The organism is Franconibacter pulveris (assembly GCF_056780215.1).
In genome coordinates this window covers 3,071,491-3,301,255 of sequence record NZ_CM165555.1, presented here as the reverse complement: position 1 = coordinate 3,301,255, position 229,765 = coordinate 3,071,491, and the positions used below count along the sequence as shown (strand labels likewise).

General features: G+C 56.3%; 200 protein-coding genes, 1 tRNA gene, 2 pseudogenes, 2 riboswitches and 1 other annotated feature (1 of these 206 cut by a window edge). Of the genes and pseudogenes, 129 read left to right on the top strand and 74 right to left on the bottom strand.

Going from position 1 to position 229,765, the window contains the following annotated elements:
- Window positions 1-27 precede the first annotated feature (27 nt).
- The 3 genes from ACU4F7_RS15570 (at window position 28) to ACU4F7_RS15560 (ending at window position 3,168) form a co-directional block, all read left to right on the top strand.
- Entirely contained in the window at window positions 28-522 is a 495-nt protein-coding gene (locus tag ACU4F7_RS15570; protein ID WP_024552764.1) for a YfbU family protein, read from the top strand.
- Window positions 523-534: 12 nt separating this feature from the next.
- Window positions 535-1,200 carry a sugar phosphatase gene (locus ACU4F7_RS15565; RefSeq protein WP_029593448.1) on the top strand — a complete coding sequence of 222 codons (666 nt, stop codon included), beginning with the start codon at window positions 535-537 and terminating at the stop codon, window positions 1,198-1,200.
- A gap of 138 nt (window positions 1,201-1,338) precedes the next feature.
- The gene (locus ACU4F7_RS15560; protein WP_481637294.1) at window positions 1,339-3,168 is read left to right on the top strand and encodes an SLC13 family permease; all 1,830 of its coding nucleotides are present in this window, start codon (window positions 1,339-1,341) and stop codon (window positions 3,166-3,168) included.
- Window positions 3,169-3,181: 13 nt separating this feature from the next.
- Here ACU4F7_RS15560 and yfbR read toward each other — a convergent pair whose 3' ends face one another.
- Window positions 3,182-3,781 carry a 5'-deoxynucleotidase gene (yfbR, locus tag ACU4F7_RS15555; protein ID WP_024556219.1) on the bottom strand — a complete coding sequence of 200 codons (600 nt, stop codon included), beginning with the start codon at window positions 3,779-3,781 and terminating at the stop codon, window positions 3,182-3,184.
- Window positions 3,782-3,860: 79 nt separating this feature from the next.
- Entirely contained in the window at window positions 3,861-5,075 is a 1,215-nt protein-coding gene (gene alaA, locus ACU4F7_RS15550; RefSeq protein ID WP_024556220.1) for an alanine transaminase AlaA, read from the bottom strand.
- Window positions 5,076-6,034: 959 nt separating this feature from the next.
- Between alaA and lrhA the strand changes: the two genes are divergently transcribed.
- From lrhA to nuoN, 14 genes are all read left to right on the top strand, one after another.
- Window positions 6,035-6,970, top strand: a complete 936-nt coding sequence (gene lrhA, locus ACU4F7_RS15545; RefSeq protein WP_029593445.1) for a transcriptional regulator LrhA — start codon at window positions 6,035-6,037, stop codon at window positions 6,968-6,970.
- A 640-nt stretch (window positions 6,971-7,610) separates the two neighbouring features.
- Window positions 7,611-8,057 carry an NADH-quinone oxidoreductase subunit NuoA gene (gene nuoA / locus ACU4F7_RS15540; RefSeq protein ID WP_034882306.1) on the top strand — a complete coding sequence of 149 codons (447 nt, stop codon included), beginning with the start codon at window positions 7,611-7,613 and terminating at the stop codon, window positions 8,055-8,057.
- A gap of 15 nt (window positions 8,058-8,072) precedes the next feature.
- Window positions 8,073-8,747, top strand: coding sequence for a NuoB/complex I 20 kDa subunit family protein (locus tag ACU4F7_RS15535; RefSeq protein ID WP_024552772.1), 675 nt, complete (start codon window positions 8,073-8,075; stop codon window positions 8,745-8,747).
- Window positions 8,748-8,835: 88 nt separating this feature from the next.
- Window positions 8,836-10,647, top strand: a complete 1,812-nt coding sequence (gene nuoC / locus ACU4F7_RS15530; RefSeq protein ID WP_481637293.1) for an NADH-quinone oxidoreductase subunit C/D — start codon at window positions 8,836-8,838, stop codon at window positions 10,645-10,647.
- Between the two features lie 2 nt (window positions 10,648-10,649).
- Window positions 10,650-11,150, top strand: a complete 501-nt coding sequence (nuoE, locus tag ACU4F7_RS15525; protein WP_024560395.1) for an NADH-quinone oxidoreductase subunit NuoE — start codon at window positions 10,650-10,652, stop codon at window positions 11,148-11,150.
- Window positions 11,147-12,484 carry an NADH-quinone oxidoreductase subunit NuoF gene (gene nuoF, locus ACU4F7_RS15520; RefSeq protein ID WP_029593444.1) on the top strand — a complete coding sequence of 446 codons (1,338 nt, stop codon included), beginning with the start codon at window positions 11,147-11,149 and terminating at the stop codon, window positions 12,482-12,484. The genes nuoE and nuoF overlap by 4 nt, the downstream gene beginning before the upstream one ends.
- A gap of 128 nt (window positions 12,485-12,612) precedes the next feature.
- Window positions 12,613-15,339: an NADH-quinone oxidoreductase subunit NuoG gene (gene nuoG / locus ACU4F7_RS15515; protein WP_481637292.1), complete on the top strand. Its 2,727-nt coding sequence runs from the start codon at window positions 12,613-12,615 to the stop codon at window positions 15,337-15,339.
- Complete coding sequence (gene nuoH, locus ACU4F7_RS15510) at window positions 15,336-16,313, top strand: NADH-quinone oxidoreductase subunit NuoH (protein ID WP_029593442.1); 978 nt, start codon at window positions 15,336-15,338, stop codon at window positions 16,311-16,313. Before nuoG ends, nuoH begins: the two co-directional genes overlap by 4 nt.
- 14 nt (window positions 16,314-16,327) lie before the next feature.
- Window positions 16,328-16,870 carry an NADH-quinone oxidoreductase subunit NuoI gene (gene nuoI, locus ACU4F7_RS15505; RefSeq protein ID WP_024556229.1) on the top strand — a complete coding sequence of 181 codons (543 nt, stop codon included), beginning with the start codon at window positions 16,328-16,330 and terminating at the stop codon, window positions 16,868-16,870.
- A gap of 10 nt (window positions 16,871-16,880) precedes the next feature.
- Complete coding sequence (gene nuoJ / locus ACU4F7_RS15500) at window positions 16,881-17,444, top strand: NADH-quinone oxidoreductase subunit J (RefSeq protein WP_024556230.1); 564 nt, start codon at window positions 16,881-16,883, stop codon at window positions 17,442-17,444.
- Entirely contained in the window at window positions 17,441-17,743 is a 303-nt protein-coding gene (nuoK, locus tag ACU4F7_RS15495; RefSeq protein WP_024556231.1) for an NADH-quinone oxidoreductase subunit NuoK, read from the top strand. The genes nuoJ and nuoK overlap by 4 nt, the downstream gene beginning before the upstream one ends.
- Entirely contained in the window at window positions 17,740-19,578 is a 1,839-nt protein-coding gene (gene nuoL, locus ACU4F7_RS15490) for an NADH-quinone oxidoreductase subunit L (protein WP_029593441.1), read from the top strand. Before nuoK ends, nuoL begins: the two co-directional genes overlap by 4 nt.
- A gap of 116 nt (window positions 19,579-19,694) precedes the next feature.
- Entirely contained in the window at window positions 19,695-21,224 is a 1,530-nt protein-coding gene (nuoM, locus tag ACU4F7_RS15485; RefSeq protein WP_481637291.1) for an NADH-quinone oxidoreductase subunit M, read from the top strand.
- Window positions 21,225-21,230: 6 nt separating this feature from the next.
- Complete coding sequence (nuoN, locus tag ACU4F7_RS15480) at window positions 21,231-22,718, top strand: NADH-quinone oxidoreductase subunit NuoN (RefSeq protein ID WP_024556234.1); 1,488 nt, start codon at window positions 21,231-21,233, stop codon at window positions 22,716-22,718.
- Between the two features lie 52 nt (window positions 22,719-22,770).
- Here the strand turns inward: nuoN and rnz are convergent, their stop codons facing one another.
- A complete protein-coding gene (gene rnz, locus ACU4F7_RS15475; RefSeq protein WP_481637290.1) occupies window positions 22,771-23,685 on the bottom strand; it encodes a ribonuclease Z in 915 nt (304 codons plus the stop codon).
- 73 nt (window positions 23,686-23,758) lie between these two features.
- Between rnz and ACU4F7_RS15470 the strand changes: the two genes are divergently transcribed.
- The 8 genes from ACU4F7_RS15470 (at window position 23,759) to menE (ending at window position 31,716) form a co-directional block, all read left to right on the top strand.
- The gene (locus ACU4F7_RS15470) at window positions 23,759-24,208 is read left to right on the top strand and encodes a GNAT family N-acetyltransferase (RefSeq protein ID WP_481637289.1); all 450 of its coding nucleotides are present in this window, start codon (window positions 23,759-23,761) and stop codon (window positions 24,206-24,208) included.
- Between the two features lie 70 nt (window positions 24,209-24,278).
- Window positions 24,279-24,587 (top strand): stress response protein ElaB, encoded by a 309-nt coding sequence (gene elaB, locus ACU4F7_RS15465; protein WP_024556236.1) that lies wholly within the window; start codon window positions 24,279-24,281, stop codon window positions 24,585-24,587.
- 112 nt (window positions 24,588-24,699) lie between these two features.
- On the top strand, window positions 24,700-25,989 hold the full coding sequence (menF, locus tag ACU4F7_RS15460; RefSeq protein WP_029593438.1) for an isochorismate synthase MenF: 1,290 nt from the start codon (window positions 24,700-24,702) through the stop codon (window positions 25,987-25,989).
- Between the two features lie 82 nt (window positions 25,990-26,071).
- Window positions 26,072-27,742, top strand: a complete 1,671-nt coding sequence (gene menD / locus ACU4F7_RS15455) for a 2-succinyl-5-enolpyruvyl-6-hydroxy-3-cyclohexene-1-carboxylic-acid synthase (protein ID WP_481637288.1) — start codon at window positions 26,072-26,074, stop codon at window positions 27,740-27,742.
- The gene (gene menH / locus ACU4F7_RS15450) at window positions 27,739-28,521 is read left to right on the top strand and encodes a 2-succinyl-6-hydroxy-2,4-cyclohexadiene-1-carboxylate synthase (RefSeq protein ID WP_481637287.1); all 783 of its coding nucleotides are present in this window, start codon (window positions 27,739-27,741) and stop codon (window positions 28,519-28,521) included. Before menD ends, menH begins: the two co-directional genes overlap by 4 nt.
- A complete protein-coding gene (gene menB, locus ACU4F7_RS15445) occupies window positions 28,518-29,375 on the top strand; it encodes a 1,4-dihydroxy-2-naphthoyl-CoA synthase (protein WP_029593435.1) in 858 nt (285 codons plus the stop codon). The genes menH and menB overlap by 4 nt, the downstream gene beginning before the upstream one ends.
- Window positions 29,375-30,340, top strand: a complete 966-nt coding sequence (gene menC, locus ACU4F7_RS15440) for an o-succinylbenzoate synthase (RefSeq protein ID WP_481637286.1) — start codon at window positions 29,375-29,377, stop codon at window positions 30,338-30,340. The genes menB and menC overlap by 1 nt, the downstream gene beginning before the upstream one ends.
- A complete protein-coding gene (gene menE, locus ACU4F7_RS15435) occupies window positions 30,337-31,716 on the top strand; it encodes an o-succinylbenzoate--CoA ligase (RefSeq protein WP_481637285.1) in 1,380 nt (459 codons plus the stop codon). Before menC ends, menE begins: the two co-directional genes overlap by 4 nt.
- Window positions 31,717-31,734: 18 nt before the next feature.
- Here menE and ACU4F7_RS15430 read toward each other — a convergent pair whose 3' ends face one another.
- Window positions 31,735-33,183 carry a catalase gene (locus ACU4F7_RS15430; protein WP_029593432.1) on the bottom strand — a complete coding sequence of 483 codons (1,449 nt, stop codon included), beginning with the start codon at window positions 33,181-33,183 and terminating at the stop codon, window positions 31,735-31,737.
- Between the two features lie 278 nt (window positions 33,184-33,461).
- Here ACU4F7_RS15430 and ACU4F7_RS15425 point away from each other — a divergent pair, with 278 nt between their 5' ends.
- From ACU4F7_RS15425 to glpQ, 4 genes are all read left to right on the top strand, one after another.
- Window positions 33,462-34,004, top strand: a complete 543-nt coding sequence (locus ACU4F7_RS15425; RefSeq protein ID WP_029593431.1) for a YfaZ family outer membrane protein — start codon at window positions 33,462-33,464, stop codon at window positions 34,002-34,004.
- A 92-nt stretch (window positions 34,005-34,096) separates the two neighbouring features.
- Entirely contained in the window at window positions 34,097-35,293 is a 1,197-nt protein-coding gene (locus tag ACU4F7_RS15420) for a nicotinamide mononucleotide deamidase-related protein YfaY (RefSeq protein ID WP_481637284.1), read from the top strand.
- Between the two features lie 349 nt (window positions 35,294-35,642).
- A complete protein-coding gene (gene glpT / locus ACU4F7_RS15415) occupies window positions 35,643-36,995 on the top strand; it encodes a glycerol-3-phosphate transporter (protein ID WP_481637283.1) in 1,353 nt (450 codons plus the stop codon).
- 9 nt (window positions 36,996-37,004) lie between these two features.
- A complete protein-coding gene (gene glpQ / locus ACU4F7_RS15410) occupies window positions 37,005-38,063 on the top strand; it encodes a glycerophosphodiester phosphodiesterase (protein ID WP_481637282.1) in 1,059 nt (352 codons plus the stop codon).
- Window positions 38,064-38,101: 38 nt separating this feature from the next.
- Here glpQ and yfaE read toward each other — a convergent pair whose 3' ends face one another.
- The 4 genes from yfaE to ubiG form a co-directional block, all read right to left on the bottom strand.
- Window positions 38,102-38,356 carry a class I ribonucleotide reductase maintenance protein YfaE gene (gene yfaE, locus ACU4F7_RS15405; RefSeq protein WP_024556248.1) on the bottom strand — a complete coding sequence of 85 codons (255 nt, stop codon included), beginning with the start codon at window positions 38,354-38,356 and terminating at the stop codon, window positions 38,102-38,104.
- A 1-nt stretch (window position 38,357) separates the two neighbouring features.
- Window positions 38,358-39,488 (bottom strand): class Ia ribonucleoside-diphosphate reductase subunit beta, encoded by a 1,131-nt coding sequence (gene nrdB, locus ACU4F7_RS15400; RefSeq protein ID WP_481637281.1) that lies wholly within the window; start codon window positions 39,486-39,488, stop codon window positions 38,358-38,360.
- Between the two features lie 141 nt (window positions 39,489-39,629).
- Complete coding sequence (nrdA, locus tag ACU4F7_RS15395; protein ID WP_024556250.1) at window positions 39,630-41,915, bottom strand: class 1a ribonucleoside-diphosphate reductase subunit alpha; 2,286 nt, start codon at window positions 41,913-41,915, stop codon at window positions 39,630-39,632.
- 343 nt (window positions 41,916-42,258) lie between these two features.
- A complete protein-coding gene (gene ubiG / locus ACU4F7_RS15390) occupies window positions 42,259-42,993 on the bottom strand; it encodes a bifunctional 2-polyprenyl-6-hydroxyphenol methylase/3-demethylubiquinol 3-O-methyltransferase UbiG (RefSeq protein WP_029593428.1) in 735 nt (244 codons plus the stop codon).
- 158 nt (window positions 42,994-43,151) lie between these two features.
- Between ubiG and gyrA the strand changes: the two genes are divergently transcribed.
- Window positions 43,152-45,797 (top strand): DNA topoisomerase (ATP-hydrolyzing) subunit A, encoded by a 2,646-nt coding sequence (gyrA, locus tag ACU4F7_RS15385; protein WP_029593427.1) that lies wholly within the window; start codon window positions 43,152-43,154, stop codon window positions 45,795-45,797.
- A 126-nt stretch (window positions 45,798-45,923) separates the two neighbouring features.
- Window positions 45,924-48,773 (top strand): two-component system sensor histidine kinase RcsC, encoded by a 2,850-nt coding sequence (gene rcsC / locus ACU4F7_RS15380; protein WP_481637280.1) that lies wholly within the window; start codon window positions 45,924-45,926, stop codon window positions 48,771-48,773.
- 78 nt (window positions 48,774-48,851) lie between these two features.
- On the opposite strand, the gene rcsB is transcribed toward rcsC, so the two are convergent.
- Together rcsB and rcsD are read right to left on the bottom strand one after the other, a co-directional pair.
- Window positions 48,852-49,502 carry a response regulator transcription factor RcsB gene (gene rcsB, locus ACU4F7_RS15375; protein WP_024554072.1) on the bottom strand — a complete coding sequence of 217 codons (651 nt, stop codon included), beginning with the start codon at window positions 49,500-49,502 and terminating at the stop codon, window positions 48,852-48,854.
- 16 nt (window positions 49,503-49,518) lie between these two features.
- Window positions 49,519-52,170 (bottom strand): phosphotransferase RcsD, encoded by a 2,652-nt coding sequence (gene rcsD, locus ACU4F7_RS15370; protein WP_035888738.1) that lies wholly within the window; start codon window positions 52,168-52,170, stop codon window positions 49,519-49,521.
- An 865-nt stretch (window positions 52,171-53,035) separates the two neighbouring features.
- On the opposite strand from rcsD, the gene ACU4F7_RS15365 reads away from it, so the two are divergent.
- The 6 genes from ACU4F7_RS15365 to ACU4F7_RS15340 all read left to right on the top strand — a co-directional run bounded on the left by ACU4F7_RS15365 (window position 53,036) and on the right by ACU4F7_RS15340 (window position 59,548).
- Window positions 53,036-54,157, top strand: coding sequence for a porin OmpC (locus ACU4F7_RS15365; RefSeq protein WP_029593424.1), 1,122 nt, complete (start codon window positions 53,036-53,038; stop codon window positions 54,155-54,157).
- 107 nt (window positions 54,158-54,264) lie between these two features.
- Window positions 54,265-55,308 carry an FAD:protein FMN transferase ApbE gene (apbE, locus tag ACU4F7_RS15360; protein WP_481637279.1) on the top strand — a complete coding sequence of 348 codons (1,044 nt, stop codon included), beginning with the start codon at window positions 54,265-54,267 and terminating at the stop codon, window positions 55,306-55,308.
- 73 nt (window positions 55,309-55,381) lie between these two features.
- Window positions 55,382-56,452: a bifunctional DNA-binding transcriptional regulator/O6-methylguanine-DNA methyltransferase Ada gene (ada, locus tag ACU4F7_RS15355; protein ID WP_481637278.1), complete on the top strand. Its 1,071-nt coding sequence runs from the start codon at window positions 55,382-55,384 to the stop codon at window positions 56,450-56,452.
- Window positions 56,452-57,096 carry a DNA oxidative demethylase AlkB gene (gene alkB / locus ACU4F7_RS15350; RefSeq protein ID WP_029593421.1) on the top strand — a complete coding sequence of 215 codons (645 nt, stop codon included), beginning with the start codon at window positions 56,452-56,454 and terminating at the stop codon, window positions 57,094-57,096. The genes ada and alkB overlap by 1 nt, the downstream gene beginning before the upstream one ends.
- Before the next feature lie 78 nt (window positions 57,097-57,174).
- The gene (locus tag ACU4F7_RS15345) at window positions 57,175-58,821 is read left to right on the top strand and encodes a multidrug ABC transporter permease/ATP-binding protein (RefSeq protein WP_029593420.1); all 1,647 of its coding nucleotides are present in this window, start codon (window positions 57,175-57,177) and stop codon (window positions 58,819-58,821) included.
- A 277-nt stretch (window positions 58,822-59,098) separates the two neighbouring features.
- Window positions 59,099-59,548 (top strand): type II secretion system protein N, encoded by a 450-nt coding sequence (locus ACU4F7_RS15340; protein WP_481637277.1) that lies wholly within the window; start codon window positions 59,099-59,101, stop codon window positions 59,546-59,548.
- A 94-nt stretch (window positions 59,549-59,642) separates the two neighbouring features.
- On the opposite strand, the gene iagB is transcribed toward ACU4F7_RS15340, so the two are convergent.
- A complete protein-coding gene (gene iagB / locus ACU4F7_RS15335) occupies window positions 59,643-60,077 on the bottom strand; it encodes a type III secretion system invasion protein IagB (protein ID WP_029593418.1) in 435 nt (144 codons plus the stop codon).
- 225 nt (window positions 60,078-60,302) lie between these two features.
- On the opposite strand from iagB, the pseudogene ACU4F7_RS15330 reads away from it, so the two are divergent.
- Window positions 60,303-60,980: pseudogene (locus ACU4F7_RS15330) on the top strand (beta-barrel domain-containing protein); the annotation flags it as partial.
- A 17-nt stretch (window positions 60,981-60,997) separates the two neighbouring features.
- Here ACU4F7_RS15330 and ACU4F7_RS15325 read toward each other — a convergent pair.
- From ACU4F7_RS15325 to ACU4F7_RS15310, 4 genes are all read right to left on the bottom strand, one after another.
- Entirely contained in the window at window positions 60,998-62,491 is a 1,494-nt protein-coding gene (locus tag ACU4F7_RS15325; protein WP_481637276.1) for a SulP family inorganic anion transporter, read from the bottom strand.
- 207 nt (window positions 62,492-62,698) lie between these two features.
- A tRNA-Pro gene (locus ACU4F7_RS15320) sits at window positions 62,699-62,775 on the bottom strand.
- A 77-nt stretch (window positions 62,776-62,852) separates the two neighbouring features.
- The gene (yejM, locus tag ACU4F7_RS15315) at window positions 62,853-64,613 is read right to left on the bottom strand and encodes an LPS biosynthesis-modulating metalloenzyme YejM (RefSeq protein ID WP_029593396.1); all 1,761 of its coding nucleotides are present in this window, start codon (window positions 64,611-64,613) and stop codon (window positions 62,853-62,855) included.
- An 18-nt stretch (window positions 64,614-64,631) separates the two neighbouring features.
- Window positions 64,632-64,859 (bottom strand): YejL family protein, encoded by a 228-nt coding sequence (locus ACU4F7_RS15310; RefSeq protein ID WP_024559658.1) that lies wholly within the window; start codon window positions 64,857-64,859, stop codon window positions 64,632-64,634.
- Window positions 64,860-65,016: 157 nt separating this feature from the next.
- On the opposite strand from ACU4F7_RS15310, the gene yejK reads away from it, so the two are divergent.
- Complete coding sequence (gene yejK / locus ACU4F7_RS15305) at window positions 65,017-66,024, top strand: nucleoid-associated protein YejK (protein WP_029593395.1); 1,008 nt, start codon at window positions 65,017-65,019, stop codon at window positions 66,022-66,024.
- Between the two features lie 93 nt (window positions 66,025-66,117).
- Here yejK and rplY read toward each other — a convergent pair whose 3' ends face one another.
- A complete protein-coding gene (gene rplY / locus ACU4F7_RS15300) occupies window positions 66,118-66,402 on the bottom strand; it encodes a 50S ribosomal protein L25 (RefSeq protein WP_024556290.1) in 285 nt (94 codons plus the stop codon).
- Window positions 66,403-66,531: 129 nt separating this feature from the next.
- A complete protein-coding gene (locus ACU4F7_RS15295; RefSeq protein ID WP_481637275.1) occupies window positions 66,532-67,356 on the bottom strand; it encodes a helix-turn-helix transcriptional regulator in 825 nt (274 codons plus the stop codon).
- 103 nt (window positions 67,357-67,459) lie between these two features.
- Between ACU4F7_RS15295 and ACU4F7_RS15290 the strand changes: the two genes are divergently transcribed.
- On the top strand, window positions 67,460-68,359 hold the full coding sequence (locus ACU4F7_RS15290) for an SDR family oxidoreductase (protein WP_481637274.1): 900 nt from the start codon (window positions 67,460-67,462) through the stop codon (window positions 68,357-68,359).
- Window positions 68,360-68,367: 8 nt separating this feature from the next.
- Here ACU4F7_RS15290 and radD read toward each other — a convergent pair whose 3' ends face one another.
- Window positions 68,368-70,122 (bottom strand): DNA repair helicase RadD, encoded by a 1,755-nt coding sequence (gene radD / locus ACU4F7_RS15285; protein ID WP_029593392.1) that lies wholly within the window; start codon window positions 70,120-70,122, stop codon window positions 68,368-68,370.
- Window positions 70,123-70,294: 172 nt separating this feature from the next.
- Here radD and rsuA point away from each other — a divergent pair, with 172 nt between their 5' ends.
- The 3 genes from rsuA (at window position 70,295) to ACU4F7_RS15270 (ending at window position 72,900) form a co-directional block, all read left to right on the top strand.
- Window positions 70,295-71,002, top strand: coding sequence for a 16S rRNA pseudouridine(516) synthase RsuA (gene rsuA, locus ACU4F7_RS15280; RefSeq protein ID WP_029593391.1), 708 nt, complete (start codon window positions 70,295-70,297; stop codon window positions 71,000-71,002).
- A 15-nt stretch (window positions 71,003-71,017) separates the two neighbouring features.
- Window positions 71,018-72,208, top strand: coding sequence for a Bcr/CflA family multidrug efflux MFS transporter (locus ACU4F7_RS15275; protein WP_024556295.1), 1,191 nt, complete (start codon window positions 71,018-71,020; stop codon window positions 72,206-72,208).
- A gap of 347 nt (window positions 72,209-72,555) precedes the next feature.
- Window positions 72,556-72,900 (top strand): YejG family protein, encoded by a 345-nt coding sequence (locus ACU4F7_RS15270; protein WP_024556296.1) that lies wholly within the window; start codon window positions 72,556-72,558, stop codon window positions 72,898-72,900.
- A gap of 5 nt (window positions 72,901-72,905) precedes the next feature.
- On the opposite strand, the gene yejF is transcribed toward ACU4F7_RS15270, so the two are convergent.
- The 9 genes from yejF to ACU4F7_RS15225 all read right to left on the bottom strand — a co-directional run bounded on the left by yejF (window position 72,906) and on the right by ACU4F7_RS15225 (window position 84,573).
- Window positions 72,906-74,492, bottom strand: coding sequence for a microcin C ABC transporter ATP-binding protein YejF (gene yejF, locus ACU4F7_RS15265; RefSeq protein ID WP_481637273.1), 1,587 nt, complete (start codon window positions 74,490-74,492; stop codon window positions 72,906-72,908).
- A gap of 1 nt (window position 74,493) precedes the next feature.
- Window positions 74,494-75,516 carry a microcin C ABC transporter permease gene (locus ACU4F7_RS15260; protein ID WP_481637272.1) on the bottom strand — a complete coding sequence of 341 codons (1,023 nt, stop codon included), beginning with the start codon at window positions 75,514-75,516 and terminating at the stop codon, window positions 74,494-74,496.
- Window positions 75,513-76,610, bottom strand: coding sequence for a microcin C ABC transporter permease YejB (locus ACU4F7_RS15255; RefSeq protein ID WP_029593388.1), 1,098 nt, complete (start codon window positions 76,608-76,610; stop codon window positions 75,513-75,515). Before ACU4F7_RS15255 ends, ACU4F7_RS15260 begins: the two co-directional genes overlap by 4 nt.
- Window positions 76,611-76,618: 8 nt before the next feature.
- Complete coding sequence (locus ACU4F7_RS15250; protein WP_481637271.1) at window positions 76,619-78,424, bottom strand: extracellular solute-binding protein; 1,806 nt, start codon at window positions 78,422-78,424, stop codon at window positions 76,619-76,621.
- A 110-nt stretch (window positions 78,425-78,534) separates the two neighbouring features.
- Window positions 78,535-80,097 carry a cyclic di-GMP phosphodiesterase gene (locus ACU4F7_RS15245; protein ID WP_481637270.1) on the bottom strand — a complete coding sequence of 521 codons (1,563 nt, stop codon included), beginning with the start codon at window positions 80,095-80,097 and terminating at the stop codon, window positions 78,535-78,537.
- A 172-nt stretch (window positions 80,098-80,269) separates the two neighbouring features.
- Window positions 80,270-80,839 (bottom strand): bifunctional murein DD-endopeptidase/murein LD-carboxypeptidase, encoded by a 570-nt coding sequence (mepS, locus tag ACU4F7_RS15240; RefSeq protein ID WP_029593385.1) that lies wholly within the window; start codon window positions 80,837-80,839, stop codon window positions 80,270-80,272.
- A 424-nt stretch (window positions 80,840-81,263) separates the two neighbouring features.
- Window positions 81,264-81,968, bottom strand: coding sequence for a phosphatase PAP2 family protein (locus ACU4F7_RS15235; protein ID WP_481637269.1), 705 nt, complete (start codon window positions 81,966-81,968; stop codon window positions 81,264-81,266).
- Window positions 81,969-82,003: 35 nt separating this feature from the next.
- Window positions 82,004-82,990: a CobW family GTP-binding protein gene (locus tag ACU4F7_RS15230; protein WP_481637268.1), complete on the bottom strand. Its 987-nt coding sequence runs from the start codon at window positions 82,988-82,990 to the stop codon at window positions 82,004-82,006.
- Window positions 82,991-83,106: 116 nt separating this feature from the next.
- A complete protein-coding gene (locus ACU4F7_RS15225; protein WP_481637267.1) occupies window positions 83,107-84,573 on the bottom strand; it encodes a mannitol dehydrogenase family protein in 1,467 nt (488 codons plus the stop codon).
- A 206-nt stretch (window positions 84,574-84,779) separates the two neighbouring features.
- Between ACU4F7_RS15225 and uxuA the strand changes: the two genes are divergently transcribed.
- The gene (uxuA, locus tag ACU4F7_RS15220; protein WP_481637266.1) at window positions 84,780-85,970 is read left to right on the top strand and encodes a mannonate dehydratase; all 1,191 of its coding nucleotides are present in this window, start codon (window positions 84,780-84,782) and stop codon (window positions 85,968-85,970) included.
- Between the two features lie 111 nt (window positions 85,971-86,081).
- Here the strand turns inward: uxuA and yeiP are convergent, their stop codons facing one another.
- The gene (gene yeiP / locus ACU4F7_RS15215) at window positions 86,082-86,654 is read right to left on the bottom strand and encodes an elongation factor P-like protein YeiP (protein ID WP_024556307.1); all 573 of its coding nucleotides are present in this window, start codon (window positions 86,652-86,654) and stop codon (window positions 86,082-86,084) included.
- A 169-nt stretch (window positions 86,655-86,823) separates the two neighbouring features.
- On the opposite strand from yeiP, the gene ACU4F7_RS15210 reads away from it, so the two are divergent.
- Window positions 86,824-87,078 carry a YkgJ family cysteine cluster protein gene (locus ACU4F7_RS15210; RefSeq protein ID WP_481637265.1) on the top strand — a complete coding sequence of 85 codons (255 nt, stop codon included), beginning with the start codon at window positions 86,824-86,826 and terminating at the stop codon, window positions 87,076-87,078.
- Here the strand turns inward: ACU4F7_RS15210 and setB are convergent.
- Complete coding sequence (gene setB / locus ACU4F7_RS15205) at window positions 87,075-88,256, bottom strand: sugar efflux transporter SetB (RefSeq protein ID WP_481637264.1); 1,182 nt, start codon at window positions 88,254-88,256, stop codon at window positions 87,075-87,077. The genes ACU4F7_RS15210 and setB overlap by 4 nt on opposite strands.
- A 368-nt stretch (window positions 88,257-88,624) precedes the next feature.
- Here setB and fruB point away from each other — a divergent pair, with 368 nt between their 5' ends.
- Genes fruB through fruA form a run of 3 tightly spaced genes read left to right on the top strand, consistent with a single transcriptional unit; the run spans window position 88,625 to window position 92,410 of the window.
- On the top strand, window positions 88,625-89,758 hold the full coding sequence (fruB, locus tag ACU4F7_RS15200) for a fused PTS fructose transporter subunit IIA/HPr protein (RefSeq protein WP_029593378.1): 1,134 nt from the start codon (window positions 88,625-88,627) through the stop codon (window positions 89,756-89,758).
- Window positions 89,755-90,693: a 1-phosphofructokinase gene (fruK, locus tag ACU4F7_RS15195; protein ID WP_024556311.1), complete on the top strand. Its 939-nt coding sequence runs from the start codon at window positions 89,755-89,757 to the stop codon at window positions 90,691-90,693. The genes fruB and fruK overlap by 4 nt, the downstream gene beginning before the upstream one ends.
- Window positions 90,694-90,709: 16 nt before the next feature.
- Window positions 90,710-92,410 (top strand): PTS fructose transporter subunit IIBC, encoded by a 1,701-nt coding sequence (gene fruA / locus ACU4F7_RS15190; RefSeq protein ID WP_481637263.1) that lies wholly within the window; start codon window positions 90,710-90,712, stop codon window positions 92,408-92,410.
- Between the two features lie 59 nt (window positions 92,411-92,469).
- On the opposite strand, the gene nfo is transcribed toward fruA, so the two are convergent.
- Together nfo and ACU4F7_RS15180 are read right to left on the bottom strand one after the other, a co-directional pair.
- Window positions 92,470-93,327 (bottom strand): deoxyribonuclease IV, encoded by an 858-nt coding sequence (gene nfo / locus ACU4F7_RS15185; RefSeq protein WP_029593376.1) that lies wholly within the window; start codon window positions 93,325-93,327, stop codon window positions 92,470-92,472.
- Between the two features lie 74 nt (window positions 93,328-93,401).
- Window positions 93,402-94,451, bottom strand: a complete 1,050-nt coding sequence (locus ACU4F7_RS15180) for a YeiH family putative sulfate export transporter (RefSeq protein ID WP_481637262.1) — start codon at window positions 94,449-94,451, stop codon at window positions 93,402-93,404.
- A 117-nt stretch (window positions 94,452-94,568) separates the two neighbouring features.
- On the opposite strand from ACU4F7_RS15180, the gene yieE reads away from it, so the two are divergent.
- Together yieE and ACU4F7_RS15170 are read left to right on the top strand one after the other, a co-directional pair.
- On the top strand, window positions 94,569-95,435 hold the full coding sequence (gene yieE / locus ACU4F7_RS15175) for a DNA-binding transcriptional regulator YeiE (RefSeq protein ID WP_024556315.1): 867 nt from the start codon (window positions 94,569-94,571) through the stop codon (window positions 95,433-95,435).
- A 181-nt stretch (window positions 95,436-95,616) separates the two neighbouring features.
- Window positions 95,617-97,086, top strand: a complete 1,470-nt coding sequence (locus ACU4F7_RS15170) for an amino acid permease (RefSeq protein WP_029593373.1) — start codon at window positions 95,617-95,619, stop codon at window positions 97,084-97,086.
- A 54-nt stretch (window positions 97,087-97,140) separates the two neighbouring features.
- Here the strand turns inward: ACU4F7_RS15170 and fghA are convergent, their stop codons facing one another.
- Complete coding sequence (fghA, locus tag ACU4F7_RS15165) at window positions 97,141-97,971, bottom strand: S-formylglutathione hydrolase (RefSeq protein WP_481637261.1); 831 nt, start codon at window positions 97,969-97,971, stop codon at window positions 97,141-97,143.
- A 129-nt stretch (window positions 97,972-98,100) separates the two neighbouring features.
- On the opposite strand from fghA, the gene ACU4F7_RS15160 reads away from it, so the two are divergent.
- The 7 genes from ACU4F7_RS15160 (at window position 98,101) to mglC (ending at window position 106,294) form a co-directional block, all read left to right on the top strand.
- Window positions 98,101-99,249 (top strand): YbfB/YjiJ family MFS transporter, encoded by a 1,149-nt coding sequence (locus ACU4F7_RS15160; protein WP_481637260.1) that lies wholly within the window; start codon window positions 98,101-98,103, stop codon window positions 99,247-99,249.
- A gap of 104 nt (window positions 99,250-99,353) precedes the next feature.
- Window positions 99,354-100,022: a GTP cyclohydrolase I FolE gene (folE, locus tag ACU4F7_RS15155; RefSeq protein WP_029593370.1), complete on the top strand. Its 669-nt coding sequence runs from the start codon at window positions 99,354-99,356 to the stop codon at window positions 100,020-100,022.
- A gap of 19 nt (window positions 100,023-100,041) precedes the next feature.
- Window positions 100,042-101,199 carry a DUF418 domain-containing protein YeiB gene (gene yeiB, locus ACU4F7_RS15150; RefSeq protein WP_481637259.1) on the top strand — a complete coding sequence of 386 codons (1,158 nt, stop codon included), beginning with the start codon at window positions 100,042-100,044 and terminating at the stop codon, window positions 101,197-101,199.
- A gap of 154 nt (window positions 101,200-101,353) precedes the next feature.
- The gene (gene galS / locus ACU4F7_RS15145) at window positions 101,354-102,379 is read left to right on the top strand and encodes an HTH-type transcriptional regulator GalS (RefSeq protein WP_029593368.1); all 1,026 of its coding nucleotides are present in this window, start codon (window positions 101,354-101,356) and stop codon (window positions 102,377-102,379) included.
- A 288-nt stretch (window positions 102,380-102,667) separates the two neighbouring features.
- A complete protein-coding gene (gene mglB / locus ACU4F7_RS15140; protein WP_029593367.1) occupies window positions 102,668-103,663 on the top strand; it encodes a galactose/glucose ABC transporter substrate-binding protein MglB in 996 nt (331 codons plus the stop codon).
- Between the two features lie 84 nt (window positions 103,664-103,747).
- Window positions 103,748-105,268, top strand: coding sequence for a galactose/methyl galactoside ABC transporter ATP-binding protein MglA (gene mglA / locus ACU4F7_RS15135; RefSeq protein WP_024556323.1), 1,521 nt, complete (start codon window positions 103,748-103,750; stop codon window positions 105,266-105,268).
- A gap of 15 nt (window positions 105,269-105,283) precedes the next feature.
- Complete coding sequence (gene mglC, locus ACU4F7_RS15130; protein ID WP_029593365.1) at window positions 105,284-106,294, top strand: galactose/methyl galactoside ABC transporter permease MglC; 1,011 nt, start codon at window positions 105,284-105,286, stop codon at window positions 106,292-106,294.
- A 258-nt stretch (window positions 106,295-106,552) separates the two neighbouring features.
- Here the strand turns inward: mglC and sanA are convergent, their stop codons facing one another.
- The 4 genes from sanA to ACU4F7_RS15110 all read right to left on the bottom strand — a co-directional run bounded on the left by sanA (window position 106,553) and on the right by ACU4F7_RS15110 (window position 109,497).
- Window positions 106,553-107,266: an outer membrane permeability protein SanA gene (gene sanA, locus ACU4F7_RS15125; RefSeq protein ID WP_024559675.1), complete on the bottom strand. Its 714-nt coding sequence runs from the start codon at window positions 107,264-107,266 to the stop codon at window positions 106,553-106,555.
- Window positions 107,267-107,391: 125 nt separating this feature from the next.
- A complete protein-coding gene (gene cdd, locus ACU4F7_RS15120; protein ID WP_029593361.1) occupies window positions 107,392-108,276 on the bottom strand; it encodes a cytidine deaminase in 885 nt (294 codons plus the stop codon).
- 130 nt (window positions 108,277-108,406) lie between these two features.
- A complete protein-coding gene (locus ACU4F7_RS15115) occupies window positions 108,407-109,102 on the bottom strand; it encodes a CidB/LrgB family autolysis modulator (RefSeq protein ID WP_029593359.1) in 696 nt (231 codons plus the stop codon).
- Window positions 109,102-109,497, bottom strand: a complete 396-nt coding sequence (locus tag ACU4F7_RS15110) for a CidA/LrgA family protein (RefSeq protein ID WP_029593357.1) — start codon at window positions 109,495-109,497, stop codon at window positions 109,102-109,104. Before ACU4F7_RS15110 ends, ACU4F7_RS15115 begins: the two co-directional genes overlap by 1 nt.
- A gap of 345 nt (window positions 109,498-109,842) precedes the next feature.
- Between ACU4F7_RS15110 and dusC the strand changes: the two genes are divergently transcribed.
- Window positions 109,843-110,775: a tRNA dihydrouridine(16) synthase DusC gene (gene dusC / locus ACU4F7_RS15105; protein ID WP_029593356.1), complete on the top strand. Its 933-nt coding sequence runs from the start codon at window positions 109,843-109,845 to the stop codon at window positions 110,773-110,775.
- On the opposite strand, the gene ACU4F7_RS15100 is transcribed toward dusC, so the two are convergent.
- Complete coding sequence (locus tag ACU4F7_RS15100; protein ID WP_481637258.1) at window positions 110,772-111,686, bottom strand: LysR family transcriptional regulator; 915 nt, start codon at window positions 111,684-111,686, stop codon at window positions 110,772-110,774. The genes dusC and ACU4F7_RS15100 overlap by 4 nt on opposite strands.
- A gap of 76 nt (window positions 111,687-111,762) precedes the next feature.
- Here ACU4F7_RS15100 and ACU4F7_RS15095 point away from each other — a divergent pair, with 76 nt between their 5' ends.
- A complete protein-coding gene (locus ACU4F7_RS15095) occupies window positions 111,763-112,716 on the top strand; it encodes an MBL fold metallo-hydrolase (protein WP_481637257.1) in 954 nt (317 codons plus the stop codon).
- 31 nt (window positions 112,717-112,747) lie between these two features.
- Here ACU4F7_RS15095 and ACU4F7_RS15090 read toward each other — a convergent pair whose 3' ends face one another.
- A complete protein-coding gene (locus tag ACU4F7_RS15090) occupies window positions 112,748-112,831 on the bottom strand; it encodes a small membrane protein YohP (protein WP_481638741.1) in 84 nt (27 codons plus the stop codon).
- Between the two features lie 167 nt (window positions 112,832-112,998).
- Window positions 112,999-113,466 (bottom strand): nuclear transport factor 2 family protein, encoded by a 468-nt coding sequence (locus ACU4F7_RS15085; protein WP_481637256.1) that lies wholly within the window; start codon window positions 113,464-113,466, stop codon window positions 112,999-113,001.
- Window positions 113,467-113,571: 105 nt separating this feature from the next.
- On the opposite strand from ACU4F7_RS15085, the gene ACU4F7_RS15080 reads away from it, so the two are divergent.
- A complete protein-coding gene (locus tag ACU4F7_RS15080; RefSeq protein WP_029593350.1) occupies window positions 113,572-114,141 on the top strand; it encodes a TetR/AcrR family transcriptional regulator in 570 nt (189 codons plus the stop codon).
- Window positions 114,142-114,222: 81 nt separating this feature from the next.
- The gene (locus ACU4F7_RS15075) at window positions 114,223-114,996 is read left to right on the top strand and encodes an SDR family oxidoreductase (RefSeq protein WP_481637255.1); all 774 of its coding nucleotides are present in this window, start codon (window positions 114,223-114,225) and stop codon (window positions 114,994-114,996) included.
- On the opposite strand, the gene ACU4F7_RS15070 is transcribed toward ACU4F7_RS15075, so the two are convergent.
- The gene (locus ACU4F7_RS15070) at window positions 114,987-115,562 is read right to left on the bottom strand and encodes a DedA family protein (protein WP_481637254.1); all 576 of its coding nucleotides are present in this window, start codon (window positions 115,560-115,562) and stop codon (window positions 114,987-114,989) included. The genes ACU4F7_RS15075 and ACU4F7_RS15070 overlap by 10 nt on opposite strands.
- A 167-nt stretch (window positions 115,563-115,729) precedes the next feature.
- Here ACU4F7_RS15070 and ACU4F7_RS15065 point away from each other — a divergent pair, with 167 nt between their 5' ends.
- Entirely contained in the window at window positions 115,730-116,317 is a 588-nt protein-coding gene (locus tag ACU4F7_RS15065; protein ID WP_481637253.1) for a Yip1 family protein, read from the top strand.
- A gap of 171 nt (window positions 116,318-116,488) precedes the next feature.
- Window positions 116,489-117,436, top strand: coding sequence for a D-alanyl-D-alanine endopeptidase (pbpG, locus tag ACU4F7_RS15060; protein WP_481637252.1), 948 nt, complete (start codon window positions 116,489-116,491; stop codon window positions 117,434-117,436).
- On the opposite strand, the gene ACU4F7_RS15055 is transcribed toward pbpG, so the two are convergent.
- Both ACU4F7_RS15055 and dld read right to left on the bottom strand, forming a co-directional pair.
- Window positions 117,433-117,990, bottom strand: coding sequence for a GNAT family N-acetyltransferase (locus ACU4F7_RS15055; RefSeq protein ID WP_029593342.1), 558 nt, complete (start codon window positions 117,988-117,990; stop codon window positions 117,433-117,435). The genes pbpG and ACU4F7_RS15055 overlap by 4 nt on opposite strands.
- A 109-nt stretch (window positions 117,991-118,099) precedes the next feature.
- Window positions 118,100-119,851: a D-lactate dehydrogenase gene (gene dld / locus ACU4F7_RS15050; protein WP_481637251.1), complete on the bottom strand. Its 1,752-nt coding sequence runs from the start codon at window positions 119,849-119,851 to the stop codon at window positions 118,100-118,102.
- 197 nt (window positions 119,852-120,048) lie between these two features.
- On the opposite strand from dld, the gene bglX reads away from it, so the two are divergent.
- The 5 genes from bglX (at window position 120,049) to ACU4F7_RS15025 (ending at window position 126,282) form a co-directional block, all read left to right on the top strand.
- Entirely contained in the window at window positions 120,049-122,346 is a 2,298-nt protein-coding gene (gene bglX, locus ACU4F7_RS15045; RefSeq protein ID WP_481637250.1) for a beta-glucosidase BglX, read from the top strand.
- A gap of 183 nt (window positions 122,347-122,529) precedes the next feature.
- Window positions 122,530-123,441 (top strand): glycine betaine ABC transporter substrate-binding protein OsmF, encoded by a 912-nt coding sequence (osmF, locus tag ACU4F7_RS15040; protein ID WP_481637249.1) that lies wholly within the window; start codon window positions 122,530-122,532, stop codon window positions 123,439-123,441.
- A gap of 22 nt (window positions 123,442-123,463) precedes the next feature.
- Window positions 123,464-124,621 (top strand): ABC transporter permease, encoded by a 1,158-nt coding sequence (locus ACU4F7_RS15035; protein ID WP_481637248.1) that lies wholly within the window; start codon window positions 123,464-123,466, stop codon window positions 124,619-124,621.
- Entirely contained in the window at window positions 124,614-125,567 is a 954-nt protein-coding gene (locus ACU4F7_RS15030; protein WP_481637247.1) for an ABC transporter ATP-binding protein, read from the top strand. The genes ACU4F7_RS15035 and ACU4F7_RS15030 overlap by 8 nt, the downstream gene beginning before the upstream one ends.
- The gene (locus ACU4F7_RS15025; protein ID WP_481637246.1) at window positions 125,551-126,282 is read left to right on the top strand and encodes an ABC transporter permease; all 732 of its coding nucleotides are present in this window, start codon (window positions 125,551-125,553) and stop codon (window positions 126,280-126,282) included. The genes ACU4F7_RS15030 and ACU4F7_RS15025 overlap by 17 nt, the downstream gene beginning before the upstream one ends.
- On the opposite strand, the gene ACU4F7_RS15020 is transcribed toward ACU4F7_RS15025, so the two are convergent.
- The 3 genes from ACU4F7_RS15020 to metG form a co-directional block, all read right to left on the bottom strand.
- Complete coding sequence (locus ACU4F7_RS15020) at window positions 126,260-126,355, bottom strand: hypothetical protein (RefSeq protein ID WP_373289696.1); 96 nt, start codon at window positions 126,353-126,355, stop codon at window positions 126,260-126,262. The two genes, ACU4F7_RS15025 and ACU4F7_RS15020, sit on opposite strands and share 23 nt — an antisense overlap.
- A gap of 73 nt (window positions 126,356-126,428) precedes the next feature.
- Window positions 126,429-127,175, bottom strand: a complete 747-nt coding sequence (locus ACU4F7_RS15015) for a MerR family transcriptional regulator (protein ID WP_029593332.1) — start codon at window positions 127,173-127,175, stop codon at window positions 126,429-126,431.
- A 139-nt stretch (window positions 127,176-127,314) separates the two neighbouring features.
- The gene (gene metG / locus ACU4F7_RS15010) at window positions 127,315-129,348 is read right to left on the bottom strand and encodes a methionine--tRNA ligase (RefSeq protein ID WP_029593331.1); all 2,034 of its coding nucleotides are present in this window, start codon (window positions 129,346-129,348) and stop codon (window positions 127,315-127,317) included.
- A gap of 221 nt (window positions 129,349-129,569) precedes the next feature.
- On the opposite strand from metG, the gene apbC reads away from it, so the two are divergent.
- Entirely contained in the window at window positions 129,570-130,679 is a 1,110-nt protein-coding gene (gene apbC / locus ACU4F7_RS15005) for an iron-sulfur cluster carrier protein ApbC (protein WP_024556348.1), read from the top strand.
- A gap of 20 nt (window positions 130,680-130,699) precedes the next feature.
- Here apbC and ACU4F7_RS15000 read toward each other — a convergent pair whose 3' ends face one another.
- The gene (locus ACU4F7_RS15000; RefSeq protein WP_481637245.1) at window positions 130,700-131,125 is read right to left on the bottom strand and encodes a GNAT family N-acetyltransferase; all 426 of its coding nucleotides are present in this window, start codon (window positions 131,123-131,125) and stop codon (window positions 130,700-130,702) included.
- A 113-nt stretch (window positions 131,126-131,238) separates the two neighbouring features.
- Between ACU4F7_RS15000 and ACU4F7_RS14995 the strand changes: the two genes are divergently transcribed.
- From ACU4F7_RS14995 to ACU4F7_RS14985, 3 genes are all read left to right on the top strand, one after another.
- Window positions 131,239-132,924, top strand: coding sequence for a sensor histidine kinase (locus tag ACU4F7_RS14995; protein ID WP_029593328.1), 1,686 nt, complete (start codon window positions 131,239-131,241; stop codon window positions 132,922-132,924).
- Entirely contained in the window at window positions 132,921-133,649 is a 729-nt protein-coding gene (btsR, locus tag ACU4F7_RS14990) for a two-component system response regulator BtsR (protein ID WP_029593327.1), read from the top strand. Before ACU4F7_RS14995 ends, btsR begins: the two co-directional genes overlap by 4 nt.
- A gap of 69 nt (window positions 133,650-133,718) precedes the next feature.
- The gene (locus ACU4F7_RS14985) at window positions 133,719-134,183 is read left to right on the top strand and encodes a YehS family protein (RefSeq protein WP_024556352.1); all 465 of its coding nucleotides are present in this window, start codon (window positions 133,719-133,721) and stop codon (window positions 134,181-134,183) included.
- A gap of 37 nt (window positions 134,184-134,220) precedes the next feature.
- Here ACU4F7_RS14985 and ACU4F7_RS14980 read toward each other — a convergent pair whose 3' ends face one another.
- From ACU4F7_RS14980 to ACU4F7_RS14970, 3 genes are all read right to left on the bottom strand, one after another.
- Window positions 134,221-134,730: a surface-adhesin E family protein gene (locus ACU4F7_RS14980; RefSeq protein WP_481637244.1), complete on the bottom strand. Its 510-nt coding sequence runs from the start codon at window positions 134,728-134,730 to the stop codon at window positions 134,221-134,223.
- Window positions 134,727-135,332 (bottom strand): hypothetical protein, encoded by a 606-nt coding sequence (locus ACU4F7_RS14975; protein WP_029593325.1) that lies wholly within the window; start codon window positions 135,330-135,332, stop codon window positions 134,727-134,729. Before ACU4F7_RS14975 ends, ACU4F7_RS14980 begins: the two co-directional genes overlap by 4 nt.
- 169 nt (window positions 135,333-135,501) lie before the next feature.
- Window positions 135,502-135,828 carry an RcnB family protein gene (locus ACU4F7_RS14970; protein ID WP_024556355.1) on the bottom strand — a complete coding sequence of 109 codons (327 nt, stop codon included), beginning with the start codon at window positions 135,826-135,828 and terminating at the stop codon, window positions 135,502-135,504.
- 276 nt (window positions 135,829-136,104) lie between these two features.
- Window positions 136,105-136,200, top strand: a riboswitch (TPP riboswitch).
- 67 nt (window positions 136,201-136,267) lie between these two features.
- Here ACU4F7_RS14970 and ACU4F7_RS14965 point away from each other — a divergent pair.
- From ACU4F7_RS14965 to fbaB, 8 genes and pseudogenes are all read left to right on the top strand, one after another.
- The gene (locus ACU4F7_RS14965; protein WP_481637243.1) at window positions 136,268-137,572 is read left to right on the top strand and encodes a tyrosine-type recombinase/integrase; all 1,305 of its coding nucleotides are present in this window, start codon (window positions 136,268-136,270) and stop codon (window positions 137,570-137,572) included.
- A 121-nt stretch (window positions 137,573-137,693) separates the two neighbouring features.
- Window positions 137,694-137,957 (top strand): hypothetical protein, encoded by a 264-nt coding sequence (locus tag ACU4F7_RS14960; protein ID WP_071809263.1) that lies wholly within the window; start codon window positions 137,694-137,696, stop codon window positions 137,955-137,957.
- A 97-nt stretch (window positions 137,958-138,054) separates the two neighbouring features.
- A pseudogene (locus ACU4F7_RS14955) lies at window positions 138,055-138,597 on the top strand (type IV secretion protein Rhs).
- A 2-nt stretch (window positions 138,598-138,599) separates the two neighbouring features.
- Window positions 138,600-138,956 (top strand): putative T6SS immunity periplasmic lipoprotein, encoded by a 357-nt coding sequence (locus ACU4F7_RS14950; RefSeq protein ID WP_029593323.1) that lies wholly within the window; start codon window positions 138,600-138,602, stop codon window positions 138,954-138,956.
- 88 nt (window positions 138,957-139,044) lie between these two features.
- A complete protein-coding gene (locus ACU4F7_RS14945) occupies window positions 139,045-139,779 on the top strand; it encodes a hypothetical protein (protein WP_481637242.1) in 735 nt (244 codons plus the stop codon).
- Between the two features lie 292 nt (window positions 139,780-140,071).
- Window positions 140,072-140,168, top strand: a riboswitch (TPP riboswitch).
- Window positions 140,169-140,202: 34 nt separating this feature from the next.
- The gene (gene thiM, locus ACU4F7_RS14940) at window positions 140,203-140,991 is read left to right on the top strand and encodes a hydroxyethylthiazole kinase (RefSeq protein WP_481637241.1); all 789 of its coding nucleotides are present in this window, start codon (window positions 140,203-140,205) and stop codon (window positions 140,989-140,991) included.
- Window positions 140,988-141,788 (top strand): bifunctional hydroxymethylpyrimidine kinase/phosphomethylpyrimidine kinase, encoded by an 801-nt coding sequence (gene thiD, locus ACU4F7_RS14935; protein WP_029593320.1) that lies wholly within the window; start codon window positions 140,988-140,990, stop codon window positions 141,786-141,788. Before thiM ends, thiD begins: the two co-directional genes overlap by 4 nt.
- Window positions 141,789-141,932: 144 nt before the next feature.
- On the top strand, window positions 141,933-142,985 hold the full coding sequence (gene fbaB, locus ACU4F7_RS14930; protein ID WP_024556358.1) for a class I fructose-bisphosphate aldolase: 1,053 nt from the start codon (window positions 141,933-141,935) through the stop codon (window positions 142,983-142,985).
- Between the two features lie 198 nt (window positions 142,986-143,183).
- Here fbaB and yegS read toward each other — a convergent pair whose 3' ends face one another.
- The 8 genes from yegS to ACU4F7_RS14890 form a co-directional block, all read right to left on the bottom strand.
- Window positions 143,184-144,083, bottom strand: a complete 900-nt coding sequence (gene yegS / locus ACU4F7_RS14925) for a lipid kinase YegS (RefSeq protein ID WP_029593319.1) — start codon at window positions 144,081-144,083, stop codon at window positions 143,184-143,186.
- Window positions 144,084-144,330: 247 nt separating this feature from the next.
- A complete protein-coding gene (gene trhP, locus ACU4F7_RS14920) occupies window positions 144,331-145,692 on the bottom strand; it encodes a prephenate-dependent tRNA uridine(34) hydroxylase TrhP (RefSeq protein ID WP_029593318.1) in 1,362 nt (453 codons plus the stop codon).
- A gap of 627 nt (window positions 145,693-146,319) precedes the next feature.
- The gene (gene baeR, locus ACU4F7_RS14915) at window positions 146,320-147,042 is read right to left on the bottom strand and encodes an envelope stress response regulator BaeR (RefSeq protein ID WP_481637240.1); all 723 of its coding nucleotides are present in this window, start codon (window positions 147,040-147,042) and stop codon (window positions 146,320-146,322) included.
- Complete coding sequence (baeS, locus tag ACU4F7_RS14910) at window positions 147,039-148,460, bottom strand: envelope stress sensor histidine kinase BaeS (protein WP_481637239.1); 1,422 nt, start codon at window positions 148,458-148,460, stop codon at window positions 147,039-147,041. The genes baeR and baeS overlap by 4 nt, the downstream gene beginning before the upstream one ends.
- Window positions 148,461-149,876, bottom strand: coding sequence for a multidrug transporter subunit MdtD (mdtD, locus tag ACU4F7_RS14905; protein WP_481637238.1), 1,416 nt, complete (start codon window positions 149,874-149,876; stop codon window positions 148,461-148,463).
- Window positions 149,877-149,880: 4 nt separating this feature from the next.
- Window positions 149,881-152,970, bottom strand: coding sequence for a multidrug efflux RND transporter permease subunit MdtC (mdtC, locus tag ACU4F7_RS14900; protein WP_481637237.1), 3,090 nt, complete (start codon window positions 152,968-152,970; stop codon window positions 149,881-149,883).
- A complete protein-coding gene (locus ACU4F7_RS14895) occupies window positions 152,971-156,093 on the bottom strand; it encodes an MdtB/MuxB family multidrug efflux RND transporter permease subunit (RefSeq protein ID WP_029593313.1) in 3,123 nt (1,040 codons plus the stop codon). It abuts the gene before it with no gap.
- Window positions 156,093-157,364: an MdtA/MuxA family multidrug efflux RND transporter periplasmic adaptor subunit gene (locus tag ACU4F7_RS14890; RefSeq protein WP_029593312.1), complete on the bottom strand. Its 1,272-nt coding sequence runs from the start codon at window positions 157,362-157,364 to the stop codon at window positions 156,093-156,095. Before ACU4F7_RS14890 ends, ACU4F7_RS14895 begins: the two co-directional genes overlap by 1 nt.
- 228 nt (window positions 157,365-157,592) lie before the next feature.
- Here ACU4F7_RS14890 and ACU4F7_RS14885 point away from each other — a divergent pair, with 228 nt between their 5' ends.
- Window positions 157,593-157,946, top strand: a complete 354-nt coding sequence (locus tag ACU4F7_RS14885; RefSeq protein ID WP_024559444.1) for a type II toxin-antitoxin system RelE/ParE family toxin — start codon at window positions 157,593-157,595, stop codon at window positions 157,944-157,946.
- Window positions 157,943-158,239 (top strand): helix-turn-helix domain-containing protein, encoded by a 297-nt coding sequence (locus ACU4F7_RS14880; protein ID WP_024559443.1) that lies wholly within the window; start codon window positions 157,943-157,945, stop codon window positions 158,237-158,239. The genes ACU4F7_RS14885 and ACU4F7_RS14880 overlap by 4 nt, the downstream gene beginning before the upstream one ends.
- A gap of 3 nt (window positions 158,240-158,242) precedes the next feature.
- Here ACU4F7_RS14880 and yegD read toward each other — a convergent pair whose 3' ends face one another.
- Window positions 158,243-159,595, bottom strand: a complete 1,353-nt coding sequence (gene yegD, locus ACU4F7_RS14875; protein WP_481637236.1) for a molecular chaperone — start codon at window positions 159,593-159,595, stop codon at window positions 158,243-158,245.
- Window positions 159,596-159,728: 133 nt separating this feature from the next.
- On the opposite strand from yegD, the gene alkA reads away from it, so the two are divergent.
- Complete coding sequence (gene alkA / locus ACU4F7_RS14870; RefSeq protein ID WP_481637235.1) at window positions 159,729-160,589, top strand: DNA-3-methyladenine glycosylase 2; 861 nt, start codon at window positions 159,729-159,731, stop codon at window positions 160,587-160,589.
- Here alkA and ACU4F7_RS14865 read toward each other — a convergent pair.
- Complete coding sequence (locus ACU4F7_RS14865) at window positions 160,571-163,903, bottom strand: diguanylate cyclase (protein ID WP_481637234.1); 3,333 nt, start codon at window positions 163,901-163,903, stop codon at window positions 160,571-160,573. The two genes, alkA and ACU4F7_RS14865, sit on opposite strands and share 19 nt — an antisense overlap.
- Window positions 163,904-164,225: 322 nt before the next feature.
- On the opposite strand from ACU4F7_RS14865, the gene udk reads away from it, so the two are divergent.
- The 3 genes from udk (at window position 164,226) to asmA (ending at window position 167,407) form a co-directional block, all read left to right on the top strand.
- Window positions 164,226-164,867, top strand: coding sequence for a uridine kinase (gene udk, locus ACU4F7_RS14860; protein ID WP_024553517.1), 642 nt, complete (start codon window positions 164,226-164,228; stop codon window positions 164,865-164,867).
- Window positions 164,868-164,951: 84 nt separating this feature from the next.
- Window positions 164,952-165,533 (top strand): dCTP deaminase, encoded by a 582-nt coding sequence (gene dcd, locus ACU4F7_RS14855; RefSeq protein ID WP_024555765.1) that lies wholly within the window; start codon window positions 164,952-164,954, stop codon window positions 165,531-165,533.
- A 29-nt stretch (window positions 165,534-165,562) separates the two neighbouring features.
- On the top strand, window positions 165,563-167,407 hold the full coding sequence (asmA, locus tag ACU4F7_RS14850; protein ID WP_481637233.1) for an outer membrane assembly protein AsmA: 1,845 nt from the start codon (window positions 165,563-165,565) through the stop codon (window positions 167,405-167,407).
- A 36-nt stretch (window positions 167,408-167,443) separates the two neighbouring features.
- On the opposite strand, the gene ACU4F7_RS14845 is transcribed toward asmA, so the two are convergent.
- Window positions 167,444-169,021 (bottom strand): TerC family protein, encoded by a 1,578-nt coding sequence (locus tag ACU4F7_RS14845; protein WP_029593305.1) that lies wholly within the window; start codon window positions 169,019-169,021, stop codon window positions 167,444-167,446.
- Between the two features lie 310 nt (window positions 169,022-169,331).
- On the opposite strand from ACU4F7_RS14845, the gene ACU4F7_RS14840 reads away from it, so the two are divergent.
- The 36 genes from ACU4F7_RS14840 to wzzB all read left to right on the top strand — a co-directional run bounded on the left by ACU4F7_RS14840 (window position 169,332) and on the right by wzzB (window position 208,545).
- Window positions 169,332-169,496, top strand: coding sequence for a hypothetical protein (locus tag ACU4F7_RS14840; protein WP_161808648.1), 165 nt, complete (start codon window positions 169,332-169,334; stop codon window positions 169,494-169,496).
- 248 nt (window positions 169,497-169,744) lie between these two features.
- Complete coding sequence (locus ACU4F7_RS14835; protein ID WP_034881860.1) at window positions 169,745-170,884, top strand: polysaccharide export protein; 1,140 nt, start codon at window positions 169,745-169,747, stop codon at window positions 170,882-170,884.
- Between the two features lie 6 nt (window positions 170,885-170,890).
- Window positions 170,891-171,334, top strand: a complete 444-nt coding sequence (gene wzb, locus ACU4F7_RS14830; RefSeq protein WP_481637232.1) for a low molecular weight protein-tyrosine-phosphatase Wzb — start codon at window positions 170,891-170,893, stop codon at window positions 171,332-171,334.
- A 2-nt stretch (window positions 171,335-171,336) separates the two neighbouring features.
- Window positions 171,337-173,499, top strand: coding sequence for a tyrosine-protein kinase Wzc (wzc, locus tag ACU4F7_RS14825; protein ID WP_481637231.1), 2,163 nt, complete (start codon window positions 171,337-171,339; stop codon window positions 173,497-173,499).
- Window positions 173,500-173,675: 176 nt separating this feature from the next.
- Window positions 173,676-174,521 (top strand): colanic acid biosynthesis glycosyltransferase WcaA, encoded by an 846-nt coding sequence (gene wcaA / locus ACU4F7_RS14820; protein ID WP_024555770.1) that lies wholly within the window; start codon window positions 173,676-173,678, stop codon window positions 174,519-174,521.
- Window positions 174,522-174,523: 2 nt separating this feature from the next.
- On the top strand, window positions 174,524-175,012 hold the full coding sequence (gene wcaB, locus ACU4F7_RS14815) for a colanic acid biosynthesis acetyltransferase WcaB (RefSeq protein ID WP_024555771.1): 489 nt from the start codon (window positions 174,524-174,526) through the stop codon (window positions 175,010-175,012).
- On the top strand, window positions 175,009-176,226 hold the full coding sequence (gene wcaC, locus ACU4F7_RS14810) for a colanic acid biosynthesis glycosyltransferase WcaC (RefSeq protein ID WP_481637230.1): 1,218 nt from the start codon (window positions 175,009-175,011) through the stop codon (window positions 176,224-176,226). The genes wcaB and wcaC overlap by 4 nt, the downstream gene beginning before the upstream one ends.
- Window positions 176,201-177,421, top strand: a complete 1,221-nt coding sequence (gene wcaD / locus ACU4F7_RS14805; RefSeq protein WP_024555773.1) for a colanic acid polymerase WcaD — start codon at window positions 176,201-176,203, stop codon at window positions 177,419-177,421. Before wcaC ends, wcaD begins: the two co-directional genes overlap by 26 nt.
- Before the next feature lie 14 nt (window positions 177,422-177,435).
- Window positions 177,436-178,188, top strand: a complete 753-nt coding sequence (gene wcaE, locus ACU4F7_RS14800; protein WP_029593300.1) for a colanic acid biosynthesis glycosyltransferase WcaE — start codon at window positions 177,436-177,438, stop codon at window positions 178,186-178,188.
- 23 nt (window positions 178,189-178,211) lie between these two features.
- Window positions 178,212-178,811 (top strand): colanic acid biosynthesis acetyltransferase WcaF, encoded by a 600-nt coding sequence (gene wcaF, locus ACU4F7_RS14795; protein WP_029593299.1) that lies wholly within the window; start codon window positions 178,212-178,214, stop codon window positions 178,809-178,811.
- A 148-nt stretch (window positions 178,812-178,959) separates the two neighbouring features.
- The gene (gene gmd / locus ACU4F7_RS14790; protein WP_024555776.1) at window positions 178,960-180,081 is read left to right on the top strand and encodes a GDP-mannose 4,6-dehydratase; all 1,122 of its coding nucleotides are present in this window, start codon (window positions 178,960-178,962) and stop codon (window positions 180,079-180,081) included.
- A 2-nt stretch (window positions 180,082-180,083) separates the two neighbouring features.
- A complete protein-coding gene (gene fcl, locus ACU4F7_RS14785; RefSeq protein WP_029593298.1) occupies window positions 180,084-181,049 on the top strand; it encodes a GDP-L-fucose synthase in 966 nt (321 codons plus the stop codon).
- A gap of 3 nt (window positions 181,050-181,052) precedes the next feature.
- The gene (locus ACU4F7_RS14780; RefSeq protein ID WP_029593297.1) at window positions 181,053-181,532 is read left to right on the top strand and encodes a GDP-mannose mannosyl hydrolase; all 480 of its coding nucleotides are present in this window, start codon (window positions 181,053-181,055) and stop codon (window positions 181,530-181,532) included.
- Window positions 181,529-182,752, top strand: coding sequence for a colanic acid biosynthesis fucosyltransferase WcaI (gene wcaI / locus ACU4F7_RS14775; protein ID WP_029593296.1), 1,224 nt, complete (start codon window positions 181,529-181,531; stop codon window positions 182,750-182,752). The genes ACU4F7_RS14780 and wcaI overlap by 4 nt, the downstream gene beginning before the upstream one ends.
- A 3-nt stretch (window positions 182,753-182,755) precedes the next feature.
- Window positions 182,756-184,198: a mannose-1-phosphate guanyltransferase gene (cpsB, locus tag ACU4F7_RS14770; protein WP_029593295.1), complete on the top strand. Its 1,443-nt coding sequence runs from the start codon at window positions 182,756-182,758 to the stop codon at window positions 184,196-184,198.
- 128 nt (window positions 184,199-184,326) lie between these two features.
- Window positions 184,327-185,697 (top strand): colanic acid biosynthesis phosphomannomutase CpsG, encoded by a 1,371-nt coding sequence (gene cpsG / locus ACU4F7_RS14765; RefSeq protein WP_481637229.1) that lies wholly within the window; start codon window positions 184,327-184,329, stop codon window positions 185,695-185,697.
- A 185-nt stretch (window positions 185,698-185,882) separates the two neighbouring features.
- Window positions 185,883-187,277 (top strand): undecaprenyl-phosphate glucose phosphotransferase, encoded by a 1,395-nt coding sequence (gene wcaJ / locus ACU4F7_RS14760; RefSeq protein WP_029593293.1) that lies wholly within the window; start codon window positions 185,883-185,885, stop codon window positions 187,275-187,277.
- 9 nt (window positions 187,278-187,286) lie between these two features.
- Window positions 187,287-188,765 (top strand): MOP flippase family protein, encoded by a 1,479-nt coding sequence (locus ACU4F7_RS14755; protein WP_481637228.1) that lies wholly within the window; start codon window positions 187,287-187,289, stop codon window positions 188,763-188,765.
- Window positions 188,766-188,804: 39 nt separating this feature from the next.
- Window positions 188,805-190,085: a colanic acid biosynthesis pyruvyl transferase WcaK gene (gene wcaK / locus ACU4F7_RS14750; protein ID WP_481637227.1), complete on the top strand. Its 1,281-nt coding sequence runs from the start codon at window positions 188,805-188,807 to the stop codon at window positions 190,083-190,085.
- On the top strand, window positions 190,082-191,302 hold the full coding sequence (gene wcaL, locus ACU4F7_RS14745) for a colanic acid biosynthesis glycosyltransferase WcaL (protein ID WP_481637226.1): 1,221 nt from the start codon (window positions 190,082-190,084) through the stop codon (window positions 191,300-191,302). Before wcaK ends, wcaL begins: the two co-directional genes overlap by 4 nt.
- A 13-nt stretch (window positions 191,303-191,315) precedes the next feature.
- Window positions 191,316-192,731: a colanic acid biosynthesis protein WcaM gene (wcaM, locus tag ACU4F7_RS14740; RefSeq protein WP_029593290.1), complete on the top strand. Its 1,416-nt coding sequence runs from the start codon at window positions 191,316-191,318 to the stop codon at window positions 192,729-192,731.
- Window positions 192,732-192,903: 172 nt separating this feature from the next.
- Window positions 192,904-193,794, top strand: coding sequence for a UTP--glucose-1-phosphate uridylyltransferase GalF (galF, locus tag ACU4F7_RS14735; protein WP_007869151.1), 891 nt, complete (start codon window positions 192,904-192,906; stop codon window positions 193,792-193,794).
- 410 nt (window positions 193,795-194,204) lie between these two features.
- Entirely contained in the window at window positions 194,205-195,278 is a 1,074-nt protein-coding gene (rfbB, locus tag ACU4F7_RS14730) for a dTDP-glucose 4,6-dehydratase (RefSeq protein ID WP_481637225.1), read from the top strand.
- Window position 195,279: 1 nt separating this feature from the next.
- Window positions 195,280-196,143, top strand: coding sequence for a glucose-1-phosphate thymidylyltransferase RfbA (rfbA, locus tag ACU4F7_RS14725; RefSeq protein WP_481637224.1), 864 nt, complete (start codon window positions 195,280-195,282; stop codon window positions 196,141-196,143).
- A gap of 1 nt (window position 196,144) precedes the next feature.
- On the top strand, window positions 196,145-196,546 hold the full coding sequence (locus ACU4F7_RS14720) for a sugar 3,4-ketoisomerase (protein WP_481637223.1): 402 nt from the start codon (window positions 196,145-196,147) through the stop codon (window positions 196,544-196,546).
- A complete protein-coding gene (locus ACU4F7_RS14715; RefSeq protein ID WP_481637222.1) occupies window positions 196,539-197,072 on the top strand; it encodes a GNAT family N-acetyltransferase in 534 nt (177 codons plus the stop codon). The genes ACU4F7_RS14720 and ACU4F7_RS14715 overlap by 8 nt, the downstream gene beginning before the upstream one ends.
- Before the next feature lie 4 nt (window positions 197,073-197,076).
- On the top strand, window positions 197,077-198,183 hold the full coding sequence (locus ACU4F7_RS14710) for a DegT/DnrJ/EryC1/StrS family aminotransferase (RefSeq protein WP_481637221.1): 1,107 nt from the start codon (window positions 197,077-197,079) through the stop codon (window positions 198,181-198,183).
- Window positions 198,171-199,457, top strand: a complete 1,287-nt coding sequence (locus tag ACU4F7_RS14705; protein ID WP_481637220.1) for an O-antigen translocase — start codon at window positions 198,171-198,173, stop codon at window positions 199,455-199,457. Before ACU4F7_RS14710 ends, ACU4F7_RS14705 begins: the two co-directional genes overlap by 13 nt.
- A complete protein-coding gene (locus tag ACU4F7_RS14700; RefSeq protein ID WP_481637219.1) occupies window positions 199,441-200,433 on the top strand; it encodes a glycosyltransferase family 2 protein in 993 nt (330 codons plus the stop codon). Before ACU4F7_RS14705 ends, ACU4F7_RS14700 begins: the two co-directional genes overlap by 17 nt.
- Window positions 200,430-201,320 carry a glycosyltransferase family 2 protein gene (locus ACU4F7_RS14695; protein ID WP_481637218.1) on the top strand — a complete coding sequence of 297 codons (891 nt, stop codon included), beginning with the start codon at window positions 200,430-200,432 and terminating at the stop codon, window positions 201,318-201,320. Before ACU4F7_RS14700 ends, ACU4F7_RS14695 begins: the two co-directional genes overlap by 4 nt.
- Before the next feature lie 142 nt (window positions 201,321-201,462).
- Window positions 201,463-202,476 carry an EpsG family protein gene (locus ACU4F7_RS14690; protein WP_481637217.1) on the top strand — a complete coding sequence of 338 codons (1,014 nt, stop codon included), beginning with the start codon at window positions 201,463-201,465 and terminating at the stop codon, window positions 202,474-202,476.
- The gene (locus tag ACU4F7_RS14685; RefSeq protein WP_481637216.1) at window positions 202,473-203,570 is read left to right on the top strand and encodes a glycosyltransferase; all 1,098 of its coding nucleotides are present in this window, start codon (window positions 202,473-202,475) and stop codon (window positions 203,568-203,570) included. Before ACU4F7_RS14690 ends, ACU4F7_RS14685 begins: the two co-directional genes overlap by 4 nt.
- A 3-nt stretch (window positions 203,571-203,573) precedes the next feature.
- Entirely contained in the window at window positions 203,574-204,695 is a 1,122-nt protein-coding gene (locus ACU4F7_RS14680) for a glycosyltransferase family 4 protein (RefSeq protein WP_481637215.1), read from the top strand.
- Between the two features lie 51 nt (window positions 204,696-204,746).
- Window positions 204,747-205,769: a UDP-glucose 4-epimerase GalE gene (gene galE, locus ACU4F7_RS14675; protein ID WP_481637214.1), complete on the top strand. Its 1,023-nt coding sequence runs from the start codon at window positions 204,747-204,749 to the stop codon at window positions 205,767-205,769.
- A gap of 145 nt (window positions 205,770-205,914) precedes the next feature.
- A complete protein-coding gene (gene gndA, locus ACU4F7_RS14670; protein ID WP_024561408.1) occupies window positions 205,915-207,321 on the top strand; it encodes an NADP-dependent phosphogluconate dehydrogenase in 1,407 nt (468 codons plus the stop codon).
- A 234-nt stretch (window positions 207,322-207,555) separates the two neighbouring features.
- Window positions 207,556-208,545 (top strand): LPS O-antigen chain length determinant protein WzzB, encoded by a 990-nt coding sequence (gene wzzB / locus ACU4F7_RS14665; protein ID WP_481637213.1) that lies wholly within the window; start codon window positions 207,556-207,558, stop codon window positions 208,543-208,545.
- Between the two features lie 53 nt (window positions 208,546-208,598).
- Here wzzB and hisIE read toward each other — a convergent pair whose 3' ends face one another.
- From hisIE to hisL, 9 genes are all read right to left on the bottom strand, one after another.
- Entirely contained in the window at window positions 208,599-209,210 is a 612-nt protein-coding gene (gene hisIE / locus ACU4F7_RS14660; RefSeq protein ID WP_481637212.1) for a bifunctional phosphoribosyl-AMP cyclohydrolase/phosphoribosyl-ATP diphosphatase HisIE, read from the bottom strand.
- On the bottom strand, window positions 209,204-209,980 hold the full coding sequence (hisF, locus tag ACU4F7_RS14655) for an imidazole glycerol phosphate synthase subunit HisF (RefSeq protein ID WP_024555803.1): 777 nt from the start codon (window positions 209,978-209,980) through the stop codon (window positions 209,204-209,206). Before hisF ends, hisIE begins: the two co-directional genes overlap by 7 nt.
- On the bottom strand, window positions 209,962-210,699 hold the full coding sequence (hisA, locus tag ACU4F7_RS14650) for a 1-(5-phosphoribosyl)-5-[(5-phosphoribosylamino)methylideneamino]imidazole-4-carboxamide isomerase (protein ID WP_481637211.1): 738 nt from the start codon (window positions 210,697-210,699) through the stop codon (window positions 209,962-209,964). The genes hisF and hisA overlap by 19 nt, the downstream gene beginning before the upstream one ends.
- The gene (gene hisH, locus ACU4F7_RS14645) at window positions 210,700-211,290 is read right to left on the bottom strand and encodes an imidazole glycerol phosphate synthase subunit HisH (RefSeq protein ID WP_029593277.1); all 591 of its coding nucleotides are present in this window, start codon (window positions 211,288-211,290) and stop codon (window positions 210,700-210,702) included.
- The gene (gene hisB / locus ACU4F7_RS14640) at window positions 211,290-212,357 is read right to left on the bottom strand and encodes a bifunctional histidinol-phosphatase/imidazoleglycerol-phosphate dehydratase HisB (RefSeq protein WP_029593276.1); all 1,068 of its coding nucleotides are present in this window, start codon (window positions 212,355-212,357) and stop codon (window positions 211,290-211,292) included. The genes hisH and hisB overlap by 1 nt, the downstream gene beginning before the upstream one ends.
- Entirely contained in the window at window positions 212,354-213,436 is a 1,083-nt protein-coding gene (gene hisC, locus ACU4F7_RS14635; RefSeq protein ID WP_029593275.1) for a histidinol-phosphate transaminase, read from the bottom strand. Before hisC ends, hisB begins: the two co-directional genes overlap by 4 nt.
- Window positions 213,433-214,737, bottom strand: coding sequence for a histidinol dehydrogenase (hisD, locus tag ACU4F7_RS14630; RefSeq protein WP_481637210.1), 1,305 nt, complete (start codon window positions 214,735-214,737; stop codon window positions 213,433-213,435). The genes hisC and hisD overlap by 4 nt, the downstream gene beginning before the upstream one ends.
- 5 nt (window positions 214,738-214,742) lie before the next feature.
- Window positions 214,743-215,642, bottom strand: coding sequence for an ATP phosphoribosyltransferase (hisG, locus tag ACU4F7_RS14625; protein ID WP_024552613.1), 900 nt, complete (start codon window positions 215,640-215,642; stop codon window positions 214,743-214,745).
- A gap of 37 nt (window positions 215,643-215,679) precedes the next feature.
- Window positions 215,680-215,801 (bottom strand) — a sequence feature (His leader region).
- Window positions 215,777-215,824 carry a his operon leader peptide gene (gene hisL / locus ACU4F7_RS14620; protein WP_110877335.1) on the bottom strand — a complete coding sequence of 16 codons (48 nt, stop codon included), beginning with the start codon at window positions 215,822-215,824 and terminating at the stop codon, window positions 215,777-215,779. (Overlaps the previous feature by 25 nt.)
- Before the next feature lie 188 nt (window positions 215,825-216,012).
- On the opposite strand from hisL, the gene ACU4F7_RS14615 reads away from it, so the two are divergent.
- The 4 genes from ACU4F7_RS14615 to ACU4F7_RS14600 all read left to right on the top strand — a co-directional run bounded on the left by ACU4F7_RS14615 (window position 216,013) and on the right by ACU4F7_RS14600 (window position 220,787).
- Entirely contained in the window at window positions 216,013-216,837 is an 825-nt protein-coding gene (locus ACU4F7_RS14615) for an SDR family oxidoreductase (protein ID WP_481637209.1), read from the top strand.
- Window positions 216,838-216,886: 49 nt separating this feature from the next.
- On the top strand, window positions 216,887-217,813 hold the full coding sequence (locus ACU4F7_RS14610) for a LysR substrate-binding domain-containing protein (protein WP_481637208.1): 927 nt from the start codon (window positions 216,887-216,889) through the stop codon (window positions 217,811-217,813).
- Window positions 217,814-217,936: 123 nt separating this feature from the next.
- Window positions 217,937-219,235 (top strand): 4-aminobutyrate--2-oxoglutarate transaminase, encoded by a 1,299-nt coding sequence (gabT, locus tag ACU4F7_RS14605; RefSeq protein WP_029593271.1) that lies wholly within the window; start codon window positions 217,937-217,939, stop codon window positions 219,233-219,235.
- A 187-nt stretch (window positions 219,236-219,422) separates the two neighbouring features.
- Entirely contained in the window at window positions 219,423-220,787 is a 1,365-nt protein-coding gene (locus tag ACU4F7_RS14600) for an APC family permease (protein WP_029593270.1), read from the top strand.
- Window positions 220,788-220,964: 177 nt separating this feature from the next.
- Here ACU4F7_RS14600 and sbcB read toward each other — a convergent pair whose 3' ends face one another.
- Entirely contained in the window at window positions 220,965-222,392 is a 1,428-nt protein-coding gene (sbcB, locus tag ACU4F7_RS14595; RefSeq protein WP_029593269.1) for an exodeoxyribonuclease I, read from the bottom strand.
- 90 nt (window positions 222,393-222,482) lie between these two features.
- Window positions 222,483-223,634, bottom strand: coding sequence for an acyltransferase family protein (locus ACU4F7_RS14590; protein ID WP_029593268.1), 1,152 nt, complete (start codon window positions 223,632-223,634; stop codon window positions 222,483-222,485).
- Between the two features lie 215 nt (window positions 223,635-223,849).
- On the opposite strand from ACU4F7_RS14590, the gene dacD reads away from it, so the two are divergent.
- Entirely contained in the window at window positions 223,850-225,022 is a 1,173-nt protein-coding gene (dacD, locus tag ACU4F7_RS14585; RefSeq protein ID WP_029593267.1) for a serine-type D-Ala-D-Ala carboxypeptidase DacD, read from the top strand.
- Between the two features lie 77 nt (window positions 225,023-225,099).
- Window positions 225,100-225,576, top strand: coding sequence for a DNA gyrase inhibitor SbmC (gene sbmC, locus ACU4F7_RS14580; protein ID WP_029593266.1), 477 nt, complete (start codon window positions 225,100-225,102; stop codon window positions 225,574-225,576).
- Window positions 225,577-225,640: 64 nt separating this feature from the next.
- Here the strand turns inward: sbmC and ACU4F7_RS14575 are convergent, their stop codons facing one another.
- The 3 genes from ACU4F7_RS14575 to ACU4F7_RS14565 are packed head-to-tail and all read right to left on the bottom strand — an operon-like array spanning window position 225,641 to window position 229,371.
- Window positions 225,641-226,858, bottom strand: a complete 1,218-nt coding sequence (locus ACU4F7_RS14575) for a cytochrome c (RefSeq protein ID WP_029593265.1) — start codon at window positions 226,856-226,858, stop codon at window positions 225,641-225,643.
- A complete protein-coding gene (locus tag ACU4F7_RS14570; protein WP_029593264.1) occupies window positions 226,855-228,615 on the bottom strand; it encodes a GMC family oxidoreductase in 1,761 nt (586 codons plus the stop codon). The genes ACU4F7_RS14575 and ACU4F7_RS14570 overlap by 4 nt, the downstream gene beginning before the upstream one ends.
- A 3-nt stretch (window positions 228,616-228,618) precedes the next feature.
- A complete protein-coding gene (locus ACU4F7_RS14565; protein ID WP_029593263.1) occupies window positions 228,619-229,371 on the bottom strand; it encodes a gluconate 2-dehydrogenase subunit 3 family protein in 753 nt (250 codons plus the stop codon).
- A 280-nt stretch (window positions 229,372-229,651) separates the two neighbouring features.
- Between ACU4F7_RS14565 and ACU4F7_RS14560 the strand changes: the two genes are divergently transcribed.
- Window positions 229,652-229,765, top strand: partial view of an FUSC family protein gene (locus tag ACU4F7_RS14560; RefSeq protein ID WP_481637207.1) — the beginning only. It continues 945 nt past the right edge of the window; only the first 114 of its 1,059 coding nucleotides appear in the window; its start codon is at window positions 229,652-229,654; the stop codon falls past the right edge of the window.

The following is a 229,765-nucleotide window of genomic DNA, read 5'->3' as shown; positions in this document are numbered from 1 at the left end:
CGCGCGCTACGCGCTCAGGAGTCAATAATGGAAATGACCAACGCCCAACGTCTGATCCTCTCGAATCAGTACAAAATGATGACCATGCTCGACCCGGACAATGCCGAGCGTTATCGCCGTCTGCAGACGATTATTGAGCGCGGCTACGGCCTGCAAATGCGCGAACTCGATCGCGATTTCGGCCAGCTTCCCGAAGAGACCTGCCGCACCGTCATCGACATTATGGAAATGTATCACGCGCTACGCGTCTCCCGGGAAAACCTGAAAGATAACCAGACGATTGACGAGCGCCGCGTGACGTTTCTCGGCTTTGACGCTGCGACCGAAGCGCGTTATCTCGGCTACGTACGTTTTATGGTCAACACCGAAGGACGCTACACGCATTTCGACGCGGGCACGCACGGCTTTAATGCGCAAACCCCGATGTGGGAAAAATACCAGCGCATGCTGAAGGTCTGGCAGTCCTGCCCGCGTCAGTATCACCTGAGCGCCAATGAAATTATGCAAATTACTAACGCCTGACGGGAGCTGGATGTGAAGTGTAAAGGATTTTTATTCGACCTCGACGGTACGCTGGTGGATTCGCTGGCGACCGTGGAGCGCGCCTGGTGCAGCTGGGCCGATCGTTTCGGCATCAGCCATGAAGAGGTTTTAGGCTTTATTCATGGCAAGCAGGCCATTACCTCGCTGCGCCATTTTATGCCAGGCCGGAGCGAAGAGGAGATTGCCGCCGAGTTTTCCCGACTCGAGCAAATTGAAGCTTCCGATACCGAAGGTATTGTGGCGCTCCCGGGCGCGAAGGCGCTGCTTGCGCAACTGAACGAGGCGGATATTCCCTGGGCTATTGTGACCTCAGGTTCAATGCCGGTCGCCTCGGCGCGCCGTAAGGCAAGCGAGCTGCCGCTGCCGGAAGTGTTCGTCACGGCGGAACGCGTTAAGCGTGGGAAACCGGAGCCGGATGCTTACCTGCTTGGCGCGCAACTGCTGGGCCTGGCGCCTGAAGAATGCGCGGTTGTGGAAGACGCCCCGGCGGGCATTCACTCCGGCCTTGCCGCCGGTTCGCCCGTCATTGCGGTAAACGCGCCTGAAACCACGCCGCGTCTGGATGAAGCTGCGCTGGTCATAACACGCCTGGATGAGCTGTCGATTGAAAAAATGCCTGACGGCGCCGTTATCGTCAGTAAAAAGACGCATTCATGATGTAACCCCGGATCGCCTCTGCGCGAACCGGTTATTGTTAACTTTCCATCACGGCGAGAAATGCTTTCTCGCCGTGCTTCTCTTTCAGGCAAACCACTGAACCCGGCATAACCGGGAGCCATAAAACAAGGACAAGTTGTGAACGGTGAACTGATTTGGGTACTCAGTCTGCTGGCGGTAGCGGTGGTGCTTTTCGCCACCGGCAAGGTGCGTATGGACGCCGTGGCGCTGCTGGTTATCATCGCGTTTGTCTTAAGCGGCACCTTAACACTCAACGAAGCCTTTGCAGGTTTTAGCGATCCTAACGTCATTCTTATCGCCGCGCTGTTTATCATCGGCGATGGCCTGGTGCGCACTGGCGTCGCCACAAAAATGGGCTCGTGGCTGATGAGCGTGGCGGGAAGCAGCGAAACCAGAATGCTTATCCTGCTTATGCTCACCGTCGCGGGGTTGGGCGCGTTTATGAGCTCGACTGGCGTCGTGGCCATTTTCATTCCGGTGGTGCTTAGCGTCTGCTCGCGCATGAAAATTTCGCCTTCGCGCCTGATGATGCCGCTGAGCTTCGCCGGGCTTATCAGCGGCATGATGACGCTGGTCGCCACGCCGCCCAATATGGTGGTTAACAGCGAGCTGCTGCGCGAAGGGTTTAAAGGGTTTGAGTTCTTTGACGTCACGCCGCTTGGGCTGGCGATTCTGCTTTGCGGCATCGTCTACATGCTGCTGTTTCGCTTCATGCTCAAAGTGAGCGGCGCCGCAGATCAGGCAAGCTGGAAACGCCGCACCTTTCGCGATCTGATTAAAGATTACCATCTTACCGGCCGCGCCCGCCGCCTGGCGATTCGTCCGGGTTCGCCTATGGTCGGCCACCGGCTGGACGATCTGAAATTGCGCGAGCGCTATGGCGCGAATGTGATTGGCCTTGAGCGCTGGCGGCGCTTTCGCCGGGTTATCGTAAACGTAACGGGCGTCACGGAGTTTCGCGCCCGCGACGTGCTGCTGATAGATATGTCCGACCCCGAAGTGGACCTGCGTCAGTTTTGCAGCGAACAGCAGCTTGAACCGATGATCCTGCGCGGCGAATATTTCTCTGACCAGGCGCTGGATGTCGGAATGGCGGAAGTGTCGCTGATACCGGAGTCGGAAATCATTGGTAAAAGCGTGCGCGAAATCGGCTTTCGCACACGTTATGGGCTGAATGTAGTCGGGCTGCGGCGAGACGGCGCGGCGCTGAAAGGCGCCATTGTCGATGAGCCGCTGATGCTTGGCGATATCTTGCTGGTAGTAGGAGACTGGAAGCTCATCAGTAAGCTAGGGGGCAGGGGCCACGACTTCCTGGTGCTTAATTTGCCGGTGGAGGAAAGCGATGCCTCGCCCGCCCATAGTCAGGCGCCGCATGCCATTTTTTGCCTGGCGCTTATGGTGGCGATGATGTTGACCGATGAAATTCCTAACCCTATCGCCGCGATCATCGCCTGTCTGTTGATGGGCAAATTTCGCTGTATCGATTTGCAAAGCGCTTATAAAGCGATCCACTGGCCGAGCATTATTCTTATCGTCGGCATGATGCCTTTCGCGCTGGCGCTGCAAAAAACCGGTGGCGTCGATTTGGTGGTGCGGGGGCTAATGGAGCTCGGCGGTGGTTATGGTCCTCAGGCGATGCTGGCGTGTCTGTTTATTCTGTGCGCGGCGACGGGGCTGTTTATCTCCAATACCGCAACGGCTGTGCTGATGGCCCCTGTCGCGTTAGCGGCGGCGAAATCCATGGGCGTATCGCCTTATCCTTTCGCTATGGCGGTGGCGATGGCGGCATCCGCCGCCTTTATGACCCCGGTCTCGTCGCCCGTCAATACGCTGGTGCTGGGGCCGGGTCGTTATTCATTCAGCGACTTTGTGAAGCTCGGCGTACCCTTTACGCTGATGGTCATGGTCATCTGCGTCGTGATGATCCCGCTGTTGTTCCCTTTTTAAAGCGGGCAGGGGATCAAAGCGCCGAGTCCTGGCTTATCTCATCCAGCGAAAGATGGAAGCTTGGGACAAACATCTCGATGAAATAGTCCATTTCGGCGCTGCGCCGCTCATCAAGCGTTTTTTCCAGGCGGCTTTTTGCCAGTAAAAACTCGTTGTTGCCGGCAGAAAGCTCCTCAAGGCACTTCAGATAAGCGCATAACGCATCCGCCTGTTTTACTACCGCTTTTTCCTCATCGCTATAGTGGTGTTCATCAATCAGCGGCGCGAAAAGATCGCGCAGTTCCTCCGGCACCATCTCCACCAGTTTTTGTTGGGCAATCTTTTCGATAGCCTTGTACTCATGGGCGATTTGCGTGTTGAAATATTTTACCGGCGTCGGCAAATCGCCGGTCAACACTTCGCTGGCGTCGTGATACATCGCCAGCAGCGCAATACGCTCAGCATTCAGCTCGCCGCCAAACTTGCGGTTCTTAATCACCGCCAGAGCGTGCGCCACCATCGCCACCTGCAGACTGTGCTCGGAGACATTTTCCGTTCGCACGTTGCGCATCAGCGGCCAGCGATTGATAAGTTTAAGACGGGAAAGATAAGCGAAGAAGTGACTCTGATTCATAATGGGCTCTGTCTGTTACCGCGACAAAAAACCATTGTGGAGGGAGGCGGGGGAAGATGCAAATCTTCCCCCGGTCGTTTTACTGATGGTAACCCGAAAGGAAGCGGCCGAATTTAGTAATGGCTAAATCCAGCTCATCGATACGCGGCAGGGTAACGATGCGCACATGGTCCGGCCACGGCCAGTTGAATGCTGTGCCCTGTACCAGCAACACTTTTTCCTGCAACAGAAAGTCCAGCACCATTTTCTGGTCGTCGTGGATATTGAAGCGCTTAGCGTCAATCTTTGGGAACATATAGAGCGCGCCGCGCGGTTTCACGCAGCTGACGCCTGGAATATCATTGATCAATTCCCAGGCGCGGTTGCGCTGATCGTATAGCCGCCCGCCCGGCACGATAAATTCGCTGATGCTCTGGTAGCCGCCCAGCGCGGTCTGAATCGCGTGTTGCGCCGGCACGTTAGCGCACAGGCGCATTGAGGCAAGCATCTCAAGCCCTTCAATATAGCCTTTCGCATGCTTTTTCGGTCCGTTCAGCACCATCCAGCCCTGACGGAAACCCGCGACGCGGTAAGTTTTCGATAACCCGTTAAAGGTGACCGTCAGCAGATCCGGCGCCAGCGCGGCGATAGAGTGGTGCTCTGCGTCGTCATAAAGAATTTTGTCGTAAATTTCGTCCGCAAAAATAATGAGATTATGCTGGCGCGCAATTTCGACCACTTCCAGCAGTAACTCTTTTGAATAGACTGCGCCGGTGGGGTTATTCGGGTTGATGATAACGATGCCGCGCGTGCGGGGAGTGATTTTAGCGCGAATGTCGTCCAGGTCCGGGAACCAGTCGGAGGATTCATCACACAGGTAATGCACCGCTTTACCGCTGGAGAGAGAGACGGCCGCCGTCCATAACGGGTAATCCGGCGCCGGCACTAACATTTCATCACCGCTGTTAAGCAGCGCCTGCATAGCCTGAACGATCAGTTCAGACACCCCGTTGCCGATGTATATGTCCTCTACGGTTACATCGCGCATTCCCCGCGCCTGATAATGCTGCATGATAGCTTTACGGGCGGAATAGAGGCCTTTTGAATCGCTGTAGCCCTGCGCGGTGGGCAGGTTGCGAATCACATCGACGAGTATTTCATCCGGGGCGTCGAACCCGAATGGGGCAGGGTTGCCGATATTGAGCTTTAGGACTTTATTGCCTTCCTCTTCCAGACGCTTCGCTTCTTTAAGCACCGGGCCGCGGATGTCGTAACAGACATTATCAAGTTTGCTGGATTTTTCGATGGGTGACATGGATCTGACCTTCAATGTTATCCCGCGTCCTGCCGTGGAAACGGGTGGCGACAATGTACTCCTCCCGTTACGGCTTTTGAAGTGCGAAGTCGTTAGGTTTCTTCTATCCTTTAAAAGCGTTTTGTTTAAAAAAGAAGCTTTAGTGATTGGATTTTACGAATTAAAAGTCTAAATTACTTTTGGATTTCAGATTATTAATCTGCCTAATCATGATTTTATGGTAAGTCATAACAATCGCAGCGGACGCAACCCCTATTTTCTCTCTTCGGGTCGTGTTAACCCGCGATCACTCTAAAAAAATGAATATTAACCCTGCTCATCAATCGTGGGAATGACCGGTAAAAAGCCGCTATTCTTGTGAATTCCTTGTTACGTTTTGCGCTTTTAATAATAAGAAATAATAAAGTTTATTTAATATAACTTTTAACGTTGCCTTTATTAAGTATGTATTTATAAACAGCTTATTAGGAATACTTCGATAATTTGCGTGGGCTATTAAAAAAATCCTCAATATGAGATAGTATGACCTGGTTACTGATGTCGATTCCCTGGCGTCTCTGCCGGGTATCACACCTGTTTCGCCAGTTTATCGTGATACTTAATTGTTTCTTATCGATATTCCCGAGCGGCGCTTAGCTTCAGCATAACGTGGCTTTCATATAAGAGGAAAGCGCATAACGGCCTCGCTGTAGCCACTCGGTAAAAAGCCAAGTGCATCGCCAGTAATTTAATTAAATATACCGGATGGATGTGCAAAATATTTGAATGTATGGCATTAACTTTATTTATTAAAAGTAAGCTTAGCCGGATTTTCGTGCTGCAATAACCTCGGAAAATAAGAGTAGTTTGCCCTTGTTGATCGAAGCCGGATGCGCACGCCAAATGGAATTGCCTTCTTTACGACACATAGCTTTTAAACCAAGGCCGCCTGGTAGCGTAACCTGACAGTGAATAACAATATGATAAATGCAAATCGTCCGATCCTTAATCTTGACCTCGATCTGCTCCGGACCTTTGTGGCGGTTGCCGATCTGAATACCTTTGCAGCGGCGGCGGCGGCGGTATGCCGAACGCAATCGGCAGTAAGCCAGCAGATGCAGCGCCTGGAACAGCTGGTGGGAAAAGAGCTGTTCGCACGCCACGGTCGTAACAAATTATTGACTGAACATGGCATTCAGTTGCTGGGCTATGCGCGAAAAATTCTTCGCTTCAACGATGAAGCATGCACATCATTAATGTTTAGCAGCCTGCAAGGGGTGCTGACGATTGGCGCTTCGGATGAGTCTGCCGATACCATTTTGCCCTTCCTTTTAAACCGCATTAGTTCGGTTTATCCGAAGTTAGCGCTCGATGTGCGCGTTAAACGCAACCCGTTCATTTTAGAAATGCTCAATCAACAGGAGGTCGACCTTGTTGTCGCTACCGCCTGTCCACCGAATTTTGAAAGTCTCGTGCTGCGGACATCGCCGACAATGTGGTATTGCGCGGCGGATTATAATCTGCAAAAAGGGGAGCCCATTCCTCTGGTTCTGCTTGATGAAAGCAGCGCTTCGCGTGACGTTATCCTTGAGAGTCTGAACGCGGCGAAGCTTCCCTGGCGCATCGCGTATGTCGCTTCTACGCTTCCTGCTGTGCGGGCGGCGGTTAAAGCGGGCCTTGGCGTTACCGCGCGGCCGGTCGAAATGATGAGCCCGGATTTGCGGGTGCTCGGCGCTTCTGAAGGTTTGCCGATAATGCCCGAAACGCAGTACTTGCTGTGCCGTAATCCGAAAGGGCAGAACGATCTCGCTCAGGTCATTTTCCAGTCCATGGAAAACAGCTATACCCCATGGAATTACGCCGCAACGGCGGACGACGACGATGATTCAATGATGCCTGACGGCGATTTTGAATAATCGAAGCGATAAACTGGTAACAATTTGTAAACTGTCAGAAAGCCCCTTCAGCGCCCTTTAAACTCTTAAAGGGCGTATTTTTACACAATTCATATCGATAATCGGCGAAGACAGGTACGCAGGATGTTTAATTCCCGCGATTTTTGGCGGGTTTTGATTGCGCTTTCCTGTGCCTGACATTTCCTCGCGCTTTTCCTTAAAAACCCGTTGTCTTGTTAAAAATTGACCAGCATTGTTGTTCTTTTTCCCTGGAAATTAACAAAAGCGTGTCTCAGATCAAGAAAATACCCGCGCTAAGGGGGATGAATAGTTGCCATTTCCTGCCAGAATAAGGAGGCAATTTTAATCAACTCACCTTACGGACACGATTCAACACCGCTAAAAATGGCGTTCAGGCAACAAAATGGGTTGTAAAACGGCATCAAATGTTAATAGGGTTGCGTGGATGTAAACTAATGTGAGGATTCTTTTGTTAAAGTTGACAAAAGGTTATAGAAAGGAGTAAAAAACCCCATCAATTTGCTGCCTAAATCACTATTCTGGTAGTAATTGTAAGGTTTATTGTTCCTCCCTTTAAATCGATGTGGTGTTCATCTGCCAGCAAGAGCAGGGGTCTTAGCGCCACTTTTTGAGTTAAGCAATGCGTATGTCAACATCCACTGAAGTCATCGCTCATCACTGGGCATTCGCTATCTTTCTTATTGTTGCAATCGGTCTGTGTTGCCTGATGCTGGCAGGCGCCTGGTTCTTAGGCGGACGCGCACGCGCGAGGCACAAAAACATTCCTTTTGAATCAGGTATCGATTCGGTGGGCACCGCCCGCTTGCGTCTTTCCGCAAAGTTCTATCTGGTGGCTATGTTCTTCGTCATCTTTGACGTTGAAGCCCTTTATCTCTACGCATGGTCGACATCGATTCGCGAAAGCGGTTGGGTCGGCTTTGTCGAAGCCGCAATTTTCATTTTAGTGCTACTGGCTGGTCTGGTTTATCTGGTGCGTATCGGCGCGCTGGACTGGACGCCCGCGCGTTCACGTCGCGAGCGTATTAACCCTGAGCAGAGCGGTCTCACTAATCGTCATACGCAGTAACAGCGAGGCAATAAGATGGATTACACGCTCACCCGCATAGATCCCAACGGTGAGAACGACCGTTACCCTCTGCAAAAACAGGAGATTGTCGCCGATCCCCTGGAGCAGCAGGTTCACCGCACCGTCTATCTGGGCAAACTCGAGAACGCCCTGCACGACATGGTGAACTGGGGTCGCAAAAACTCAATCTGGCCTTATAACTTCGGCCTTTCATGCTGCTACGTAGAGATGGTGACATCGTTTACGGCAGTGCATGACGTCGCTCGCTTCGGCGCAGAAGTGTTGCGCGCCTCTCCGCGTCAGGCGGATCTGATGGTTATCGCGGGTACGCCGTTTACCAAAATGGCGCCGGTGATTCAGCGTCTCTACGATCAGATGCTTGAGCCGAAATGGGTTATCTCCATGGGCGCTTGCGCGAACTCCGGCGGTATGTACGACATTTACTCTGTGGTGCAGGGCGTCGATAAGTTCCTGCCGGTTGACGTTTATATTCCTGGCTGCCCGCCGCGTCCTGAAGCTTACATGCAGGCGCTGATGCTGCTGCAGGAGTCGATTGGCAAAGAACGCCGCCCGCTGTCCTGGGTCGTTGGCGATCAGGGCGTTTACCGCGCCAATATGCAATCAGAGCGCGAACGTAAACGCGGCGAACGTATTGCTGTTACAAACTTGCGTACGCCAGACGAAATTTAATTGCGCCTGCGGGCGGTGGTTCTTCTCTTTGCATATCACTCTATAACAGCGCGAAGCCACTCCCGTCAGTCACCACAGAACCATTGCAATGGTGATTATTATGACCGATTTAACCGCGCATGAAGCCGCCCAGCCAGTCTGGCAAACCCGGGATCATTTAGATGACCCGGTCATCGGCGAACTGCGTAACCGTTTTGGGCCGGATGCCTTTACTGTTCAGGCTACCCGCACCGGGGTCCCGGTAGTGTGGGTGAAGCGCGAACAATTACTGGAAGTTGGCGATTTTCTAAAAAAACTCCCTAAACCCTATGTCATGCTTTATGACTTGCATGGCATGGACGAACGACTGCGCACGCACCGCGAAGGGTTACCCGCCGCGGATTTTTCCGTTTTCTATCACCTGCTTTCTATCGATCGCAACCGCGACATCATGCTGAAAGTAGCGCTCAGCGAAAACGACCTGAACGTGCCGACGTTTACTAAACTCTTCCCGAACGCTAACTGGTATGAGCGTGAAACCTGGGAAATGTTTGGCATTACCTTTAACGGCCACCCGCACCTGACGCGCATCATGATGCCGCCGACATGGGAAGGGCATCCGCTGCGTAAAGATTACCCGGCGCGCGCGACCGAATTCGATCCGTTCGAGCTGACTAAAGCCAAGCAGGATCTGGAAATGGAGGCGCTGACCTTCAAACCAGAAGACTGGGGCATGAAACGCAGCACGGAGAATGAGGATTTTATGTTCCTCAACCTCGGCCCGAACCACCCGTCGGCGCACGGTGCGTTCCGCATTATTCTGCAGCTGGACGGCGAAGAGATTGTCGACTGCGTGCCGGATATCGGTTATCACCACCGCGGCGCGGAAAAGATGGGCGAGCGTCAGTCCTGGCACAGCTATATTCCGTACACTGACCGTATTGAATATCTCGGCGGCTGCGTTAACGAAATGCCTTATGTGCTGGCGGTTGAAAAGCTGGCGGGCATTGTCGTGCCGGATCGCGTAAACGTGATTCGCGTTATGCTTTCTGAGCTGTTCCGCATCAACAGTCATCTGCTTTATATCTCTACGTTCATTCAGGACGTAGGGGCGATGACGCCGGTCTTCTTCGCCTTTACTGACCGTCAGAAAATTTATGACCTGGTTGAAGCGATTACCGGTTTTCGTATGCACCCGGCCTGGTTCCGCATCGGCGGCGTCGCGCACGACCTGCCGCGCGGTTGGGATCGCCTGCTGCGTGAATTCCTTGACTGGATGCCGAAACGTCTCGCTTCTTATGAAAAAGCGGCGCTGCGCAACAGCATTCTGAAAGGCCGCTCCCAGGGCGTTGCCGCTTACGGCGCGAAAGAGGCGCTGGAATGGGGCACCACCGGCGCGGGCTTGCGCGCCACCGGGATCGATTTCGACGTGCGTAAGGCGCGTCCTTACTCTGGCTATGAAAACTTTGACTTTGAAATCCCGCTCGGCGGCGGCGTCAGCGACGCTTACACCCGCGTGATGTTGAAAGTTGAAGAGCTGCGCCAGAGCCTGCGCATTCTTGAGCAGTGCCTCAATAACATGCCGGAAGGCCCGTTCAAGGCGGATCACCCGCTGACCACGCCGCCGCCGAAAGAGCGCACGCTGCAACATATCGAAACCCTGATCACCCACTTCCTGCAGGTCTCCTGGGGCCCGGTGATGCCCGCCAACGAGTCTTTCCAGATGATCGAGGCGACAAAAGGGATTAACAGCTACTACCTGACCAGCGACGGCAGCACCATGAGCTACCGCACCCGCGTGCGTACGCCGAGCTTCCCGCATTTGCAGCAGATCCCTGCTGTTATCCGCGGCAGCCTGGTCTCCGACCTTATCGTCTATCTGGGTAGTATCGATTTTGTAATGTCTGATGTGGATCGCTAACTATGCACGAAAATCAACAACCACAGGCTGAGGCTTTTGAGCTGAGTGCGGCAGAGCGTGAGGCGATTGAGCACGAAAAGCATCACTATGAAGACCCGCGTGCGGCGTCCATTGAAGCGCTAAAAATCGTCCAGAAGCAGCGTGGCTGGGTGCCGGACGGCGCCATTTACGCTATTGCCGACGTGTTGGGTATTCCGGCGAGCGACGTGGAAGGGGTGGCGACATTCTACAGCCAAATCTTCCGCCAGCCCGTAGGCCGCCACGTTATTCGCTATTGCGACAGCGTGGTTTGCCATATCACCGGCTACCAGGGCATTCAGTCCGCTATTGAAAAGCACCTGCAGATCAAGCCGGGCCAGACCACTTTCGACGGCCGCTTCACGCTGCTGCCGACCTGCTGCCTTGGCAACTGCGATAAGGGGCCGACGATGATGATTGATGAGGACACTCACAGTTATTTGACGCCGGAAACTATCCCTGACCTGCTGGAGCAGTACAAATGAAAACCATTATTCGTACTGCCGAAACCCATCCGCTGACCTGGCGTCTGCGCGATGACAAACAGCCTGTCTGGCTAGATGAATACCAGAGCAAAAACGGCTATGCGGGCGCGCGTAAAGCGCTGACCGGCATGGCGCCGGACGATATCGTCAATGCGGTAAAAGACGCCGGGCTGAAAGGCCGCGGCGGCGCGGGCTTCTCCACGGGTCTTAAGTGGAGCCTGATGCCGAAAGACGAATCCATGAACATCCGTTACCTGTTGTGTAACGCCGATGAGATGGAACCGGGCACGTATAAAGACCGCCTGCTGATGGAGCAACTGCCGCACCTGCTGGTGGAAGGTATGCTCATTTCCGCCTTCGCGCTGAAAGCGTACCGCGGCTACATCTTCCTGCGCGGTGAATACATTGAAGCCGCTGAACGTTTGCGCCGTGCTATCGCCGAAGCGACCGAAGCGGGCCTGCTTGGCAAAAACATTCTGGGCTCCGGTTTCGACTTCGAACTTTTCGTGCACACCGGCGCAGGCCGTTATATCTGCGGCGAAGAGACGGCGCTGATTAACTCGCTGGAAGGCCGTCGCGCCAACCCGCGTTCCAAGCCGCCGTTCCCGGCCTCCAGCGGCGTTTGGGGCAAGCCGACCTGCGTAAACAACGTAGAAACGCTCTGCAACGTGCCGGCTATCCTCGCAAACGGCGTGGAGTGGTATCAGGGGCTGTCGAAAAGCGAAGACAACGGCACCAAGCTGATGGGCTTCTCCGGCCGCGTGAAAAACCCGGGCGTCTGGGAACTGCCGTTCGGCACGACCGCGCGTGAAATCCTGGAAGATTACGCGGGCGGCATGCGCGATGGCCTGAAGTTTAAAGCCTGGCAGCCGGGCGGCGCAGGAACCGACTTCCTCACCGACGCTCACCTCGACCTGCCGATGGAATTTGCGAGCATCGGCAAAGCGGGCAGCCGTCTGGGTACGGCGCTGGCGATGGCGGTGGACCACGAAATCAACATGGTTTCGCTGGTGCGCAACCTGGAGGAATTCTTCGCGCGCGAATCCTGCGGCTGGTGTACGCCATGCCGCGACGGCCTGCCGTGGAGCGTGAAAATCCTGCGCGCGCTGGAGCGTGGCGAAGGGCAACCGGGCGATATCGAAACCCTCGAGCAGCTTTGCCGCTTCCTGGGGCCGGGTAAAACCTTCTGCGCCCATGCGCCAGGCGCCGTAGAGCCGCTGCAAAGCGCGATTAAATATTTCCGTGAAGAATTCGAAGCGGGCATTAAACAGGATTTCAGCAATACCCATCGCATCAGTGGTATTCAGCCAAACCTGTTAAAAACACGTTGGTGATTCCCCTCAGGCGGCTGCTTTCCTGATAAAGAAGCGCCGCCAGCGCTCTCCCGCCGGGAGATGCAAGGGATAAAAGAATTTTGATTAACGCCTGGCGCTAAGCCGGGCCAACTGGAAGCATGCTGACTATGGCTACGATTCATGTAGACGGCAAAGAATACGAGGTGGACGGAGCGGACAACCTGCTGCAGGCGTGTCTCTCCCTCGGCCTTGATATTCCTTACTTTTGCTGGCATCCGGCGCTGGGGAGCGTCGGTGCCTGCCGCCAGTGTGCGGTGAAGCAATATCAGAACGCGGAAGATACCCGTGGCCGCCTGGTGATGTCCTGTATGACTCCGGCATCCGATGGAACCTTTATCTCGATTGATGACGCTGAAGCGAAGCAGTTCCGCGAAAGCGTGGTGGAATGGTTGATGACCAACCATCCCCACGACTGCCCGGTCTGTGAGGAGGGGGGCAACTGCCACCTGCAGGATATGACCGTCATGACCGGTCATAGCTTCCGCCGCTACCGTTTTACTAAACGTACTCACCGCAACCAGGATCTCGGTCCGTTTATCTCTCACGAGATGAACCGTTGTATCGCCTGCTACCGCTGCGTGCGTTACTACAAAGACTATGCCGACGGCAAAGATCTGGGCGTTTACGGCGCGCACGATAACGTCTACTTCGGTCGTCCGGAAGATGGCGTGCTGGAGAGCGAGTTCTCCGGCAACCTGGTAGAAATCTGCCCGACCGGCGTTTTCACCGACAAAACGCACTCCGAGCGCTACAACCGTAAGTGGGACATGCAATTTGCGCCAAGCATCTGCCAGCAATGCTCGCTGGGCTGCAACACCAGCCCTGGCGAACGTTATGGCGAACTGCGCCGCATTGAAAACCGTTACAACGGCACCGTAAACCATTACTTCCTGTGCGACCGTGGTCGTTTCGGCTATGGCTACGTAAACCTGAAAGACCGTCCGCGTCAGCCGGTGCAGCGCCGCGGTGACGACCTTATCACCCTGAACGCCGAGCAGGCGATGCAGGGCGCAGCGGATATTCTGCGCCAGTCGAAGAAAGTGATCGGCATCGGTTCTCCGCGCGCCAGCGTGGAAAGCAACTTCGCGCTGCGTGAGCTGGTGGGCGCGGAAAACTTCTATACCGGCATCGCCGCAGGCGAGCAGGAACGTCTGCAACTGATGCTGAAAGTGCTGCGCGAAAGCGGCATCCATACGCCGGCGCTGCGCGAAATTGAATCTTACGACGCCGTGCTAATTCTGGGTGAAGATCTGACCCAGACCGGCGCTCGCGCCGCGCTGGCGGTTCGTCAGGCGGTGAAAGGCAAGGCGCGCGAAATGGCGGCGGCGCAGAAAGTCGCCGACTGGCAGATTGCCGCCATTCTGAACATTGGTCAGCACGCCAAGCACCCGCTGTTCGTCACGAACGTCGACAGTACCCGTCTGGATGATATCGCCGCATGGACTTACCGCGCGCCGGTAGAAGACCAGGCGCGTCTGGGCTTTGCTATCGCCAACGCGCTCGACGCTGCCGCTCCGACAGTGGAAGGGCTCGACCGCGACCTGCAAAACAAAGTGGATATCATCGTTCAGGCGCTGGCCGGGGCGAAAAAACCGCTGATTATTTCCGGTACTAACGCCGGCAGCGCAGAGATTATCCAGGCGGCGGCAAACGTAGCAAAAGCCCTGAAAGGGCGCGGCGCGGATGTCGGCATCACCATGATTGCCCGTGCGGTGAACAGCGTTGGCCTTGGCATGATTGGCGGCGGCTCGCTGGATGAAGCGCTGCGCGAGCTTGAAACCGGCAGCGCCGATGCAGTGATCGTGCTGGAAAACGACCTGCATCGTCACGCTTCCGCGACCCGTGTAAATGCAGCGCTCGCGAAGGCGCCGCTGGTGATGGTTATCGATCATCAGCGCACTGCGATTATGGAACATGCGCATCTGGTGCTCTCTACCGCGAGCTTCGCCGAGAGCGACGGCACCGTGATTAACAACGAAGGCCGCGCCCAGCGCTTCTTCCAGGTTTACGACCCGCACTACTACGACAGCAAAGCGACTATGCTGGAAAGCTGGCGCTGGCTGCACTCCCTGCACAGCACGGTACAAAGCCGTGAAGTGGACTGGACGCAGCTGGACCATGTTATCGACGCCTGTATCGCGAAACTGCCGCAGCTGGCGGGTATTAAAGACGCGGCGCCGGACGCTTCTTTCCGCATTCGCGGTCAGAAACTGGCGCGTGAGCCGCACCGCTACAGCGGTCGCACCGCAATGCGCGCCAACATCAGCGTACACGAGCCGCGTCAGCCGCAGGATAAAGACACCATGTTCTCCTTCTCGATGGAAGGGAACAACCATCCGGACGCGCCGCGTTCTCAGGTGCCGTTCGCCTGGGCGCCAGGCTGGAACTCCCCGCAGGCCTGGAACAAATTCCAGGACGAAGTGGGCGGCCATCTGCGTCACGGCGACCCTGGCGTGCGCCTCATCGAGGCCTCTGCGGGCGAGCTGGATTACTTTACGGTTGTGCCGGAACGCTTCCAGCCGCAGGAAGGGCAGTGGCGCATCGCGCCGTACTACCACCTGTTTGGCAGCGATGAGATGTCTCAGCGTTCACCTGTCTTCCAGGCGCGTATGCCGCAGCCGTACATTAAGCTCAATCCGGCGGATGCCTCGAAGCTTGGCGTTAACGCGGGCTCGAAGGTCTCCTTCAGCTATGAAGGGCAGACCGTAAGCCTGCCGCTGCAGCTCTCCGAAGGGCTGGCGGCGGGGCAGGTGGGGCTGCCGATGGGGATGCCGGGCATCGCGCCAGTGCTGGCGGGCGCTCGTCTTGAAAATCTGCAGGAGGCTGCGCAATGAGTTGGTTAACACCGGAAGTTATTGCCGTCCTGCTCGGGATCCTGAAAGCGGTCGTCATACTGCTGGTCGTGGTTAGCTGCGGCGCGTTTATGAGCTTCGGCGAGCGTCGTCTGCTGGGCCTCTTCCAGAACCGCTATGGACCGAACCGCGTGGGCTGGGGCGGTTCGCTCCAGCTGGTAGCGGATATGATCAAGATGTTCTTCAAAGAGGACTGGGTTCCGCGGTTTACTGACCGCGTTATCTTTACTCTGGCGCCGATGATCGCCTTCACCTCGCTGCTGCTCGCCTTCGCCATCGTGCCGGTGAGCCCGACCTGGGTGGTAGCCGATCTTAACATCGGGATCCTCTTCTTCCTGATGATGGCGGGTCTGGCGGTTTATGCGGTGCTGTTCGCCGGCTGGTCCAGTAACAACAAATACTCGCTGCTGGGCGCCATGCGTGCTTCCGCCCAGACGCTGAGCTATGAAGTGTTCCTGGGACTTTCGCTGATGGGCGTGGTGGCGCAGGCGGGTTCATTCAATATGACCGACATCGTCAATAACCAGGCGCATCTGTGGAACGTTATCCCGCAGTTCTTTGGCTTTGTGACTTTCGCCATCGCGGGCGTTGCGGTGTGTCACCGTCACCCGTTTGACCAGCCGGAAGCGGAGCAAGAACTGGCCGATGGTTATCACATCGAATATTCCGGCATGAAGTTCGGTCTGTTCTTTGTGGGCGAATACATCGGCATCGTTACCGTTTCCGCACTGATTGTGACCCTGTTCTTCGGTGGCTGGAATGGCCCGTGGTTACCGCCTTTCATCTGGTTCGCGCTCAAAACCGCGTTCTTCATGATGATGTTTATTTTGATTCGCGCCGCATTGCCGCGTCCTCGCTATGACCAGGTGATGTCCTTTGGCTGGAAAGTATGCCTGCCGCTGACGCTTATCAACTTGCTGGCAACCGCCGCGGTTATTCTCTGGCAGGCATCGTAAGGGGTGATTAAGCCATGACATTGAAAGAATTAGTGGTTGGTTTCGGCACCCAACTACGCAGTATCTGGATGATCGGCATGCACGCGTTCTCAAAACGCGAAACGCGCATGTATCCAGAAGAGCCGGTTTATCTGCCGCCGCGTTACCGCGGACGTATCGTGCTGACGCGCGATCCGGACGGTCAGGAGCGCTGCGTTGCCTGTAACCTGTGTGCGGTAGCCTGTCCGGTAGGCTGTATCTCTTTGCAAAAAGCGGAGACGAAAGACGGTCGCTGGTATCCGGAGTTTTTCCGCATCAACTTCTCACGCTGCATTTTCTGCGGCATGTGCGAAGAGGCTTGCCCGACCACCGCTATCCAGCTGACGCCGGATTTCGAGCTGGGCGAGTACAAGCGTCAGGATCTGGTTTATGAGAAAGAGGATCTGCTGATCTCCGGTCCGGGCAAGTATCCGGAGTACAACTTCTACCGGATGGCGGGTATGGCGATCGATGGCAAAGACAAGGGCGAGGCGGAGAACGAAGCCAAGCCTATCGACGTCAAGAGCCTGTTACCTTAAGGAGTCAGGAATGGAATTCGCTTTTTATATCTGCGCCCTTGTGGCGGTCCTGACCACCGTACGGGTGATCACCCACACCAATCCGGTGCATGCGCTGCTGTACTTGATAATCTCGCTGCTGGCGATTGCAGGCGTGTTCTTCTCGCTGGGCGCTTATTTCGCCGGCGCGCTGGAAATTATTGTCTATGCGGGCGCCATCATGGTGCTGTTCGTGTTCGTGGTGATGATGCTCAACCTCGGCAACTCGGTTATTGAGCAGGAGCGCGGCTGGCTTAAGCCGCAGCTCTGGATTGGCCCGGGTCTGCTCTCCGCCGTTTTGCTGGTGGTGATGGTCTACGCCATCCTTGGCGTTAACGATCAAGGTATCGACGGCACGCCAGTCAGCGCGAAAGAGGTTGGCGTGGCGCTGTTCGGCCCTTACGTGCTGGCGGTGGAACTGGCTTCTATGCTGCTGCTGGCGGGCCTGGTTGTGGCCTTCCATCTCGGTCGTGAAGAGTCGGCAGGCGATGTCGTCAGCGTGCGCGGCGGTTCCCCTGCGGAACAGGCGAAAAGAAAAACGGAGGAGCACGTATGATCCCGTTACAACATGGACTCATCCTCGCGGCCATTCTGTTCGTCCTCGGACTGACCGGCCTTATTATCCGTCGCAATCTGCTGTTCATGCTGATTGGCCTGGAAATCATGATTAACGCCGCCGCGCTCGCCTTTGTGGTCGCGGGCAGCTACTGGGGCCAGACCGACGGTCAGGTGATGTATATCCTGGCGATTAGCTTAGCGGCTGCGGAAGCGAGCATCGGCCTTGCGCTGCTGCTGCAACTCCATCGCCGTCGCCAGAACCTGAATATCGATTCAGTAAGTGAGATGCGTGGATGAACCTCCTCTGGTTAACAATTCTTTTGCCATTGATTGGCTATGTATTGCTCGCGTTCTCGCGCGGTCGCTGGTCGGAAAACCTTTCCGCCACGGTGGGCGTGGGCTCTGTCGGGCTGGCGGCGCTGGTTACCGCTATCGTTGGCTTTGATTTCTTCAGCAACGGCAAACAGGCTTTCACTCAGCCGCTGTGGACCTGGATGGCGGTGGGCGATTTTAATATCGGCGTTAATCTGGTGCTGGATGGTCTGTCGCTGACCATGCTTTCCGTGGTGACCGGCGTCGGCTTCCTGATCCACATGTTCGCGTCCTGGTATATGCGCGGCGAAGAGGGATACTCTCGCTTTTTCGCCTATACCAACCTGTTTATCGCGAGCATGGTGGTGCTGGTGCTGGCCGACAACCTGCTGCTGATGTATCTCGGCTGGGAAGGCGTGGGCCTCTGCTCTTATCTGCTGATCGGCTTCTACTATACCGATCCGAAGAACGGCGCAGCGGCGATGAAGGCGTTTGTCGTCACCCGCGTGGGCGATGTCTTCCTCGCTTTCGCGCTGTTCATCCTCTACAACGAACTCGGCACGCTGAACTTCCGCGAGATGGTGGAACTGGCGCCGCAGCACTTTGCCAACGGCAATGAAATGCTGCGCTGGGCGACGCTGATGCTGCTTGGCGGCGCGGTAGGTAAATCTGCGCAGCTTCCGCTGCAAACCTGGCTTGCGGACGCGATGGCGGGCCCAACGCCGGTTTCCGCGCTGATCCACGCGGCGACCATGGTAACCGCGGGCGTTTACCTCATTGCCCGCAGCCACGGTCTGTTCCTGATGACGCCGGACGTGCTGCATCTGGTTGGCATCGTGGGTGCCATTACGCTGGTGCTGGCTGGTTTTGCAGCTCTCGTGCAGACCGACATCAAACGCGTGCTCGCTTACTCCACCATGAGCCAGATTGGCTACATGTTCCTGGCGCTTGGCGTACAGGCGTGGGATGCGGCGATTTTCCACCTGATGACCCACGCGTTCTTTAAAGCGCTGCTGTTCCTCTCGTCCGGCTCCGTCATTCTGGCGTGCCACCACGAGCAGAACATCTTTAAAATGGGCGGGCTGCGCAAGTCCATTCCGCTGGTCTACGCCTGCTTCCTGGTCGGCGGCGCGGCGCTGGCGGCGCTGCCGCTCATCACCGCAGGCTTCTACAGTAAAGATGAAATTCTGTGGGGCGCAGCGGCCAACGGTCATAACTACTTAATGCTGGCGGGTCTGGCGGGGGCGTTCCTCACCTCCATCTATACCTTCCGCATGATTTTCATCGTGTTCCACGGCGAAGAGAAAATTCACGCTCATGCAGGGAAGGGGATTACCCACCACCTGCCGCTTATCGTGCTGCTGGTGCTTTCCACCTTTGTGGGCGCGCTGATCACGCCGCCGCTGGCGGGCGTGCTGCCGGAAAGCAACTTCGGTCACGAAGGCAAAATGACAGTGGAAATCGCTTCGGGCGCCATCGCCATCATCGGCATCCTGATTGCCGCCTGGCTGTGGCTTGGCAAACGCACGCTGGTCGCTTCTGTGGCCAACAGCGCGCCGGGCCGCTTCTTCGGCACATGGTGGTTCCACGCCTGGGGCTTCGACTGGCTGTATGACAAAGTCTTCGTCAAACCTTTCCTCGGTATCGCCTGGCTGCTGAAACGCGATCCGCTGAATGCGCTGATGAACATTCCAGCTATCCTCTCCCGCTTCGCAGGCCGCGGTCTGCTGTTTAGCGAGAGCGGCTACCTGCGCTGGTATGTGGCATCCATGAGCATCGGCGCGGTCGTGGTGCTGGCGCTGCTGATGGTATTGCGTTGAGTTTGCAAGAATAAGTGAATTTTCTTTGCTGAGAATTCGTTGAAAATCAGGTCCCAGCGGACAGGCGGCTATGGCAGTAAGCCTGTCCGGGACTTTAACAAGGAATATTGATTGCCATGTTATTACCCTGGCTAATATTGATTCCCTTTATCGGCGGCTTTTTCTGCTGGCAGACGGAGCGCTTCGGCGTCAAGGTGCCACGCTGGATTGCCCTGATTACCATGGGGCTGACGCTGGCGCTCTCGCTGCAACTCTGGTTGCAGGGCGGCTATTCACTGACGCAGGCGGCAGGGTTGCCGCAGTGGCAGTCAGAATTTGTTCTGCCGTGGATCCCGCGCTTTGGCATTACTATCCATCTTGCCATCGATGGGCTCTCCCTGCTGATGGTCGTGCTGACCGGTCTGCTCGGCGTGCTGGCGGTGCTCTGTTCCTGGAACGAGATTGAGAAATATCAGGGCTTCTTCCACCTCAACCTGATGTGGATTTTAGGCGGCGTAATCGGCGTCTTCCTTGCCATTGATATGTTCCTGTTCTTCTTCTTCTGGGAAATGATGCTGGTGCCGATGTACTTCCTGATTGCGCTCTGGGGCCATAAGGCCTCCGACGGGAAGACGCGTATTACCGCCGCCACCAAGTTCTTTATCTACACCCAGGCGAGCGGTCTGGTGATGCTGATCGCTATTCTGGCGCTGGTGTTTGTTCACTTCAGCGCGACCGGAGAATGGACCTTTAACTACCAGCAACTACTGAAAACGCCGATGTCCCACAACGTGGAATGGCTGCTGATGCTCGGCTTCTTCATCGCGTTTGCGGTGAAAATGCCGGTAGTGCCGCTGCACGGCTGGCTGCCGGACGCCCACTCCCAGGCGCCGACCGCCGGTTCTGTCGACCTCGCGGGCATTTTGCTGAAGACTGCCGCCTACGGCCTGCTGCGCTTCTCCCTGCCGCTGTTTCCGAACGCGTCGGCGGAGTTCGCTCCGATCGCCATGTGGCTTGGCGTTATCGGCATCTTCTACGGCGCGTGGATGGCTTTCTCGCAGACCGATATTAAGCGCCTTATCGCTTACACCTCCGTTTCCCACATGGGCTTTGTGCTGATTGCTATTTATACCGGCAGCCAGCTGGCTTATCAGGGCGCGGTTATCCAGATGATTGCCCACGGTCTTTCCGCAGCCGGCCTCTTCATCCTCTGCGGTCAGCTTTATGAGCGTCTGCACACGCGCGACATGCGTCTGATGGGCGGTTTGTGGAGCAAGATCAAATGGCTGCCGGCGATGTCGATGTTCTTCGCCGTGGCGACGCTGGGTATGCCAGGCACCGGTAATTTTGTCGGCGAATTCATGATCCTCTTCGGCAGCTTCCACGTGGTGCCGATGATCACCGTCATCTCCACCTTCGGCCTGGTTTTCGCCTCTGTTTATTCACTGGCGATGCTGCACCGCGCTTACTTCGGTCAGCCGAAGAGCGAAGCGGCCCGTCAGGAGATCCGCGGAATGTCGCTGCGCGAGCTGTTCATCATTCTGCTGCTGGTGGCGCTTCTGGTACTGCTCGGCTTCTATCCGCAGCCGATTCTGGATACGTCGCATTCCGCGATGAGCAATATCCAGCAGTGGTTTACTGATTCTGTTTCTACTACAAGGCCGTAATTCGCCATGACAATATCACTCCAACAATTGATCGCGCTGCTACCGCTGCTCGTCGTCGGCTTGACGGTAGTGGTTGTGATGCTCTCCATTGCGTGGCGACGCAACCACTTTTTGAATGCCACGCTGTCGGTCATCGGCCTGAACGCCGCGCTGCTGTCGCTCTGGTTTGTCGGCCAGGTGGGGCCGATGGATGTTACCCCGCTGATGCGGGTTGACGGCTACGCCATGCTCTACACCGGCCTGGTGTTGCTGGCGAGCCTCGCGACCTGCACCTTCGCCTATCCGTGGTTACAGACTTACCCGGATAACAAAGAAGAGTTTTACCTGCTGGTGCTGATTGCCGCGCTCGGCGGCATTCTGCTGGCCAACGCTAACCATCTGGCCTCGCTGTTCCTCGGCATTGAGCTTATTTCGCTGCCGCTGTTTGGCCTGATTGGTTACGCTTTCCGTCAGAAACGCTCGCTGGAAGCCGCCATCAAGTACACCATTCTCTCTGCCGCAGCCTCTTCCTTCCTGCTGTTTGGTATGGCGCTGGTGTATGCGCAGTCCGGCAGCCTGTCGTTTGTCAGCCTCGGCAAGAGCCTGGCGGACAACATGCTGCACGAGCCGCTGCTGCTGGCGGGTCTTGGCCTGATGATTGTCGGCCTTGGCTTTAAACTCTCTCTGGTGCCGTTCCATCTCTGGACGCCGGACGTTTACCAGGGCGCGCCTGCGCCGGTTTCTACGTTCCTTGCTACCGCCAGCAAAATCGCTATCTTCGGCGTGGTGATGCGTCTGTTCCTCTATGCGCCGGTTGGCGACAGCGAGGCGGTGCGCGTGGTGCTGGGCATTATCGCCTTCATCTCCATCATCTTCGGTAACCTGATGGCGCTGAGCCAGACCAACATCAAGCGTCTGCTCGGCTACTCCTCCATTTCTCACCTGGGTTACCTGCTGGTGGCGCTGATTGCGCTGCAAAGCGGCCAGATGTCGATGGAAACCGTTGGGGTCTACCTGGCCGGTTACCTGTTCAGCAGCCTCGGCGCGTTTGGCGTGGTGAGCCTGATGTCCAGCCCGTATCGTGGTCCGGACGCGGATTCGCTCTACTCCTACCGCGGCCTGTTCTGGCACCGTCCGATCCTCTCCGCGGTCATGACCGTAATGATGCTGTCGCTGGCGGGCATTCCGATGACGCTCGGCTTTATCGGTAAGTTCTACGTGCTGGCCGTGGGCGTGCAGTCGAGCTTGTGGTGGTTGACGGCGGCGGTGGTAGTGGGTTCCGCAATCGGTCTCTACTACTACCTGCGTGTGGCGGTGAGCCTCTACCTGAGCGCGCCTCAGCAGCTCAACCGCGACGCGCCGTCCAACTGGGCGTGGAGCGCCGGCGGCGTAGTGGTGCTGCTTTCCGCTCTGGTGGTGCTGGTGCTTGGCGTATGGCCGCAGCCGCTGATTACGCTGGTGCAAATGGCGCAGCCGCTGGCGGGCGCCGTGCAGGCCGCGCAGGTTATGCCATAAGCTTGTCGATGTAAGAAAAAACCGCCGCTTGTCGGCGGTTTTTTTATGGGCGTTATACCGTGATAGTCAGGAAATCTTCCGCCAGTTCGCTTGCCGGAAAAATCGCGCGCGCCTCTGACAGCAGTCGGAGGCAGGCCGCCGCGTCATAGCGGGAACTGAAATGGGTCATAATGAGCCTGCGCGCCCGCGCCTCGCGCGCCAGTTCCGCCGCCTGATGGGTCGTGGAGTGGCCCCGGCTATTGGCTTTCTCCGCCATGCCCGCCTCAAGCGTGGTTTCATGCACCATGACATCCACTTCTTGTGCCAGCCGCAATGCCCCCGGCGTCGGGCCGGTATCGCCGAAAATCGCCAGCTTTTTGCCTTTTTGCGGTTCGCCCAGGTAATCGCGTCCGTCAATCTCGCGGCCATCTTCCAGCCGTACTGTTTCGCCTCGTTTGAGGCGCTGGAAGAGCGGGCCTGGCGCAACCCCTGCGCGAGTCAGCCGCTGGGCATCCAGCTTGCCGGGTTTGTCGTGTTCTTCAATGCGATAGCCATAACACTCGACGGGATGTGAAAGCGCTACCGCGCTGACCTTCATGTGCCCATCGTCAAACACCAGCCCTTCTTTGATTTCATGAATGGTCAGCGGGAAGCCCGCCCAGGAGCCGCTGAGCTTAAGCGACATGTCAATAAATTCCCTAATGCCCGCTGGACCATAGAGGGTAAGCGGCGCCTCGCTGCCTGCCATTGAGCGGCTGCACAGCAACCCTGGCAGACCGAAAATATGGTCGCCGTGGAGGTGAGTAATGAAGATTTTATCGATCCTGCCGGGGTTAAACGCGGTGCGCAGCATCTGGTGCTGGGTGCCTTCGCCGCAGTCGAACAGCCATAAACCGGGCCTGGCAAGAAGAGGGTTAAGCACCATGGCCGTTACGTTGCGGTTGCGGGTTGGAACGCCCGCTGAAGTGCCCAGAAAAGTCAGTTCCATAGAAAGGGTGCTCCCGTCTGGCGATAAAAGCCTTTAGTATAGCGATGAACCCCCTGTCACCAAGGAGCTTTTCATGATCCGCTGGCAAGACCTGCACCACAGCGAACTCGATGTGCCCATCCTTTATGCGTTGTTGAAACTGCGTTGTGACGTTTTCGTCGTTGAGCAAAATTGTGTCTATGCCGATATCGACGGCGATGACCTGGTGGGAGAAAACCGTCATCTGCTGGGCTGGCGCGACGGCGAGCTGGTTGCTTATGCGAGGATTCTGAAAAGTGAAGAAGACGAGGCGCCTGTAGCCATTGGTCGGGTCATTGTTTCCCGCGCCGCCAGAGGCGAGAAACTGGGCTATCAGTTGATGGAGCAGGCCCTGGCTTCCTGTCGGCGGCACTGGCCGCAGCGGGCGATATACCTGGGCGCGCAGGCCCATCTGCAACCTTTTTACGCAAGCTTCGGCTTCCGTCCGGTGACGGAAATTTATGACGAAGACGGCATTCCTCATATCGGCATGGCGATGGAATAGCAGTTACGCAAAAAGCGTGGCGTTGTCTATAGTTAGCAGACGGGTATTCACTAAAACACGGAGAACAGTTATGTCCGACTCACAACCGTATGAACCGCGTCTTGATGATGATCTCACTCTGCTGAGCGAAACGCTGGAAGAAGTATTACGCTCCTCGGGCGACCCAGCCGATCAGAAGTATATTGAGCTTAAAGCCCGTGCAGAGCAGGCGCTGCACGATGTTAAAGCTCGCGTCAGTAATGCTTCCGACAATTACTACTATCGTGCGAAAAAAGCGGTCTACCGCGCTGATGACTACGTGCACGAAAAACCCTGGCAGGGCGTAGGGATTGGCGCTGCCGCAGGCCTGATATTTGGTCTTCTGCTGGCCCGTCGTTAATTCTTTACGCTCCAGCCGCCCTGAAATCACACCGCTGCGGCGGTGTGTCGTTTTATTCGGCCCTGCAGCCACATATAATGCAGGGTTTTTAAGGGAGGGGGAGAGGTAGGTAGTGTTATCCATAGAAGATGCGTTACGGCGGCTTGCAGACCAGCTGACGACGCCCTTACCGGACCAACCCGGTCTGCGCCGTTTGTGTACGCCTGTTACCCTGAGCGATGCCAGCGACCCGCTGGCCTGGCTTGCAAACCAACCTTTTTTCCCTCAGTTCTACTGGCAGCAGCGCAGTGGCAACGATGAAGCCGCCGCACTAGGCGCGCTTAAACGATTCAATTCTTTGCCGCAAGCGCAGGCTTTTCTTCAACAGGCGGATGAGCCTGAATTGCGCATCTGGGGCCTGAATGCCTTCAATCCTCACGAAGGCGACTTGTTTCTCTCTCGTCTCGAATGGCGACGACATGAAGGCCAGGCCTGGCTCTGCCTGCACCTCTGGAGCGAAACGTCGCTGAAAGACGATGCCCGCCAGGCGACCGCTTTCCTGAACGCGCTTCAGCCAGCCAAACTGCTGCCGCCGCTTAATTCACGGCTGGTAGAAGAACGCCACATTCCCGATAAAGAAGGCTGGTGCGAGCGGGTTCGTCTCGCTACCCGCGCCATACATCAGCAGGAGATGGATAAAGTGGTGCTGGCCCGCGCCAGCGATCTGCGTTTTGGCCGGCCCGTCTGCGCGGCGGCGCTGATGGCCGCCAGCCGCCGGGTTAACCTCAACTGCTACCATTTCTATATGGCTTTCAGCGAGCAGGACGCCTTTCTCGGCTCCAGTCCCGAGCGGCTCTGGCGGCGCATCGACAGGGCGTTGCGAACCGAGGCGCTGGCGGGCACTATCGAAAATCATCCCGACGATCATCGCGCCTGGGCGCTTGGCCAACTGCTGTTGGCCGATGACAAAAACCAGCGCGAAAACTTGCTGGTAGTGGAGGATATTTGCCAGCGTATAGAAAAACTCGGAGACGGCTACGACGTGCTGCCGCCGCAGGTGCTGCGCCTGCGCAAGGTGCAACACCTGCGCCGCTGTATCTGGAGCACGCTCTTTCAGCCGGACGATGCCCTGTGTCTGCATCAGTTGCAGCCCACTGCGGCTGTCGCGGGGCTGCCGCGCGAAGCGGCGCGGCTCTTTATTGGCGAACATGAGCCTTTCATGCGCGGCTGGTATGCCGGTTCAGCAGGGTATCTCTCCCTTCAGCAATCTGAGTTCTGCGTGTCGTTGCGTTCAGCACAGGTGACGGCCGACACGGTACGCCTTTACGCAGGCGCCGGGATTGTATCGGGGTCCGACCCGGAGCAGGAGTGGCAGGAGATAGAGAATAAGGCGGCAGGGCTGCATACGCTGCTGCGCCGCTAAGCGCCACAATCCCGATTCATATCAAAATACATGATGTCATAATCCTTATAATAACCGGGCAAAATTGATACCGGACAACATCATGTCGACAAGCTCCTTCAACCGACGCTGGGCTGCGGTCATTCTTGAGACGCTGACGCGCCACGGCGTGCGTCACATCTGCATCGCTCCCGGCTCACGCTCCACGCCGTTGACGCTGGCGGCGGCGGAAAACCGCGCTTTTATCGCCCATACCCATTTTGACGAGCGCGGCCTTGGCCACCTGGCGCTGGGGCTGGCGAAGGGGAGCGGCGAGCCGGTAGCGGTGATTGTGACGTCCGGCACCGCCGTGGCGAACCTTTATCCGGCCATCATCGAAGCCGGGCTTACCGGTGAAAAACTCATTATGCTGACGGCCGACAGGCCGCCGGAGCTTATCGACTGCGGCGCGAATCAGGCTATCCGCCAGCAGGATATCTTTGCCTCTCACCCTGGCGTTTCTGTCGCGTTGCCCCGTCCCACGGCCGATATTCCCGCCCGCTGGCTCGTTTCTACGCTTGATGACGCGATGAGCGGCGTGAAAGCGGGCGCGGTGCATATTAATTGCCCGTTTGCCGAGCCGCTTTACGGCGAGCTGGATGACTCGGGGCTGGCCTGGCAGCAGGCGCTGGGAGAATGGTGGCAGAGCGACCAGCCCTGGCTGCGGGTGAGCGAGGGGCAGGCGTGCCTCAAACAGCGCGACTGGTTTTTCTGGCGGCAGAAGCGGGGCGTGGTTATTGCGGGCAGGCTCTCGGCCAGCGAAGGCGAACTGGTCGCCGCCTGGGCGAAAACGCTCGGCTGGCCGCTGATTGGCGACGTGCTGTCGCAGACGGGACAGCCGCTGCCTTGCGCGGACTTATGGCTGGGCAATCCCCGGGCGACCGAACTGCTGTCGCAGGCGCAGCTGGTTATCCAGTTTGGCGCAAGCCTTACCGGTAAACGGCTGCTGCAGTGGCAGGCGGCCTGCACGCCGGATGAGTACTGGCTGGTGGACTCGCTACCCGGGCGACTTGACCCGGCGCACCACCGCGGCCGCAGGCTGACGGCCAATATCAGCGACTGGCTTGAGCTTCACGCCGCGCAGAAACGCGCCCCCTGGGCTATGGCGCTTAAGGCGATAGCGCAACAAGCCAGTCAGAGTGTCGCGCAGGCGACGCACGCCTTCGGCGAAGCGCAGCTGGCGCACCGGATAGCGGAGCTGCTGCCGCAGGCGGGCCAGCTTTTTGTCGGCAATAGCCTGGTGGTGCGGCTGGTGGACGCGTTTGCACAGCTTCCGGCGGGCTATCCGGTCTTCAGCAACCGTGGCGCGAGCGGCATCGACGGCCTCATTTCCACCGCCGCCGGGGTTCAGCGCGCCACCGCGCGCCCGACGCTTGCCATACTCGGCGATCTTTCGGCGCTATACGATCTCAACTCCCTTGCCCTGTTGCGTGAGGCTTCTGCGCCTGTCGTCCTTATTGTCGTTAACAATAACGGCGGCCAGATTTTCTCGCTGCTGCCGACGCCCGCCGCCGAGCGTGAAAAATATTACTGCATGCCGCAAAACGTCACCTTCGGGCATGCCGCGGCGATGTTCGGGCTTCATTATGCCCGGCCTGAAAGCTGGCAGGCGTTGTGCGATGCGGTGGAGGCGGGGTGGCGCACGCCCGGCGCGACGGTGGTTGAACTTATCGTGTCGCCCACCGAAGGGGCGCAAATGCTGCAGCGGCTGGTTGCGCAGGTAAGCCAGGCATGAAGCTTCACGCAAAAGTTAAGCGGAGCGCTTTTGCAAATCAGCCCTGGCTGGTCTGGTTGCACGGTTTTTTGGGGAGCCATGAAGAGTGGCTGCCTGTAGCGACCCTACTGCCGCACTGGTCGCATCTTTTTATCGATCTTCCCGGACACGGCGAGTCGTCGCGCATAGCGGCGCAGGATAGCCAGCAGGTGAGCGAATGGCTCGCTGAAACCATAAGTAGTTACAACATCCTAAAATACTGGCTGGCAGGCTATTCGCTTGGCGGGCGAATAGCAATGCAGTACGCCTGCCAGCCACAGATAAGCGGGTTACTGGGCGTGATTGTCGAAGGCGGTCATCCCGGCCTGGCAAGCGCCGCTGAGCGGGAAGCGAGGCGCGAAGCGGATGGCCGCTGGGCGCAGCGTTTACGCGAGCAGCCGCTCTCTCTGGTGCTGGACGCCTGGTATCGCCAGCCGGTTTTCGCCTCGCTCACCGAAGCACAGCGCGCCGCGTTAGTGGCGCTGCGCAGCCGCAATAATCCGCAGGCGCTTGCCGCCATGCTGGAGGCAACGTCGCTTGGCCGCCAGCCCGATCTGCGGGCGTCGCTGGCGCAGCTCAGCCTGCCGTTTCATTACCTGTACGGTGAAAAAGATAACAAATTCGGCGCGCTTGCGACGCAACTTGCCGCGTCGCGCCACCCCATTGCCGCAGCCGGCCACAACGCCCACCGGGAAAATCCGCAAGCGGTGGCGAACTGCATCACTGACATTTTGCTGCAACATGCTAAGGAAGAACCATGATTTACCCTGATGAACAGCGGCTCTATGCGCCGGTTGAATGGCGGGATTGCTCAGAAGGCTACCGCGACATTCGTTACCACAAATCCATCGACGGCATCGCGAAAATCACCATTAATCGCCCTGAAGTACGCAACGCGTTTCGCCCGCTCACCGTTAAAGAGATGCTGCAGGCGCTGGCGGACGCCCGCTATGACGATAATATCGGCGTCATTGTTCTCACCGGCGAAGGGGAAAAAGCGTTCTGCGCGGGCGGCGACCAGAAGGTGCGCGGCGACTACGGCGGCTATCAGGATGATTCCGGCGTGCATCACCTCAACGTGCTCGACTTTCAGCGCCAGATCCGCACCTGCCCGAAGCCAGTGGTGGCGATGGTGGCGGGCTATTCCATCGGCGGCGGTCACGTATTGCATATGATGTGCGACCTGACCATTGCGGCGGAAAACGCCATCTTCGGCCAGACCGGACCTAAAGTCGGCTCCTTTGACGGCGGCTGGGGCGCTTCCTATATGGCGCGCATCGTTGGGCAGAAAAAAGCGCGGGAAATCTGGTTCCTTTGCCGTCAGTACGACGCGCGGCAGGCGCTGGATATGGGGCTTGTGAATACGGTAGTGCCGCTGGCGGAGCTGGAAAAAGAGACGGTGCGCTGGTGTCGTGAAATGCTGCAAAACAGCCCGATGGCGCTGCGCTGCCTGAAAGCGGCGCTCAACGCCGACTGCGACGGCCAGGCGGGCCTGCAGGAACTGGCGGGCAACGCCACCATGCTGTTCTACATGACCGAAGAAGGCCAGGAAGGGCGCAACGCGTTCAACGAGAAGCGCCAGCCGGACTTCAGCAAGTTTAAGCGTAACCCGTAATGCGACGCGCTCAGGTTTACCGCTATTCGCTGCCGATGGACGCAGGCGTAGTGCTGCGCGAACGGCGGCTGAAATGTCGCGAAGGGCTGCTGGTTCGCCTTGGCGAAGGCGAGCGCGAAGGGTGGGGCGAGGTGGCGCCGCTGCCAGGCTTCAGCCTGGAGACGCTGGAAGAGGCGCAGGCGGCAACCGTTGCCTGGGCTGAAGCCTGGCGCAGCGGTCAGGCGGTTTCGCTGCCCGGTCTGCCAGCCGCCGATTTCGGCGTAAGCTGCGCGCTGGCGGAGCTTGACGGCGACCTGCCGCTGGCGGCGGATTTCCGCGCTGCGCCCTTGTGTAGCGGCGACCCGGACGAACTCTTCGCCACGCTTTCCGCGATGCCGGGCGAGAAAATCGCCAAGGTAAAAGTCGGGCTTTATGAAGCGGTGCGCGACGGCATGGTAGTGAACCTGCTGCTGGAGGCGTTGCCCGACCTGCGTCTGCGCCTTGACGCCAACCGCAGTTGGACGCCGCTTAAGGCCCGACAGTTCGCAAAATATGTCAACCCGGCGAACCGCCCCCGCATTGCGTTTATCGAAGAACCCTGCCAGCGCCGCGAGCAGTCGCGCGAGTTCGCCCGCGAAACGGGCATTGCCATCGCCTGGGACGAAAGCCTGCGGGAAGCGGATTTTACTTTTGACGCCGAACCCGGCCTGCGCGCGGTGGTTATCAAACCCACGCTGACCGGAAGCCTCGATAAAGTGCGCGAGCAAATCGCTCAGGCGCATGCGCTGGGGCTTGAGGCGGTGATCAGCTCTTCTATTGAATCGAGTCTCGGGTTAACGCAGCTGGCGCGCCTGGCCGGCTGGCTCACGCCGATGACCGTACCGGGGCTGGATACGCTCTCTTTAATGCAGGCGCAACTGGTGCGCGAATGGCCGGGCAGCGCGCTGCCTTGCTGGCCGGTGGAAAATCTGGAGCCGCTGGTATGATCTTCACCACATGGCCGTGGCGCCACTGGCGAGCAGAGCGCGGGGAAGCGATAGCCCTGCGCACAGCCCAGGAGCGCTTTACCTGGCGTCAATTAGGCGAGCGTGTCGACGCGCTGGCGGCGGGCTTTCATCAGCAAGGCGTCAGAGAAGGCGCGGGCGTAGCATTGTGCGCTAAAAACAGTCCGCAAGCGCTCTTCGCCTGGCTTGCGCTGTTGCAGTGCGGCGTGCGGGTCTTGCCGCTTAACCCGCAACTCCCCGCGCCTATGCTCGCGCAACTGTTGCCTGCGCTCTCTCTGGACTACGCGCTGGTTTGCGGCGACGCTTCGCCGCCGCCGGGCCTGCCGCTGCTTGCCATGCGCGAAGAGGCTGCCGCTGCGCATGCGGTTGGCTGGCAGGCTGAACGCTTTGCGTCCATGACGCTCACTTCCGGCTCGACAGGCTTGCCGAAGGCGGCGGTGCATAGCGCCGGTGCGCACCTTGCCAGCGCCGCCGGGGTGCTGGGTGAAATTCCCTTTGCCAGCGGCGACTGCTGGCTGCTCTCTCTGCCGCTCTACCATGTCTCCGGGCAGGGCATTTTCTGGCGCTGGCTGCTGGCGGGGGCGAGCCTTGCGACGCGCGAATCGCAACCGCTGGCGCAGGCGCTGGCGGGCTGTACCCACGCTTCGCTGGTGCCTACTCAGCTATGGCGGCTGCTGGAAGAAAATCGCGCCATTACCTCTCTTAAAGCGGTGCTGCTGGGCGGCGCGGCGATTCCGGTGGCGTTAACCGAAGCGGCGCATAAGCGCGGCATCGCCTGCTGGTGCGGCTACGGCCTGACCGAATTCGCTTCTACCGTCTGCGCGAAAAAAGCGGACGGGCAGAGCGACGTCGGTTTTGTTCTGGCAGGACGGGAAGTGAAAATCGTCAACAACGAGATTTGGCTGCGCGGCGCGAGCATGGCGGCGGGGTACTGGCGCGAAGGCGGCGTACAGCCGCTGACAAATCGCGAAGGGTGGTTCGCCACCCGCGATCGCGGCGCCTGGTTTGGTGAAAGGCTGCGCGTGCTGGGGCGTCTGGATAATCTCTTTTTCAGCGGCGGCGAAGGCATTCAGCCGGAAGAGGTTGAGCGGGTCATCGCCGCGCATCCACAGGTGCGGCAGGCATTCGTGGTGCCGCTGGAAGATAAAGAGTTTGGCCACCGCCCGGTGGCGGTGGTGGAGTGCGACGAAGGGGCGCCGCCAGAGGCGCTGGCCTCGTGGGTGCGCGATAAACTGGCGCGCTTTCAGCAGCCGGTGCGCTGGCTCACGCTGCCTGAGAGCATAAAAAACGGCGGGATTAAAATCTCCCGCCGTCAGCTTTCAGAATGGGTGGTTAACGAGCTCTCCCCCAGCCATTAATGGAGGAGGTCAGCGCGCTTAGCGCTTCGCTTTCAGCGCCGCCAGCGCGGCCGCCACGCCCGCGCCATATTCCGGGTGAACTTCGCTGAAAATGCCTATCTGGCGCTCCTGAATAAACGCCGGCACGCTCTGGATATCATCCGCGATGCGGTTGTACATGCGCTGACGCTCTTCCTCGCCGATGAGGTTGAACAGCGCGCGCGGCTGGGTGAAGTAATCGGTATCTTCACGGTGGTTCCAGTGATCCGCCGCGCCTTCAATGCTCAGCGGCGGCTCGCTGTAGTCCGGCTGCTCCTGGAATACGCCAAAGCTGTTCGGCTCGTAGGTCGGGCCGTTGCCGCTGTTGCCGTCCACGCGCATCGCGCCGTCGCGATGGTAGTTGTGGAACGGGCAGCGCGGCTTGTTCACCGGGATCTGATGATGGTTTACCCCAAGGCGATAACGGTGCGCATCGCCATAGGAGAAGAGACGTCCCTGCAGCATGCGGTCCGGTGAAAAGCCGATGCCCGGCACAACGTTCGCCGGCGACATGGCGACCTGCTCCACTTCCGCAAAGTAGTTGTCCGGATTGCGGTTCAGCTCCAGCACGCCCACTTCAATCAGCGGATAGTCGGCGTGCGGCCAGACTTTCGTCAGGTCGAACGGGTTATACGGCGTCTGCGAAGCTTCCGCTTCCGGCATAATCTGCACGTAAAACTTCCAGCGCGGGAAATCGCCTTTTTCGATGGACTCGAACAGGTCGCGCTGGGCGCTTTCGCGGTCTTCGGCAATCAGGCGCTTCGCGTCGTCGTCCATCAGGTTATGAATGCCTTGTTCGGAACGCAGGTGGAATTTGACCCAGAAACGTTCGTTATTGGCGTTGATAAAGCTAAAGGTGTGGCTGCCGAAGCCGTGCATTTCCCGGTACGAGCGCGGCAGGCCGCGGTCGGAGAAATCGATAGTCAGCTGGTGCACTGTTTCCGGCTGCAGCGAAAAAAAGTCCCATTTGTAGGTCGGATTGCGCAGGTTGGTGCGCGGGTCGCGCTTCACCACGTGGTTGAGATCCGGGAATTTCAGCGGATCGCGCAGGTAGAAGACCGGGGTGTTGTTGCCCACCAGATCCCAGTTCCCCTCTTCGGTGTAAAACTTAATGGAAAAGCCGCGAATATCGCGCTCGGCGTCGGCCGCGCCGCGTTCGCCCGCCACCGTCGAGAAGCGGATAAACAGATCCGTTTTCTTGCCGATCTGCGAGAAGATTTTCGCGCGGGTGAAATCGCTAATATCCCGGGTTACGGTAAAGGTGCCATAGGCGCCGGAACCTTTCGCGTGCATGCGGCGCTCGGGGATCACTTCGCGATCAAAATGCGCCAGCTTCTCCAGGAACCAGACATCCTGCAGCAGCATCGGCCCACGACGTCCCGCCGTCATGGAGTTATTGTTATGGGCCACCGGCGCGCCTGACGCCGTGGTTAATCCTTTCTTACTCATCGTTTTTCTCCCGGAACAGGTAAGTCTTTTGATTGTAATTGTCTATTGATTGCTGAATTATCCTCGGCGATATTTTTAGATTAATCGTTGATCCCGGGCAATCTGGCTGTTCCTATTGCAGTTATCTTTGCCACCTTTCGTTAAGAAAAAAGATTCATTTTCACCTGGTTACACGTCCAGACTAATGCTAAAGCCCTGATACATTGCTTCCCCGCCGGATAGCGGTACAATGCCGCTGCTTTTTTTGGGATCCTTTTTGCTTATTTGAGATACACGGAATGAAAAAATTACTGATTGCGGGCGTGAGCGGACTGCTCTTCGTGGCTTCCCAGGCGAACGCGCTGAGCGTGGGCGGCGAAGTGGGCGAGCATTACACCAATATTACCGGCGGCTTCGGCACCGAAAGCACCGGCCTTGCGCTGAGCGGTAACTGGGCGCACAACGATGACCACGGCGATATCGCCGGTCTCGGCCTTAACTTCAATCTGCCGCTGGGGCCGTTTATGCTCTCTCCGGGCGTAAGAGGCGTTTACCTGAACCCGAAAGCGGGTAGCGAAGGTTACGCGGCGGCAGTCGGCGGCGGCGTGAAATTGCCGATCGGCCAGAGCTTCTCGCTGTTTGGCGATTACTACTACTCTCCGGATTCGCTCTCCAGCAGCATTGATGATTATCAGGAAGCGAACGTCGGCGCGCGCCTCTCTGTTCTGCGTCCGCTCAGCATCGAAGCGGGCTACCGCTACATTAACGTCAGCGGTAAAGATGGCGACCGCGACAGCAAACTGGCCGACGGCCCGTACGTCGGCGTCAGCGCAGCCTTCTGATCCTCCAGGCGCGGCGTCCGTCGCGCCTTTTATTCCCCTTTCTCCCGCCCGCTTGCGCTATAGTGAAGCGTTCCCTTTGTGTGGAGAAAATAATGCTGAAAGTAGAAATGCTCTCGACGGGCGACGAAGTGCTGCACGGTCAGATAGTCGATACCAACGCCGCATGGCTTGCGGATTACCTCTTTGAGAACGGCTTTCCCATGACCCGCCGCAACACGGTGGGCGACAAACTTGAGGCGCTGACGGCCATTTTGCAGGAGCGCAGCCAGCAGGCGGACATCGTGATTGTGAACGGCGGTCTCGGGCCGACCAGCGACGATCTCAGCGCCGAAGCCGCAGCGAAAGCGGCGGGCGTCGAGCTGGAGCTGCATGAAGAGTGGCTCGCGCATATGGAGCAGTTTTTCTCCTCCCGCGGGCGCGTGATGGCCCCGAGCAACCGCAAACAGGCGATGATCCCGGCAGGCAGCGAGATGGTGGACAATCCCGTCGGCACCGCCTGCGGTTTCGCCTTGACGCTTAACCGCGCGGTCATTTTCTTCACGCCTGGGGTGCCTTCGGAGTTTCGCCAGATGGTTCAGCAGCAGATAGTGCCGCGCCTGCGTCAGCGCTTCCCGCAAGTCGACCCGCCGGTTTGCCTGCGCCTCACGACCTTTGGCCGCTCGGAAAGCGATCTCGCGCAGAGCCTTGACTCGCTTACGCTGCCGCCGGATGTGGTGATGGGCTACCGCTCCTCTATGCCGATTATCGAACTGAAACTGACCGGCCCTGCGAAGGCGCGCGAGGCGATGGAAGCGGTATGGCCGAAGGTTCGCGAGGTGGCGGGAGAAAGCCTGATTTTCGAAGGAACGGAAGGGCTGCCAGCCCAGCTTGCCCGCCGCTTGCAGGAAAAACCGCTGCGTCTGTCGCTCAGCGAACAGTTCACTGCCGGGCTGCTGGCGCTGCAACTGCGTTCTGCGGGCGCGCCGCTGCTCGACAGCGAAGTGCTGACGGACCGCGATGAAACGCTGCAGGAAGCCGCGCAGCGGGCTGCGGCGCTGGTGCAGAAGGCGGGCAGCGAGCTGACGCTGGTGGTGGGCGCCATGCGCGACGAGCAATTAAATATTGTGCTGTGCACGCCGGTCGGACTGCATGCGGTGCGCCTTAAATTCAGCGCTAACCGCCATGAGCTGCGCACTCGTCAGGAAGTCTGCGCCATGATGGCGCTGAACATGCTGCGCCGCTGGCTCAACGACGCGCCTGTTACTTCAGAGCATGGCTGGGTGCAGGTGGTGGAAGCCTTCAGCCAGTAAAGCCTCTGGCCTACCCTCGTAAAACGCAGCGGGCGGAAGCCTGCTGCGTGACGTTGCGTTATTCTCCTCCCCGCCAGCATGCCCTCACGCATTACAGCGCTTTTCATGTTTTGCCGATCAGAATCACAAACCTAAATTTTTATGTTGCTTAGCGAGCGTATTCGACCATCAAGCGAAAATAAAAGAACATGAAAAAGGCAAAAAATCTTCGTTTGTCATAAAACTGTAACAATATGTGCGATGTTTCACAGCAATTATGACAAAGCTCCCGTATTCTCCTGCGCGAAAACAAACATAAGCGGCGCAAATGACTTCGTGTCCGCAGATCAATACCTGCCAGGAGAATGTAATGCTAAGTATTTTCAGACCCGCCGCCCATCAGGCGCGGCTTCCCGCGGATCGTGTCGATCCCGTTTATCGCCGCCTGCGCTGGCAGATCTTCATGGGGATTTTTTTTGGTTACGCAGCCTATTATCTGGTGCGCAAAAACTTCGCGCTTGCCATGCCTTACCTGGTAGAGCAGGGCTTTTCCCGCGGCGACCTCGGGTTTGCGCTTTCCGGTATTTCCATTGCTTATGGTTTTTCGAAGTTCATCATGGGTTCGGTCTCGGACCGGTCAAACCCGCGCGTTTTCCTGCCGGCCGGGCTTATTCTGGCGGCGGCGGTGATGTTGTTTATGGGCTTCGTGCCCTGGGCGACCTCCAGCATCATGGTGATGTTTGTGCTGCTGTTTCTTTGCGGCTGGTTCCAGGGAATGGGGTGGCCGCCGTGCGGGCGCACCATGGTGCACTGGTGGTCGCAGAAGGAGCGCGGCGGTATTGTTTCGGTCTGGAACTGCGCCCATAACGTGGGCGGCGGCATTCCGCCGCTGCTGTTCCTGCTCGGCATGGCCTGGTTTAACGACTGGCATGCGGCGCTCTATATGCCTGCTTTTGGCGCTATCCTGGTCGCGATTATCGCTTTTTCCTTAATGCGCGACACGCCGCAATCCTGCGGTCTGCCGCCGATTGAAGAATACAAAAACGACTACCCGGACGACTACAGCGAAAAAGATGAGCAGGAGCTGACAGCGAAGCAGATCTTCATGCAGTACGTGCTGCCGAACAAGCTGCTGTGGTATATCGCTATCGCTAACGTGTTTGTCTACCTGCTGCGCTACGGCATCCTCGACTGGTCACCGACTTACCTGAAAGAGGTGAAACACTTCGCGCTGGATAAATCTTCCTGGGCCTATTTCCTGTATGAATACGCCGGGATCCCGGGGACGCTGCTCTGCGGCTGGATGTCCGATAAAGTCTTTAAAGGCAACCGCGGGGCGACCGGCGTCTTCTTTATGACGCTGGTTACTATCGCGACTGTCGTTTACTGGATGAACCCGCCGGGCAACCCGAACGTGGATATGGCCTGCATGATAATTATCGGCTTCCTGATTTACGGCCCGGTGATGCTGATTGGCCTGCACGCGCTGGAGCTGGCGCCGAAAAAAGCGGCGGGCACGGCGGCGGGCTTTACCGGCCTCTTCGGCTACCTCGGCGGTTCGGTGGCGGCGAGCGCGATTGTCGGTTACACCGTTGATTTCTTCGGCTGGGATGGCGGCTTTATGGTGATGGTGGGCGGCAGCATTCTCGCCGTACTGCTGCTGGTGGTTGTCATGATAGGCGAGCGTAAACGCCATCAGGAATTGCAAGAAAAACGCGCTTAAGGGGCACAGATGAAGCTTAAAACAACGCTTGCGACGCTGGTGCTTTGCGCCGTGACCGGGAGCGCGGCGGCGAGTGATAAAATCGTGATTGCGCACCGCGGCGCGAGCGGCTACCTGCCGGAGCATACGTTGCCGGCTAAAGCGATGGCCTATGCCCAGGGGGCGGATTTCCTCGAACAGGATCTGGTGATGACAAAGGATGACCAGCTGGTGGTGCTGCATGACCACTATCTGGATCGCGTCACCGACGTGGCGGAACGTTTTCCCGACCGGGCGCGTAAAGACGGGCGCTATTACGCCATCGACTTTACGCTCGCGGAGATCAAATCCCTGAAATTCACCGAGGGGTTTGATCTCGAAAACGGCAAAAAGGTGCAGACCTTCCCGGGCCGTTTTCCGATGGGTAAATCGGATTTCCGCGTGCACACCTTTGAAGAGGAAATTGAGTTCGTTCAGGGGCTGAACCACGCTACCGGCAAGCGCATCGGCATCTATCCGGAGATTAAAGCCCCGTGGTTTCACCATCAGGAAGGGAAAGATATCGCGGCGAAGGTGCTTGGGGTGCTGAAGCAGTATGGCTATGTTGCAAAGCGGGATGCCGTTTACCTGCAATGCTTCGACGCGAACGAGCTTAAGCGCATTAAAACCGAGCTTGAGCCGAAGATGGGGATGGATCTGAAGCTGGTGCAGCTTATCGCGTACACCGACTGGAACGAAACCCAGCAGAAGCAGCCAGACGGCACCTGGGTTAACTACAGCTACGACTGGATGTTCAAACCTGGCGCGATGAAAGAGATTGCGAAATATGCCGACGGCATTGGCCCTGATTACCACATGCTGGTGGCGCCAGGGTCGACGAAAGGGAACGTGAAGCTCACGGCGATGGCGCAGGAAGCGCACGCCAGCCGCTTGCCTGTTCATCCTTACACTGTACGCGCCGATAAGCTTCCGGACTACGTCAGCGATGTGAATCAGCTTTATGAGGTGCTTTACCGCCAGGCCGATGTGGAAGGGGTGTTTACCGACTTCCCGGACAAAGCGGTGCAGTACCTGCACAAAAACCAATAAAAAAGGGGCTACGGCCCCTTTTGCTTTTCTGTACGAGATTACATCTCTATTTCTATGTCCCCCTGCGCTTTGCAGCAGCAGGGGAGAATTTCGCCTGGCTGAATAAACGCCAGCGGCTCGGTAAGCCAGGTGACCTGGCCTGTAACCAGCTTCGTGCGGCATGAGCCGCAGTAGCCTTCGCGGCACTGGTATTCCACCGCCACCTTGTGCGATTCGAGCGCGATAAGCAGCGAAGGATGCTCCTCGTCGCACTCAAGCTGTGAACCGGTGAGGCGAAGCGTAACGCGGCACATATCAGAGCTGGAAGCTGCTGAGATCGTCGTGGTCGATTTCAGAATCGATCTGGCCGACCAGGTAAGAGCTCACTTCCACTTCCTGCGGCGCCACCTGCACGTTATCGGAAACCAGCCAGGTGTTGATCCACGGGATCGGGTTAGAGCGGGTCTTAAACGGCAGATCCAGACCCACCGCCTGCATGCGAATGTTCGTAATGTACTCAACATACTGGCAGAGGATATCTTTGTTCAGGCCGATCATTGAGCCGCCCTGGAACAGGTATTCCGCCCACTCTTTTTCCTGCTGCGTCGCCAGCACGAACAGGTCGTAACACTCCTGTTTGCACTCTTCGGCTATCTGCGCCATCTCGGGGTCATCTTCGCCGCTGCGCATCAGGTTCAGCATATGCTGGGTGCCGGTGAGGTGCAGCGCTTCGTCGCGGGCGATCAGACGAATGATTTTGGCGTTGCCTTCCATCAGTTCGCGCTCGGCGAAAGCGAAGGAGCAGGCGAAGCTGACGTAGAAGCGAATCGCTTCCAGCGCGTTCACGCTCATCAGGCACAGATAGAGCTTCTTCTTCAGCTCGTGCAGGTTCACGGTAACGGTTTTGCCGTTCACGCTGTGAGTGCCTTCGCCCAGCAGATGCCAGTAGCTGGTCAGCTCGATCAGGTCATCATAGTAATGAGAGATGCCTTCGGCGCGCTTTAAGATCTGCTCGTTGGTGACGATATCGTCAAACACCAGCGCCGGGTCGTTCACGATGTTGCGGATGATGTGCGTATAAGAGCGCGAGTGAATAGTCTCGGAAAAGGCCCAGGTTTCAACCCAGGTTTCCAGCTCCGGAATGGAGATAAGCGGCAGCAGCGCCACGTTCGGGCTGCGGCCCTGAATGGAGTCCAGCAGCGTCTGGTACTTCAGGTTGCTCAGGAAGATATGTTTTTCATGCTCCGGCAGCGCCTGGAAATCGATGCGGTCGCGGGAGACATCCACCTCTTCCGGACGCCAGAAGAACGAAAGCTGCTTTTCGATAAGCTTTTCGAAAATTTCATATTTTTGCTGATCGTAGCGCGCTACGTTGACCGGCTGGCCGAAGAACATGGGTTCAAGAAGCTGGTCGTTTTTCGTCTGTGAAAAAGTGGTGTAGGCCATGACGTAAATCCTGTGAAACGGCTTTGTTGATAAGAGGCGATTTGAGTACGCCTCTCACCCCGGCCCTCTCCCCGCAGGGGCGAGGGGGAAAAGAGAAACCCTCTTCACCGGGAAGAGGGCTGCTTCAGGTCAACGACCTTCTTAAATCTTACAAGCGCCGCTTTCGCAGCCGTCGTCCTGAATGGACGGCGCCAGGTCATCCTGGGCATCTTCCGCACCGTCGCGGGTGTTCTGGTAGTACAGCGTTTTCACGCCGAACTTGTACGCGGTGAGCAAGTCTTTCAGGAGCTGCTGCATCGGCACCTTGCCTGACGGGAAGCGCTGCGGGTCGTAGTTGGTGTTCGCCGAAATCGACTGGTCGATGAATTTCTGCATCAGACCCACCAGTTGCAGATAGCCGTCGTTGTTCGGCATTTCCCACAGCAGTTCATACTGCTCTTTCAGGTGTTCGTAATCCGGCACCACCTGGCGCAGAATGCCGTCTTTCGACGCTTTGATGCTGATGTGGCCGCGCGGCGGTTCGATGCCGTTAGTGGCGTTGGAAATCTGCGAAGAGGTTTCCGAAGGCATCAGCGCCGACAGAGTGGAGTTGCGCAGGCCATGCGTTTTGATCGATTCGCGCAGGGTTTCCCAGTCGTAGTGCAGCGGCTCGTTAGCAATCGCATCCAGGTCTTTTTTGTAGGTGTCGATTGGCAGGATGCCTTTGCTGTAAGTGGTTTCGTTGAACCACGGGCAAGCGCCTTGTTCTTTCGCCAGCTCGTTAGACGCCTTCAGCAGGAAATACTGAATAGCCTCGAACGTTTTGTGCGTCAGGTTGTTGGCGCTGCCGTCGGAGTAACGCACGCCGTGCTTCGCCAGGTAGTAAGCGAAGTTGATAACGCCGATACCCAGCGTACGGCGACCCATCGCGCCGCGTTTTGCGGCCGGGATCGGGTAATCCTGGTAGTCGAGCAGGGCGTCAAGGGCGCGTACCGCGAGAATAGCCAGCTCTTCCAGTTCGTTCAGGTTCTCAATCGCGCCAAGGTTAAAGGCGGAGAGGGTGCAGAGCGCGATTTCGCCGTTCTCGTCGTTGACATCTTCCAGCGGTTTGGTCGGCAGCGCGATCTCCAGGCACAGGTTAGACTGGCGCACCGGCGCGACAACCGGGTCAAACGGGCTGTGGGTGTTGCAGTGGTCAACGTTCTGGATGTAGATACGGCCAGTAGAGGCGCGCTCCTGCATCATCAGCGAGAAGAGCTCGGACGCTTTGATGCGCTGCTTGCGGATGCTGTCGTCTTTTTCATATTTCACATACAGACGTTCGAACTCATCCTGGTCGGCGAAGAACGCGTCGTACAGGCCCGGTACGTCGGACGGGCTGAACAGGGTTATCTCTTCACCTTTCAGCAGACGGGTGTACATCAGCTTGTTGATCTGCACGCCGTAGTCCATGTGACGCACGCGGTTCGCTTCGGTGCCGCGGTTGTTCTTCAGCACCAACAGGCTTTCCACTTCCAGATGCCACATCGGGTAGAAGAGGGTCGCCGCGCCGCCGCGAACGCCGCCCTGGGAGCAGGATTTCACCGCGGTCTGGAAATGCTTGTAGAACGGGATGCAGCCGGTATGGAACGCTTCGCCGCCGCGAATGGGGCTGCCGAGCGCGCGAATGCGGCCGGCGTTGATGCCGATGCCCGCGCGCTGGGAAACATATTTCACAATCGCGCTGGAGGTGGCGTTGATGGAGTCCAGGCTGTCGCCGCACTCAATAAGCACGCAGGAGCTGAACTGACGGGTCGGGGTGCGCACGCCGGACATGATCGGCGTCGGCAGCGAAATTTTAAAGGTGGAAACCGCGTCGTAGAAGCGTTTCACGTAATCCAGACGGGTTTCACGCGGGTAGCCGGAGAAGAGGCAGGCCGCAACCAGGATGTAGAGGAACTGCGCGCTCTCGTAAATTTCGCCGGTTACACGGTTCTGAACCAGGTATTTCCCTTCCAGCTGCTTAACAGCCGCATAGGAGAAGTTCATGTCGCGATGATGGTCGATAAAACCGTCCATCTGCTGGAACTCTTCTTCCGTGTAGTCTTCCAGCAGATGTCTGTCGTATTTGCCCAGCTCAACCATGTTGACGACATGAGCATAAAGCTTCGGCGGCTCAAACTGGCCGTAGGCTTTTTTACGCAGGTGGAAGATAGCCAGGCGCGCGGCCAGGTACTGGTAGTCCGGAGCATCGCGGGAGATAAGATCCGCCGCGGCCTTGATGATGGTTTCATGAATGTCGGAGGTTGTGATGCCATCATAGAACTGAATGTGAGAGCGCAGTTCCACCTGAGAGATGGAAACGTTGTTCAGCCCTTCAGCCGCCCAGTCGAGAACACGATGAATTTTGTCCAGATCGATGCGCTCTTTACGGCCATCACGTTTTGTCACCAGCAGACTCTGATTCATGTGAAATATACCTGTCCGTGAAATAGAAATATCCCCCGCTTATTCACAGGGCTAACTTTGTGATTAACTCTGTGGATAAATACTATATATAGGGGGTTTGAGATAAGTGAAACGCTATATGGTGAGTATTCTAGTCTGGATTCTTTTGAGAACAAGGCTTGATTTCGACGTTAATTTGCGGTTACGAAACGTTGAAATTATCTAAGTGCGCGTCTTATAAGGGCTGAAGGTCGTGTCAATATCAGAAGAAAAAAAATGAAAATATGATCGAACGCCGATTTCCTGGTCAGCCAAAAAATTGCGCAACAGAACGCTGCGCAATTTTTAATACGAAAAGCTTATATCAGGCAGGGTTTTTGGCTTCAGTATGCAACATATAATTTACATCAACTCCAGGCGCGAGCTTGAAGCGGTTGGTTATCGGGTTGTAGTGCAGCCCGATAATATGGCGTTCTTTTAATCGCTGGGTTTCGTCCACCCAACCGAGCAATTCCGCGGGCTTGATGAATTTTTTCACATCGTGCGTGCCTTTCGGCACCATGCGCAGCACATATTCCGCGCCGACTACCGCCATCAGCCAGGCTTTGCCGTTGCGGTTTAAGGTAGAGAAGAAAACGTGGCCGCCGGGTTTGACCAGCTTCGCGCACGCCTGGACTACCGAGCGCGGGTCCGGCACATGTTCAAGCATCTCCATGCAGGTCACCACGTCATAAGCGCCCGCGTTCTGGAGAGCATGCTCTTCCACCGTTTGCTGAACGTAATCCACCTGAACGCCGCTTTCCAGCGCATGCAGGCGCGCCACCTGCAGGGGCTCGAAGCCCATGTCGAGTCCGGTCACCGATGCGCCTTCGCGCGCCATGCTTTCAGCCAGAATGCCGCCGCCGCAGCCGACATCCAGCACTTTTTTGCCGAACAGGCCGCCTGAACGCTCGGCGATATAGCCAAGGCGCAAGGGATTGATGCGATGCAGCGGTTTAAACTCGCCTTCCAGATCCCACCAGCGCGACGCTACGGCTTCGAATTTGGCAATTTCTTCGTGGTCAACGTTGCGCGCAACGGGGGGTTTTTCAGCATTCATCAGCGCATTTACTCCTTTCTTCGCAAGAGCGTCGAGTATAACAGGCAAAACAGGGGAATAAAGCGCTCTGCGGGTCTATTCCGCTTACTGATAATCACCCGCTTGTGTTATAATTTCCGACCTTTGAATCCGGGACACAGTAGAGGGATAACGGTCAGATGAGCGACCTTGCCAGAGAAATTACACCGGTCAACATTGAGGAAGAGCTGAAGAGCTCCTATCTGGATTACGCGATGTCGGTTATTGTCGGCCGCGCGCTTCCGGATGTCCGAGATGGCCTCAAACCCGTTCACCGCCGCGTACTTTACGCCATGAACGTGTTGGGCAACGACTGGAACAAAGCCTACAAAAAATCCGCCCGTGTTGTCGGCGACGTAATCGGTAAATACCATCCCCACGGTGACTCCGCGGTTTACGACACAATCGTGCGTATGGCGCAGCCGTTCTCGCTGCGCTACATGCTGGTCGACGGCCAGGGCAACTTCGGCTCCATCGACGGCGACTCCGCAGCGGCGATGCGTTATACCGAAATCCGCCTGGCGAAAATCGCCCATGAACTGATGGCCGACCTTGAGAAAGAGACGGTCGATTTCGTTGATAACTACGACGGCACGGAAAAAATTCCGGAAGTCATGCCGACGAAGATCCCGAACCTGCTGGTTAACGGCTCGTCCGGCATCGCGGTCGGGATGGCGACCAACATTCCGCCGCATAACCTTACCGAAGTGATTAACGGCTGCCTCGCCTATATCGAGGACGAAGACATCAGCGTCGAAGGGCTGATGGAGTACATTCCAGGCCCAGACTTCCCGACCGCCGCGCTGATTAACGGCCGTCGCGGCATCGAAGAGGCGTACCGCACCGGTCGCGGCAAAATCTACATTCGCGCCCGCGCGGAAGTGGAAGCAGACGCGAAAACCGGCCGCGAAACCATCATCGTGCATGAAATTCCGTATCAGGTGAACAAAGCGCGCCTGATTGAGAAAATCGCCGAGCTGGTGAAAGAAAAACGCGTTGAAGGCATCAGCGCGCTGCGCGACGAGTCTGATAAAGACGGCATGCGCATCGTCATTGAGATTAAGCGCGACGCAGTGGGCGAGGTGGTGCTGAACAACCTGTACTCCCAGACCCAGCTGCAGGTCTCCTTCGGCATCAACATGGTGGCGTTGCACCATGGCCAGCCGAAGATCATGACGCTGAAAGAGATTCTGGCCGCGTTTGTCCGCCACCGTCGTGAAGTGGTAACGCGTCGCACGATTTTCGAACTGCGCAAAGCGCGCGAACGCGCCCATATCCTTGAAGGTCTGGCGGTCGCGCTGGCGAATATCGACCCGATCATCGAGCTTATCCGCCGTGCGCCGACGCCGGCGGAAGCGAAAGCGGGCCTGGTTTCCGCAGGCTGGGATCTCGGCAACGTGGCCGCCATGCTCGAGCGCGCTGGCGATGACGCCGCGCGTCCGGAGTGGCTGGAGCCGGAGTTCGGCATTCGCGATGGCAAATACTACCTGACCGAACAGCAGGCCCAGGCGATCCTCGACCTGCGTTTGCAGAAGCTGACCGGCCTTGAGCACGAAAAACTGCTCGACGAGTACAAGCAGCTGCTGGATGAAATTGCCGAACTGCTGCACATCCTCTCCAGCGCCGAACGTCTGATGGAAGTCATCCGTGAAGAGCTGGAAGCGATCCGCGACCAGTTTGGCGACGAGCGCCGCACCGAAATCACCGCGAACAGCGCCGATATCAACATTGAAGATCTGATCAACCAGGAAGATGTGGTGGTCACCCTGTCTCATCAGGGCTATGTGAAGTATCAGCCGCTTTCGGATTACGAAGCGCAGCGCCGTGGCGGGAAAGGCAAATCCGCCGCGCGTATTAAAGAAGAGGACTTTATCGATCGTCTGCTGGTGGCCAACACCCACGACACGATCCTCTGCTTCTCCAGCCGTGGCCGTCTCTACTGGATGAAGGTCTACCAGCTGCCGGAAGCGAGCCGCGGGGCGCGCGGTCGTCCTATCGTCAACCTGCTGCCGCTGGAAGCGAACGAGCGCATCACCGCCATTCTGCCGGTGCGCGAATACGAAGAAGGCGTCAGCGTCTTTATGGCGACCGCCAGCGGCACCGTGAAGAAAACAGCGCTTACTGAGTTCAGCCGTCCGCGTACTGCCGGCATCATCGCCGTCAACCTGAAAGAGGGCGACGAGCTGATTGGCGTCGACCTTACCGCGAAGGATGACGAAGTGATGCTCTTCTCGGCGCAGGGTAAAGTGGTGCGTTTCAAAGAAGACGCCGTGCGTCCGATGGGCCGTAACGCCACTGGCGTGCGCGGCATCCGTCTGGCGGACAGCGACAGCGTCGTTTCGCTTATCGTGCCGCGCGGCGAAGGGGCTATCCTCACCGCCACGCAGAACGGTTACGGCAAACGTACGCCGGTTGAAGAGTATCCGACCAAATCTCGCGCCACCAAGGGCGTTATCTCCATCAAGGTGACCGAGCGCAACGGCGCGGTGGTCGGCGCGGTGCAGGTAGACGAGTGCGACCAGATCATGATGATCACCGATGCCGGTACGCTGGTGCGCACCCGCGTTTCGGAAATCCGTGAAGTGGGCCGTAACACCCAGGGCGTTATCCTCATCCGCACGGCGGAAGAGGAGAACGTGGTGGGCCTGCAGCGCGTGGCCGAGCCGGTGGATGACGAAGAGCTCGACTCCATCGACGGCAGCGTCGCGGAAGGCGACGACGAAATCGCATCTGAAGTTGAAGACGACGATATCGACGACGCGGAAGACGACGACGCAGAGGAGTAACACCTTCATTCTGCGTCATAAGGGCCGGGAAACCGGCCCTTTGCTTTGCCGTTGCGACCTTGGGTTTTTACGGCTACCTTAAACGACATTCTTTTTTATCACCTGTCGACGGCTACCGGTGCCACCTTGAAATACTTCGTCTCTTTTCGCACGACGCTTAAAGTCTCGCGCTATCTGTTCCGGGCTTTAGCCTTACTGCTGTGGCTGCTTATCGCGCTGTTTTCCGTGTTTTATATTGTTGGCGCGCTTCATGATAAAGAGGAGGAGATCCATCAGGAATTCAACCTCAGCTACGACCAGGCGCAGCGTTATATCCAGCGCACCTCGGACGTCATGAAAGAGCTGAAGTACATTGCGGAAAACCAGCTCCAGAACGACGATAAAACCCTGAAAATGACCCAGCGGTCAGACGACCGGCTCGACACGCCGACCTTTGTGCCGCTCTTTCCCGATTCAGACTGCAATACCCTGGGCAACGCCTGGCGCGGCTCGCTGCAGTCGCTCTCCTGGTTTTTACGTTACTGGCACGATAATTTTTCAGCGGCCTACGATCTCAATCGCGTCTTTTTGATTGGCTCAGATAATCTCTGTATGGCCGATTTTGGGCTGCGCGATATGCCGCTTGAGCGCGACAAAACGTTGCAGGCGCTGCACGAGCGCATCATGAAGTACCGCAACGCGCCGCAGGAAGAGCGGGGCAACAGCCTTTACTGGGTAGGGCAGGGGCCGCGTCCTGGCATCGGCTATTTCTACTCCCTGACGCCGGTCTATCCGGGCAACCGTCTGCAGGCGCTGCTTGGCATTGAGCAAACCATCCGCATGGAGAACTTCTACACCCCCGGCAGCCTGCCGATGGGCGTGACTATCCTGGATGAGAGCGGCCATCCGCTGCTTTCCTTAACCGGGCCGGAAACGCGCATCGAGCCGGACCCGCGCTGGGTGCAGGAGCGCACCTGGTTTGGCTATACCGCCCGCTTTAAGCAGCTCATCCTCAAGAAAACGCTGCCGCCGTCTTCGCTCAGCATTATCTACTCCGTGCCGGTGGATATGGTGCTGGAGCGCATCCGCATGCTTATCCTCAACGCCGTGTTGCTGAACGTGCTGGTGGGGGTTGTGCTCTTTACGCTGGCGCGCATGTATGAACGGCGCATTTTCATTCCGGCGGAAAACGACGCCCAGCGGCTGGAGGAGCATGAGCAGTTCAACCGTAAGATTGTCGCCTCCGCGCCGGTGGGGATTTGTATCCTGCGTACCGTGGACGGCACCAACATTCTTTCGAACGAACTGGCGCACAACTACCTCAACATGCTCACCCATGAAGACCGCCAGCGGCTCACGCAAATTATTTGCGGCCAGCAGGTTAACTTCGTCGACGTGTTGACCAGCAATAACACCAACCTGCAAATCAGCTTCGTGCATTCGCGCTACCGCAATGAGAACGTCGCTATCTGCGTGCTGGTGGATGTTTCCGCGCGCGTGAAGATGGAAGAGTCGCTGCAGGATATGGCGCAGGCGGCGGAGCAGGCGAGCCAGTCGAAATCGATGTTCCTCGCGACGGTTAGCCACGAACTGCGCACCCCGCTTTACGGCATTATCGGCAACCTCGACCTGCTGCAAACCAAAGCGCTGCCGAAAGGGGTAGACAGGCTGGTGACGGCGATGAACAACTCGTCGAGCCTGCTGCTTAAAATCATCAGCGATATTCTCGACTTCTCAAAAATTGAGTCTGAGCAACTGAAAATCGAGCCGCGCGAGTTCTCCCCGCGGGAAGTGATGAGCCATATCACCGCCAACTATCTGCCGCTGGTGGTGCGAAAACAGCTTGGGCTGTACTGCTTTATTGAGCCGGATGTGCCGCTGACGCTGCAGGGCGACCCGATGCGTCTGCAACAGGTCATCTCCAACCTGTTAAGCAACGCCATCAAGTTCACCGACATCGGCTGCATTATTCTGCATGTGCAAGTCGAAGGGGATTACCTGAGCTTCCGCGTGCGCGACACCGGCGTCGGCATTCCGGCAAAAGAGGTGGTGCGTCTTTTCGACCCGTTCTTCCAGGTCGGCACGGGCGTGCAGCGCAACTTCCAGGGCACCGGGCTGGGCCTCGCGATTTGCGAAAAACTCATCAGCATGATGGATGGCGATATCTCGGTAGATACTGAACCAGGCATGGGCAGCCAGTTCACGGTGCGTATTCCGCTTTATGACGCACAGACGCCGCCGAAAGCGAGCATCGACGGTCTGGCGGACAAGCGCTGCTGGCTCGCCGTGCGTAACGCCTCGCTGAACCATTATCTCCAGACGCTGCTTGAGCAAAACGGGATTCGGGTGCAGTGCTATGAAGGCGAAGAGCCCGATAAAGAAGACGTGCTGATTACCGACGATGAGCTTGACGGCGCCTGGCGCGGCCGCGCCGCGATCATCTTCTGCCGTCGCCATATCGGCATCCCGCTTGAGCGGGCCGCCGGCGTCTGGATGCACAGCGTCGCTTCGCCGCATGAAGTCATTACGCTGCTTGGACGCATTTACAGCATTAATGTCGGGGTGCCTGCGGGCGCGTCTGCGTTGCAGGCGGCCGCCAGCAATACCGAGCAGAACGACGACATGATGATTCTGGTGGTTGACGATCATCCTATTAACCGTCGCCTGCTGGCCGACCAGCTTGGCTCGCTTGGCTATCAGTGCAAAACCGCGAACGACGGTGTGGATGCGCTTAATGTGCTCAGTAAAAATCACATCGATATTGTGCTGAGCGACGTTAACATGCCGAACATGGACGGTTATCGCCTGACGCAGCGCATCCGCCAGTTGGGGCTGACGCTGCCGGTAGTTGGCGTGACCGCTAACGCGCTGGCGGAAGAGAAACAGCGCTGTATCGAATCGGGCATGGACAGCTGTCTGTCCAAGCCGGTGACGCTGGATGTGCTTAAGCAGACGCTTGCCGTCTATGCCGAGCGGGTGCGCCGGGCGCGGGGATAAGCGGCAATAAAAAAAGCGCGACGGATGAGCGTCGCGCTTCGATAAAAAAAGCCCTCGCAGAGCAGCGAGGGCTTTTTTTTAGTCTTTGTCCGCAGGCGTCAGGCTTACGGAAGAGAGGTAGTTAAGCAGGGCGATATCGTTATCCACGCCAAGCTTCATCATCGCCGATTTCTTCTGGCTGCTGATGGTTTTAATGCTACGGTTCAGCTTCTTGGCGATTTCCGTCACCAGGAAACCTTCGGCGAAGAGGCGCAGCACTTCGCTCTCTTTCGGCGACAGGCGTTTATCGCCATAGCCGCCCGCGCTGATTTTCTCAAGCAGACGGGAAACGCTTTCCGGCGTGAACTTTTTGCCTTTTTGCAGCGCAGCCAGCGCTTTCGGCAGATCGGTCGGCGCGCCTTGCTTAAGCACGATGCCTTCGATATCCAGATCCAGCACGGCGCTCAGGATAGCCGGGTTATTGTTCATGGTCAGAACGATAATGGACAGGTTCGGGAAATGGCGCTTGATGTATTTGATAAGAGTAATGCCATCGCCATATTTATCGCCCGGCATGGAGAGATCGGTGATAAGGACGTGTGCGTCAAGCTTTGGCAGGTTATTGATCAATGCTGTGGAATCTTCGAACTCACCGACAACGTTCACCCACTCGATTTGTTCAAGAGATTTACGAATGCCGAACAGAACAATCGGATGGTCATCGGCAATAATTACGTTCATATTGTTCATGTATTAGGCTACCTTGCTACAGCAAGCTTTTGACGTAAGCGTCAATGTCGCTGATATATTTTTCTATGGTTGGTGCATCATTCTCGCGAATGTGATGCTCCAGCGTTTCACATAGCTGCTTGCCGGGTATCAGATTCAGCATCGCAAACACCCCTTTCAGGCGATGCGCTGTCAGCGCAAGCGAAGCAAAGTCGCCTGCTGCTGATTCAGTATACAGCCTCTGAACATCGTCCGGTACCGTGTCGACAAACAGCGCGTAATAGCCGCTGGCATGGAGCTGCGTATTCTCATCGCCGCCCAAAGGTGACTCGGGAACTTCTTCCTGTGCCAGCTGCTCCTCTATAAGTTGTAGCACTGCTTCCTGCATAGCATTACTGATGTTGAAATTGACGCGGAACTTACCGTTGCCGATTCGCTTCACGCCGTCCTCATCATCGCTTAAAAGCAGGCCATTGGCAGTAAGATTAGACGGATTATCTGTTAAAAAGATATCAAACTCTTGACTTGCCAGTCTTTCGTCTGGCGTGATGCAGGTCGCTCCCCACTGTTCAAGCTGGCGAACCACTACATTTCGCACCTCGCTGGAGGTGACATCCACCATCGCTACCACGTCATCCAGCAGGCCTTCTTCACGCTCGGCCTCATCAACCGGCTCCGCCGCCATCGTAACGTGCAGCGAATAGCGAGTGCCGAGATCCTGACGCGACTTAATGTTCAGGCTGCCGCCAAGACGGCGGGCGAGCTGGTTGCACAGCCAGAAGGTCAGGCCGTTCGCCTTGCCGAAGCGGTCGCCCGAGGTGTCGTTCAGGAACGGGAAGTGAAGGTTATCAATTTCAGCGTTATGAATGCCGTCGCCGGTATCGAGAATGCGCAGCAGCAGCCGCTCCTTCTCATGCTCTTCGGCGCTAATCTCCAGCGTGATTTTGCCCATCTGCGTGGTGGTCACGGAATAGTGCAGCAGCATCAGCAGGATCTTACGCAGCGCTTCGCGGTCGCCGTGGCGCTCTTCATTGGCGGGCAACTGGTTATTGATAAGCAGTTGCAACCCCTTGCGTTTGATAACGGGCAACACTTCCGGCACGACTTCGTCAATGAGATCCTGAATGACGAAGGCGCTGCTGTGGCTCTTCCAGTTATCCGCCTCCAGCTGATTCGCAAGCTGGATTTCGTCCACCAGGCGCACAATGCGGTCGGCCTGATCCGCAAGCGCCAGGCTTTCCTCGGTATGCAGCGCGGTAGCCTGCTCCGCCAGTTGCTTCACCGGCGCGCTTAGCGCGTCGCCCATGTGATGCATAAAGGCGACGCGGCCCTGCTGGTTTTTCTCATACAGACGCTGCGCCTGCTTAAGCTTTTTGTTCACCAGAATTTCGCGGTCCTGATCGCGAATGATAAAAATCTGCGTGCGTGAAGCGACCTGGCTGCGGAACTGGCGAATCTCATAAAGTTCGTTATTCACCGTCGCCTGAATCACCCCCTGGTGCTGGTCCGCCATTGAGGTGATGTTCTGCAGGTTAAGATGCGGCAACAGGTGATCGGCAATCTTATTGCTGATAACCGTACGGTTAGTTTCCTGGTCATGCACCAGCAGGCCAAGCGGCAGCAAAGAGACAATCTCTTCGTTTAACGCGCGCAGCATATGCAATTCTTTATTATTGCCGCCCGGCGTTTCCTGGGTGCGGGGCGCAGGCTGGTTGCGAAACGTGGTATAGCCGAACAGCGCCAGCGCCAGCAGGCCCAGGTTCAGCAGCAGCGGCAGCAAAATGTTTTGCAGCGTGTCCATCATCAGCGTGCCGAACGGCACTTCCCATACCAGCCGCAGACTGGTGGAGCTCAACGGCGAGGCGATTTCGATGCGCGAACTGTTGAAGTTAATGGTGACGCTATCGGGCGTTTCTTTATCGGTACCGGACGGCGTGGCCTGGCTGTTGTCCTGCTCAAGGCGGAAGCTTTCCAGCGGCATGCCCGGGGGGATCAGATCGTTGATGGGCAAATCAAACGCCACCACGGTCGCGAGGTGTCCGGGCTGGTTGAAGGTGGTGCGCAGCGTAAAGTACAGGCCGTTTTGCCAGGCAAGGCGGCGCAGCGGCGAAAAGCTTTCTCGCTCATCCAGCGCATTAGCCTGTTGCAGCATTTCCGCGCGGCGAGAATCGACAATAGTGCCGACGGACGATTCTTTAAAGCCGGAGGAGAGATCTTTAAGCGGCAGGGTGGAGATGAGGATCATGCTGTTATCCTGGCCGTTCAGGTAATACATCGACCAGGGCACGGTTTCAGCGCCCCATAGCGTATCAAGGTATGTTGAGATGCGCTGGGTCATCTCCAGCGTAGAGCTGTCATGAGAGCCGAAAATCAGCGCTTCGGTCTTGCGGCGCGGCTTTTCCAGATAATAGACATCCTGACGTAACCGTGTTTCCTGCAGGTTGGCGCCTTCAGAGGCGGAAGGCGAGGCGGCGATATTGTCATAGATCTGCCAGGTGGCGTAACGCCAGGTATCGACCCGTTTGTGCATGGCGCGGGTGATATCCACTATCTGATAGCTTCGGTCTTTCAGCCAGGCGTTAACCGCGCTCTGCACCATTACGCCCAGCGAGACCAGCAGCACCACGATCAGCAATAAAAAGAAACGGGTAATGCTGCCCGGCATCAGGGAAAACTTGTTGGGGATCATCGCGTCTGACTGACTCATCGTTGTGTGCAATCCACCGGCCATACGCCGTAATCAAAAAGAACTCTGCTTGCTGTCTGTATCGGGAAAACGTCTCACTGTTACAGCACGGGGCGGCAAAGGGCAGGGCGTTTCCGGACGTTCGCCAGTATCGCAAATCATGCAGTATAAAGCGAAACGTATGATTTTCCAGATGGATGATAACTGCGCTAAATAAAAAGCGGCTGCGCAAGGCGTAACGCTTTTGCACTTTGCGCAATAAAAAAACAGAGTGAGGGTGAAAAGTGAGCGGTTGCGATTAAGCCAGACGGAAAGGCACTAAATAACAAACAAGGAATTATAGAGTATGCGCAGCAAATTTACCTTAAACCATAAGTTGATTATTTAATAGTCGTTAAGATTTATCTCAATATGGAGGGGAAATAACGAGGCGGGTAAATTAAGCAAAAAAAAACCGGATGCGGGCATCCGGATATAATAGGGGTAAAACGAACATTCAGATTTGAATGACGGTAATAAATAAAGTTAATGATGATAGCGAGGGTAATTTTAGTCGTGAAAGCGCCAGATGTTTTGGCAATCAGTGCGGTAAAAAATATCATGTACTATCTTAATGATTTATATAGATTATTTTATATTTTTTGATATTTAGTGCGGATTTTTTTAGCAATTAGTGCGAATAAAAAGTTCCCTCTTATTAATATTTTGTTACACCCTCAGGTACAAAAGATACATCTTCAAAGTTTTCGTATCATATTCGCGTTGGATTCTTCCGATTTTTTGCGGAGAATGGTTTCGCCGACTGACCTAAAAAGCGTCAGTACGCAGTGGCAAATAAAAAGGCATATAACAATAGAGGGTTAATAAGATGAAAGTTAAAGCACTATCCCTCCTGATCCCAGCTCTGCTGGTAGCAGGTACCGCACAGGCGGCTGAAATTTATAACAAAGACGGCAACAAATTAGATCTGTTCGGTAAAGTTGACGGTCTGCACTATTTCTCTGACGACGCTGGCAACGACGGCGATCAGACCTACATGCGTATTGGCTTCAAAGGCGAAACCCAGGTTAACGACCAGATCACCGGTTACGGCCAGTGGGAGTACCAGGTTCAGGGTAACGATGCAGAAACCGGTAACCGTTCCTGGACGCGTGTGGCTTTCGCGGGCGTGAAATTCGGCGACGCGGGCTCTTTCGACTACGGTCGTAACTACGGCGTCATCTACGACGTGACTTCCTGGACCGACGTTCTGCCGGAATTCGGCGGCGACACGTACGGCGCGGATAACTTCATGCAGCAGCGCGGCAACGGCTTCGCGACCTACCGCAACACCGATTTCTTCGGTCTGGTTGATGGTCTGAACTTCGCTCTGCAGTATCAGGGTAAAAACGGCAGCGTCAGCGGTGAGAACGACGCGGCTGGCGGCCGCAGCCTGCTGAAACAGAACGGCGACGGCTACGGCGCGTCTCTGACCTACGATCTGGGCGAAGGCTTCGCCATCGGCGCTGCTGCCACCTCCTCCAAGCGTACTGCTGACCAGAATGCGGCGGGCGTTTACGGTAACGGCGACCGTGCTGATGTGTATAGCGGCGGCGTGAAATACGACGCTAACAACATCTACCTGGCGGCGGAATACTCTCAGACTTACAACGCTACCCGTTTTGGTACGTCTAACGGCAGCGGTCGTACTACGGGTTACGGCTTTGCTAACAAAGCGCAGAACTTCGAAGTGGTTGCTCAGTACCAGTTCGACTTCGGTCTGCGTCCGTCCGTGGCTTACCTGCAGTCCAAAGGGAAAGACATCGAAGGCGGTTACGGCGATCAGGATCTGCTGAAATATGTTGATGTGGGCGCGACCTACTACTTCAACAAAAATATGTCCACCTATGTTGATTACAAAATCAACCTGGTTGACGACAACGACTTTACCCGCGCCACCGGCATCGGTACTGACGATATCGTCGCGCTGGGCCTGGTTTACCAGTTCTAAGTCTGTCTGTCTGCGTAAGGGGCCTGCGGGCCCCTTTTTTATTGCTCCGCCGCCAACGTCGCCCACTTTTGTTGTACCCTGTCGCCGCGTAAGTTTGAGGATATAAAATGAAGTTTCACTCTCTGTGCGCGAGCCTGATGGCCTGCGCATTACTCCTTGCCGGCTGCGACAATTCATCATCAACCGAAGCGCAGCCCCTGGTGCTGGAAGGCAAAACCATGGGCACGTTCTGGCGCGTGAGCCTGGCGGGCGTTGAACGCGCACGCGCAGAAGAGTTGCGCAAGAAAATCCAGGCGCAGCTCGACGGCGACGACCAGCGGCTTTCTACCTGGAAAAACGACTCGGCGCTGATGCGCTTTAACCATTCCCGCAGCACGCAGCCCTGGCCGGTGGACGAGTCGATGAGCGATATCGTGACGCTGTCGTTGCGCATCGGCGCAAAAACCGATGGCGCCATGGACATCACCGTCGGCCCGCTGGTGAACTTATGGGGGTTCGGCCCCGACAAGCAGCCGGTGAAAACGCCGGATGACAGACAAATCGCGGCGGCGAAGGCGCGCACCGGCTTACAGCATCTTTCCGTGATAAACCGCGCAGGACAGCAGTATCTGCAAAAAGATCTGCCGGATCTTTATGTGGACCTTTCAACCGTCGGCGAAGGGTACGCGGCCGATGGCCTGGCGCGCCTGATGGAGCGCGAAGGGATAAGCCGCTATCTGGTCTCTGTCGGCGGCGCGCTCGCAAGCCGGGGCGACAACCCGCAGGGGCATCCGTGGCGCGTGGCTATCCAGAAGCCCACCGACCAGCAAAACGCCGTTCAGGCGATTGTCGATATTAACGGCCACGGCATCAGCACTTCCGGCAGCTACCGCAACTACTATGAGCTCGACGGTAAACGGCTTTCGCACGTTATCGACCCCGCCACCGGACGGCCAATCACCCATAAGCTGGTTTCCGCGACTGTTATCGCGCCCACGGCGCTGGAAGCGGACGGCTGGGATACCGGGCTCATGGTCCTGGGGCCGGAGAAAGCCAAAGCGGTGGCGTTGAAAGAGGGCCTTGCGGTCTATCTGGTCACCAAAGAAGAGCAAGGGTTCTCGGTGTGGATGTCGCCGTCGTTTCACGCGTTTCTGCTGAGTGATAAAAATTAAAAAGCAAGAAGGCGGGTTTTTCACGCGTGCCGTAAGGGCAGAGTAGGGCTACCTTATAAAAGAGGAGTCTGTTATGAAACGCGACGATTTTACGTCTGAGCAGGCGCGCTGGCAGGCGGTGGAAAGCCGCGATGCCCGTGCGGACGAGCGCTTTGTCTTCGCGGTGGTGACCACCGGCATCTTCTGCCGTCCCTCCTGCCGCGCCCGTCGTCCGCTGCGCGACAATGTTCGTTTTTACCCCGATGCCGCCGGCGCGCTGGCCGCGGGGTTTCGTCCCTGCAAGCGCTGCCAGCCCGATAAGACGCCGCCGCAGCAGCAGAAGGCGATGCGTATCGCCGCTGCCTGCCGACAAATGGAGACGAGCGCCGCCCCGTTAACCCTCGCGGAGCTGGCGCAAAGCGCGGCGATGAGCCCTTACCACTTTCACCGGCTGTTTAAATCGGTAACCGGGCTCACGCCCAAAGCCTGGCAGCAGGCGCTGCGGGCGCAAAAGCTGCGTAAGGCGTTGCGCGAAGGCGAGAGCGTGACCGGGGCGATTTACGCCTCCGGCTATGCGTCCGGCAGCGCTTTTTATCGTGAAGCCGACGCGGCGCTCGGCATGACGCCGCGACAATATTTACGCGGCGGCGAAACCGCCCCGGTCGACTGGACGATAGTCTCGTGCCAGTTGGGCCTGTGTCTGGTGGCGCAAAGCGAGCGGGGAGTCTGCGCTATTTTGCCGGGCGAAAGCCGCGAGCGGCTTGAATCCGAGCTGTTAACGCTCTTTCCCCATGCGCAACCTTCGCAGGACGCCGATTTTCACCAGCGCGTCGCGCAGGTAGTTGCGTTTCTTGACGCGCCGGCAGGAGAGTGGACGCTGCCGCTCGACATTCGCGGCACCGCCTTTCAGCAGCAGGTCTGGCAGGCGCTGCGCGCCATTCCCGCCGGCAGCACGCTCAGCTACAGCGAACTGGCGCAAAAGATTGGCAAGCCTGGCGCCGTGCGGGCGGTGGCGAGCGCCTGCGCCGCCAATAAACTGGCGGTGGCGATCCCTTGTCACCGGGTCGTGCGCGGCGACGGTGCGCTCGCGGGCTACCGCTGGGGTGTCGAGCGCAAGGCCGCATTGCTGGCGCGCGAAGCAAAAATAAAGAAAAAGGAGAGCTAATGGATCTGTTTGCCGACCAGCCCCCCTGGCACGAGCCGCTTGACGACGGCGCGGTGATATTGCGCCGGTTCGCCTTCGCCACCGCCGCTGAACTGCTGGCGACTATCGCCCAGGTGGCGGCGCAGTCGCCGTTTCGCCAGATGGTTACGCCAGGCGGCTATACCATGTCGGTGGCGATGACCAGCTGCGGCCCGCTCGGCTGGACCAGCAGCCGCAGCGGCTACCGCTACGCGCATCACGACCCGCTTACCGGTAAACCCTGGCCTGAAATGCCCCCAGCCTTTCGCACGCTTTGCGACGACGCGGCCCGGGCGGCAGGCTATCCCGATTTCCAGCCTGACGCCTGCCTGATTAACCGCTACGCGCCCGGGGCGAAGCTCTCGCTGCATCAGGATAAGGATGAGCCTGACCTGCGCGCGCCCATTGTTTCCGTCTCGCTTGGCTTGCCTGCGGTGTTTCAGTGGGGCGGCCTCAAGCGCAGCGATCCGCTGAAAAGGCTGCTGCTCGAGCATGGCGACGTCGTGGTGTGGGGCGGGCCGTCGCGCCTTTATTATCACGGCGTCCAGCCGCTGAAGCCTGGCTGTCATCCCGATACCGGACCCTGGCGTTACAACCTTACCTTCCGACAGGCGGGCGGCGAATAAAAATAAGAATTATTCTTGCCGTCGCGTTCGCGCCGTTTAAACTGCTCGCTGTTTTGTTTTCTGTGGGTAGCCGCTTTTATGGAACTTCTGCGCCTTGTCTGGCGCCAGTACCGTCTGCCGTTTGTGCTGGTGCTGGCGTTAAGCCTCGCCAGCGCCGCGCTGGGTATTGGCCTTATCGCTTTTATTAACCAACGTCTCATCGCGACCGTCGATTTATCGCTTGCGGTATTGCCGGCGTTTCTTGGCCTGCTGTTGCTGCTGATGGCCGTGACGCTCGCCTCGCAGCTGGCGTTAACGATGCTCGGCCACCATTTTGTCTATCGCCTGCGCAGCGAATTCATCAAGCGCATTATGGATACGCCGGTTGAACAAGTGGAAAAGCTCGGCAGCGCCACGCTGCTGGCGGGGCTTACCAGCGACGTTCGTAATATCACGGTCGCCTTTGTGCGTTTGCCGGAGCTGGTGCAGGGGATAATTCTGACGGTCGGCAGCGCCGTTTACTTAGGCTGGCTGTCGTCGAAAATGCTGCTGGTCACCGCCGTGTGGATAGCTATCACGCTGTGGATAGGCTACCTGCTGGTGCAGCGCGTGTATAAGCACATCGCTACGCTGCGTGAAGTGGAAGAGAGCCTCTACAACGACTTCCAGACCCTGCTGGAAGGGCGTAAGGAACTGGCGCTTAACCGCGAGCGCGCCGAATACATTTTCGACCAGGTTTACAAGCCGGATGCACAAAGCTACCGCCAGCACATTATTCGCGCCGACACTTTCCACCTGAGCGCGGTGAACTGGTCCAACATCATGATGCTCGGCGTGATTGGCCTGGTGTTCTGGATGGCGAACGGTCTTGGCTGGGCCGATACCAACGTGGCGGCGACCTACTCGCTGGCGCTGCTCTTTTTACGCACGCCGCTGCTTTCCGCTATGGGGGCGCTGCCGACGCTGCTTACCGCTCAGGTGGCGTTTAACAAACTGAAGCAGTTCCAGCTGGCGGATTACGAGCCTGCTTTTAAACGCCCGCAAAAATTTGCCGACTGGCAAACGCTTGAGCTTCGCGACGTCACCTTTACCTACAGCGACGGCAGCTTCGGCGTCGGACCGCTGAATCTCACGATTAAGCGCGGCGAACTGCTGTTTCTGATTGGCGGCAACGGCAGCGGCAAATCCACGCTCGCCATGCTGCTCACCGGCCTTTATACGCCTGCCAGCGGCGACATTTTGCTCGATGGCGAGGTGATTGCCGCAAGCGAAATGGAAGCTTATCGCCAGCACTTCTCGGCGGTTTTCACCGACGTCTGGCTTTTCGATAAACTGCTGGGGCCGCAGGGCGAAGAGGCCAACCCGGCGCTGGTGGACGCCTGGCTGAACCGGCTGAAAATGGCCGGCAAGCTGGAGCTGGATAACGGCAAAATTCTTAACCTTAAGCTTTCGAAAGGGCAGAAGAAGCGCGTGGCGCTGCTGCTGGCGCTGGCGGAGGACCGCGATATCATCCTGCTGGATGAGTGGGCGGCGGATCAGGACCCCCATTTCCGCCGCGAGTTTTATCAGGTGCTGCTGCCGCTGATGCAGCAGATGGGTAAAACCATCTTCGCCATCAGTCACGACGATCACTATTTTATTCACGCAGACCGTCTGCTGGAGATGCGCCAGGGCCATTTAAGCGAGTTGACGGGCGACGAGCGGGCGCTGGCGAGTCGCGATGCGGTGGCGCGCACCGGCAGTTAATCGTAACGATGCGGCTGGCTATCAACCGGCCGCAATATCATCCCGATTTATTTATTCACTCTTTCTGAAAATCGAATTCTGCGCTGCTTAATTGATCCTTTTTGGTTAACTTCTTCTATTAATTAAGGAAAAGCTCTTTTTTGATTTATTGTGCTGGTGAATGATTCGCTGGCTAATAAATTTCAGGGTTGTTAGAATTCTCTTATTAAATATGACGTCGTCAATTCTCAGGTGAATTGCGGCAATAATTTCAGCTTGAATTTAAATAGTGAAGAATATGGTGACTCCAGCTATTAAGAAATATTTCGCGCCTGCGCTGTGCGGCGTTATCGCGCTCGCCGGAGTGGCGCAAACCGCCAGCGGCTGGATGAGCTGGTCGCAGACGCGCGAGCAGCTTGAAGCCGCCCCGGTCGTTGCCAGTACCCCCGCAGCGCCCGTCACGCTTGCGCTCTTTAACGCGGCGCCGACCACGCCCGACGTTCAGGCAAGCGCGCCGCAGCTGGCGCTGGATATCAGCGGCATTATTTTTAGCGATGATGAAGATCTTTCCGCCACGGTGGTTAAACAAGGAAACGAGCAGGTTATTTATCATGTCGGGGAAACGCTGAAGGGATACGAAAATGCCCGTGTGACCGGCATCAGTAAAGATCATATTAAGGTGAATTATCAGGGCGTCGATCAGGATATTAAATTGCCGGCGCCGGATTATCAAAAACAAAGCGCATAATCGCTTATCGCTAAAACCGATGGCGACAGGAAATTAAGCGCGTGGGTGTTAGCGAACCTGTTAATAACATAACCGGTGGGAAAGCGCTTGCCGGTTATAACCCCTTTAAGCGCTGATAGCGCTGCCACACTTTCCAGGCATAGCGCATACGCAAACCGTGGCGGCTTTCGCTGGTGCCTGCGTTATAGGCGCCGATGGCCTCCCAGGTATAGCCGTAGGTTTTCACCATCTGCGATAAGATGGAGGCGCCCACCAGCACCGACACGCACGGGTCCTGCATCAGCAAGACCTCATCAACGCCAAGCTTTCGCAATCGCGCAAAATGAATGCTGTTGATTTGCATCAGCCCCACGTCATAGCTGCCGTTGGTGTTGACGTTTATCGCTTCAGGGTTCATGCCCGACTCCACCTGAGCGATGGCGGTAAGCAGCTTCGGATCGAGATTAAAATAGTACGCCGCCTCGTCCCAGCAGGTAGCCTGCGCCATCAGGCTCACGGCGTAAAGCGGCAATGCGAAACAGGCTTTCATGCTTTTCTCCCGGCTGACAGGGCGCCGCTCGCGAGCGGCGCCCTGAGCAGACCTCTGGTTAACGTTTGATCCAGGCATCCGACCAGTTAACACCTGTGCCCGGGGCATACGCCCAGGCCGCGCCTTTACACCAGCCGGCATAAGGGAACGGTTTACACTCGTAGATGTTGCCGTCTTTGCCTTTCACGCGCGTACCCGCTTTGTACTGGCTGATGTTCTGCGGATGATGAGCTGCGCATGACCGAGCCGCTGGTGGCGCAGGGCGCGGCGGGCAAGGTAGAGGTTATCCGGCTGCGTAAAGAGCTCAGCGCGTTGCAGGGTAAAATGGACGAAGCGCGTAACGATTACGCGGTGCGCGCCCGCGAAGAGCAGGTGAAAAACAACGCCGATCTCGACGCCCAGCGGCAGATAGTAGCGGGCAAGCGCGATCAACTCACACGGGCGACGCTTCATTCACCGGTACGCGGCATCGTCAAAGATATCCAGCTTAATACGCCAGGCGGCGTGCTGGCGCCGGGAGACAAGCTTATGGAGATCGTTCCGGTGGAAGACCGGCTTTTAGTCGAGACGCGCATCAGCCCGCGCGACATCGCCTGGATTCGTCCGGGGCTTACGGCAAGCGTAAAGATTACGGCCTACGATCCGGCGATTTACGGCGCGCTGCCAGGGGAGGTGGAGATGGTTTCCGCCGATACGCTGCAGGATGAAGTCAAGCGCGACCAGTGGTTCTATCGCGTCTATATCCGCACCCAACGCGCCGCGCTGACCAATAAAGCGGGCAAAAACTTCCCGATACTGCCGGGCATGGTGGCGGACGTCGAGATAAAAACCGGCCAGAAATCGGTGCTGGATTACTTAATCAAGCCGCTCAACAAGGCCCGGGAGGCGCTGCGCGAACGCTAGCGCCGCCGGGCTGCTGATTAGATTTTACCGCTCAGGCGCTGGTGGAAATCGTGGCTGCGCAAATCCAGCCCTTCGATTTTCACTTGCGCGCCGTGGTGGCGATAGCGGGTTTCGATTGCATCAAGCGCCGCGACGGTGGAGGCGTCCCAGATTTGCGCATGGGTGAGGTCAATTGTCACGCATGAAGGATCGTCGGCATAGCGAAAATGCTCGTAGAGATCGTTGCTGCTCGCAAAGAACAGCGGGCCGCGCACGGTATAACGCACCGCTTCGCCCCCTTCGAGCACTTCGCGGTCGGCATGCACCACATGCGCGACGCGGCGGGCGAAAAGCACCATGGCGAAGATAACCCCGCCTGCGACGCCCACCGCCAGGTTGCCGGTCCAGACGGTGGCGACCACGGTCGTCGCCATCACCAGCGTTTCCGAAAGCGGCATGCGTTTCAGGGTGGCTGGCGCAATGCTGTGCCAGTTAAGGGTTTTCACCGCCACAATCATCATGATGCCCGCCAGCACCACCATCGGGATTTTCGCCATCACGGCGCTAAGCCCGGTCACCAGCAGCAACAGCACCAGCGCTGCGGCGATGGTGGAGAAGCGCGAACGCGCTTTGCCAAGCTCCACGTTCACCACCGTCTGGCCAATCATGGCGCAACCCGCAATGCCGCCGTAAAAGCCGGCGAGAATATTGGCGATGCCCAGGCCCCAGCATTCGCGACGCTTGCTGGATGGGGTGTCGGTAATGTCATCCACAAGCTTTGCCGTCAGCAGCGACTCCATCAGCCCGACAAACGCCACGCTGAGCGCGCAGGGCCAGATGATTTGCAGCGTTTGCAGGTTCAGCGGCACCAGCAGTTCGGTGAAGCCCGGCAGACCGGGCGTCATCGGCCCTTCGTCGCCCACCGTCGGCAGCGTATAGCCGCCATACACGGCGATAAGCGTAACGGCGACAATGGCGACCAGCGGGGAAGGGACGCTTTTCAGCACGCGCGGCAGCAGCAGCACGATAACCAGCGTGAGGGCGAACAGCAGCAGAACAGTGGTGTTTTGTCCCCATACGTGCGGCACCTGGGCCATAAAGATGAGGATGCCGAGGGCGTTCACAAAGCCTATCATCACCGAGCGGGGGATATAGCGCATCATGCGCGCAAGGCCGAGTACGCCAAACAGGATCTGGATAATCCCGGCCAGCGCCACGGCGGGCAGAATGTAGCCGACGCCGTGCTGGTGCACCATCGGCCCAATCACCAGCGCAACCGAACCCGCGGCGGCGGTGACCATCGCCGGGCGGCCGCCCAGCAGCGACATGCAAAAGCAGAGCACAATCGAGGCGATAAGGCTCACTTTCGGGTCGACGCCCGCGATAACCGAAAAGGAGATAACTTCCGGGATCAGCGCCAGCGCGGTAATTACCCCCGCCAGGGTTTCGCGCAGCAGCAGGCGCGGCGAGCGCGCCACGTGCGCAAAGGAAAGCTCGCGCACGTGCGGCGCGACAGTATGAGTTTTAGCCATAGGAATTCGCAGGTGTTGTTGTCAAACGCCCATTCTGTGGGGCGGCGTGAAGGGTAAGGATAGTAGCGGCACAGGCGGGCGATTTCCAGCGGTTATCGGTTTGCGGGATAATGAAGCGCAGGAGGCGAGTTCGTTTCGCCGCATAAACGGGCCAAATCGCAGGCATAAAAAAACCAACCGCAACGGGTTGGTTTCTTTGGGATTTTTTGGTCGGCACGAGAGGATTTGAACCTCCGACCCCTGACACCCCATGACAGTGCGCTACCAGGCTGCGCTACGTGCCGACACGTGGAGGCTTATACTACCCGTTTCCGCGCTGATTGCAAGGGTGCGGCTGGCTGACTGATTTATAAATAATCAATCAGTTAGCGATAAAGCGTTTTTCATCCGTCAACACCTGCAGCAGCAGGCCCAGCTGCGGTTTATCTTCGTTCATGCGCTCGCCGCTCAGGTCGTAGAGACGGTAGTTGCCGTTATTATCCAGCACTAAAGTCATCTGCGGCGTGGTCACCGCCAGCGTGTTGCTGTCGGCGCTTACGACCCAGTTATTGCGGCGCACCGGCGCAAACAAGTCTTCACCCTGCGAATATTCATAAGAGGGCGTGCGCACATGCAGCAGACGCTGCATCAGCGTCGTCATCACATCCTGATGCGTGGTGAGCTTGGTTACGCGCTGGGCAGGCGTGCCCGGCCAGTGGATAACCAGCGGCACCTGAATGCGCGAGCGGCTCCAGCCGAAGCTCTCCTGCTGACTGCCCAGCGGCACGCCGCGCCCGGCGGTAATAATCACCACCGTATTATCAAGCTTGCCGGTGCTCTGCAGGGCCGACAGCACGCGTTGAATCTGCGCATCGACGTTTTCAGCCGCGCGGCTGTAGCGGCGTGTGAAGTTAGCCTGCTGAGTATCTTCAATCGCCGTGCCGTTGAACGCGACCCAGGAGAACCAGCGGTTATCTTCGGAGGCGAATTTATCAAGCCAGCTTATCCACTGCGAGGCGGTCTGCTCATCGCTCTGTCGACGCGACGCAGGCAGCGAGAAGTCTGAAAGCAGCGCCTGGCGATAGAGGGGGCTGTTAAAGCCGTCCGACGAGAACAGGCCAAGCTGGTAGCCCTGCTGGTTCAACGCGGTAATCAGCGCCGCCGGAATACGCGCCGACAGCACGCCATCCATATAAGACGGCGATATGCCGTAGAACAGGCCGAAGATGCCGTTATCGACGTAGTTGCCCGAGCTCATGTGCTGGGTGAAATTCACGTTCTGTTGCGCGAACTGAGCAAGCCCTGGCATCTGCTTTTCAAAGCGCGAATAGTTAAGACCATCCACGGTAATAAACAGCACGTTATGGCCTGTGCCCATATCGGTATAGCGCAGGTCGCTTAGCGGATATTGCACCGATACCGCTTCCGGATCCCCCTGTTCCACGAGGCGGCGCTGGTACTCCTGCGCGTCCAGCAGACCATGTTTTTCCAGAAAACGGCGCGCCGTCATAGGATAAGAGAGCGGCAGGTTAGCGCGCTGCATGGTGATAGGGCGGTAGAAATTGGCGTCCGCCCAGATATACATCACGTGAGTAGCGATAAACGCCGCGAAGAATATTCCTGCCACGGGTCTTGCGTAGCGCCGCCGCCGCGTAAGGCTGCGAAGCTTCTGCCAGCTCCAGGTGGCGAAGAGCATCTCGATAAGAAAAATAACCGGCACGCCGATAAACATCAGCTGCCAGTCGCGGGCCATTTCGCCCTGTTCGGGGTTGACCACCAGTTGCCACACCACCGGGTTCAGGTGCAGGTGGAAACGGGTAAAGACCTCGCTGTCGATTAACAGCAGCGTCATCCCGACGGTCGCGAGCAGGGCGGAGAGAAACCGCATCAGCCGCTGCGACATCACCACAAAGGTGAGCGGGAAGAGAATTAACAGATAGGTGGCGAAAACCAGAAAACTGAAGTGGCCGACCAGGCTTACGTAAGAGTAAACGCGACCCGTAAGCGTAGTCGGCCAGTCGGCGATAAACAGGTAGCGGCTACCCATCACCATGGCCAACAGAATGTTGAACAGGGCGAACCAGTGCCCCCAGCTTATCATCTGGGAGACTTTTTCGGCGTAGCGCTGACGGTTAGTCACCATGCTTGTTTACGGTATCCCTTAATGCGCATTATCTTCGCGAACGGAGGACTGCAGCGCCTCGGCGAAGGAGCGAGCCAGCGCCTGACGCTGCGCAGGCGCTACGCTGGTGTTAATCAGATTGGTGACCATATTGCCAAGCACCATCAGAGACAGATCGGTGGGCGCTTTGTGCTTTTCCAGCACATTCACCAGTTCACTCAGCAGTTCTTCAACGCGTTCATCACTATAGCGGGACAGTTGTGGCATAACTCGACATCAGTTTAATCAGTAAAGTGCGATATCTTACCGTAGCAACCGCCATTTTTCCCGCATTTTATCAACAGCGGACGTCCGGAAACATCTGCGGTTGCGCAGCGCGGCGGGCAGTGGTTGAATACCGTCCTGTTTGACAGGAGAGTTTATCATGAGTCTGGATATCGACCAGATTGCCTTACATCAGTTAATTAAGCGCGACGAGCAGAACCTGGAGCTGGTGCTGCGCGACTCGCTGCTTGAGCCAAACGTAACGGTTTCCGAGATGATGGCCGAGCTGCACCGCGTCTATAGCGCGAAAAGCAAAGCCTATGGTCTGTTTACCGAAGAGAGCGAGCTTGCCCAGGCGCTGCGTCAGTGCCGCAAGGGCGAAGATGATTTTCTCGCCTTCAGCCGCGCGGCCACCGGCCGCCTGCGCGACGAGCTGGCGAAATACCCCTTTGCCGACGGCGGCGTGGTGCTGTTTTGCCAGTATCGTTACCTGGCGGTGGAGTATCTGCTGGTTGCCGTGCTGAATAACTTAAGCAGCATGCGGGTCAATGAAAATCTGGATATCAGCTCTACGCACTATCTGGATATCAACCATGCCGATATTGTGGCGCGCATCGATCTGACCGAGTGGGAAACCAATCCGGAGTCGACCCGCTACCTGACGTTCCTGAAAGGGCGGGTAGGGCGCAAGGTCGCCGATTTCTTTATGGATTTCCTCGGCGCCAGCGAAGGGCTTAACGCCAAAGCGCAAAACCGCGGCCTGTTGCAGGCGGTGGACGATTTCACCGCCGAAGCGCAGCTGGATAAAAACGAGCGACAAAACGTGCGGGCGCAGGTGTACACCTACTGCAACGAGCAGTTGCAGGCGGGTGAAGAAATCACGCTTTCCGAGCTGTCAAAAGAGCTGCCCAATTTCGGCGAGAAGAGCTTTGAGGCGTTTACCGCCGAGCAGGGTTATGAGCTGGAGGAGAGCTTCCCGGCGGATCGCAGCACGCTGCGCCAGTTGACGAAATATGCCGGCAGCGGCGGCGGGCTGACGATCAATTTTGATGCGACGCTGCTTGGCGAGCGGATTTTCTGGGATCCGGCTACCGACACGCTGACCATTAAAGGCACGCCGCCGAACCTGCGCGACCAGCTACAGCGCCGCACCAGCGGCAAATCGTAACCAGCCTTATCCGCCGCAAGGCGGGTAAGCTAAACCGCAGCCATAAAAAAACGCCGCATTAAGCGGCGTTTTTTCTGAACATCATTGCGGCAATTAAGCGCGAACGAAGTCCATGTGCTGCAGTTTCGGCTTGTAAGCGTGACGCTGAACAGCCTGAACTTTAACTTTTACTTCTTTGCCATCAACAACGAGGGTCAGAACTTCGCTGTAGAACTCAGGTTTAGCCTGCATGTTCATCAGCTTGTCGTGATCCAGTTCGATAGCGATTGCAGCTTCTTCGCCGCCATAGATGATGGCCGGGAATTTGTTAGCTGTGCGCAGGCGGCGGCTCGCACCCTTACCCTGCTCTTTACGTGCTTGTGCTTCGATAGTAAACATGACTGTCTCTCTATAAATAATCCTGTTACAGGCGACCCAGCAACAGGTAGATGATCGGCTTTGCGGATGCAAAAGCGGGCGGCATTATAGCCGCGAACGACGCCGGTGACAATCAAAACAGCGGTTTCGTTACCTCTGGGCGGCGGCTATCAGCGCTTCAATGCGCCGCTGGCTCTCTTGCGACGCGGGATTAAAAACCATCATTGTCAGGTCGGGACGGTTTTCGACCACAAAGGTAGAAAACTCAAGCGCAATCTCGCCGATATCGGGATGCTGCAATTGCTTAAGGCCTTCGCCGTGACCCGCCACATCATTACGGCGCCACAGAGCGGCGAATTCAGCGCTGCTCTGGCACAGCTCATCCACCAGCTTCGCCATGCCTTGCGAGTCTCCCGCCCGCGCGACATCGGCTCTGAAAGCGCTGACGACCAGACCTGCGACGCGCTCCCACTCTTTTTGTCCATGCCGGACGCGAGAGTCGCTGAACAGCAGGCGCAAAATATTGCGCTGTTCCCGCGTAAGCGTGGCGTAATCCGTCAAAATGACGGCGGCGGCGCGGTTCCAGGCCAGCACGTCCCAGGTCACGTTTTTGATAATGGCGGGGCTTGTCGGCAGCGCGTCCAGCACGCGCTGAAGGCGGGGCGTTATCGTTTCTGAGCTCGGGTAGCGCGATTCAGGCGGATGACCGAAGGCGAGCAGGAAGAGATGCTCGCGCTCGGCCTCGGTGAGCCGCAGGCCGGAGGCGATGCGGTTAAGCACCTCTTTCGACGGCGTGCCGCCGCGCCCTTGCTCAAGCCAGGTATACCAGGTGGGACTGATGTTCGCCATCAGCGCCACCTCTTCACGACGCAGGCCCGGCGTGCGGCGGCGTTGCGCCTGGAAGCCGAACGCTATAGGGTCGCGCCGCGTCCGGCAGGCCTTAAGAAAATGGCCGAGTGGATTCTGGTTATCCATAGGCTTCGTTATCCTGTTAGGTTTTATACCCTGATAATGTCACTACTTTTATCGTATCAGCGGTGGTATAGCCTGTCCTGACGATTCCTTCAGGAGGTCTGCTATGCGTCTGTTCATCACCGGAGCGACAGGATTTATCGGCTCCCATCTTATCCCTGAACTGCAAAAGGCCGGGCATCAGGTAACGGGTCTGGCGCGAACGGATGCCAGCGCCCGGGCGCTCAGGGCGGCGGGCGCTGAGGCGCATTTCGGCACGCTGGAGCAGCCCGAAAGCCTGCTTGCTGGCCTTGAAAGCGCCGACGCCGTTATTCATACCGCTTTCGATCACGATTTCAGCCGTTTCGCTGAAAATTGCGAAAAAGACCGTCGCGTGATTACAACGCTTGGCGCGGCGCTGAAAGGCAGCTCCCGTCCGTTAATCATTACCTCCGGCACCGGCATGGGCGACGGGGCCGATGGGCGCCCGGCGACGGAGGCGGTATTTAATCCCGCGCATCCTCACCCGCGCATTGCGTCGGAACAGGCGGGCAATGCGGTGCTGGAGAGCGGCGTGGATGTGCGCGTCGTTCGCCTGCCGCAGGTGCATGATACGCGCAGGCAAGGCCTTATCTCTTACTATATTGCGCTGGCGAAGGAGAAAGGCGTAGCGGCGTACAGCGGCGACGGCGCGAACTGTTGGTCGGCGGCGCACGTAAGCGATGTGGCGCGCCTTTACCGGCTGGCGCTGGAGCAGGGGCGCCGCGGCGAGCGTTATCACGCTGTGGCGGAGCAGGCGGTGGCGTTTGTCGATATCGCCCGGACGGTGGCGAAAGGGCTCGGCGTTGAGGCGGTTTCCCTGCCGCCAGCCGCGGCGGCGGAACATTTTGGTTGGTTCGCCGCCTTCGCCTCGCTCGATCTTCGCGCCAGCAGCGACTGGACGCAGCGCCAGCTTGGCTGGACGCCGCAGGGGCCGTCGCTTATCGAGGATTTGCAGGCGATGGATTATACCGCCGCGCTGCGTTAATCAGCCTGTCAACGCAGTTCGTTTGCCCGGCGAAAGCGCCCTTCGTAGTCGAAGACTTTTTCACGCACCTGCCAGTACTGGCCCTTAAGACGCGCCACCACAAAATCGGGGTGGCGCAGCAGCGCCTGCTGGGCCACGATATCCGCTACCTTATTCCAGCGCAGCGGGATGCCCGGCGCCCGGGTATGAGGGCGGATAAAAAGCTGTTCGAAGGCGGTGCGCTGAGCGGGCGTTTGCAGGCGAAAACGCTCAGAAACGTCCGCGCCGTCTTCATCGTAATAGGTAATTTTCAGCCATTCGCCTTTCTCATCGCCGCCCGGCTGCAGCTGCATGCCGCCGCAGCGCAGCACCAGCGCGTCTTTAAGCTTCAGCGCCGCTTTCAGCATATCGTCCGGATCCACCAGCACGTGATCGCATTCACGGCAGCGGCGGGCGGCGATGTCATTTTCCGCATTGCACTGCGGGCAGTTTTTGAAGCGGAAGCGGTAATCGCACTGTTCCCGGCGCCCGTCGTCATCTTCAAACCAGCCCTGGCAGCGGCGGCCGAAGTGCTCGATGATAGTGCCGTCGGCGGTCGTCTTGCCCCAGAACGTGTTGGCGAAGCCGCAGTCAGGGCAGAAAACCTGCACGGGCACGTTGTCGCTCTTTTTCTTCGGGCTTCCCACTTCGGGCGTGTAAAGGTCATGCGGATTGCCGGCGTAATCCAGTATCAGGCAGTCGGTTTTGCCCGGCGCCAGGCGCAGGCCGCGGCCGACGATTTGCTGGTAAAGACTCACAGACTCCGTCGGGCGGAGAATGGCTATCAGGTCCACGTGCGGCGCATCAAAACCGGTAGTAAGCACTGACACATTAACCAGATAGCGGAATTTCTGCGCTTTAAACGCCTCTATAAGCTCGTCGCGCGCCGGGCCGGGCGTTTCGCCGGTAATCAATGCCGCGTCGCTGGCAGGCAGCAGGCCGGTTATCTCTTTGGCATGCTCCACCGTGGCGGCGAAAATCATGACCCCTTTGCGCGTTTGCGCAAACTCCTCAATCTGGCTGATGATATGCGGCGTAATGCGCTTCTGCTTTTTCAGTTCGCGGTTGAGATCCGCCTCGCTGAATAGGCCGTTGGACTGCGCCTGCAGGCGGCTGAAATCGTACTGCACCACTGGCATATCAAGCCGCTCCGGCGGCGTGAGGTAGCCATGTTTAATCATATAGCGCAGCGGCAACTCATAAATGCAGTCGCGGAACAGCGCGCTTTCGTCGCCGCGCACCATGCCATGGTAGTGAAACTGGTAAATCCAACCTTTGCCGAGGCGATAAGGCGTTGCAGTCAGTCCCAACAAGCGTAAGTGAGGGTTCACCTTTTTCAGGTGCGTCAGGATTTGCTGATACTGGCTTTCATCATCGTCGCTGATGCGATGGCACTCATCGACAATCAAAAGTGAAAATTCGCCCTGAAAATGGTCCAGGTTTCGGGCAACGGACTGCACGCTGCCAAAGACCACCTTGCCATGACTCTCCTTGCGGGCAAGGCCGGCGGCGTAAATATCCGCCTCGAGTCCGAGCGCGCAGTACTTGGCGTGGTTTTGCGCCACCAGCTCTTTAACGTGCGCCAGCACCAGCACGCGGCCGCGGGCAACGCGCGCCAGCTCGGCGATAACCAGGCTTTTGCCTGCGCCGGTCGGCAGGACAATCACGGCGGGATCGCGACGACGGCGAAAATAGCTAAGGGTGGCGTCCACCGCTTCTTGCTGATAGGGGCGTAGGGTAAACATTGGCTTACTGAATAAAGGAATCACGCTAATATTATGCCATGAATTAATTTCGTCTTGTGAGACGGTTACAGCCCGTTATACTGAGCGGCTTGCTCCGCCGCTCACTCACCAACAGGCGTTAGCTCAACCAGCCCAGGCTGGATTTTCCAGATAAGACAGGCAATTAAACCGCATGCGACTCGATAAGTTTATCGCCCAGCAGCTTGGCGTCAGCCGCGCTATTGCTGGTCGTGAAATTCGCGCCAGCCGGGTAACGGTAGATGGCGACATCATCAAAGACAGCGCTTTTAAACTCTCCCCCGACCATGATGTGGAGTATGACGGCAATGCGCTAACGCAGCAGACCGGCCCGCGTTACTTCATGCTGAACAAGCCCCAGGGCTACGTTTGCTCAACGGATGACCCGGATCACCCGACGGTACTCTATTTTCTTGATGTGCCGGTGGCTCACAAGCTGCATGCCGCAGGCCGTCTGGATATCGACACCACCGGTCTGGTGCTGATGACCGATGACGGCCAGTGGTCACACCGCATCACGTCGCCGCGCCACCACTGCGAGAAAACCTATCTCGTGACGCTGGAATCGCCGGTCGCGGACGATACGGCCGGGCGCTTTGCGCAAGGCATCCAGTTGCATAATGAAAAAGATCTCACCAAACCGGCGCAGCTTGAGGTCATCACGCCCACCGAAGTGCGGCTGACCATCAGCGAAGGGCGCTATCACCAGGTGAAGCGGATGTTTGCGGCGGTTGGCAACCATGTGGTGGCGCTGCACCGCGAGCGCATCGGCGCGATTGTACTCGACCCGGCGCTGGAGCCTGGCGAATACCGTCCGCTTACCGAAGAAGAAATCGCCAGCGTCGGCGCGCCGACACGCTAATTTCAGGAGAACCTTGTGACCGCGAGGCAAAATTCATCGCTGGGTATTGTGCTGATCCTTGGCCTGTTGGCCATGCTGATGCCGCTTTCTATTGATATGTACCTGCCTGCGCTGCCGGTCATCGCGCAGGAGTATGGCGTTGACGCGGGCAGGACCCAGATGACGCTCAGCTCGTATATTCTGGGCTTCGCTATCGGCCAGCTCTTTTACGGACCGATGGCCGACAGTATCGGGCGTAAGCCGGTGATTCTCGGCGGCACGCTGATTTTCGCCGCGGCGGCGGTCGCCTGCGCGCTGTCGCAGTCCGTTGACCAGCTTATCGCCATGCGTCTGCTGCACGGTCTGGCTGCGGCGGCGGCAAGCGTGGTGATTAACGCCCTGATGCGCGATATCTATCCGAAAGAAGAGTTCTCGCGCATGATGTCTTTTGTCATGCTGGTTACCACTATCGCGCCGCTGGTGGCGCCGATGGCGGGCGGGGCGGTGCTGGTCTGGTTTAACTGGCATGCGATTTTCTGGATCCTGGCGCTGCTGGCGCTGCTCGCCTCCGTCGCAATCTTCTTTCTTATACGCGAAACGCTGCCCGTCGAACGTCGCCAGAAGTTTCACTTTCGCACTACGCTTGGTAATTTCGCTACGCTGTTTCGCCATAAGCGCGTGCTCAGTTATATGCTTGCAAGCGGTTTCAGCTTTGCGGGAATGTTCTCGTTTTTAAGCGCCGGGCCGTTTGTTTACATTGAGCTTAACCATGTTTCGCCGCAGCACTTTGGCTACTATTTCGCGCTGAATATCGTCTTTCTGTTCCTGATGACCATCGTTAACAGTCGCTTTGTTCGTCGCGTTGGCGCAGTGAAAATGTTTCGCAACGGGCTGTACGTGCAGTTCTTAATGGCGTTGTGGATGGTTGTCAGCGCCGAGTTGAACCTCGGTTTCTGGGCGCTGGTGCTGGGCGTGGCGGCCTTTGTCGGCTGCGTATCGCTGGTGGCCTCTAACGCGATGGCGGTTATTCTGGATGAGTTTCCTCATATGGCGGGAACCGCCTCTTCGCTTGCGGGCACCTTCCGCTTTGGCATTGGCGCCATTACCGGCGCACTGCTCTCTTTATCAACCTTTACCTCCGCCTGGCCGATGATTTGGTCTATCGCGTTTTGCGCGACCTGCTCCATGCTTTTCTACCTTTACGCCAGCCGGCCGCGCCGGACGTAAACGGCTTCATCAAGGTGACACAGAGGGCGCGAAACGCGCCCTTTTTTTATTTGATATCAACGCGCGCGTCTTTTTTATGCGGTAATTTGTTTCGCGAATGTAAAAGTAAAGCGGTGAAAAAGTCACAACCCTGTAGTAAAAAAGGTTGAGTTAGATCGCAGAAAGGGGTACATATAGCGCCAAAATGCGATCCGCCGCACATAAAATAGTACTTATGAATGAAACAGTAATAACGCAGCGGTAAGACATGTAAGCGGTTTCTTTGTTGATTTGATCACCTTTTTTCAACATTGTGTTAACCTGTATGTAAACCGTTTGTGAAATTTACTGGCTTCGGGGAACAAAATTTGAACATGTTACAACTCTCCATCGTCCATCGCTTGCCGCAAAGCTATCGTTGGCGGGCAGGTTTTACGGGTTCAAAAGTTGAACCGATTCCGCAGCAAAACGGCCCGTGCGAAAATTGCCTTGTAGGTCTGAAGCTGCTGAGTCCGGACGGCGAAAAAGCCTGGCCGGTGATGCACAAGTTAAGCCAGGCGCTGAGCGATATCGAAGTGGATTGTTCCGTAGTGGAGTGCGAAGGCGAACCTACGCTGTTTGTAAACGGTCAGGATGAATTTGCCGCTACCTGCCGCCTGAAGAATTTCGGCGTGGCTATTGCAGAGACGTTTTCTGGCCAGAATCCTTTCTGAACGCGTCAGCGCAGCGTAAGCAGCTGACGCGTATAGTCCGCCTGCGGGGCGGTAAAAATTTGCTGACAGTTTCCTTGTTCCACCACTTCACCCTGGCGCAGCACTACCACCTGATGGCATAGCGAGCGCACCACCTGAAGATCGTGACTGATAAAAATGTAAGCCAGGCGATGCCGGGCCTGCAGCGTTTTGAGCAACGCCAGCACCTGCGCCTGTACGGTGCGGTCAAGGGAAGAGGTCGGCTCGTCGAGTATGATCAGTTCGGGCTTAAGAATAAGCGCTCTTGCAATCGCGATACGCTGGCGCTGTCCGCCGGAAAATTCCGCCGGGTAGCGATGACGCGTTTGCGGGTCCAGCCCCACTTCCTGCATAACGGCTGTGACTTGCGCTTCCCGTTCCGCGGCGGATAAACCGGGCTGATGTACGCGTAACCCTTCTTCGATTATTTGCAGCACATTAAGCCTTGGGTTGAGCGAGGAGTTAGGATCCTGGAACACGACCTGGATGCGATGGCGCACCGGCAGCATCTGTTTGCGGTTCCACGCATGCAGCGGTTGGCCGTCAAAAATAATTTCGCCTTTTGAGGGCAGCAGCCGCAGCAGCGCAAGCCCGGTCGTGCTTTTACCGGAGCCCGATTCGCCCACCAGTCCCAGGCTCTCGCCAGGACGCAGCGTAAAGCTAATCTCTTTTACCGCGTAGTGATTATCCACCACCCGCTTTAGCAGGCCGCGCCGGATGGGGAAGGCGACCTGAAGCTTATCCACGGTTAACAGCGGCGCAGCTGGCGCCACCGGCACCGGTTCGCCTGTGGGCTCGGCGTCCAGCAGGCGGCGCGTATAGTCGTGCTGCGGCGCAAGAAAGAGCGTGGCAGTGCGGTTACGCTCCACGCATTCGCCGCTCTGCATGACCGCCACATTGTCCGCCAGCCGCTTCACAATATTGAGGTTATGCGTAATGAACAGCAGCCCCATATTCAGCTCGCGCTTCAGCTCATCCAGCAGCGTAAGAATTTGCGCCTGCACGGAAACGTCCAGCGCCGTAGTGGGTTCGTCAGCAATCAGCAGCTCGGGGCGGGTCAGCAGCGCCATCGCTATCATTACGCGCTGGCGCTCGCCGCCTGAAAGCTGGTGCGGAAAATCATTGAGCCGCTTAGCAGGCTGACGGATGCCGACGCGCTCAAGACAGGTGATAATTTCCGCGCGCGCCGGCTCGCGGCGCATTCCCCGGTGCAGCCAAAGCACCTCATAAAGCTGTCGCTCGACGTTGTGCAGCGGGTTGAGTGAAACCATCGGCTCCTGAAAAATCATTGCGATGCGGTTGCCCCGCACGCTGCGCAGCTGTTGTTCAGAAGCGGTAAGCAGCGACTGGCCGTGAAAGAGAATATCGCCTTCTGGATAAACGACCGGCGGCGAGGGGAGCAGACGCAGCACGGAAAGCGCTGTCACGCTCTTGCCGGAGCCCGATTCCCCCACCAGCGCCAGCGTCTCACCGGCGTTGATGCTCAAGGAGAGCGTATTCACCACCCGGCGTTCCGTTTCCTGCTGGCGAAACGCGATGGAAAGCTGCTCGATGGAGAGTAAAGATTGCGCCATATCAGACCGCCTTGCCCGGATCGAAGGCGTCGCGCACCGCTTCGCCAATAAAAATTAACAGCGAAAGTAAAATCGCCAGCGAAAGGAAGGCGGTAATGCCAAGCCAGGGCGCCTGCAGATTGTTTTTGCCCTGCAGCAGCAGTTCGCCCAGCGAAGGAGAGCCGAGCGGCAGACCGAAGCCGAGGAAATCGAGCGAGGTGAGGGTGGTAATCGACCCGCAAAGGATAAACGGCAGAAAAGTGAGGGTCGCTACCATCGCGTTGGGCAGCATATGCCGCCACATAATGGCTCTGTCGCTGACGCCCAGCGCCTGGGCTGCGCGGATATAGTCAAAATTGCGGGTGCGTAAAAACTCAGCGCGCACCACGCCCACCAGGCTCATCCAGCCAAACAGCACGGTGATGGCAAGCAACCACCAGAACCCCGGCTGCACCACGCTTGAAAGCAGGATAATTAAAAACAGCGTCGGCATGCCGGACCAGACCTCAATAAAGCGCTGGCCCCACAGGTCCACCTTGCCGCCGTAATAGCCCTGCACCGCGCCCGCCAGCACGCCGATAACGCTTGAGCTTAGCGTCAGCATCAGACCGAACAACAGCGAAATCCGCGTGCCGTAAAGAATGCGCGCCAGCACGTCGCCGCCGTTCGCGTCAGTGCCCAGCCAGTTTTGCGCCGAAGGAGGCGAGGGGAAAGGGGTCGTGGTTGCGTAATTAATGGCGTTGGCGCCAAAACGGACAGGCGCCCACAGGGTCCAGCCGGACGCCAGCTGCTGACGAAGCCAGAGATCCTGATAGTCGGCGCGGGTGGCGAGCGGGCCGCCGAAATCGCTTTCGCTGTAATCCACCGCTACCGGGAAATACCAGCGGTCCTGAAAATGGACGATCAACGGTCTGTCGTTGGCGAGCAGTTCAGAAAACAGGCTCAGGGTGAAGAGTGTTGCAAAGATCCAGAGCGACCAGTAGCCGCGACGGTTACGACGAAACCGCGCCCAGCGCGCCTGGTTTACCGGGCTTAATCGACTCATCCGCGTCCCTCGAAATCGATGCGCGGATCGACCAGCGTGTAGGTAATATCGCTCAGGATATTCAACAGCAGGCCGATCAGCGTGAAGATATAAAGCGTGCCAAACATCACCGGATAATCGCGTGAGACGGTGGCTTCATAGCCCAGCAGCCCCAGGCCGTTGAGCGAGAACATCACTTCAATCAGCAGCGAACCGGTAAAAAACATGCTGATGAAAGTGGCCGGAAAGCCCGCGATGACCAGCAGCATGGCGTTGCGAAAGATATGCTTCCAGAGGATCTGCTTTTCCCCTACGCCCTTGGCCCGGGCGGTCACTACGTACTGCTTGCGGATCTCGTCAAGAAAGGCGTTTTTCGTCAGCATCGTCAGCGCCGCGAAGCCGCCAATGACCGTCGCCAGCACCGGCAAGGTGATATGCCAGAGATAATCGGCGATTTTTTTATACCAGGGGAGGGTATCGAAATTTGCCGACACCAGACCGCGCAACGGGAAAATATCAAACCAGGTACCGCCCGCAAACAGCACAATCAGCAGGATGGCAAACAGAAATGCCGGTACGGCATAGCCGACGATAATAAACGCGCTGCTCCAGATATCGAACCCGCTGCCGTTATGCACCGCCTTGCGAATGCCAAGCGGAATGGAAACCAGGTAGATAATCAAGGTGCTCCATAACCCAAGCGTAACGGAAACCGGCAGGCTATCGCCAATCAGTTGCACCACCGACGCGCTGCGAAACAAGCTGTCGCCAAAGTCGAAACGCAGATAATCGCCGAGCATCTTCAGGTAACGCTCGTGAAGCGGCTTATCGAATCCGTAACGATGGGTAATTTCCGCGATGATTTCCGGGTCCAGCCCGCGCGCGCCGCGATACTGGCTGTCGCCGACGTTGCCGACGCCCGTTTGCGCATGCGTGGCGCCTGCGCCTTCCGCGCTTACCCCGGGCACGCCGCTGCCGTGACCAAACTGAATCGCGGCGATAGCCTGGTCGACCGGTCCGCCGGGGGCTATCTGCACAATAAAGAAGTTAAGGGTAATAATGGCCCACAGCGTCGGGATAATCAGCAGTAAACGCCGAATGAGATACGCGCCCATGTCGTTCCTTAGCGCCGCGCCACAGGCAGCTTCGCCGCTTTGTTTACGTCATACCACCAGGTATCGAAACCCAGCGAATAAACAGGATGGATGCCGGGACGGGAGAATTTATCCCAGCGGGCAAAACGGTCGGCGGAGGTATACCACATCGGCAGCATGTAATAGTTCCAGGTCAGCACCCTGTCCAGCGCGCGGCCCAGCGGCAACAGCTTCTCTTTGTTGCCCTGGTTTTCGAGAATTTGCGCGATAAGTTTATCCACCGCCGGGTTTTTTACGCCGGGCGAGTTATAGGTGGAGTCAATGTAGGCGGAAGCCCACGAGATTTGCAAGTCGCCGCTCGGCCATGGCATGGCGCGATAAAGCGTGGGGATCATGTCGTAATCACGCTTGCGCAGACGATTGGTAAGTTGTGAATTATCCACCTGACGAATAGACATGGTGATGCCAAGCCGCTCAAGGTTGTGCTGGAAGGGCAGCACCCACTGGTTATTGCCCGCCGCCGAAAGCAATAGCTCGAAGCTGAAAGGCTGGCCCGTTTTCTCATTAACCAGCTTTTGATCTTTCAGCGTCCAGCCTGCCGCTTTTAGCAATGTAAGCGCTTTCAGCAAATGGTCGCGGTCAAAGCCGTCGCCGTGAGAAACCGGCGGCTGGTAGATGGTAGTAAAGACCTCCGGAGGCACGTCGTTTTTCAGCGGCGCGAGCAAGGTGAGTTCGGCGGCGTCCGGGTAATTTCGCGCGGCGTATTCGGTATTCTGGAAATAGCTGACGGGGCGGCTGTAAGCGCCATAAAACAGCGCCTTGTTCATCCATTCAAAATCAAAGGCGAGGGTTATCGCTTCCCGCACCCGACGGTCGGCGAACATGGGGCGCTGGATATTAAACGCCAGCCAGCGGGTATCCTGCGCCGACTCGTTCTTTTGCTCTTCCTTGACAATGTAACGGCTATCGAAATTTTTGCCGTTATAGCGTGTCGCCCAGTTTTTGGGGCTGCTCTCAAGTCGAAAATCAAAGGCGCCCGCTTTGAACGCTTCAAACGCCACGTTATCGTCCAGGTAATAGTCGTAGCGCAGCGTATCGAAGTTCCAGCGGCCCTGGTTTACCGGCAGGTTTGCCGCCCAGTAATCTTTTACCCGTGAATAAACCACGTACTGGCCCATGCGAAAATCGGTGATTTGATAGGGACCGCTTGCCAGCGGCGGACGGGAGAGCGGGTCGCTGAGCTTATGATCTTTCCAGTATTTATGCGGCATTACCGGCAGCGAAAGCAGCCCCAGCATATCCTCTTTGCCCGGTTTCGCCAGCTCAATCCGCACTGTCAGCGGCGCGATGGCTTTTACCGTCGCCCCTTTATAATAAAGACGGAACTGCGGCACCCCTTCAGTCATGAATTTGTGAAAGGTAAAGGCGACATCCTCCGCCGTGATGGGCGAGCCGTCATGAAAGCGCGCGCGCGGGTTAATTTCCACCTCCGCCCAGGCGAAGTCAGGCGAGTAGCGCAGCATTTCGCCGACCAGCGGATAGTAGCTTCCCGGCTCGTCATCCGAGGTGGTAAACAGCGGATCGTAAAGCGCCTCGGTGCGTATGGCCGCGTTGCCGCGCAGGGCGTAGCGGTTGAAGTTATCAAAGGTGCCGATGGCTGAAAGCGTGACGTTGCCGCCTTTAGGCGCTGCCGGGTTGACGTAATCGAAGTGGGTAAAATTAACGGCGTACTTAGGCTCTCCCAGAATGGCCAGGGAGTAGCTCTCTTTTATCGGTTCGGCCTGACAAACCGCACCATACAGGATCAGCAGTACTACAAGCGCGCGTGCAAACATGAGATAGCCTGTTAATAAATCCTTATTATCGCCAGTCCGGCGCCTTAACCGCAGACTGGCGGGTCTGAGCATAATAAGGGAGGGCGCGGATGAGGGAAATACTCTGACGGTTAATCGTCTTCTGAGAATGTCACGCCTTCAGCAAGCTGCGCAAGGCGCAGCGGGCGGCTGAAATAGTAACCCTGTAAATAGGTTACACGCTGCTCGCGTAGCCATTTCGCCTGTTCTGCAGTTTCAACCCCTTCGGCTACGGTGTTCATATTAAGCCGTTTCGCAAGGGTAATCACCGCATCCAGCACGGGTGAAGTGACTGTCTCCGTACCGATGGCGTTAACAAAACCACGGTCAATTTTTAAGTAATCAAGCTTAAAGCGCTCAAGATAAATCAGGGCGCTGTGGCCGGTGCCAAAATCATCCACCGCAATCTCAAAACCTTCATCATGCAGCCACTGAAACAAGCCCAGCGCCTCTTCTTCCTGAATCATGTCGCGCTCTGTAATTTCAAAAACGATATGAAAGTAATCGGGCGGCAGCGAGGCGGCAAACTGGCGTATATCCTCTTTAAAAGTGGCGGAGTGCAGGTGGCCGGGCGCGATGTTTACGCCAAGCTTGGCGCCGCGCGGCAGCACTTTTTGCAGCTGCGGCGCATCGGCGGCAATCAGCTTAAACAAGTGGCGAGTGAGCGGCACAATAAGCTGCTGCGCTTCGGCAAAGCTGATGAACGCGTCCGGCGGGATCATGCCCGCTTCAGGATGCTCCCAGCGCATCAGCGCTTCCACGCCCCTCATACGCAGCTCGCACGCGTCGACCACCGGCTGGTACATCACAAAGAACTGGTTACGTTTGATGCCGATTAAAATCTCTTTGCCCGAACGGGAGCGAGTGTAAAGCAGATAGCCGGCCAGCACGCCGCCGAGCAGACCGCTCAGGATCCCGAGCAGCACGGAAAGCTGAATATCCTGCGCAGGCCAGACGTTGCCGTAGAGGTAAATCTGCATGGGATAGCCTGTGATGCTGGCGGTACGCAAAGGCTCAGGAGGAAGGTCTTTGGTGCCTCTGAGTCCGTTTTCGAACGTGGTCAGCGCTTCGTTGCCCACCACCAGCGCGATGCCGGTTATATCGCGCTGGCGAGCGGTAAAGAGCAGATAGGGTGTGAGGTTAACGTTAAGGATAGTGAAAACGCCGCGCCCGCTGTCCGTCGGATTGCGAAACCACATGGCGATAGCCGGTTTGCCAGGCAACTTTGGCGTACCTTCAACGATGTCCATATCAACCTGTTTATCTGGATCGATAGCGGTCATCAGCTCCTTCAGGGGCACGCGTATCGCGCCAATAGCCGAAGAGCAATAGGCGATTTCGTCGCGAATCAACAAAAACGCCCGCACGTTGACGTTAAACGCGGCGCGGGAGGTGAGGTCGGCTGAGACCATCGAGCAGTCAGCCAGCGTCAGCGGCTGTAAACTGTCCGCCGTGGTTTTAAGATCGTGAAAATAGTGGGCGAGGTAATGTTGAATGTCGCTTGTCAGCAGCGTCCAGGCTTGTTCACGCTTATGATGGAGATAAAGGGTGTAAAGGCTGCTCACCAGCAGGGCGATAAGCAGCCCGGCGGCCACGCTGGTGGCTGCTATCTTTTTTGGCGTCGACAGCCTGGAGGAAAAGTGCGTTAACGGCATTGGGTCTGGCTCCCGCAAAGACAAGGCTGGCGCTTAGCGTAATGCTGATGACTCTGGCCGGATAAAGTGACATGCGGACCATCTTACACAGCCGCAAATAATAAAAAAACGCTGCCGGAGCAGCGTTTTTTTATTGTTCGTCAACGTTGGCCATCAAGGGGGAACAGCAACATTAACTGCGGCTTAATACCCTTCGCCCTTCGTTGTAGCGCTTCTTCCAGTACGGTTCGTCCATGCTTGAAATCATGACGCCGCTGCTGGTGGAGGCATGTACGAACTGGTTATTGCCAATGTAAATGCCTACGTGGCGGCCGGTAGAGCCTGCCCGGAACAGCACCAGATCGCCGGTCCGCAATTTTGTGCGGTCAACGCTTTTGCCCATTTCCTGCTGTTCATAAGTAGAACGCGGTAATTCTAAGCCAAACTGTTCACGAAAAGTACGCTGTACGAAACCGGAACAGTCGATGCCGCTTTTGGTGCTGCCGCCCAGACGGTAACGGACGCCTTTCCAGCTGGCATATTGGTCCATAAGGCGCGATTTAACATCGACATTACGAACCATGTTTTCAAATTCATCCTGAGAGGCTTGCAGTAAAAAACCATCATTATTACCAACTGCATGCGTCTCAGAATGCATATTCTTTGCGGTGTTAGTGGAGCTACATGCTGACAGCAGTACCGCAACTGCTACTGCGGGTACGAGCCGCAGAAAATATCTCAAAATCGGCTGAGATTTGACCATATTATTTATTTTCCCTTGATGTCCTTAACGATAAATATCGTTATAAAAATGCCAAACGTGACGAGACTAAATACCCGTGCGTGTTGAGACAATTCCGAATGAACGAAATTGTGCTGAAACGCACATTTTTATTTTCAGCGCCGCGGACGCGGTCTTGAAAGCAAAACGAGACCGAGATTACCCGATCAAACCCTGTCTGGCGAGTGGTTTTATCGCTTTTTTTATAAGAAATTGTGATGTGAAAAAAGGAAAGTGTGTAGTTGTGTAACAATGGCCTGAAAAGGGCAAAAAATAGGCTATTCATTGCGTTATTAAATAATCATTACGCTGGTAATGATATTTAACGGAAATTAACGTCTCAGAAACAATCAGGGATCGAAAACGATCCCTGATGAAACGGTTTTAATATTTTAATTAAATGTTATCAGATTGTTTGTTTTTTGCGGGGAAGCGTGCGGTCAAACCAGTCAATAACCTTGTCGGAAATAGGGGTTAATAAACACCAGGGCAGCCCTGTTAACACCACACAAAGTGAACCTACAAATATATCGGTAAACCAGTGCGCGCCAATCATCATGCGGGGAAGGGCAAACACGGCAAAAATAAGTAAAGCGATAGCAAACGCTTTTTGACCAAAATATCGCCACATAAATCCAGCAAAAATAAGCAGCATCATGCCATGGTCGCCAGGGAAGCTGTCCGTCGACGCATCTTTGGTCGAAATAGATAAAAGCTCGCTGACGCGGTTAATGCCGGTAAACGTTAACGTCGGGCTGGGACGGGTAACCGGCAGTAAACGCTGACCGAGCTGGTTTAGCACCACCGCCGCCAGCAGCATCACCAGACCCATCAGTACGATGCGGCGTTGCTGCGCAGGCGCGGCGCGGCGCCAGTGCCAGAGCATCAGTGCCCCCATCGCCAGCAATGAGCAGCCGTCAAACGCCCGGTTATTAGTAATAGCCACAAACCACAGAAACGGTCGGTTCACCGCCAGCTGCTGGTTAAAAAAGGTAAAGACGCCCGTATCAATGGCGTACCAGAAACCATGGTTAGCTGGCAGGAACCAGGAAAGGAATAGCGCTACGCCCGCGACGTTCAGCAGCAGGATAAGCGGCAAACGAATCTTCATGATCGGAGTCACAGTTTGTTAGAAAAAGGGCAACGTTAGACCTGTGAACTTAAACGAAGCTTCAACAAAGCGGCTTGCAGGCTGTTCCAGTCCGTTTCATTCTGCGTAATCAGTTCAATTCTGCTGTCGGGCGGCGCCACGTTCTGCGTTTCAATATTTAAGTCGAGACCCTGCCGATTGATGCGCACCAGCCCTTCAGGAATGCGCAGCACGCCCTTGACGCGGTCCACTGGCGCAAGCCGCGCCCACTCCAGCAGCCCAATAGTATCGAACACCGTGTCGGCATCAAAAATCCAGCCGCAGGCGTGATAGCCCTGGCCATGATTAAGGTTGCGCCGCCAGCGCTGGTTTTGTCCGAGGCTTAATGCCGCAAGCCCCCGGTTGCCGGGATGGGCATGGCTGTGTTCCACGCTTGCCGGCAATTCACGCTGGTTTTCGCGCGGTCTATCGAGCCACGCGCCGTCGATATTTCCCTGCGTGGCGAAAACCACTTCGCGGCCCTCTCCCTGTTCCAGACGCCATTTATCCAGCGCCTGATGGCTACTTTCGTCCGCGCGATCGCTTTTATTGGCGATAATAATGTCCGCCGCCGCTAACTGATCGCGGAAGTTTTCATTGCTCAGGCACTTTTCATCCAGCAGCTGACGCGGGTCGAGCAGGCAAAGGATGGCGCGTAAATCTATCCACGGCTCGTAGACCGGCGCGGTCAGCATATCCAGAATCTGTTTGGGATGGCCCAGGCCGGTGGGCTCTATCAGCAGGCGATCTGGTTTGCCCTGGCGCAGCAGCGTGTTAAGCCCCACCTGCATCGGCAGGCCGTTGACGCAACACATGCAGCCGCCGGGAATTTCTTTTAGCAGCGCGCCGCTGTCGGCGAGCAGGGCGCCGTCAATGCCCACTTCGCCAAATTCATTGACCAGCACGGCCCATTTTTCCGCCGGGTCTTTTTGCGCCAGCAGATGCAAAATCGTGGTGGTTTTACCGCTACCGAGAAAACCGGTAATGAGATTGGTTTTAGTCACGCGCGCTCCCGGACAAAAGAGAAAACGCCAATAGTGTCTAAAAACCTTAGCAAAGAGAAGAAAGAAGAGGGGATGACGCTGAGCGCCGCCCCCTATAAAGCATGGATAGTTAAAACTTAACGACCGGCAAGACGGGCGACCGCCTCTTTCGCGCCATTGCGGGAAAGGCTCTGCCAGGCCGCTTTCAGGCTATGCACGAAAATCGGGTTCTGCGGCAGGTCGGCGCCGAAAATTTCCTGTAAAGAGAGCAGCGCTTCAACGCGGTTTTCCTGCGCGCTGTTCTCAACCAGCCCGCGGATTTTTTCGCTCAGCGGGTCGCGCACGTCGATGGCGTCGCCTTGTTCATCCACGCCGCTGACGTAGCGCATCCAGCCTGCCACGCCCAGCGCAAGCAGCGACCAGTCGCCGCCGTTTTGCAGATGCCAGCGAATGCTCTCCAGCATGCGCTGCGGCAGCTTCTGGCTGCCATCCATCGCAATCTGCCAGGTGCGGTGTTTAAGCGCCGGATTGCTGAAGCGGGCAATCAGGCTGTCGGCATAGGCCTGTAAATCAACGCCGGTGATGCGAAGCGTCGGCGCCTGCTCTTTGAGCATTAACTGGCGCGCCGCCTGTCGAAAACGCGCATCCTGCATGCAATCGCTGATATGCTGATAACCCGCCAGGTAGCCCAGATAGGCCAGAAAAGAGTGGCTGCCGTTCAGCATGCGTAGCTTCATCTGCTCCCAGGGTTGTACATCCTCAACAAGCTGGACGCCCGCCGTTTCCCAGGCGGGACGGCCGGCGACGAAATTATCTTCGATAACCCACTGAATAAACGGCTCGGCGCTGATGGCGCATGGGTCTTCCACGCCCAGCGCGTCGGCGATTTCCGCAAGCGACTCCGGCGTGGCGGCAGGCACGATACGGTCGACCATCGTCGCCGGAAATGTCACATGTTCGCCTATCCACTGCGCCAGTTCGGGGCTGCGCTTTTGCGCCATGCCGAGCACCGCCTGACGCACGACATGGCCGTTATCCGGAATATTGTCGCAGGAAAGCACGGTAAACGGCGCGAGGCCGCGCTCGCGGCGACGGTGCAGCGCCTCCACCAGCAGGCCGGGTGCGGAATGCGGCTGGTGCGGGTTTTCGAGATCGTGAACGATGCGCTCATTGCGCGTATCCAGTTTGCCGGTCGCCGGGTCGATGCAATAGCCTTTCTCGGTAATCGTCAGGGAGACGATAGCCACCTGCGGTTCACAGAACTTTTCAACGATCGCTTCCATACCGTCAAGCTTCGCGTTCAGGCACTCTTTCACGGCGCCGATGAGGTATGCCTGGTTGCCGTCCGCGCCTTTTTCCAGCACGGTATAAAGATGGTCCTGGGCGCGAAGATCGCTCATCAGCTTGTCGCCGCTAAACAGGCTGATTTCGCAAATTCCCCAGTCGCCGCCCTGCTGATTCAGCACGCGGTCGGTTAACAGCGCCTGGTGCGCGCGGTGAAAAGCGCCGAAGCCAAAATGCACGATGCGGCTTTGTAAAAGATGACGATCGTAGCGGGGGCGCTTAACCGAATCGGGCAGCGTTGCGGAGGCAATTGTATTCATTTAGTACATACCTTATTAACCATCATTTAACAAAACCAGTGTAAAGTTATATGACAGCAAATTGAATTGGTATGCCGTAAATATCCGGGGTTTGTGAGCTGGATCAATCAATGGTGGCGGGCAGTTTGATCGCTCCGCAGAAGCATGTATGGTAGTCGTCATCAGTTCTACTATGATTGGTATAACAACTTAACGAGGGGATGGTCATGGAACAAACCTGGCGGTGGTATGGCCCAAACGATCCGGTATCACTGGATGATGTGCGTCAGGCAGGCGCGACCGGCGTCGTCACCGCGCTGCATCACATTGCAAATGGCGACGTCTGGCCGGTGGAAGAGATCCGCGCGCGCCAGGCGCTGCTGGCGGAAAAAGGGCTGGTCTGGTCGGTCGTGGAAAGCATTCCGGTGCATGAAGAAATCAAAACCCACACCGGTAATTACGATAAGCACATCGCTAACTATCAGCAAAGCATCCGCAACCTTGCGGCCTGCGGCATCGACACCGTTTGCTATAACTTTATGCCTATTCTCGACTGGACGCGTACAGACCTCGAGTACGTCCTGCCGGACGGCTCAAAAGCGCTGCGCTTTGACCAGATAGCTTTTGCTGCGTTTGAACTGCATATTCTCAAGCGCGAAGGGGCGCAGGCGGATTACAGCGAAGAAGAGCGGCGTCAGGCGCAGGAGTATTTCACTAGCGCGAGCGACGCGGAGATTGAGAAGCTGACGCGCAACATCATCGCCGGCCTGCCGGGCGCGGAAGAGGGCTATACGCTTGACCAGTTCCGCGCGCGCCTCGCGGAATATCACAGCATCGATAAAGCCCAGCTTCGTGAAAACATGGCTTATTTCCTGTGCGCCATTGTACCGGTAGCGGAAGAGGTGGGCGTGCGCCTGGCGGTGCACCCGGACGATCCGCCGCGTCCTATTCTTGGACTGCCGCGTATTGTCTCTACCATTGAAGATATGCAGTGGCTGAAAGAGACGGTGAACAGCATTAACAACGGCTTCACCATGTGCACCGGCTCCTACGGCGTGCGCGCCGATAACGACCTGGTGCGGATGATCGAAACGTTCGGCGATCGCATCCACTTTACCCATCTGCGCTCCACCTGCCGTGAAGCGAACCCGAAAACCTTCCACGAAGCGGCGCATCTGCAGGGCGACGTGAACATGGTGGCGGTGGTTGACGCTATCCTGAGCGAAGAGCTGCGCCGTAAAAAGGCGGGTGATAAGCGTCCTATCCCGTTCCGTCCGGACCACGGGCACCAGATGCTTGACGATCTGCGCAAGAAAACCAACCCGGGTTACTCGGCAATCGGCCGTCTCAAAGGCATGGCGGAAGTGCGCGGCGTCGAGCTGGCGCTGAAGATGACGAAATACCCCGAGTTGCTGTAACCCTGATGGGAACGGCGTTGCTCGCCGTTAACGCAGATAAAAAAACCGGCATGCTTGCCGGTTTTTTTTGGGGGGCCTGACAGGCGAAGCGCCGTCAGGTGAGCAGGCCTGTTAGTCTGCGCGGCCCATATAGCGTTTCTCTTCGATATGAATGCGGATTTTCTCGCCCGCCGAGAGGTATTCCGGCACCTGCACCACCAGACCGGTCGTCAGCGTCGCCGGTTTGTTGCGCGCGCTTGCGGAAGCGCCTTTGATGCCCGGCGCCGTTTCCACGATTTCCAGATCTACCGTCTGCGGCAGCTCCAGCGCCAGCAGCTGCCCGTCCCACAGCAGCACCTGCATATCGGGCATGCCGCCTTCCGGCATGAACTGCAGCTCTTCTTCAATCTGATCTTTCGTGAAGGTATAGGGCGTATAGTCTTCTTTATCCATGAACACATATTCGTCGCCGTCTACGTAGGAGAAATCCACAAAGCGGCGGTTCAGGGTAACGGTATCGACAATGTCGTCGCCTTTAAAACGCTCTTCCACCTTCAGGCCGGTGCGCACATCAGAGAAGCGCATTTTATAAAGCGTGGCCGCGCCGCGAGCGCTGGGCGACTGAATATCAATGTCTTTTACGAGCAGCAGTTTGCCGTTGTAATTGAGCACCATACCTTTTTTGATTTCGTTAGCTCTTGGCATCGAAGTGTCCTGTTAATTTGGGATAGCAAAAATATCGCGACAAATTACTCGCGAGGCGTCAGCCAGGCAAGCGGATTTCACCGCTTTCGCTGCATGGCGCGAAAAAGTCGTTAGTGTTTCCAGGCGGCGCCTGATAAAGTCCGCGCCTGTCTGCCTGGCCGAGGTCATTATGGAATGTCGTCCCGACTGCGGTGCCTGCTGTACCGCGCCTTCAATATCGAGCCCCATTCCGGGCATGCCAGACGGCAAACCGGCGAACACGCCTTGCGTGCAGCTTGACGAGCATAAGCGCTGCAAGCTGTTCGGCTCGCCGCTGCGGCCAAAAGTGTGCGGCGGCCTGCAACCCTCTCCTGAAATGTGCGGCATAAATCGCCAGCAGGCGATGGACTACCTCATACACCTCGAGGCGCTTACCGCACCCTAAACATCCTTAATACGCCACAGGCACCAGACAGCGGCGGCCGTCATGACCAACGCCACGTAAAACACGGCGTGATAGTTCCAGATTTCCGCAATCACGCCCGCAAGCGAACCGGCGATAATCCAGCCCACGCGCGTCGTATTAGTATAAAGCGTGGTCGCGGCGCCCGCCTGACCCGGCATCAGATCCTGAAAATAGAGCATGCCGATGCCGGCAAGAATGCCGATGTAAATGGCGTTCAGCAACTGCAGGCCGAGCAGCATGACGGGGCTGCTGAGCATCAGCATGCCGAGATAAAACAGCACGCCGCCCACAATCGCCACACGCATTAAAAAGCGTTTACCGAACCGCTTTGCATAGTAGCCCGCCACCAGCATGGTCGGAATTTCCAGCCCCGCGGCGGTGCCCATCATCACGCCAGCCAGCTTCTCCGACAGATGCAGCTCATTAATGATGTAAAGCGGCATATTGATGATGTAAAGGCTGTTGGTGCCCCACATCAGGGTGCAGATGACAAACAGCAACAGGGCGTCGCGACGGTTGCGGCGGGGCGCCTCAAGCGTTGTGGAGGTGGCTACCGGCTCTTTGCGCATCGAAGGCAGGAAGCCCCACACCATCAGGCCGCAGACGATAAACGCCGCCGCCGCGCTCAGGTACATCGCCTGAAAGCCAAAGCCCATCGCCAGGGCATACGCCAGCGGCGGCCCGACAACCCACGCCAGTGAAACCTGGGCGCGAAGAATTGAACTGAACATGACCGCTTCCCGGCCGGTGCGGTCGGCATGCTCACGCGCCAGGGCAAACATCTGCGGGTTGGCGGTGGAGCCGAAGCTGCTCAGGAAAACGCCGATAAACAGCAGAATGAAATAGTTGCGGTTCCAGGCGAACAAGACGCAGGCCAGCGCCCCCAGCAGACAGCAGACGAAGATAAGGGATTTGCGGTCGCCTTTTTTATCCGAACGGCCCGCCAGAAACTGGCTGACCAGAATGCCGATAATGGCGCTGCCGGTAAAAAAGAAGCCGACCATCGCCGGGCGCGCATGCACCTCCTCGGTGAGAAACAGGCTGAGCGTAGGCGTTTGCAGCGCCCCGGCGATACCGGTTAAAAAAGCTACAATTAAAAAAGAGGCGGAAGCCATGTCAGGCATTCGCAGGCGGGACGCAGCAGGAAGGTTTTGCATAACAAATGAACGCTTTCAAAAGGGAAGGCGAAGTTTACGCGCCTCGTGCGCAAATAAACAGCGGCCTGTATTAAACGCCACACGAATAATCAAAAAGCCGTTTTATTTTTTGCTGACGGAGCGCTGAACGTGGATCTGACAAGCCTGAAAAATGCAGAAGCGAATTCAGCAAACGGGACGTGAAAGGTATGAAATGTGCGACACATCTAAAAATGTACATCCCGTTTACGGCTTTTCTTGCGCCGCGCAGCAGAAGTCCTCACACTTCTTGAAACGTTTCAGCGTTATCTTCGGTTTTTTCAGCCTTCAGGTAACGCCTTTTTTCTCAGAAAGGCTGAAACGATTCACTTTCAGCAAGCGAGGAGACCATGTTCCAGTTATCTGTTCAGGATATCCATCCCGGCGCCAGCGCCAACAATAAAGAAGAAGCCATCCGTCAGGTTGCTGACGCGCTGGTGAAAGCGGGCAATGTAGCTGAAGGCTATGTTAACGGCATGCTTGCTCGCGAACAGCAAACCTCCACCTACTTAGGCAATGGCATTGCCATTCCGCACGGCACCACCGATACCCGCGACCAGGTGCTGAAAACCGGCGTGCAGGTCTTCCAGTTCCCGCAGGGGATCCGCTGGGGCGACGATCAGGTGGCGTATGTGGCTATCGGCATCGCCGCCAGCTCTGACGAACACCTCGGCTTGCTGCGTCAGCTGACGCACGTGCTGAGCGATGACGCCATCGCCGAACAGCTTAAAACCACCAACAGCGCTGAGGAGCTGCGCGCGCTGCTGATGGGCGAAAAACAGAGCGATGCGCTGAAGCTGGATAACGAAATGTTCAGCCTTGATGTAGCGGCAAGCGACCTGGTTACGCTGCAGGCGCTGAACGCCGGTCGTCTGAAGGCGGCGGGAGCGGTGGACGCCGCTTTCGTCAGCCAGGCGATTGTCGACGCGCCGCTGAATCTGGGGCAGGGCGTGTGGCTGGCTGACAGCGCGCAGGGCAACCTTGCGAGCGCCGTCGCGGTGAGCCGCCCGGCAAACGCCTTTGAAGCGAATGGCGAAAAAGTCGGTCTGCTGATGACCGTCGCCATGGCTGACCAGCAGCCGCTGCCGGTGCTCAAGCGCCTGGGCGACCTCCTGCTGAACCAGAAAGCGGACCGCCTGCTTAGCGCCGACGCTTCTACGCTGCTTGCGCTGTTGACCAGCGACGAGGCGTTAACCGAAGACGTGCTGAGCGCCGAGTTTACCGTGCGCAACGAGCACGGCCTGCACGCTCGTCCTGGCACAATGCTGGTGAACACTATCAAGCAATTTAACAGCGACATTACCGTCGCTAACCTCGACGGCACCGGCAAACCGGCTAACGGCCGCAGCCTGATGAAAGTGGTGGCGCTCGGCGTGAAGAAGGGGCATCGCCTGCGCTTTACCGCACAGGGAGCGGATGCTGAAGCGGCGCTGAAAGCGATTGGCGAAGCCATCGCCGCCGGTCTTGGGGAGGGCGCAGCATGAGCAGACGTGTTGCCACCATTACGCTAAACCCGGCTTATGATCTGGTTGGCTTTACGCCGGAAATTGAACGCGGCGAAGTCAACCTCGTACGCACCACCGGCCTGCACGCTGCGGGCAAAGGCATTAACGTCGCTAAGGTGCTCAAGGACTTAGGGATTGATGTTACCGTCGGCGGTTTCCTCGGCAAAGATAACCAGGATGGCTTTCAGCAACTGTTCAGCGAGCTTGGCATCGCCAACCGTTTTCAGGTGGTGCAGGGCCGTACTCGCATTAACGTGAAGCTGACGGAAAAAGATGGCGAAGTGACCGACTTTAACTTCTCCGGTTTTGAAGTCACCGCGGCAGACTGGGAGCGTTTTGTTAACGATTCCCTGAGCTGGCTTGGGCAGTTCGACATGGTCTGCGTCAGCGGCAGCCTGCCGGCGGGCGTCAGCCCGGAAGCGTTCACCGACTGGATGACGCGCCTGCGCAGCCAGTGTCCGTGCATTATTTTCGACAGCAGCCGCGAGGCGCTGGTGGCGGGCCTGAAAGCCGCGCCGTGGCTGGTGAAACCCAACCGCCGCGAGCTGGAAATCTGGGCGGGCCGTAAGCTGCCGGAAATGAAAGATGTCATTGATGCCGCCCACGCGCTGCGCGAGCAAGGCATCGCCCACGTGGTGATTTCGCTGGGCGCGGAAGGGGCGCTGTGGGTCAACGCCTCTGGTGAATGGATAGCCAAACCGCCCGCCTGCGAAGTGGTCAGCACGGTAGGCGCCGGGGATTCTATGGTCGGCGGCCTTATCTACGGCCTGCTGATGCGCGAATCCAGCGAGCACACGCTACGTCTTGCCACGGCGGTGGCGGCGCTGGCGGTCAGCCAGAGCAATGTCGGCATCACCGACAGGACACAGTTGGCGGCGATGATGGCGCGCGTCGACTTACAACCTTTTAACTGACAGCAGGAGAGGCATAATGAAAACGCTGCTGATTATTGACTCCGCGCTCGGCCAGGCCCGCGCCTACATGGCGAAGACCCTGCTCGGTGCGGCGGCGCAGAAAGCGCATCTGGAACTTACCGATAACCCGAACGACGCGGAGCTGGTCATTGCGCTGGGCAAAAACCTGCCGGCGGACAGCGCGCTCAACGGCAAGAAGGTGTTTGTTGGCGAAATCGATCGCGCCGTAGCGCACCCGGAGCTGTTCCTTGGCGAAGCCAAAGAGAAAGCGCAGTCGTACAGCGCGCCGGTTGCGGCGGCTCCGATTGGCGCGCCGACGACGGGCGGTCAAAAACGCATTGTGGCGGTAACGGCCTGCCCGACTGGCGTCGCGCACACTTTTATGGCGGCGGAAGCTATCGAAACCGAAGCGAAAAAACGCGGCTGGTGGGCGAAAGTGGAAACCCGCGGCTCCGTGGGGGCAGGCAATGCCATCACGCCGGAAGAGGTGGCGCAGGCGGATCTGGTTATCGTGGCGGCGGATATCGAAGTGGACCTGGCGAAATTCGCCGGCAAGCCAATGTACCGCACCTCTACCGGCCTCGCGCTGAAGAAAACCGCGCAGGAGTTCGATAAAGCCCTCGCCGAGGCTAAGCCCTATCAGCCTTCCGGCCAGACGGCTTCCGCTTCCGCAGGCCAGAAAGAGCAGGGCGGGGCTGGCGCCTATCGTCATCTGCTGACCGGCGTTTCCTACATGCTGCCGATGGTGGTGGCGGGCGGTCTGTTAATCGCGCTCTCTTTTGTGTTCGGCATCGAAGCGTTTAAACAGGAAGGCACGCTTGCCGCGGCGCTGATGAAAATCGGCGGCGGTTCCGCGTTCGCCCTGATGGTGCCGGTACTGGCCGGTTTCATCGCTTTCTCTATCGCTGACCGTCCGGGCCTGACGCCAGGTCTGATTGGCGGCATGCTCGCCGTCAGCACCGGCTCCGGTTTTATCGGCGGTATTCTTGCGGGCTTCCTCGCAGGCTATGTTGCCAAAGCGATCAGCGGCAAGCTGAAGCTGCCGCCGAGCATGGAGGCGTTGAAACCCATCCTGATTATTCCGCTCTTCTCCAGCCTGATTGTCGGTCTGGCGATGATCTACGTTATCGGCACGCCGGTCGCGAAAATCCTGGCGGGCCTGACCGCCTGGCTGCAGGGGATGGGAACCGCCAACGCGGTGCTGTTGGGCGCCATTCTTGGCGGCATGATGTGTACCGATATGGGCGGCCCGGTGAACAAAGCGGCCTACGCTTTTGGCGTAGGGCTGCTGAGTTCCCAGGTTTACGCGCCGATGGCGGCTATCATGGCGGCCGGTATGGTTCCGCCGCTGGCGATGGGCATTGCGACGATGGTGGCGCGTCGTAAATTCGACAAAGGCCAGCAGGAAGGGGGCAAAGCGGCGCTGGTGCTGGGCCTGTGCTTTATCTCCGAAGGGGCGATTCCGTTCGCCGCCCGCGACCCGATGCGCGTTATTCCCTGCTGCATCGTGGGCGGCGCTATCACCGGCGCTATCTCTATGGCGGTAGGCGCGAAGCTGATGGCGCCGCACGGCGGTCTGTTTGTGCTGCTGATTCCTGGCGCTATCACGCCGGTGCTGGGCTACCTCATCGCCATCGTCGCCGGTACGCTGGTGGCGGGTCTGGCTTACGCTTTCCTTAAGCGTCCGGAAGCGGAACTGGCGGCGAAAACCGCCTGAGCGTTACGGTAAGAAAAAAGCTCCCTGCGGGGAGCTTTTTTTATTGCTGAAAATAGCGGTTATACCGTTGCCGTAGTCGTTTGCTGCGCCTTAAGCCAGGCGATTTCTTCAGCCCAGATATCCGGGTTAATGGTCTCAAGCACCATCGGGATGCCGTCGAAGCGGCTGTCGCGCATTAGCCAGCGGAACGGCGTATGGCCGATGTTCCCTTCGCCGAGGCTATGGTGGCGGTCCACGCGGCTGGCGAAAGCGCTTTTCGCGTCGTTTAAGTGCATGCCGCGTAAATACTGAAAACCGACGATACGGTCAAACTCGGCGAAGGTCTCTTCGCACGCCTCTTCCGTGCGCAGGTCGTAACCCGCGGCGAAGGCGTGGCAGGTATCAATGCAGACGCCGACGCGGCTCTTGTCGTCCACCTGGTCGATAATCGCCGCCAGGTGCTCGAAGCGAAATCCGAGGTTGCTCCCCTGGCCTGCGGTGTTTTCAATGACCGCCGTCACGCCTTCCGTTTGCTCCAGCGCGATGTTCACCGATTCGGCGATGCGGGAGAGGCAGGCCTCTTCGCTGATTTGCTGTAAGTGGCTGCCGGGGTGAAAGTTCAGCAGCGTCAGCCCGAGTTGCTGACAGCGCGTCAGCTCGTCAATAAACGCCTTGCGGGATTTCTCCAGCGCTTCCGCTTCCGGATGGCCGAGGTTAATCAAAAAGCTGTCGTGCGGCAGGATCTGCCCCGGCCCGTAGCCATGCTTTTCACAGGCCGCTTTGAATTCATCGATAATCGCCGGGGTGAGCGGGGCGGCACGCCATTGACGCTGATTCTTGGTGAACAGCGCGAAAGCTGTCGCTTCCAGCTCGGCGGCGCGGATGGCGGCATTGGCAAGCCCGCCGGAGGCGCTGACATGCGCTCCAATAAACTTCATCTTTCTCTCCTGTCATACCCGCAAAGGGGGAACGTTTTATCATAGCGGCAACGTCCAGGAAAGCGCGTGCCGGTTTATGCCATTAGCCGCTCAACGATAACGTTAATCACTCCGCCGCCCACAATCAGCCAGAAAAAGAGCAGGAGCGCCATCAGCAGCGGCCGCACGCCCGCTTTTTTCAGCGCGCTGAGGTGCGTTGTCACGCCAAGCGCCGCCATCGCCATCGCCAGTAGAACGGTATCGAGCGTCACCAGCGCATCCACCAGCGGTTGCGCCAGCAGATGGAAGGAGTTGAACACCGCCACCAGAATAAACAGGATAGCGAACCAGGGAATAGTGATGGCGCTGCGCTTGCCGTCATTTGCAGGCGCCAGCTGTTTTACCCGCGCCGCCAGAAAAATCAGGAACGGGGCGAGCATCATCACGCGCAGCATTTTGGCGATAACCGCCGCGTTTTCCGCATCCGGCCCCACCGCATGGCCCGCCGCCACCACCTGCGCCACTTCATGCATGGTCGAGCCCATATAGACGCCGTAAGTTTCAGGCGAGAAAAAGGCGTTCAGCCAGGGCCACATCAGGGGATAGAGAAAAATCGCCAGCGTGCCGAAAATCACCACCGTCGCCACCGCCACGGTCACTTTACTGGCCTGCGCTTTGATAACCGGTTCGGTGGCGAGGATGGCCGCCGCGCCGCAAATGCTGCTGCCGGCGCCAATCAGCCAGCTCGTTTCGCGATCGAGCTTAAAAACGCGCCGCCCAAGCCAGCAGGCGAGAAAAAACGTGCTGCTGAGCGTGAGAATATCCACCAGCAGGCCGCTTGCGCCCACCTGTGCGATTTGCGCGAACGTCAGGCGAAAGCCATAAAGAATAATGCCCAGTCGCAACAAGTGCTGTTTGGCGAACAGCACGCCGCCGTCGCAGGATTGCCAGAGGCGAGGGTAAACCGTATTGCCGACAAGCATACCGGCAAGGATAGCAAGCGTCAGCGCGCTAAGCCCGGCGCCAGCGACCGCCGGGATCGCGCCGGCCCACAGGGCTGCGCCTGCCACCAGGGCAGTGAGCGCCAGACCAGGCGCATAGTGCATGACGTGATGCTGCGGTTTGCGTAGTGTGAGTATTGTCATAGCCTTCTCCTTACTGTGTGCAAAGCGTAAGGCGCGGCGACTTAAAAATAAAATTGATTATATATTTATAATTAATCATCATAAGTGGTAAGAGAGCTCTTACTATTGAGGCGAGTCATGCATATCACCCTGCGTCAGCTGGAAGTGTTTGCCGAAGTGCTGAAAAGCGGTTCCACCACCCAGGCATCGCAAATGCTGGCGCTGTCGCAATCGGCGGTCAGCGCAGCGTTAACCGATCTGGAAGGCCAGCTTGGCGTGCAGCTTTTTGACCGGGTGGGCAAACGGCTGGTGGTCAACGAGCACGGGCGGCTGCTTTATCCGCGCACCGTGGCGCTGCTGGAGCAGGCGGGAGAGATAGAGCAGCTTTTTCGCGAAGATAACGGCGCTATCCGCGTTTATGCCAGCAGCACTATCGGCAACTATATTTTGCCGGAAGTGATTGCCCGCTACCGCCGCGACTTTCCGTCATTGCCGCTGGAAATGAGCGTGGGCAACAGTCAGGACGTGATTAACGCCGTCGCGGATTTTCGCGTCGATATTGGGCTTATCGAAGGGCCGTGCCATATGGCGGAAATCGTCACCGAACCCTGGCTTGAGGATGAGCTGGTGGTCTTCGCCTCTCCCGCAAGCCCGCTTTTAAACGGGGAAGTGACGCTGGCGCGTCTTGCCGCCGCGCCCTGGATCCTGCGCGAGAAAGGCTCCGGCACGCGGGAAATTGTCGATTACCTTCTGCTTTCACACCTGCCGCAGTTTGTGCTGGCGATGGAGCTTGGCAACTCTGAAGCGATTAAACATGCGGTGCGCCACGGGCTGGGCATCAGCTGTCTTTCACGCAGGGTGATAGCCGAACAGCTGGAAACCGGCTCGCTGGTCGAAGTGAAGGCGCCGTTGCCGCGGCTGACGCGAACGCTCTACCGGATCCATCATCGCCAGAAGCACCTGTCCAACGCCCTGCAGCGTTTTTTACGCTACTGCGAACCCTGAGCGAGCCGGCAAAACGCGCGTTAGTCATAAGATAAAATTTTCGCTCTCCCGCAGATCCGCTGCTTTACTTATGATCCAGCAGCTATCATGAACGTCTCTTATAACCGCGTATTTCCACCAGGCGCTTCGGTTTGAGTCTGCTACAATCGCGCCTCTTTTGATGGATGGGCATTATTTTTATATGGTTTCCGAATCTAAAACCACACAAGCGCCTGCGCTACGCCGCGAATTAAAGGCGCGTCATTTGACGATGATCGCCATCGGCGGCTCTATCGGCACAGGGCTGTTTGTCGCATCCGGCGCGACGATTTCTCAGGCGGGCCCGGGCGGCGCGCTCTTTTCCTATATTCTTATTGGCCTGATGGTCTATTTCCTGATGACCAGCCTTGGCGAGCTGGCGGCCTATATGCCGGTCTCCGGCTCGTTCGCCACCTACGGGCAGAACTACGTAGAAGAGGGCTTCGGCTTCGCGCTGGGCTGGAATTACTGGTACAACTGGGCGGTCACCATCGCGGTCGACCTTGTGGCCTCGCAGCTTGTGATGAGCTACTGGTTCCCGGATACGCCAGGCTGGATCTGGAGCGCCGTCTTCCTCGGCATCATGTTCCTGCTGAACTACATTTCCGTAAAAGGCTTTGGCGAAGCGGAGTACTGGTTCTCGCTGATTAAAGTGGCGACCGTGATTATCTTTATCCTGGTCGGCATCGCGATGATTGTCGGCATTTTCAAAGGCGCTGAACCGGCAGGCTGGAGCAACTGGAGCATTGATGAGGCGCCATTCGCGGGCGGCTTCTCGGCGATGATTGGCGTGGCGATGATTGTCGGCTTCTCTTTCCAGGGCACCGAGCTCATCGGCATCGCGGCGGGCGAATCGGAAGACCCGGCGAAGAATATTCCGCGCGCGGTGCGTCAGGTTTTCTGGCGTATCCTGCTGTTCTATGTGTTCGCCATTCTGATTATCAGCCTGATTATCCCCTACACCGACCCGAGCCTGCTGCGCAACGACGTTAAAGACATCAGCGTCAGCCCGTTCACTCTGGTGTTCCAGCACGCGGGCCTGCTCTCTGCGGCGGCCATTATGAACGCGGTGATCCTGACGGCGGTGCTCTCTGCGGGCAACTCCGGCATGTACGCCTCCACCCGCATGCTCTACACCCTGGCCTGCGACGGCAAAGCGCCGCGTATTTTCTCAACGCTGTCTAAAGGCGGCGTACCGCGCAACGCGCTCTATGCGACGACCGTGGTCGCGGGCTTGTGCTTCCTCACCTCCATGTTCGGCAACCAGACGGTTTACCTGTGGCTGCTGAACACTTCGGGGATGACCGGTTTTATCGCCTGGCTCGGCATTGCTATCAGCCATTACCGCTTCCGTCGCGGTTATGTCATGCAGGGCAACGATATCAACGACCTGCCGTACCGCTCCGGCTTCTTCCCGCTGGGCCCGATTTTCGCCTTCGTGCTGTGTCTTATCATCACGCTCGGCCAGAACTATCAGGCTTTCCTGGAAGATACGATTGACTGGACGGCCGTTGCGGCAACCTACATCGGCATTCCGCTGTTCCTGATAATCTGGTTTGGTTACAAGTGGAGCAGAGGCACGCATTTCGTGCGTTACAGCGAAATGACGTTTCCTGACCATCTGAAGAAATAACAAAAAGGGCGCCTTAAGCGCCCTTTTTTATTGCCGGTTTGCCGCATGGATGTATCAGCGCAAGTGCTGCGCGTGGAAGCGCAAATGCTCTTCAATAAAGGTGGCGATGAAATAATAGCTGTGATCATAACCCGGCTGCATGCGCAGCGTCAGCGGCCAGCCCGCCTTGCGCGCCGCGTCATCAAGCCGCGCCGGCTGGAGTTGTTCGCCGAAGAACGGGTCGCTGTCGCCCTGGTCGACAAGCGTGGGGATAGCGTGCGCCGGATCGGCCTTTTCCAGCAATGCGCAACTGTCCCACTGGCGCCACTGGCTTTCATCTTCGCCAAGATAGGCGGTGAACGCTTTCTTCCCCCACGGCACGGCCGCCGGGTTGACGATTGGCGCGAAGGCGGAAACCGAGCGGAAACGCCCCGGGTTTTTCAGCGCCATGATAAGCGCGCCGTGGCCGCCCATTGAGTGGCCGCTGATGGCGCAACGGTCCGCCACCGTAAAGTTCTCCGCAATCACTTTCGGCAGTTCATCGCGCAGGTAATCATACATGCGATAGTGGGATGCCCAGGGCGCAACGGTGGCGTTAAGGTAGAAACCGGCGCCTTTGCCGAGGTCGTACCCTTCCGCGTCCGCCACCTCATCGCCGCGCGGGCTGGTGTCCGGCATCACTAACGCAATGCCCAGTTCAGCCGCCACGCGTTGCGCGCCCGCTTTGGTCGTGAAGTTTTCATCGGTACAGGTCAGGCCGGAGAGCCAGTAAAGCACGGGCGGCGGCGCGTCGGTTTCAGGCGGCAGAAAAATGCTGAAGGTCATGGCGCAGTTGAGCGCCTGAGAATGATGTCGCCAGCGCTGCTGCTGGCCGGAAAAACAGCGATGCTCGTCGAGCAGTTCCATAGGCGGCTCCTTATAAATAGCTGAACAGAATAGCGCAAACGCGAATTGACGGGTGAACAAGTTTCACTTCACCTTAGAAAAGTCATGCTGCATCATAGCCATAACGTTATTTTAACAAATGGAGGCGCTGTGGCGCTGCGGATTGCACTGACCGGGTTTCTCGCGCTGGTGGTGGTGATGGGGATTGGACGTTTTGCGTTTACGCCTCAGGTGCCGTTGATGGTAGGGGAGGGGCAGTTAACGCTCACCAGCGCCGGACTGGTCGCCGCCGCAAACTATCTTGGCTATCTGGTCGGGGCATGGGATGCGATGCGCGCGCAGCGTCACGTCGAGCTTCGGCTCTGGGCGGGCGTCGGCGGCGCGGTGCTGCTGACGCTGCTTTCCGCATTTGTCGACGGACCCTGGCCGCACGCCGTATTGCGCTTCGTTATTGGCTGCATGAGCGGCTGGGGGCTGGTACTGATGGCCGCCTGGACCAACGAACAGCTCGCCCATTTCGGCAGGCCAGGCCTTAGCGCCGCGGTGTTCGCCGGGCCGGGCGCCGGCATCGCCATCAGCGGCCTGCTGGCGGTCTGGATCCACGGCGCCGGGCTCAGCGCGCAGCAGGGCTGGCTTATCTACGGCGCGCTGGCGCTGCTGTTTATCGCGCTGATTGTCCGCAATCTGCCGCGCCGGGGACATCTGCACCGCCCGGGCAACCAGCCTGAGCCGCTGCGCCTGACCACCGGACTGAAAAAGCTGGTCTGGAGCTACAGTCTTGCCGGGTTTGGTTATATTCTGCCCGCGACGTTTCTTTCACAAATGGCGGCGGCGCGCTTTCCAGGCAGCCTGTTCGCACAGTTTGTCTGGCCTGTTTTTGGCGGCGCTTCGGTTATCGGCATTGCGCTTAGCATCCTGCTTCGCGGGGTGCTGCAAAGCAATCAGCGGCTGGCAATCGTGCTGTGGCTGCAGGCCGCGGGCGTGGTGGCCGCCGCATGGCTGCCGGGTATCAACGGGTTGGTTATCGGCGCGCTGCTGGTGGGCGGCGGCTTTCTCTGCGCCGTGCAGCTTTCATTGCACTACGGGCGAGAGCTGGCGCCGGAGCACACGCGCTATCTGGCCGGGCTGCTCACGACCGGTTATGCCGTGGGGCAGCTTGTCGGCCCGATGACGTCCGCGGTTGCCAGCTTTCTCACCGGCAGACTGGAGCCGGCGCTGTGGATAGCTGGCGTGGCGCTGGTTATCGGCGGCGCGCTGGTCTGGCGGCGCGACGAAGAAAGGAATCAACAATCCCAATAATTATCGGTCCCGCTACTGGATTATGTGCGCCCGCTCACGCACAATGAACGCTCACTTTGCCCCCTGCGGCAAAGGCTGGTTACACCTGCTGGAGAAAAAATAAGATGTCATTACTCTCAAAAGAAGCTGCCCTAGTACACGAGGCGCTGGTTGCGCGTGGGCTGGAGACGCCGCTGCGTCCGCCGTTGCACGAGCTGGATAACGAAACCCGCAAGCGCCTTATCGCCGGTCATATGACCGAGATTATGCAGCTGCTTAATCTTGATCTGAGCGATGACAGCCTGATGGAAACGCCGCATCGCATCGCCAAGATGTATGTCGACGAGATTTTCTCCGGCCTGGACTACGCTAATTTCCCGAAAATCACCGTCATCGAGAACAAGATGAAAGTGGATGAGATGGTCACGGTTCGCGACATCACGCTGACCAGCACCTGCGAACACCACTTTGTCACCATCGACGGCAAAGCCACCGTGGCCTATATTCCGAAAGACTCGGTGATTGGGCTGTCGAAGCTTAACCGCATTGTGCAGTTTTTCGCCCAGCGCCCACAGGTGCAGGAGCGTTTAACGCAGCAGATCCTGGTGGCGCTGCAAACGCTGCTTGGCACGAGCAACGTGGCGGTGTCCATTGACGCGGTGCACTATTGCGTAAAAGCGCGCGGCATTCGCGACGCAACCAGCGCCACCACGACGACGTCGCTCGGCGGGCTGTTTAAGTCCAGCCAGAATACGCGCCAGGAATTTCTGCGCGCGGTACGCCACCCCAGCTAATTGATAAGGCAGGCCCGCCATGGCTAGAAACGTCACGCTGGACGTGGTTCGCGGCGTCGCCATCCTGGGCATCCTGCTTTTGAATATCAACGCCTTCGGTCTGCCGAAGGCGGCTTACCTCAACCCCGCCTGGTATGGCGAAGCGACGCTGCGCGACGCCTGGACCTGGGCGCTGCTGGACCTCTTTGCGCAGGTTAAATTCCTCACGCTTTTCGCCTTGCTGTTTGGCGCTGGCCTGCAAATGCTGCTCGTTCGGGGCAAACGCTGGATTCAGGCGCGCCTGAGCCTGCTGGTGATTTTCGGTTTTCTGCATGCGGTTTTTCTGTGGGATGGCGATATCCTGCTCGCCTATGGGCTGGTAGGGCTTATCAGCTGGCGAATGGTGCGCGACGCGCCGGGCGTTAAATCGCTGTTTAACACCGGGGTGCTGCTGTACCTGATGGGCGTGGGCGTGCTGCTTTTGCTTGGCGCTATCACTGGCGACCAGATCAACCGTTCGTGGGTGCCGGACGCCGCGCACCTGCAATATGAGCAGTTCTGGAAGCTGAACGGCGGGGCGGAGGCTATCGATAATCGGCTCGATCTGCTCTCTTCAAGCCTGCTGGCGCTCGGCGCGCAGTACGGCTGGGAGCTGGCTGGAATGATGCTTATCGGCGCGGCGCTGATGCGCAGCGGCTGGCTGCGCGGCGAGTTCAGTCTGCAGCATTATCGCCGTACGGGCGTCATCCTGGTGCTCGTCGGGCTGTTGGTTAACCTGCCTGCGGTTATCGCGCAGTGGCGAATCGGCTGGGATTACCACTGGACCGCTTTTTATCTGCAAGCACCGCGTGAAATCAGCGCGCCCTTGCAAACCATCGGCTACGCGGCGCTGATTTATGGTTTCTGGCCGTCGCTCGCCAGGTTCAGGTTAACCGGCGCGCTGGCCTGCGTTGGCCGCATGGCGCTCACCAACTACCTGCTGCAATCGTTAATCTGCATCATGCTGTTTCATCGCTTCGGGCTGTTTATGAAGTTTGACCGCCTGCAATTGCTCTCCTTCGTCCCCGCCGTTTGGGCAGTTAACATGTTGATCTCTGTACTCTGGCTGCGTCGTTTTCGCCAGGGGCCGGTGGAGTGGCTCTGGCGGCAGCTCACGGCCAGAGCGTCAGGCGTGCCGTTATCGCAAACAACAAGATAACGATCTGGATCACAATCGTTAACATTTCGTATGTAACCGTTTCCAGCGCTGTGATGCGCTTCACGTAGCGCCTTTCTGCTCGCTGCCAGAATAGCCCCCAGGCTTACACAGGGGGTATTTGTGAACTGCTGCCAACTACTTAAAGGTGATCGTTATGATCACTATTCGTGACGTCGCAAGGCTTGCGGGCGTCTCTGTCGCTACGGTCTCCCGCGTTCTGAACAACAGCGCGCTGGTAAGCCCTGAAACGCGTGAAACCGTTATGCAGGCGGTCAGCCAGCTAGGCTACCGACCGAACGCCAACGCCCAGGCGCTGGCCACCCAGGTCAGCGATACCATTGGCGTGGTGGTGATGGACGTTTCCGATCCCTTCTTCGGCGCGCTGGTAAAAGCGGTGGATACCGTGGCCCAGCAGCATCAAAAGTATGTGCTCATCGGCAATAGCTACCATGAAGCGGAAAAAGAGCGCCATGCCATAGAAGTGCTGATTCGACAGCGCTGCAGCGCCTTAATCGTTCATGCCAAAGCGCTCGGCGACGCAGAGCTGGCAAGCTTTCTCGACCAAATCCCCGGCATGGTGCTGATTAACCGTATCGTGCCCGGCTACGCGCATCGCTGCGTCGGTCTGGACAATGTCACCGGCGCGATGATGGCGACCCGCATGCTGCAAAGCAATGGCCATCAGCGCATCGGCTATCTGGCTTCCGCTCACCGCATTGAAGATGATGACCAGCGTAAAGAGGGCTGGCTGCGGGCGTTGGCGGAGCAGGGGATAACGCCGCCGGAAAGCTGGGTCGGCACGGGCAGCCCCGATATGCAGGGCGGCGAGGCGGCGATGGTGGAATTACTGGGGCGCAACCTGCAGCTCACGGCGGTATTTGCCTATAACGACAGCATGGCGGCAGGCGCGCTAACGGCGCTGAAAGATAATGGCATTGCCGTGCCGCAGCATTTGTCACTCATTGGTTTTGATGATATTCCGATCGCCCGCTACACCGATCCGCAACTCACCACGGTGCGCTATCCCATTGTTTCCATGGCGCGGCTTGCCACCGAGCTGGCGCTGCAGGGCGCCGCAGGAGAGCTCGATTTGCAGGCCAGTCACTGCTTTATGCCGACGCTGGTGCGCCGCCATTCCGTGGCCGGAAAGCAAAGTGTGGGGCCGATCACTAGTTTATAAATGAGAGTGATGTAACCGCTTTCAATCTGTGAGTAAATTCACAGTATATTAACATTACGCTGGTCTATGATGTCAGCGTTTTAAAGGCTGAAACACTATGTAACAGCAACGTTGCGCTAAGAGCATGGGTTAAGGGCCGAAAACAAACAAAAAGACGCAGTACTGGAGCGTTACCGATCAAGGAAGAAAATTTTAAAGTGAGCTTCGGTGGTCAGTAACACTTTTCTAACATTACTACCCCGCCGCCCGTTTTTCACAAGAACTACCCTGCATAAAACCGGAGATACCATGAATAAGAAGGTCCTTACTCTGTCTGCCGTTATGTCCTGCATGCTGTTTGGCGCCGCAGCCCAGGCCGCTGACCGTATCGGCGTGACTATCTATAAGTATGACGATAACTTCATGTCCGTAGTACGCAAGGCTATTGAGAAAGAAGCAAAAGCCACGCCAGACGTTGAGCTGCTGATGAACGACTCGCAGAACGACCAGTCCAAGCAGAACGACCAGATTGACGTGTTGCTGGCGAAAGGCGTGAAGTCCCTTGCCATCAACCTGGTTGACCCGGCAGCCGCGGGTACCGTCATCGAAAAAGCGCGCGGGCAGAACGTGCCGGTTGTGTTTTATAACAAAGAACCTTCACGCAAAGCGCTCGACAGCTATGACAAAGCTTACTACGTAGGGACCGACTCCAAAGAATCCGGCGTTATTCAGGGCGACCTGATCGCCAAGCACTGGGCTGCGAACAAAAACTGGGACCTGAACAAAGACGGCCAGATCCAGTTCGTACTGCTGAAAGGCGAGCCGGGCCACCCGGATGCCGAAGCGCGTACCACCTACGTGATTAAAGAGCTGAACGATAAAGGCATCAAAACCCAGCAGCTGCAGTTAGATACCGCCATGTGGGATACCGCTCAGGCGAAAGACAAAATGGACGCCTGGCTCTCCGGTCCGAACGCCAACAAAATTGAAGTCGTGATCGCCAACAACGACGCGATGGCGATGGGCGCGGTAGAAGCGCTGAAGGCGCATAACAAATCCTCAATCCCGGTATTCGGCGTTGACGCCCTGCCGGAAGCGCTGGCGCTGGTGAAATCCGGCGCGCTGGCCGGTACCGTGCTGAACGACGCCAACAACCAGGCGAAAGCGACGTTTGATCTGGCGAAAAACCTGGCGCAGGGTAAAGGCGCGGCTGACGGCACTAACTGGAAAATTGAAAACAAAGTGGTTCGTATTCCGTACGTCGGCGTTGATAAAGACAACCTGGCGCAGTTTAGCAATAAATAATCGTTAAATGCTTTTCCGGGGCGCGCAAGCGCCCCTTTTAAACCGTGCCATGCTCAGACAATACTCTCGCAGCCAGGTGTAATTATGGTCAGCAATACTACGCAGACGTCAGGCGAATACCTGTTGGAAATGACCAATATCAACAAGTCATTCCCCGGCGTTAAGGCACTCGATAACGTAAATTTAAAAGTTCGTCCTCACTCCATCCACGCGTTAATGGGGGAGAACGGCGCAGGCAAGTCAACGTTATTAAAGTGCCTTTTTGGGATCTACCAGAAAGATTCCGGCAGCATTCTTTTCCAGGGAAAAGAAATTGATTTTCATTCGGCCAAAGAAGCGCTGGAAAATGGTATTTCCATGGTGCACCAGGAGTTAAACCTGGTTTTGCAGCGCTCTGTTATGGACAATATGTGGCTTGGTCGCTACCCCACCAAAGGGGTATTTGTCGATCAGGACAAAATGTATCGCGATACCAAAGCGATTTTCGACGAGCTGGATATTGATATCGATCCGCGCGCGCGCGTGGGGACGCTTTCTGTCTCGCAGATGCAGATGATTGAAATCGCCAAAGCGTTCTCCTACGACGCGAAAATCGTCATTATGGATGAGCCCACCTCTTCACTAACGGAAAAAGAGGTGAATCATCTCTTTAAAATTATTCGTAAGCTGAAAGAGCGCGGCTGCGGCATTGTTTATATCTCCCATAAAATGGAAGAGATATTCCAGCTATGCGATGAAATCACTATCCTGCGCGACGGGCAGTGGATCGCCACCCAGCCGCTTGAAGGGCTGGATATGGATAAGATCATCGCCATGATGGTGGGCCGTTCGCTCAATCAGCGGTTCCCGGATAAAGAAAACAAACCGGGTGAAGTGATCCTTGAAGTGCGCAACCTGACCTCGCTGCGCCAGCCCTCTATCCGTGACGTCTCCTTTGATCTGCATAAAGGGGAGATTCTCGGTATCGCGGGACTGGTGGGCGCCAAGCGCACCGATATTGTGGAAACGTTATTTGGTATCCGTGAAAAATCGGCGGGCACCATTACCTTGCACGGCAAACAGATTAATAACCACACCGCCAACGAAGCCATTAACCACGGTTTCGCGCTGGTGACCGAGGAGCGTCGTTCAACGGGGATTTACGCTTATCTGGATATCGGTTTTAACTCCCTGATCTCCAATATTCGCAATTACAAAAACAAAGTCGGTCTGCTGGATAATTCCCGTATGAAAAGTGATACCCAGTGGGTTATCGATTCCATGCGCGTGAAAACGCCAGGGCACCGGACGCAAATCGGTTCGCTTTCCGGCGGCAACCAGCAAAAGGTGATTATCGGTCGCTGGCTGCTGACGCAACCGGAAATATTAATGCTGGATGAACCGACGCGCGGTATTGACGTAGGCGCGAAGTTTGAAATTTATCAGCTTATTGCTGAGCTGGCGAAAAAAGGCAAAGGGATCATTATTATCTCTTCCGAAATGCCAGAGCTGTTAGGGATAACCGATCGTATTCTGGTAATGAGCAATGGCCTCGTCGCTGGAATTGTTGACACTAAAACGACAACGCAAAACGAAATTTTACGTCTTGCGTCTTTGCACCTTTAATATCAGGGGCTCCTCATGAGTGCGTTAAATAAGAAGAGTTTTCTCACTTATCTGAAAGAAGGCGGTATTTACGTCGTTCTTTTAGTGTTGCTGGCCATTATTATTTTCCAGGATCCCACTTTTTTAAGCCTGCTTAACTTAAGTAACATTCTGACCCAATCCTCGGTGCGTATTATTATCGCGCTGGGCGTCGCGGGGCTTATTGTTACCCAGGGCACCGACCTTTCGGCCGGTCGTCAGGTAGGGCTCGCGGCGGTAGTCGCGGCGACTTTGCTGCAATCAATGGAAAACGCCAACAAGGTGTTCCCGGAAATGGCGACCATGCCGATTGCGCTGGTTATCCTGATTGTCTGCGCTATCGGCGCCATCATCGGCCTGATTAACGGCATCGTTATCGCTTACCTGAACGTAACGCCGTTTATCACCACGCTCGGCACCATGATCATCGTGTACGGCATCAACTCCCTGTACTACGATTTTGTGGGCGCTTCGCCGATCTCCGGTTTCGACAGCGGTTTCTCGACCTTTACGCAAGGCTTCCTGGCCATAGGCAGCTTCAGGCTCTCTTACATCACCTTCTATGCGTTGATCGCGGTAGCGTTCGTCTGGATCCTGTGGAACAAAACTCGCTTTGGTAAAAATATCTTCGCCATCGGCGGCAACCCGGAAGCGGCGAAGGTTTCCGGCGTGAACGTGGCGCTGAACCTGCTGATGATTTATGCGCTCTCCGGCGTCTTCTACGCCTTCGGCGGGATGCTGGAAGCGGGCCGTATCGGTTCCGCCACCAACAACCTCGGCTTTATGTATGAACTCGACGCCATCGCAGCCTGCGTGGTGGGCGGGGTTTCCTTCAGCGGCGGCGTGGGTACGGTGCTCGGCGTGGTAACCGGTGTGATAATCTTCACCGTTATCAACTACGGCCTGACCTATATCGGCGTAAACCCGTACTGGCAGTACATCATCAAGGGCGCCATCATTATCTTCGCGGTAGCGCTGGACTCCCTGAAATACGCTCGCAAAAAGTAATCGCTTAGCAGTGCGAAAAAGCCTCCGCAGACGCGGGGGCTTTTTTTATGGACGGGGCAGCAGGAGACAAAGGGAACAGGGTGAGTGAGCGAAGCGCCATTCGCCTTTTGCGGCGGCGGGCATAGCAGGAGCCGCTAAAGCTAACCCATCATGGGAACAGCGCGGCGTAGCGGATTAAAAGGCGGGTTTTCTCCCTCGCGCTTTGGGGATGAGGAGCGAAGGCAAACCGGCTGCGTGTGGTTAACGCTTAACCCGCTATTACTTCTTCTTCTGCAACTCTAACAGCTGCTCCGGCGTCACCGCCGGGTATCCCTGCGCGTCATCCGGGACTTCATGCAGTGAAGGAATCGGGATGAGCGGCCCTAAGAAGCGCGGTTCGCGCTTGAAGATATAGAGGTCCGCCAGCGCGCCGAGGCGAGCGCCGAACTCGCGAATGCGCACCGGGAGCATATTTTTAGGCGAGGGAACGGCGTAACACTGCGCCTGGATGCCCATATGCAGCGCAATAAACAGCGCGCGCTCGCAGTGAAAGCGCTGGGTGATAATGATGAAATCGTTGGTATCAAACACTTTGCGGGTGCGAACTATCGAATCCAGCGTACGAAAGCCCGCGTAGTCCAGCACGATGTCCGCCGGGTCGACGCCTGCGGCGATAAAATCTTTGCGCATCGTCATCGGCTCGTTATAGCTCTGCTGCGCGTTGTCGCCGGAAAGCAGCAGGTAGTTCACTTTGCCGCTGTTATAAGCGTTCAGCGCGCCCTGAATGCGGTAGCGGTAATACTGGTTGATGACCCCGGTGCGGTAATACTTGGCCGTGCCCAGCACCACGCCAACCTGCCGATAGGGCAGGTCCTGCAGTTCATCATAAACGTAGGGAGAGGTCTTCCAGCTAATCCAGCGGTCAAGCCCCAGCGCAGTTAACAGCAATAAGCTAATCAGAACCAGCAGGCTGTATAACAAACGCTTCAACATTCAGGTACTCGGAGCAGGGGTGAAATTTCATCCAAGGCTACTTTACCCGTTGGACAAGAGCAAGAATCAGCGTATCGGTTGAAGCAATTTTCACCACTGCGGACGTTTCATCCGCAGGGTGGGTATCAGGCGAGTTCGATGCGTTCGACGGCGTCGCAACCAATGGCGCGAAGCGTAGCAACGGTTGCGTCCCACTGAACGATATTCGCCTGCGCTTTTTCCGCAAGCGCCGCCCGCTGAATATCACGCCAGCCATAGCCGTTCAGGCTCAGCAGATTCAGCGCCGCCTGCAGGGGAGGCAGCGAGGGATTGAACGCGGCGTTTTCAGCATAGCTGCCGCTAAAAATCTGCCCGTCATGAGTTTGCAGGGCGACGCCGGAAGGCGACTGGCTGTAAGGCGCGTGGCTGCGGTTAGCCGCTTTTATCGCCGCGTCGCCGAGCGCTTCGCCTTTTAAGGCGAATGCATGATCCTCAGCGTCGAAAATCAGCGTTTTAATATCAAGGTCGCGTGGACCAAAGGCGTCGGGCAGATAGTCGCCAAGCTTAGAGGGCGCGCGTCCCGGCAGGTTAATGCGCAGGGTCAGGCCGCTGTTCAGCTCGTTCATAAACTGGCGGCAGTGGCCGCAAGGGGTGTAGTTCACGGTGATGGCGCAGAGGCCGCTTTCGCCGCGCATCCAGGCGTGGGTGATGGCGCTTTGCTCCGCGTGCACGGTCTGCTGCATCGCCACGCCGGTGAACTCCATGTTCGCGCCGAAATAGAGCGCGCCGCTCAGGCCGCGGGCTACGGCGCCGACGTTGAAGTGGGAGATGTCGGTCTGCGCGCAGGCGGCCGCCAGCGGCAGCAGCGCGAAAGCGAGCGCTTCGTCATCCAGCCCGCTGTGGCGTTTTACCTCTTCAACCTGACTTGCGCTCAGCATGGCCGGGAAATGCGCCTCGGCGAGCCACGGCGCCAGGGACTCCTGGAGCGCGGCGGGAAGCTGTGCAAAAGCAGATTCAAAACGTGAATGCATGGGCTAAGCCTCTTATCAGTTTACTGGAGCCGTAGTTTACGGGCCTCGCTGGGCTTTATATGTGATTTTCGTCTCACTGCCTATGCAACAAATGAAATTTAAAATGAATTTGCGCGACGTATCGCAACTTTTAGCCAAAAACGGCCAGAATAACCGGGAATAAAAAGGGCGCGATAAGCGAGGTGATAATGCCGCAGATCACCAGCGCCAGGGAACTGAACGCCCCTTCCTGGTAATCCAGCTCCGCGCAGCGCGCGGTGCCCAGGGCGTGCGAGGCGGTGCCCATCGCCAGCCCGCGGGAGGCTTTGGTGCGAATGCGCATTAAATTCAGCAAACTGTGGCCGAACACCGCGCCGAGAATCCCCACAAAGATAACGCACACGGCGCTGATAGCCGGAATGCCGCCGATGCTGCCGCCTACCGCCATCGCAATTGGCGTAGTTACGGATTTCGGCAATACCGACGCGGCGATTTCGGGGCTTGCGCCCATCAGCAGAGCGACAGAGGTGCCGGTAATCATCGCCACCACGCTGCCGATAAAACAGATGGTGATAATCGATTTCCAGCGCGCGCGGATCTGGTGCAGCTGTTCATAAAGCGGAAACGCCAGCGCCACCACCGCCGGCTGCAGAAGGTCATTCAGGATCTTGCTGCCCGCGAAATAGCGTTCATAGGAGATGCCGGTCGCCACAAGAAAAGGAATGATGATAACCATCGACACCAGCAGCGGATTAAGCAGCGGCGATTTGAGCTTCGCCGCCAGCCTGCGTGCGCCGAAGAAGACCACCAGCGTCAGCGGCAGCGACCACCAGATATTCTCAAGCATCACTTTTTCTCCTTCTGCCCGATGACCTTGCGCTCGCCGTGGACCAGGTGCGAGCTCCAGCTCACCACCAGAAACACCACAAGCGTGCTGATAAAGCAGGAAATAACGACCGGGCCAAACTGGGCGCGCAGCACATCCACATACTGCATCACGCCAATGCCGACCGGCACAAACAGCAGCGCCATATAGCGGATAAGCACATGGCAACCAGGCTTTACCCACTTCGCGGGAAGTATCTGCAAAGAGAGCAGCAGGAAGAGAATCAGCATGCCGATAATGCTGCCGGGAATGGTTATCGGCAGCAGGGCGGCGATAGCGATGCCCGCATATAAGCAGGCGTAAATTAACAAAAAAGCGCGTATGAATTGCCAGAGAGTCGTCAGCGTAATACTCATGAAAGTCACCCTTTGCGGAATGCATTCATCATACAATTAAAGCGTAAACTGTGCTACCGATCACACCATGAATTGTCAGCATACTTGATATTCCCGCGAGGCACAGTGGTGAACAGCGTTACGGCTTCGCTAAATCGCGACAGGGGTGCAAAGCGCGTCTCTTCGCGCTTGTTATTACAACAAACGAAACCGAAAACGCGTTACGTAGAAGCGCTGGGCGGTACGCTGCGCCTGGATGGGCGATTTCCTGATGGCAAACACGTTGGCTTTACGCTCTGAGCAACCCTCTTTCAGCCAGCCGCCGCAGGCGCTACCATAGCGCCTCTTTTTCTTACGGGTAACGATATGCGTGTTTTACTGGCGCCGATGGAAGGCGTGCTCGATTCGCTGGTGCGCGAACTCCTGACGGAAGTGAACGATTACGATCTCTGCATCACCGAGTTTTTACGGGTGGTGGACCAGCTGCTGCCGGTGAAATCCTTCTATAAACTCTGCCCGGAGCTGCATCAACAAAGCCGTACGCCTTCCGGCACCCGGGTGCGGGTGCAGTTGCTTGGCCAACATCCGCAGTGGCTGGGCGAAAACGCGGCGCGGGCGGTGGAGCTTGGCTCCTGGGGCGTCGATTTAAACTGCGGCTGCCCGTCGAAGCTTGTGAACGGCAGCGGCGGCGGGGCGACGCTTTTAAAAGATCCGGAACTGATTTACCGCGGCGCTAAAGCGATGCGCGAAGCCGTACCAGCGCACCTGCCGGTAACGGTAAAAGTGCGTCTTGGCTGGGACAGCGGCGAGCGGCGTTTTGAAATCGCTGACGCCGTGCAGCAGGCGGGGGCCAGCGAGCTGGTGGTACATGGCCGTACTAAAGAAGATGGCTACCGCGCCGAGCGCATTAACTGGCAGGCCATTGGCGAAATTCGTGAGCGGCTTGCCATTCCCGTTATCGCCAACGGCGAAATCTGGGACTGGCAAAGCGCCCAGGCGTGCATGCAGGCGACCGGCTGCGACGCGGTGATGATAGGACGCGGCGCGCTGAACGTGCCTAACCTGAGCCGGGTCATTAAATATAACGAGCCGCGTATGGCCTGGCCGGACGTCGTAAAGCTGCTGCAAAAATATACCCGGCTGGAAAAGCAGGGCGACACCGGCATGTATCATGTTGCGCGCATCAAGCAGTGGCTCGGCTATCTGCGTCAGGAATACAGCGAAGCGACCGCGCTTTTCCGTGAAATCCGCACCTTAACCACGTCAACGGCCATTGCCGACGCCATTAACCGCCATTAACCAAAACGCTGGCGAATAAATTCCCGCAGCCACATTAATGCCGGGTCGCTGTTATGCCGCTGATGCCAGAGCATCGCCACCTCGATGCAAGGCGCATCCAGCGGCACGGGGCTTGCGGCAAGGCCCCAACTGCGCTGCCAGCTTTCCGATAGCCCGGCGGGAACGGTGGCGAGCGCGGGCATCTGGCGCAGCAGGCCGGGCAGAGCGGCGAAGTGCGGCGTGGTGTAGCACACCGTGCGCCGCTGCCCCTGCTTAGCCAGCAGCGTATCTATCTGACTGCTGGACGCTTCGCGATAGGTGACTAAAAGGTGAGGATGAGCGACGTAACTTTCCAGCGAGAGCGGCGCGTTCAGCGTGATTTGCTCCGGATGCCAGAGGGTAACGAACGGCATTTGCGTCAGCGCCTCGCGCTCCTGCCAGCGGGCGGAAACCTGCGCCACGCTTATTGCCATATCCAGTTCGCCGCCTTCCAGACGCTGGGCGTCGGTGAAGGGATCGCTCGCCACCACGTTCAGGCGCAGCCCTGGCGCGGCGTCGCGCAATGCCGGAATCAGTTGCGGCATCAGCCACATCTCTACCCAGTCGGTCATGCCAAGCGTGATGGTGGCGTTGGCCTGTTGCGGATGAAACTCCGCCTGCTGAAACAGCGCGCTCTGAAGCTGCTCCAGCAGGGGCATCAGTTCGCTGTGCAGCGCCTGGGCCCGGGCGGTAGGCTGCATACGGTGGCCGCTGCGCACAAACAGCGGGTCGTCGAACATCTCCCGCAGCCGCGACAGCGCGCCGCTTACCGCCGGCTGGCCGAGATGCAGCTTATCCGCCGCCAGCGAAACGCTCTGCTCGCGAAAAAGCACGGCGAAAGCGATAAGCAGGTTCAGGTCGATTTTACGAAAATCATTTTCTTTGATAGTCATAATCTCTCCAATCAATTGGATTGATAGTATCGCCGGGCGGATACTTCGACAAGGTAAATCAACCCGGAGAACCCCAATGAAGCTTGCGATAGCGCTTTCCACTTTTCTGCTTTGCGCCTTCACCACCAGCGCGCAACCGATGCCGATTGCGGATAAACAGGCACCAGGCTATTACCGGATGATGCTGGGCGACTGGCAGATAACCGCCGTTTCCGACGGCACGGTGGTTATCGACAGTGAAAAACTGCTCACGCACATCGACCCGGCGACCCTGTCGCGCCGGATGGCGGAGCAGGCGATGACGCCCCGCACCGAAACCTCCATCAACGCTTACGTCATTAATACCGGCAAACGGCTTATCCTGGTCGACAGCGGCGCCGGGCCGCTCTTTGGCAAGGCGGGCGGCCATTTGCTGGAGAACCTGCGAGCGGCGGGCATTCCGCCTGAACAAATTGATACGGTGCTGCTGACCCATATTCATGCCGACCATTCCGGCGGCGTACAGCATGACGGTAAACCCGCTTTCCCTAACGCAACGGTGCGAGTGGATAAGCGCGACGTCGATTTCTGGCTGGATCCAGCGCATGCGCGTGACGTGGAGGCAAGCCAGCGGCACACGTTTGAAGAGTCGGAACGGTCGCTGCGCCCGGTTATCGATGCCGGAAAACTTGAACCCTTCACGGCGCCTGCGAAGATTATGCCGGATATCGACGCGCTGCCCGCAGGGGGGCATACGCCTGGCAGCGTAATGTATAAAGTCAGCCGCGGCGGTGAAACCTTGCTGCTATGGGGCGATATTATCCATGTGCAGGCGGTGCAGATGCCGCAACCGGAGGTGGCTATTCATTTTGATGTCGATCAGGCGAAAGCGGTGGCGCAACGCCAAACGGCGCTCGACATGGCCGCACGGAGCAACGCCTGGGTCGCCTCGGCGCATATCGCCTTTCCGGGCATAGGCAAAGTGAAGAAAGTGCAGGAGGGGTACCGTTGGGTGCCTGTTAACTACAGCAGCTTGCAGACTAAGGAGTAAGGACGCCGCCGCGCAGGCGGCGCCCTGCTGGTCAGAAGATCATCTTAAAGACGCCCGTGACCACCAGTAACCCGATAATAAAAATAATCAGAATGACCCACAGCAGTAGCTTCATCATCTCTAATTCTCCTTGTGGTAATGAGCAAAATATTGATGCTACAAGGAAAGCGTAGTCTTTCATGGCGAGCTTGCCGTGTCGATGCGGTCCGGTTGCGTGAAAAACAGACAGCTCTGACCCACGCTGCCCTGCCAGATTAACGTCTGTTTTTACTCGTTCCGCGATTAAAACCCGCATTCGCTCAGGCCCGGGTGATCGTCCGGGCGACGACCCAGAGGCCAGAAAAAGCGGCGCTCGCTTTCTGCTATCGGCTGGTCGTTGATACAGGCGAAGCGGCGCGCCATCAGTCCTTGCTCGTTAAACTCCCAGTTTTCGTTGCCGTAGCTGCGATACCAGGTGCCGGAGTCGTCATGCCATTCGTAAGCAAACCGCACCGCGATGCGGTTGCCCTCGAACGCCCAGAGCTCCTTGATCAGCCGGTACTCCAGTTCCCGTGCCCATTTGCGTTGTAAAAACGCGACAACCCGATCGCGACCAATGACGGTTTCATTGCGGTTGCGCCAGCGCGTATCGGGCGTATAAACCAGGGAAACGCGCAGCGGATCGCGGCTATTCCAGGCATCTTCCGCCAGGCGGGTTTTCTCTATAGCCGACTCCCGGGTGAAAAGCGGTAAAGGCGGGCGGGTTTCCATAATGGTGCTCCTCTTCAGGGTAGTAGACAGGTCTGTCTACATGCAATCTGGCATAAGTAGACAGAGTTGTCTACATGCGCGATACTCTTTACACAAGGAGCCAAAATGACCCGTGAAAACGTAAGCGCTCGCGAGCGCATCCTCGCAACGGCGCACGATCTCTTCTACCGTGAAGGCATTCGCGCCACCGGCATTGACCGCATCATTAAAGAAGCGGGCGTAACAAAGGTGACCTTTTACCGGCACTTTCCGGCAAAAAATGACTTAATCCTCGCTTTTTTGCAGTACCGCCACGAGCGCTGGATAAGCTGGTTTCGCCAGTCGCTTGCCGCGCAGCGACAGCAAGGCGGCTCGCTTGCCGCCGGGCTTTCTGCAACCCTGGAACAGTGGTTTGCCGACGAGCACTATCGGGGGTGCGCCTTTATTAACACGACGGTCGAGCTGGCCCAGGCGCTGCCGGAGAGCCTCGCGCTAATACGCGCTCATAAAGAAGAGATGACGCAGGCGCTTGCCGCTCACCTGCCGGATACGCCGCAGGGCAGGCAGCTGGCGCAGCGTGTGACGCTGCTGGTGGACGGAGCCATTGTTATGGCGCAGCGCGAGGGTAACGGCAAAGCGGCCGTCGCTCTGCTGCGGGAATGGCTGGCGCTTGAGCCCCTGCTACAGGCGGGCTGAAACGCGTTTGCGCCCTTAACCCGGTCAGTTCTCATAGCTCTCCTATACTTACTCCTTCTATGGAAAACACCGGAGGTCGCAATGAGTTCTGCAAATAAGGTGGCGATTGTTACCGCGTCAGATTCGGGTATTGGCAAGAAGTGCGCAATTTACCTTGCAAAGCAGGGGTATGACGTTGGCATCACCTGGCATAAAGATGACGCCGGGGCGAAGGAGACGGCGAAAGAAGTGGAAAGTTTTGGCCGGCGCGCCGAGCTTATCCAGCTCAACCTGAGCAACCTGCCGGAAGGGGCGAACGCCATTCAGGAGTTGATTGACCGCTTTGGTCGCATCGATGCGCTGGTGAACAACGCTGGCGCCATGAACAAAGCGCCCTTCCTGGAGGTGGATTTCAACGACTGGCAGCAGATATTTACCGTAGATGTGCATGGCGCTTTTCTTTGCTCGCAAATTGCCGCCCGGGCGATGGTGAAGCAGGGGCAGGGCGGTCGTATCGTTAATATTACCTCGGTGCATGAACATACGCCGCTGCCGGAGGCGAGCGCTTACACCGCCGCGAAACATGCGCTGGGCGGTCTGATCAAATCGATGGCGCTGGAGCTTGTTAGTTACAACATACTTGTGAACGCGGTGGCGCCGGGCGCGATTGCGACGCCGATGAACAATATGGAGGAAGGCGACGCTGAACCGGGCTCGCTGCCGAACGTGCCGCTGGCGCGTCCGGGCGAGACCAAAGAAATCGCAAGCCTGGTGGCGTGGCTTTGTTCTGAAGACGCCAGCTATACCACCGGCCAGTCCTTTATCGTCGATGGCGGCTTTATGCTCGCCAACCCGCAGTTCAAACCTCAGTCCTGATTTTCCCGCCGTCTGCTGCGCCGCTTTAAGAAGAGGCGCAGCAGTACCACAGTCGCGACCGCCAATGCCACCCAGATATAATGCTTCAGATGCTGGTCGACGCGCGCAAGCCAGGGGGCTATCACCTCGCCGCCCAGGTAGCCAAGCGTGGTGAAAATCAGCGCCCACAGCAGCGCGCCTGCAATATTCAGCGGAATAAACAGCTTCGGCGGCACGCGGCTGGCGCCAATCAATAGCGGGCCGATAACGCGAAAGCCATACATAAAGCGCGTGCCGATAACAAACCACACCGGATAACGCAAAATCAGTCGCTGGGCGCGATCGATCTTTTTCTGGTGGCGTGAGAAGCGCGTCAGCGCGCGGTTGCCGAAGCGGCGGCCGAAAAGATAAAGCGCCTGATCGCCAATCATGCCGCCAAGCGCCACCGCCAGCACCGCCAGCGGGAACTTAAGCAATCCCTGATGCGCGGCCACTCCGCCTAAAAGCGTAATGGTCTCACCTTCCGCAAGGCTGCCTATCAGCAGCGCCGCGTAGCCGTACTGGGCAATTAACGCGTTGATATCCATGAGTGTAATTAGCTCTCCTCGTAAAGCTTTCTTTAAAGCATACACCCTGATATTCACTGCGCCTTCAACGAAGGGTCTGCCCGCCTGGAAAATGCGCTCTGTTTATTTTTTAATCGCCGCGTGCGTTATACTTAACAGCGCGTTGCTTAAGCAACTAAGGGGGTTATATGAACCATGTCTGGGGACTCTTCTCCCATCCCGATCGTGAAATGCAAAGTATCCGGCGCGAAAACGAAACCGTTTCGCATCACTACACCCATCATGTTTTGTTAATGGCCGCAATCCCGGTGGTCTGCGCCTTTATCGGCACGACGCAGATTGGCTGGGATTTTGACGATGGCAACGTCGTGCGGCTCTCGCTCGGCACCGGTTTCGCGCTGGCGATTCTCTTCTACGCGCTGATGCTGGCGGGCGTGGCTGTCATGGGCCGCGTCATCTGGTGGATGGCGCGCAGCCTGCCGCAGCGTCCGTCGCTGGCGCGCTGCATGGTGTTTGCCGGCTATGTCGCCACGCCGCTCTTTTTAAGCGGCATCGTGGCGCTCTATCCGGTCGTGTGGCTGTGCGCGCTGGTGGGCACCGTCGCGCTGTTTTATACCGGCTATCTGCTTTATGTCGGCATTCCAACCTTCCTTAACATCAACCGGGAAGAGGGGCTTAATTTCTCCGGTTCGACGCTCGCCATCGGCGTGCTGGTGCTGGAAGTTCTGCTGGCGTTGACCGTGGTGCTGTGGGGTTACGGCTATCGGCTATTCTGAGGGAGGCGCGTTGCTGGCTTCATCGCCAGCAACGTAAGCTTTCGACACGATTCTCCAGTAGCGGTGTAGCGGTACGCCGGAGTATCATGCGGCGCCTGCTGCCGTTATTGATTTTCTGAACGGTTGCGGTGTGCGTCATTACGCTTGTGAATAATAATCTGAACAAACACCATGCCGATAAAATTTCGCCTTTCGCTGTTAACACTGACGCTGATGCTGACCGCGCCTTTTGCGCCGCAAGCTGCTGCCGCTAAAACGCCTGCCGCTGTAACGGCGGCCCAGCCGGAGATCGCCTCCGGCAGCGCCATGATCGTCGATCTTGATACCAATAAGGTGCTCTATTCGAGCCATCCCGACCTGGTTCGCCCGATAGCTTCCATTACCAAAGTGATGACCGCAATGGTGGTGCTGGACGCCCGTCTGCCGCTGGATGAGAAGCTGAAGGTCGACATCAGCCATACGCCGGAAATGAAAGGGGTCTATTCCCGCGTGCGCCTCAACAGCGAAATAAGCCGCAAGAATATGCTGCTGCTGGCGCTGATGTCTTCGGAAAACCGCGCGGCGGCGAGCCTTGCGCACCATTACCCGGGGGGCTATGACGCGTTTATCCGCGCCATGAACGCCAAAGCGAAAGCGCTGGGCATGACGCATACCCGCTATGTGGAGCCTACCGGCCTTTCCATTCATAACGTCTCTACGGCGCGCGACCTGACTAAGCTATTGATAGCCAGCAAGCAGTATCCACTGATAGGCCAGCTCAGCACCACCCATGAAGATATGGCGACCTTCTCGAATCCGGCGTATACCCTGCCGTTTCGCAACACTAACCATCTGGTGTATCGCCCGAACTGGAATATTCAGCTGACCAAAACCGGCTTTACTAACGCGGCGGGCCACTGTCTGGTGATGCGTACGGTGATTAAAGGCCGACCGGTGTCACTGGTGGTCATGGACGCCTTTGGCAAATATACCCACTTTGCCGACGCCAGCCGCCTGCGCACCTGGCTTGAAACCGGTAAGGCGACGCCGGTTCCCGCCTCGGCCCTTAGCTATAAACGGCAAAAAGCGGCGCAGATGGCAAGCAACAGCGCCGCGGGTGGTGACGCCCAGGACGATTAATTGCCCGGCAGCGTCCAGTCGCCTTTATTGAGTGGACGCTGCATGATAAGCGTATCGCGCCAGTCGCCATGCTTGAACCCTACGCTCTTAAGGTGTCCCACCACCTCAAACCCTTGCTGCAGGTGCAAACGATGCGATCCGTGATTGTTCTCGCCATCGCCAATGACGGCAAGGATTTGCCGCCAGGGGCCTTGCTCGCAGCGGTGGATTAACGCCGCCAGCAGCTCGCTGCCGATTCCGCGTCCGCGCATACTGTTTTCCACATAAATGGACTCTTCCACCGTATAGCGATAGGCGGGGCGGGAACGGTAAAGGGTGGCGTAACAGTAACCTACCACCACCCCGTGCAGGGTGGCGACCAGCCAGGGTAGCCCCTGACGCTGGATCTGTTGTATTCGTTCGGCCATCTGCACGGCGTCCGGCGCCAGCTCTTCAAACGAGGCGCGCCCATGGCGCACGTGCCAGCCATAAATTGCGGTAATAGCATCTACGTCTTCCGCTGTAACGTCGCGGATTGCTATCTCAGTCGTCGGCAGGATTTCGACAACGGACATATTATGCTCCTTCCCTTGCTGTGTGAGCCGCAGACAAGGCGTCTGCGGCAGGAGCAGTTACTCTAGTATGAAAAATCCGCGGAAAACAGCGCCACCGCTGCCGGGAGCACTATATCGCCCCGGTTTTCTCAGCACCTTCAGAGCCTGAAGCCTCTTCGCCCCAGTATTTCTGTTTGCTGGTCTTGCCGATGCCGGGATTCATGCTGTTTGTCGGATCGTTCGCCTTATAAAATTGTTTTAAGCTCGCCGGAGCTTCATAAAGGTGGCCAACGTTATGTTCGGCAGGGTATTGCGCGCCGCGCTCGCGCAGCAGGGCGAGCATCTGCTCTTTAAGCTCATGCACATCCACCCCTTTTTTCACAATGTAATCCTGGTGGAAAACGTGGCAGAAAAAGTGGCCGTAGTAGAGCTTATGCACCAGCTTGCTGTCGATTTCCGGCGGCAGGGTTTCAAACCAGTCAGTATCGTTACGCCGCAGGGCGATATCCAGCGCCAGAATATCCTCCACTTCATCGGCATGCACCGCGTGGTAGCGCACCGCCGCGCCCGCCGCCGCGAAGCGGTGCAGGAACGCTTTACTGCCTTCTTCCGCCGTACAGGCGAACACGTCGCCTTCGGCGGTTTTGAAATAGTCCGCCAGCCAGTCGCGCGCTTCGGTAATGCCGTCGCCCGCCATTTTCAGCAGCAGATGATGTTCATATTTGTCGCGCCAGCTTTTCATGCGCGGCGGTAAATGGCGCGGGAAGAGATTGCCGAGCGTCTGCATCACGCGGTCGGTGAAGTGCGGCTTCACGAACGGCACCCTTTCCAGCCAGGCGTCGGTGCGGCCTTTGGCGGTAAAAAAGAACGGCATTTTGTCGGTGCCGAGCTTGTCTATCATCAGGAACGTGTCTTTGCCGTAACGCTCGGCGATGTCATAGATATCGCGATGCATGTATTCGCCCGCCACCGGCAGGTTTTTGAAGTTCGCCAGAATATGGCGGCGAATTTCGGTCAGCACTTCCGGCTGGTTGGTGCCGATATAAAACACCCCCTGGCGCTTCTCGGCTTCAAAGGTGTCCAGACGCACGGCGAAAACCGCCAGCTTGCCGGCGCAGCCCGAGGCTTCAAACAGGCGATCCGGATCGGCGTTGTAGCGCGCCGGGGTATCAGCCTCAATGTTGCGCACGCGCTCGATATAGTGATGATCCGACGCCTGGCGGTTGTCATAGCGCACCGCGTCCTCTTTTAGGCGATCGTCATCCAGCGCGCCGAGGATCTGCTCCGGCGTCGCGCCCAGATCGATGCCGAGGTGGTTGACCAGGTGCAGTTTCCCTTGCGCGTCGATCTGCGCATAAAGCGACATTTCGGTATAAGCGGGGCCGCGATGCACCAGCGCGCCGCCGGAGTTATTGCAAATCCCGCCAATCACCGACGCGCCGATGCAGGAGGAGCCGATCACCGAGTGCGGCTCGCGCCCGAGCGGCTTCAGGGCTTTTTCCAGTTGATAAAGGGTGGTGCCGGGGTAAGCCAGAACCTGTTTGCCGTTATCCAGCAAGTGCAGTTTGTCCAGGCGCAACGTGCTGATAATGACAATTTCACGGTCGTAGTCGTTGCCGTTCGGCGTGGAGCCTTCCGTCAGGCCGGTATTGGCCGCCTGCATAAGAATAATTTTGTCATGCTGCACGCAGGCGCTCAGAACGCGCCATAATTCGAGCAGCGTACCCGGAAAAACCACGGCCAGCGCGTCGCCCTGGCCTGAGCGGAAGCCTTTGCGGTAGCGGGAGGTTTTCGCCGGGTCGGTCAACAGCTGGCTGGCGCCCACGAGACGGGTTAATTCGGTGATGAAGGGATGCGGATTGTGCTGTGCGCTAAGGGACATGTTCCACTCCTTGTGGCGGGTAAAAATCATCGTCTCTAAGCATAGCGCTGAATTCGGCCAGGAGTCTTAAAACGTCGAAAAATCAGCGTACAAATCGAGACGAATCTTCTTACCTTGTTATGCTTATGGCACACTGCGTGTCTGATTTTTACCGCCTCGGTTCGCGAGGCGGATGTTTACCTAAGAGAGTTAATCCTATGAAATGGCTTTGTTCTGTAGGTGTGGCCGTAGGCCTTGCGCTGCAACCGGCTCTGGCTTCCGATACGTTCGGCAACCACCCGCTGACGCCCGAAGCGCGGGATGCGTTTGTAACCGATTTGCTCAAAAAAATGACGGTCGATGAGAAAATCGGCCAGCTGCGGTTAATCAGCGTCGGTCCTGATACCCCGAAAGAAGCCGTTCGAGAAATGATTAAAAATGGCCAGGTGGGGGCGATTTTCAACACCGTCACCCGCCCGGATATTCGCGTGATGCAGGACCAGGTGATGGAACTGAGCCGCACCAAAATTCCGCTCTTCTTCGCCTATGACGTCGTACACGGCCAGCGCACCGTTTTCCCGATTAGCCTTGGCCTCGCTTCCACCTTCAACCTGGAGGCGGTGAAAAATGTAGGTCGCGTTTCTGCCTATGAAGCGGCGGACGACGGCCTGAACATGACCTGGGCGCCGATGGTGGACGTTTCGCGCGACCCGCGCTGGGGCCGCGGCTCGGAAGGATTTGGCGAAGACACTTACCTTACCGCCATGATGGGCAAAACCATGGTTGAGGCGATGCAGGGCAAAAGCCCGGCGGACCGCTACTCGGTCATGACCAGCGTGAAGCACTTCGCCGCCTATGGCGCGGTGGAAGGGGGCAAAGAGTACAACACGGTCGACATGAGTCCGCAGCGCCTTTTCAATGACTACATGCCGCCTTACAAAACGGCGCTGGACGCGGGCAGCGGCGGGGTGATGATAGCCCTTAACTCGCTGAACGGTTCGCCCGCCTCCTCCGACCCGTGGCTGCTTAAAGATCTGCTGCGCGGCGAATGGGGCTTTAAGGGCATCACCATTTCCGATCATGGCGCTATCAAAGAGCTTATCAAGCACGGTACCGCCTCCGACCCGGAAGACGCGGTGCGCGTGGCGATTAAATCGGGCGTCGACATGAGCATGGCCGACGAGTACTACAGCAAGTATTTGCCGAACCTTATTAAGAGCGGAAAAGTCACCATGGCGGAGCTGGACGAAGCTGCCCGCCATGTGCTGAACGTAAAATATGATATGGGCCTGTTTAACGACCCGTACAGCCACCTCGGGCCGAAAGCGTCCGACCCGCAGGACACCAATGCGGAGAGCCGCCTGCACCGTGAAGACGCCCGCAAGGTGGCGCGTGAAAGCATGGTGCTGCTGAAAAACCGTCTTGAAACGCTGCCGCTGAAAAAATCGGGCACCATCGCGCTCGTCGGGCCGCTTGCCGACAGCAAGCGCGATATCATGGGCAGCTGGTCCGCCGCGGGCGTGGTCGATCAGTCCGTGACCCTGCTGACCGGCATGCAAAACGCGGTGGGTGACAAGGCGAAAATCATCTACGCCAAGGGCGCCAACCTGACCAACGATAAAGACATCGTCGCCTTCCTGAACAAATATGAAGAGGCGGTGAAGGTGGACGAGCGCACGCCGCAGGCGATGATTGACGAAGCGGTGAAAGCGGCTGAGCAGGCGGATGTGGTAGTGGCCGCTGTGGGCGAGGCGCAGGGCATGGCGCATGAAGCGTCGAGCCGCACCGATCTCACTATTCCGCAAAGCCAGCGCGACCTGATAGCGGCGCTGAAAGCGACCGGCAAGCCGCTGGTGCTGGTGCTGATGAATGGCCGCCCGCTGGCGCTGGTGAAAGAAAATCAACAGGCGGACGCCATTCTGGAAACCTGGTTTGCGGGCACTGAAGGCGGCAACGCTATCGCCGACGTGCTGTTTGGCGACTACAACCCTTCCGGCAAGCTGCCGATGTCCTTCCCGCGCTCTGTCGGGCAGATCCCGGTTTACTACAGCCACCTGAACACCGGTCGCCCCTATAACCCGGAGAACCCCAACAAATACACCTCGCGCTACTTTGACGAAGCCAACGGCCCGCTTTATCCGTTCGGTTACGGCCTGAGCTACACCACCTTTAGCGTCTCTGACGTGAAGCTCTCCGCGCCGACCATGAAGCGCGACGGCAGCATTACCGCAAGCGTCACGGTCACCAACACCGGCAAGCGGGAAGGGGCGACGGCGGTGCAAATGTATCTGCAGGACGTAACCGCCTCTATCAGCCGTCCGGTGAAGCAGCTGCGCGGCTTTGAGAAAGTGACGCTGAAGCCTGGCGAAAGCCAGACCGTCAGCTTCCCGATTGACGTCGAAGCGCTGAAATTCTGGAACGCGCGCATGAAGTACGACGCCGAGCCTGGCAAATTCAACGTCTTCATCGGGCTGGACTCCGCCCGCGTGAAGCAGGGCGCTTTCGAGTTGCTTTGATTTCGCCCTCAACGTCAAGGCCGGTTAATCCGGCCTTTTTTATTGCTGTTTTTCAGCGATATAACCGCTTCGTCTAACCTGAAACCGCAAATTATGAGCTGAAAATATCTTCCCGTGCGATTCTCAACTACGCTTTTTGCAAAGCCCCGACTCCAGGGGAGACAATAACAAAGAGGAATCGACATGAAATCACTTCAGCAATGGAGCACGGCAGGACTGCTGATGCTGGCTGCGGGCGCGCAGGCGGCGGAGCCGGTCAAGGTCGGCTCTAAAATCGACACTGAAGGCGCGTTGCTCGGCAACATCATTTTGCAGGTGCTGGAAAGCCACGGCGTCAAAACCGTCAATAAAGTCCAGCTTGGCACGACGCCTGTCGTGCGTGGCGCTATTACGTCCGGCGAGTTGGATATCTACCCGGAGTACACCGGCAACGGTGCTTTCTTTTTCAAAGATGAAAACGACCCGGCGTGGAAGAACGCGCAGCAGGGCTATGAAAAAGTGAAAAAGCTCGACCAGCAGCAAAATAAGCTGACCTGGCTTGCCGCAGCGCCCGCCAATAACACCTGGACCATCGCCGTGCGCGACGATCTGGCGAAGAAAAACAAGCTCACATCCCTTGAAGATTTAAGCCGCTACCTGAAAGCGGGCGGCGATTTTAAGCTCGCCGCGTCGGCAGAATTTATCGAACGCACCGATGCGCTGCCTGCGTTTGAAAAAGCCTACGGGTTTGATCTCAAGCAGAACCAACTGCTGTCGCTCGCTGGCGGCGACACGGCGGTGACGATTAAAGCCGCCGCGCAGCAAACGTCCGGCGTTAACGCGGCGATGGCCTACGGCACCGATGGCCCGGTCGCGGCGCTGGGGCTGCAAACGTTGACCGACCCGAAAGGCGTTCAGCCTATTTACGCGCCGGCGCCAGTCGTGCGCGATGCGGTGCTGAAAGCCTATCCGGAACTGCCGACGTGGCTGGACCCGGTTTTCGCGTCGCTGGATGAAAAAACGCTGCAGAAGCTTAACGCCAGCATCGCTGTAGAAGGGCTGGATGCGAAAAAAGTGGCGGCGGATTACCTGAAACAGAAAGGCTTCGTGAAATAAGCGAACGTACAAGGAACGGCTTTTGTCTTTACGCTGCTATAACCGGGTGGCGCTGCTGCTGGCTTTACTGCTGGCCGCGGCCGCCCTGTTGCCCATTCTTTCTTACGCGCCGAACCGGCTGGTCTCCGGCGCCGCCTTAAGTTTGCCGCAGGCTTTTCCCGCCTTTTATGGCGGGCTCGCAATACCCGTGGTGCTGCTCTTGGTCCTCGCTTTTACGCCGGGCCGGGCGGCGCTGGCGGCAACGCTTGGGGTCTCGCAATTGCTTTTTATCCTGCTGCTGTTTCTCGGCGGCGCGGCGGCGACAAGGCTTGCAGAGGAGGGCAGCGCGCTGGCGCGCACCTCATTTGGCAGCGGGCTGTGGTTGATGCTCGCGCTGACGCTTTTACTGTGCAGCGACGCCATTGCCCGGCTGACGACGCGGCCGCTGCGGCGCTGGTTGCTGCAGGCGCAGCTCTGGATCCTTCCCACATTCTTGCTGTTGTCTGGTCACTTTCACGATCTGTCGCTGCTAAAAGAGTATGCCAACCGTCAGGATGTTTTTAATGACGCGCTGACGCGCCACCTTACGCTGCTTTTCGGCACGCTTATCCCGGGGCTGCTTTTCGGCGTGCCGCTGGGCCTTGCGGCTTATCGCAACCCACGCCTGCGACCCGCTATCTTCGGCGTGCTGAATGTGATTCAGACGGTGCCTTCGGTCGCGCTGTTTGGCCTGCTTATCGCGCCGCTCGCCGGACTTGCCCGGGCGCTGCCCTGGCTTGGCGAACTGGGCGTTTCCGGCATCGGCATGGCGCCGGCGCTGATTGCGCTGGTGCTCTACGCGCTGCTGCCGCTGGCAAGGAGCGTAGTGGCGGGCTTGAATCAGGTGCCAGAGACGGTGCGCGAAAGCGCGCGCGGCATGGGCATGACTCGCAGCCAGATGTTCTGGCAGGTGGAAGTGATGCTGGCGCTGCCGGTGTTGCTGCGTGGTCTGAAGGTGGTGGCGGTGCAAACCGTCGGCATGGCGGTGGTGGCGGCGCTTATCGGCGCAGGCGGCTTCGGCGCGCTGGTCTTCCAGGGGCTGCTCAGCAGCGCCCTTGATTTAGTGTTGCTCGGCGTGATCCCGACGATCGCGCTGGCGGTTATTGTGGATGCGCTATTTAACCTGCTGATCGCGGGGCTGGAGGCGAAGCACCATGATTGAGTTTGATAACGTCAGTAAATATTTTCAGGGCCAGCCTGCGGTAAAAGATCTGTCGCTCACCTTTCGCGAAGGCGCGTTTTCGGTACTTGTCGGCACCTCCGGGTCCGGCAAGTCCACCACGCTCAAGATGATCAACCGGCTGGTGGAGCACGATGAAGGGCGCATTCGCTTTGCAGGCGAGGAGATCCGCCGCTTTTCGCCCGAGAGCCTGCGCAGGCGGATGGGCTACGCCATTCAGTCTATCGGCCTCTTTCCCCACTGGACGGTGGCGCAGAATATCGCCACCGTGCCGCAGTTGCTGAAATGGCCGAAGGCGCGCATCAACGCGCGGGTGGATGAACTGCTCGACCTGCTGGGCCTGGCGCCGGATGCGTTTCGCCATCGCGCGCCCCATGAGCTCTCCGGCGGGCAGCAGCAGCGCGTCGGCGTGGCGCGGGCGCTGGCGGCGGACCCGGAAGTCTTGCTGATGGACGAGCCTTTCGGCGCGCTCGACCCGGTCACCCGCAGCGCGCTGCAGCAGGAGATGCGCCGCATTCACCGGCTGCTCGGCCGCACTATCATCCTGGTAACGCATGATATCGACGAGGCGCTGTTGCTGGCGGAACATCTGGTGGTGATGGATAAAGGCCAGGTGGTGCAGCAGGGGAAACCGCTGGAAATATTACTGCGCCCCGCCAACGGCTTCGTCAGCGACTTTTTTGGCCGCAGCGAACGCGGCGTGCGGCTGCTCTCTTTGCGCACGGTGGGCGACGCGATGAGGCCTGGCGTCTGCGCCGGAGACGCTATTGAGCAAAGCCTCTCCCTGCGCGAGGCGCTGTCCGTTTTTGTCGAACGTCAGTGCGAACAGCTGCCTGTGCAACCCGCGCCGGGCAAACCCGCGGGCGTGCTGCATTTTCGCGATCTGCTGAAAGACGAGCAGGAGAATGCCGATGCGTCGCTTTCGTGATCCGCTCGTGTGGCTTATCGCCGCTTACATCGCCCTGCTTATCGCGTTGCCGCACAGCGGTGCGCTGTTTGGCTGGCTGTTCCCCGAACAGTCGCGTCCGCTCTATCAGCAGGAGAGTTTCGTCACGCTGACGCTGGCGCATCTGCTGTTGGTGGGCGTCTCAAGTCTGGCGGCGACGCTCCTTGGCGTGGGGCTTGGCGTGGCGGTCACGCGCCCGGCCGGGGCGGAATTCCGCCAGCTGGTGGAAACCATCGCGGCGGCGGGGCAAACTTTCCCCCCGGTGGCGGTGCTCGCTATCGCGGTGCCGGTAATGGGCTTTGGCCGCGAGCCTGCGATCATCGCGCTTATCCTCTACGGGCTGCTGCCGGTGTTACAGGGAACCCTTGCCGGGCTTGCCAGCGTGGCGCAAGGCGTCAAAGAGGTGGCGAAAGGGGTGGGCATGAGCGATGCGCAGCGTCTGTTTAAGGTTGAGTTGCCGCTCGCCGCGCCGGTGATACTGGCGGGGATTCGCACCTCTACAATTGTGAATATCGGCACTGCCGCCATTGCCTCTACCGTGGGGGCGAATACGCTTGGCACGCCAATCATCATGGGCTTAAGCGGTTTTAACACCGCTTATGTGGTGCAGGGAGCGATTCTGGTAGGGCTGGCGGCGATTATCGTCGACCGCGCCTTTGACCGGCTGGAGCGGGTTATGACACGGAATGCAGGATAATTGTGTAGCCTGCCAGCATTACGCCGCCGATACCGCCAATGGCCATGAGGACCATGCCTGTGACCAGGCTCATTCTGACTAATTTCATCCTGTGCTCCTTTGTTAGCCGGATGATTATAAGGTGAAGCGGGGCTGTTAATGAACCCTTAAATGGCGCTCAGCTCATGCAAAGGGATCAGCGCATGGCCTTTTTCGCGCCAACGATCGAGCTGGGCGAGCATCTGCTGGCCCGGCGCTTCGCCGCACCATACCAGCAACGTTCTGCCGTTAAAGGTCTCCGGGCGCAACTGCGAAAGGGGATTGGCCAATACATCAACGCGCCAGCCTTGCTGCGCGGCGACCCACGCCGCAAGCCACAGCCGCGTGCCGTCGTTAACATTCCATCCCACCACCAGCGCGTCTTTGCCGGGCTTCTTGCGTGAGGAGTTAAGGCACAGGGCGATGTAGTTAATAAGCGCGCCGTCAAGCAGGCTCAGCAGCGCCAGCAGCGTGCCTTGCTGGCACTGCAGGCGGCGGCGAAGCGGGTTGAACAGATGGTTGACCAGCGCATCGGCGGGATAATCGCGCCCGATGTCGCTTATCCAGTGGCGCAGTTGAGCAGGGCTGCCTTCGCGCAGCAGGTGCAACAACGCTTCCTGGCGCTCGCGCCAGCCGTCATCGTGGGCGTCCTGGGTTTCGCTGCTGAGCAAGGCTTTGACTTTACTGACCTGAACGCCGTTATCGATCCAGTGTTTAATTTCGCGGATGCGGTCGATGTCCTGGTCGTTGAATAACCGGTGGCCGCCGTCCGTTCGCTGCGGTTTGAGCAGGCCATAACGCCTTTGCCACGCGCGTAAGGTGACAGGATTGACCTCACAAAGTTCCGCCACTTCACCGATGGTATAAAGCGCCATATTGGTTTCTCGTTTCGCCCGGGACACCCCTCTTTAACTGTAGACGGTTGTTTGTGTACCAGGAGAAAAGCTTAATTTTTTGTAAGAAGTGCCAAAAAAGCGCCCCCGGAATGGGGGCGCTGGCAGGAATGTGACGGTTTTATTTCACCTGTTGACCAGGTTGCGCGCCGCTGTCCGGGCTCAGCAGGAAGATATCTTTCCCGCCGGGGCCTGCGGCCATCACCATGCCTTCAGAGATGCCGAAGCGCATTTTACGCGGCGCAAGGTTCGCCACCATCACCGTCAGACGGCCAATCAGCGCCTGCGGATCCGGGTAGGCGGAGCGGATGCCGGAGAAGACGTTGCGCTTCTCGCCGCCAAGATCCAGCGTCAGGCGCAGCAGCTTGTCGGAGCCTTCCACAAACTCGGCGTTTTCAATCAGCGCAACGCGCAGATCCACTTTGGCGAAATCGTCAAAGCTGATGGTTTCCTGGATAGGATCGTCCGCCAGCGGGCCGGTTACCGGGGCCGCCGCCGCTTTCACTTCTTCTTTAGACGCGTCCACCAGGGCTTCCACCTGCTTCATATCAATACGGTTATAGAGCGCTTTAAAGCTGTTTACTTTATGGCTCACCAGCGGCGAGGCCACGGCGTTCCACTCAAGCGTGGTATTGAGGAAGGCTTCTGCGCGCTCGCTCAGGGAAGGCAGCACCGGCTTAAGGTAGGTCATCAGCACGCGGAACAGGTTAATGCCCATGGAGCAGATAGCCTGCAGGTCGGCGTCGCGGCCTTCCTGCTTCGCCACGACCCACGGCGCCTGCTCATCGACATAGCGGTTAGCGAGATCGGCAAGCGCCATGATTTCGCGGATAGCCTTACCAAACTCGCGGCTCTCCCACGCCTCGCCAATCACCGACGCGGCGTCGGTAAAGGTTTTGTAGAGCGCCGGGTCGGCCAGTTCAGCCGCCAGCTCGCCGTCAAACCGTTTGGCGATAAAGCCTGCGTTGCGCGACGCCAGGTTCACCACTTTGTTAACGATGTCGGCATTCACGCGCTGCACGAAATCTTCCAGGTTCAGGTCGATATCGTCGATGCGGGAAGAGAGCTTCGCCGCGTAGTAGTAGCGCAGGCTGTCGGCGTCGAAATGGTTCAGCCAGGTGCTGGCCTTAATGAAGGTGCCGCGCGATTTAGACATCTTCGCGCCGTTCACCGTCACGTAGCCGTGAACAAACAGGTTGGTCGGCTTACGGAAACCGCTGCCTTCCAGCATCGCCGGCCAGAACAGGCTGTGGAAGTAGACGATATCTTTACCGATAAAGTGATACAGCTCGGCGTCAGACTCTTTTTTCCAGTAGGCATCGAAGCTTTCGGTATCGCCGCGCTTGTCGCACAGGTTCTTGAACGAACCCATGTAGCCAATCGGCGCGTCCAGCCAGACGTAGAAATATTTGCCCGGCGCGTTCGGGATTTCAAAGCCGAAATACGGCGCGTCGCGGGAGATATCCCACTGCTGTAGGCCGGATTCAAACCACTCCTGCATTTTGTTCGCCACCTGCTCCTGCAGCGCGCCGCTGCGGGTCCACGCCTGCAGCATTTCGCTAAAGGAGGGCAGGTCGAAGAAGAAGTGCTCAGATTCACGCATCACCGGCGTCGCGCCGGAGACCACCGACTTCGGCTCGATAAGCTCGGTCGGGCTGTAGGTTGCGCCGCACACTTCGCAGTTGTCGCCATACTGATCCGGCGATTTACAACGCGGGCAGGTACCTTTTACGAAACGGTCCGGCAGGAACATCCCTTTTTCCGGATCGTAAAGCTGGGAGATGGTGCGGTTTTTAATAAAACCGTTCTCCTTCAGGCGTGAGTAAATGAGCTCCGACAGCTCGCGGTTTTCGTCGCTGTGGGTGGAGTGATAGTTGTCGTAACTGATGTTGAAGCCAGCAAAATCGGTCTGATGCTCCTGGCTCATTTCGGCAATCATCTGCTCGGGGGTAACGCCAAGCTGCTGGGCTTTGAGCATGATTGGCGTGCCGTGGGCATCGTCCGCGCAGATAAAATTCACCTGATGGCCGCGCATTCGCTGGTAACGCACCCAGACATCAGCCTGGATGTGCTCCAGCATATGACCGAGGTGAATGGAGCCGTTGGCGTACGGCAGCGCGCACGTTACCAGAATTTTTTTTGCGACCTGATCCATAGTGAATATTGCATCTTCAGTTGTAAAAAGGGCTTTCGATGTTACCCGAAAAGGGGCGCGTTGGGTATGCAAAGCGAGGGGAAAATGCGTCGCGGCGTGCCTTGCGGGCGATGTTATCCGCGTAGCGGCACTTTTTTCTCTCCAGGCCCTGGCGCATTCTTTGGTATGCTTAACAAATTCGTAGCACAACCCCAGAACAAGCCTAAAACAAAGGAGACGGGATGAGTTCGCAATCCCAGACCACTTCACCGGAAGCCCTGCGCGCCATGGTTGCCGGGACGCTGGCCAATTTTCAACACCCGACTTTGAAGCACAACCTCACGGCGCTGAAAGCGTTGCACCATGTGGCATGGCTCGACGACACCATCCACATCGAATTGCAGATGCCCTTCGCCTGGAACAGCGCTTTTGAAGATCTCAAAGAGCAATGCAGCGCCGAACTGCTGCGCATGACCGGCGCGAAAGCTATCGACTGGAAGCTTTCTCACAGCATCGCCACCTTAAAGCGGGTGAAAAACCAGCCGGGCGTGAACGGTGTGAAAAATATCATCGCCGTCAGCTCCGGCAAGGGCGGGGTGGGGAAATCCTCCACCGCCGTAAACCTGGCGCTGGCGCTTATCGCGGAAGGGGCGAAAGTCGGCATTCTTGATGCCGATATCTACGGTCCGTCCGTGCCGACGATGCTTGGCGCGGAAGGACAACGCCCAACGTCGCCGGACGGCACGCACATGGCGCCAATCGTGGCGCATGGGCTTGCAACTAACTCCATCGGCTATCTGGTCACCGACGACAACGCCATGGTGTGGCGCGGGCCGATGGCGAGCAAAGCGCTGATGCAGCTGCTCCAGGAAACCATGTGGCCGGATCTCGACTATCTGGTGCTGGATATGCCGCCGGGCACGGGCGATATTCAGCTGACGCTTGCGCAGAATATTCCGGTCACCGGCGCGGTGGTGGTGACAACGCCGCAGGATATCGCGCTGATCGACGCCAAAAAAGGCATCGTGATGTTCGAAAAGGTAGAAGTGCCGGTGCTCGGCGTCGTCGAGAACATGAGCATGCACATTTGCAGCAACTGCGGCCACCACGAGCCGATTTTCGGCACCGGCGGCGCGCAGAAGCTGGCGGAAACCTACCATACGCAGCTGCTCGGCCAGCTGCCGCTGCACATTTCGCTGCGTGAAGATCTCGATAACGGCACGCCGACCGTTATCGCCCGTCCGGACAGCGAGTTCACCACCCTTTACCGCCAGCTGGCGGGACGCGTGGCGGCTCAGCTTTACTGGCAGGGTGAAGTCATCCCCGGCGATATCGCCTTCCGCGCGGTATAATCTTCGCGGCTGCCCTGGCCTCAGGGCAGCCGGTAATGCATCAGCACATACTCTCCCTGTTCGCTCTCTCCCCGCGCCTGCGGCTGCCAGCCGTGTCGTTCGTAAAAAGCCAGCGCCCGTTCGTTTTTCGCGAGGCATTTCAGCGCGCCCGTGCCGCTGAACTGGCGCTGCACGTGTTTAAGCAGCGCGCTGCCCACGCCGCGGTTCTGGGCGTCCGGGTCGACAAACAGGCAGTGAAGGAAATTGTCGCTTTCAAGCACGGAAGCGAACCCCACCCGACGCCCCTCGTCCAGCGCCACCCAAATTTTCTCTCCCAGCGTTTCGGCATCAAAATCCTCAAGCCGCCAGCGCTCCCCCTGAAGCCAGGGCCAGCTTTCACGTCGCGCATGCAGATAAAGCGTGCGTAAAAAAGGTCTGTCGCTCTCCTGCCAGGTTCTTATCTCCACAACCGCTCCTTTTTCTTAAGTGAGGCGTAATGACATCAATTTTTTGTATACCTTCATAGAAAGTTATAGCGCGGCGGGGTATTTTACGCCCTTTCGAACGAAGGGGTGGGATGATGTACGAGTTTAATCTGGTGCTGTTGCTGCTTCAGCAGATGTGCGTCTTTCTGGTCATCGCCTGGCTGATGAGCAAAACCCGCCTGTTCATTCCCCTGATGCAGGTGACGGTCCGCCCGCCGCACAAGCTGCTCTGCTATGTCACCTTTTCCATTTTCTGCATCATGGGCACCTATTTCGGCCTGCATATTCAGGATTCCATCGCCAACACCCGCGCCATCGGCGCCGTGATGGGCGGCCTGCTCGGCGGCCCGCTGGTGGGCGGTCTGGTCGGGCTGACCGGCGGGCTGCATCGTTATTCTTTGGGCGGCATGACGGCGTTAAGCTGTATGGTCTCCACCATTGTGGAAGGGCTGCTTGGCGGGCTGGTACACAGTTTTCTGGTGCGCCGCGGGCGCAGCGACAAAGTCTTTACGCCGCTGACGGCAGGCGCCATCACTTTCGTGGCGGAGCTGGTGCAGATGGGGATCATTTTGCTGATAGCCCGTCCGTGGGCCGATGCGCTGGAGCTGGTGAAAAACATCGCCGCGCCGATGATGGTCACTAACACCGTCGGCGCGGCGCTCTTTATGCGCATCCTGCTCGACAAGCGCGCCATGTTTGAAAAATACACTACCGCTTTTTCCGCCACCGCCCTGAAGGTCGCCGCCTCCACCGAGGGGATTTTGCGCCAGGGGTTTAACGTGGAGAACAGCATGAAGGTGGCGCAGGTGCTGTATGAGGAGCTGGATATCGGCGCGGTGGCTATCACCGATCGCGAAAAACTGCTCGCCTTCACCGGTATCGGCGACGATCACCACCTTCCCGGCAACCCTATCTCTTCGCGCTGGACGCAGCGCGCGCTGGAAACCGGCGAGGTGGTTTACGCTGACGGCAACGAAGTGCCGTACCGCTGCTCGCTGCACCCGAACTGCAAGCTTGGCTCGACGCTGGTTATTCCGCTGCGCGGCGAAAACCGCCGGGTTATCGGCACCATCAAGCTTTATGAAGCGAAAAACCGCCTGTTTAGTTCTATCAACCGTACGCTGGGCGAGGGCATCGCGCAGCTGCTTTCCGCGCAGATCCTGGCCGGGCAGTATGAGCGGCAAAACGCGCTGCTGGCGCAGTCTGAAATTAAGCTGCTGCACGCTCAGGTGAACCCGCATTTCCTGTTTAACGCGCTCAACACGCTCATGGCGGTTATCCGCCGCGACAGCAACCAGGCGTGCCAGCTGGTGCAGTATCTTTCGACCTTCTTTCGTAAAAACCTTAAGCGTCCGGCGGAAATCGTCACGCTGGCCGATGAAATCGAGCATGTGAACGCTTACCTGCAAATTGAACAGGCGCGCTTTCAGTCACATCTTAAAGTGCGGCTCGACCTGCCGCAGGAACACGCCCATGTGCGGCTGCCAGCCTTTACGCTGCAACCGATCGTGGAAAACGCCATCAAGCACGGCACGTCGCAACTGCTCGGACCAGGAGAAATCAGACTTAACGCCCGCTGCGAAGGCGGCCACTTGCTGGTGGAAATAGAAGATAACGCCGGGCTTTATCAGCCAACGCCCGGCCAGAGCGGCCTTGGGATGAGCCTTGTGGATAAACGCCTGCGCGCCCGCTTCGGCGACGAGTGCGGCATCTCAGTGGATTATAAAACCGACTGTTTTACCCGTATTACCCTACGTTTACCTCTGGAGGAGACAGCATGATAAAAGTGCTGATCGTGGATGATGAACCGCTGGCGCGCGAAAACCTGCGCCTGTTGCTGCAGGACGAGAGCGATATCGATATCGTCGGCGAATGCGCCAACGCGGTGGAGGCTATCGGCGCAGTGCATCGCCTGCGCCCGGACGTGCTGTTTCTGGATATCCAGATGCCACGCATTTCAGGGCTGGAGATGGTCGGCATGCTTGACCCGGACCAGCGCCCTTATATCGTCTTTTTAACGGCGTTTGATGAGTACGCGGTGCAAGCGTTCGAAGAACACGCTTTTGATTATCTGCTGAAACCGATTGAAACTAAAAGGCTCTCACGCACGCTGAACCGGCTGCGCAGCGAGCGTCATACGCAGGATATTTCGCTGCTAAGCCCTGGCGAAGAGGGGCTAAAATATATTCCCTGTACCGGACACAGCCGTATTTACCTGCTACAAATGGAAGAGGTGGCTTTCGTCACCAGCCGGATGAGCGGCGTGTTTGTCACTAACAGCGAAGGGCAGGAGGGGTTTACCGAACTCACGCTGCGCACGCTGGAGAGCCGCACGCCGCTGCTGCGCTGCCATCGCCAGTATCTGGTGAATATGTCGCACCTGAAAGAGATTCGCCTTGAGGAGAACGGCCAGGCGGAGCTGCTGCTGCGCCATGGGCAGACGGTGCCGGTAAGCCGTCGTTACCTGAAAAAGCTCAAAGAGACTTTGGGGCTAAAAACGGCGTAGTAGTATTTCGCTGTCATGGGGCTATACTGCCGCCCCCCGGCAAAGCTAAAACGGTGAGACACGCCCGCAATGATTAATAACGATGTAATACGTAGCCTGCGCTACATGCTGAAACTCAACAACAACGACATGGTCGCTATTCTGGCGCTGGCGGACAGCGTCGTGCCGGTGGAGCAGATGGTCGGCTTTGCCAAAAAAGAGGAAGAGCCCGGCTTTTTGCGCTGCCCGGACGTGGTGCTGAACGCCTTTCTCAACGGGCTTATTTACTCCCGCCGCGGCAAAGATGAGAGCAAACCTGCGCTGCGCGCCGAGCGTAAGACCAATAACAATCTCATTCTCAAGAAATTGCGCGTGGCGTTCGCGCTGAAAACCGACGATATCGTCGCTATCATGCTGGAGCAGAAATTCCGTATCTCCCTGCCGGAAGTGACCGCCATGATGCGCGCTGAAGACCACAAAAATTACCGTGAGTGCGGCGACCAGTTTCTGCGTAACTTCCTGCGCGGTCTGGCGGCGCGGCTACGGCCAGCCTGAGACGATAAAGCCGCTGTTTAGCGGCTTTATTGCATTTTTACAGCTCGCCCAACAACGTCGGCTCGCTTTTCGCAGGCTCAGGCTTCAGGCGAGAGGGATCAATCTGGCAAACCATCTCGGCGACGATACCGATAAGCGACTCTTTAGGAAAAGAATGCCACTGTCCGATGGCGTCTTGCCTGGACGCGGCGATGGCTTCACCCTGCGCATACGGTTGTGAAAAATAGATACGCTCAAACAGCGTGCGCTCCTGCGTATCGCAGTTAATCACGTTATTTGCGCGTGAGCTGGTGATAACAAGCCGTGGGTCCTTGTTGAGAACGGTTTGCTCGCTGTAATTATTGATAAGATAAAACCGGCGCAGGCGGGCGTTACCCTGCCAGGTGGAGACGGCGCGCAGATCGGCGTACATGCCGCCCTTATCATCAAGCAGCAGCTTAATCACGCCGTGCGGCGGATCGCCTGCCACGACCGGCTGCGGTTTGCTTGTCCCTGCGCACGCTGTCAGTAACGCGACGGCGCCACAAAGTAAAAGGGGTTTAATCATTTTTTGCCTCCTGTTAAATCTGGGCGTAGCGGCAGTAAAATTTCCTCGGTAACGCTTCCCTGCAACGAACACAGCAGGGTTGTTTTGCCTTTGGTCAGGCTCAACATCGCCAGTTTCTCCACGCTGCCTTTGGCGGGCGCGATGCCGCTTACCGCCGTGTTGTTTACCTGCCATGCGCTGTCGCCCGGGCGTTTGATCATTGCGTTGGTGATGTAATCGTCGCCTGCGGATTGCCAGTGCGCCGCAGGAAGGGCCGCCATCACCGCCTGCGGCGACTCTTCAATAACCCATCCCCAGAAGAAATATTTGCCAAATTCATCCAGATCGGACTGCTGCGTGTAGTAGCCCGAAAGCGTTAACTGCTGTAGGTGGACTGGCTGGGCGAACCAGACTATCCCGGCGTTATCTTTGGGCGGGGCAAACCAGGCGTGGCCCTGGTTGTCTTTTACGAGCGGGGCGGCATGGGTAAATTTCGCCTGTTCGGCATAAAGCGCATTAAAAAACTGGCTGTCGCAGCGCAGTAAAGTTTCGGTAAGCGGTTTCGCGGCGGCGGTGCTGGCAGCGCCAGACAGCAGCGCAAAGAAAACGAGCACGCGTTTCATAGAGCATCCTTACTGTTAATCATTTAAAAGCGTATCGGCACTTTAACGCTTTGCTTTAATGGAAAAGGGAGGTGAAGCAGCGAATAAAGGGAGAGGATAACGATAAGGCCGCGCTTTTATGAGCACGGCCTGAGGGGGAGGCTAAACGCGTAAAGCCAGACTGGCCCGGTTAGTGGTGATAAAAAATATCGCCGTTCATCGCCTTAAGGATTTTGCCTTCGGCGTCGGTTATCAGCACATAGTTGCCGCCCATGTAGGTCCAGTGGCTACCAGCTTCCGGCGCAGGCAGGTTGCGAAGCTGCCATTTTTTGATGTTGTACTCTTCGGTGCGATACATGTCCGGCACAATGTCGCCGATGACGAACTTGCGCGAGTCGGAATGGAATTCTTTGACTTCATAGGCGTCCAGCCCCTTTGGCGCCGCAGGCTGCGCGGCAAAAGTGGTTCCCGCTACGGTCAGCAGCGCGCCCAGAATCATCATTTTAGTTTTGTTCATATACTCTCCACGTTGTACAGGGCTTGTTTCACGGTTCGCAAGACAGCGTATCTTTCCTTGCCACGCCAACGCGTTGCAAGGGCTTCTGTGTATAGAAATATGACATAAAAAAGTGAAAGGGATATTTACCACGGCCGGCGGGCTCTTCGCTGCGCTGTCGCTCCCTTTTGAGAGTTATCCTGGCGGCGGGAGTGCCAGCCGCGACCGCGCCTTTACTTCCCGGGCCTTCGCGAATATCCTGATTCACCACGGCCAAAAGCCGGAACAATAAGCTGTTTTAATGACTCGGGGTGCCCTTCTTTGTGAAGGCTGAGAAATACCCGTACCACCTGATATGGATAATGCCAGCGTAGGGGGCCGAAATTCGGCCTACTTATCATGAGATTGGCTCTCTTTTTGTCCGTGCGCAATGCACTTGAGGTACAAAAAGGGTTTATCCATGAGGTTAAAATCACTTCCGTACACCTTCAAGAGGTACGGTAACTACTACATTCAGATCCGCTTATCTAATGGGCGGTCATATAAAAAATCACTTTCTACTGACAGCTATCGCGAAGCATCTGCTTTGATGATTAGCATCATTCCGCACATCCCTTTTATAAAATCCTTATCTATTCCAATCCCTATCTTCGAAAAGTTTTTGTCAGACTTGATCGCGTCAGAACGCAGGGTTGCAAGAAATCCACTCTTACCCCAACAGAAGATGATTGTTCCTTCTGAACTCGTGGAACCTCAGCCGCCAGCCGAACCGGAAAAAGTGCTAACCCTGTCGGATGCGTGGGCTATGTACAAAGATGAAAAAGGGCGCAACTGGACGAAATCGATCTCAATGGCGAATGAGCGGTACATAGAAGTGTTGTTAGCTGTCTTGGGAGAGAAAACTGATGTAACGGCGATCACTAAGCAGGATATTAAGCAGGTGATGGAAGTTGTTGAAAATCTCCCTAAGCGCGTTGTTCAGCCTTATCGCTCAATGTCCATTCAGCAATTGATAGCATGTGATGATGTCCCACCGGATGATCTGGTTGGTGTTGAGGCTATCCATAAGCATCTCAAGCTCTACAAATCCTTGTTCAAAACATTTCTCACCGATAGCAACGATATTTTTCCTAAGTCGCCAACTGATGGTGTAGTGGCTGCATCATCTAAAGCAAGGTTCGGTGCATACAGTTCGGCGGAGATGAAGAAGTTTATAGAGTGGGCACTTAAGCAGCCGGATGGCTGGCTGAAGTGGATTACATTGTTGTTGGCGTATACTGGAGCAAGGAGAAGTGAAATTGCCAAATTGGAAAAATCACAAATCAAATATGATGAGGATAGTCAGCGGTATTATTTCCTGATTCCAGAAGGGGGGCAGGGGAAAACAGAAAATGCCACCCGACAAGTAGCGATCCACCCTAAGTTGATCGAATGGGGTTTCATGGAATACGTTGATCGCCAGTGGAAAGAGCGGATTTTTTCAGAAGTGGCAGGTACAAACATTACGAAGATAGGTAAGGTCTTAGCTAATGTCCGTGACGAGCTTGGTATTCCTTACCTTGATGACTATGGACAACGGCGATTGGTGCACAGTTTCCGGCATACAATGATTTCAACCTGTTTATCTGGCTGGGTTGATAACTTAGCGCACTTGCAACAAGTGGTCGGTCACGAGAAAAGCGGAGCAGGGATCACTCAGCGCTATCTGCACACATTCCCTCTAAACTTAGTTTGTTACGTTATTGACGGACTGTGTTGGGCGTAATACGGATTAATTTATATTTATTTGTGATGATGATAAAAATGTCTTTAGGAATTGTCTTGAAAAATAGCAGGGTGGTATTCATATAGATTTAATACTTACTTTGTTGAAGGAAGGAGGGGTTATGGCTAACTGTGAAGATGAACATCGTTACTGGTTTTTTTTTGAACACCTGCCTGATGATCAAGGGGGAGTTGGAAGACATAAGTGCTGTGGTTGTGCTTATGAAAGAGGATACCAAGCGGGAAAAAGAAGAGATGAAACCCTTCATATTGATTTAGATTCCCTTCCAGAAAGCCAAGCTGGAAATGTTCGGCACAAGAGTCCACATGCTGCCTATGCTCAAGGCTATCTTGACGGTATCTCATCGTCATATTGGAACAAGTAACACCGTCACTGCATTTGATGAATGGCTAATGTTCGTGTATAGACTATTTCGACTTATGATTTTACGATGTAGATAAATCATACAAGGAGGACGGTTTATGAGCGCACAGGCAGAAGAAGGAACATTACGCCGGATGACGTTAGGCGAGATAGCAATGGCTCGTAGGGTGTTCGGTGATTCGATAGTGTATAGCCGTGTCTGGATTCATTGCGACAGTTATTTACCATTCGGACTATAAAAACAAAACTACGCAATGACTCCAAACGGGGAGTTATGGTACAGAAAGTCGATGTACAGGGAAGACTTTTCCGCAAGCTCGGTTCTCATCGAAGATAAATATGTTTTCATCCATGAACTGGGGCATGTCTGGCAACACCAACACGGGCAATGGGTGAGAATGCGGGGAGCTTTTAGCTGGGCTGCTGAATATACCTACAGGCTGGATAAGGAAAAGCTCACTGATTACTCTCTTGAACAGCAAGCCTCTATTTTAGCTGATTACTGGTTACTGTTGGTTTATGGGATCAGTAAGTGGTCTTACTATCAGAGACCAGGGCGCATGGGGATGTACAGGGGCGTAGATTTGTTGCAGGACGTCCCTTCGCTTTACCAGAAAATCGTAACAGGGAAGGGGCGTTAAACATGAAGAACAAAATGTTGCTGGGTGTTGTATTCATCTTAACGGGATGCCCTGGACCTGGTGATCGAATGGTAGATCGTGAATCTACAACGGCATTAATCAAAGATAATCAAGTTTGTGTGGTGTCACCACTTGAGCCGCAGGAACGGATTACTGCTATTCAAATTAATAGCGATAATAGCGACTCTCTTCACAAGATTTTCGACGACAAGCCTGTTTATGTACCGAAGGGTGAGTGTCTTCCTCTATTCGGATTTAAGTTTACGTCTGGCGAGCGGTATAACTTCGCGTATGACGTCCAATCTGATAAGTCAGAATCACATTTAGTCACCGCTGAACTTTCTTATCCTAAAGAATAGGGGGCAAACTGCCCCCTTATATTCATGTCAACACACGTACGTGATCAAGCAAGCGTATAATGCGCGTATATCTCTCTTAATGTGTAACTTGGCGAAATACGCTGTAGAGGAAGCTGGTGAACATTTACAACCGCCACCAGAAAGACGAAAGCACAAAAGAGCATCAATAACTATACTTGCTGTTTGCGAAACAAAATGCACTTTATCTGCCCTTCAAAAGATTTTCCAGGAACATTTAAAACAAATTATCCACCGCATACCCGGTGAATTTATCTTCGCCACTAACAGGGATAAATCCATGTGTCGGTTTACTACGATAGGTGACGACATTCTTTCAAAGTCTGCCCGTGGTGAACGAGTTTCAATGGCTTCCTACGGGCTAAACTATTACCAGCACATGCACAATGCTGTGTTTCTTGGGTGTAGTAATCTGGATCACGATTTCCAGGGTAAATGGCGGCAGTATGCAGAGCTTAACGGATGGGACATTGAAGGATTTGAAAAGAAGCAACGTGCCGCGATGAATTACGAACGGTGCTATCAGTTTATTAGCCGTACCTCTGTACGGAATGCCGATACGAATCACCCTCTGGTTTTTGTTGTGCCAGATCTGGCTACTGCTGAATATATCAAAGAACATTATTTCCTTGGTGCAAAGGTTGAATGTCTCAACTTTGGTAAAGTGAGAAAGAAGCGAGATACAACGAAAGGGGATATTACCCGTGCAGAAGTTCAGAAGCATAAAGCCATTGGGCTTAAACCAAAAGATATTGCCGAATTGATGGATATGAATATTAAAACCATAAGACGAAATTGGAACTAAGAGATTTGCGTATTATTACCGCACTATACTGGTATCTGCTGTTCCTTTTTATCTGGGATGTAATCCGCACCGTTGAAAAACGTAGAAAATCAGAACGCAAAGCCGAATCTCAGGATACCTGAGATAATGGCTTATATAACAAAGGAGCTTAACGGTTCCTTTTTTCGTTTCTGGGGTGAGGTACAAACTGAGGTACAAGGTGGGGTACAGCGTGAAGAAGCGATAACCGGAAAGGCTAGCTTGCAACAGCAAGTCACTTCCCCTAAGCTGGCAAAAAGTATAGAGATTCAATCTACATGACTCGGGGTGCCCTTCTTTGTGAAGGCTGAGAAATACCCGTACCACCTGATCTGGATAATGCCAGCGTAGGGAAGTCAGATGCCTGCCCGGTATCCCTTCTTTTAAGCCTGGCAGGAGAGCGTGATGCAACCTGACCTGCTGTCCGGCCCGCAAGCGGCCGCGGTTTTAACCCAATTTCGTACCCGTTCCCCGCTCGTTCACTGCATGACCAATGAGGTAGTGCAAACCTTTACCGCAAACGTGCTGCTCGCCCTTGGCGCGTCGCCGGCGATGGTCATTGAGCCTGATGAAGCCGCGCAGTTTGCTCGTCTTGCCGACGCCCTGCTGATTAACATCGGCACGCTTACCCGCGAGCGGGCCGGGGCGATGCTCGCGGCTATCGAGAGCGCAAACCAGGCGGGCCGTCCCTGGACGCTTGACCCGGTCGCCGTCGGCGCGCTCGATTTTCGCACCGGTTTCGCCCGCGAAGCGCTGGCGCTGCGCCCGGCGGCGATACGCGGCAACGCCTCTGAAATCCTCGCGCTGGCGGGGGAGCGCGGCGGCGGACGTGGCGTTGACAGCATGCATCGCGCAGAAGCGGCGCTAAACGCCGCGCGGGAACTGGCCGGGCGCAGCGGCGCGGTGGTCGCCGTGACGGGCGAGGTGGATTATGTGACAGACGGCGAACGCACGCTGGCAGTACGCGGCGGCGATGTGCTGATGACGCGCGTTGTCGGCACCGGCTGCGCGCTTTCCGCCGTGGTCGCCGCCTGCGCGTCGCTGCCCGGCAGCCAGCTTGAAAACGTGGCGGCAGGCTGCTGGATGATGAAGCGCGCTGGCAGCCTGGCGGTGACGCGCTGCGCCGGGCCCGGCTCGTTCACGCCTGCTTTCCTCGACGCGCTTTACCAGTTGAATGAGGAGGGCTGCGCATGAAACGCATCAACGCCTTAACTATCGCCGGCACCGACCCGAGCGGCGGCGCGGGCATCCAGGCCGATTTGAAAACCTTTTCCGCGCTGGGCGCTTACGGCTGCTCGGTCATTACCGCGCTGGTGGCGCAAAACACCCGCGGCGTGCAGTCCGTTTACCGTATCGAGCCTGCGTTTGTCGCCGCACAGCTTGATTCGGTGTTCAGCGACGTGCGTATCGATACCACCAAAATCGGCATGCTGGCGCAAAGCGATATTGTGGAAGCCGTGGCGGAGCGGCTGTCGCGCTATCAGGTGAAAAACGTGGTGCTGGATACAGTAATGCTGGCGAAAAGCGGCGATCCGCTGCTCTCGGCTGAAGCGGTGAAAACGCTGCGCGAGCGTCTGCTGCCGCACGTGTCCATTATTACGCCGAATTTGCCGGAGGCGGCCGCCTTGCTTGGCACTACACATGCGCGCAATGAGCAGGAGATGCATCAGCAGGGCGAGGCGCTGCTCACGCTGGGCTGCGAAGCGGTATTGATGAAAGGCGGGCATCTGGACGATGCGGAAAGTCCCGACTGGCTGTTTACCCGCGAAGGCGCCCGCCGGTTTACCGCGCCACGCATTGTTACCAAAAATACGCACGGCACCGGCTGCACGCTTTCCAGCGCATTAGCGGCGCTGCGTCCGCGCTATCCATGCTGGGAAGAGACCGTGGCGGCCGCGAAAACGTGGCTTTCGCAAGCGCTCGCGCAGGCGGACACGCTGGAAGTCGGCGAAGGCATCGGGCCTGTTCACCATTTTCATGCCTGGTGGTGAAGCGAGCCAGCAGAATGAACTGAAAAACTTCTTTCGTATGGCAATTCTTGCTGTTCAGTATCATGATGATTCTGCCCATGATTGCGTGGGCGGGAACCATCATGCCGACGGGTATGGAGCCCGTCGAAATTACGGGAGAGAGTTATGACAGATATTGCGCAGTTGCTCGGCAAAGATGCCGAAAGCCTGTTACAGCATCGTTGTATGACTATTCCGGCAGATCAGCTTTACCTGCCTGGCGAGGATTATGTTGACCGGGTAATGATCGACAACAACCGTCCGCCCGCGGTGTTGCGTAACATGCAGACGCTGTACAACACCGGCCGCCTGGCGGGGACCGGCTACCTTTCAATCCTGCCGGTCGACCAGGGCGTGGAACACTCGGCAGGCGCGTCGTTTGCCGCTAACCCGCGCTACTTCGACCCGAAGAACATTGTGGAGTTGGCTATCGAGGCGGGTTGTAACTGCGTCGCGTCCACTTATGGCGTGCTGGCCTCCGTATCGCGCCGCTACGCCCACCGCATTCCCTTCCTTGTGAAGCTTAACCACAACGAAACCCTGAGCTACCCGACCCAGTACGACCAGACGCTTTATGCAAGCGTTGAGCAGGCGTTCAACATGGGCGCGGTGGCGGTAGGCGCGACCATCTATTTTGGCTCTGAAGAATCCCGCCGCCAGATTGAAGAGATCTCAAGCGCCTTTGAGCGCGCGCATGAGCTTGGCATGGTGACGGTGCTGTGGGCGTACCTGCGTAACTCATCGTTTAAAAAAGATGGCGTGGACTACCACGTAAGCGCCGATCTCACCGGCCAGGCGAACCATCTTGCCGCCACTATCGGCGCCGATATCGTTAAGCAGAAAATGGCGGAAAATAACGGCGGCTACAACGCGGTTAAATTCGGTTACACCGACGAGCGCGTTTACAGCAAGCTGACTACCGATAATCCTATCGATCTGGTGCGCTACCAGCTGGCGAACTGCTATATGGGCCGGGCGGGGCTGATTAACTCCGGCGGCGCAGCGGGCGGCGATACCGACCTGGAAGAGGCGGTGCGTACGGCGGTTATCAATAAACGCGCGGGCGGCATGGGGCTTATTCTCGGCCGTAAAGCGTTTAAGAAATCGATGGCCGACGGCGTTAAGCTGATTAACGCGGTGCAGGATGTTTACCTGGACGCTAAAGTAACGATTGCCTGACAGGCCTGCTCAGAAGAAAACGCGCCTGCGGGCGCGTTTTTTTATGGCGATGAAACAGGACGCGTTGCGTTGCGCGCCTGCGTAGCGCTCTTCCCGACGGGGAAAGGGGGCGGGGTAATCAGACGCGGCGCCCGCCCCGGTGAGCTAACAGAAATTGCAGGGCGGGCAAGCGCAGTCGCCACCCGCCAGACAACAGGATTACTTTAACAGCTCGCAATCAGGCGGCAGACGGCAGCTTAGCGCGCCGGGCTGCACCTGGATGCGAAAATGCTGGCCGCTTAGCGGCTCGCCGTCGAGGTTAAAGGTAATCTCATGCGGCGCGGTGATTTCAAACCACGCCGATACGCCGTCGATAATATTCGGGCTCTCTTCCGGGCGGGTAAGCGTCGTCAGCAGCGCCGGCAGCAACTCTTCGCCCGTGAAAATACGCAGATGCAGCAGGCCGTCATTGATAAGCGCCTGTGGGCAAAGCTGCTGGCCGCCGCCCGCCTGACGCCCGTTGCCGATGCCAATCACCAGCGCGTCGCCCTGCCACTGAAAGTTTTCGCCGCGAATCTCGCAGCTGTCCGGCTTAAGGGTATCCATGCGCATCAGGCCATGAATTAAATAAGAGACGCCGCCCAGCGCGGCCTTCAGCTTTTCTGGCGTTTCGGTGGTGATGCGGGTGCCAAAGCCGCCGGTCGCCATGTTGATAAAAAAGGCGTCGTCGTTAACCTGCACGATATCAATCGGCGTCGCTTTGCCGATAATCGCCAGCTGCAGCGCTTTATCCAGCTCAGCGGGAATGCTGGTGCTGGTGGCGAAGTCATTGGCTGTGCCGAGCGGAAGGATGCCCAGCGCCGGACGCTTATCCGCAGGGAGCTTCGCCAGCGCCGTGGCGATTTCGTTGATAGTGCCGTCGCCGCCGCCGGCAATAACGGTATCAACGCCGAGCCTGGCCGCCTCGGCGACAAAGCGGATAGCATCGCCTTTTTCCCACGTTACGCGAACGTGCAGCGTAAAGCCCTCTTCACGGAGCATTTCAACGGCGCTGCGCAGCAGGTCGTTATCGGCGCTCTTGCCGTTAAGAATAATGAGTGAAACCGGGTAATTTTCCATTGCGACCTCTGAAAGCCCACTGAAAAGAGTCTACCGCAGAGTTTATCGCAGCCAGTCAGAAGAGGCTGAAAATCGAAGAAAAAAATAAGCCTGCGTAAGGGAGATTACGCAGGCGAAGGAGGTGGTTCCTGGTACTGCTGGCATTTATCGGTTATGTTTTTCAGCGCTGGGATAATAACCGGATCAACCGTAACCGTATGTGATCCGATTCTAAAATCATTCACGCCGAAAAAATAACTAAGATTAATTATTTACCGTGCGGATTACGGGTGGTCTGTCCAGCGAGATTGCGCATCAATAATGCATATTCCAGCGTCATATCCTGCGGAACCGGCAGCCAGACGGTATAACCATCCCCCGGCGCCACCTCCATTTTCTCGCCTTTCGCGTTTTCCAGGTGTTCCAGCGTAAAGCTCACGTTGCCCTGCGGCGTCATCAACTCCAGGCTGTCGCCCAGGGAGAATTTATTTTTCACCGCCACGGCGGCGAGGTCGCCTTTGCGCTCGCCGGTAAATTCACCGACAAACTGCTGACGGTCGGAAACCGAATAGCCGTATTCATAGTTCTGGTAATCGTCATGGGTGTGACGACGCAGGAAACCTTCGGTGTAGCCGCGGTGCGCCAGCCCTTCCAGCGTCTCCAGCAGGCTTGGGTCGAACGGCTTGCCAGCGGCGGCGTCGTCGATAGCGCGACGATAGACCTGCGCGGTGCGGGCGCAATAGTAAAACGACTTGGTGCGACCTTCGATTTTCAGCGAATGCACGCCCATTTTCGTCAGCCGCTCAACGTGCTGGATAGCGCGCAGGTCTTTGGAGTTCATGATATAGGTGCCATGCTCGTCTTCGAACGCGGTCATGTACTCGCCCGGGCGCATCGCCTCCTCCAGCATGAAAACCTTATCGGTAGGCGCGCCGACGCCAAGCGTCGGTTCAACGGTTTGTACCGGAATCGGCTCGTGGATATGCACGATATTGCCTATCTCATCCTCTTTGCCTTCCTGCACTTTATATTCCCAGCGGCAGGCGTTGGTGCAGGTGCCCTGGTTCGGGTCGCGCTTGTTGATATAACCCGAAAGCAGGCAGCGCCCGGAGTAGGCCATGCAGAGCGCGCCGTGAACGAAGATCTCCAGCTCCATATCCGGCACCTGCTCGCGGATTTCGGCAATCTCTTCCAGCGAAAGCTCGCGGGAGAGAATGACGCGGGTCAGGCCCATCTGTTTCCAGAACTTCACCGTCGCCCAGTTAACGGCGTTCGCCTGCACCGAGAGGTGAATATCCATCTGCGGGAAGTGCTCGCGCACCAGCATGATTAACCCCGGGTCGGACATGATCAGCGCGTCCGGCCCCATCTCCACCACTGGCTTAAGATCGCGGATAAAGGTTTTCAGCTTGGCGTTATGCGGGGCGATATTCACCACCACGTAGAATTTCTTGCCCAGCGCGTGCGCTTCATTAATGCCGAGCTGTAAATTCTCGTGGTTGAATTCGTTATTGCGCACGCGCAGGGAGTAGCGCGGCTGGCCCGCATAGACGGCGTCGGCGCCGTAAGCGAAGGCGTAACGCATATTTTTCAGCGTGCCCGCAGGCGAAAGGAGTTCCGGTTTAAACATGGCGTTCTCGTTCTGATGACAGGTCAGACCCGCCTGAAATAAGGCGGACGGGGGCACCTTTACCCCCACGTTAAGGGCGGGAATTGTAGCGCCAGGCGCAGCGCGGTGCAAACGGGGCTTCGGTTAGCCCCGGTTGTTGTAGATTTATAACGCTATGGGGCTATGGGGCTATGGGGCTATGGGGCTATGGGGCTGTCGCTCTATGCCAGGGCAGTGAGTGTTACGTTCGCGATGCGCTGTTTCACTATGTAAGTGCTACTCCTGCGAACGTGCCAGGGGGCTTCGCCGCCAGCCCCCTGGCGACCCCGGCTCCCGGCACACAAAATTGCCCGCTAAGCGGGAAACCTCATCTTTTTTTCGTTGGCTTCGGGTCGGGCATGACGGCACATCCTTGTGCCGACATGCCCTCACGCCGGGTCCAGCCGGCGTGACCCGGCCACCGTAAAAAAGCTGAGGCAATTTTGAGGCCGGATAACGTCCCCGCTTCAAGGGCCAATAATGAACTGGTCGAAATTTTCGCTGAAAGGCTGAAAGGGGGAGGGGCTGAGAGGGGGAAGGGCTGAAAGGGGGAGGGGCGGGTAGTACTGTGCCGCCCGCCTTTGAAGCACCGCTGTCGAAGCGGGCGCTTCACCCCATCCGACAGGCGTCCGCCTCCCATCGATACCCCACGCCGTACACGGCGCGAATAAACGACTGCTCGGCGTCCAGCGCCTCCAGCTTGCGGCGCAGGTTTTTAATGTGGCTGTCGATAGTGCGGTCTGTTACCACGCGGTAATCATCATACAGGTGGTTTAATAACTGCTCGCGGGAGAACACTTTGCCCGGTTCGCTGGAGAGCGTTTTCAGCAGGCGAAACTCCGCAGGCGTGAGATCCAGCGCTTTTTCGCGCCAGCTGGCCTGAAAACGGCTTTCGTCGATAAGCAGCGGGCTTTGGGCGTCCAGCGCCAGTATATCGCGCTGCGGACGGCAGCGGCGCAGAATGGTCTTCACGCGCGCCACCACTTCGCGCGGGCTGTAAGGCTTGCAGATATAGTCATCGGCGCCAATCTCCAGCCCCAGCAGGCGGTCAATCTCTTCAATTTTGGCCGTGACCATGACTATCGGCACCTCAGAGAAGCGGCGAATTTCACGGCACAACGTCAGGCCGTCGGTGCCCGGCAGCATCAAATCGAGCAGGATAAGGTCCGGCGGCGTCTGGCGCACCCAGGGCAACACCTTGTCGCCGTGGCTGATGAGCGTCGGCGCATAGTTCGCGGCGCGTAAATAGTCGATAAGCAGCTGCCCGAGTTTGGGTTCGTCTTCCACAATCAAAATGCGCGGCGCATTGTCGTCAATTGGCATATCGGTCATACATCTCTCGGCAGGTCAGAATCGAGCGGTAACGTTACTGTAATGCTTACGCCGCCCAAAGGCGAATGCGCGGCGGACATGGCGCCGCCATGCGCCTCGACAATGTTGGTGCAAATGGCAAGCCCAAGGCCGGAGCCGCCGCTGGCGCGGTTGCGCGACCCTTCGGCGCGGTAGAAACGCTCAAACAGCAGCCCGAGCTGCGCGTCGCTCACGCCCGGCGCGCTGTCGGCAAAGGTCAGCGCCAGCCGCCTTTGTTGCACTTCGCCCTGAATCAACAGCTGGCCGCCCGCGTCGGTGTAGCGCAGGCTGTTCTCAAGCAAGTTATTAAAAAGCTGCATCAGGCGATCGCGGTCGCCGAAGACCTGAGCGCTGTCCGGCAAAGAGAGCGCAATCGTAAGCCCGCGCCCTGCGAAGCGCTCACGAAACGCGCCAGCGGCCATCTCCAGCAGATTCACCACATCCACCGGCGCTTTCTGATAAGCCAGCGCCCCTTCGTCAGAAAGCGAAAGCTGATGCAGATCGTCCACAAGCTTCGTGAGCGTGCCCACCTCTGCCTGCAGCGAGGCGACCGATTCCGGCGTAAACTGCCTCACGCCATCCTGTATCGCTTCCAGTTCGCCGCGCAGCACGGCGAGCGGCGTGCGCAGCTCATGAGAGATGTCGGCCATAAAGGCGCGGCGCATGGTCTGGTTTTTTTCAAGCGTGCTGGCGAGCTGGTTAAAATCGTTCGCCAGCTTGCCAAGCTCATCCTGGCCTGTGGAGGCCACGCGGGTGGTGAAGTCGCCCGCCGCCAGCCTGTGGGTGCCTTCCACCAGCCGTTTTACCGGCGCCAGCAACCCGCGCGCCAGCGGGAAGGTGGCGAGCGCGGCCAGCAGCGTGGCGAGCGCGACAATCAGCCAGCTGGTGCGCCGCTGTTGCTTGTCGAAATTAATGTCCGTGCTGCGGGTCAGCCGCTCGACCGGCGAGGCGATAACCCAGCCTACCGTGGCGCCATTCACCTGGATTGCGTGCCGCGCGCCGTCCGGCGGCACCGGGGCGCGCGGTCCAACCAGCACGTTTTGACCCTGATCGACCACCCAAAACTGCGTGCGCCAGCCGTGAGGCGGCAGATCCGGCGGCGGGCGATCCGGCGGGGGACGGTCATCATGTTCATTTTCCCGATCGAACGAGCGCAGGATCTGAAACACGAAGCGATCGTTATGGCGCAAAAATTCCCAATTGCCGTGCGCGGTGTATTGCTCGGCAAGGGCGTCGCTTAACATCGACATTCGCTGTTCGTTGCCGTGCTTAATGTAGTCGATAAAGCCGCGCTCAAAGCTCAACCGCACCGCCCAGTGCATGGTGATAAGCAGCAGAATGCAGGTGGCGAAAATCGCTAAAAACAGCTTGCCGGTGATGCCGGGCCGCCAGAATTTCATTTACTTGTGGCTCCTTTTACGCCGCGCGATAACGACGTTTTTCATGGTGTCCTTAGGTACGCGGGCGAAAACCAGCGCGGGCAGGGCGATGATCGCCGCCATGCAGAAATAGGTGTAGAGGAAAACCTCATGCGCGATGCCGCTGTCGGCCGCCAGCTGGTTATGGCCGAAGGCGCCGAGCAGGATCCCGGCGACCGAAACGCCAATACTCATGGAAAGCTGCATCACCATCGAAAGCAGGCTGTTGCCGCCGCTTGCCAGCTCGTCCGGCAGGTCGCGAAGCGTCAGCGTGTTCATAGAAGAAAAGCGCACCGAGTTAACGACGCCCTGGAAGAAAAGCACCACCGGCAGCAGAGAATACCAGCCCATCAGCCCCACCCACATAAACAGCAGGCTGATAAGCGCCAGCGCCAGCGTGGAAACCACCAGCGTGTGGCGATAGCCAAAGCGGTTCACTACCTGCACCACGATGCGCTTCATCCCCATGCTGCCAAGCACCATCGGGATCATCATCAGCCCGGCGTGAAACGGCGAAAAGCCGAGGCCGATTTGCAGGAAAATAGGCGTCATGAAGGGCAGCATGCCGCTGCCGATGCGCCCACACAGGCTGCCGAACAGGCCAAGCGAGAAGGTTCGGGTGTCAAAAAGCCGCAGGTTAAAGAGCGCCGACTCATTGCCGCGCGCGTGCCAGAGGTAAAAGATAAGGGCGGCGGCCCCCGCCGAGATGAGTAAACTGAGCGCCACCGGCGAGATGCCGAGTCCTTTTTGCCCATCGAGGGCGATAGTCAGCGCCGCCATGCCCACCGCGAGCAGCAAGAAGCCGGAAAAATCGAAGCGCCGGGTCTGCATGGTGTAGTTCGGCATCAGCCACAGGGTGGCGATGGCGCCCACCACGCCTACCGGCAGATTGATTAAGAAGATCCAGTGCCAGGAAGCGTACTCCACCAGCACGCCGCCAAGCGCCGGACCGAGCAGCGGCCCCACCTGGCCCGGGAGGGTCACGAACGTCATCGCCGCCATGTACTGCTCGCGCGGGACGATTTTCATTACCGTCAGCCTGCCCACCGGCACCATCATTGCCCCGCCGATCCCCTGCACCACGCGCGCCGCCACCAGGCCGTTGAGCGTATTGGCCATGGCGCAAAACAGCGATCCGAGCGTAAAGATGACAATGGCGCAAAAGAAGATATTGCGCACACCGACCCGGTCCGCCAGCCAGCCGCTGGCGGGCAGCGTCACCGCCACCGTCAGCACATAGGCGACGATCACCATGTGCATATGAAGCGGGCTCTCCCCCAGGCTTTCCGCCATGGAGGGGAGGGCGGTATTGACGATGGTGGTGTCGAGCGACTGCATAAAGAAGCCGAAGGCGACTATCCACAGTTGCCAGCGCACGCTGTTGGGCAGGTCTGTCATAGGCTTACTCACTTATCGATAGCGTTTCATCCTGTTTTGGCGTGCGCGCAAAGCGCAGCCGTAAGCGGTCAAAGAAAAGGTAAACCACCGGCGTGGTGTAAAGCGTTAACAGCTGGCTCATGACCAGCCCGCCGACAATGGTAATGCCGAGCGGCTGTCGCAGTTCTGAACCGTCGCCGCCGGAAAGCACCAGCGGCAGCGCGCCGAACAGCGCCGCCAGCGTGGTCATCATGATGGGGCGAAAACGCAGCAGGCTCGCCTGGAAAATCGCCTCCTGCGGCGTCAGGTTGCCGTTGCGCTGCGCCTCGATGGCGAAATCGACCATCATGATGGCGTTCTTCTTCACTATGCCAATCAACAGCATAATACCGATGAGCGCGATCAGGCTAAACGGCGCGCCAAACCACTCCAGCGCCAGCAGCGCCCCCACGCCCGCCGAGGGGAGGGTGGAGAGAATGGTGAGCGGGTGGACATAGCTCTCATAGAGAATGCCGAGCACGATATAAACCGTGGCGATAGCGGCGAGGATCAGAATCACCTGCGAGTTCATCGTCTCCTGGAACACCTGAGCGGTGCCGGCGAAGCTGCCGCGCACCGTTGAGGGCACGCCAAGCGTGACCATGGCGCGCTCGATGGCCGCGCTCGCTTCAGAGAGCGACACGCCGGTCGGCAGGTTAAAGGCGATGGTGGAAGAGGCCGACAGCCCCTGGTGGTTCACCGAAAGCGGCGCGTTAGCGGGCTGCCACTTCGCGAAATAAGAGAGCGGGATCGGTTTGCCTTCGCTGTTGACCACAAACATCTGGTCCAGCGCGCTGATATCCTGGGTATAACGCGGGTCCACCTCCATCACCACCTTGTACTGGTTAAGCGCTTCGTAGATGGTGGAGATCTGCCGCTGGCCGAAGGCGTTGTTCAGCAGGCTGTTGGCGTCCTGCACGCTGATGCCAAGGCGCGACATGGTCTCGCGGTCATAAATCAGGTTCATCTCCGCGCCGTTGTCCTGCTGGTCGGAGTTAACGTCGGCAAGCTCAGGCAGCTTCGCGAAGGCGGCGCGAATTTTCGGCTCCCATTCCCGCAGCGCGGCGAGGTCGTCGGAAAGCAGCGTGTACTGATAGCTGGCGTTGGCCTGACGCCCGCCAACGCGGATATCCTGCACCGCCATCAGAAACAGGCTGGCGCCAGGCTCTTTGGCAAGCTTTTTACGCAGCCGGTCAATAACCTGCTGGGCGCTTTCGTTGCGCTCGTCGCGCGGCTTGAGCGTAATAAACATCATGCCGCTGTTAACCCGCGAGCCGCCGGTAAAGCCGGTCACGTTATCCACCGCCGGGTCGTCGCGAATAATCTTCATAAAGTTTTGCAGCTTGCCGCGCATAGCCTGGAACGAAATGCTCTGGTCCGCCTGAATGCCGCCCATCAGCTGGCCGGTATCCTGCTCGGGGAAGAAGGTTTTCGGAATGGCGATATAAAGCCAGACGTTCAGTGCGAGGGTGGCGATGAAAATAACGCCCACCAGCCGCGCATGATTAAGCACCCATTTCAGCGAACGGGCATAGCCGCCCTGCAAGGCGATAAGCAGCCGGCCCACGCCGCGCTTGCGGGCGGGGCGGTGCGGTTTTTCGCTTTTCAGCAGCCAGCCGCACATCATCGGCGTCAGCGTCAGCGAAACGACCATGGAGATGCCTATCGCCACCGAAAGCGTGACGGCGAACTCGCGGAACAGCCTGCCCGGCAGGCCGCCCATCAGCAGCAGCGGCAGAAAAACCGCCACCAGCGACAGGCTCATGGAGAGCACTGTAAAGCCGACCTCGCGCACCCCCTGCAACGCCGCCTGCAGCGGCTTCATTCCCGATTCCAGGTGGCGGGCGATATTCTCCAGCACCACGATAGCGTCATCCACCACAAAGCCGGTGGCGATGGTCAATGCCATCAGCGACAGGTTATTGAGGCTAAAGCCGCACAGGTACATCGCCGCGCAGGTGCCTATCAGCGAAACCGGCACCGCCACCGCCGGAATAAAGGTGGCGCGCCCGTCGCGCAGAAACAAAAAGACCACCAGAATGACCAGCGCGACGGAAATTGCCAGCGTCTGCTCCACCTCCGCGAGCGAGGCGCGGATAGTCGGCGAGCGATCCTGCGCTATCTGCAAATCGATAGCGGCGGGGATGGTGTTGAGAAGCTCCGGGACTTTGGCGCGGATGCGGTCCACCGTCTGGATGATATTGGCTTCCGGCAGCTTGCGGATCATCAGCAAGATAGCGGGCTTCGCGTTCGTCATCCCCGCGTTGCGCACATCCTGCACCGAGTCGGTGATGGTCGCCACATCGCTTAAGCGCACCGCCGCGCCGTTATTGTAGTGCACGATGACCGGCTGATACTCGGCGGCGGTTTTCAGCGCGTCGTTGGTCTGTAACTGCCAGCGGCGGCTGGCGTCTTCCACCGCGCCCTGCGGACGGCGAACGTTGCTGTCGCTGATGGCGCTGCGCACGTCGTCAAGCGAGACGCCCTGGTTAAAGAGCGCCTGCGGGTTAAGCGCCACCCGCACGGCAGGCAGCGAACTGCCGCCGACATCCACATCGCCCACCCCGTCAATCTGGGCGATGGTTTGCGCAAGCTGCGTCGACGCGTAATCGTAGAGCTCGCCCTGGGAGTAAGTCTCCGAGGTGAGCGTCAGGATCATGACAGGCGCGTCGGAGGGGTTCGCTTTGCGGTAGGTCGGGCGCGAAGGCATGCCGCTTGGCAGCAGGCTTTGCGCGGCGTTAATCGCCGCCTGCACGTCGCGCGCTGCGCCGTTGATATCGCGATCGAAATTGAACTCCAGAATGATGCGGGTGCTGCCAAGGGAGCTTGACGAGGTCATCTCGTTAACGCCCGCGATGCGCCCGAGTGAGCGCTCAAGCGGCGTCGCCACCGACGAGGCCATGGTTTCCGGCGACGCGCCTGGCAGCGACGCGCTGACCATAATAACCGGGAAATCAACCTGCGGCAGCGGCGCGACCGGCAGCAGGCGAAAGCCCAGTACGCCGCACAGGGTCACGGCGATGGTCAGCAGAATGGTCGCCACCGGACGATAAATAAAGAGGGCGTAAAACTTCACTTACGCCTCCTCTTCACGCTGCGGGAAGCGGCTGCGGGCTGCGTTCGCAAGCCGGTCGAAGAGCAGATAAATCACCGGCGTGGTAAAGAGCGTCAGCACCTGGCTTACCAGCAGGCCGCCCACCATGCCGATGCCGAGCGGGCGCCTGAGTTCCGCGCCCACGCCGGTGCTGAGCATCAGCGGCAGCGCGCCAAGCAGCGCCGCCAGCGTAGTCATTAGAATGGGCCTGAAGCGCAGCAGGCAGGCCTGGTAAATCGCTTCATAAGGCGACATTCCCTGTTCGCGCTCCGCCGCCAGCGCGAAGTCGATCATCATGATGGCGTTTTTCTTCACGATGCCGATGAGCAAAATGATGCCGATGATGGCGATAACATCCAGCTCGCTGCCAGCCAGCAGCAGAGCCAGCAGCGCGCCGACGCCTGCGGTGGGCAGGGTTGAGAGAATGGTTATCGGGTGAATAAAGCTCTCATAGAGCACGCCAAGGACGATATACATCGCCACGACCGAGGCGACAATCAGCCAGATGGTGCTGCCGAGCGCCGCCTGGAACGCCAGTGTGCTGCCCTGGAAAGAGGTGGTGATGTCGGTCGGGAAGGCGAGCGCCTGCTCCGCCTCGGTTACCGCCTGAACCGCGTCGCCCAGCGAGTAATCCTCCGGCACGTTGAACGAGATAGTGGTGGACGGGAACTGGTCGAGATGGTTTATCGACAGCGGCCCGAAGCGCTGCTCAACTTTCGCAATGCTGCTTAGCGGCACCGCGCCGCCTTCGCTGCTGGCGAGGCGAATGTTGTCCAGCGCCGCAAGACCGGGCGTCGCCGCGGCGTCATGCTCCAGCACCACGCGATACTGGTTCGCCTGGGTATAGATGGTGGAGATAAGGCGCTGGCCAAAGGCGTTATAGAGCGCGTTATCCACGTCCGCCATGCTGATGCCAAGACGGCTGGCGCTGGCGCGATCGACATTGACGTAGGCCACCAGCCCCTGATCCTGCCAGTCGCTGCTGACGTCCGCCAGTTCCGGGCGCGTGCGCAGCTCGTCCATCAGCTTCGGCACCCAGACGCTGAGCGCGTCAAGAGAGTTCGCCTGCAGCGTGAACTGGTACTGGGTGCGGCTTACCTGGGTGTCAATCGTCAGGTCCTGAATCGGCTGCAAATAAAGCTGCACGCCGGGCACCTTCGCCACCGCCTGTTGAAGGCGTTCAATAACCGTCTGCACGCGGTCGTCGCGCTCGTCCAGCGCTTTGAGGTTGATTTGCAGGCGGGCGCTGTTGAGCGACGGGTTCGTGCCGTCGACGCCGACAAACGAGGTAAGGCTCTCGACGGCCGGATCCTTAAGGATAACGTCCGCCACCTGCCGCTGGCGCTGCGCCATGCTGGAGAACGACGTAGACTGCGGCGCCTGCAGCGTTCCCTGAATGATGCCGTTGTCCTGTACCGGGAAAAAGCCTTTCGGGATAAGCGCCCACAGCAGAACGGTGAGCGCCAGCGTGCCCAATGCCACGCCGAGCGTCAGCCATGGGTGGTTAAGCACCCGCTTCAGCAGTCGGCCATAACCCGCAATCACACGGTCAAAGAAGCGTTCAGTAGCGCGCGAGAAGCGGTTCTGCTTGCGCAGCGACGCGTGGCTTAACATGCGCGCGCACATCATCGGCGTCAGCGTCAGCGAGACGACGGCGGATATCAGGATAGCCACCGCCAGCGTGACGGCGAATTCGCGGAACAGACGGCCGACGATATCGCCCATAAACAGCAGCGGGATCAGCACTGCTATCAGCGAGAAGGTCAGGGAGATAATGGTAAAGCCGATTTCGCCCGCCCCTTTCAGCGCGGCGGCCAGCGGTTTTTCGCCCTTTTCGATATAGCGCGAGATGTTCTCAATCACCACGATGGCGTCATCCACCACAAAGCCGGTGGCGATGGTCAGCGCCATCAGCGTCAGGTTGTTGATGGAGAAATCAAGAAACACCATCACCGCAAAGGTGCCTACCAGCGAAAGCGGCACCGCCACCGCCGGGATAATGGTCGCCGGCACGTTACGCAGAAACAGGTAGATAATCATGACCACCAGCGCGATAGCCAGCATCAACTCATGCTGGGTGTCGTCCACCGAGGCGCGGATATTAGTGGTGCGGTCGGTCAGCAATTCCACTTTCACTGACTTCGGCAGGCTCTGCGTGAGCGTCGGCAGCATCTGCCGGATGGTGTCGGCAGTGGTGATGATGTTGGCGCCCGGCTGGCGCTGCACATTCATCACTATCGCCTGCTGTTTGTTAGCCCAGGCGCCAAGCCAGCTGTTTTCCGCGCCTTGCTCCACCGTCGCCACGTCGCCCAGGCGGATCGCCGCGCCGTTCTGGTACGCGATGATAAGGTTGCGATACTCGGCGGCGGAGGTCATCTGGTCGTTGGCCGAGAGCGTAATCGCCCGCGTCGGGCCGTCCATGCTGCCTTTCGCCGAGTTGACGTTGGCGTTGCTGATGGCGGTGCGCACCGTTTCGCTGGTCAGCCCCAGCGAAGCCAGCGCCGGGGCGTTAAGCTTCACTCGCACCGCCGGGCGCTGACCGCCTGAAAGCGTCACCAGTCCCACTCCCGCCACCTGGGAGATTTTCTGCGCCACGCGCGTTTCCACCATATCTTCCACCTGCGTCATCGGCAGGGCGGAGGAGGTGACCGCGAGCGTCATGATAGGCGGGTCTGCCGGGTTAACCTTGCTGTAGACCGGCGGGTTGGGCAGGTCGCTTGGCAACAGGTTGGTGGCGGCGTTGATCGCCGCCTGCACTTCCTGTTCGGCGACATCCAGCGGTAGCGTCAGCTGGAACTGCAACGTCACCACCGAAGCGCCGCCAGCGCTTTGCGACGCCATCTGCTTTAAGCCCGACATCTGGCCGAACTGCCGCTCAAGCGGCGCGGTAATGGCGGACGTCACCACATCCGGGCTGGCGCCAGGGTAGAGGGTCACCACCTGAATAGTCGGGTAGTCCACTTCCGGCAGCGCCGAAACGGGTAAAAAGCGGTAGCCGATAATCCCGGCGAGCAGGATAGCCACCATCAGCAGCGTGGTGGCGACAGGACGCATGATAAACAGGCGCGACGGGCCGCCTGTGGACCCCGGAGGTAACACCTGCATCAGGACGCGGCTCCCGTGCGCGAGGACTCACTGCGCGGCCCGGCGTGGGAGCCGGTGGCGGGCGCTTTTTTCTCTTCGCCGCTCGCCTGCGCCTGCGGCTCAACCACCTCTACGTGCGCCCCTTCGGTCAGACGATCGATGCCATCGGTGACCACGCGGTCGCCTGTGGAGAGTCCGGCGGTAATCACCACCTTTTCGCTGTCCTGAATGCCGGTGGTGACGGTGTGCTTGCTGACCTGGTTTTTGTCGTTCAGCACCCAGACGAAGTTGCCTTCATTGCCCATTTGCAGCGCGGCGGTAGGGATAACCACGGCGTTCTCTTCTTTAGCCACCAGCATGCGAGCGTTAACAAACTGGTTAGGAAACAGCGCGTCGTCCTGGTTTTCAAAGCGCGCTTTCAGCTTGATGGTGCCGGTGGTGGCGTCTATCTGGTTATCAAAACTGAGCAGCGCGCCGGTGCTGAGTTTCTGCTTGTTGGTGCGATCCCAGGCTTCCACCGTCAGAGTCTGGCCTGCTTTTTGCGCCTGCACGACGGTGGCGATGTCGCTCTCCGGCAGGGTAAAAACGAGGTCGATAGGATGGGTTTGCGTCAGCACCACAATGCCGGTGGTGTCGCCGCTGGAAATCTGGTTGCCAATATCCACCTGCTTTAAGCCCACCCGACCGTCAATCGGCGCGGTAATGCGGCTCCAGTCGAGCTGCAACTGCGCGCTGGCGACCGCCGCTTCGTCCGCTTTGATGGTGCCTGCGGTTTCGCTCACCAGCGCCTGCTGGGCGTCAAGCTCCTGGCGTGAAACCAGATTGGTTTTTGAAAGCTGCTGGTAGCGCGCCAGGTCGCGGCGGGCGTTGGCGAGGGTTGCCTTATCGCGGGCAAGTTGCCCCTGCGCCTGGGCGAGCGCGACGTTAAACTGGCTCGGGTCGATTTCCGCGAGCAGATCGCCCGCTTTTACCTGCTGGCCTTCCTTGAAGTGGAGCGCCATCAGCTGGCCGTCGACGCGGCTTCGCACCGTGACGGTATTGGCGGCGGTAATGGTGCCAAGGCCGGTGAGATAGCGCGGCACGGTCTGGCTGGTGGCGGCGGCGGCCTGTACGGGCGCAAGCGCCCCGCCGCGCATCCCTTTACGGCCGCCAGCCGCCGGGCGCTGCTGCGCGGAAGCTTGCGATGACTCAGGCGCGCTCTGATGCGCGTTGCGCCAGTACAGCACGGCGGCGATCACCACCACAACAACGCCAGCCCACAGCCACCAACGGGAATGCTTATTGCCTTTCATAAGTTAAACGTCTTCTTTTCCTGAAACGATTAGGCGTAATGATACTAGTTTAGTTACGCGACGCCGGAGAATAATGGAGGAAATATGAAACAAGGTCAGGATAAGTCTGAATGGCGTGGGTTGCGGGAAATACCTCGCAAAGTTATGCCGACAGGCTCGCGGTGGTTTTTATCCGCGCTTAAAGTGTGGTTTATCGATAAAATATAAACTACAATTTATGGAGCAGGCATGACATGGACTGTGCTTTTTAGCCCTGAATTTATGCAGTGGTATCAGCAGCAACGCCCTGAGTTGCAGGATAAAGCTATCGCGGAACTGGCGAAGCTTGAGCAATATGGTCCTCTGTTAGGCCGCCCCTGGACCGACCGGGTAAAAGGTTCGGCTTTTGTGAATATGAAAGAGCTGCGTTTTCTTTTTTCAGGCGCGCCTTATCGACTGTTTTATGCATTCGATCCGCAGCGTCGGGCTGTGGTTTTGTGCGGTGGCGATAAATCGAATCAGAAGCGTTTTTACGAGACCTGTATTCGTCTTGCCGACGAGGCGTTTTCGCGCCATCTGCTTTCCGTGGAGAAAACAAAATGAAAACATTGCAGGATGTCATCGCGCAAATGCCGCCAGAACGGCGCAAGCGGGTAAAAAAGATGGCGGAAGAAAGCGTGCTGGAGGTTGAACTTCAACGGTTGCGTGAAACACTTGCCATCTCTCAGCAGCAGGTAGCTGAAATCATGGGCGTGACTCAGCCTGCGATCGCGGCCCTGGAGCAGCGCGGCGTGGATATCAAACTCATTACGCTCAAACGCTATATTGAGGCGCTGGGCGGCAAACTTTCGCTGAAAGTGGAAATGAACGGGGAAACGTCGACGTTTCCCCTTTAAGCCTTAGCCAAACACCACCTGCGCCCAACGCGCGAGCCCGGCGGTAACCGAGCCGAAATCGTCGCCGCCGGCGATGGGAATGCCGGGCAACTGCTGCGCCAGCGCTGTTTTAATCAGCGGAGAACGGGCGCTGCCGCCGGTGAGATAAATCACATCCGGGCGTTCGCGGTTCTCCTCCAGCGCCAGGGAGACCTGCTCAAGAATGCGCTGCAACGGCTGGGTAAGCGCGGCCTCCAGCGCTTCCTGGGTGATGTCGGTTTGCAACGCCTCGGCGATAAACGGCAGCATCGCGCGGGTTTCACGGGCGCCGGAAAGGGCGATTTTGCTCTCTTCCGCCGAGCGCACCAGCCGGTAGCTCAGACGCTGACGCCAGACTTTCTGCAGTCGCGCCACCTTTTCGCTTTCCCGCGCGTCGCGCGCCAGGTCCGCCAGCAGGCGGCCATTTGCCGCGCTGTAAAAATCGCTCTGCGCCGGAACGTCGTTAATCGCGCAGGCGTTCCACCAGGGCAGCGCCGGCAGGGCGGTGCCTTTTTCCGTCAGGCCGCCAAGCCCCAGCAGCGGCATCAGCTGTTTGAACGCCAGCGCGATATCAAGATCGTTGCCGCCCACGCGACAGCCGCTGTGGCCAAGCAGGCTCGCCTCGCGGTCGCGGCGTCCGCGCCACTGCGGACCCATCAGCAGTAAAGAGCAGTCGGTGGTGCCGCCGCCGATATCCACGACCAGCACGCGTTTTTCTTCTTTAAGCGTCGCTTCGAAATCGAGCCCGGCCGCCACCGGTTCAAACTGGAACACCACATCGCGAAAGCCTGCGCGTTTCGCCGCGCGCTCCAGAATGCCCTGCGCCTGCACGTTCGCTTCATCGCCGCCGAGCCCCTGGAAGTTAACCGGGCGGCCAATTACCGCCTGGTCTATCGCTTCCTGCGTCTGAGTTTGCGCCGTGTTGCGGATGTGCAGCATCATGGAGCAGACCAGGTCTTCAAACAGCGCCACCTGCTGCGGCTTCAGGCCGCTTGCGCCGAGGAAGGATTTCGGCGACTTGACGAACCAGACCTCTTCCGGATCGACCATATAGTGCCCAAGCGCATTCAGGCCAAACAGCACGCTGCCTGGCGTCACCTCAATATCTTCTTCGCGGTTATAAGCGATGGCGCGTCTTAACAGCGCCTGGGTCTCTTTTTCCTGCGCGGCGACGCCGTGGTGGCGATAAAGCCATTCGCTGACGGCTTCGCGCGTCGGCGCGCTTATCATGGAAGGCAGAAGCGGCGAGCCGTTTTCCAGCGTCAGCAGCTGCGGCGCGCCCTCTCGCATCACCGCCACCGAACAGTTGGCGGTGCCGTAGTCAAAACCAATAAACATCGTTATCCCCATGCCGGTGAAGAAGGGGGGCGACTTTAGCCGAATGCGGCCAGTCGGGCAAACAGAATATGCGGGCAAGGCGAAAAGCGCGATTACCCCTTATGCTATGGAAATCATTAACAAAGGAGACGCCATGATAATCCTTAGCTATCAGCCGCCCTATGACTGGACGTGGATGTTCGCTTTTCTGGGCGACCGCGCCGTTGAAGGCGTAGAAACCGTTACCCCCGAGCGCTACCGCCGCACGCTCGCGATGGAAGGGCATCACGGATGGCTGACGCTGACGCCGCGTGCGGAAAATCATCAGCTGGCGGTGGAGATAAGCGAAGGGTTGCAGCCTGTCGCCGATAAAGTGGTTGAACGCGTGCGTCGGCTGCTGGATCTGGATATGAACCCGACGATCGTTCACCAGACGCTGGGCGAACTGGCAAGCAACCGCCCCGGCCTGCGGCTGCCGGGCTGCATGGATGTGTTTGAGCAGGGCGTACGCGCCATTCTCGGTCAACTGGTCAGCGTCAAGCAGGCGGCGCGGCTGACCAGCAAAGTGGTGGCGGCGTATGGCGCGCCGCTGGATGAGCAGGGAGAATGGCGGCTTTTTCCCACCGCCGCACAGCTGGCGCTGGCCGACCCGCTGGTGCTGAAGGCGCTGGGGATGCCGCTTAAGCGCGCCGAGGCGCTTATTCATCTGGCCCGCGAATGCGAAGCGGGGCGCTTTCCCCTGACGCGGCCGGCGGATGTGGAGCAGGGGATGAAAGCGCTGATGCAAATGCCCGGCATTGGCCGCTGGACGGCGAACTATTTCGCGCTGCGCGGCTGGCAGGCGCCGGATGTTTTTCTGGCTGACGACTACGCCATCAAACAGCGCTTCGCCGGTATGACGCCAGCGCAAATCCGCCGTTATGCGCTGCGCTGGCAGCCGTGGCGCTCCTACGCGCTGCTGCATATCTGGTTTAGCTATGGCTGGCGGCCTGACGATCAGTTAATGGCGAAATAGCTGCTGTTGAGCAGCAGGCTGAGCGGCTGCCCTGGCGCCAGAGCGTCGCCGTAAACCATGTCGACGCCGATGCCCGCCAGCGTCTCCATCATGACCGGATGGGCCACGGGCCCGGCGATGCAGGCAACCTTGAGCCGCCGCGCGTGACCCAGCACGATGGTGGTCAGCATTTCGTCCATCAGATTGGTATGGACGTTCATCACCACTTCCGGATCGAGCATCACATAATCCGCAACGGCGCGGCTGATGTGGTTAAAGACCTCCAGGTCGCGGCCGACGTGGCTCAGGATGATATGGCAACCCGCCTGGCGCAGCCTGTCGAGCTGGCGGCTGGTCATGCGCGGATCTTTTTCAAACGCGTCGCTGTTGATGATCAGATGCAGCAGGCGAGGCGGGAAGGGGCCGGCGGCGAGCAAATCCAGCAGCTCATCAACCAGACGCGGGCCGGTTATCCCCGCGGAGAGCGGCAACGCGACGCCAAAGCCTTTGCGCGCCGCGTCGGCGGCGTGATCGCGAAAGAAATCGTGCAGCACGCGGCGATCGAGCGCGTGCAACAGCTCCGCTTCGTTGATGGTTGAACGAAACGCCTGCTCTTCCATTACCGTGCCTTCGCTGGTCCACAGTCGGACTGAGAGCAGCAAAAAGCTGGTGCTTTCCGGTATGCGGGGCGACGCGACAGGGCGCGCGACTAACGCTATCGGGTTCTCTTTTATCATGCGCCACTGTTCATCAAGCGGCAGCGCTTCACGGCTTTGCTGTAGCCGTTGCTGTTGCGGCTCATACAGCGTCACTACGCCGCGACCGTTATTTTTTGAGGCGTAGCAGGCGATATCCGCCTGCGACATCACTTCAGAGGCCTGATTGTTGCTGGCGTCAATCATGGTAATGCCGGCGCTGGCGCCGATACGGTGCAGGCGGCCTTCCCAGATAAAGTGGTAATCATTGACGGCGGCAATCAGGCGCTCGGAAATGGTGCGGGCGTTATCCACGCTGCAATCAGGCAACAGCAGGCCGAATTCATCGCCGCCAAGGCGCGCCAGAACATCGGTGGTGCGCAGCATGCCAAGCATCATTGAGGCAAGCTCGCGCAGCAGCGCGTCGCCCGCCGCGTGGCCGGCGGTGTCGTTAACCGCTTTAAAGCGATCGAGATCGATAAACACCAGCGCGTGACGCTGATGGTTGTCATTGACGCTTTGCAGCAAGCGCTTGAGGTGGTTTTCAAAGCTGACGCGGTTGGAGAGGTGAGTCAGCGCGTCATGCGAGGCGTTGTAGCTGAGCTGGCGCAGCATTTTGCGCGATTCAGTGACGTCATGGATAACCATCACCGAGCCGATATTCTGCCCGTCGAGCGTGCTGAGCGGCGTGATGGTGTAGTGGATGTCGTAAGCGCCGCCGCTGCGGCAGTGTAAAACGATATCCTGTTCAATGGCGCTGGTGCGGGATGAGTCGCCGCTGTGGATGTTATCAAGCAGCGGGCCGTTATCCCCTACCGTAATGCGCAGCACGTTTACGAGCGGCTGACCCAGCGCCTGCTCCTGCGTCCAGCCGCTCATTTTTTCCGCCACCGGATTCATGAAGGTCACGTTCAGTTCCTGATCGGCGCAGATAACCCCCTCGCCAATGGAGTCGAGCGTAATGTGCAAACGCTCTTTTTCCTGAAACAACGCTTCGTTAAGCTGTTTTACTTCGGTCATGTCCATGTTGACGCCAAGCAGGCGTTCCACTTCGCCGTTTTTATTCAGCACGCGGTTGGCCAGGGCGCGGATATGACGAATACGGCCCTGAACCTGAATGCGAAACTCAAGCTTAAAGGGAATGCGGTTGCGCAGCGCTTCCTGAACGGTCTTCTCAGCAAGCGGTCGGTCTTCTTTAATTACCCGTTCACGCCAGAGCTGCCAGGTCGGTTTGGCATGCAGCGGCACGTCATAAAGCTCAAACATTCGCTTGTCCCAGGTAATCACGTCGGGACCCAGCTCCCACTCCCAGATGCCGATGCCGCCCGCTTCGTTGGCCAAGGTAATGCGCTCCATCAGACGCTTATTAACCCATTCGGTATGCTTGAGGTCGGTAATGTCCTCCACCTGGGCGATGAAGTAGAGCGGCGAGCCGTCGGTGTGGCGCACGACCGAAACCGCCAGCAGAGCCCAGACGATATCGCCATTGCTGGTGTAATACCGTTTTTCCAGAGAATAGTTATTGATAACGCCCTGCGTCAGCATGTCGAGCTGTTCGAGGTCGCCGTGCAAATCTTCCGGGTAGGTCAGCTGTTGAAAGGTCAGCGAGCGCAGTTGTTCCGGGGTGTAGCCCAGAAAACGGCACAGCGCTTTGTTGACCTGCAGCCACTGCCCGTCTGTCGAGACCAGCGCCATGCCGATAGCGGAATATTCCATGGCGTTGCGAAAACGCGCTTCGCTTTCAGAGATATGCTTGCGCTCTTCGCGAAAAGCGTACATCACCATCGTCATGATGTTGGCCGGCAGCAGAATCATTAAAAACGGCAGCCACGGCGCATTGGCCATCACGCCGGGATTCGGCAGCTGCACCAGATCCGGGTGGGAGGCGAGCATAAATGAAACCGCCATTACCGTTGCGAGAAAAACAACGAAGGCCTCCAGGCGCGGCAACCGAATAGCGCTCCACATCAGCAGCACGATAACGATGGTAAAAGGCCAGGGGAGATAATGCAGCGCGAACCAGCTCAGAAAAAGCGTAGCGGCGAGCGTGCCCAGCGTTTCCAGCAACAGGCGCGGGTCGCGATGGCGCAATAAATAGTGCGATTTATAAAGTAGCCCCAGCGGCACCAGCGACAGCGCGCCGATAGCTTCAGAAAGCACCCAGACGCAAAAGCTGCGCAGCGGGTCGGCGGGGTGAGTAAAAGCGACTAACAGCAGGCCGCCGAGAAGCGGAGGAATAAGCGCGCTGCCAAGCGCCAGCCGCAGCCAGTTATTAAGATTCTGCAGCGGGTTGTAATAAGGCAGTAACTTTCGCAGCAAAACCGCGCCGACCAGCGCTTCGAACAGGTTAATAAAGGTATACCCCAGCAAGACATGCTGGACGGAAAAAAGCGCGATGGTCGCCGCTATGCTGCCGAGCGAACAGGCGACCGCGATGCCGGGCCACAGCCGCAGCGGGTGGCGATAAAACGCCACAATCATTAAGGAGGTGGGAAACCACAGCGGCGCCAGCATCGTGCCGAGCAGCGTCAGCTCCAGCGAAAATAGCGTAAAAATAAAGGAAAGCAGCCCAAGCGTCAGGCAGCGCAACAGGGGCTGTGGCGTAGCAACTAAAGCGCGCTTATTCTTTTTATTGGTCATTACCGCATAATCCGCAAAAGCATTGCCGTCAGGAGCAAGGCCCGGACGCATCTTAAAAAGAGTTTTCGGTATGCTAGTACAAACAATTTACAATTCCTATGGCGCACGATCAGAAATTGCCTTTCCGCCGTCATAATTATTTCGTAGAGATTTATCTGCGCCTGCGACTTTTGGCTTATTGTTTTTTCAGCAGATTTTATGACGTATCCAGGCGCGATTAAGCTCTTGCTGGTATCACCTCGGGGAAATCCCTATAATTGCGGCGTTTGACGCCCCCCGCGTCTTCCTTCCTTAACAATTAAGTAAACCAGGTCGCTAATTTATGACTGACAAGTCCCATCAATGCGTCATTATCGGTATCGCCGGCGCATCGGCTTCAGGTAAGAGTTTAATCGCCAGTACGCTCTATCGGGAGTTACGTGAACAGGTAGGTGATGAACACATTGGTGTAATTCCGGAAGACAGCTATTACAAAGATCAAAGTCATCTGTCGATGGAAGAAAGGGTTAAAACCAACTACGACCATCCAAGCGCGATGGACCACAGTCTACTGTTTCAACATCTGCAAATGCTGAAGGCGGGCAAGCCCATCGAACTGCCGGTGTACAGCTATGTTGAACACACCCGCATGAAAGAAACCGTTCATATCGAGCCGAAAAAGGTCATTATTCTGGAAGGGATCCTGCTGTTGACCGACGCGCGTCTGCGCGAAGAGATGAACTTCTCTATTTTCGTCGATACGCCGCTTGATATCTGCCTGATGCGCCGCATCAAGCGCGACGTGAATGAGCGCGGCCGCTCAATGGACTCGGTGATGGCGCAGTACCAGAAAACGGTGCGCCCGATGTTCCTGCAGTTCATCGACCCATCCAAACAGTATGCCGATATCATCGTGCCGCGCGGCGGAAAAAACCGCATCGCGATTGATATCCTGAAGGCCAAAATCAGCCAGTTTTTTGAATAACGCAGATTTTGCGTGTAACGTTCAAAGAGTTACCTCCGCTCCCGGCCTGCAGGCCGGGACAACAGCACAACAGGAGAGCGTGCGATGCGTCTTTGTGACCGAGATATTGAAGCCTGGCTTGATGAAGGCCGTTTGTCGATCACCCCGCGTCCACCGGTGGAGCGCATCAACGGCGCGACCGTGGATGTGCGCCTCGGCAATAAATTCCGTACGTTTAGCGGCCATACCGCCGCGTATATCGATCTCAGCGGACCGAAGGATGAAGTCAGCGCCGCGCTCGACCGCGTTATGAGCGACGAGATAGTCCTTAATGACGGCGAGGCGTTTTTCCTGCATCCGGGCGAACTGGCGCTGGCGGTCACGCTGGAATCCGTCACGCTGCCTGCGGATTTAGTAGGCTGGCTTGACGGGCGTTCGTCTCTGGCGCGCCTGGGGTTGATGGTCCATGTGACCGCGCACCGAATCGACCCGGGCTGGCAGGGCTGCATCGTGCTTGAGTTTTATAACTCCGGCAAGCTGCCGCTGGCGCTGCGCCCCGGCATGGTTATCGGCGCGCTCAGCTTCGAGCCGCTTTCAGGCCCCGCCGCGCGGCCTTATAACCGCCGTCAGGATGCTAAATATCGCGATCAGCAGGGTGCGGTCGCCAGTCGAATTGATAAAGACTGAGCCTGTCGGCACAGTCAACTGAGGATGACATGAGACGACTTCTGACCGCGCTGATGATCCTGCTGGTGGTCTTTTTCGCCGGCCTTTCCGCGCTTGTTCTGCTGGTCAATCCTAACGATTTTCGCGCCTATATGGTTCGCCAGGTCGAGGCGCGCAGCGGCTATCAGCTCAAGCTCGACGGCCCGCTGCGCTGGCATGTCTGGCCGCAGTTGAGCATTCTGTCCGGCCGCATGAGTCTTACCGCGCCGGGCGCGAGCGTGCCGATGGTGAGCGCCGACAATATGCGCCTTGACGTCGCGCTTCTGCCGCTGTTCTCGCATCGCTTAGAGGTGCGCCAGGTGATGCTGAAAGGCGCCGTGGTGCAGCTGACGCCGCAAAGCGAAGAGCGCCACCCACAAGGCGCGCCGGTTGGGCCGAAAGGCGGCGTCGCGCCGCAGGAAAGCGAGCGCGGCTGGTCGTTTGATATCTCTCGTCTGAAAGTGGCCGACAGCCTGCTGGTGTTTCAGCATGAAAACGATGAGCAGGTTACGGTGCGCAACCTGAACCTGCAAATGGAGCAGGATGAGAAAGATCAGGCGCAGCTTGAAATGAGCGCCAGGGTGAATCGCGATCAGCGCGATTTAACTTTCTCGCTAACGGCGCATCTGAACGCGGCGGACTATCCTCAGCGGCTGCTCGCCTCGGTTTCGCAGTTCAGCTGGCAGCTTCAGGGCGCCGATTTGCCGCGCCAGGGGATAAACGGCCAGGCGACGCTGCAGGCGCAGTGGCAGGAAGCGTCAAAAACGCTCTCTTTCTCGCAGCTTAACCTTAAAGCGAACGACAGCGCGCTGACAGGGCAGGGGAGCGTCGTGCTGGCGGATAAGCCGCAGTGGACGCTCGATTTGCAGTCTACTCTGCTTAATTTCGAAAACCTGCTGGTCTCTGACGCCGCCACCGATTCAGGCGCGCCCCAGCAGGGTCAGCAGCAGGCTTCGCTGCCGCGCCCTGTTGTTGCAAGCGAGGTGGAGGAAGCGCAGTATCACGAGCTGCGCGGTTTTACCGCAAGAGCCAATCTTCACGCCCGGGTGGTGCGCTGGCGTGGGCTCGAATTCACCAACGTTGGCGCCCAGATTGCCAATGACGCGGGAATGTTGACCATTTCGCAGCTGGAGGGCCATCTCGGCGACGGCAAACTTTCGCTGCCGGGCAGCCTGGACGCGCGAAACGACGAGCCGCACGCCGTGTTCAACGCGCAGTTAGAGAACATTGAAGTCGGCTCCATTCTTAAAGCCTTTGATTACCCCATTGCGCTGACCGGCAAGCTTTCCCTTAATGGCGAGTTTGAAGGCGACAGAATTGATGCCAGAGCCTTCCGCGAGCGCTGGGTCGGCGACGCTTCCGTGATGATGAGCCACTCCCGGCTTGAGGGCATGAACTTCCAGCAGCTTATTCAGCAGGCGGTGGCCCGCAGCAACGGCGACGTAAAAGCGCAACAGGATTACGATAACGCCACCACCCTTGAGCAGTTCAGCGCGGCGGCGACGCTGGATAACGGCGAGCTGACGCTTAACGATATGCAAGGGCGCTCGTCTTTGCTGACGCTTACGGGCGAAGGGGCGCTGGACCTGGTTCGCGAGCAGTGCGATACACGCTTTAAGGTGCTGGTCAGCGGCGGCTGGCAGGGCGATGACAAGCTGATCGCCTGGCTGAAAGAGACGCCGGTGCCGCTGCGGGTTTACGGCCCCTGGCAGAAGCTCAACTACAACCTTGAAGTTGACGATCTGCTGCGTAAGCGCCTGCAGGAAGAGGCTAAGCGTCGGCTGAACGGCTGGGTGGAACGCCATCAGGACAGCAGCAAAAGCAAGGATTTGAAGAAGCTGCTTGATAAACTCTGATAAAAAACCGGGAGCCTGTCTCCCGGTTTTGCTTTTCTACACGTCGTAATCGCTTTCCGGCTGCGCCAGCGGCGCGATATGCACCTTCTGGACCCGGTGGTTTTCGACCTGCACGGTTTTCAGCCGGTAGTCGCCCACCTGCACCTCTTCACCTTCCTGCGGAACGCGCTGCAGGTATTCCATTATCAGCCCGGCAAGCGTGTGGTAATCGCGCCTCTCCTCCAGCGGCAGCGGCACGTACTGGATAAGATCCTCCAGCGGCATATGGCCGTTCGCCGTCCAGCTGCCGTCCGGGTTTTTCTGAATGTCATGCCGGTCGTCCAGAGAATCGACTTCGTTTGGCAGGTTGCCGGCGATGGTTTCCATGACGTCGCTCAGCGTGACCACCCCCTGCACCGAGCCAAATTCGTCCACCACAAAAGCGAAGTGGGTGCGCGCATTGCGAAACTGCTCCAGCGCCTGCAACAGCGGCAAGTACTCCGGAAAGACCAGCGGCTGGCGAATCAACGCGCGCAGGTCGAGCGGTTGTCCATGCAGCGCCTGCTGCAGCAGGTCAATAATATGCACCACCCCCAGCAGGTCTTCCTCGCCGCCGGTGACGACCACGCGGGTATGCTGGTTTTTATCCAGCAAGGCGCGCACCTGCTCTTCGGGCGCGCTGAGCTCGATATGCTCAATATCGTGACGCGGCGTCATAATGCTGCCGACGCGGCGCTGGTTGAGGTGCAGCACGCGCGCGATCATCCGCCGCTCCTGTGGGTCGAACACCGGGGTATTGTCATAATCGGCAATCAGGGATGAGGTGTGCGGGTCCAGATCCGCTTCCTCTTTATTGCCGCTCAGCAGCCGCAGCACCGCTTCCGCCGTGCGCTGGCGTAGGTTCTGGCTAGTGGCGGAAAGAAAGCGGCGGCGGTTGAAGATAGCGAGCTGATTCAGCGCCTCGATAATTATTGAGAAGCCGATAGCGGCATAGAGGTAGCCTTTCGGAATGCGATAGCCGAAACCTTCGGCAATCAGGCTAAAGCCTATCATCAACAAAAAGCTCAGGCAGAGGATAACTATCGTCGGATGGCTGTTTACAAAGCGGGTAAGCGCCTTGCTGGCGAGCATCATAAGCGAGATGGCGATAACGACCGCCGCCATCATCACCGCGAGCTTATCCACCATGCCGACGGCGGTAATCACCGAATCCAGTGAGAAGATAGCGTCGAGAATGACGATTTGCGTGACCACCGCCCAGAATTTCGCGCCACGCCGCTGCGTGGTCTCCTGCGCGTCCTTTCCTTCCAGCCTTTCGTTGAGTTCTACCGTCGCCTTAAACAGCAAGAAGAGCCCGCCGACGAGCATTATCAGGTCGCGGGCGCTAAAAGCGTGGCTGTAAAGCGTAAAAAGCGGCCTGGTGAGCGTCACCAGCCAGGAGATAGAGGCGAGCAGCAGCAGCCGCATCCCCATTGCAAGCAGCAGACCGGTGATACGGGCGCGGTCGCGCTGAGCGGGGGGAAGTTTCTCGGCGAGGATGGCGATAAACACCAGATTATCAATGCCCAGCACCAGCTCGAGGACAATCAGCGTCACGAGCCCGGCCCAGATTGACGGATCGGCAATCCATTCCATAAGGGGTTATTTACCTGTGTTGTATGACAAATGTCTTTGATGATCCTGGTTAAAGGCGCCCTGAAAAGCAATCACTACTGAGATTTATCTTATTATTCCGGAACGGCAGATTGCTTTGTCATTATTTAATCACTCCTGTGCCATCATCCCTTCATTATTATTTCATAGCGCTTTCCAATGGATTCGTTTTTTTTAAGAATTTCCGCATATAGCGTTGCATTAAATATTGGGGCTTTAATTTATCAATGTCATTTCGTCAAGATGAAGAAAATCCTAAAACCAAGGGGGTATTTACCGGGATTTTCTTAAAATGAATCGTTCCCGTCCGCATGCCTTGCCTGAAAGAGCAGGAACTGCAAAACTAACTTTCGATATTCATCAACGCCGCGCCGGCTATTCTTTTTCCGCACGCTTTGCGGGGCCGGGTACTGCTGTTTTGCTGATGGTATTAATAAATAAGATTATTCTGGTTTAACTCATACTCTCTAAATTATCTGCCTTATTTCAGTGGGTTGGTTGCTGTAAGCCAAGGGCGGTAGCATGCCCGCGCCCGCAGATGAGCCGATAATTTTTCTGTCAACGATATGCGGTTTAATAAGCAATTTTAGGACTGATTCTGTTTATTAACTTCGCCCGCAGGCATCACTATTGCGGGCAGTGAAAAACAGGGTTGCTTATTTAAAACATCCTGGATAATAACTTTGCCTAAGTGATAAATATTCAATGATGAGATCCAGACTGAAACTGATGCCTTTATTGGTGTCTGTAACCTTGCTAGGTGGTTGCACCGTCTTTCCCGGTAGTAATATGTCCACAATGGGCAAAGATGTGATCAAACAACAGGATGCAGACTTTGACCTTGACCGGATGGTAAATGTTTATCCTCTTACGCCAAGGCTGGTTGAGCAATTAAGACCCCGGCCCAATGTCGCGCAGCCCAATATGTCATTGGATCAGGAAATCTCTAATTATCAGTATCGGGTAGGGCCGGGCGACGTGCTTAACGTCACCGTCTGGGATCACCCTGAACTGACCACGCCGGCAGGGCAGTACCGCAGCTCCAGCGACACCGGCAACTGGGTGCAGCCCGACGGCTCCATGTTCTACCCCTATATCGGTCGCGTCCATGTCGCGGGTAAAACCCTTTCGGAAATTCGTAGTGATATTACCGGCCGTTTAGCGCAATACATCGCTGACCCGCAGGTGGACGTTAATATCGCCGCGTTCCGTTCACAGAAAGCCTATGTATCAGGCCAGGTGCAGAAATCGGGGCAGCAGGCTATCACCAACGTGCCGCTTACCGTCCTGGATGCGATTAACGCCGCAGGCGGTCTGACCGAAGACGCCGACTGGCGCAACGTCGTGCTTACCCATAACGGACGTGAAAACCGCATTTCCCTGCAGGCGCTGATGCAAAACGGCGATCTCAGCCAGAACCGCCTGCTTTATCCGGGCGATATTCTCTTCGTGCCGCGTAATGACGATCTCAAAGTGTTCGTGATGGGCGAAGTGAAGAAACAGAGCACGCTCAAGATGGACTTCAGCGGCATGACGCTGACCGAAGCGCTCGGCCAGGCGGAGGGCATCGACCTCAATACCTCCAACGCCAGCGGCATCTTCGTTATTCGTCCGCTCAAAGGCGAAGGGCAGCGCAACGGCAAGATTGCCAACATCTACCAGCTGGATATGTCGGATGCCACTTCGCTTGTGATGGCGACCGAGTTCCGTCTGCAGCCGTATGACGTGGTTTACGTCACGACCGCACCGGTGGCCCGCTGGAACCGCCTTATCAACCAACTGCTGCCGACCATCAGTGGTGTTCGTTATATGACGGATACGGCAAGCGACGTTCACAACTGGTAACGGCCTATGTTTAACAAAATTCTTGTGGTGTGCGTGGGGAACATTTGCCGTTCCCCCACGGCGGAGCGCCTGCTTAAGCGCTACCAGCCGGAACTGACCGTCCACTCAGCGGGCCTCGGCGCGCTGGTGGGAAAACCGGCCGATGCCAATGCGGTGAGCGTGGCGCAGGCTAACGATCTGTCGCTTGACGGGCATAGCGCCCGTCAGCTTACCGCTGAGATGTGCCGTGAGTACGATCTGATCCTGACGATGGAGCGGCGGCATATTCATTCGCTGTGCGACATCGCGCCGGAAATGCGCGGCAAGGTCATGCTGTTTGGCCACTGGGATGGCGAGAGCGAAATTCCGGACCCTTACCGTAAAAGCCGCGAAGCGTTTGAAGCGGTCTATTCACTTCTCGATCGGTCGGCCCGCAAGTGGGCGCAGGCACTGAAAACGCAGCAGGGATAACGATGACAGAGAAAGTAAGACATTCTGCCGCCTCGTCTGAGGGCAGTGACGAAATTGATATCGGGCGCCTTATCGGCACGGTGATTGAAGCGAAGTGGTGGGTGCTTGGCATCACCGCGCTGTTCGGCCTGCTGGCGCTTATCTATGTTTTATTCGCCACGCCCATTTATAGCGCCGACGCGCTGGTGCAGATAGAACAGGATGCCGGCAACTCGCTGGTGCAGGATATCAACAGCGCATTGACCAACAAGCCGCCCGCATCCGATGCGGAAATTCAGCTGATCCAGTCGCGTCTGGTGCTCGGCAAAACGGTGGACGACCTTGACCTTGATATCGCGGTTGAGAAAAACACCTTTCCTCTCTTCGGCGCCGGCTGGGATCGCCTGACAGGGCATGCCAACGACACGGTGAAGGTGACCACCTTCAACCTGCCGAAAGGCATGGCGCAGGATACGTTCACCCTGGAAGTGCTGGGGCCGCAGCAGTATCAGCTTACCAGCGATGCGGGCTTTAGCGCGCGCGGCACCGTAGGCCAGATGCTGTCGAAAGATGGCGTGCAGATGATGGTCAGCGCCATTCAGGCTGGCGAAGGCAGCGATTTTACCGTAACCAAATACTCCACCCTCGGCATGATTAACCAGCTGCAGGGCAACCTGACGGTGACGGAAAACGGTAAAGATACCGGCGTGCTGAGCCTGACCTTCACCGGCGAAGACCGCGATAAGATTCGCGACATTCTTAACAGCATTACCCGCAACTACCTTGAGCAGAACGTGCAGCGCAAGTCGGAAGAGGCGGCGAAAAGCCTGGCCTTCCTTGATAAACAGCTGCCGGAAGTGCGCGCGCGCCTGGATGATGCGGAGAACAAGCTTAATGCTTACCGCCAGGAAAAAGACTCGGTCGACCTGCCGCTTGAGGCCAAGTCGGTGCTGGATTCCATGGTTAACATTGACGCCCAGCTCAACGAACTGACCTTTAAAGAGGCGGAAATCTCCAAGCTCTATACCAAGGCGCACCCGGCTTACCGCACGCTGCTGGAAAAACGTCAGGCGCTGGAAGATGAAAAAGCGAAGCTGAACAAGCGCGTGACCGCGATGCCGAAAACGCAGCAGGAGATTGTTCGCCTGACGCGCGATGTGGAATCGGGCCAGCAGGTTTACATGCAGCTGCTGAACAAACAGCAAGAGCTGAAAATTACCCAGGCGAGCACCGTGGGCGATGTGCGCATCGTCGACCCGGCTATCACCCAGCCGGGCATCGTGAAGCCGAAAAAAGCGCTGATCATCCTGGGCAGCCTGATTCTTGGTCTGCTGCTCTCGGTTGTGGTAGTGCTGCTGCGCTCGCTCTTTAACCGCGGTATTGAAAGCCCGCAGGCGCTGGAAGAGGCGGGCATCAATGTTTACGCCAGCATCCCGCTCTCTGAATGGCAAAAAGAGCGCGACAGCGTGAAAACCGTCAAAGGCGTTAAGCGTTACAAGCAAAGCCAGCTGCTGGCGGTGGGCAACCCGACCGACCTGGCGGTCGAAGCGATCCGCAGCCTGCGCACCAGCCTGCACTTCGCCATGATGCAGGCGCGCAACAACGTGCTGATGCTGACCGGGGTAAGCCCTTCTATCGGTAAAACCTTCGTTTGCGCCAACCTGGCGGCGGTCATCAGTCAGACCAACAAGCGCGTGCTGCTTATCGACTGCGATATGCGCAAGGGGTATACCCACGAGCTGCTCGGCACCACTAACGTCAACGGTCTTTCCGACGTGCTGGCGGGGCAGGGGGATATCTCCCGCTGCGCGCAGAAAACCTCTATCCCCGGCTTTGACCTGGTGCCGCGCGGGCAGATCCCGCCGAACCCGTCTGAACTGCTGATGAGCGAGCGTTTCACCGAGCTGGTGAAGTGGGCGAGCAGTCAGTATGACATGGTGCTTATCGATACGCCGCCTATCCTCGCCGTCACCGACGCCGCCGTGGTAGGCCGCCATGCGGGCACCACGCTGATGGTGGCGCGCTACGCGGTCAACACCCTGAAAGAGGTGGAAACCAGCCTGAGCCGCTTCGAGCAGAACGGCATTCAGGTAAAAGGGGTGATTCTGAACTCCATTTTCCGCCGCGCGACCGGGTACCAGGATTACGGCTATTACGAGTACGAGTATAAGTCCGACCACAAATAACCCCTGATAGCCCCTGAACCCGCCCTCTCCCGCAAAGGGAGAGGGAAAAGCGCATGCCCGGGACAGGGGAATACGACAAAGAGAACGCTTCTGGTTTTCCTCCCTGAGCGAAGCCGGAAGTCAAAGGTAGTCGCCGCTAACGTGCATAACTTCCATCTGCATTCGGAGAAACAACAATGACCCGCACAGCGCGCCCATTAATTTCCATTTATATGCCGACATGGAATCGCCAACAGCTGGCCATCCGCGCCATCAATTCGGTGCTGCGCCAGGACTATGAGCATTGGGAGATGATCATAGTCGATGACTGTTCGTCCTCTTATGAACAGCTGCAAAGCTTCGTGGAGGGATTGAACGACCCTCGCGTGCGTTATACCCGCAATGATTACAACTCCGGCGCCTGCGCGGTGCGCAACCAGGCTATTTTGCAGGCGAAAGGGGAGTTTATTACCGGTATCGATGACGATGACGAGTGGATGCCGGATCGCCTTTCCACGTTTCTTGAGCATAAGCACCAGCTGGTTACCCATGCGTTTTTGTACGCTAACGACTACCTGTGCGAAGGGCAGGTCTATTCGCAGCCAGCCAGCCTGCCGCTCTATCCCAAATCGCCCTGGTCGCTGAAGCTTTTCTTCAAGCGCAATATCGTCGGCAACCAGGTTTTTACCTACGCCTGGCGTTTTAAAAGCTGCCTGTTCGATACGGAGCTTGCCGCCGCGCAGGATTACGACATCTTCCTGCGCATGGTGGTGGAATACGGCGAACCGTGGAAAGTGGAAGAGGCGACGCAAATCTTGCACGTCAACCATGGCGAGATGCAGATAACCAAATCGGCGAAAAAGTTTGCTGGCTATTTTCACTTCTACCGTAAACACAAAGATAAATTCGACCGCGCAAGCAAGAAGTATCAGCTCTTCACGCTCTACCAGATCCGCAACAAACGCATGACCTGGCGCACGCTGCTGACGCTGCTCTCCGTTCGCAATACCAAGCGACTGGCTGACGGACTGCGGGGGAAATAATGCTGCTTGAGGATCTACGCGCCAACTCATGGAATCTTCGCCCCTGCTGCATGGTAACCGCCTATCGCGTGGCCCATTTCTGTTCAGTCTGGCGCAAGAAAAACGTACTGAACAACCTCTGGGCGGCGCCGGTATTGCTGCTTTACCGCTTTGTTACGGAATGCCTGTTTGGTTATGAAATTCAGGCGGCCGCCACCATCGGTCGCCGCTTCACCATCCATCACGGCTACGCGGTGGTGATTAACAAAAACGTGGTGGCGGGCGACGATTTCGTCATCCGCCACGGCGTGACCATTGGCAACCGCGGCGCCGAAAACCTCGCCTGTCCGGTTATCGGCAACAACGTCGAACTGGGGGCGAATGTCGTCATGATTGGCGATATCACCATCGGCAATAACGTAACCGTCGGCGCAGGCAGCGTGGTGCTGGACAGCGTGCCGGACAACGCGCTGGTGGTAGGCGAAAAAGCGCGGGTAAAGGTAATTAAATGAACATTCTGCAATTTAATGTTCGCCTCGCCGAGGGCGGGGCGGCGGGCGTGGCGCTGGATCTTCACCAGCGCGCGCTGCAAAAGGGACTGCGTTCTCGCTTTATCTACGGCTATGGCAAGGGCGGCAAAAAAAGCGTCAGCCATGACCGCTTCCCGCATGTTGAAAAACATACGCCGCGTTTAACGTCAGTCGCCAATATCGCGCTGTTTCGGCTTTTTAACCGCGACCTGTTCGGCAATCTCAACGGCCTTTATCGTCGCGTGACCCGTACCGAAGGACCGGTGGTGCTGCATTTTCATGTGCTGCACAGCTACTGGCTGAATCTGGAAGAGGTGGTGGATTTCTGCAAGCGACTGAAAGCGCATAAAGCGGACGTCACGTTTGTCTGGACGCTGCATGACCACTGGAGCGTGACCGGCCGCTGCGCCTTTCTCGACGGCTGCGAGGGCTGGAAGAGCGGCTGTCGCAAATGCCCGACGCTCAGCAACTATCCGCCGGTGAAAATCGACCGCGCCCACAGCCTGGTGGAAGGCAAGCGCCAGCTGTTTCGTGACATGCTGGCCCTGGGCTGCCGCTTTATTTCGCCAAGCCAGCATGTGGCGGACGCGTTTAACGAGCTCTACGGGGCAGGGCGTTGCCACATCATCAACAACGGCATCGACGTCGCCACCGAGGCGATTCTGGCGGAGCTGCCGCCAGCGCAGGCGGCGTCAGACAAGCCGAAGATTGCCGTGGTGGCCCATGACCTGCGCTACGACGGAAAAACTAACCAGCGCCTGGTGCGCGAGCTGGTGGCGCTGGGGGATAAAGTGGAAGTGCATACCTTCGGCAAGTTTTCCCCCTTCGAAGGCGGCAACGTGATTAATCACGGCTTTCTGACCGACAAGCGCCAGTTGATGAGCGAGCTGAATCAGATGGACGCGCTGCTGTTTACCTCACGCGTGGATAACTACCCGCTCATTCTGTGCGAAGCGCTCTCTATTGGCGTGCCCGTTATCGCCACCCACAGCGACGCGGCTCGCGAAGTGCTGCAAAAATCGGGCGGTAAAACCGTGGATGAGGAGACCGCGCTGCGATTAGCGCAGCAGGGCAAGGCGCAAATCGCTCAGGCTGTCTTTAACGCCTCTCTTGAGGACTTTACCGCGCGCAGCCGGGCGGCATACAGCGGCGAACAGATGCTGGAGGAATATGTCTCGTTCTATCAGAGTCTGTAGCTATCTGCTGCTGCCGTTCATCTACCTCGTGGTGAACGTTAAGCTGCTGCAACTCGGTGAAAGCTTCCCCATTACCGTGGTCACTTTCTTGCCGCTTATTTTGCTGCTGTACGTGGAAAAAATAAGCGTTAAGAAATTACTTATTGCACTGGGGATCGGAACCGGGCTGACACTGTTTAACTTCGTTTTTGGTAAATCGCTCGACGCCAGCAAGTATGTTACCTCGACGATGCTTTTTGTTTATATCGTTATCATTATTGGCATGACCTGGAGCATCCGCTTCAAAACCATCTCGCCGCGAAACTACCGTAAAATATTACGCTTATTTTACATCGTGGTTGGGATTATTGTGGCGCTCGCGGCGATGGAAATGGCTCAGATTATTCTTACTGGCGGCAGCAGCCTGATGGAGAATATTTCTAAATTTCTTATCTACAGCAATAGCTATGTACTGAATTTTATCAAGTTTGGCGGGCGGCGAACTACGGCGCTCTATTTTGAACCTGCCTTCTTCGCTCTGGCGTTAATCTCAATTTGGCTCAGTATCAAACAGTTTGGTATCAAAACACCGAAAACGGATGGTATGATTCTGTTGGGGATAATTTTATCCGGGTCGTTTTCAGGGGTAATGACGTTTATTCTCTTCTATCTGCTGGAATGGGCGTTTCAGTATCTCAACAAAAATGCGATTCGCAAGAAGTTGCCCCTGGCAATTATTTCACTGGCGGTGTTCATTGTCGGCGTTGTGTTTGCTTTTCCCTATATTGCGACGCGTCTCGGCGACCTCGGAACGGAAGGATCTTCCTCTTATTACCGAATTATCGGTCCGCTGGCGATGGTCGGGTATTCGCTGACAAACATCGATGGCGTTGTGCGTTTCGGTTCGCTTTATGAATATGTCGCATCATTCGGAATTTTTAACGGTGCGGACGTCGGTAAAACCATAGACAATGGGCTGTATCTGCTAATCATTTATTTTTCATGGTTCGCGGTTTTATTAACGTGCTGGTATATGTACCGGGTTGTGAAAATGATGCTTAACGCGTTTGGTAATAATCAGAATTTTCGCGTTCAGCTTTGGTTGTTCACGCCGGTATCGCTGTTCTTCACCGGTTCGATATTTAGCCCGGAATATGCGTTTTTAATAGTTTGTCCGTTTATTCTGCGTAAAGCGTTAAACATTACAGCTTCCTGATGAGGTCAGCCATGATGCTTTTGAGTGTAATTACTGTCGCCTGGCGCAATTACGAAGGGGTGGTGAAAACCTGGCAGTCGCTGGCCCATCTGGCGAAAGCCAAAGGGATTGAATTTGAATGGATTGTCGTCGATGGCGGCTCCAGTGACGGCACTGAGGAATTTCTGAAAAATCTGCACGGCCAATATAATTTACGCTACGTCAGCGAAAAAGATAAAGGCATTTATGATGCCATGAATAAAGGCATCGCGATGGCTAAAGGCCGCTACGCTATTTTTCTGAATTCCGGCGACGTGTTTCATTCGGAAGTGGCGGAGGTCGCGCATCAGCTCGCCGCTACGCCGACTACTGAACGCGCTATGTATATTGGCGACGCGCTGCTCGATTTTGGCGACGGCAATAAAGTGCGCCGCGGCGCGAAACATGGCTGGTATATTTATCACAGCCTGCCAGCCAGCCATCAGGCTATCTTCTTTCCGGTAGAAGGGCTGCGAAATTATCCTTATGACCTGCAATATAAAGTCTCATCCGATTACGCCTTAACCGCTCGCCTTTATAAAGCAGGCTACGGTTTTAAAAAATTAAAAGGGCTGGTTTCGGAATTCTCGATGGGCGGCGTGTCAACCTCGAATAATCTGGAATTATGCCGTGATGCCAGAAATGTTCAGCGCAAAATATTAGGCGTGCCCGGCTTCTGGGCGGAATTATCTTATTTATTGCGCCTGCGTACGACCGGCAAAGCCAAGGCGATGTATCACAAAGCATAACGCCTGAAGCATAAGGAAAAACTATGCAGGATTTAAGCGGATTCTCGGTGCCGAAAGGCTTCCGGGGCGGGCACCCTATTAAGGTTCAACTGTGGTGGGCGGTACAGGCGACGTTATTTGCCTGGTCCCCGCAAGTGCTTTATCGCTGGCGCGCCTTTTTATTACGGCTTTTTGGCGCGCGAATCGGCAAAGGGGTGGTTATTCGCCCTTCGGTAAAAATAACGTACCCCTGGAAATTAACGCTTGGGGATTATGCCTGGGTCGGCGACGACGCCGTTTTATATACCCTTGGCGATATTACCATCGGAGCCAATTCGGTGGTTTCGCAGAAATGTTATCTCTGCACCGGCAGCCACGACTATATGTCTGACCATTTCGATATTAACGCTACGCCAATTGTGATTGGCGAGAAATGCTGGCTGGCGACGGATGTTTTTGTCGCCCCTGGCGTGACCATCGGCGACGGCACGGTTGTCGGCGCCAGAAGCAGCGTATTTAAGCCGCTGCCGGCGAATGTGATTTGTCGCGGCAACCCGGCGCGCGTCGTTCGCGAGCGGGTGGCGCAAACCTCCCCTCTGGATCCTCTCCATCAGGAACGGAAGAAAGCGGCGGGCATGAATTAACGCGGCGGCGTCACGCCGCCAGATTAAGAAAGATTTTCCCCTCTCCAGGCGAGAGGGCCTGAGTAAGGGGAACAGGCGACTGAACCCTGAATGATTAACGAGCCTGGTGGGCAGGCAAGGTCCGATTTAAACAGAGGAAATAGACATTATGAGTAAAGTTGCTCTCATTACCGGCGTAACCGGACAAGACGGCTCTTATCTGGCTGAGTTCCTGCTTGAGAAAGGCTACGAAGTACACGGCATCAAGCGTCGCGCCTCATCGTTCAACACCGAGCGCGTTGACCATATCTATCAGGATCCGCATGCCGCTAACCCGAAATTCCACCTGCATTACGGCGACCTGACCGATACCTCTAACCTGACCCGCATCCTGCAGGAAGTGCAGCCGGACGAAGTGTACAACCTGGGGGCAATGAGCCACGTAGCGGTCTCTTTTGAATCGCCGGAATACACCGCGGATGTAGACGCCATCGGCACCCTGCGCCTGCTGGAAGCCATCCGTTTCCTGGGCCTTGAGAAGAAAACGCGCTTCTATCAGGCATCCACTTCTGAGCTGTATGGTCTGGTGCAGGAGATCCCGCAGAAAGAGACCACGCCGTTTTACCCGCGCTCCCCGTATGCGGTGGCCAAACTTTACGCGTACTGGATTACCGTCAACTACCGCGAATCCTACGGCATGTACGCCTGCAACGGCATCCTGTTCAACCACGAATCTCCGCGTCGCGGCGAAACGTTCGTTACCCGCAAAATCACCCGCGCTATCGCCAACATCGCCCAGGGCCTCGAATCTTGCCTGCACCTTGGCAACATGGACTCCCTGCGTGACTGGGGCCATGCCAAAGACTACGTGAAAATGCAGTGGATGATGCTGCAGCAGGAGCAGCCGGAAGATTTCGTTATCGCCACCGGCGTGCAGTACTCCGTTCGCCAGTTTGTCGAAATGGCCGCCGCGCAGCTTGGCATCAAACTGCGCTTTGAAGGCAAAGGCGTGGAAGAAAAAGGCATCGTGGTTTCCGTCACCGGCCATGACGCGCCAGGCGTGAAACCGGGCGACGTTATCGTTCAGGTTGACCCGCGCTACTTCCGTCCGGCTGAAGTGGAAACTCTGCTCGGCGACCCGACCAAAGCGCATGAAAAACTGGGCTGGAAACCGGAAATCACTCTCCAGGAGATGGTTTCTGAGATGGTAGCCAAAGATCTTGAAGCGGCCAAAAAACACTCGCTGCTCAAATCTCACGGCTACGAGGTGGCCATCGCGCTGGAGTCCTGAGGATGAAGAAACAACGTGTTTTTGTCGCCGGCCACCGTGGAATGGTGGGCTCGGCCATCGTCCGCCAGCTTGAGCAGCGCGACGACGTTGAACTGGTTCTCCGGGGGCGCGACGAGCTGAACCTGCTGGATGGCGCGGCGGTGGACGCTTTCTTCGCCGACGCGAAGCTCGATCAGGTTTACCTCGCGGCGGCGAAAGTGGGCGGCATTGTCGCTAACAACACTTACCCGGCGGATTTCATCTACGAGAACATGATGATTGAGAGCAACATTATTCACGCGGCGCATAAGCATGACGTGAATAAGCTGCTGTTCCTCGGTTCATCGTGCATCTATCCGAAGATGGCGAACCAGCCGATTAAAGAGAGCGAGCTGCTGCAGGGCACGCTTGAGCCGACCAACGAGCCGTACGCTATCGCCAAGATAGCGGGCATCAAGCTGTGCGAGTCTTACAACCGCCAGTATGGCCGTGATTATCGCTCCGTGATGCCGACCAACCTCTACGGGCCGAACGATAACTTCCACCCGAGCAACTCGCACGTGATCCCGGCGCTGCTCAGACGCTTCCACGAGGCGACGCAGGAGAACGCGGCCGACGTGGTGGTCTGGGGCAGCGGCACGCCGATGCGCGAATTCCTGCATGTGGATGATATGGCGGCCGCCAGCATTCACGTGATGGAGCTGGCGCATGAGGTGTGGCTGGAAAATACCGAGCCGATGCTTTCTCACATCAACGTCGGCACTGGCGTGGACTGCACCATTCGCGAACTGGCGCAAACCATCGCCAAAGTGGTGGGCTACAAGGGCCGCGTGGTGTTTGACGCGTCGAAACCGGACGGCACGCCGCGCAAGCTGCTGGACGTGACGCGTTTGCACAGCCTGGGCTGGTATCACGAGATAACCCTGGAGGCGGGCCTCGCCAGCACTTACCAGTGGTTCCTTGAAAACCAGCACCGGTTCCGGGGGTAAGCGATGTTTTTAAGCCAGGAAGACTTTGCCACCGTGGTGCGTTCCACGCCGCTCATCTCCATCGATTTGATCGTGGAGAACGAGCGCGGGGAGTTTCTGCTGGGCAAACGCACCAACCGACCGGCGCAGGGCTACTGGTTTGTGCCGGGCGGGCGCGTGCAGAAGGACGAACCGCTCGCGCTCGCCTTTGAGCGCCTGACGCAGGCCGAGCTCGGCAAGCGTTTCGCCATGGGAGAAGGGGAGTTTTACGGCGTCTGGCAACATTTTTACGACGACAACTTCTCCGGAAAGGATTTCTCCACGCACTACATCGTGCTGGGCTTTCGCCTGCGGGTGAACGAGGCGGCGTTAACGCTGCCGACCGAACAGCACAATGCGTACCGCTGGATGAAGCCCGAACAGCTTACGGCAAGCGAAGAGGTGCATGACAACAGCCGCGCCTATTTCCTTGCCGAACGCAAGGCGGAGGTGCCGGGGCTATGAAGATCCTGGTCTACGGCATCAACTACTCGCCGGAACTGACCGGCATCGGTAAGTACACCGGCGAGATGGTGGAATGGATGGCCCGTCAGGGCCATGAGGTGCGGGTCATTACCGCACCCCCTTATTACCCGCAGTGGCAGGTGGGGGAGAATTACTCCGCCTGGCGCTACCGCAAAGAGCAGGGCGCGGCCACCGTCTGGCGCTGCCCGCTGTATGTGCCGAAGCAGCCTTCGACGCTGAAGCGTTTGATTCACCTGGGCAGCTTTGCGGTGAGTTCGTTCTTCCCGCTGCTGGCGCAGCGGAGCTGGAAGCCGGACCGCATTATCGGCGTGGTGCCGACGCTCTTCTGCACGCCGGGCATGCGCCTGCTGGCGAAGCTCTCCGGCGCGAAAACGCTGCTGCACATTCAGGATTACGAAGTGGACGCCATGCTGGGCCTTGGCATGGCGGGCAAGGGCAACGGCGGCAAAATCGCCCGTCTGGCGACCCGCTTTGAGCGCAGCGGCCTGCATAACGTGGACAACGTCTCGACCATCTCTCGTTCAATGATGAATAAAGCCAGAGAGAAGGGCGTGCCGGAAGAGCGCGTGATTTTCTTCCCCAACTGGTCGGAAGTCTCCCGCTTTCGCGACGTGACGCAGGAAGAGGCCGCAACGCTTCGCCAGCAGCTTGGCCTGCCGGCGGATAAAAAAATCATTCTTTACTCCGGCAACATCGGGGAGAAACAGGGGCTGGAAACCGCCATTGAAGCGGCGGATCGCCTGAAAGACAAGCCCTGGGAATTCGTGATCGTAGGCCAGGGCGGCGGTAAGGCGCGCCTTGAGAAGATGGCGGCGGAGCGAGGCCTTTCCAACGTGCGTTTCTTTCCGCTTCAGCCTTATGACGCCCTGCCGGCGCTGCTGAAGATGGCCGACTGCCATCTGGTGATTCAAAAGCGCGGCGCGGCGGACGCGGTGCTGCCTTCCAAACTCACCAACATTCTGGCGGTGGGCGGCAATGCGGTGATTACCGCAGAAAACGACACCGAGCTCGGCCAGCTTTGCCAGAACTATCCGGGCATCGCCGTCTGCGTGGAGCCGGAATCAACGCCCGCGCTGGCGCAGGGCATCGAAGCCTGTCTGGGGCTTCCCAAATTCAACACGGTGGCACGTGAATATGCCGAACGCACGCTCGAAAAAGAGAACGTGTTAAGTCAATTTATTGCTGATATTCGGGGTTAAGCCATGAGTCAGTCGACACTCTATCCCGTCATTATGGCAGGCGGCTCCGGCAGCCGTCTGTGGCCGCTCTCCCGCGTGCTTTACCCAAAACAGTTCCTCTGCCTGAAAGGGGATCTGACCATGCTGCAGGCGACCATTGCACGCTTAAACGGCGTGCAGTGCGAAAGCCCGGTGGTTATCTGCAACGAACAGCACCGTTTTATCGTCGCCGAACAGCTGCGCGAGCTGAACAAGCTGACTGAAAACATCATTCTTGAACCCGCCGGGCGCAACACCGCGCCAGCCATCGCCCTGGCGGCGCTGGCGGCGAAGCGCAACAGCCCGGACAGCGACCCGCTGATGCTGGTGCTGGCGGCGGATCACGTCATTCAGAACGAAGAGGCGTTCCGCGAGGCGGTGCGCGCGGCGATGCCGTTTGCCGAGAGCGGCAAGCTGGTGACGTTCGGCATCGTGCCGGATCAGCCGGAAACGGGCTATGGCTATATTCGCCGCGGCGAGGTGGTCAACCCCGAGCAGAATGTCGACGCCGTGGCCTTCAGCGTGGCGCAGTTTGTGGAAAAACCGAATCTGGAAACCGCCCGCGCTTACGTTAATACCGGCGAGTACTACTGGAACAGCGGCATGTTCCTGTTCCGCGCGGGTCGTTATCTCGAAGAGCTTAACAAGTACCGGCCGGACATTCTGGAGGCGTGCGAAAAAGCGATGCGCGCCGTTGACCCGGATCTCGACTTTATCCGTGTGGATGAAGCCGCCTTCCTGGCCTGCCCGGAAGAGTCGGTGGACTACGCGGTGATGGAAAAAACCGCCGACGCGGTGGTGGTGCCGATGGACGCCGGCTGGAGCGATGTCGGCTCCTGGTCGTCGCTGTGGGAGATCTCCAGTCGCACGCCGGAGGGCAACGTTCATCACGGCGACGTCATCAGCCACAACACCGAGAACAGCTACGTGTATGCCGAATCGGGTCTGGTGACCACGGTGGGCGTAAAAGACCTGGTGGTGGTGCAGACCAAAGACGCGGTGCTAATCGCCGATCGCAACCACGTGCAGGATGTGAAAAAAGTGGTCGAGCAGATAAAGCAAGACGGCCGCCGCGAGCACCATATCCACCGCGAGGTTTACCGTCCATGGGGCAAATATGACTCCATCGACGAGGGCGACCGTTACCAGGTGAAACGCATCACCGTGAAGCCGGGCGAGGGCCTCTCCCTGCAAATGCATCATCACCGCGCCGAACACTGGATTGTGGTGGCGGGCACGGCAAAGGTCACCATTAACGACGAGGTGACGCTGCTTGGCGAGAACGAGTCGATTTACATTCCGCTTGGCGCCACCCACTGCCTGGAAAACCCGGGGAAAATCCCCCTCGACCTGATTGAGGTGCGCTCCGGCGCTTACCTGGAAGAGGACGACGTGGTGCGGTTCGCAGACCGCTATGGCCGCGTCTGATCCCGCTTCGTTGTTCACGCCGCAGGCGCGGGAACGCACGCGGTTGCCGCCTGTCTGCAGCGTGAAAACCGCAGGCAGGCGCCTTACTGATTTGGATTTTCCGAAAAAAGATTAACCAAGAGATAAAAATGGAAAAGTTAACCTGTTTTAAAGCCTATGACATTCGCGGCCGTCTTGGCGAGGAGCTGAACGAAGACATCGCCTGGCGCATCGGCCGCGCCTATGGCGAATTCCTCAAGCCGAAAACCATTGTGCTGGGCGGCGATGTGCGCCTGACCAGCGAGGCGCTCAAGCTCGCGCTGGCGAAAGGGCTGCAGGATGCGGGCGTCGATGTGCTGGATATCGGGCTTTCTGGCACCGAGGAGATTTATTTCGCCACGTTCCACCTGGGCGTGGACGGCGGCATTGAGGTTACCGCCAGCCATAACCCGATGGACTATAACGGCATGAAGCTGGTGCGCGAGGGCGCGCGTCCGATTAGCGGCGACACCGGGCTTCGCGATGTGCAGCGTCTCGCCGAGGCCAACGACTTCCCGCCGGTAAACGAGGCGAAGCGCGGCGGCTATAAGCGCATCGACCTGCGCGATGCCTATATCGACCATCTGTTCTCCTATATCGACGTGAACAATCTCAAGCCGCTGAAACTGGTCATTAACTCTGGCAACGGTGCGGCGGGCCCGGTGGTGGACGCCATTGAAGCGCGTCTGAAAGCGATGAACGCGCCGGTGAGCTTTATCAAGGTGCACAACACGCCAGACGGCAACTTCCCGAACGGCATTCCTAACCCGCTGCTGCCGGAATGCCGCGACGATACCCGCAACGCGGTTATCGAACACGGCGCCGACATGGGCATCGCTTTTGACGGCGACTTCGACCGCTGCTTCCTGTTTGACGAAACCGGGCAGTTTATCGAGGGCTACTACATTGTCGGCCTGCTGGCGGAAGCCTTCCTCGAAAAACACCCCGGCGCGAAAATCATTCACGACCCCCGTCTTTCCTGGAACACCGTGGATGTGGTGAAGGCCGCTGGCGGCACGCCGGTGATGTCGAAAACCGGCCACGCCTTTATCAAGGAGCGCATGCGCCATGAAGACGCCATCTACGGCGGCGAGATGAGCGCGCATCACTACTTCCGCGATTTTGCCTACTGCGACAGCGGAATGATCCCATGGCTGCTGGTCACCGAACTGCTGTGCCTGAAAGGCCAGACGCTCGGCGAACTGGTTCGCGATCGCATGGCGGCGTTCCCGGCGAGCGGTGAAATCAACAGCAAACTGGCGGAGCCGGCGGCGGCGATTGCGCGTGTGGAAACGCATTTTGCCCCGCAGGCGGGCAGCATTGATCGCACCGACGGCATCAGCATGGAATTTACCGACTGGCGCTTCAACCTGCGCAGCTCTAACACCGAACCGGTGGTGCGCCTGAACGTAGAGTCCCGCGGCGACACGGAACTCATGCAGGCCAAAACGCAGGAGATCCTGGCGCTGCTGAATCAGTAACCAGGCGGTAGAACCTTCGCCCCGGCAGCAAAAGGGGAGAGCGCCTTCTGTAGCGAGGGATAAAAGAATCACGGTCCCGCAAGGGGCTAAAGGAACAACCTCCTCCCGGTCCCCGGGAGGAGAAGAGGAGGGGCATTAAGGTGAGATCGCTTAACAGCGCCTTTGGGCGCCCTACAGGTACAACGATGGCAAATCTAAAAAAGCGCGAACGAGCTAAAACGAATGCATCGTTAATCTCCATGGTGCAACGGTTCTCTGATATCACCATCATGTTCACCGGGCTATGGCTGGTGTGCCGGCTCAGTGGGTTGCCTTTCTTCTATATGCATCTGCTGATGGCGCTGATAGCCCTTGTGGTGTTTCAGATGATTGGCGGCATGACCGACTTCTACCGCTCCTGGCGCGGCGTGAAGATATCAACCGAACTGTTGCTGCTATTGCAAAACTGGACGCTGGCGCTCGTTTTCAGCGCTGGCCTGCTGGCCTTTAACGATGATTTTAACGTCAGCTTCGGCACTTACCTCGCCTGGTATCTGCTTTCCAGCGTCGGCATGGTGGTGTGCCGCTCCTGTATTCGCATCGGCGCGGGCTGGCTGCGCAACCACGGCTACAACACCCGCCGGGTGGCGATTGCCGGGCCGTTGCCGGTAGGCCAGGAGCTGGCGGAAAGCTTTCGCAACGAGCCGTGGCTGGGCTTTGAAGTGATGGGCGTCTATCACGACCCGCTGCCGGATGGCGTGCCGCCGCAGTGGGCAGGCACCACGGAACAGCTGGTGGAAGATGCGAAAGCGGGAAAAATTCATAACGTTTATATCGCGATGTCGATGAACGACGCCGCGAGCATCAAAAAGCTGGTGCGCGATCTCTCCGATACCACCTGCTCGGTGATGATGATCCCGGATGTGTTCACCTTCAATATCCTGCACTCGCGTCTTGATGAAGTGAACGGCGTGCCGGTAGTGCCGCTGTTTGACACCCCGCTTTCGGGCATTAACCGCGTACTTAAGCGCATTGAGGACATCATTCTCTCGTCCTTAATCCTGCTGCTGATTTCGCCGGTGCTGCTGTGCATCGCGGTGGCGGTGAAAGTGAGCTCGCCAGGCCCGATTATTTTCCGCCAGACCCGCTACGGGATGGACGGCAAGCCGATTAAGGTCTGGAAGTTCCGCTCTATGCGGGTGATGGAGAACGACGCGGTCGTGGTGCAGGCGACGCAGAACGATCCGCGCGTCACCAAAGTGGGCAGCTTCCTGCGCCGCACTTCGCTTGATGAGTTGCCGCAGTTTATTAATGTGCTCACCGGCGGTATGTCGATTGTCGGCCCGCGCCCGCATGCGGTGGCGCATAACGAGCAGTATCGCGCGCTGATTGAAGGCTACATGCTGCGCCATAAAGTGAAGCCAGGCATCACCGGCTGGGCGCAAATCAACGGCTGGCGCGGCGAGACGGATACTCTGGAGAAGATGGAAAAACGCGTCGAATTTGACCTCGAGTACATTCGCGAGTGGAGCCTGTGGCTTGATATCAAAATCGTCTTTCTCACCATCTTCAAAGGCTTTGTGAACAAAGCGGCGTATTAAGGATTTGTCATGAGCCTCAGAGAAAAAACCATCAGCGGCGCCAAATGGTCCGCTATTTCCACCGTCATCATCATCGCCCTCGGGCTGTTGCAGATGACGTGGCTGGCCCGCCTGATGGATAACCACCAGTTCGGGTTGCTGACCATTTCGCTGGTGATAATCGCCCTTGCCGATACGCTTTCCGACTTCGGCATCGCCAACTCGATTATCCAGCGTAAAGAGATTAGCCATCTGGAGTTAACCACGCTTTACTGGCTGAACGTCGGGCTTGGCGCGCTGGTGTGCGTGGTGGTTTTCTCGCTGAGCGGCGTTATCGCCGCGCTGCTGCATAACCCGGATCTCGCGCCGCTTATCAAAACCCTAGCCTTTGCTTTTGTGGTCATTCCCCACGGCCAGCAGTTCCGCGCTCTGATGCAAAAGGAGCTGGAATTTAACAAGATAGGCATGATAGAGACGCTGGCGGTGCTGTCGGGCTTTACCTTCACCGTGATTAGCGCGCATTACTGGCCGGTGGCGATGACGGCGATTGTCGGTTATCTGGTCAATACCGTGGTGCGCACCGCGTTGTTTGGTTTTGCCGGACGTAAAATCTACCGCCCGGGGCTGCACTTCTCGCTCCCTTCGGTGGCCTCTAACCTCAAGTTTGGCGCGTGGCTCACTGCCGACAGCGTAGTGAACTACATCAACACCAACCTCTCGACGCTGGTGCTGGCGCGAATTCTTGGCGCGGGTGCGGCGGGGGGCTTTAACCTTGCCTATAACCTGGCGGTGATCCCGCCTGCCAAACTCAACCCGATTATTACCCGCGTGCTGTTCCCGGCCTTCGCCAAAATTCAGGACGATACCGAGAAACTGCGCGTGAATTATTACAAGCTCATCTCCATGGTGGGGATTATCAACTTCCCGACGCTGCTGGGGCTGCTGGTGGTTTCCGACTCTTTCGTGCGGGTGGTGTTCGGCGAGCGCTGGCTGTTTATTACACCGGTTTTGCAACTGCTGTGCATCGTCGGGCTGCTGCGCGCCATTGGCAACCCCATTGGCTCGCTGCTGATGGCGAAAGCGCGCATGGATATCAGCTTTAAATTCAACCTGTTTAAAACGGTGCTATTTGTGCCCGCCATTATCGTCGGCGGCCATATGGGCGGCGTTTTGGGCGTGACCATCGGCTTTTTGTCGGTGCAGATAATTAATACCGTATTGACCTATTTTGTTCTTATTAAACCGATACTTGGACCGAGTTATCGCGACTACATTTACAGCATCTGGTTACCTTTCCGCTTATCTTTGCCCACCGTGCTGGTGAGCGGCGGGCTGGGATATTGTCTCCCGGGGCAACTCCCTTTCGCGGCGTTGCTAATTCTTCAGGTGGTTGCTGGTGTCGCGGCATTTGCGCTGACTTTGCTTTTTTCTCGCGAGCCCCTGGTGCTGGAGATTAAACGTCAGCTGTGCCGTAGCGACAAGTTGAAAGCCTTATTGCGCGTGAGCTGAAGTTTTAAAACGCGCTGTTGTTAAGATGACGAGGTCATAATGAAGATTTTAATTTTGGGTAACCATACCTGCGGCAACCGTGGCGACAGCGCCATTCTCCGCGGCCTGATTGACGCCATCCATTCGCTGGATAAGAGCGTCAAAATCGATGTGATGAGCCGCTACCCGGTGAGTTCCGCAAGTCTGTTAGGCCGCCCGGTAATGAAAGATGGCCTCTATGAGCATATGAAGCAGGCGAATAACGCGGCAGGGGTGATGGGCCGCGTAAAGAAAGTGCTGCGTCGCAAGTATCAGCATAAAGTGCTGCTGGCGAAAGTGACCGAGCGCGGCAAGCTAAGCAAGGTCTCTGTACCGAAAGCGTTTACGGATTTCGTCAATACGCTTGAGCAGTATGACGCCATTATTCAGGTGGGCGGCTCGTTTTTCGTCGACCTGTACGGTGTCTCCCAGTTTGAACATGCGCTGTGCAGCTTTATGGCGAAAAAGCCTATTTACATGATCGGCCACAGCGTTGGGCCGTTCAACGACCCGCAGTTTAACGAAGTGGCTAACCATGTGTTCAGCCATGCCGATGCGCTGGTGCTGCGCGAAACGGTAAGCCGCGATCTGATGCAAAAGTCCGGTATTAATACGGAGAAGGTAGAGCAGGGCGTGGATACCGCCTGGCTGGTGGACCGCGAGGCTAACGATATAACGCTGGAATACGCCGTTGATCACTGGCTGAACGTGATTCGCCAGCGCAAAACCGTGGCGATTACCCTGCGTGACCTCGCGCCGTTCGACAAACGCCTTGGCACCACGCAGCAGGCTTATGAAAAAGCGTTCGCCATTATGGTCAACCAGCTTATCGCCGACGGTTATCAGGTGCTGGCGCTCTCTACCTGTACCGGCATCGACAGCTATAACAAAGATGACCGCATGGTGGCGCTTAAGCTGCAATCCCTCATTGAGCAGCCGGAACACTATCATGTCGTGATGGACGAACTTAACGACCTGGAAATGGGCAAGCTGCTCGGCGCCTGTCAGCTTACTGTCGGCACGCGTCTGCACTCCGCCATTATCTCCATGAACTTCGGCACGCCAGCCATCGCCATCAACTATGAGCACAAGTCTGCGGGCATCATGAAGCAGCTCGGCATGCCGGAAATGGCGGTGGAAATTCGCAACCTGCTGGATGGTTCTCTCCAGCAGAAGGTGAGCGAAACGCTAGAGAAGCTGCCGGAGATTAACCAACGCCTGGAGACGGCGGTGCAGGCTGAGCGCGAAAACGGCCTGCGCATGGTGGAGGCTGTGCTGCAGCGCGCGCGGGAGGGGAAATGAAGGTCGGTTTCTTCCTGCTCAAATTCCCGGTGGCGTCGGAAACGTTCGTGCTTAACCAGATTGTCGGGTTTATCGACATGGGGTATGAGGTGGAGATTGTCGCCCTGCAAAAAGGGGACATGCAGAATACGCACGCGGCCTACACTCAGTACGGCCTTGCGCAAAAAACCACCTGGCTGCTGGATGAGCCCGAAGGCAAGCTGGCGAAGCTGCGCTCGCGGGCGGGCAACACTTTAAAGGGGGCCTTGCGCCCCCGCACCTGGAAAGCGCTGGATAAAAAACGCTACGGCGATGAAGCGCGTAACCTGATCCTCTCCGCGATTTGTGGACGGGTGAAAGAGCCGCTCGCGGCCGATGTTTTTATCGCCCACTTCGGCCCGGCTGGGGTTACCGCCGCGAAGCTGCGCGAGCTGGGGATTTTGCAGGGCAAAATCGCTACCGTCTTCCATGGCATTGATATTTCGCACCGCGACGCGCTGGCGCATTATACGCCAGAATATCAACAGCTTTTCCGCCGTGGCGACCTGATGCTGCCCATTAGCGAACTGTGGGCCAGCCGGCTGAAGGCGATGGGCTGCCCGGATGAGAAAATCGCGGTGTCGCGTATGGGGGTCGACATGGAGAAATTCTCCCTGCGTCCGCTTAAAGTGCCCGGTTCGCCGCTGGAGATTATCTCCGTCGCCCGGCTTACCGAGAAAAAAGGGCTGCATGTGGCGATTGACGCTTGTCGCCTGTTAAAAGCGCGCGGCGTGAACTTTCGTTACAACATTCTGGGTATTGGTCCCTGGGAGCAGCGCCTGCGCGCGCTTATCCAACAACATGATTTACAGGATCGGGTTTTCATGCCGGGGTTTAAGCCAAGCCATGAGGTGAAAGCGATGCTCGACCAGGCCGATCTCTTCCTGCTGCCTTCCGTCACTGGCGCCGATGGCGATATGGAAGGCATCCCGGTGGCGTTGATGGAGGCGATGGCGGTCGGCATTCCCGTCGTTTCAACCCTGCACAGCGGCATCCCGGAGCTTATCGACGCGGGCAAATCGGGCTGGCTGGTGCCGGAGAATGACGCTGCGGCGCTGGCTGAGCGTCTGCAGGCTTTCGCAAGCCTGCAGGAAGCGGAGCTTCGTCCGATGCTAAGCCTCGCCCGCCGTAAAGTGGAAACCGACTTCAATCAGCAGGTCATTTATCGTGAGCTTGCCGGTCTGCTGCAAGCGCTATAGAGCCTGAGGTATCATGCGTAAAGAGATAAAAACTTCACTCCTTCTTTCCCGCCGCTCCCTTCTGCAAGCCAGCTCCGCGCTGGCGCTTCTGCCGCTCTTCCCCTTCGCCGCCCGCGCGCAAAACCGCGCCGACAGCGTCAGCATTGCCCGGTATAACCGCAACGACATGCCTGCCGCGTTTAAACAGGCTTTCGCCGAGGCGCAGACGGTAGAAGTGCCTGCTGATATGGTGTGCGACAACTTCAACAGCGCTGTCTTTATTCCGGCGGGAAAAACTTTGCTGGTGCGCGGCGGCATCAAGGGCAACGGGAAAGGACGCTTCGTGTTGCAGGACGGCTGTCAGGTTGTGGGAGAGCAGGGCGGTCGCCTGCACAATATTACGCTGGATGTCCGCGGTTCCGATTGTGTTATCAAGGGGATAGATTTAAGCGGTTTCGGCCCGGTCGCGCAGATTTATATCGGCCAGAAGGAGCCGGCTACGATGCGTAACCTCTTGATTGACAACATTACCGTGCACGATGCCAATTACGGCATTCTCCGCCAGGGGTTCCGCGACAAAATGGAGGGCGTGCGCATTACCAACGGCCGCTTTACGCACTTACAGGGCGACGCCATTGAATGGAACGTGGCTATCAACGACAGCGATATCCTTATCTCGGATCATGTGATTGACCATATCGACTGCACCAACGGCAAAATCAACTGGGGGATAGGTATTGGACTTGCCGGCAGCACCTATGATAATGACTACCCCGAAAGCCAGGCGGTGAAAAACTTCGTGGTGGCAAATATCACCGGCAGTAATTGTCGCCAGCTGGTACATGTGGAAAACGGCAAACATTTTGTGATTCGCAATATCAAAGCGAAGAATATAAACCACACCTTCAGTAAAAAAGCGGGTATCGATAACGCCACGGTGGCGATTTATGGCTGCGATAACTTTATTATCGATCAGGTAAATATGACCAACAGCGCAGGCATGCTGATTGGTTATGGCGTCGTTAAGGGTAACTACCTTTCCATCCCGCAAAATTTTAAGCTCAACGATATCCACCTCGATAATACCCACATGCCTTATAAAAGCCGGGGCATTCAAATCTCGTCTGGCAACGCGACATCGTTCGTCGCTATCACCAACCTGACGATGAAGCGCGCTACGCTTGAACTCCATAACAAGCCGCAACATCTTTTCCTCAGAAATGTCAGCGTTATGCAGGATTCCGCCGTTGGCCCGGCGCTAAAAATGCACTTTGATTTGCGCAAGGATGTGCGGGGGCGCTTTATGGCGAAGGAAGATACGCTGCTTTCGCTGGCGGATATTCACGCAATCGATGAAAGAGGCCGGCAGTCGGTAGATATAGATCGGGTGGATCAGCAGCATGTTAGCGCGCAAAGGTTGAATTTTAAGCTGGCGGTAGCCCAGAAGTGACCCTTTATCAACTTTGCGAGGATTCTGAGTCCTCAGCTAATCAAAGCGTCATATTTTATGTAAAGGGAAATTAGATACACCTCGGTTAAGCGTCAACTTTTGACAATTCATGCTGGCTTTGAGATTCCAACAGTCTATAATTCATCAACCCAATTTTGAGGTGACAGAGTAAATGGTTAATTTGAAAGCGGTAATTCCGGTAGCGGGTTTGGGTATGCACATGCTGCCTGCCACGAAAGCCATTCCGAAAGAAATGCTGCCAATCGTCGATAAGCCAATGATTCAGTACATTGTCGATGAGATTGTGGCTGCAGGCATCAAAGAAATCGTTCTGGTGACCCATTCTTCAAAAAACGCAGTGGAAAACCACTTCGACACCTCTTATGAGCTTGAGGCACTGCTGGAGCAGCGCGTTAAGCGTCAGTTGCTGGCGGAAGTTCAGTCTATCTGTCCGCCGGGCGTGACCATCATGAACGTACGCCAGGCGCAGCCGCTTGGCCTTGGCCATTCCATTCTCTGTGCTCGCCCGGTGGTTGGCGATAACCCATTTGTGGTTGTGCTGCCCGATATCATTCTTGACGACGCCACCGCTGACCCGTTGCGCTATAACCTGGCCGCGATGGTGGCGCGTTTCAATGAAACCAGCCGCAGCCAGGTTCTGGCGAAACGTATGTCGGGCGATCTTTCTGAGTACTCAGTCATCACTACGCAGGAAGCGCTGGACAGCGAAGGTAAAGTAAGCCGTATCGTTGACTTCATTGAAAAACCGGATCAGCCGCAGACGCTGAACTCCGATCTGATGGCCGTTGGCCGTTATGTCCTCTCTGCGGATATCTGGGAAGAGCTGGCGAAAACCGAGCCGGGCGCCTGGGGCCGTATCCAGTTGACCGACGCCATTGCGCGCCTCAATGAGAAGCAGCCGGTAGAAGCGATGCTGATGACTGGCGAAAGCTACGACTGCGGCAAGAAAATGGGCTACATGCAGGCGTTTGTAAACTATGGCCTTCGTAACCTGAAAGAAGGGCAGAAGTTTCGCGACAGCATCAAGAAACTGCTGGCGTAATGACAATTGCCAGCATTGAGGCTGGCGAGGAAGTTAAAGTGAGAAACGGCAATTTGAGCGTTCGGGTCTGAGACTCAATACTCGTTGCCGTTTTTTTATTAAAGCTTTTAAAACAAAAGATTAAAAGTGGACAGGGGCTTTGTAGAACCAACATTCTTCTTGTTTCTACTGTCCGAAGCGCGCAAAATTAGCATCTATTCGCGCTAATTATGCATAAAACGGTTTTTTTATGTGAATTCGTGACGGCAAAACCCAAGCCAACCCTCAGTGCACTGGTAGCTGTAGAGCCAGGGGCGGTAGCATTGTCGAAATATTCCTCTAAAACAGTCATGGGTAAAAGTAGAGCAAGGAATATTTCTACAGAGCTAAAAATGAAAGTTAAATTTATTTAATCAGCGAGACTATTTCACGTGAAAATACTTGTTACCGGTGGGGCTGGCTTTATTGGCTCAGCTGTGGTTCGCCATATTATTAATAATACTCCGGATGAAGTGATTAATGTTGACAAGTTGACCTATGCAGGGAACCTCGAGTCGCTTGCTGAGATTGCTGGTCATCGTCGTTATAGCTTTGTACAAGCTGATATTTGCGACCGTTCAACGCTTGAAAAAATCTTTGTAGAGCACCAACCTGATGCGGTCATGCACCTTGCAGCGGAAAGCCATGTTGATCGTTCCATTACAGGTCCAGCTGCTTTTATCGAAACGAATATCGTAGGTACGTATACGCTACTTGAGGTTGCACGTACTTATTGGACGCAGTTAGACGCAACGCGTAAAGCAGCTTTTCGTTTCCACCATATTTCCACAGATGAAGTCTATGGCGATTTGCCGCACCCGGATGAGTGGCATCAAAATAAGCTTTTGCCGCTTTTTACAGAAGAGACGGCTTACGCGCCAAGTAGCCCTTATTCCGCTTCTAAGGCTTCAAGCGACCATCTGGTCCGCGCGTGGTTACGCACTTATGGCTTACCGACAGTTGTGACTAATTGCTCAAATAACTATGGTCCATACCATTTCCCAGAAAAATTGATTCCGTTGGTCATACTTAACGCCCTGGAGGGCAAACCGCTGCCCATTTACGGTAAGGGCGATCAAATTCGCGATTGGTTATATGTTGAAGACCATGCGCGCGCACTCTATACCGTAATAACTAAAGGCAAGGTTGGCGAGACTTATAATATCGGCGGCCATAATGAGAAGAAAAACATCGATGTGGTACAGACTATCTGTGACTTACTGGATGAAATGGTGCCTAAGGCAAAGCCATATTGTGAGCAAATTATCTATGTAGCGGACCGCCCGGGTCACGATCGACGTTATGCAATTGATGCCGATAAAATTAATCGCGAGCTTGGCTGGTCACCACAAGAGACGTTTGCGACTGGTATTAAAAAAACGATTGAATGGTATTTAAAAAATCAAGAGTGGTGCCAAAGGGTGCAGGATGGCAGCTATCAGCGCGAACGTTTAGGATTAGAATAATATGAAAGGTATAATACTAGCGGGCGGTTCAGGAACTCGTTTATATCCCGTGACCATGGGCGTTTCAAAACAGCTCCTTCCTATTTATGATAAGCCTATGATCTACTATCCACTGTCAGTATTAATGCTGGCAGGGATACAAGATATACTTATTATTACGACTCCAGAAGATCAGGATAGCTTCAAACGGCTTTTGTCTGACGGAAGTCAATTCGGTATAAAATTATCCTATGCAATACAACAAAACCCGGACGGTCTTGCGCAAGCTTTTATCATTGGAGAAGCATTCATTGGCAAAGATCCTGTTTGCCTGGTGTTGGGCGATAATATTTTCTTCGGCCAGGGTTTTAGTCCTAAACTCAAAAGCGTGGTTGAGCGTAATGATGGGGCTACAGTATTCGGCTATCAGGTTATGGATCCTGAACGTTTCGGCGTAGTTGAGTTCGATGAAAACAACAAAGCAATTTCTATCGAGGAAAAACCAAAAGCGCCCAAATCAAACTGGGCGGTGACAGGTTTATATTTTTACGATAACAACGTAATTGAAATTGCCAAAAATGTAAAACCTTCTGCACGCGGCGAATTAGAAATTACCACCGTAAATGAAGAGTATTTGAAAAGAAACAAACTTCATGTTGAGCAACTTGGCCGTGGCTTCGCCTGGTTGGATACCGGCACGCATGACAGCTTGATTGAGGCTGGCAGTTTTGTTGAGACAGTACAGAAGCGACAAGGTATGATGGTGGCGTGCCCCGAAGAAATAGCCTGGCGTAATGGATGGTTAACGGTAGACGAACTTCGCGAGCGTGGGCAAATGCTTAAGAAAAACCATTACGGCAAATATCTACTAAAACTTATTAATTAATATGAAAATAGAAATTATTAATTTCCCTAAGCATGGTGATGAGCGGGGAGCGTTAGTTGTTCTGGAAGAACAGAAAAGTGTTCCCTTTGATGTCAAACGAATTTATTACATGTTCGATACAAAAAAGGATGTCAGACGCGGTTTTCATGCTCACAAAAAATTACGTCAGCTCGCCATACCTGTACAAGGTCATTGCAAATTTTTGCTTGATGATGGTAATGAAGCTATTGAAATTTTAGTAGATAATCCCACTCAAGGGCTGATGATAGAGCCTATGGTCTGGCATGAAATGTTTGATTATTCCGAAAACTGTGTACTCATGGTATTGGCGGATGATTATTACGATGAAAGTGATTATATTCGCAACTATGAGGAATTCAAACAGCGAGTAAAAAATGGATAATTTAAAGTCAAAAACTATTCACTTACGTTTTGCTGACGCTTCTGATGCCGAATTCATCTATTCACTCAGAATAAATGATTCGTTAAATCAGCATATTTCAAAGGTTTCAGGCTCTGCAGAAACGCAAAAGGAATGGCTGCAGGAATACAAAAAGCGTGAGCTTCTTAATGAAGAGTTTTACTTTATTATCGAAAAAAATGAAGGAAATTGCGAAGTTGGCACAGTTAGAATCTACGGTTTGACTAATGACAAGCGATTTTGTTGGGGCAGTTGGATATTGAACGAACAAAAGACAAAAAGTGCTGCTATAGAGAGCGCATGCCTCGTTTACAAATTTGCTTTTGAAGAGAAAAATTTTAGGTCATCTTATTTTCAGGTCGATAAAAAAAATGTGGGTGTGATTTCTTTTCATTTAAAAACAGGCGCTAAGATTGTATCTGAAGATGATACGAATTTTAACTTCATTTTTGAATATGAAGACTACCTGGAGCTTAAGGATAAATATTACAAATATTTAGAGGCATAATGACATGGTGACTTTTTTAAATCTAAAAAAAATAAATGAGCAATATCAGAGTGAAATATTACTGGCATGCGAACGCGTAATTAAATCTGGCTGGTATATTCTTGGCGAAGAAGTCAAAAACTTCGAGAAAGAATTCGCTGAATATTGTGGCGTAAAACATTGTATCAGTGTTGCGAACGGCCTTGACGCACTGAATCTGGTGTTGCGGGCTTGGATCGAAACAGGCCGGCTCAAAAAAGGTGATGAGGTTATTGTTCAAGCTAATACCTACATTGCCTCCATACTTGCAATTACGGAAAATGAACTTGTTCCTGTTTTGGTTGAGCCAGATCCCCAAACGTATAACCTCTCAGCTGTAACAGTAAAACAGGCTATCACAGAAAAAACCAAGGCTATTCTACCGGTTCATCTGTACGGGCAGATCTCTCCAATGGATGAGATTATGGAAATAGCAGACGAGCATAATTTGCTTGTGCTGGAGGATTGCGCTCAATCGCACGGTGCTGAACTCGAGAATAAAAAAGCAGGGAGTTGGGGAGACGCGGCAGCTTTCAGTTTCTATCCAGGCAAAAATCTAGGCGCGTTGGGCGATGCGGGAGCTATTACTACTAATGATGATAGTCTGGCTGATGTTCTTAAAGCTCTGCGAAACTATGGTTCCCATGTAAAATATCAAAATAGATATAAAGGTGTGAATAGCCGTCTTGATGAGATGCAGGCAGCTATATTGAATGTTAAATTAAAATATCTTGATAAAGAGAACGAAATCAGAAGAGCAATCGCTCAAAAGTATACAGGCGGAATTAAAAATAATCATATAACTTTGCCTGCCGTCGCTCAAGGAATGGATTCTCATGCCTGGCATCTTTATGTTATTCGCACAACAGAACGAGAGGATTTGCAATCTTATTTAATGGAAAAAGGCATTCAAACTCTTATCCATTATCCGCTTGCTCCACACCATCAGATTGCCTATAAAGAATATAATCATATCAATTTGCCGCTCACAGAGTGTATCCATAAAGAAGTTTTATCATTACCTATGGATCCAACAATGAGTTCTAAAGACGTCGATGCTGTTATTGAAGCGATTAATGGATGGAAAAATTGAATTTTGCAAAAGTTACAATCCTTAGCGGGATTGTAACTTGCCTGCGTTTAGTTTGCGGTCTGCTTATATCAAAAGTTGTTGCAATTTATACAGGCCCAGCTGGAATTGCTAACCTTGGGCAATTACAGAACTTTGTCACGTTCGTTAATGGATTCATTTCTTCTCAAGTCTCTCAAGGGGTAAATCGTTATTCGGCGGAGAATAAAAATGATTACTCAAAGGCACAACCTTATTGGCGCGCTTCGGTAAAGCTTTCTACGATAGCTTGTTGTTTTATCATTAGCATCGGCGTCTTGTCTTCAGGGAAACTTTCAGCATATCTTTTTCATCGGACCGATCTTTACTGGCTAATAATAATTGCGTTATGCGTGCTTCCATTAAATATTATTAATAATATATTTTTGGGCGTGCTTAATGGGCTGAATGAATATAATAAGTTTTTTCTTGCTAATATTTTTGCTATCGTATCATCTCTCCTGTCAATGACCGGATTGGTATATTTTTTCGGCCTTGAGGGCGCGCTGATTGCGGCAGCTCTAAATAACGCAATAGCGGGAACGTGGCTTATATTCATTATAATCAAAAGACCGTGGTTCAAATGGAAATATTGGGTTGGTCAGGTCCCGACACATCATATCGCAGAAATGCGAAAATATTTCCTTATGGGAATCATAGGTGCTTTGACAGGCCCAATATCCCTGATTGCTGTACGTACGATATTGACAAATAATTTTTCATTAGAGGATGCAGGTTACTGGCAGGCTGTGGCAAAAATTTCTGAAGCTTATCTTGCAGTTTTGACAACAGCATTAACAGTATATTATTTCCCTAAAACAGCAGCAGCTAAATCATACAATGAATATATATCAATATTAAAAACCGGAGCTACTGTTGTCGTCCCTCTTGCTTTAATAATGGCTTTTTCAATTTTTATTTTAAAAGACATTATTATTAAAATACTGTTTACTTCAGATTTTACAAAGGCTCGAGATCTTTTTTTATTTCAGAATATAGGTGATTTTTTAAGGATATGTAGTTGGCTTTTTGCCACTATACTCTTGGCTAAAGGTTATTTTAAAATAAACGCTGCTCTGGAAATTATTTTTTCAATAATGTTCCCGGTTTTAGTTAAAATTTTTGTTAATGATTTCGCTTTGGAAGGAGTAAGCATCGCTTACTGTATAACTTATTCATTGTATTTTATAGTGACAGTGTACATTTATTATTGGCATCTAAAAACTAAGGTAGCTCATACTAATGATTGTCTCCACTAATTGCTTGAGTGTTATTGTACCTGCCTATAATGAAGAAAAAAATATACTTAATATACTGCAAAATCTGAATGAGCAAACGCTGAGTGGATTTGAAGTGGTGGTTATAGACGATGGCTCTCTGGATAATACCGCCGCCATAGTGAAAAATTATACCTCTTCAATATACAAATTAACGCTAGTACAGCAGCAAAATATGGGCGCCGCTCAGGCAAGAGAAAAGGCAATCAATGCGGCGACAAGTACCTATATCGCATTCGTTGACTGTGATGATGCGCTCAGCGCCGATGCGCTGGAACAAGCAATAACACCGATGCTTGAAAATAATGATATAGGAATATCATTATTTGAGCTTATGTATACTAAATCGCATGCTGATCTTAATCGAACTTCATTTAAATATTATACGGATGCGACACTGATCAAAGGCGAGGATGCATTAACTCACTGTGTCTCTTCATGGGGTTTACACGGCTTTGGAATTTATAAGAAAAAAATACTGACTGAAGCGTATAACACTTATTATAAATATAATGAAGACAGAGTTAATTATCTTAATAATGACGAGGTAATTTCACGGATTTGTTTTGGTATGGCCAGCCTGATTTTTTTATCTTCTGGCAAATATTATTTTATTCATAATCCCGAGTCAACAACCAGGAAAGTAAATATTAATTATTACAAAATCATTAATAACGCTTATTACTTAAAAAGTTATTTGGCTGCAGAGAAAAAATCAGGATATTTTGACTATATAAGTGAGGCGTACAAATTACTTGTCAGTACTGTCTGGGGTGTATCGGTTCGCTATATTAAATGGAGACATTTCTTTAACAAGGAGGTTAAAGCCGAATGGCGTAATGCTATTAAAAAAGCGGTTAACGATTTACGATTGGACAATATTAATCACAGTATTCGTTTTAATAAAAAATCTACTGTGCAATTATTTATAATTTATTATTTACTTGTGAGAATATGAAAAAACCGCTTGTAACGATTGTTGTTGCGTCTTTTAATGCAGAAAAATATATATTAGAAACGTTAGAATCATGCATTAACCAGACCTACCGGAATATTGAAATCATTATTGTTGATGACTGTTCAAACGATAACAGTGTGCAGATAATAGAACAATGGTGCGATGAGAAGAAAATAAGTCAACCTTCAATTCCTTGTTCTTTGGTGAAAAGTGAAAAGAATAGTGGTATCCCTGCAAATTTGAATAATAGCCTGCCCTTAATAAAAGGTAGGTGGATAAAGTGTATCGGGTCAGACGATATTCTTCTACCCGAGGCCATTTCTGAATTTATTAAACGTCTAAACGTACATGCACACTGGGATAATATTGGAGCGGTATTTACCTATTTCGAAACTTTTGGTACAAACGTAAAGAAATCCAGTCGCTATCCTTTATCCTGGACCCGTGACATATGCAAAATGCGAGCATCGTGGATGAAGCGGCAACTTGCCATGCTCCATTTTAATAATGTCGCACCCTGCGCTTTTATTAATAGAAGCCATTTTGATGGATTTGATACTTCTTACAGATTACTTGAAGATCTTCCTTTATGGCTGAAATTAATAGAGAAGAATACGGTTACATTGTTTTTTGATTATACAACTGTGTTATATCGATTACATGATTCGCAGATTACCTCTTTAGCTAACCCAAAGGTAAATAACGTTCTGATTAATGATTTAAAGCATTTGAATGAATTTCGTTTAATGCGTAAACATTACTTGGCTTATTTGCATCATAAGTTTAATCTTCATTGTTCACTTAAAAGAACAATTTTTTATAGATATTTGAAAACAATAAATCCTCTTAATCTAGCTATCCGTTTGTATGAGAGCTTAAAGCAATAATATGTTTATACTACTTCTTTCATCTCCATTGCTATTATTATCTCTGATCTGGCATAGGTTCGCTTTTAGTTCGCAAGCAATTCTTCGGGTTCTCTTTGTCATTCTGTTTAGTGTGCTTTTTACTGCGTATTACTTGAATGGGATGGACTGGAGTATCTATTATTTAAAATTCGTTGAAAAAGGTGATCCATATACATCTTTTGAATTCGGTTTTGTTCTTTTTTTTCAAGGGATTTTGCTTTTAACAAATAATAACTATGGTTTGGCTATATTCCTCTTTTATGTAATTAGTTTTAGTGTTCTTTGCATTATTATAAAAAGATTTAAAACAAATGAGCCACTTTTTTGGGCATGTTTACTCCTTATATTTGGTTATAACTTGATATTGGAACAACTTCGTCAGTTTATAGCATGTATTATCATTTTTTATGCCTTGCTTAAATATAATAATGACGGAAAAATAAAGCAGTTAATTTTTTTGATTTTTCTCGCGGCTTGCTTTCATGTATCTTCTCTGATTGTTTTACCCGCTGTAGTTTTGGCATCATTCCGTAATATCACGAGTTTTACTCTGATGACGTTAGCGTCAGTTATAGGTTTTATAGGGTTCTTCTTTACTGGAACTGCCATTGTGACTGCAATGGCGAATGCTAACCTTGCCTTCACAAAAATTGCATATTATCTCCAACAAAACCCTATTAGCCTAAATTTTGGCTGGTTAAACATCCTTGACTTAATATTCATCTTATTTTATTTCATCTATCGTGCAAATATTGATCGTATTGCGTCAGTGAGATTATTAACACGGCTAATTTTCGTAGGAGCAACGATTCACTTATTCAGCGGTTCAATTACTTTCCTTGCAAGGGTTTGTTTCTTTTTCTATTTTATTGCCATATATGTATTTTGCGTAGTACCAAAAGGGGAGGGTACAAGATTATTCTCTATCAAAAGCTACAATACACTCATATTGACATTATTCTTTTCAGGCATGTTGACCCTGAACTTTATTTCTTACTTTAGAAATGATCAGGCGCCTGTGCAATTTAGTAACATGAATTTCAGATTGTTATCCTTCCTTGAGAATGATTATGTCCGAAAACTTGCAAATGATAAGTATTATGATGCTACGCAGGATATGAATAACATTTTATGAAAAAAAAAGTATTATTTGTTATCACCGGTCTTGGTCTAGGTGGAGCCGAAAAACAATTATGTTTGCTTGCTGACAAGTTAGTTCAACGCAAGTACGATGTCGCTATAGTTGCTCTTAACGGTGAAATAGAAGTGTTCCCTCAGAGTAGCGAGGTTAAACTTCTCAATTTACGAATGCAAAAGAATCCTTTTGGTTTATTAAACGCCGTACTACGCCTCGCTAAAATCATTAAAGATTTTAAGCCGCAGATCGTTCATGGGCATATGTTCCACGCAAATATTATTGCAAGGCTGGCCAGACTGATCGCTGCGGGAAATTATAAACTAATCTGTACCGCACATAGCAAAAATGAAGGCGGAAAGGTTCGTATGTTGGCTTACAGAGTAACGGACTACCTGTGTGACATAACCACCAATGTCAGCGATGAAGCACTTGCTGATTTTATTAAAAAAAATGCCTTTCAAACCTCTAAATCACGTGCTGTATACAACGGTATTGACACGGATTTATTCAAATATGATGAAAATATAAGAAACGAGTTGCGTAAGGAGCTCAATATCGATGATAACTGTGTTCTTATATTAGCTGTAGGAAGACTCACAGAGGCGAAAGATTATCCAAACTTATTAAGCGCAATGCAAAAATTGCCTGATAATTATAAGCTAGTCATTATAGGAGAAGGAGAATCCAGGCATCACGTTGAACAGAATATTATTGATCTGCAACTTCAGAACTCTGTCATCCTTCTCGGCAGAATAATGGATGTTGCTCGATATTATTCAGCATGTGATATCTATGTTTCTTCATCGCAGTGGGAAGGATTTGGGCTGGTCGTTGCGGAAGCAATGTCTTGTGAACGCCTTGTCGTCGCTACTAACGCTGGTGGGGTTGCTGAAGTTGTCGGCGATAAACAATTTATTGTACCAATTTCAGATGCAGACGCGTTAGCAAGCAAAATAATTGAAGTAACGAATTATGATGCGCATACTAAAACGAAAATTATGCAGCGAAACCGAACTCATATTGTCGCTACCTTTTCTATCGATTCCATTGTTAATAATTGGCTGGATATATATTCAACTAAGCAGGTTTGAAATATGCAAGTGCTATTAATTGGTAACCAGACAAGTACCATTTTGCTTTTCAGAAAGCGTCTTATAGAGAAGTTTATTGAAGAGGGGGCAGTCGTTCATACCTTAACGATGGATAGTGACGTCAATGCGTTCAAAAAAATAATCGAATTAGGCGCGCATCCGGGCTGTTACCGATTTTCACGTTCTGGTATGAATCCTGTCTCGGATGCGATTAATACGATTAGGCTTGCCAAAACAATAAAAGAAATTAAACCTGATGTCGTTTTCTGTTTTTTTCCCAAGCCCGTTATCTTTGGCACACTGGCAGCGCGTCTCGCTGGTGTAAAAAATATTAACGTGTTATTGGAAGGGTTGGGGTATTGTTTTACCAAAGGCGCTACTCAGGAAAATTTCAAAAAGAGAGTTGTCAGAAAAATACAAACATTACTGTATAAGTTGGCGTTGCCTTTGACAAAAAAAGTACTGTTTCTTAACAGCGATGATTATAAAGATTTGCTCATTGAACATCGTATTCAGGTGAAGTCGACTGAAGTTGTAGGCGGAATTGGCGTTAATCTTCAACAGTACAGTTATGTACCTGCGCGAACAGATGTCATTCATTTTACTATGGTCTCCAGGCTATTAGTTGAAAAAGGTGTTAGAGAATACGTTCTTGCTGCTGAGAAAGTAAAACGTCTATATCCTGATGTGCAGTTTAGTATTGCAGGGACGTTTGATGATAACCCAGGCGGCATTGCTCGTGAAGAATTTGAAACCTGGATTAAAAAAGGCGATGTGAATTTTTTAGGTCAGGTATCGGACATTAAAAATCACTTAATTAATAGCAGCATTTTTGTTCTGCCTTCTTATCGTGAAGGCGTCCCGCGTAGTACACAAGAAGCGATGGCAATAGGAAGGCCAATTATTACCACAGACGTGCCTGGTTGTAGAGAAACCGTCATCGCTGGTTACAATGGCTTTTTGATTCCGCCCTGGGATGCAGATGAGCTTGCTAACAAGATGATATATTTTATCAAGCAACCCGAGCTGATTATTCAGATGGGATTGGCAAGCCGTACTATAGCATTAGAAAAATTCGATGAAGAACAAGCCTGCGATAAATTAATAAGCCTTCTTTCTTCATAACGAACACTTCCTATGGGCAAAAATAGCTATACTTATTTTTAAGGAATAGATATGTCAATACTGGTGACGGGCGGTGCCGGTTATATTGGATCACATACAGTATTATGCCTTCTGGAGCGAGGTTACAATGTTGTGGTTTTGGATAACCTCAGTAATTCTTCTTACGAATCTTTACGTAGAGTGGAAGCGATCACGCAACGTGATATTGTTTATTATCAAGGTGATATTACCGACCGAATCTTCCTAAGAAAAATTTTTTCAGAGAATAAAATAGAGGCGGTAATCCACTTTGCTGGTTTGAAGTCTGTAAGCGAGTCGATAAAATACCCTACTAAGTATTACGAGAATAATGTTATGGGAAGTATTATTCTCCTTGATGAAATGATCAAGAATGGTATTTATAAGCTGATTTTTAGTTCATCGGCAACTGTTTATGGTGAACCAGAGCGTATCCCTCTTACAGAAGATTGCAAAACAGGCGGTACTACTAATCCCTATGGTACGTCAAAACTTATGGTTGAGCAGATTTTATCGGATACCGTGAAAGCGCAACCGCAATTAAGCATTACTATTCTTCGGTACTTCAATCCCGCCGGAGCCCATCCTTCTGGTTTAATTGGTGAAGATCCTAATGGTATCCCTAACAATTTATTACCCTATATAAGTCAAGTTGCTATTGGAAAGCTCGAAAAGCTTTCTATATATGGTAATGATTATCCCACTTATGATGGAACGGGGGTAAGGGATTATATCCATGTGATGGATCTTGCTGAAGGTCATGTCGCTGCGATTGAGAAAATGAACGCAGATAGCGGATGTAAAATATATAACCTGGGTACTGGCAAAGGGTATTCGGTTTTAGAGTTGATTTCTGCTTTCGAAGCGCAAAGCAATATAAAAATTCCTTACACGTTTACCGAACGCCGTCCGGGCGATATCGCTGAGTGCTGGTCCGATTCTTCCCTGGCGCATAGAGCGCTGGCCTGGCGCGCCACAAGAAGTCTGGATGAGATGATGCGCGATAGCTGGAATTGGCAACTGCAGAACCCTAATGGCTATAAGCCGTTAGTTTGATCCGCATTTGTTTGTAAGCAATTATTGTTGAAGACGTAATCCTCAGAAGAGGAAAGGCTCCCACATTTGTCCATCCTGAGTTAACATCGTAGCTACATTTACCTGCGTGATGATTCGCAGTGACCACACCTGACAGGAGTATGTAATGTCTAAACAGCAGATCGGCGTTGTTGGTATGGCCGTGATGGGGCGCAACCTGGCGCTTAACATTGAAAGCCGTGGCTATACCGTATCCGTGTTCAACCGCTCCCGCGAAAAAACCGAAGAAGTGATTGCAGAAAATCCGGGTAAAAACCTGGTTCCTTATTATACGGTGCAGGAGTTTGTTGAGTCCCTGGAAACGCCCCGTCGTATCCTGTTGATGGTTAAAGCAGGCGAAGGTACTGACAAAGCCATTGAATCCCTCAAGCCTTATCTGGACAAAGGCGACATCATTATTGATGGTGGCAACACTTTCTTCCAGGACACTATTCGTCGCAACCGCGAACTTTCTGAAGAAGGTTTCAATTTCATTGGTACCGGCGTATCCGGTGGCGAAGAGGGCGCGCTGAAAGGTCCGTCAATCATGCCTGGCGGCCAGAAAGAAGCGTATGAATTAGTCGCACCTATTCTGAAGCAGATTGCTGCTGTTGCAGAAGGTGAGCCGTGTGTCACCTATATCGGGCCGGACGGCGCAGGCCACTACGTTAAGATGGTGCACAACGGTATCGAATACGGCGATATGCAGTTGATTGCTGAAGCATATTCCCTGCTTAAGCATGGTCTGAATCTTTCTAACGAAGAACTGGCGAAAACCTTCTCTGAATGGAACGAAGGTGAGCTGAGCAGCTATCTTATCGATATCACTAAAGACATCTTCACCAAGAAGGATGAAGAGGGCAACTACCTGGTTGATGTGATTCTGGATGAAGCGGCTAACAAAGGCACCGGTAAATGGACCAGCCAGAGCTCACTCGATCTCGGGGAGCCGCTGTCCCTCATCACCGAGTCTGTTTTCGCGCGTTATATCTCTTCCCTGAAAGAGCAACGTGTTGCCGCTTCCAAAGTACTGAGCGGCCCGCAGGCCAAACCTTTCGCAGGCGATAAAGCTGAATTTATTGAGAAAGTACGCCGCGCGCTGTACCTCGGTAAAATTGTCTCTTACGCTCAGGGCTTCTCCCAGCTGCGTGCGGCTTCTGAAGAGCACAACTGGAACCTGAACTACGGTGAAATTGCGAAGATCTTCCGCGCTGGCTGCATCATCCGCGCGCAGTTCTTGCAGAAAATTACCGATGCGTATGCTGAAAACCCATCTATTGCGAACCTGCTGCTGGCGCCATACTTTAAGAAAGCGGCTGATGATTACCAGCAGGCGCTGCGCGATGTAGTGGCTTATGCGGTACAGAACGGTATCCCGACGCCGACCTTCTCTGCAGCTATCGCTTATTACGACAGCTACCGTTCTGCTGTGCTGCCAGCAAACCTTATTCAGGCGCAGCGCGACTACTTCGGGGCGCATACCTACAAGCGCACCGATAAAGAAGGCGTGTTCCATACCGAATGGCTGGATTAACTCTATCTTTCACTTTTTGAATGTTAAAGCCCGGCTATGGCCGGGCTTTTTTCTGGATAAATAGATATAAAAAGAACCTTACAATCAACAAACTTTACAGGTAAATTGTGCCGCTACGTGCAGTTTCATCTTTGTCTTATCAACATAAGAAATGAATTTGGCAAACTAAGCGTTGCAGCTACACGTAAAGTTGTTTATCTATTTGATAACAAATAAATTTATAATAAGGTTTGTATGGTGCACACTTCTTCTACTGCTAATAACAGGCAACCGGACGCCAACGAGCAAATTGACCTGTTAGATCTACTGCTTCAGTTATGGCGCGGAAAGCTGACCATCGCTGCGTGTATTGTCGTTGCGATCCTGCTTGCTGTTGCTTATTTATTCGTCGCGAAAGAAAAGTGGACTTCAGAAGCGATAGTTACTCTGCCTGACTCCGGGCAGATAGCCAATTACAACAACTCAATGGGCATACTTTATGGTCAAAACCCCACAAACGCGCCTACCGTTGTTGATGTACAGGAGCGTTTTTTTGGCCGTTTCAATTCAGCGATTTCGGCTCTGGCCGACGAGTTGCAAAACCGGGCTGATAGAGAAGACTTAAGAATTGAGCAGACGGTGAAAGGGCAGCAGGTTCCTTTAACCATCAGCTTCACGGCACACAGCGCCGAACAGGCGCAGAAAAATCTGGATAAATATATCCAGCAAATTAATAAACAGGTCGTGCAGGAGTTGGATGCTGACTTGCAAGTCAACATCGACAGTAAGCTGGAAGACCTGAAAGCTTCCCTGGCGACGCAGATTAAAGTGGCGCAAGAACAAAAAAATAAACGCCTTGCCGTACTTAATCAGGCATTGCTTGTAGCGCAGCAAGCGAATATTAAAGATACGCTAGTTCAACAGGCCGAAACACTTTCTGAAGACACCTTATTTGTATTAGGTAGCGACGCGCTTTCTTCAATAATCAAGAACGAAGGAACGCGTCCACTGCCGCTTTCAGATTATTACTACCAGACACGTCAGGCTTTGCTTGCTGTCAGTGCGCTTAAGTCAAAACCTGATTCGCTCTATTCGTTCCGTTATGTCATGAAGCCAAGCTTGCCGATTTATCGAGATAGTCCGAAGCGAGCATTAACGCTTATCCTGGCAGTGCTGATTGGTGGCATCATTGGCTCAGGCGTTGTACTACTTCGTCATGCTATCCGCAACCATCGACCGGGGTAATATCCCTGGCGGGTTGTTTGATAAAAGGCCGGTTAACCCGGCCTTTTTTATGCTTACTTATGCCTTCCCCGCAAGTTATCTATCACCGCGCTTAAATCCAGCTCCTGATCCTGCAACAGTACCAGCAGGTGATAAACCAGGTCAGACGCCTCGTTAACCAACTCTTCTTTGTCGCGAACCGTGGCGGCCAGCGCCGTTTCCACGCCTTCCTCTCCCACTTTCTGCGCAATCCGCTTGGTGCCGCTGGCGTAAAGTTTTGCCGTATATGAGCTTTCCGGCGAAGCGGTTTTACGCGCCGCCAGCAGTTCTTCCAGTTGGTAAAGAAAATGCCACTGGTGATGCGCCTCGCCAAAACAGCTCGAGGTGCCAAGGTGGCAAGTTGGCCCAATTGGGTTCACCAGCACCAGCAGCGTATCGTTATCGCAATCCGGCGTCATGCTCACGACATGCAGAAAGTGGCCGGAGGTCTCGCCTTTGGTCCACAGCCGCTGTTTAGTGCGGGAGAAGAATGTCACTTTGCCGCTTTCTTCTGTCCGGCGCAGCGCCTCGTCGTTCATATAACCCAGCATCAGCACTTCGCCGGATACCGCGTGCTGCACCACGACCGGCAGCAGCCCGTCGGTCTTCGCCCAGTCCAGTTGGGCCCGCTGTTGTTCTGTTAACACGCTCGAATCTCCACGCCTTGCTGAACCAGAAATGCTTTTAGTTCGCCAATATTAATAATCTGTTTGTGAAATACCGATGCCGCCAGCGCGCCATCCACGTCCGCGTCACGAAACGCTTCCAGGAAGTGCTCCATGGTGCCGGCGCCGCCGGAAGCGATCAGCGGAACGCGGCAGACCTCGCGCACTTTTTTAAGCTGCGTCAGGTCATAGCCGTTGCGCACGCCATCCTGGTTCATCATGTTGAGGACAATTTCTCCGGCGCCGCGCTTCTGTACTTCCGCTACCCAGTCCAGCGTTTCCCATTGGGTGACACGGGTGCGGCTTTCGTCGCCGGTATACTGGTTCACGTGATACTTGCCCGTCTCGCTGTCAAACCAGGTATCAATGCCTACGACAATGCACTGCACGCCAAAACGATCTGCGAGGCGGGTGATGAGCTCCGGGTCCGCGAGGGCAGGGGAGTTAATGGAGATTTTGTCCGCGCCGAAAGAGAGGATCTGCGCCGCGTCGTCCAGGGATTTAATACCGCCCGCTACGCAGAAAGGGATGTCTATTACTTCCGCCACGCGGGAAACCCAGCTTTTGTCTACCACGCGGCCATCGCTGGAGGCGGTGATATCGTAAAAGACCAGTTCATCGGCGCCTTCCTGCGCATAGCGTTTCGCCAGCGGCACGATATCGCCAATAATCTCGTGATTACGGAACTGCACGCCTTTGACAACCTGGCCGTCTCGCACGTCCAGGCAGGGGATTATCCGTTTTGCCAGCATTGAATCGCCTCCGTCACAGTAAATTTGCCTTCCAGCAGCGCACGCCCGACAATCACGCCCTGAACGCCAGTGCCGCGCAGCGCGCGAATATCATTAAGTTCGCCAATGCCGCCGGAGGACTGGAACGCCACCTGCGGATAGCGGGCGCATACTTCTTCATACAGCGCCACGTTGGAGCCGGAAAGCGTGCCGTCGCGAGAAATATCGGTGCAGAGCACATGCTTCAGGCCGAACGGCAGATAACTTTCCACCAGCGCTTCCAGCGTAACGCCGGAATTTTCCTGCCAGCCACTGACGGCCACCTGCTTGCGGCCCGCTTCATCGATACGCACATCCAGCGCCAGCACCAGCGCATCCGCGCCGAAGCGTTTAAACCATTGCTGCACCGTTTCAGGTGATTTCACGGCGGTGGAACCCACCACCACGCGGCTGGCGCCCGCTTGAAGCAGCGCGGCCACGTCATCTTCCGTACGCACCCCGCCGCCGACCTGCACCGGCACGCTCACGCCCGCCAGCAGCTTTTGTAGCAGCGGGATCTGGCGCTTCGCCGGGTCTTTCGCGCCGGTTAAATCCACCAGATGCAGCACCTGCGCGCCCTGCGCTGCGTAATCCTGCAGACGCGGCAGCGGGTCGCTGCCATAGTCGCGCTGCTGGCCGTAATCACCCTGATGGAGACGCACCACTTTTCCGTCAATCAAATCTAATGCCGGGATAATCACTTACATCTCCAGGAAATTTTTCAGCAGCTGCGCGCCCGCGGCGCCGGAGCGTTCCGGGTGAAACTGCACGCCCCAGAAGTTATCTTTCTGCACCGCGGCGGTAAACGGCTCGCCGTAATTACACTGCGCGATAGTGCAAGGGTTCACTGGCATGGCGTAGCTGTGCACGAAATAAAAATACGCGCCGTCTTCAATGCCGCGGAACAGTCGGTCGCCCGCTTTCGCATAGACGCGGTTCCAGCCCATGTGCGGCAGCGGCAGGCCGAAGTCGGTCATGTGCGGCACGGGTTCATCGATAATGCCCAGCGTCTCGACGCCGTTGTTCTCTTCGCTGCGCGACCCCAGCAGCTGCATGCCGAGGCAAATTCCCAGCACCGGCTGGGTGCACGCTTTAATCAGGTCGATAAGTTCGCGCTCGCGCAGCTGATCCATTGCCGCCTGAGCGGTGCCCACGCCCGGCAAAAAGAGCTTATCGGCGCGCAGCACCACCTCCGACTCGCGGCTGACCAGCGGTTCATAACCCAGGCGCTGCACCGCCCACTTCACGGAAGAGAGGTTGGCGCAGCCGGTATCCAGAATCACCACGTTCATTACAGCACTCCTTTTGAGGAGGGGAGGGTGTCGCCTTCCACGCGAATCGCCTGGCGCAGCGTGCGGCCAAAGGCTTTAAACAGGCTTTCCACACGGTGGTGGTCGTTTTTACCCTTGGTTTTCAGGTGCAGCGTTACGCCCATGGTGTAAGAGAGCGAACGGAAAAAGTGCTCCACCATTTCCGTACTGAGATCGCCTACGCGCTGGTAGGTGAACTCGGCGCGGTACTCAAGGTGCGGACGTCCGGAAATATCCAGCGCGCAGCGCGCCAGACACTCATCCATCGGCAGCACGAAGCCGAAGCGGTTAATGCCGCGCTTGTCGCCAAGCGCCAGCTTCAGCGCTTCGCCCAGCGCAAGGCCGGTGTCTTCCACGGTGTGGTGATCGTCGATATAAAGGTCTCCCTTCACCGCAATCTCCATCCGGAAGCCGCCGTGGGTGGCAATCTGGTCGAGCATATGGTCAAAGAAGCCGACGCCGGTGTTAATTTTGCTGCCGCCTTCCTGGTCGAGCCAGACTTTCACGTCGATCTGCGTCTCTTTAGTGTTGCGGGAGACCTGCGCGAAACGGTCGCGCTTTGTCAGCTTCTCGCCAATCATCGTCCAGTTCAGGTCGGCGCGGTTATAGCGCAGCCCCTGAATGCCCATGTTTTCGGCAAGTTCAATGTCAGTGGCGCGGTCGCCAATCACATAGCTGTTGGCTGTATCCAGCACGCCCTCTTCCAGATAGCCCCGCACCAGCGTGGTTTTCGGTTTGCGGCAGTCGCAGGCGTCATCGGGGAAGTGCGGGCAGATCAGCACGTCATCAAAAATCACCCCCTGAGAGGTGAAGACCTGCATCATCAGGTTGTGCGGACCGTCAAAATCGGCCTGCGGGAAGCTGCGGGTGCCAAGGCCATCCTGGTTGGTTATCATCACAAGCTTAAAGCCCGCTTTTTGCAGCTTCAGCAGAGTGGGGATCACGTCTGGCTCAAAGGCCAGCTTGTCAAAGCGATCCACCTGAAAATCTTCCGGCGGCTCGGCAATCAGCGTACCGTCACGGTCAATAAAGAGAGTCTTCTGGCTCATACACGCTCCGTGGCCGCAAGGCCGGGTTGTTCACGCAGGGCGTCAATCACGCGCTGACACTCCTCGCGGGTGCCGACGCTAATACGCAGGCAGCCGCTCAGCGAGGGCTGTTTATTCTGGTCGCGTAAGATAATGCCCTGATCCCATAAGGATTTAAACACCGCGCTGGAAGCGGTAATGCGCGCCAGCACGTAGTTAGTTTCACTGTCAAAAACGCGCTCAACGCACGGCACCTCTTGCAGCGCCGACACCAGATACTGGCGGTTGCGTTTAATTTCCGCCACCCGCTCACGCATTTGCGCGATGCCCTGCGGGCTCAGCGCCTGCGCGGCGATATCCGCCACCGGCGTGGAAAGCGGGTACGGGGCGATCACTTTCAGCAGCAGGTTGATTATCTCTTCGCTGGCAAGCGTAAAGCCGCAGCGTAGCCCCGCCAGCGCGAACGCTTTAGAGAGCGTGCGCAGCACCACCAGGTTCGGGTATTCCGCCAGCCAGCCGGCGACGGTCGCCTGCGGGCAAAATTCGATATAGGCTTCGTCGGCGACCACCAGCGCTTTGCCGCGCGTCATCTCCAGCAGCGTGCGCAGATCCTGCGGGTTGATAAGCTGCCCGGTCGGGTTATTGGGGCTGCAGACGAACACTACTTTCACGCCGTCGAGTTTTTCGGCGATGGCGGGCAAGTCAAGCTGCCAGTCTTCCAGCGCCTGAACGGTGCGGTACTCAACGCCGAACGCTTCCGCGCTGACGCTGTACATGCCGTAAGTCGGCGCGCAGTAAAGCACGGCGTCCTCTCCCGGCTCGCAGAAGGCGCGGATCAAAAGCTCGATGCCTTCATCGGCGCCGCGGCTCACCAGCACCTGCTCCGGCTTCACGCAAGCGTAGTCGGCGTAGCGCTCAATCACCTGCTTCGGCTGGCATTCCGGGTAGCGGTTGAGGTTTTGCTGCGTCAGCTGAAACTCCACTGGCAGCGGGTATTCGTTGGCGTTCAGCCAGACATCGCCGCTGCCGCCAAGACGACGGGCGGACTGATAGGGCGTCAGCGCGCGGACATTGGCGCGAGCCAGTTCTTCAATGCTCATTGCATCTCCTTCAGGGCGGCGACACGCAGCGTGACGGCGTTTTTATGAGCGGCAAGCTGTTCAGCGGCCGCCAGTGTCTCAATGGTTTTCGCAAGGCTCGCGAAGCCCTGCATGGAAAGCTCCTGTACGGTCATCCGCTTCTGAAAATCCGCAAGTCCAAGGCTTGAGCAGGTAGCGGTGTAACCGTAAGTCGGCAGCACGTGGTTAGTGCCGGAGGCGTAATCGCCGGCGGACTCGGGCGACCAGTCGCCCAGAAACACGGAACCAGCGCTGGTGATGCTCTCTACCAGCTCGCGGGCGTTACGGGTCTGGATAATCAGGTGTTCCGGGCCGTACTGGTTGGAGATTTCCACGCACTGCGCCAGATCGCGCGCAACGATAATGCGGCTGGCGGAAAGCGCCTGGCGCGCCGTCTCGGCTCGCGGCAAAGCAGCGAGCTGGCGCTCCACGGCCTCTGCGACCGCCTGCGCCATCACGCTGTCCGGCGTCAGCAGAATCACCTGCGAGTCCGGGCCGTGCTCCGCCTGGGAGAGCAGGTCGGAGGCGACGAAATCGGGCGTAGCGCCGCTGTCGGCAATCACCAGCACCTCGGAAGGTCCGGCGGGCATATCGATAGCCGCGCCATCAAGACGCTGGCTTGCCTGGCGTTTCGCTTCGGTAACATAAGCGTTGCCCGGGCCGAAAATTTTATCCACCTTAGGCACCGTCTCGCTGCCAAAAGCGAGCGCGGCGATAGCCTGCGCGCCGCCCGCGTTGAAAACCTCCTGCACGCCGCAAAGCTTCGCCGCATAGAGAATTTCATCCGCAATCGGCGGAGGGGAGCAGAGCACCACTTTGGCGCAGCCCGCGAGACGCGCAGGGGTCGCCAGCATCAGCACGGTAGAAAAAAGCGGAGCGGAACCGCCGGGAATATAGAGGCCGACAGAAGCGACCGGGCGCGTTACCTGCTGGCAACGTACGCCCGGCATGGTTTCTATATCAACGGTGGCAAGGCGCTGCGCTTCGTGAAAGGTTTCGATGTTCGCCACCGCTACCGCCATCGCCTCTTTTATTTCCTCGCCAAGGCGCGCTTCGGCGGCGTTAATCTCTTCAGCCGTGACTTTCAGCGCCGTCACGTCGGTTTTATCAAACTTCGCGCTGTATTCGCGCAGCGCCGCATCGCCCCGGGCTTTTACGTTATCGAGAATGTCGGCGACGGTGCGGGTGATGCTGTCGGATGCGGAAATAGCCGGGCGCATCAGCAGCGCGCGCTGCTGCGCGCTGTCGCAAGTATTCCAGTCGATTATCGTGTTAAAGGTCATGGCGCTTACTCCATCATCTTCTCAATCGGCAGCACGAGGATAGAGCTGGCGCCGAGGGCTTTGAGTTTTTCCATGGTTTCCCAGAACAGGGTTTCGCTGCTCACCATGTGCATCGCCACGCGCTGCTGGTCGCCCGCCAGCGGCAGGATGGTGGGGCGCTCGGCGCCCGGCAGCAGGGCGATAACCTCTTCCAGACGTTCGGTCGGCGCATGCATCATGATGTATTTTGACTCACGGGCCTGAATCACGCCCTGAATGCGCACCAGCAGTTTATCGATAAGCTTTTGCTTCATTTCCGGCATCTCGCCGTCGCGCTGGATAAGACACGCTTTGGAGCGGTAAATCACCTCCACTTCACGCAGGCCGTTAGCCTCAAGCGTGGCGCCCGTGGAGACGAGGTCGCAGATGGCGTCGGCAAGGCCGGCGCGCGGGGCGACTTCCACAGAACCGTTAAGCAGACAGGATTTAAACTGCACCCCTTTCTGGTCGAGGTAGCGCTTGAGCAGGTGCGGATAAGAGGTGGCGATGCGCTTGCCGTTCAGGCAGGCCGGGCCGTCCCAGGGTTCGTCCACGGCGGTCGCCAGGGAAAGGCGGCAACCGCCGAAATCGAGGCGACGCAGCGTGAAATAACGCGGGTCTTCGCCCTGAGCGCGGCGTGTGAGCAACTCCTCTTCCAGCACGTTTTCGCCAATGATGCCGAGATCCACCACGCCATCCATCACCAGGCCCGGGATGTCGTCATCGCGTACGCGCAGGATATCGATCGGCATATTCTCCGCCAGCGCAATCAAACGCTGAGTGTGGAGATTGATTTTTATGCCGCAACGGGCGAGCAGTTCGCGTGAGTCATCGCTTAAGCGGCCAGATTTTTGCATAGCTATGCGTAAGCGGGTGTTATCGGTCATGTTGATGTCCTCGTGATCCTGTCTGTAAACGGTCCATAAAAAAAGCCCCCGGAAGTGGATCTTCCGGGGGCTTTTTCTGCGTTCATGCACCACTGGAAGAACCGATCGTCTTCCAGCACACATCGCCTGAAAGACTAATCAGGATGATGGTGATGGTGGTGGTTTTTAAACTGAACGCGCATTGTAAATTTCTCGTGTGAATGACTATTCATTAACTGGCTTTAACCGTAAACCATACGAGGCGAAGAATGCAAGCGCTTTTTTTCATCATTAAAAATCATCATATTGCGCCCGTGAATTGTCAGCCAGACGCCGCTGGCGTAGCCTAAACTTAGTAAGTTCGCAAGATGACGGTCTCCAGGAGAGAAGGATGAAAAAAGTCGCAATTGTCGGGTTGGGTTGGCTGGGCATGCCGCTCGCGCTGTCGCTTTCGGCAAGAGGGTGGCAAGTCACCGGCAGCAAAACCACCCAGGATGGCGTAGAGGCGGCGCGTATGTGCGGCATTGAGAGTTACCCGCTGGTGTTGCAGCCGGAGCTGGTTTGCGACAGCGATGACCTGGACGCGCTGCTGAACGTCGACGCGCTGGTGCTCACGCTGCCCGCCCGCCGCACCGGCGGCAACGGCGATTTTTACATGCAGGCGGTGCAGGAAATCGTCGACAGCGCGCTGGCGCACAACGTTAAGCGCATTATTTTCACTAGCTCCACCTCCGTTTATGGCAACGGCGAAGGCGTAATGAAAGAGACCTCGCCGCGCAATCCGGTCACGGAAAGCGGAAGGGTGCTCAAAGAGCTGGAAGACTGGCTGCATAACCTGCCGGGAACATCGGTCGACATTCTGCGTCTGGCGGGGCTGGTGGGGCCGGGCCGCCATCCGGGGCGCTTTTTCGCCGGTAAGCACGCGCCGGACGGCCAGCACGGCGTAAACCTGGTGCATCTGGAAGATGTTATTGGCGCCATACAGTTACTTTTACAGGCGCCGAAAGGGGGACATATCTATAATATCTGTGCCCCCCAACATCCGGCGCGCGCCATATTTTATCCGCATATGGCGCGTTTGCTCGACCTTGAGCCGCCTCGCTTTAGCGAAGCGCCTGGCAACGGTGAAGGAAAACTGGTGGATGGCAACCGTATCTGTAATGAACTCGGTTTTGAATATCTTTATCCCGATCCGTTAGTGATGCCAATGGAGTAGCTGCCGTTCCTGACGCCGGTAAACGTGCTGTACAGCGCAAGAGGCGACGATGAGAGCATTGCTTGATGTATTAATTATTCTTGATGCATTAGACAAAGAGGGTAGCTTCGCCGCTGCCGCTTCCCGGCTTTATAAAACACCTTCCGCTCTGAGCTACACCGTTCACAAACTTGAAAGCGACCTGAATATTCAGGTACTGGACCGCAGCGGGCATCGCGCCCGCTTTACCCCAACCGGCGCGATGTTGCTGGATAAAGGGCGTGAAGTGCTGCAAACCGTACGCGATCTGGAAAAGCAGGCGATTAAGCTTCACCTGGGCTGGGAAAATGAACTGGTCATCGGTATTGACGATACGTTCCCCTTTACGCTGTTGTTTCCCCATATCGAGGCTTTTTTACAGCTTCATGAAATGACCCGGCTGAAGTTTATCAACGGCGTGCTGGGCGGCTCCTGGGAGTCGTTGACGCAGGGGCGCGTTGATCTGGTTATCGGCGCGATGCGCGCGCCTCCGCCGCTAAGCGGGTTTTCCTTCACGCTGCTTGGCCATCTGGCCAGCGTTTTCGCGGTCGCTCCCCATCATCCGCTGGCTCAGGCATCGGAGCCGCTATCAAGACGTCTTATCAAACGCTACCGCGCTGTGGCGGTGGCCGACCCGGCAAGCACGCACCTCTCTTTTGCCTCCGGCGTGCTGGATGACCAGGACGCCGTCACCGTTTTTGATTTCAAAGCCAAGCTGGAACTACAACTGCGCGGTATCGGCTGCGGCTGGCTGCCGCGCTACCTTGCGCAACAGCATCTTGACAGCGGCGCGCTGGTGGAAAAAGAGGTGGCTTCACACGTGCCTTACGAGCCGGTATGGATTGGCTGGAACGAGCAGACCGCCGGACTTGCCTGCGCCTGGTGGCGCGAGCAGATCCTGAGCAACAGCGAAATTACCGCGCTTTATTCCGCTCCCGCCCCTCATGACGGAGGCTGAGTTAATTTCATACTTTCGACTTTATAACCTCGTCTATGTTTAAAGCAGGCAGATCCCTGCCGAAACCGTTTTTCTTTCACCACTGTGTTGTTAACGCAGGGGTTTTATGCGCAAGGAGGTTGTATGAGTCAGACTAACCAGCAATGGCAGCAGCGGCGCGTCGACGCCGTGCCGCAAGGGGTAGGTAATGCACTGCCGGTTTATATTGAGCGGGCAAAAAATGCAGAACTCTGGGATGTGGAAGGGCGGCGTTATATCGATTTCGCTTCGGGCATCGCGGTGCTTAATACCGGCCATAATCATCCGGCCGTTATTGAAGCCGTTAAAGCGCAGCTTGACCACTTTACTCACCCCTGTTTTCAGGTCACCCCTTATGGCAACTATATTGAGCTGGCGGAGCGCCTGAATAAACTCGCGCCCATAAGCGAGCCGTGCCAGACGCTGTTTCTCACCACGGGCGCGGAGGCGGTGGAGAACGCGATTAAAGTGGCGCGCATCGCCACCGGTCGCTCCGCCGTTATCGCCTTTCGCGGCGCGTTTCATGGCCGCACCCTACTGGGAATGGCGCTGACGGGTAAAGTGCAGCCCTACAAAAAAGGCTACGGCCCGTTCCCGGCAGGCATCTACCATGCGCCTTATCCAGCCTCTTACCTTGGCGTAAGCGACACCCAGGCCCTGGCTTCGCTGGCGGGCATCTTCGCGGCCGATGTCTCCCCGGACGAGGTGGCGGCGATTATCATCGAACCGGTACAGGGAGAGGGCGGGTTTTACGCCGCGTCGCCGGAGTTTATGAAGCAGCTCCGCGCGCTGTGCGATAAGCATGGCATAGTGCTTATCGTCGATGAGATCCAAAGCGGCTTTTGCCGCACCGGCAAAACCTTCGCCATTGAGCATTCCGGCGTCGAACCTGACCTGGTCACGATGGCCAAAAGCCTGGCGGGCGGTTTTCCTCTGGCGGCGCTGGTGGGTAAGAAAGCGCTGTTTGATAAAGCGCTGCCCGGCGGGCTTGGCGGCACCTATGCCGGTTCCCCCGTCAGCATCGCCGCCGCGCTGGCGGTCACAGAGCTTATCGAAAAAGAGCGGCTTAACGAACGCGCGCAGGCGCAGGGCGAACAGCTTATCAGCCGCCTCAAAGAACTGGCCGAACGCTATGACTGTATTGGCGACGTACGCGGCTCTGGCGCGATGGTGGCGATGGAGCTGGTGGAAGGGCGAGACAGCCACCGCCCGGACAAAACGCTAACCCAACTGCTGGTCCAGGAAGCGGGACGACAGGGCCTGGTTTTGCTCTCCTGCGGAGTGCGTGCTAACGTTATCAGGTTCCTTATTCCGCTCACGGCGGAAAAAGAAATTATCGATGAGGGGCTCAACATCTTGTCATCGAGCCTCGAAATGGTGCAAAATACGCGCCCTGCAAAATGAGATAAATAACCGACGTAAAACGCGTCGGTTATTTTTTTGCAGCTTAGCAACGTCATTAAATTCAAGAGGCCGGGCTTCGTACCGGATAGATACTTACTAAAAATCGACAGTCGTGTCGCTGAGGAAGAATATAAGATGGGGCAATTCCTTGCTTTTGCGCTGGCTTTCGCCGTAGGGGGAAATCACCATGTCGCATAACGTCAATAACGTTAACACCCCTCGCGTGGAATTACGTAAAACGCTTACGTTAATTCCGGTTGTAATGATGGGCCTGGCCTATATGCAGCCGATGACGCTGTTCGATACGTTTGGTATTGTTTCTGGCCTGACGGATGGTCACGTGCCGACCGCCTACGCCTTCGCGCTGGTAGCGATTCTGTTTACCGCGCTGAGCTACGGCAAACTGGTGCGTCGTTTCCCGTCTGCGGGTTCTGCCTACACTTACGCCCAGAAAGCGATTAACCCGACCGTGGGCTTCATGGTGGGCTGGTCTTCGCTGCTTGACTACCTGTTCGCGCCGATGATCAACATTCTGCTGGCGAAAATCTATTTTGAAGCGCTGGTGCCAGGCATTCCATCATGGATCTTCGTGATAGTGCTGGTCGCCTTCATGACCGTCTTCAACATGCGCACCCTGAAGGGCGTGGCGAACTTCAACACCATTATCGTGGTGCTGCAGGTGGCGCTTATCGCCGTTATTCTGGGCATGGTGATTTACGGCGTTTCCCATGGCGAAGGCGCGGGTACGCTGGTGAGCTCCCGTCCGTTCTGGTCTGAAAACGCGCACGTGATACCAATGATTACCGGGGCGACGATTCTGTGCTTCTCCTTCACCGGTTTTGACGGCATTAGCAACCTGTCTGAAGAGACGAAAGACGCAGGCCGCGTCATTCCGCGCGCTATCTTCCTGACGGCGCTGATTGGCGGGCTTATCTTTATTTTAGCGACGTACTTTATCCAGCTCTATTTCCCGGATATCTCGCGTTTTAAAGATCCAGACGCGTCGCAGCCGGAAATCATGCTCTACGTAGCCGGCAAAGCGTTCCAGGTCGGGGCGCTGATTTTCTCCACCATTACCGTGCTGGCTTCCGGTATGGCGGCGCATGCGGGCGTTGCGCGCCTGATGTACGTTATGGGCCGTGATGGCGTATTTCCGAACCGCTTCTTCGGCTACGTTCATCCGAAATGGCGTACCCCGGCGCTGAACGTGGTGCTGGTAGGCGCTATCGCGCTGATGGCGATTAACTTCGACCTGGTGATGGCGACGGCGCTGATTAACTTCGGTGCGCTGGTGGCGTTTACCTTCGTCAACCTGTCGGTGATTTCTCAGTTCTGGATCCGCGAGAAGCGTAACAAAACGCTGAAAGATCACTTCACTTACCTGATTCTGCCGATCTGCGGCGCGTTGACGGTAGGCGCGCTGTGGCTGAATCTGGAAGAAAGCTCCATGGTGCTGGGTCTTATCTGGGCGGGCATCGGCGTGGTTTACCTGGCGTGCGTAACCCGCAGCTTCCGCAACCCGGTTCCGCAGTACAACGAAGATATCGCGTAATTCAGGCGAAAAGAAAAAGGCTCCCCGACGGGAGCCTTTTTTGTATGTGGGCGAGCGTGAGAGAAAAACGCGGCGGGAGAGGGCCCTTCTGCGCCCTGGCGGGCGGCGCTGTGCTCACCCGCGTTTCAAAATATCAAGCCGCGTAAAGCAGGTAAGCGAAGCGCCACCTGCGCTACATTAGCCCACGATTTCCTGCGCGTACTGATACAGCGCCTTAATCAGCGTGATTTTCTCTTTATCCCCTTCGTACTGGTTGTAGAGCATCTCCAGCTCCTGGGCGTACGCCTGCAGGAATTCCGCTGAAAAGCGGTCGCGGCGGTACTGCAGCCAGCGCTGCTGCTCGGCTTCATCCAGCGTGCCCGGGAAATTGCGGGCGCGGAAGTTAAACAGCAGTTTCTCAATGCGCTTGTCGGCAAACGTGATATCCAGCGCCGGCAGATTCTGCGGCGGCGTTTGCAGGATGATGCGCATGCCCGCGCGGTCGGCGTCGCTGAAAAAGCCGTCATAAAGCTTCGCATCGACGTTATCGCTCGGCGGAAAAGGCGGCGCTTCGGCAAACAGCGCGACCACTTTTTCCCGCACCTGCGGGGCTTCTCGCAGCAGCTTCAGGTTCGCCAGACACTGCTGGCGGTCGATGCCTAAACGCTCCGCGTCTTCCGGGCGCAGCGTGTTCGCCTGGGCCAGCACCGGGCATTTATTCAGATGAATCAGCTTAATGGGCGCCGCCGGGTCGTCGCCAAGGTTGGCTTTTGGCGTATAGAGCCGCTCGCGCAGCGCGTCGTGGTCGAGCTCCAGCAACGGACTGATATCGCCCGCCAGATCCGCCACAATCACCGCGTTACGGTTTTCCGGGTGCCAGGCGAGCGGCGCAATCCAGCTGGTGTTGCCGCGCCAGGCGCCGAACATGCCAGAGACATGCACCAGCGGTTTCATCTGCGGAATATCGATAAGCGTCATCAGCTTCTGCTTGCTGCGATAGCTGTAAAGGTACTCAAACAGCCGCGGCTGGCGGGTTTTCACCAGTTGCGCCATGGCGATGGTGGCGTGAACGTCCGCCATCGCGTCATGCGCGTTGCTGTGCTCGATGCCATTGGCGGCGGTAAGGTGCTCCAGGCGGAAACTCGGCAGGCCGTCGTTGTTCTCCGGCCAGACAATCCCTTCCGGGCGCAGCGCGTAGCAGGCGCGCATGACGTCGAGCAAATCCCAGCGGGAGTTATCGTTCTGCCAGCTCCAGGCGTAAGGGTCGTAGAAGTTGCGATAGAAAATATTGCGCGTCACTTCGTCATCAAAGCGGACATTGTTATAGCCCACCACGCAGGTTTTTGGCACGGTGAAGAGGGCGTGGATGCGCCGGGCGAATTCCGCTTCGTTCTCGCCTTTCGCCAGCGCTTCCTGCGGCGTAATGCCGGTAATCAGCACCGCTTCAGGCTGCGGCAGGTAGTCGTCGGCCGGTTTACAGTAGAACACCTCGGGTTCGCCAAGCGCGTTGAAATTTTCGTCGGTTCGCAGCGCGGCGAACTGGGCGGGCCGGTCCAGCGACGGGCTGGTGCCGAAGGTTTCATAATCATGAAACAGAAAAGTGGGTTGCGCCGAAGGCTCAGACACGGGGATTTTTCCAGTCAGTAATACACTGTCTTTAATGGTAAACCATCCCCCCGACAAGCAGAAGAAAAAGGGCGCCGAAGCGCCCTTTTATCAGGGTAAAACCTGCTCCGGCCGGACATTCTTGCCGGTAATAACGCGCCTGCCGAGCGCAATGCCCGGTTTTTCCACCCGGTGGAAAAGCCCCCAGGCGCACAGGTAAACCACAGGCGTGCAGAGCGCCGCCACCATCAGCATGCGTACGGGCGAGGGGAGATGCTCAAAATTGCTGTAGTTCACCAGCAGCGCGATAGTCGGGATGACAATCATCAGATGCAAAAGGTAAACGGAATAGGAGACATCGCCCAGAAACTGGCTTATCCGTAGCGTCAGCAGACGCTTTGGCAAGCGCATGGCGCGCTCAAGGCGCGAGCCTTCCGTCGCCTGCCACAGCAGCGCCGTCATGCCGATAATCATCACCCACTGCGCCGCCAGCCGCACCGGCGTAACCGCAATGCCCATCCAGGCGGCGCAAAGCGGGGCGAGCAGCGCCACCAGCCAGAGCCGCAGGTTGCTTTCGCGCACCGCCTGCGCCATCACCATGCCCGCCAGAAACAGCGGCAGCTTAATTAAAATCATCGACGGCATCGGGAAGGCGTCGAAGTAATCCGCCAGCAAAAAGCGCGCCGCGAGGCAAACCACCATGACCACCAACGCGCTGAGCATAAAACCCCAGCGCATCACCATCAGCATAATAAACGGAAACAGCAGGTAGAACTGCATCTCCAGACCAATGCTCCAGTCCGGCAGCACGGTACGGAAGGAATAGTCCGGCAACGCGCCAAAAATAAAGCTCAGGTGGGTGAGGATATTAAGGAATGAATGATCGGCGTAACGGCTGGCGTCGGTCTGGGTGGAAATCCAGGCGCTGGCGATAATATCACGACACTCGCCAAACAGGCCGCCGAAAATAAGCGCGACGATAAGTAACAAATAATAGAGCGGAGCGATCCTGAAAAAGCGTCGTAGCCAGAACTCCCGGATGGTCGCCAGGCTATTCCACGGCGCTTTTTCACGCCGGTCCTGATAATTTTTCGCCATCAGATAGCCCGACAGCAAAATAAACAGATCAACCCCCATGCCCGGGTCGTAAAGCAGCGGAATACGGCACTGCACCAGCAGACAAATATGCCCAAAAAGCACCCACAGCGAGGCGATGCCCCGTAGCCCCTCCAGCTCCGGCGACCAGTTTTTGCCCTGCGCCATAACGTTTTTCCTCTGGTTAAAATAAGGATGCATGAAACCAGGAAAAAAGCATTCAGGGCAATCGGAACAGCATGAGAATGTCTGATTATCAGAATTACCGCAAATCTATGGAAATAGCGGCGTACAGATTTTGAGAAATATTTCCTTGCAATTTGCCCGCGCAACGAAATAAGAACTCCCGTAAAACAGGCGGCGAAAAATATGTCATTGAGGATATGCTGTTGAAACTTCGCCCTTTATTTGCCGCTTCTTTGTTCGTTTTTCTTGCTTGCCCCGCCTTTGCGGATACCCCGATAAGCGGTTCGCCGGTGCCGCCGCAAATTCAGGCGGGCGCCTGGGTGTTGATGGATTACACCACGGGCCAAATCCTTACGGCAAATAACGAGCACCAGCAGCGCAACCCGGCCAGCCTGACCAAGCTGATGACCGGCTATGTCGTGGATCGCGCTATTGACAGCCATCGTATTACTGCCGACGACATCGTGACCGTAGGTCGCGACGCCTGGGCAAAAGACAACCCGGTGTTTGAAGGCTCTTCGCTGATGTTTTTAAAAGCAGGCGATCGCGTAACGGTGCGCGATCTGAGCCGTGGGCTGATTGTCGATTCCGGCAACGACGCCTGCGTGGCGCTGGCGGATTATGTGGCGGGCGGCGAGCAACAGTTTGTCGCCATGATGAACAATTACGCGCAAAAGCTGCATCTGGCGGATACGCATTTCGAAACGGTGCACGGCCTGGACGCCCCCGGCCAGCACAGCTCGGCGTATGACCTGGCGGTGCTTTCCCGCGCCATCATTCACGGCGAGCCGTCGTTCTACCATATGTACAGCGAGAAAAGCCTGACCTGGAACGGCATCACCCAGCAGAACCGCAACGGCCTGCTGTGGGATAAGAGCCTGAACGTGGACGGGCTTAAAACCGGCCATACTTCCGGCGCCGGTTTTAACATCATCGCCTCCAGCGTTGACGGCAACCGCCGCCTGATTGCGGTAATCATGGGCGGCGAAAGCCCGAAAGGGCGCGAAGAGCAGGCGCGCAAGCTGTTGCACTGGGGCCAGCAGAATTTCGACACCGTGCAGATCCTGCATAAAGGCAAAAAGGTGGGAACCGAGCGGGTCTGGTACGGCGATAAAGAGCAGGTGAACGTCGGCACCGACCAGGATTTCTGGCTTACGCTGCCGAAGGCGGAAGTGGCGAATATCAAAGCGCGCTACGTGCTGGAAAAACCGGAGCTGGACGCGCCGCTGGCGGCCAACACGCGCATTGGTGAAATTCAGCTTTATGACCGCGATAAAGTGGTGGCGCACTGGCCGCTGGTTACCCTGGGTAGCGTTGAAAAGGGCGGTATGTTCTCGCGCCTTAGCGACTACCTGCATCAAAAACTGTAAGGCGCGCTTGCGGGCTATCGCACGGCTTGTTGGTGAGAACTATCTATACTCGGTTATTTAAACCGTGAGGAGAGAGCATGAACTACACCATTGAGCAGGTACCCGAGCGCGCTATTGCAGGCTTTCATCTGGTCGGCCCCTGGGAGCAAACGGTGCCGCAGGGGTTCGAGCAGCTAACGATGTGGGTGGATAATAAAGCTATCCAGCCCAATGAATGGATCGCCGTTTATTACGATAACCCGGAAAAAGTGCCTCCGGAGAAGCTGCGGGCGGATGTCGTGGTTTCCGTGCCGGAGGGCTTTAGCCTGCCGGAGAACAGCGAAGGCGTGATCCTGACGAAGCTGCCGGGCGGCGAGTATGCGGTGGCGAAAACCAAAGTGGTGAACCAGGATTTCGCCTCCGCCTGGGATGAATTTTTCGTTAAGCTGCACCACGACGGTAAAAACCGGGTGGCGGATAAACCCTGCTTTGAAATCTACCTCAATGATGGGCAGGCCGACGGCCACTGGGATATCGCCATGTATATTCCTGTCGGGCCGAACGCCACGGAATAAGGCGTTTAGCCAGTAAAAAGGCCACCCTGGGGGTGGCCTCTGTTTTTTTGCGCCTCACCACGCCTTACGGCGTTAAGCGTTCGCGCATTTTCTTCACATCGTCTGCGCTGACCGCCGGCGCCGAGTTGCCCCAGCTATTGCGGATATAGGTCAGAACGGTCGCTATCTCTTCATCGGTCATGATGCTCGCGAAAGCTGGCATCGCCGGGGCGGTTGGGCGCGCGTCGGTATCCACGCCGCGGCTGCCCGCCAGCACCACGTGCGCCAGCGAAACCGGCTCAGGGGCATTGACCAGCGAGTTGTTCGCCAGCTGCGGGAAGATGTTCTTCTCGCCCTTGCCCGACGAGCCATGGCAGGCGGAGCAGCGGTCGAAGTAGATGTGGCGTCCTGCAATCATCTGCTTGTCGTCGCCTTTAAGCGGCGCCGGCACCTTCTCATCTTTCACGCCGAGCGATTTCAGGTAGACCGCCACCGCCTGCAGGTCTTCCTCTTTCCAGTATTGGGAAGAGTTTTTCACCTGCTCGGCCATCGGCCCGGAGGCGATGTCATAGCGGTTTACGCCGGTGCGCAGGTAATCCTTGATATCCTGCTCGCTCCAGCGGCCAATGCCCTGGTGATTGGCGGCGGTAATATTCGGCGCCCACCAGTTTTCTATCTCCGTTCCCTGCAAGAAGTTGTCGTTCTTATCGCCGCCTATCATGTTTTTCGGCGTATGGCAGGTGCCGCAGTGGCCAAGGCCCTGCACCAGATAGGCGCCGCGGTTCCACTCCGCGGATTTCGACATATCCGGCTGGTAAACGCCCCTGTCGAAGTTCAGCCAGTTCCAGCCAATCAGGCTGGTGCGGATGTTGAACGGGAAGGGCAGCAGGTTGGTTTCCACCGGGTTATGGATGGGCTCCAGCGTTTGCAGGTATGCCCAGATAGCGCGGTTATCCTCATCGGTGACTTTGGTGTAAGCGGTAAACGGCATTGCGCCGTAGAGCCGCTTGCCGCCGTGGCCGATCCCTTCGGACATGGCGCGTTTAAAGTCATCGTAAGTCCAGTTGCCGATGCCGGTTTCGCTGTCCGGGGTGATGTTGGCCCCTACCAGCTTGCCGAACGGGGTGCTGATTTCCACGCCGCCTGCGAACGGTTTTTGCGGATCGCTGGTGTGGCAGGCCGTACAGTCGCCCACAGTCGCCAGATAGCGCCCTTTTTCAACCTGCTCGAACTCCGGCTGCGCCTGCGCGCCGAACGACGCGAGACCGAGAGCGAGAAGCGATAAAGCAGCTAGTCGTTTCATACGCTTATCATCTCCCCCGGGTTTTTCAGGTAGAAGTTGCGGATGGCGTGCGCTGCTTTAAACGCCAGCGCGCCCACGGTGCCGGTCGGGTTGTAACCCGGGTTTTGCGGGAAGGCGGAAGCGCCCACCACAAACAGGTTCGGCACATCCCATACCTGGAGATGCTTGTTCACCGAGCTGGTGGAAGGATCGGCGCCCATGATAAAGCCGCCCACCACGTGGGAAGACTGGTACGGCACGCTGTTCCAGTGACCGGTGGTCGGCTTGGCGACTATCTCGCGCGGCCCCATCGCTTTGGCGATTTCCGCCACTTTGCCGGTGCAGTACTGCGCCATTTTCAGATCGTTTTCCGGGAAGTCGAAGGTGATGCGCAGCAGCGGACGCCCCAGATGATCTTTGTAGTTCGGGTCGAGCGACAGATAGTTGGTGCGCGTGGTGTAACTGCTCGCCTCGCAGCCAATCGACATGGTGCTCTGGTAGTTTTTCACCATCGCCTCTTTCCAGCCTTTGCCCCATTTCGGCGAGCCCGGCGGTGTCGGGTGATAGTTAATCGGCGCGCCGCCGATTGGCGTTACGCGGATGCTGCCGCCGCCGAAGAAACCCAGGCCGCTGTGGTCGAAGTTATCGTTATTGAAGTCGTCGATGCCCATGCCCACCGCGCCCGCGCCGATGAACGGGTTGAACTTCTTATCATCAAAGAAAAGCGTCACGCCGTTAGCGGTCTGGTAGGCATAGTTGCGCCCGGTGGTGCCGGCGTTGGTCACCGGATCGTAAGGCTTGCCGATGCCGGAGAGCAGCATCAGGCGAACGTTCTCAAAGGTAAACGCCGCAACGATGACCAGGTCAGCCGGTTGCTCCCACTCGTCGCCGGAGGAGTCGATGTAGGTGACGCCCGTCGCCTGCTTGCCGGTGTTGTCGGTATTGACCTGCAACACTTCGCAGAAGGTGCGCGCTTCAAAGTTCTCCTGGCGCAGCAGCGCAGGGAGCACGTTGACGATGGCGCTGGCTTTGGAGTAGTTGGCGCAGCCGTAGTTGGTGCAGAAACCGCAGAAGGTGCAGGGGCCCATGGTTACGCCGTACTGGTTGGTGTAAGCCTCTGAGACCAGTGAAGAAGGCACCGGGAAAGGGGTATACCCCATGTTCTTCGCCGCGTCGGCGAACAGCACCGGGCCATAGGGCTGGCGCAACGGCGGCGTAGGGTATTCGCCGCTGCGGGTGCCTTCGAACGGGTTGCCGCCTTCCTGGCGCTGGCCGTTCAGCACGCCTGCTTTGCCGGAGGTGCCCGCCACGCGCTCAAACGCCATGTAGTGCGGTTCCATCTCCTCCCAGGTGGTGCCCCAGTCCTGCAGCACCAGCTCGTCAGGAATGCTGCCGTAGCGCTCAAGCAAGTGGCTTTTTAAGCGAAACTCTTCCGGCTGGAAGCGGAAGGTGATACCCGCCCAGTGGTTGCCCGCGCCGCCGGTGCCGTTGCCTGGGTGGAAAGACCCCCAACTGCGCATCGGCAGCGCCGTCTGCGACGGATTGTTGCGCATGGTGCAGGTGTTTTGCCGGGTGCGCAGCATCAGCTCCTGGCGCTGCACGTAACGTAATTCGTCCGGGACGGTGTTGATATTGAAGTCGCGCGCGGTGTCGCGCCACGGGCCGCGTTCAATGCCGACCACGTTAAGACCTTCATCGGCGAGTTCTTTTGCGATAATAGAGCCCGCCCAACCGAGGCCCACCACGACCACGTCGGTTTTAGGTAATTTCTTCGCCATGTTTTATGCCTTTTTATTCCATTGAGGTCCGCCCTGAATGCTGACCGGCGGAAATTTCAGTTCTACGTTGTGTTTCTCAATGAAATCGCGGTAGTCGTAGCGCGCGCCGGGAAAACCGAGCATTTTCCAGGCAGCCATGTCGCGGTTGCCGCCATAGACCGGGTCGGCGAAGAAACCTTCGGTGGTGTTGCTGAGCAACTGGGCGAAGAAGAGGGTGCCGACAATGCCTTCCAGCTCAATGTCGCCTTTCTCAAGGCCCGCCAGCACCTTGTCCTGGTCATCGCCGGAAAGCGCGCGGAACGGTTTTTGAAACTGCTGCTGCGTGTACTTGTTCAGCGCGGCGAGGCCGATGCGGTAGCGCTGACGGGGCGTCAGCGCAGACTGGTCGCCTTGCTCCGGCGTGCCTTCCTGAAACGGGCCTTCCATGTACAGGCGTTCAAAGTTGCCGTAAAAACCGTGAAGCTGACGGTCGATAAACACCGCGCAGCCCATCTCTTTGCCGCCAGGGCTGAGATCGTCCGCGGGGATCAGGCGGTCAACTATCGCTTCAAGCGTGGCCGCTTCATCAGCGGTGAGGAAAAGCCAACCCTGCGCGTCGAACGTTTCGGGAGGATTATCGGCGAACGGCTGCCAGCCGGGTGTACCAGTTAACGTGATTGCTTTTGCGGAACCGGCACCCAGGGTTAGCGCCGCGCCAGACCATTTCAGAACCTGCCGTCGGGTGACCCCAGGCAGCGTTTTTTGTGGCTTGCGCATTATTGCTTCCTTAGATGTGCATAAAAAAACCACCGCGTGAAATGATTACGCAGCGAAGTATTTAAAGGGTAGCTCGCTTTGCATTGTTAAGAAAAGGTTTATCTCCTGTAATGAAATGTCAGAAATGTTAAGAAATATGTATTTGTGTGTTTTTTTAGACTAAGAAGACAGTAGTACAGGGGGTGAAAAAAGGGCAAATAACGCGGTAAAAAACAGGGTTATATGGCCTGAAAGCGCGAAAAGCGGGTACAATTAGCCTTTTGGCAAGTGGAGAGCGGGTGTGCGTCCCGACAAGACTTTAACGCCTTTCGAGGTGCGCATTTATCGTCACTATCGCATTGTGCATGGCGTGCGCATTGCGCTGGCTTTTATCCTCACGTTTTTAATCGTGCGC

Excerpts from the sequence above, each read along its gene's own strand:
- ACU4F7_RS15570 (WP_024552764.1), top strand. The coding sequence starts at position 28 with ATGGAAATGACCAACGCCCAACGTCTGATCCTCTCGAATCAGTACAAA.
- yfbR (WP_024556219.1), bottom strand. The coding sequence starts at position 3,781 with ATGAATCAGAGTCACTTCTTCGCTTATCTTTCCCGTCTTAAACTTATC.
- alaA (WP_024556220.1), bottom strand. The coding sequence starts at position 5,075 with ATGTCACCCATCGAAAAATCCAGCAAACTTGATAATGTCTGTTACGAC.
- lrhA (WP_029593445.1), top strand. The coding sequence starts at position 6,035 with ATGATAAATGCAAATCGTCCGATCCTTAATCTTGACCTCGATCTGCTC.
- nuoA (WP_034882306.1), top strand. The coding sequence starts at position 7,611 with ATGCGTATGTCAACATCCACTGAAGTCATCGCTCATCACTGGGCATTC.
- ACU4F7_RS15535 (WP_024552772.1), top strand. The coding sequence starts at position 8,073 with ATGGATTACACGCTCACCCGCATAGATCCCAACGGTGAGAACGACCGT.
- nuoC (WP_481637293.1), top strand. The coding sequence starts at position 8,836 with ATGGTGATTATTATGACCGATTTAACCGCGCATGAAGCCGCCCAGCCA.
- nuoE (WP_024560395.1), top strand. The coding sequence starts at position 10,650 with ATGCACGAAAATCAACAACCACAGGCTGAGGCTTTTGAGCTGAGTGCG.
- nuoF (WP_029593444.1), top strand. The coding sequence starts at position 11,147 with ATGAAAACCATTATTCGTACTGCCGAAACCCATCCGCTGACCTGGCGT.
- nuoG (WP_481637292.1), top strand. The coding sequence starts at position 12,613 with ATGGCTACGATTCATGTAGACGGCAAAGAATACGAGGTGGACGGAGCG.
- nuoH (WP_029593442.1), top strand. The coding sequence starts at position 15,336 with ATGAGTTGGTTAACACCGGAAGTTATTGCCGTCCTGCTCGGGATCCTG.
- nuoI (WP_024556229.1), top strand. The coding sequence starts at position 16,328 with ATGACATTGAAAGAATTAGTGGTTGGTTTCGGCACCCAACTACGCAGT.
- nuoJ (WP_024556230.1), top strand. The coding sequence starts at position 16,881 with ATGGAATTCGCTTTTTATATCTGCGCCCTTGTGGCGGTCCTGACCACC.
- nuoK (WP_024556231.1), top strand. The coding sequence starts at position 17,441 with ATGATCCCGTTACAACATGGACTCATCCTCGCGGCCATTCTGTTCGTC.
- nuoL (WP_029593441.1), top strand. The coding sequence starts at position 17,740 with ATGAACCTCCTCTGGTTAACAATTCTTTTGCCATTGATTGGCTATGTA.
- nuoM (WP_481637291.1), top strand. The coding sequence starts at position 19,695 with ATGTTATTACCCTGGCTAATATTGATTCCCTTTATCGGCGGCTTTTTC.
- nuoN (WP_024556234.1), top strand. The coding sequence starts at position 21,231 with ATGACAATATCACTCCAACAATTGATCGCGCTGCTACCGCTGCTCGTC.
- rnz (WP_481637290.1), bottom strand. The coding sequence starts at position 23,685 with ATGGAACTGACTTTTCTGGGCACTTCAGCGGGCGTTCCAACCCGCAAC.
- ACU4F7_RS15470 (WP_481637289.1), top strand. The coding sequence starts at position 23,759 with ATGATCCGCTGGCAAGACCTGCACCACAGCGAACTCGATGTGCCCATC.
- elaB (WP_024556236.1), top strand. The coding sequence starts at position 24,279 with ATGTCCGACTCACAACCGTATGAACCGCGTCTTGATGATGATCTCACT.
- menD (WP_481637288.1), top strand. The coding sequence starts at position 26,072 with ATGTCGACAAGCTCCTTCAACCGACGCTGGGCTGCGGTCATTCTTGAG.
- menH (WP_481637287.1), top strand. The coding sequence starts at position 27,739 with ATGAAGCTTCACGCAAAAGTTAAGCGGAGCGCTTTTGCAAATCAGCCC.
- menB (WP_029593435.1), top strand. The coding sequence starts at position 28,518 with ATGATTTACCCTGATGAACAGCGGCTCTATGCGCCGGTTGAATGGCGG.
- menC (WP_481637286.1), top strand. The coding sequence starts at position 29,375 with ATGCGACGCGCTCAGGTTTACCGCTATTCGCTGCCGATGGACGCAGGC.
- menE (WP_481637285.1), top strand. The coding sequence starts at position 30,337 with ATGATCTTCACCACATGGCCGTGGCGCCACTGGCGAGCAGAGCGCGGG.
- ACU4F7_RS15430 (WP_029593432.1), bottom strand. The coding sequence starts at position 33,183 with ATGAGTAAGAAAGGATTAACCACGGCGTCAGGCGCGCCGGTGGCCCAT.
- ACU4F7_RS15425 (WP_029593431.1), top strand. The coding sequence starts at position 33,462 with ATGAAAAAATTACTGATTGCGGGCGTGAGCGGACTGCTCTTCGTGGCT.
- ACU4F7_RS15420 (WP_481637284.1), top strand. The coding sequence starts at position 34,097 with ATGCTGAAAGTAGAAATGCTCTCGACGGGCGACGAAGTGCTGCACGGT.
- glpT (WP_481637283.1), top strand. The coding sequence starts at position 35,643 with ATGCTAAGTATTTTCAGACCCGCCGCCCATCAGGCGCGGCTTCCCGCG.
- glpQ (WP_481637282.1), top strand. The coding sequence starts at position 37,005 with ATGAAGCTTAAAACAACGCTTGCGACGCTGGTGCTTTGCGCCGTGACC.
- yfaE (WP_024556248.1), bottom strand. The coding sequence starts at position 38,356 with ATGTGCCGCGTTACGCTTCGCCTCACCGGTTCACAGCTTGAGTGCGAC.
- nrdB (WP_481637281.1), bottom strand. The coding sequence starts at position 39,488 with ATGGCCTACACCACTTTTTCACAGACGAAAAACGACCAGCTTCTTGAA.
- nrdA (WP_024556250.1), bottom strand. The coding sequence starts at position 41,915 with ATGAATCAGAGTCTGCTGGTGACAAAACGTGATGGCCGTAAAGAGCGC.
- ubiG (WP_029593428.1), bottom strand. The coding sequence starts at position 42,993 with ATGAATGCTGAAAAACCCCCCGTTGCGCGCAACGTTGACCACGAAGAA.
- gyrA (WP_029593427.1), top strand. The coding sequence starts at position 43,152 with ATGAGCGACCTTGCCAGAGAAATTACACCGGTCAACATTGAGGAAGAG.
- rcsB (WP_024554072.1), bottom strand. The coding sequence starts at position 49,502 with ATGAACAATATGAACGTAATTATTGCCGATGACCATCCGATTGTTCTG.
- rcsD (WP_035888738.1), bottom strand. The coding sequence starts at position 52,170 with ATGATCCCCAACAAGTTTTCCCTGATGCCGGGCAGCATTACCCGTTTC.
- ACU4F7_RS15365 (WP_029593424.1), top strand. The coding sequence starts at position 53,036 with ATGAAAGTTAAAGCACTATCCCTCCTGATCCCAGCTCTGCTGGTAGCA.
- apbE (WP_481637279.1), top strand. The coding sequence starts at position 54,265 with ATGAAGTTTCACTCTCTGTGCGCGAGCCTGATGGCCTGCGCATTACTC.
- ada (WP_481637278.1), top strand. The coding sequence starts at position 55,382 with ATGAAACGCGACGATTTTACGTCTGAGCAGGCGCGCTGGCAGGCGGTG.
- alkB (WP_029593421.1), top strand. The coding sequence starts at position 56,452 with ATGGATCTGTTTGCCGACCAGCCCCCCTGGCACGAGCCGCTTGACGAC.
- ACU4F7_RS15345 (WP_029593420.1), top strand. The coding sequence starts at position 57,175 with ATGGAACTTCTGCGCCTTGTCTGGCGCCAGTACCGTCTGCCGTTTGTG.
- ACU4F7_RS15340 (WP_481637277.1), top strand. The coding sequence starts at position 59,099 with ATGGTGACTCCAGCTATTAAGAAATATTTCGCGCCTGCGCTGTGCGGC.
- iagB (WP_029593418.1), bottom strand. The coding sequence starts at position 60,077 with ATGAAAGCCTGTTTCGCATTGCCGCTTTACGCCGTGAGCCTGATGGCG.
- ACU4F7_RS15325 (WP_481637276.1), bottom strand. The coding sequence starts at position 62,491 with ATGGCTAAAACTCATACTGTCGCGCCGCACGTGCGCGAGCTTTCCTTT.
- yejM (WP_029593396.1), bottom strand. The coding sequence starts at position 64,613 with ATGGTGACTAACCGTCAGCGCTACGCCGAAAAAGTCTCCCAGATGATA.
- ACU4F7_RS15310 (WP_024559658.1), bottom strand. The coding sequence starts at position 64,859 with ATGCCACAACTGTCCCGCTATAGTGATGAACGCGTTGAAGAACTGCTG.
- yejK (WP_029593395.1), top strand. The coding sequence starts at position 65,017 with ATGAGTCTGGATATCGACCAGATTGCCTTACATCAGTTAATTAAGCGC.
- rplY (WP_024556290.1), bottom strand. The coding sequence starts at position 66,402 with ATGTTTACTATCGAAGCACAAGCACGTAAAGAGCAGGGTAAGGGTGCG.
- ACU4F7_RS15295 (WP_481637275.1), bottom strand. The coding sequence starts at position 67,356 with ATGGATAACCAGAATCCACTCGGCCATTTTCTTAAGGCCTGCCGGACG.
- ACU4F7_RS15290 (WP_481637274.1), top strand. The coding sequence starts at position 67,460 with ATGCGTCTGTTCATCACCGGAGCGACAGGATTTATCGGCTCCCATCTT.
- radD (WP_029593392.1), bottom strand. The coding sequence starts at position 70,122 with ATGTTTACCCTACGCCCCTATCAGCAAGAAGCGGTGGACGCCACCCTT.
- rsuA (WP_029593391.1), top strand. The coding sequence starts at position 70,295 with ATGCGACTCGATAAGTTTATCGCCCAGCAGCTTGGCGTCAGCCGCGCT.
- yejF (WP_481637273.1), bottom strand. The coding sequence starts at position 74,492 with ATGGCGCAATCTTTACTCTCCATCGAGCAGCTTTCCATCGCGTTTCGC.
- ACU4F7_RS15260 (WP_481637272.1), bottom strand. The coding sequence starts at position 75,516 with ATGAGTCGATTAAGCCCGGTAAACCAGGCGCGCTGGGCGCGGTTTCGT.
- ACU4F7_RS15255 (WP_029593388.1), bottom strand. The coding sequence starts at position 76,610 with ATGGGCGCGTATCTCATTCGGCGTTTACTGCTGATTATCCCGACGCTG.
- ACU4F7_RS15250 (WP_481637271.1), bottom strand. The coding sequence starts at position 78,424 with ATGTTTGCACGCGCGCTTGTAGTACTGCTGATCCTGTATGGTGCGGTT.
- ACU4F7_RS15245 (WP_481637270.1), bottom strand. The coding sequence starts at position 80,097 with ATGCCGTTAACGCACTTTTCCTCCAGGCTGTCGACGCCAAAAAAGATA.
- mepS (WP_029593385.1), bottom strand. The coding sequence starts at position 80,839 with ATGGTCAAATCTCAGCCGATTTTGAGATATTTTCTGCGGCTCGTACCC.
- ACU4F7_RS15235 (WP_481637269.1), bottom strand. The coding sequence starts at position 81,968 with ATGAAGATTCGTTTGCCGCTTATCCTGCTGCTGAACGTCGCGGGCGTA.
- ACU4F7_RS15225 (WP_481637267.1), bottom strand. The coding sequence starts at position 84,573 with ATGAATACAATTGCCTCCGCAACGCTGCCCGATTCGGTTAAGCGCCCC.
- uxuA (WP_481637266.1), top strand. The coding sequence starts at position 84,780 with ATGGAACAAACCTGGCGGTGGTATGGCCCAAACGATCCGGTATCACTG.
- yeiP (WP_024556307.1), bottom strand. The coding sequence starts at position 86,654 with ATGCCAAGAGCTAACGAAATCAAAAAAGGTATGGTGCTCAATTACAAC.
- ACU4F7_RS15210 (WP_481637265.1), top strand. The coding sequence starts at position 86,824 with ATGGAATGTCGTCCCGACTGCGGTGCCTGCTGTACCGCGCCTTCAATA.
- setB (WP_481637264.1), bottom strand. The coding sequence starts at position 88,256 with ATGCAAAACCTTCCTGCTGCGTCCCGCCTGCGAATGCCTGACATGGCT.
- fruB (WP_029593378.1), top strand. The coding sequence starts at position 88,625 with ATGTTCCAGTTATCTGTTCAGGATATCCATCCCGGCGCCAGCGCCAAC.
- fruK (WP_024556311.1), top strand. The coding sequence starts at position 89,755 with ATGAGCAGACGTGTTGCCACCATTACGCTAAACCCGGCTTATGATCTG.
- fruA (WP_481637263.1), top strand. The coding sequence starts at position 90,710 with ATGAAAACGCTGCTGATTATTGACTCCGCGCTCGGCCAGGCCCGCGCC.
- nfo (WP_029593376.1), bottom strand. The coding sequence starts at position 93,327 with ATGAAGTTTATTGGAGCGCATGTCAGCGCCTCCGGCGGGCTTGCCAAT.
- ACU4F7_RS15180 (WP_481637262.1), bottom strand. The coding sequence starts at position 94,451 with ATGACAATACTCACACTACGCAAACCGCAGCATCACGTCATGCACTAT.
- yieE (WP_024556315.1), top strand. The coding sequence starts at position 94,569 with ATGCATATCACCCTGCGTCAGCTGGAAGTGTTTGCCGAAGTGCTGAAA.
- ACU4F7_RS15170 (WP_029593373.1), top strand. The coding sequence starts at position 95,617 with ATGGTTTCCGAATCTAAAACCACACAAGCGCCTGCGCTACGCCGCGAA.
- fghA (WP_481637261.1), bottom strand. The coding sequence starts at position 97,971 with ATGGAACTGCTCGACGAGCATCGCTGTTTTTCCGGCCAGCAGCAGCGC.
- folE (WP_029593370.1), top strand. The coding sequence starts at position 99,354 with ATGTCATTACTCTCAAAAGAAGCTGCCCTAGTACACGAGGCGCTGGTT.
- yeiB (WP_481637259.1), top strand. The coding sequence starts at position 100,042 with ATGGCTAGAAACGTCACGCTGGACGTGGTTCGCGGCGTCGCCATCCTG.
- galS (WP_029593368.1), top strand. The coding sequence starts at position 101,354 with ATGATCACTATTCGTGACGTCGCAAGGCTTGCGGGCGTCTCTGTCGCT.
- mglB (WP_029593367.1), top strand. The coding sequence starts at position 102,668 with ATGAATAAGAAGGTCCTTACTCTGTCTGCCGTTATGTCCTGCATGCTG.
- mglA (WP_024556323.1), top strand. The coding sequence starts at position 103,748 with ATGGTCAGCAATACTACGCAGACGTCAGGCGAATACCTGTTGGAAATG.
- mglC (WP_029593365.1), top strand. The coding sequence starts at position 105,284 with ATGAGTGCGTTAAATAAGAAGAGTTTTCTCACTTATCTGAAAGAAGGC.
- sanA (WP_024559675.1), bottom strand. The coding sequence starts at position 107,266 with ATGTTGAAGCGTTTGTTATACAGCCTGCTGGTTCTGATTAGCTTATTG.
- cdd (WP_029593361.1), bottom strand. The coding sequence starts at position 108,276 with ATGCATTCACGTTTTGAATCTGCTTTTGCACAGCTTCCCGCCGCGCTC.
- ACU4F7_RS15115 (WP_029593359.1), bottom strand. The coding sequence starts at position 109,102 with ATGCTTGAGAATATCTGGTGGTCGCTGCCGCTGACGCTGGTGGTCTTC.
- ACU4F7_RS15110 (WP_029593357.1), bottom strand. The coding sequence starts at position 109,497 with ATGAGTATTACGCTGACGACTCTCTGGCAATTCATACGCGCTTTTTTG.
- dusC (WP_029593356.1), top strand. The coding sequence starts at position 109,843 with ATGCGTGTTTTACTGGCGCCGATGGAAGGCGTGCTCGATTCGCTGGTG.
- ACU4F7_RS15100 (WP_481637258.1), bottom strand. The coding sequence starts at position 111,686 with ATGACTATCAAAGAAAATGATTTTCGTAAAATCGACCTGAACCTGCTT.
- ACU4F7_RS15095 (WP_481637257.1), top strand. The coding sequence starts at position 111,763 with ATGAAGCTTGCGATAGCGCTTTCCACTTTTCTGCTTTGCGCCTTCACC.
- ACU4F7_RS15090 (WP_481638741.1), bottom strand. The coding sequence starts at position 112,831 with ATGAAGCTACTGCTGTGGGTCATTCTGATTATTTTTATTATCGGGTTA.
- ACU4F7_RS15085 (WP_481637256.1), bottom strand. The coding sequence starts at position 113,466 with ATGGAAACCCGCCCGCCTTTACCGCTTTTCACCCGGGAGTCGGCTATA.
- ACU4F7_RS15080 (WP_029593350.1), top strand. The coding sequence starts at position 113,572 with ATGACCCGTGAAAACGTAAGCGCTCGCGAGCGCATCCTCGCAACGGCG.
- ACU4F7_RS15075 (WP_481637255.1), top strand. The coding sequence starts at position 114,223 with ATGAGTTCTGCAAATAAGGTGGCGATTGTTACCGCGTCAGATTCGGGT.
- ACU4F7_RS15070 (WP_481637254.1), bottom strand. The coding sequence starts at position 115,562 with ATGGATATCAACGCGTTAATTGCCCAGTACGGCTACGCGGCGCTGCTG.
- ACU4F7_RS15065 (WP_481637253.1), top strand. The coding sequence starts at position 115,730 with ATGAACCATGTCTGGGGACTCTTCTCCCATCCCGATCGTGAAATGCAA.
- pbpG (WP_481637252.1), top strand. The coding sequence starts at position 116,489 with ATGCCGATAAAATTTCGCCTTTCGCTGTTAACACTGACGCTGATGCTG.
- ACU4F7_RS15055 (WP_029593342.1), bottom strand. The coding sequence starts at position 117,990 with ATGTCCGTTGTCGAAATCCTGCCGACGACTGAGATAGCAATCCGCGAC.
- dld (WP_481637251.1), bottom strand. The coding sequence starts at position 119,851 with ATGTCCCTTAGCGCACAGCACAATCCGCATCCCTTCATCACCGAATTA.
- bglX (WP_481637250.1), top strand. The coding sequence starts at position 120,049 with ATGAAATGGCTTTGTTCTGTAGGTGTGGCCGTAGGCCTTGCGCTGCAA.
- osmF (WP_481637249.1), top strand. The coding sequence starts at position 122,530 with ATGAAATCACTTCAGCAATGGAGCACGGCAGGACTGCTGATGCTGGCT.
- ACU4F7_RS15030 (WP_481637247.1), top strand. The coding sequence starts at position 124,614 with ATGATTGAGTTTGATAACGTCAGTAAATATTTTCAGGGCCAGCCTGCG.
- ACU4F7_RS15025 (WP_481637246.1), top strand. The coding sequence starts at position 125,551 with ATGCGTCGCTTTCGTGATCCGCTCGTGTGGCTTATCGCCGCTTACATC.
- ACU4F7_RS15020 (WP_373289696.1), bottom strand. The coding sequence starts at position 126,355 with ATGAGCCTGGTCACAGGCATGGTCCTCATGGCCATTGGCGGTATCGGC.
- ACU4F7_RS15015 (WP_029593332.1), bottom strand. The coding sequence starts at position 127,175 with ATGGCGCTTTATACCATCGGTGAAGTGGCGGAACTTTGTGAGGTCAAT.
- metG (WP_029593331.1), bottom strand. The coding sequence starts at position 129,348 with ATGGATCAGGTCGCAAAAAAAATTCTGGTAACGTGCGCGCTGCCGTAC.
- apbC (WP_024556348.1), top strand. The coding sequence starts at position 129,570 with ATGAGTTCGCAATCCCAGACCACTTCACCGGAAGCCCTGCGCGCCATG.
- ACU4F7_RS14995 (WP_029593328.1), top strand. The coding sequence starts at position 131,239 with ATGTACGAGTTTAATCTGGTGCTGTTGCTGCTTCAGCAGATGTGCGTC.
- btsR (WP_029593327.1), top strand. The coding sequence starts at position 132,921 with ATGATAAAAGTGCTGATCGTGGATGATGAACCGCTGGCGCGCGAAAAC.
- ACU4F7_RS14985 (WP_024556352.1), top strand. The coding sequence starts at position 133,719 with ATGATTAATAACGATGTAATACGTAGCCTGCGCTACATGCTGAAACTC.
- ACU4F7_RS14980 (WP_481637244.1), bottom strand. The coding sequence starts at position 134,730 with ATGATTAAACCCCTTTTACTTTGTGGCGCCGTCGCGTTACTGACAGCG.
- ACU4F7_RS14975 (WP_029593325.1), bottom strand. The coding sequence starts at position 135,332 with ATGAAACGCGTGCTCGTTTTCTTTGCGCTGCTGTCTGGCGCTGCCAGC.
- ACU4F7_RS14970 (WP_024556355.1), bottom strand. The coding sequence starts at position 135,828 with ATGAACAAAACTAAAATGATGATTCTGGGCGCGCTGCTGACCGTAGCG.
- ACU4F7_RS14965 (WP_481637243.1), top strand. The coding sequence starts at position 136,268 with ATGAGGTTAAAATCACTTCCGTACACCTTCAAGAGGTACGGTAACTAC.
- ACU4F7_RS14960 (WP_071809263.1), top strand. The coding sequence starts at position 137,694 with ATGGCTAACTGTGAAGATGAACATCGTTACTGGTTTTTTTTTGAACAC.
- ACU4F7_RS14950 (WP_029593323.1), top strand. The coding sequence starts at position 138,600 with ATGAAGAACAAAATGTTGCTGGGTGTTGTATTCATCTTAACGGGATGC.
- thiM (WP_481637241.1), top strand. The coding sequence starts at position 140,203 with ATGCAACCTGACCTGCTGTCCGGCCCGCAAGCGGCCGCGGTTTTAACC.
- thiD (WP_029593320.1), top strand. The coding sequence starts at position 140,988 with ATGAAACGCATCAACGCCTTAACTATCGCCGGCACCGACCCGAGCGGC.
- fbaB (WP_024556358.1), top strand. The coding sequence starts at position 141,933 with ATGACAGATATTGCGCAGTTGCTCGGCAAAGATGCCGAAAGCCTGTTA.
- yegS (WP_029593319.1), bottom strand. The coding sequence starts at position 144,083 with ATGGAAAATTACCCGGTTTCACTCATTATTCTTAACGGCAAGAGCGCC.
- trhP (WP_029593318.1), bottom strand. The coding sequence starts at position 145,692 with ATGTTTAAACCGGAACTCCTTTCGCCTGCGGGCACGCTGAAAAATATG.
- baeR (WP_481637240.1), bottom strand. The coding sequence starts at position 147,042 with ATGACCGATATGCCAATTGACGACAATGCGCCGCGCATTTTGATTGTG.
- baeS (WP_481637239.1), bottom strand. The coding sequence starts at position 148,460 with ATGAAATTCTGGCGGCCCGGCATCACCGGCAAGCTGTTTTTAGCGATT.
- mdtD (WP_481637238.1), bottom strand. The coding sequence starts at position 149,876 with ATGACAGACCTGCCCAACAGCGTGCGCTGGCAACTGTGGATAGTCGCC.
- ACU4F7_RS14895 (WP_029593313.1), bottom strand. The coding sequence starts at position 156,093 with ATGCAGGTGTTACCTCCGGGGTCCACAGGCGGCCCGTCGCGCCTGTTT.
- ACU4F7_RS14890 (WP_029593312.1), bottom strand. The coding sequence starts at position 157,364 with ATGAAAGGCAATAAGCATTCCCGTTGGTGGCTGTGGGCTGGCGTTGTT.
- ACU4F7_RS14885 (WP_024559444.1), top strand. The coding sequence starts at position 157,593 with ATGACATGGACTGTGCTTTTTAGCCCTGAATTTATGCAGTGGTATCAG.
- ACU4F7_RS14880 (WP_024559443.1), top strand. The coding sequence starts at position 157,943 with ATGAAAACATTGCAGGATGTCATCGCGCAAATGCCGCCAGAACGGCGC.
- yegD (WP_481637236.1), bottom strand. The coding sequence starts at position 159,595 with ATGTTTATTGGTTTTGACTACGGCACCGCCAACTGTTCGGTGGCGGTG.
- alkA (WP_481637235.1), top strand. The coding sequence starts at position 159,729 with ATGATAATCCTTAGCTATCAGCCGCCCTATGACTGGACGTGGATGTTC.
- ACU4F7_RS14865 (WP_481637234.1), bottom strand. The coding sequence starts at position 163,903 with ATGACCAATAAAAAGAATAAGCGCGCTTTAGTTGCTACGCCACAGCCC.
- udk (WP_024553517.1), top strand. The coding sequence starts at position 164,226 with ATGACTGACAAGTCCCATCAATGCGTCATTATCGGTATCGCCGGCGCA.
- dcd (WP_024555765.1), top strand. The coding sequence starts at position 164,952 with ATGCGTCTTTGTGACCGAGATATTGAAGCCTGGCTTGATGAAGGCCGT.
- asmA (WP_481637233.1), top strand. The coding sequence starts at position 165,563 with ATGAGACGACTTCTGACCGCGCTGATGATCCTGCTGGTGGTCTTTTTC.
- ACU4F7_RS14845 (WP_029593305.1), bottom strand. The coding sequence starts at position 169,021 with ATGGAATGGATTGCCGATCCGTCAATCTGGGCCGGGCTCGTGACGCTG.
- ACU4F7_RS14840 (WP_161808648.1), top strand. The coding sequence starts at position 169,332 with ATGAATCGTTCCCGTCCGCATGCCTTGCCTGAAAGAGCAGGAACTGCA.
- ACU4F7_RS14835 (WP_034881860.1), top strand. The coding sequence starts at position 169,745 with ATGATGAGATCCAGACTGAAACTGATGCCTTTATTGGTGTCTGTAACC.
- wzb (WP_481637232.1), top strand. The coding sequence starts at position 170,891 with ATGTTTAACAAAATTCTTGTGGTGTGCGTGGGGAACATTTGCCGTTCC.
- wzc (WP_481637231.1), top strand. The coding sequence starts at position 171,337 with ATGACAGAGAAAGTAAGACATTCTGCCGCCTCGTCTGAGGGCAGTGAC.
- wcaA (WP_024555770.1), top strand. The coding sequence starts at position 173,676 with ATGACCCGCACAGCGCGCCCATTAATTTCCATTTATATGCCGACATGG.
- wcaC (WP_481637230.1), top strand. The coding sequence starts at position 175,009 with ATGAACATTCTGCAATTTAATGTTCGCCTCGCCGAGGGCGGGGCGGCG.
- wcaD (WP_024555773.1), top strand. The coding sequence starts at position 176,201 with ATGTCTCGTTCTATCAGAGTCTGTAGCTATCTGCTGCTGCCGTTCATC.
- wcaE (WP_029593300.1), top strand. The coding sequence starts at position 177,436 with ATGCTTTTGAGTGTAATTACTGTCGCCTGGCGCAATTACGAAGGGGTG.
- wcaF (WP_029593299.1), top strand. The coding sequence starts at position 178,212 with ATGCAGGATTTAAGCGGATTCTCGGTGCCGAAAGGCTTCCGGGGCGGG.
- gmd (WP_024555776.1), top strand. The coding sequence starts at position 178,960 with ATGAGTAAAGTTGCTCTCATTACCGGCGTAACCGGACAAGACGGCTCT.
- fcl (WP_029593298.1), top strand. The coding sequence starts at position 180,084 with ATGAAGAAACAACGTGTTTTTGTCGCCGGCCACCGTGGAATGGTGGGC.
- ACU4F7_RS14780 (WP_029593297.1), top strand. The coding sequence starts at position 181,053 with ATGTTTTTAAGCCAGGAAGACTTTGCCACCGTGGTGCGTTCCACGCCG.
- wcaI (WP_029593296.1), top strand. The coding sequence starts at position 181,529 with ATGAAGATCCTGGTCTACGGCATCAACTACTCGCCGGAACTGACCGGC.
- cpsB (WP_029593295.1), top strand. The coding sequence starts at position 182,756 with ATGAGTCAGTCGACACTCTATCCCGTCATTATGGCAGGCGGCTCCGGC.
- cpsG (WP_481637229.1), top strand. The coding sequence starts at position 184,327 with ATGGAAAAGTTAACCTGTTTTAAAGCCTATGACATTCGCGGCCGTCTT.
- wcaJ (WP_029593293.1), top strand. The coding sequence starts at position 185,883 with ATGGCAAATCTAAAAAAGCGCGAACGAGCTAAAACGAATGCATCGTTA.
- ACU4F7_RS14755 (WP_481637228.1), top strand. The coding sequence starts at position 187,287 with ATGAGCCTCAGAGAAAAAACCATCAGCGGCGCCAAATGGTCCGCTATT.
- wcaK (WP_481637227.1), top strand. The coding sequence starts at position 188,805 with ATGAAGATTTTAATTTTGGGTAACCATACCTGCGGCAACCGTGGCGAC.
- wcaL (WP_481637226.1), top strand. The coding sequence starts at position 190,082 with ATGAAGGTCGGTTTCTTCCTGCTCAAATTCCCGGTGGCGTCGGAAACG.
- wcaM (WP_029593290.1), top strand. The coding sequence starts at position 191,316 with ATGCGTAAAGAGATAAAAACTTCACTCCTTCTTTCCCGCCGCTCCCTT.
- galF (WP_007869151.1), top strand. The coding sequence starts at position 192,904 with ATGGTTAATTTGAAAGCGGTAATTCCGGTAGCGGGTTTGGGTATGCAC.
- rfbA (WP_481637224.1), top strand. The coding sequence starts at position 195,280 with ATGAAAGGTATAATACTAGCGGGCGGTTCAGGAACTCGTTTATATCCC.
- ACU4F7_RS14720 (WP_481637223.1), top strand. The coding sequence starts at position 196,145 with ATGAAAATAGAAATTATTAATTTCCCTAAGCATGGTGATGAGCGGGGA.
- ACU4F7_RS14715 (WP_481637222.1), top strand. The coding sequence starts at position 196,539 with ATGGATAATTTAAAGTCAAAAACTATTCACTTACGTTTTGCTGACGCT.
- ACU4F7_RS14710 (WP_481637221.1), top strand. The coding sequence starts at position 197,077 with ATGGTGACTTTTTTAAATCTAAAAAAAATAAATGAGCAATATCAGAGT.
- ACU4F7_RS14705 (WP_481637220.1), top strand. The coding sequence starts at position 198,171 with ATGGAAAAATTGAATTTTGCAAAAGTTACAATCCTTAGCGGGATTGTA.
- ACU4F7_RS14700 (WP_481637219.1), top strand. The coding sequence starts at position 199,441 with ATGATTGTCTCCACTAATTGCTTGAGTGTTATTGTACCTGCCTATAAT.
- ACU4F7_RS14695 (WP_481637218.1), top strand. The coding sequence starts at position 200,430 with ATGAAAAAACCGCTTGTAACGATTGTTGTTGCGTCTTTTAATGCAGAA.
- ACU4F7_RS14690 (WP_481637217.1), top strand. The coding sequence starts at position 201,463 with ATGGACTGGAGTATCTATTATTTAAAATTCGTTGAAAAAGGTGATCCA.
- ACU4F7_RS14685 (WP_481637216.1), top strand. The coding sequence starts at position 202,473 with ATGAAAAAAAAAGTATTATTTGTTATCACCGGTCTTGGTCTAGGTGGA.
- ACU4F7_RS14680 (WP_481637215.1), top strand. The coding sequence starts at position 203,574 with ATGCAAGTGCTATTAATTGGTAACCAGACAAGTACCATTTTGCTTTTC.
- galE (WP_481637214.1), top strand. The coding sequence starts at position 204,747 with ATGTCAATACTGGTGACGGGCGGTGCCGGTTATATTGGATCACATACA.
- gndA (WP_024561408.1), top strand. The coding sequence starts at position 205,915 with ATGTCTAAACAGCAGATCGGCGTTGTTGGTATGGCCGTGATGGGGCGC.
- wzzB (WP_481637213.1), top strand. The coding sequence starts at position 207,556 with ATGGTGCACACTTCTTCTACTGCTAATAACAGGCAACCGGACGCCAAC.
- hisF (WP_024555803.1), bottom strand. The coding sequence starts at position 209,980 with ATGCTGGCAAAACGGATAATCCCCTGCCTGGACGTGCGAGACGGCCAG.
- hisH (WP_029593277.1), bottom strand. The coding sequence starts at position 211,290 with ATGAACGTGGTGATTCTGGATACCGGCTGCGCCAACCTCTCTTCCGTG.
- hisB (WP_029593276.1), bottom strand. The coding sequence starts at position 212,357 with ATGAGCCAGAAGACTCTCTTTATTGACCGTGACGGTACGCTGATTGCC.
- hisC (WP_029593275.1), bottom strand. The coding sequence starts at position 213,436 with ATGAGCATTGAAGAACTGGCTCGCGCCAATGTCCGCGCGCTGACGCCC.
- hisD (WP_481637210.1), bottom strand. The coding sequence starts at position 214,737 with ATGACCTTTAACACGATAATCGACTGGAATACTTGCGACAGCGCGCAG.
- hisG (WP_024552613.1), bottom strand. The coding sequence starts at position 215,642 with ATGACCGATAACACCCGCTTACGCATAGCTATGCAAAAATCTGGCCGC.
- ACU4F7_RS14615 (WP_481637209.1), top strand. The coding sequence starts at position 216,013 with ATGAAAAAAGTCGCAATTGTCGGGTTGGGTTGGCTGGGCATGCCGCTC.
- ACU4F7_RS14610 (WP_481637208.1), top strand. The coding sequence starts at position 216,887 with ATGAGAGCATTGCTTGATGTATTAATTATTCTTGATGCATTAGACAAA.
- gabT (WP_029593271.1), top strand. The coding sequence starts at position 217,937 with ATGAGTCAGACTAACCAGCAATGGCAGCAGCGGCGCGTCGACGCCGTG.
- ACU4F7_RS14600 (WP_029593270.1), top strand. The coding sequence starts at position 219,423 with ATGTCGCATAACGTCAATAACGTTAACACCCCTCGCGTGGAATTACGT.
- ACU4F7_RS14590 (WP_029593268.1), bottom strand. The coding sequence starts at position 223,634 with ATGGCGCAGGGCAAAAACTGGTCGCCGGAGCTGGAGGGGCTACGGGGC.
- dacD (WP_029593267.1), top strand. The coding sequence starts at position 223,850 with ATGCTGTTGAAACTTCGCCCTTTATTTGCCGCTTCTTTGTTCGTTTTT.
- sbmC (WP_029593266.1), top strand. The coding sequence starts at position 225,100 with ATGAACTACACCATTGAGCAGGTACCCGAGCGCGCTATTGCAGGCTTT.
- ACU4F7_RS14575 (WP_029593265.1), bottom strand. The coding sequence starts at position 226,858 with ATGAAACGACTAGCTGCTTTATCGCTTCTCGCTCTCGGTCTCGCGTCG.
- ACU4F7_RS14570 (WP_029593264.1), bottom strand. The coding sequence starts at position 228,615 with ATGGCGAAGAAATTACCTAAAACCGACGTGGTCGTGGTGGGCCTCGGT.
- ACU4F7_RS14565 (WP_029593263.1), bottom strand. The coding sequence starts at position 229,371 with ATGCGCAAGCCACAAAAAACGCTGCCTGGGGTCACCCGACGGCAGGTT.